Source organism: Sphingopyxis sp., from assembly GCF_035686825.1.
Lineage (GTDB): Bacteria > Pseudomonadota > Alphaproteobacteria > Sphingomonadales > Sphingomonadaceae > Sphingopyxis.
This window is the reverse complement of sequence record NZ_DASRYZ010000005.1, coordinates 115,344-344,430: the sequence shown is the minus strand read 5'-3', so window position 1 is coordinate 344,430 and position 229,087 is coordinate 115,344. Positions and strand designations below refer to the sequence as shown.

General features: G+C 66.1%; 205 protein-coding genes, 1 tRNA gene, 1 pseudogene and 1 riboswitch (2 of these 208 only partly in view). Of the genes and pseudogenes, 87 read left to right on the top strand and 120 right to left on the bottom strand.

The genetic code is table 11. The features are described 5' to 3' along the window. The 6 genes in view from VFG17_RS12675 to VFG17_RS12650 are tightly spaced (at most 48 nt apart) and all read left to right on the top strand, a layout consistent with a single transcriptional unit that may run on beyond the window. Positions 1-5,483, top strand: the 3' portion of a protein-coding gene (locus tag VFG17_RS12675) for a VCBS domain-containing protein (protein ID WP_325029833.1). It extends 6,961 nt beyond the left edge of the window; the window shows 5,483 of its 12,444 coding nt (coding positions 6,962-12,444); its start codon lies beyond the left edge, outside the window; it ends in the stop codon at positions 5,481-5,483. A 48-nt stretch (positions 5,484-5,531) separates the two neighbouring features. Next, positions 5,532-6,269, top strand: a complete 738-nt coding sequence (locus tag VFG17_RS12670; RefSeq protein ID WP_325029832.1) for an OmpA family protein — start codon at positions 5,532-5,534, stop codon at positions 6,267-6,269. After that, positions 6,269-7,663, top strand: coding sequence for a TolC family protein (locus tag VFG17_RS12665; RefSeq protein ID WP_325029831.1), 1,395 nt, complete (start codon positions 6,269-6,271; stop codon positions 7,661-7,663). Before VFG17_RS12670 ends, VFG17_RS12665 begins: the two co-directional genes overlap by 1 nt. A gap of 36 nt (positions 7,664-7,699) precedes the next feature. Beyond that, a complete protein-coding gene (locus tag VFG17_RS12660) occupies positions 7,700-9,847 on the top strand; it encodes a type I secretion system permease/ATPase (RefSeq protein ID WP_325029830.1) in 2,148 nt (715 codons plus the stop codon). Further along, a complete protein-coding gene (locus tag VFG17_RS12655) occupies positions 9,844-10,920 on the top strand; it encodes a cell wall hydrolase (RefSeq protein WP_325029829.1) in 1,077 nt (358 codons plus the stop codon). The genes VFG17_RS12660 and VFG17_RS12655 overlap by 4 nt, the downstream gene beginning before the upstream one ends. A gap of 2 nt (positions 10,921-10,922) precedes the next feature. Then, positions 10,923-12,182: an HlyD family type I secretion periplasmic adaptor subunit gene (locus VFG17_RS12650; protein ID WP_325029828.1), complete on the top strand. Its 1,260-nt coding sequence runs from the start codon at positions 10,923-10,925 to the stop codon at positions 12,180-12,182. Here the strand turns inward: VFG17_RS12650 and VFG17_RS12645 are convergent. The 15 genes from VFG17_RS12645 to VFG17_RS12575 all read right to left on the bottom strand — a co-directional run bounded on the left by VFG17_RS12645 (position 12,128) and on the right by VFG17_RS12575 (position 26,875). Next, positions 12,128-13,177 carry a transglutaminase-like cysteine peptidase gene (locus tag VFG17_RS12645; protein WP_325029827.1) on the bottom strand — a complete coding sequence of 350 codons (1,050 nt, stop codon included), beginning with the start codon at positions 13,175-13,177 and terminating at the stop codon, positions 12,128-12,130. The two genes, VFG17_RS12650 and VFG17_RS12645, sit on opposite strands and share 55 nt — an antisense overlap. An 89-nt stretch (positions 13,178-13,266) precedes the next feature. Then, positions 13,267-13,788 (bottom strand): bifunctional adenosylcobinamide kinase/adenosylcobinamide-phosphate guanylyltransferase, encoded by a 522-nt coding sequence (cobU, locus tag VFG17_RS12640; protein ID WP_325029826.1) that lies wholly within the window; start codon positions 13,786-13,788, stop codon positions 13,267-13,269. Next, positions 13,785-15,242 carry a cobyric acid synthase gene (locus tag VFG17_RS12635; protein ID WP_325029825.1) on the bottom strand — a complete coding sequence of 486 codons (1,458 nt, stop codon included), beginning with the start codon at positions 15,240-15,242 and terminating at the stop codon, positions 13,785-13,787. Before VFG17_RS12635 ends, cobU begins: the two co-directional genes overlap by 4 nt. After that, positions 15,230-16,180, bottom strand: a complete 951-nt coding sequence (gene cbiB, locus VFG17_RS12630; protein ID WP_325029824.1) for an adenosylcobinamide-phosphate synthase CbiB — start codon at positions 16,178-16,180, stop codon at positions 15,230-15,232. Before cbiB ends, VFG17_RS12635 begins: the two co-directional genes overlap by 13 nt. Further along, complete coding sequence (locus VFG17_RS12625) at positions 16,173-17,141, bottom strand: aminotransferase class I/II-fold pyridoxal phosphate-dependent enzyme (protein WP_325029823.1); 969 nt, start codon at positions 17,139-17,141, stop codon at positions 16,173-16,175. Before VFG17_RS12625 ends, cbiB begins: the two co-directional genes overlap by 8 nt. Continuing rightward, on the bottom strand, positions 17,138-17,857 hold the full coding sequence (locus VFG17_RS12620; RefSeq protein WP_325029822.1) for an adenosylcobinamide-GDP ribazoletransferase: 720 nt from the start codon (positions 17,855-17,857) through the stop codon (positions 17,138-17,140). The genes VFG17_RS12625 and VFG17_RS12620 overlap by 4 nt, the downstream gene beginning before the upstream one ends. Then, positions 17,854-18,423 (bottom strand): histidine phosphatase family protein, encoded by a 570-nt coding sequence (locus VFG17_RS12615; protein ID WP_325029821.1) that lies wholly within the window; start codon positions 18,421-18,423, stop codon positions 17,854-17,856. The genes VFG17_RS12620 and VFG17_RS12615 overlap by 4 nt, the downstream gene beginning before the upstream one ends. Continuing rightward, a complete protein-coding gene (gene cobT, locus VFG17_RS12610; RefSeq protein ID WP_325029820.1) occupies positions 18,420-19,436 on the bottom strand; it encodes a nicotinate-nucleotide--dimethylbenzimidazole phosphoribosyltransferase in 1,017 nt (338 codons plus the stop codon). The genes VFG17_RS12615 and cobT overlap by 4 nt, the downstream gene beginning before the upstream one ends. Beyond that, positions 19,433-19,840: a DUF1636 domain-containing protein gene (locus tag VFG17_RS12605; protein WP_325029819.1), complete on the bottom strand. Its 408-nt coding sequence runs from the start codon at positions 19,838-19,840 to the stop codon at positions 19,433-19,435. The genes cobT and VFG17_RS12605 overlap by 4 nt, the downstream gene beginning before the upstream one ends. Beyond that, positions 19,840-20,382 (bottom strand): hypothetical protein, encoded by a 543-nt coding sequence (locus VFG17_RS12600; RefSeq protein ID WP_325029818.1) that lies wholly within the window; start codon positions 20,380-20,382, stop codon positions 19,840-19,842. The genes VFG17_RS12605 and VFG17_RS12600 overlap by 1 nt, the downstream gene beginning before the upstream one ends. Further along, entirely contained in the window at positions 20,382-22,337 is a 1,956-nt protein-coding gene (locus VFG17_RS12595; RefSeq protein ID WP_325029817.1) for a TonB-dependent receptor plug domain-containing protein, read from the bottom strand. The genes VFG17_RS12600 and VFG17_RS12595 overlap by 1 nt, the downstream gene beginning before the upstream one ends. 144 nt (positions 22,338-22,481) lie before the next feature. Continuing rightward, positions 22,482-22,665: riboswitch (cobalamin riboswitch) on the bottom strand. Between the two features lie 338 nt (positions 22,666-23,003). Further along, positions 23,004-24,458: a S41 family peptidase gene (locus VFG17_RS12590; RefSeq protein WP_325029816.1), complete on the bottom strand. Its 1,455-nt coding sequence runs from the start codon at positions 24,456-24,458 to the stop codon at positions 23,004-23,006. Between the two features lie 24 nt (positions 24,459-24,482). Next, positions 24,483-25,190, bottom strand: a complete 708-nt coding sequence (locus VFG17_RS12585; RefSeq protein ID WP_325029815.1) for an RlmE family RNA methyltransferase — start codon at positions 25,188-25,190, stop codon at positions 24,483-24,485. Then, positions 25,187-26,275 carry a Ppx/GppA phosphatase family protein gene (locus VFG17_RS12580; RefSeq protein WP_325029814.1) on the bottom strand — a complete coding sequence of 363 codons (1,089 nt, stop codon included), beginning with the start codon at positions 26,273-26,275 and terminating at the stop codon, positions 25,187-25,189. Before VFG17_RS12580 ends, VFG17_RS12585 begins: the two co-directional genes overlap by 4 nt. 192 nt (positions 26,276-26,467) lie before the next feature. Beyond that, complete coding sequence (locus VFG17_RS12575; protein ID WP_325029813.1) at positions 26,468-26,875, bottom strand: glycine zipper 2TM domain-containing protein; 408 nt, start codon at positions 26,873-26,875, stop codon at positions 26,468-26,470. Positions 26,876-27,039: 164 nt separating this feature from the next. On the opposite strand from VFG17_RS12575, the gene VFG17_RS12570 reads away from it, so the two are divergent. Further along, positions 27,040-28,038, top strand: coding sequence for an esterase-like activity of phytase family protein (locus tag VFG17_RS12570; protein ID WP_325029812.1), 999 nt, complete (start codon positions 27,040-27,042; stop codon positions 28,036-28,038). A 37-nt stretch (positions 28,039-28,075) separates the two neighbouring features. On the opposite strand, the gene rpmB is transcribed toward VFG17_RS12570, so the two are convergent. Then, positions 28,076-28,369 (bottom strand): 50S ribosomal protein L28, encoded by a 294-nt coding sequence (rpmB, locus tag VFG17_RS12565; protein ID WP_325029811.1) that lies wholly within the window; start codon positions 28,367-28,369, stop codon positions 28,076-28,078. Between the two features lie 140 nt (positions 28,370-28,509). Between rpmB and tadA the strand changes: the two genes are divergently transcribed. Further along, positions 28,510-28,965 (top strand): tRNA adenosine(34) deaminase TadA, encoded by a 456-nt coding sequence (gene tadA, locus VFG17_RS12560; RefSeq protein WP_325029810.1) that lies wholly within the window; start codon positions 28,510-28,512, stop codon positions 28,963-28,965. Between the two features lie 182 nt (positions 28,966-29,147). Here tadA and VFG17_RS12555 read toward each other — a convergent pair whose 3' ends face one another. Then, entirely contained in the window at positions 29,148-29,852 is a 705-nt protein-coding gene (locus tag VFG17_RS12555; protein ID WP_325029809.1) for an NAD-dependent deacylase, read from the bottom strand. 108 nt (positions 29,853-29,960) lie between these two features. Here VFG17_RS12555 and dapB point away from each other — a divergent pair, with 108 nt between their 5' ends. The 3 genes from dapB (at position 29,961) to VFG17_RS12540 (ending at position 32,848) form a co-directional block, all read left to right on the top strand. Further along, positions 29,961-30,689, top strand: a complete 729-nt coding sequence (dapB, locus tag VFG17_RS12550) for a 4-hydroxy-tetrahydrodipicolinate reductase (RefSeq protein WP_325029808.1) — start codon at positions 29,961-29,963, stop codon at positions 30,687-30,689. A 5-nt stretch (positions 30,690-30,694) separates the two neighbouring features. Continuing rightward, complete coding sequence (nth, locus tag VFG17_RS12545) at positions 30,695-31,354, top strand: endonuclease III (protein WP_325029807.1); 660 nt, start codon at positions 30,695-30,697, stop codon at positions 31,352-31,354. A gap of 123 nt (positions 31,355-31,477) precedes the next feature. Next, positions 31,478-32,848 carry a M20/M25/M40 family metallo-hydrolase gene (locus tag VFG17_RS12540; RefSeq protein WP_325029806.1) on the top strand — a complete coding sequence of 457 codons (1,371 nt, stop codon included), beginning with the start codon at positions 31,478-31,480 and terminating at the stop codon, positions 32,846-32,848. Between the two features lie 3 nt (positions 32,849-32,851). On the opposite strand, the gene VFG17_RS12535 is transcribed toward VFG17_RS12540, so the two are convergent. Next, positions 32,852-33,442, bottom strand: coding sequence for a TetR family transcriptional regulator C-terminal domain-containing protein (locus VFG17_RS12535; RefSeq protein ID WP_325029805.1), 591 nt, complete (start codon positions 33,440-33,442; stop codon positions 32,852-32,854). A gap of 33 nt (positions 33,443-33,475) precedes the next feature. Between VFG17_RS12535 and VFG17_RS12530 the strand changes: the two genes are divergently transcribed. From VFG17_RS12530 to VFG17_RS12520, 3 genes are read left to right on the top strand one after another with little or no spacing between them, the layout of a single operon-like run. Continuing rightward, on the top strand, positions 33,476-34,648 hold the full coding sequence (locus VFG17_RS12530; RefSeq protein WP_325029804.1) for an aromatic ring-hydroxylating dioxygenase subunit alpha: 1,173 nt from the start codon (positions 33,476-33,478) through the stop codon (positions 34,646-34,648). A gap of 27 nt (positions 34,649-34,675) precedes the next feature. Continuing rightward, complete coding sequence (locus tag VFG17_RS12525; RefSeq protein WP_325029803.1) at positions 34,676-35,890, top strand: FAD-dependent oxidoreductase; 1,215 nt, start codon at positions 34,676-34,678, stop codon at positions 35,888-35,890. Then, positions 35,887-37,491, top strand: coding sequence for an NAD(P)/FAD-dependent oxidoreductase (locus tag VFG17_RS12520; RefSeq protein ID WP_325029802.1), 1,605 nt, complete (start codon positions 35,887-35,889; stop codon positions 37,489-37,491). Before VFG17_RS12525 ends, VFG17_RS12520 begins: the two co-directional genes overlap by 4 nt. Here the strand turns inward: VFG17_RS12520 and VFG17_RS12515 are convergent. From VFG17_RS12515 to VFG17_RS12490, 6 genes are all read right to left on the bottom strand, one after another. Further along, positions 37,453-38,709 carry an amino acid permease gene (locus VFG17_RS12515; protein ID WP_325029890.1) on the bottom strand — a complete coding sequence of 419 codons (1,257 nt, stop codon included), beginning with the start codon at positions 38,707-38,709 and terminating at the stop codon, positions 37,453-37,455. The two genes, VFG17_RS12520 and VFG17_RS12515, sit on opposite strands and share 39 nt — an antisense overlap. A gap of 58 nt (positions 38,710-38,767) precedes the next feature. After that, positions 38,768-41,215 (bottom strand): TonB-dependent receptor, encoded by a 2,448-nt coding sequence (locus tag VFG17_RS12510; RefSeq protein ID WP_325029801.1) that lies wholly within the window; start codon positions 41,213-41,215, stop codon positions 38,768-38,770. Between the two features lie 141 nt (positions 41,216-41,356). Then, entirely contained in the window at positions 41,357-43,171 is a 1,815-nt protein-coding gene (locus tag VFG17_RS12505) for a tetratricopeptide repeat-containing sulfotransferase family protein (RefSeq protein ID WP_325029800.1), read from the bottom strand. A gap of 11 nt (positions 43,172-43,182) precedes the next feature. Next, a complete protein-coding gene (locus VFG17_RS12500; RefSeq protein ID WP_325029799.1) occupies positions 43,183-44,796 on the bottom strand; it encodes a thioredoxin domain-containing protein in 1,614 nt (537 codons plus the stop codon). A 55-nt stretch (positions 44,797-44,851) separates the two neighbouring features. After that, positions 44,852-46,255, bottom strand: coding sequence for a M48 family metalloprotease (locus VFG17_RS12495; RefSeq protein ID WP_325029798.1), 1,404 nt, complete (start codon positions 46,253-46,255; stop codon positions 44,852-44,854). Between the two features lie 116 nt (positions 46,256-46,371). Beyond that, positions 46,372-48,993: a ribonuclease E/G gene (locus tag VFG17_RS12490; protein ID WP_325029797.1), complete on the bottom strand. Its 2,622-nt coding sequence runs from the start codon at positions 48,991-48,993 to the stop codon at positions 46,372-46,374. 619 nt (positions 48,994-49,612) lie between these two features. Here VFG17_RS12490 and VFG17_RS12485 point away from each other — a divergent pair. Further along, positions 49,613-50,596: an N-acetylmuramoyl-L-alanine amidase family protein gene (locus tag VFG17_RS12485; protein WP_414712951.1), complete on the top strand. Its 984-nt coding sequence runs from the start codon at positions 49,613-49,615 to the stop codon at positions 50,594-50,596. Positions 50,597-50,615: 19 nt separating this feature from the next. On the opposite strand, the gene VFG17_RS12480 is transcribed toward VFG17_RS12485, so the two are convergent. Further along, positions 50,616-51,260 (bottom strand): dihydrofolate reductase family protein, encoded by a 645-nt coding sequence (locus VFG17_RS12480; RefSeq protein WP_325029795.1) that lies wholly within the window; start codon positions 51,258-51,260, stop codon positions 50,616-50,618. Between the two features lie 100 nt (positions 51,261-51,360). Here VFG17_RS12480 and VFG17_RS12475 point away from each other — a divergent pair, with 100 nt between their 5' ends. The 7 genes from VFG17_RS12475 (at position 51,361) to VFG17_RS12445 (ending at position 59,421) form a co-directional block, all read left to right on the top strand. Further along, positions 51,361-51,852 (top strand): helix-turn-helix domain-containing protein, encoded by a 492-nt coding sequence (locus VFG17_RS12475; RefSeq protein WP_325029794.1) that lies wholly within the window; start codon positions 51,361-51,363, stop codon positions 51,850-51,852. Positions 51,853-51,912: 60 nt separating this feature from the next. Further along, positions 51,913-53,166, top strand: coding sequence for a D-arabinono-1,4-lactone oxidase (locus VFG17_RS12470; protein ID WP_325029793.1), 1,254 nt, complete (start codon positions 51,913-51,915; stop codon positions 53,164-53,166). Beyond that, a complete protein-coding gene (locus tag VFG17_RS12465; RefSeq protein WP_325029792.1) occupies positions 53,163-54,308 on the top strand; it encodes a DSD1 family PLP-dependent enzyme in 1,146 nt (381 codons plus the stop codon). Before VFG17_RS12470 ends, VFG17_RS12465 begins: the two co-directional genes overlap by 4 nt. Further along, a complete protein-coding gene (locus VFG17_RS12460; protein WP_325029791.1) occupies positions 54,305-54,931 on the top strand; it encodes a TetR/AcrR family transcriptional regulator in 627 nt (208 codons plus the stop codon). The genes VFG17_RS12465 and VFG17_RS12460 overlap by 4 nt, the downstream gene beginning before the upstream one ends. A gap of 59 nt (positions 54,932-54,990) precedes the next feature. Continuing rightward, positions 54,991-57,507, top strand: coding sequence for a penicillin-binding protein 1A (locus tag VFG17_RS12455; RefSeq protein ID WP_325029790.1), 2,517 nt, complete (start codon positions 54,991-54,993; stop codon positions 57,505-57,507). Positions 57,508-57,577: 70 nt separating this feature from the next. Beyond that, complete coding sequence (gene prfB, locus VFG17_RS12450; RefSeq protein ID WP_325029789.1) at positions 57,578-58,705, top strand: peptide chain release factor 2; 1,128 nt, start codon at positions 57,578-57,580, stop codon at positions 58,703-58,705. Further along, the gene (locus VFG17_RS12445; RefSeq protein WP_325029788.1) at positions 58,705-59,421 is read left to right on the top strand and encodes a class I SAM-dependent methyltransferase; all 717 of its coding nucleotides are present in this window, start codon (positions 58,705-58,707) and stop codon (positions 59,419-59,421) included. The genes prfB and VFG17_RS12445 overlap by 1 nt, the downstream gene beginning before the upstream one ends. Positions 59,422-59,427: 6 nt before the next feature. Here the strand turns inward: VFG17_RS12445 and VFG17_RS12440 are convergent, their stop codons facing one another. The 8 genes from VFG17_RS12440 to VFG17_RS12405 all read right to left on the bottom strand — a co-directional run bounded on the left by VFG17_RS12440 (position 59,428) and on the right by VFG17_RS12405 (position 67,007). After that, on the bottom strand, positions 59,428-59,802 hold the full coding sequence (locus tag VFG17_RS12440; protein ID WP_325029787.1) for a DsrE family protein: 375 nt from the start codon (positions 59,800-59,802) through the stop codon (positions 59,428-59,430). Next, on the bottom strand, positions 59,781-60,530 hold the full coding sequence (locus VFG17_RS12435) for a HesA/MoeB/ThiF family protein (protein ID WP_325029786.1): 750 nt from the start codon (positions 60,528-60,530) through the stop codon (positions 59,781-59,783). Before VFG17_RS12435 ends, VFG17_RS12440 begins: the two co-directional genes overlap by 22 nt. Positions 60,531-60,532: 2 nt before the next feature. After that, positions 60,533-61,069 carry a dUTP diphosphatase gene (gene dut, locus VFG17_RS12430; RefSeq protein ID WP_325029785.1) on the bottom strand — a complete coding sequence of 179 codons (537 nt, stop codon included), beginning with the start codon at positions 61,067-61,069 and terminating at the stop codon, positions 60,533-60,535. Then, positions 61,032-62,294, bottom strand: coding sequence for a bifunctional phosphopantothenoylcysteine decarboxylase/phosphopantothenate--cysteine ligase CoaBC (coaBC, locus tag VFG17_RS12425; RefSeq protein ID WP_325029784.1), 1,263 nt, complete (start codon positions 62,292-62,294; stop codon positions 61,032-61,034). Before coaBC ends, dut begins: the two co-directional genes overlap by 38 nt. A gap of 107 nt (positions 62,295-62,401) precedes the next feature. Continuing rightward, a complete protein-coding gene (locus VFG17_RS12420) occupies positions 62,402-63,502 on the bottom strand; it encodes a hypothetical protein (RefSeq protein ID WP_325029783.1) in 1,101 nt (366 codons plus the stop codon). Then, positions 63,499-64,626, bottom strand: coding sequence for a glycosyltransferase family 2 protein (locus VFG17_RS12415; protein ID WP_325029782.1), 1,128 nt, complete (start codon positions 64,624-64,626; stop codon positions 63,499-63,501). The genes VFG17_RS12420 and VFG17_RS12415 overlap by 4 nt, the downstream gene beginning before the upstream one ends. Before the next feature lie 102 nt (positions 64,627-64,728). Continuing rightward, a complete protein-coding gene (ubiB, locus tag VFG17_RS12410; RefSeq protein ID WP_325029781.1) occupies positions 64,729-66,273 on the bottom strand; it encodes a 2-polyprenylphenol 6-hydroxylase in 1,545 nt (514 codons plus the stop codon). Then, positions 66,270-67,007, bottom strand: coding sequence for a class I SAM-dependent methyltransferase (locus tag VFG17_RS12405; protein WP_325029780.1), 738 nt, complete (start codon positions 67,005-67,007; stop codon positions 66,270-66,272). Before VFG17_RS12405 ends, ubiB begins: the two co-directional genes overlap by 4 nt. A gap of 94 nt (positions 67,008-67,101) precedes the next feature. Here VFG17_RS12405 and mutM point away from each other — a divergent pair, with 94 nt between their 5' ends. The 3 genes from mutM to dnaA all read left to right on the top strand — a co-directional run bounded on the left by mutM (position 67,102) and on the right by dnaA (position 70,229). Further along, entirely contained in the window at positions 67,102-67,914 is an 813-nt protein-coding gene (mutM, locus tag VFG17_RS12400) for a bifunctional DNA-formamidopyrimidine glycosylase/DNA-(apurinic or apyrimidinic site) lyase (RefSeq protein WP_325029889.1), read from the top strand. Between the two features lie 189 nt (positions 67,915-68,103). Beyond that, complete coding sequence (gene rpsT / locus VFG17_RS12395) at positions 68,104-68,367, top strand: 30S ribosomal protein S20 (RefSeq protein ID WP_136173174.1); 264 nt, start codon at positions 68,104-68,106, stop codon at positions 68,365-68,367. Between the two features lie 500 nt (positions 68,368-68,867). Further along, the gene (dnaA, locus tag VFG17_RS12390; RefSeq protein ID WP_325029779.1) at positions 68,868-70,229 is read left to right on the top strand and encodes a chromosomal replication initiator protein DnaA; all 1,362 of its coding nucleotides are present in this window, start codon (positions 68,868-68,870) and stop codon (positions 70,227-70,229) included. 304 nt (positions 70,230-70,533) lie between these two features. Here the strand turns inward: dnaA and VFG17_RS12385 are convergent, their stop codons facing one another. The 4 genes from VFG17_RS12385 to secB all read right to left on the bottom strand — a co-directional run bounded on the left by VFG17_RS12385 (position 70,534) and on the right by secB (position 74,548). After that, on the bottom strand, positions 70,534-71,226 hold the full coding sequence (locus VFG17_RS12385) for a DUF4136 domain-containing protein (protein ID WP_325029778.1): 693 nt from the start codon (positions 71,224-71,226) through the stop codon (positions 70,534-70,536). A 171-nt stretch (positions 71,227-71,397) separates the two neighbouring features. Beyond that, positions 71,398-72,405 (bottom strand): tryptophan--tRNA ligase, encoded by a 1,008-nt coding sequence (gene trpS / locus VFG17_RS12380; RefSeq protein WP_325029777.1) that lies wholly within the window; start codon positions 72,403-72,405, stop codon positions 71,398-71,400. A gap of 22 nt (positions 72,406-72,427) precedes the next feature. After that, positions 72,428-74,005, bottom strand: coding sequence for a murein biosynthesis integral membrane protein MurJ (gene murJ / locus VFG17_RS12375; protein ID WP_325029776.1), 1,578 nt, complete (start codon positions 74,003-74,005; stop codon positions 72,428-72,430). A gap of 27 nt (positions 74,006-74,032) precedes the next feature. Further along, positions 74,033-74,548 carry a protein-export chaperone SecB gene (secB, locus tag VFG17_RS12370; RefSeq protein ID WP_037553791.1) on the bottom strand — a complete coding sequence of 172 codons (516 nt, stop codon included), beginning with the start codon at positions 74,546-74,548 and terminating at the stop codon, positions 74,033-74,035. A 252-nt stretch (positions 74,549-74,800) separates the two neighbouring features. On the opposite strand from secB, the gene VFG17_RS12365 reads away from it, so the two are divergent. Genes VFG17_RS12365 through VFG17_RS12355 form a run of 3 tightly spaced genes read left to right on the top strand, consistent with a single transcriptional unit; the run spans position 74,801 to position 77,370 of the window. Next, positions 74,801-75,463, top strand: coding sequence for a Tim44/TimA family putative adaptor protein (locus VFG17_RS12365; RefSeq protein WP_325029775.1), 663 nt, complete (start codon positions 74,801-74,803; stop codon positions 75,461-75,463). A 4-nt stretch (positions 75,464-75,467) separates the two neighbouring features. After that, a complete protein-coding gene (locus tag VFG17_RS12360) occupies positions 75,468-76,793 on the top strand; it encodes an MltA domain-containing protein (RefSeq protein WP_325029774.1) in 1,326 nt (441 codons plus the stop codon). Between the two features lies 1 nt (position 76,794). After that, positions 76,795-77,370 (top strand): Smr/MutS family protein, encoded by a 576-nt coding sequence (locus tag VFG17_RS12355; protein ID WP_325029773.1) that lies wholly within the window; start codon positions 76,795-76,797, stop codon positions 77,368-77,370. Here the strand turns inward: VFG17_RS12355 and dapE are convergent. Then, positions 77,367-78,500 carry a succinyl-diaminopimelate desuccinylase gene (gene dapE, locus VFG17_RS12350; protein WP_325029772.1) on the bottom strand — a complete coding sequence of 378 codons (1,134 nt, stop codon included), beginning with the start codon at positions 78,498-78,500 and terminating at the stop codon, positions 77,367-77,369. The two genes, VFG17_RS12355 and dapE, sit on opposite strands and share 4 nt — an antisense overlap. Before the next feature lie 96 nt (positions 78,501-78,596). Between dapE and VFG17_RS12345 the strand changes: the two genes are divergently transcribed. The 4 genes from VFG17_RS12345 to sdhA all read left to right on the top strand — a co-directional run bounded on the left by VFG17_RS12345 (position 78,597) and on the right by sdhA (position 81,840). After that, positions 78,597-79,064 carry a cupin domain-containing protein gene (locus VFG17_RS12345; RefSeq protein WP_325029771.1) on the top strand — a complete coding sequence of 156 codons (468 nt, stop codon included), beginning with the start codon at positions 78,597-78,599 and terminating at the stop codon, positions 79,062-79,064. Positions 79,065-79,186: 122 nt separating this feature from the next. After that, entirely contained in the window at positions 79,187-79,636 is a 450-nt protein-coding gene (sdhC, locus tag VFG17_RS12340; protein WP_325029770.1) for a succinate dehydrogenase, cytochrome b556 subunit, read from the top strand. After that, a complete protein-coding gene (gene sdhD / locus VFG17_RS12335) occupies positions 79,629-80,036 on the top strand; it encodes a succinate dehydrogenase, hydrophobic membrane anchor protein (RefSeq protein WP_325029769.1) in 408 nt (135 codons plus the stop codon). Before sdhC ends, sdhD begins: the two co-directional genes overlap by 8 nt. A gap of 1 nt (position 80,037) precedes the next feature. After that, positions 80,038-81,840 (top strand): succinate dehydrogenase flavoprotein subunit, encoded by a 1,803-nt coding sequence (sdhA, locus tag VFG17_RS12330; RefSeq protein WP_325029768.1) that lies wholly within the window; start codon positions 80,038-80,040, stop codon positions 81,838-81,840. A gap of 24 nt (positions 81,841-81,864) precedes the next feature. On the opposite strand, the gene VFG17_RS12325 is transcribed toward sdhA, so the two are convergent. The 6 genes from VFG17_RS12325 to leuC form a co-directional block, all read right to left on the bottom strand. Then, positions 81,865-82,158 (bottom strand): hypothetical protein, encoded by a 294-nt coding sequence (locus tag VFG17_RS12325; RefSeq protein WP_325029767.1) that lies wholly within the window; start codon positions 82,156-82,158, stop codon positions 81,865-81,867. A gap of 71 nt (positions 82,159-82,229) precedes the next feature. Next, a complete protein-coding gene (locus VFG17_RS12320; RefSeq protein WP_325029766.1) occupies positions 82,230-82,442 on the bottom strand; it encodes a DUF167 domain-containing protein in 213 nt (70 codons plus the stop codon). Positions 82,443-82,507: 65 nt separating this feature from the next. Beyond that, complete coding sequence (locus VFG17_RS12315) at positions 82,508-83,503, bottom strand: NADPH:quinone oxidoreductase family protein (protein ID WP_325029888.1); 996 nt, start codon at positions 83,501-83,503, stop codon at positions 82,508-82,510. A 31-nt stretch (positions 83,504-83,534) separates the two neighbouring features. After that, positions 83,535-84,125 (bottom strand): 3-isopropylmalate dehydratase small subunit, encoded by a 591-nt coding sequence (gene leuD / locus VFG17_RS12310; protein WP_325029887.1) that lies wholly within the window; start codon positions 84,123-84,125, stop codon positions 83,535-83,537. Further along, a complete protein-coding gene (locus tag VFG17_RS12305) occupies positions 84,125-84,973 on the bottom strand; it encodes an N-acyl homoserine lactonase family protein (protein ID WP_325029765.1) in 849 nt (282 codons plus the stop codon). The genes leuD and VFG17_RS12305 overlap by 1 nt, the downstream gene beginning before the upstream one ends. A gap of 26 nt (positions 84,974-84,999) precedes the next feature. Beyond that, complete coding sequence (gene leuC / locus VFG17_RS12300; protein WP_325029764.1) at positions 85,000-86,430, bottom strand: 3-isopropylmalate dehydratase large subunit; 1,431 nt, start codon at positions 86,428-86,430, stop codon at positions 85,000-85,002. Between the two features lie 212 nt (positions 86,431-86,642). Here leuC and VFG17_RS12295 point away from each other — a divergent pair, with 212 nt between their 5' ends. After that, entirely contained in the window at positions 86,643-87,161 is a 519-nt protein-coding gene (locus VFG17_RS12295) for a sterol desaturase family protein (RefSeq protein ID WP_325029763.1), read from the top strand. Here the strand turns inward: VFG17_RS12295 and VFG17_RS12290 are convergent. The 7 genes from VFG17_RS12290 to VFG17_RS12260 all read right to left on the bottom strand — a co-directional run bounded on the left by VFG17_RS12290 (position 87,158) and on the right by VFG17_RS12260 (position 92,880). Next, entirely contained in the window at positions 87,158-87,838 is a 681-nt protein-coding gene (locus tag VFG17_RS12290) for a glutathione S-transferase family protein (protein ID WP_325029762.1), read from the bottom strand. The two genes, VFG17_RS12295 and VFG17_RS12290, sit on opposite strands and share 4 nt — an antisense overlap. After that, positions 87,826-88,803, bottom strand: coding sequence for an NAD(P)-dependent oxidoreductase (locus tag VFG17_RS12285; RefSeq protein WP_325029761.1), 978 nt, complete (start codon positions 88,801-88,803; stop codon positions 87,826-87,828). Before VFG17_RS12285 ends, VFG17_RS12290 begins: the two co-directional genes overlap by 13 nt. Before the next feature lie 68 nt (positions 88,804-88,871). Then, complete coding sequence (locus VFG17_RS12280; RefSeq protein ID WP_325029760.1) at positions 88,872-90,152, bottom strand: serine hydrolase domain-containing protein; 1,281 nt, start codon at positions 90,150-90,152, stop codon at positions 88,872-88,874. A gap of 78 nt (positions 90,153-90,230) precedes the next feature. Further along, positions 90,231-90,680 (bottom strand): hypothetical protein, encoded by a 450-nt coding sequence (locus VFG17_RS12275; RefSeq protein ID WP_325029759.1) that lies wholly within the window; start codon positions 90,678-90,680, stop codon positions 90,231-90,233. Continuing rightward, positions 90,673-91,308 (bottom strand): CoA transferase subunit B, encoded by a 636-nt coding sequence (locus VFG17_RS12270; RefSeq protein WP_325029758.1) that lies wholly within the window; start codon positions 91,306-91,308, stop codon positions 90,673-90,675. Before VFG17_RS12270 ends, VFG17_RS12275 begins: the two co-directional genes overlap by 8 nt. Position 91,309: 1 nt before the next feature. Then, a complete protein-coding gene (locus VFG17_RS12265) occupies positions 91,310-92,170 on the bottom strand; it encodes an HAD family acid phosphatase (RefSeq protein ID WP_325029757.1) in 861 nt (286 codons plus the stop codon). After that, positions 92,170-92,880 carry a CoA transferase subunit A gene (locus VFG17_RS12260; protein ID WP_325029756.1) on the bottom strand — a complete coding sequence of 237 codons (711 nt, stop codon included), beginning with the start codon at positions 92,878-92,880 and terminating at the stop codon, positions 92,170-92,172. The genes VFG17_RS12265 and VFG17_RS12260 overlap by 1 nt, the downstream gene beginning before the upstream one ends. Before the next feature lie 91 nt (positions 92,881-92,971). Between VFG17_RS12260 and VFG17_RS12255 the strand changes: the two genes are divergently transcribed. Further along, positions 92,972-93,865 (top strand): LysR family transcriptional regulator, encoded by an 894-nt coding sequence (locus VFG17_RS12255; RefSeq protein WP_325029755.1) that lies wholly within the window; start codon positions 92,972-92,974, stop codon positions 93,863-93,865. On the opposite strand, the gene VFG17_RS12250 is transcribed toward VFG17_RS12255, so the two are convergent. Genes VFG17_RS12250 through VFG17_RS12240 form a run of 3 tightly spaced genes read right to left on the bottom strand, consistent with a single transcriptional unit; the run spans position 93,857 to position 96,107 of the window. Next, the gene (locus VFG17_RS12250; protein ID WP_325029754.1) at positions 93,857-94,507 is read right to left on the bottom strand and encodes an HAD-IA family hydrolase; all 651 of its coding nucleotides are present in this window, start codon (positions 94,505-94,507) and stop codon (positions 93,857-93,859) included. The genes VFG17_RS12255 and VFG17_RS12250 overlap by 9 nt on opposite strands. 55 nt (positions 94,508-94,562) lie before the next feature. Beyond that, positions 94,563-94,952, bottom strand: coding sequence for a hypothetical protein (locus tag VFG17_RS12245; protein WP_325029753.1), 390 nt, complete (start codon positions 94,950-94,952; stop codon positions 94,563-94,565). A gap of 48 nt (positions 94,953-95,000) precedes the next feature. After that, the gene (locus VFG17_RS12240; protein WP_325029752.1) at positions 95,001-96,107 is read right to left on the bottom strand and encodes a DUF2855 family protein; all 1,107 of its coding nucleotides are present in this window, start codon (positions 96,105-96,107) and stop codon (positions 95,001-95,003) included. 56 nt (positions 96,108-96,163) lie between these two features. Between VFG17_RS12240 and VFG17_RS12235 the strand changes: the two genes are divergently transcribed. Beyond that, the gene (locus tag VFG17_RS12235; protein ID WP_325029751.1) at positions 96,164-96,547 is read left to right on the top strand and encodes a DUF488 domain-containing protein; all 384 of its coding nucleotides are present in this window, start codon (positions 96,164-96,166) and stop codon (positions 96,545-96,547) included. A gap of 118 nt (positions 96,548-96,665) precedes the next feature. On the opposite strand, the gene VFG17_RS12230 is transcribed toward VFG17_RS12235, so the two are convergent. Further along, entirely contained in the window at positions 96,666-97,355 is a 690-nt protein-coding gene (locus VFG17_RS12230; protein WP_325029750.1) for a VIT family protein, read from the bottom strand. Between the two features lie 7 nt (positions 97,356-97,362). Further along, complete coding sequence (locus tag VFG17_RS12225) at positions 97,363-98,283, bottom strand: SMP-30/gluconolactonase/LRE family protein (protein ID WP_325029749.1); 921 nt, start codon at positions 98,281-98,283, stop codon at positions 97,363-97,365. A 159-nt stretch (positions 98,284-98,442) separates the two neighbouring features. On the opposite strand from VFG17_RS12225, the gene VFG17_RS12220 reads away from it, so the two are divergent. Then, on the top strand, positions 98,443-99,042 hold the full coding sequence (locus VFG17_RS12220) for a TIGR02466 family protein (RefSeq protein ID WP_325029748.1): 600 nt from the start codon (positions 98,443-98,445) through the stop codon (positions 99,040-99,042). Between the two features lie 49 nt (positions 99,043-99,091). Then, positions 99,092-100,525 carry an NAD-dependent succinate-semialdehyde dehydrogenase gene (locus tag VFG17_RS12215; RefSeq protein WP_325029747.1) on the top strand — a complete coding sequence of 478 codons (1,434 nt, stop codon included), beginning with the start codon at positions 99,092-99,094 and terminating at the stop codon, positions 100,523-100,525. 84 nt (positions 100,526-100,609) lie between these two features. Here the strand turns inward: VFG17_RS12215 and VFG17_RS12210 are convergent, their stop codons facing one another. Then, positions 100,610-101,371, bottom strand: a complete 762-nt coding sequence (locus VFG17_RS12210; protein WP_325029746.1) for an SDR family oxidoreductase — start codon at positions 101,369-101,371, stop codon at positions 100,610-100,612. Next, entirely contained in the window at positions 101,368-101,739 is a 372-nt protein-coding gene (locus tag VFG17_RS12205; RefSeq protein WP_325029745.1) for a dihydroneopterin aldolase, read from the bottom strand. Before VFG17_RS12205 ends, VFG17_RS12210 begins: the two co-directional genes overlap by 4 nt. Positions 101,740-101,829: 90 nt before the next feature. Between VFG17_RS12205 and VFG17_RS12200 the strand changes: the two genes are divergently transcribed. From VFG17_RS12200 to VFG17_RS12185, 4 genes are read left to right on the top strand one after another with little or no spacing between them, the layout of a single operon-like run. Next, positions 101,830-102,333: a GNAT family N-acetyltransferase gene (locus tag VFG17_RS12200; protein ID WP_325029744.1), complete on the top strand. Its 504-nt coding sequence runs from the start codon at positions 101,830-101,832 to the stop codon at positions 102,331-102,333. A 44-nt stretch (positions 102,334-102,377) separates the two neighbouring features. Next, the gene (locus VFG17_RS12195; protein WP_325029743.1) at positions 102,378-102,962 is read left to right on the top strand and encodes a DUF1285 domain-containing protein; all 585 of its coding nucleotides are present in this window, start codon (positions 102,378-102,380) and stop codon (positions 102,960-102,962) included. After that, a complete protein-coding gene (locus VFG17_RS12190) occupies positions 102,962-103,546 on the top strand; it encodes a CoA pyrophosphatase (RefSeq protein ID WP_325029742.1) in 585 nt (194 codons plus the stop codon). Before VFG17_RS12195 ends, VFG17_RS12190 begins: the two co-directional genes overlap by 1 nt. Further along, complete coding sequence (locus VFG17_RS12185) at positions 103,543-104,739, top strand: CCA tRNA nucleotidyltransferase (protein ID WP_325029741.1); 1,197 nt, start codon at positions 103,543-103,545, stop codon at positions 104,737-104,739. The genes VFG17_RS12190 and VFG17_RS12185 overlap by 4 nt, the downstream gene beginning before the upstream one ends. Here the strand turns inward: VFG17_RS12185 and VFG17_RS12180 are convergent. The 5 genes from VFG17_RS12180 to VFG17_RS12160 form a co-directional block, all read right to left on the bottom strand. Beyond that, positions 104,712-106,361: a putative bifunctional diguanylate cyclase/phosphodiesterase gene (locus VFG17_RS12180; RefSeq protein ID WP_325029740.1), complete on the bottom strand. Its 1,650-nt coding sequence runs from the start codon at positions 106,359-106,361 to the stop codon at positions 104,712-104,714. The two genes, VFG17_RS12185 and VFG17_RS12180, sit on opposite strands and share 28 nt — an antisense overlap. A gap of 122 nt (positions 106,362-106,483) precedes the next feature. Beyond that, positions 106,484-108,784, bottom strand: coding sequence for a DNA topoisomerase IV subunit A (gene parC / locus VFG17_RS12175; protein ID WP_325029739.1), 2,301 nt, complete (start codon positions 108,782-108,784; stop codon positions 106,484-106,486). A gap of 88 nt (positions 108,785-108,872) precedes the next feature. Further along, complete coding sequence (locus tag VFG17_RS12170; RefSeq protein WP_325029738.1) at positions 108,873-109,274, bottom strand: DUF2497 domain-containing protein; 402 nt, start codon at positions 109,272-109,274, stop codon at positions 108,873-108,875. Between the two features lie 104 nt (positions 109,275-109,378). Next, positions 109,379-110,872, bottom strand: a complete 1,494-nt coding sequence (locus tag VFG17_RS12165) for a TolC family outer membrane protein (RefSeq protein WP_325029737.1) — start codon at positions 110,870-110,872, stop codon at positions 109,379-109,381. A gap of 40 nt (positions 110,873-110,912) precedes the next feature. Next, a complete protein-coding gene (locus VFG17_RS12160; protein WP_325029736.1) occupies positions 110,913-111,575 on the bottom strand; it encodes a protein-L-isoaspartate O-methyltransferase in 663 nt (220 codons plus the stop codon). Between the two features lie 245 nt (positions 111,576-111,820). Here VFG17_RS12160 and VFG17_RS12155 point away from each other — a divergent pair. The 10 genes from VFG17_RS12155 (at position 111,821) to VFG17_RS12110 (ending at position 127,385) form a co-directional block, all read left to right on the top strand. Then, positions 111,821-111,894, top strand: a tRNA-Cys gene (locus VFG17_RS12155). A gap of 384 nt (positions 111,895-112,278) precedes the next feature. Further along, positions 112,279-112,659: an OsmC family protein gene (locus tag VFG17_RS12150; protein WP_325029735.1), complete on the top strand. Its 381-nt coding sequence runs from the start codon at positions 112,279-112,281 to the stop codon at positions 112,657-112,659. A 48-nt stretch (positions 112,660-112,707) separates the two neighbouring features. Next, a complete protein-coding gene (locus VFG17_RS12145; protein WP_325029734.1) occupies positions 112,708-113,328 on the top strand; it encodes a TetR/AcrR family transcriptional regulator in 621 nt (206 codons plus the stop codon). 461 nt (positions 113,329-113,789) lie between these two features. Further along, complete coding sequence (locus tag VFG17_RS12140) at positions 113,790-115,061, top strand: efflux RND transporter periplasmic adaptor subunit (RefSeq protein WP_325029733.1); 1,272 nt, start codon at positions 113,790-113,792, stop codon at positions 115,059-115,061. A gap of 180 nt (positions 115,062-115,241) precedes the next feature. After that, the gene (locus tag VFG17_RS12135) at positions 115,242-118,430 is read left to right on the top strand and encodes a multidrug efflux RND transporter permease subunit (RefSeq protein ID WP_325029732.1); all 3,189 of its coding nucleotides are present in this window, start codon (positions 115,242-115,244) and stop codon (positions 118,428-118,430) included. A gap of 12 nt (positions 118,431-118,442) precedes the next feature. Continuing rightward, a complete protein-coding gene (locus VFG17_RS12130; RefSeq protein ID WP_325029731.1) occupies positions 118,443-119,852 on the top strand; it encodes a TolC family protein in 1,410 nt (469 codons plus the stop codon). A 51-nt stretch (positions 119,853-119,903) separates the two neighbouring features. Beyond that, positions 119,904-120,239 (top strand): NIPSNAP family protein, encoded by a 336-nt coding sequence (locus VFG17_RS12125; RefSeq protein WP_325029730.1) that lies wholly within the window; start codon positions 119,904-119,906, stop codon positions 120,237-120,239. A gap of 91 nt (positions 120,240-120,330) precedes the next feature. After that, entirely contained in the window at positions 120,331-121,650 is a 1,320-nt protein-coding gene (locus tag VFG17_RS12120) for a hypothetical protein (RefSeq protein ID WP_325029729.1), read from the top strand. Positions 121,651-121,836: 186 nt separating this feature from the next. Next, positions 121,837-126,528 carry an NAD-glutamate dehydrogenase gene (locus VFG17_RS12115; protein WP_325029728.1) on the top strand — a complete coding sequence of 1,564 codons (4,692 nt, stop codon included), beginning with the start codon at positions 121,837-121,839 and terminating at the stop codon, positions 126,526-126,528. Further along, positions 126,528-127,385 (top strand): hypothetical protein, encoded by an 858-nt coding sequence (locus VFG17_RS12110; protein WP_325029727.1) that lies wholly within the window; start codon positions 126,528-126,530, stop codon positions 127,383-127,385. Before VFG17_RS12115 ends, VFG17_RS12110 begins: the two co-directional genes overlap by 1 nt. Here the strand turns inward: VFG17_RS12110 and VFG17_RS12105 are convergent. Next, positions 127,370-127,615, bottom strand: coding sequence for a ribbon-helix-helix domain-containing protein (locus VFG17_RS12105; RefSeq protein WP_325029726.1), 246 nt, complete (start codon positions 127,613-127,615; stop codon positions 127,370-127,372). The two genes, VFG17_RS12110 and VFG17_RS12105, sit on opposite strands and share 16 nt — an antisense overlap. Beyond that, positions 127,612-128,154, bottom strand: coding sequence for a DUF7010 family protein (locus VFG17_RS12100; protein WP_325029725.1), 543 nt, complete (start codon positions 128,152-128,154; stop codon positions 127,612-127,614). Before VFG17_RS12100 ends, VFG17_RS12105 begins: the two co-directional genes overlap by 4 nt. A gap of 161 nt (positions 128,155-128,315) precedes the next feature. Here VFG17_RS12100 and VFG17_RS12095 point away from each other — a divergent pair, with 161 nt between their 5' ends. Next, entirely contained in the window at positions 128,316-129,059 is a 744-nt protein-coding gene (locus tag VFG17_RS12095; protein ID WP_325029724.1) for a helix-turn-helix domain-containing protein, read from the top strand. Between the two features lie 220 nt (positions 129,060-129,279). Here VFG17_RS12095 and phbB read toward each other — a convergent pair whose 3' ends face one another. The 8 genes from phbB to VFG17_RS12055 form a co-directional block, all read right to left on the bottom strand. Then, positions 129,280-130,002 (bottom strand): acetoacetyl-CoA reductase, encoded by a 723-nt coding sequence (phbB, locus tag VFG17_RS12090; protein ID WP_325029723.1) that lies wholly within the window; start codon positions 130,000-130,002, stop codon positions 129,280-129,282. Between the two features lie 105 nt (positions 130,003-130,107). Continuing rightward, positions 130,108-131,664, bottom strand: coding sequence for a DUF1963 domain-containing protein (locus tag VFG17_RS12085; RefSeq protein ID WP_325029722.1), 1,557 nt, complete (start codon positions 131,662-131,664; stop codon positions 130,108-130,110). A 90-nt stretch (positions 131,665-131,754) separates the two neighbouring features. Beyond that, complete coding sequence (gene hemH / locus VFG17_RS12080) at positions 131,755-132,753, bottom strand: ferrochelatase (RefSeq protein WP_325029721.1); 999 nt, start codon at positions 132,751-132,753, stop codon at positions 131,755-131,757. Beyond that, positions 132,750-135,038, bottom strand: a complete 2,289-nt coding sequence (locus VFG17_RS12075) for a xanthine dehydrogenase family protein molybdopterin-binding subunit (RefSeq protein ID WP_325029720.1) — start codon at positions 135,036-135,038, stop codon at positions 132,750-132,752. The genes hemH and VFG17_RS12075 overlap by 4 nt, the downstream gene beginning before the upstream one ends. Before the next feature lie 66 nt (positions 135,039-135,104). Continuing rightward, the gene (locus VFG17_RS12070) at positions 135,105-135,818 is read right to left on the bottom strand and encodes an SIMPL domain-containing protein (protein ID WP_325029719.1); all 714 of its coding nucleotides are present in this window, start codon (positions 135,816-135,818) and stop codon (positions 135,105-135,107) included. Positions 135,819-135,872: 54 nt separating this feature from the next. Further along, a complete protein-coding gene (locus VFG17_RS12065; protein ID WP_325029718.1) occupies positions 135,873-136,469 on the bottom strand; it encodes a hypothetical protein in 597 nt (198 codons plus the stop codon). After that, positions 136,466-136,888, bottom strand: a complete 423-nt coding sequence (locus VFG17_RS12060) for a CoA-binding protein (RefSeq protein WP_325029717.1) — start codon at positions 136,886-136,888, stop codon at positions 136,466-136,468. Before VFG17_RS12060 ends, VFG17_RS12065 begins: the two co-directional genes overlap by 4 nt. A 1-nt stretch (position 136,889) precedes the next feature. After that, a complete protein-coding gene (locus VFG17_RS12055) occupies positions 136,890-137,870 on the bottom strand; it encodes an Mrp/NBP35 family ATP-binding protein (protein ID WP_325029716.1) in 981 nt (326 codons plus the stop codon). A gap of 91 nt (positions 137,871-137,961) precedes the next feature. On the opposite strand from VFG17_RS12055, the gene VFG17_RS12050 reads away from it, so the two are divergent. From VFG17_RS12050 to VFG17_RS12035, 4 genes are all read left to right on the top strand, one after another. Continuing rightward, the gene (locus tag VFG17_RS12050; protein WP_325029715.1) at positions 137,962-139,119 is read left to right on the top strand and encodes a protease modulator HflK; all 1,158 of its coding nucleotides are present in this window, start codon (positions 137,962-137,964) and stop codon (positions 139,117-139,119) included. After that, positions 139,119-139,970 carry a protease modulator HflC gene (locus VFG17_RS12045; RefSeq protein ID WP_325029886.1) on the top strand — a complete coding sequence of 284 codons (852 nt, stop codon included), beginning with the start codon at positions 139,119-139,121 and terminating at the stop codon, positions 139,968-139,970. Before VFG17_RS12050 ends, VFG17_RS12045 begins: the two co-directional genes overlap by 1 nt. A gap of 138 nt (positions 139,971-140,108) precedes the next feature. Continuing rightward, complete coding sequence (locus VFG17_RS12040; RefSeq protein WP_325029714.1) at positions 140,109-141,608, top strand: trypsin-like peptidase domain-containing protein; 1,500 nt, start codon at positions 140,109-140,111, stop codon at positions 141,606-141,608. A 117-nt stretch (positions 141,609-141,725) separates the two neighbouring features. Further along, positions 141,726-142,094, top strand: a complete 369-nt coding sequence (locus VFG17_RS12035; protein WP_325029713.1) for a VOC family protein — start codon at positions 141,726-141,728, stop codon at positions 142,092-142,094. Between the two features lie 29 nt (positions 142,095-142,123). On the opposite strand, the gene VFG17_RS12030 is transcribed toward VFG17_RS12035, so the two are convergent. The 5 genes from VFG17_RS12030 to VFG17_RS12010 are packed head-to-tail and all read right to left on the bottom strand — an operon-like array spanning position 142,124 to position 147,505. Beyond that, the gene (locus VFG17_RS12030; protein WP_325029712.1) at positions 142,124-142,789 is read right to left on the bottom strand and encodes an inner membrane-spanning protein YciB; all 666 of its coding nucleotides are present in this window, start codon (positions 142,787-142,789) and stop codon (positions 142,124-142,126) included. After that, on the bottom strand, positions 142,786-143,712 hold the full coding sequence (ftsY, locus tag VFG17_RS12025; protein WP_325029711.1) for a signal recognition particle-docking protein FtsY: 927 nt from the start codon (positions 143,710-143,712) through the stop codon (positions 142,786-142,788). The genes VFG17_RS12030 and ftsY overlap by 4 nt, the downstream gene beginning before the upstream one ends. Further along, positions 143,709-145,019, bottom strand: coding sequence for a MiaB/RimO family radical SAM methylthiotransferase (locus VFG17_RS12020; protein ID WP_325029710.1), 1,311 nt, complete (start codon positions 145,017-145,019; stop codon positions 143,709-143,711). The genes ftsY and VFG17_RS12020 overlap by 4 nt, the downstream gene beginning before the upstream one ends. Then, complete coding sequence (dapF, locus tag VFG17_RS12015; RefSeq protein ID WP_325029709.1) at positions 145,016-145,822, bottom strand: diaminopimelate epimerase; 807 nt, start codon at positions 145,820-145,822, stop codon at positions 145,016-145,018. Before dapF ends, VFG17_RS12020 begins: the two co-directional genes overlap by 4 nt. 51 nt (positions 145,823-145,873) lie before the next feature. After that, positions 145,874-147,505 (bottom strand): putative bifunctional diguanylate cyclase/phosphodiesterase, encoded by a 1,632-nt coding sequence (locus VFG17_RS12010; RefSeq protein WP_325029708.1) that lies wholly within the window; start codon positions 147,503-147,505, stop codon positions 145,874-145,876. A 247-nt stretch (positions 147,506-147,752) separates the two neighbouring features. On the opposite strand from VFG17_RS12010, the gene ffh reads away from it, so the two are divergent. From ffh to rimM, 3 genes and pseudogenes are all read left to right on the top strand, one after another. Then, positions 147,753-149,198 (top strand): signal recognition particle protein, encoded by a 1,446-nt coding sequence (gene ffh / locus VFG17_RS12005; protein WP_325029707.1) that lies wholly within the window; start codon positions 147,753-147,755, stop codon positions 149,196-149,198. Positions 149,199-149,243: 45 nt separating this feature from the next. Then, positions 149,244-149,720: pseudogene (rpsP, locus tag VFG17_RS12000) on the top strand (30S ribosomal protein S16); the annotation flags it as partial. A 198-nt stretch (positions 149,721-149,918) separates the two neighbouring features. Further along, a complete protein-coding gene (gene rimM, locus VFG17_RS11995) occupies positions 149,919-150,413 on the top strand; it encodes a ribosome maturation factor RimM (protein WP_325029706.1) in 495 nt (164 codons plus the stop codon). Positions 150,414-150,593: 180 nt separating this feature from the next. On the opposite strand, the gene VFG17_RS11990 is transcribed toward rimM, so the two are convergent. From VFG17_RS11990 to VFG17_RS11945, 10 genes are all read right to left on the bottom strand, one after another. After that, positions 150,594-151,328, bottom strand: coding sequence for a DUF4336 domain-containing protein (locus tag VFG17_RS11990; RefSeq protein ID WP_325029705.1), 735 nt, complete (start codon positions 151,326-151,328; stop codon positions 150,594-150,596). A gap of 67 nt (positions 151,329-151,395) precedes the next feature. Then, on the bottom strand, positions 151,396-151,851 hold the full coding sequence (locus VFG17_RS11985) for a GFA family protein (RefSeq protein WP_325029704.1): 456 nt from the start codon (positions 151,849-151,851) through the stop codon (positions 151,396-151,398). Further along, positions 151,851-152,456 carry a hypothetical protein gene (locus VFG17_RS11980; protein WP_325029703.1) on the bottom strand — a complete coding sequence of 202 codons (606 nt, stop codon included), beginning with the start codon at positions 152,454-152,456 and terminating at the stop codon, positions 151,851-151,853. The genes VFG17_RS11985 and VFG17_RS11980 overlap by 1 nt, the downstream gene beginning before the upstream one ends. After that, complete coding sequence (locus VFG17_RS11975; RefSeq protein WP_325029702.1) at positions 152,380-153,081, bottom strand: DUF2238 domain-containing protein; 702 nt, start codon at positions 153,079-153,081, stop codon at positions 152,380-152,382. Before VFG17_RS11975 ends, VFG17_RS11980 begins: the two co-directional genes overlap by 77 nt. Positions 153,082-153,156: 75 nt before the next feature. Beyond that, positions 153,157-154,182 carry an aspartate-semialdehyde dehydrogenase gene (locus tag VFG17_RS11970; RefSeq protein WP_325029701.1) on the bottom strand — a complete coding sequence of 342 codons (1,026 nt, stop codon included), beginning with the start codon at positions 154,180-154,182 and terminating at the stop codon, positions 153,157-153,159. A 40-nt stretch (positions 154,183-154,222) separates the two neighbouring features. Beyond that, positions 154,223-154,831 (bottom strand): DUF1287 domain-containing protein, encoded by a 609-nt coding sequence (locus tag VFG17_RS11965; protein ID WP_325029700.1) that lies wholly within the window; start codon positions 154,829-154,831, stop codon positions 154,223-154,225. A 98-nt stretch (positions 154,832-154,929) separates the two neighbouring features. Then, positions 154,930-155,307, bottom strand: coding sequence for a 50S ribosomal protein L19 (gene rplS, locus VFG17_RS11960; RefSeq protein ID WP_325029699.1), 378 nt, complete (start codon positions 155,305-155,307; stop codon positions 154,930-154,932). Between the two features lie 5 nt (positions 155,308-155,312). Further along, on the bottom strand, positions 155,313-156,050 hold the full coding sequence (trmD, locus tag VFG17_RS11955; protein ID WP_325029698.1) for a tRNA (guanosine(37)-N1)-methyltransferase TrmD: 738 nt from the start codon (positions 156,048-156,050) through the stop codon (positions 155,313-155,315). Continuing rightward, complete coding sequence (locus tag VFG17_RS11950; RefSeq protein ID WP_325029697.1) at positions 156,051-156,374, bottom strand: hypothetical protein; 324 nt, start codon at positions 156,372-156,374, stop codon at positions 156,051-156,053. Between the two features lie 52 nt (positions 156,375-156,426). Next, positions 156,427-157,350, bottom strand: a complete 924-nt coding sequence (locus tag VFG17_RS11945) for a LysR substrate-binding domain-containing protein (RefSeq protein WP_325029696.1) — start codon at positions 157,348-157,350, stop codon at positions 156,427-156,429. Positions 157,351-157,452: 102 nt separating this feature from the next. On the opposite strand from VFG17_RS11945, the gene VFG17_RS11940 reads away from it, so the two are divergent. Beyond that, a complete protein-coding gene (locus tag VFG17_RS11940; RefSeq protein ID WP_325029695.1) occupies positions 157,453-157,656 on the top strand; it encodes a hypothetical protein in 204 nt (67 codons plus the stop codon). 78 nt (positions 157,657-157,734) lie between these two features. Here the strand turns inward: VFG17_RS11940 and VFG17_RS11935 are convergent, their stop codons facing one another. From VFG17_RS11935 to VFG17_RS11910, 6 genes are all read right to left on the bottom strand, one after another. Continuing rightward, a complete protein-coding gene (locus VFG17_RS11935; protein WP_325029694.1) occupies positions 157,735-159,246 on the bottom strand; it encodes a serine hydrolase domain-containing protein in 1,512 nt (503 codons plus the stop codon). A 284-nt stretch (positions 159,247-159,530) separates the two neighbouring features. Beyond that, the gene (locus tag VFG17_RS11930) at positions 159,531-160,199 is read right to left on the bottom strand and encodes a helix-turn-helix domain-containing protein (protein ID WP_325029693.1); all 669 of its coding nucleotides are present in this window, start codon (positions 160,197-160,199) and stop codon (positions 159,531-159,533) included. Positions 160,200-160,376: 177 nt separating this feature from the next. Then, positions 160,377-160,859: a hypothetical protein gene (locus VFG17_RS11925; protein ID WP_325029692.1), complete on the bottom strand. Its 483-nt coding sequence runs from the start codon at positions 160,857-160,859 to the stop codon at positions 160,377-160,379. A 100-nt stretch (positions 160,860-160,959) separates the two neighbouring features. Next, entirely contained in the window at positions 160,960-162,552 is a 1,593-nt protein-coding gene (locus tag VFG17_RS11920; RefSeq protein ID WP_325029691.1) for an MDR family MFS transporter, read from the bottom strand. A gap of 119 nt (positions 162,553-162,671) precedes the next feature. After that, a complete protein-coding gene (locus VFG17_RS11915; RefSeq protein ID WP_325029690.1) occupies positions 162,672-163,772 on the bottom strand; it encodes an HlyD family secretion protein in 1,101 nt (366 codons plus the stop codon). After that, a complete protein-coding gene (locus tag VFG17_RS11910; protein WP_325029689.1) occupies positions 163,772-164,218 on the bottom strand; it encodes a MarR family transcriptional regulator in 447 nt (148 codons plus the stop codon). Before VFG17_RS11910 ends, VFG17_RS11915 begins: the two co-directional genes overlap by 1 nt. Positions 164,219-164,352: 134 nt before the next feature. On the opposite strand from VFG17_RS11910, the gene VFG17_RS11905 reads away from it, so the two are divergent. The 3 genes from VFG17_RS11905 (at position 164,353) to VFG17_RS11895 (ending at position 167,712) form a co-directional block, all read left to right on the top strand. Further along, positions 164,353-165,000, top strand: a complete 648-nt coding sequence (locus tag VFG17_RS11905; protein ID WP_325029688.1) for a 2-hydroxychromene-2-carboxylate isomerase — start codon at positions 164,353-164,355, stop codon at positions 164,998-165,000. 44 nt (positions 165,001-165,044) lie between these two features. Further along, complete coding sequence (locus VFG17_RS11900; RefSeq protein ID WP_325029687.1) at positions 165,045-165,797, top strand: alpha/beta fold hydrolase; 753 nt, start codon at positions 165,045-165,047, stop codon at positions 165,795-165,797. Positions 165,798-165,870: 73 nt separating this feature from the next. Beyond that, on the top strand, positions 165,871-167,712 hold the full coding sequence (locus VFG17_RS11895) for a M2 family metallopeptidase (protein ID WP_325029686.1): 1,842 nt from the start codon (positions 165,871-165,873) through the stop codon (positions 167,710-167,712). A gap of 53 nt (positions 167,713-167,765) precedes the next feature. Here the strand turns inward: VFG17_RS11895 and VFG17_RS11890 are convergent, their stop codons facing one another. Then, positions 167,766-168,092, bottom strand: coding sequence for an ArsR/SmtB family transcription factor (locus VFG17_RS11890; protein ID WP_325029685.1), 327 nt, complete (start codon positions 168,090-168,092; stop codon positions 167,766-167,768). Between the two features lie 49 nt (positions 168,093-168,141). Between VFG17_RS11890 and VFG17_RS11885 the strand changes: the two genes are divergently transcribed. Continuing rightward, complete coding sequence (locus VFG17_RS11885; protein WP_325029684.1) at positions 168,142-168,624, top strand: SRPBCC family protein; 483 nt, start codon at positions 168,142-168,144, stop codon at positions 168,622-168,624. 37 nt (positions 168,625-168,661) lie between these two features. On the opposite strand, the gene VFG17_RS11880 is transcribed toward VFG17_RS11885, so the two are convergent. The 4 genes from VFG17_RS11880 to VFG17_RS11865 form a co-directional block, all read right to left on the bottom strand. After that, complete coding sequence (locus VFG17_RS11880) at positions 168,662-169,444, bottom strand: SDR family NAD(P)-dependent oxidoreductase (protein WP_325029683.1); 783 nt, start codon at positions 169,442-169,444, stop codon at positions 168,662-168,664. A 135-nt stretch (positions 169,445-169,579) separates the two neighbouring features. Next, entirely contained in the window at positions 169,580-171,061 is a 1,482-nt protein-coding gene (locus VFG17_RS11875; RefSeq protein WP_325029682.1) for an AMP nucleosidase, read from the bottom strand. 89 nt (positions 171,062-171,150) lie between these two features. Further along, a complete protein-coding gene (locus VFG17_RS11870; RefSeq protein WP_325029681.1) occupies positions 171,151-174,018 on the bottom strand; it encodes a TonB-dependent receptor domain-containing protein in 2,868 nt (955 codons plus the stop codon). Between the two features lie 173 nt (positions 174,019-174,191). Beyond that, positions 174,192-174,674, bottom strand: coding sequence for a peroxiredoxin (locus tag VFG17_RS11865; RefSeq protein ID WP_325029680.1), 483 nt, complete (start codon positions 174,672-174,674; stop codon positions 174,192-174,194). Between the two features lie 184 nt (positions 174,675-174,858). On the opposite strand from VFG17_RS11865, the gene VFG17_RS11860 reads away from it, so the two are divergent. Further along, positions 174,859-175,422, top strand: coding sequence for a YqgE/AlgH family protein (locus VFG17_RS11860; protein ID WP_325029679.1), 564 nt, complete (start codon positions 174,859-174,861; stop codon positions 175,420-175,422). On the opposite strand, the gene VFG17_RS11855 is transcribed toward VFG17_RS11860, so the two are convergent. After that, on the bottom strand, positions 175,419-175,817 hold the full coding sequence (locus VFG17_RS11855; RefSeq protein WP_325029678.1) for a hypothetical protein: 399 nt from the start codon (positions 175,815-175,817) through the stop codon (positions 175,419-175,421). The genes VFG17_RS11860 and VFG17_RS11855 overlap by 4 nt on opposite strands. 394 nt (positions 175,818-176,211) lie before the next feature. Between VFG17_RS11855 and ahcY the strand changes: the two genes are divergently transcribed. The 8 genes from ahcY (at position 176,212) to trxA (ending at position 189,132) form a co-directional block, all read left to right on the top strand. Further along, entirely contained in the window at positions 176,212-177,627 is a 1,416-nt protein-coding gene (ahcY, locus tag VFG17_RS11850; RefSeq protein WP_325029677.1) for an adenosylhomocysteinase, read from the top strand. 159 nt (positions 177,628-177,786) lie between these two features. After that, complete coding sequence (locus tag VFG17_RS11845; RefSeq protein WP_325029676.1) at positions 177,787-180,150, top strand: PAS domain-containing sensor histidine kinase; 2,364 nt, start codon at positions 177,787-177,789, stop codon at positions 180,148-180,150. Further along, positions 180,147-180,599: a tRNA (adenosine(37)-N6)-threonylcarbamoyltransferase complex ATPase subunit type 1 TsaE gene (gene tsaE / locus VFG17_RS11840; RefSeq protein ID WP_325029675.1), complete on the top strand. Its 453-nt coding sequence runs from the start codon at positions 180,147-180,149 to the stop codon at positions 180,597-180,599. The genes VFG17_RS11845 and tsaE overlap by 4 nt, the downstream gene beginning before the upstream one ends. Continuing rightward, on the top strand, positions 180,596-181,579 hold the full coding sequence (locus VFG17_RS11835; RefSeq protein WP_325029885.1) for an aminoglycoside phosphotransferase family protein: 984 nt from the start codon (positions 180,596-180,598) through the stop codon (positions 181,577-181,579). The genes tsaE and VFG17_RS11835 overlap by 4 nt, the downstream gene beginning before the upstream one ends. Beyond that, positions 181,576-182,295 carry a nucleotidyltransferase family protein gene (locus VFG17_RS11830; RefSeq protein WP_325029674.1) on the top strand — a complete coding sequence of 240 codons (720 nt, stop codon included), beginning with the start codon at positions 181,576-181,578 and terminating at the stop codon, positions 182,293-182,295. Before VFG17_RS11835 ends, VFG17_RS11830 begins: the two co-directional genes overlap by 4 nt. Continuing rightward, a complete protein-coding gene (gene addB / locus VFG17_RS11825; RefSeq protein ID WP_325029673.1) occupies positions 182,288-185,296 on the top strand; it encodes a double-strand break repair protein AddB in 3,009 nt (1,002 codons plus the stop codon). The genes VFG17_RS11830 and addB overlap by 8 nt, the downstream gene beginning before the upstream one ends. Continuing rightward, on the top strand, positions 185,293-188,778 hold the full coding sequence (addA, locus tag VFG17_RS11820) for a double-strand break repair helicase AddA (protein ID WP_325029672.1): 3,486 nt from the start codon (positions 185,293-185,295) through the stop codon (positions 188,776-188,778). The genes addB and addA overlap by 4 nt, the downstream gene beginning before the upstream one ends. Before the next feature lie 33 nt (positions 188,779-188,811). Continuing rightward, positions 188,812-189,132, top strand: a complete 321-nt coding sequence (trxA, locus tag VFG17_RS11815) for a thioredoxin TrxA (RefSeq protein WP_325029671.1) — start codon at positions 188,812-188,814, stop codon at positions 189,130-189,132. A 69-nt stretch (positions 189,133-189,201) separates the two neighbouring features. On the opposite strand, the gene VFG17_RS11810 is transcribed toward trxA, so the two are convergent. Genes VFG17_RS11810 through VFG17_RS11775 form a run of 8 tightly spaced genes read right to left on the bottom strand, consistent with a single transcriptional unit; the run spans position 189,202 to position 196,826 of the window. Further along, complete coding sequence (locus tag VFG17_RS11810; protein WP_325029670.1) at positions 189,202-190,878, bottom strand: GMC family oxidoreductase; 1,677 nt, start codon at positions 190,876-190,878, stop codon at positions 189,202-189,204. A 20-nt stretch (positions 190,879-190,898) separates the two neighbouring features. Next, a complete protein-coding gene (locus VFG17_RS11805) occupies positions 190,899-191,738 on the bottom strand; it encodes a sugar phosphate isomerase/epimerase (protein ID WP_325029669.1) in 840 nt (279 codons plus the stop codon). Continuing rightward, the gene (locus VFG17_RS11800; RefSeq protein WP_325029668.1) at positions 191,735-192,295 is read right to left on the bottom strand and encodes a gluconate 2-dehydrogenase subunit 3 family protein; all 561 of its coding nucleotides are present in this window, start codon (positions 192,293-192,295) and stop codon (positions 191,735-191,737) included. The genes VFG17_RS11805 and VFG17_RS11800 overlap by 4 nt, the downstream gene beginning before the upstream one ends. Then, positions 192,292-193,116 (bottom strand): DUF1080 domain-containing protein, encoded by an 825-nt coding sequence (locus VFG17_RS11795; RefSeq protein WP_325029667.1) that lies wholly within the window; start codon positions 193,114-193,116, stop codon positions 192,292-192,294. The genes VFG17_RS11800 and VFG17_RS11795 overlap by 4 nt, the downstream gene beginning before the upstream one ends. 11 nt (positions 193,117-193,127) lie before the next feature. Next, a complete protein-coding gene (locus VFG17_RS11790) occupies positions 193,128-194,036 on the bottom strand; it encodes a hydroxypyruvate isomerase family protein (RefSeq protein ID WP_325029666.1) in 909 nt (302 codons plus the stop codon). Then, positions 194,033-195,334 (bottom strand): MFS transporter, encoded by a 1,302-nt coding sequence (locus tag VFG17_RS11785; protein WP_325029665.1) that lies wholly within the window; start codon positions 195,332-195,334, stop codon positions 194,033-194,035. Before VFG17_RS11785 ends, VFG17_RS11790 begins: the two co-directional genes overlap by 4 nt. A gap of 42 nt (positions 195,335-195,376) precedes the next feature. Further along, positions 195,377-196,420 carry a sugar phosphate isomerase/epimerase gene (locus tag VFG17_RS11780; protein WP_325029664.1) on the bottom strand — a complete coding sequence of 348 codons (1,044 nt, stop codon included), beginning with the start codon at positions 196,418-196,420 and terminating at the stop codon, positions 195,377-195,379. 16 nt (positions 196,421-196,436) lie between these two features. Continuing rightward, positions 196,437-196,826, bottom strand: coding sequence for a c-type cytochrome (locus tag VFG17_RS11775; protein WP_325029663.1), 390 nt, complete (start codon positions 196,824-196,826; stop codon positions 196,437-196,439). Between the two features lie 95 nt (positions 196,827-196,921). Here VFG17_RS11775 and VFG17_RS11770 point away from each other — a divergent pair, with 95 nt between their 5' ends. The 5 genes from VFG17_RS11770 to VFG17_RS11750 all read left to right on the top strand — a co-directional run bounded on the left by VFG17_RS11770 (position 196,922) and on the right by VFG17_RS11750 (position 202,632). Beyond that, positions 196,922-198,085, top strand: coding sequence for a Gfo/Idh/MocA family oxidoreductase (locus VFG17_RS11770; protein ID WP_325029662.1), 1,164 nt, complete (start codon positions 196,922-196,924; stop codon positions 198,083-198,085). A gap of 349 nt (positions 198,086-198,434) precedes the next feature. Next, entirely contained in the window at positions 198,435-198,800 is a 366-nt protein-coding gene (locus VFG17_RS11765) for a hypothetical protein (RefSeq protein WP_325029661.1), read from the top strand. Between the two features lie 477 nt (positions 198,801-199,277). Further along, entirely contained in the window at positions 199,278-200,351 is a 1,074-nt protein-coding gene (locus VFG17_RS11760; protein WP_325029660.1) for a hypothetical protein, read from the top strand. 1,040 nt (positions 200,352-201,391) lie between these two features. Continuing rightward, positions 201,392-202,087, top strand: a complete 696-nt coding sequence (locus VFG17_RS11755) for a TnsA endonuclease N-terminal domain-containing protein (protein ID WP_325029659.1) — start codon at positions 201,392-201,394, stop codon at positions 202,085-202,087. 44 nt (positions 202,088-202,131) lie between these two features. Then, positions 202,132-202,632 (top strand): hypothetical protein, encoded by a 501-nt coding sequence (locus tag VFG17_RS11750; RefSeq protein WP_325029658.1) that lies wholly within the window; start codon positions 202,132-202,134, stop codon positions 202,630-202,632. 391 nt (positions 202,633-203,023) lie between these two features. Here VFG17_RS11750 and VFG17_RS11745 read toward each other — a convergent pair whose 3' ends face one another. After that, positions 203,024-203,932, bottom strand: a complete 909-nt coding sequence (locus VFG17_RS11745; protein WP_325029657.1) for an IS1595 family transposase — start codon at positions 203,930-203,932, stop codon at positions 203,024-203,026. Positions 203,933-204,168: 236 nt separating this feature from the next. Here VFG17_RS11745 and VFG17_RS11740 point away from each other — a divergent pair, with 236 nt between their 5' ends. The 4 genes from VFG17_RS11740 to VFG17_RS11725 all read left to right on the top strand — a co-directional run bounded on the left by VFG17_RS11740 (position 204,169) and on the right by VFG17_RS11725 (position 210,749). Beyond that, complete coding sequence (locus VFG17_RS11740) at positions 204,169-206,253, top strand: hypothetical protein (protein ID WP_325029656.1); 2,085 nt, start codon at positions 204,169-204,171, stop codon at positions 206,251-206,253. A 4-nt stretch (positions 206,254-206,257) separates the two neighbouring features. Next, positions 206,258-207,880, top strand: a complete 1,623-nt coding sequence (locus VFG17_RS11735; RefSeq protein ID WP_325029655.1) for an ATP-binding protein — start codon at positions 206,258-206,260, stop codon at positions 207,878-207,880. After that, positions 207,874-209,694: a TnsD family Tn7-like transposition protein gene (locus VFG17_RS11730; protein WP_325029654.1), complete on the top strand. Its 1,821-nt coding sequence runs from the start codon at positions 207,874-207,876 to the stop codon at positions 209,692-209,694. The genes VFG17_RS11735 and VFG17_RS11730 overlap by 7 nt, the downstream gene beginning before the upstream one ends. A 671-nt stretch (positions 209,695-210,365) precedes the next feature. Further along, on the top strand, positions 210,366-210,749 hold the full coding sequence (locus VFG17_RS11725) for a hypothetical protein (protein ID WP_325029653.1): 384 nt from the start codon (positions 210,366-210,368) through the stop codon (positions 210,747-210,749). Positions 210,750-210,988: 239 nt separating this feature from the next. Here the strand turns inward: VFG17_RS11725 and VFG17_RS11720 are convergent, their stop codons facing one another. The 6 genes from VFG17_RS11720 to VFG17_RS11695 form a co-directional block, all read right to left on the bottom strand. Continuing rightward, positions 210,989-211,306 (bottom strand): 2Fe-2S iron-sulfur cluster-binding protein, encoded by a 318-nt coding sequence (locus VFG17_RS11720; protein WP_325029652.1) that lies wholly within the window; start codon positions 211,304-211,306, stop codon positions 210,989-210,991. A gap of 86 nt (positions 211,307-211,392) precedes the next feature. Beyond that, positions 211,393-211,890 (bottom strand): flavin reductase family protein, encoded by a 498-nt coding sequence (locus VFG17_RS11715; protein WP_325029651.1) that lies wholly within the window; start codon positions 211,888-211,890, stop codon positions 211,393-211,395. Then, positions 211,891-212,661 (bottom strand): enoyl-CoA hydratase-related protein, encoded by a 771-nt coding sequence (locus tag VFG17_RS11710; RefSeq protein ID WP_325029650.1) that lies wholly within the window; start codon positions 212,659-212,661, stop codon positions 211,891-211,893. Between the two features lie 36 nt (positions 212,662-212,697). Then, positions 212,698-213,969 (bottom strand): cytochrome P450, encoded by a 1,272-nt coding sequence (locus tag VFG17_RS11705; protein ID WP_325029649.1) that lies wholly within the window; start codon positions 213,967-213,969, stop codon positions 212,698-212,700. A gap of 12 nt (positions 213,970-213,981) precedes the next feature. After that, entirely contained in the window at positions 213,982-215,064 is a 1,083-nt protein-coding gene (locus tag VFG17_RS11700; protein WP_325029648.1) for a zinc-binding dehydrogenase, read from the bottom strand. A gap of 251 nt (positions 215,065-215,315) precedes the next feature. After that, the gene (locus tag VFG17_RS11695) at positions 215,316-215,990 is read right to left on the bottom strand and encodes a TetR/AcrR family transcriptional regulator (RefSeq protein WP_325029647.1); all 675 of its coding nucleotides are present in this window, start codon (positions 215,988-215,990) and stop codon (positions 215,316-215,318) included. Positions 215,991-216,336: 346 nt separating this feature from the next. Here VFG17_RS11695 and VFG17_RS11690 point away from each other — a divergent pair, with 346 nt between their 5' ends. Next, positions 216,337-217,470, top strand: coding sequence for an LLM class flavin-dependent oxidoreductase (locus VFG17_RS11690; RefSeq protein WP_325029646.1), 1,134 nt, complete (start codon positions 216,337-216,339; stop codon positions 217,468-217,470). A 52-nt stretch (positions 217,471-217,522) separates the two neighbouring features. Here VFG17_RS11690 and VFG17_RS11685 read toward each other — a convergent pair whose 3' ends face one another. The 4 genes from VFG17_RS11685 to VFG17_RS11670 form a co-directional block, all read right to left on the bottom strand. Next, positions 217,523-218,104: a TetR/AcrR family transcriptional regulator gene (locus tag VFG17_RS11685; RefSeq protein WP_325029645.1), complete on the bottom strand. Its 582-nt coding sequence runs from the start codon at positions 218,102-218,104 to the stop codon at positions 217,523-217,525. Positions 218,105-218,156: 52 nt separating this feature from the next. Further along, entirely contained in the window at positions 218,157-219,092 is a 936-nt protein-coding gene (locus tag VFG17_RS11680; RefSeq protein ID WP_325029644.1) for an SMP-30/gluconolactonase/LRE family protein, read from the bottom strand. A gap of 14 nt (positions 219,093-219,106) precedes the next feature. After that, positions 219,107-219,958, bottom strand: a complete 852-nt coding sequence (locus tag VFG17_RS11675) for a crotonase/enoyl-CoA hydratase family protein (protein WP_325029643.1) — start codon at positions 219,956-219,958, stop codon at positions 219,107-219,109. Positions 219,959-220,073: 115 nt separating this feature from the next. Next, a complete protein-coding gene (locus VFG17_RS11670; protein ID WP_325029642.1) occupies positions 220,074-221,174 on the bottom strand; it encodes an LLM class flavin-dependent oxidoreductase in 1,101 nt (366 codons plus the stop codon). Positions 221,175-221,434: 260 nt separating this feature from the next. On the opposite strand from VFG17_RS11670, the gene VFG17_RS11665 reads away from it, so the two are divergent. From VFG17_RS11665 to VFG17_RS11650, 4 genes are all read left to right on the top strand, one after another. Then, positions 221,435-223,120 carry a class I adenylate-forming enzyme family protein gene (locus VFG17_RS11665; RefSeq protein WP_325029641.1) on the top strand — a complete coding sequence of 562 codons (1,686 nt, stop codon included), beginning with the start codon at positions 221,435-221,437 and terminating at the stop codon, positions 223,118-223,120. A gap of 42 nt (positions 223,121-223,162) precedes the next feature. Next, positions 223,163-224,266, top strand: a complete 1,104-nt coding sequence (gene ribB, locus VFG17_RS11660) for a 3,4-dihydroxy-2-butanone-4-phosphate synthase (RefSeq protein WP_325029640.1) — start codon at positions 223,163-223,165, stop codon at positions 224,264-224,266. A gap of 476 nt (positions 224,267-224,742) precedes the next feature. Beyond that, positions 224,743-227,166, top strand: a complete 2,424-nt coding sequence (locus tag VFG17_RS11655; protein WP_325029639.1) for a TonB-dependent receptor — start codon at positions 224,743-224,745, stop codon at positions 227,164-227,166. 55 nt (positions 227,167-227,221) lie between these two features. Beyond that, positions 227,222-227,968 carry a glucose 1-dehydrogenase gene (locus VFG17_RS11650; RefSeq protein ID WP_325029638.1) on the top strand — a complete coding sequence of 249 codons (747 nt, stop codon included), beginning with the start codon at positions 227,222-227,224 and terminating at the stop codon, positions 227,966-227,968. Positions 227,969-228,252: 284 nt separating this feature from the next. On the opposite strand, the gene VFG17_RS11645 is transcribed toward VFG17_RS11650, so the two are convergent. Then, on the bottom strand, positions 228,253-229,087 hold the 3' portion of the coding sequence (locus VFG17_RS11645) for a membrane-bound PQQ-dependent dehydrogenase, glucose/quinate/shikimate family (protein WP_325029637.1). Its footprint extends 1,523 nt past the window's final position; the window shows 835 of its 2,358 coding nt (coding positions 1,524-2,358); its start codon lies beyond the right edge, outside the window; it ends in the stop codon at positions 228,253-228,255.

The window sequence follows — 229,087 nt, the reverse complement described above, 5'->3', positions numbered from 1 at the left end:
ACGGCGCGAGCGTGACCTCGGTGACGATCGGCGGCAATGTCACGGCGATCAATGCGGTCGGCACGACCGTGATCCCGACCGCGAACGGCACCTACAGCTTCACCGCGACCGGCGTCTGGAGCTTCGACCCGAACCCCGTCAGCAACGCCGCGGCGGTCGATGCCGGCTTCAGCTACACGATCACCGACGGCGACGGCGACGTCTCCACCGCGGAGCAGGCGATCAGCCTGACCGACGGCGCGGGTCCGGGAGGCGGCGGTTCGATCACGCTCGCGCTCGACGACCAGAATCTCGTCGACGGATCGACCCCGGCAGGCCCCGATTCGGCGAACGACACGCTCGTCTTCACGCCCGGCTCGGACGCGATCGCTTCGATCGTCTTCGCGAGCAGCGTCGCGAGCCTCGGCGGCGGGCTGACGTGGGTGCGCGTCTCCGACACGCAGATCACCGGGTCGGACGGCGCCCGTCTCGTCGTCACGCTCGACCTGGTGCGCGTCGGCAACAGCGCGTCGGTCACCGCGACGCTCAATGACAATTACGACAGCCATCCAGGTCTGAACCTCGACGATCTGGCGAACCTCGGTTCGGTGGGGGTCGTGGCGACCGATGTCGACGGCGACACCGCGACAGGCAGCGTGACGGTCACCGTTTCCGACGATTTGCCAACCGCGCGCCCCGACACCGATGCGATATCCGAGGATGCGCCGGGCGGGGCGACGGGCAATGTCATCACCGGCGCCGGCACCACCAATGCACCGGGCAGCGCCGATACGCAGGGCGCCGACGGCGCGAGCGTGACCGGCGTCGCGGCGGGGACGTCGGGGGCGGCGGTTTCGGGCAATGTCGGTGCCGCTGTGGGCGGCAGCTATGGCTCGCTGACGCTGAACGCGGGCGGCGGCTACACCTATACGCTGAACAACGGCAATGCGGCGGTGCAGGCGCTCGGCGTGGGCGAGACGCTGACCGAGACCTTCACCTACACGATCACCGACGGCGACGGCGACCAGTCGACGACGACGCTGAAAATCACGATCAACGGCACGAACGACCTGCCGACGATCGGAACGGCGGCGACCGCCGTCTCGGACGAGGGGCTGGCTGGCGGCTTGCCCGACGGCGCGGGGACGGTCGACACGACCAACCTCACGCTCCGTATGGGCACGATCGCGGTCGGCGACCCCGACGGCGATCCGCTGACGCTGTCGCTCGGCGCGCCAGCCACGGCGCTCTTCTCGGGCGGCCAGCCGATCGTCTGGGACACGACCAACCCGCAATTGCTGCTCGGCAAGGTCGGCGGAGTGACGATCATCAGCGTCGGAATCGACAATGGCGGCAATTTCACCGTCTCGCTGGAGGGGCCGATCGATCACCCCGACACGACGATCGAGGATGCGCTGTCGCTCGTCGTGCCCGTCAGCGCCAATGACGGCACGACGACGGTGACCAATGCGGCGGCGCTGACCATCGGGCTGGAGGACGACGCGCCGCTCGCGATCGCGCCGCTCGCCTCCGCGCTGATCAACGCGCCGGGATCGTCGGTCTATCAGTCGCTCGACAGCGATGGCGACGTCGACAATAATTATGGCGGCGACGGCCCGGGAAGCGTCATCTTCACCGCCGCGACGATCGCCGCGCTGCAAGGCCAGAATCTGACCGCGGGCGGCCAGGCGCTGAGCTATGTCATTTCGGCGGGCGGCACCGTGTTGACCGCCGAAAAGCCGAACGGCGACGATGTCTTCATCATCCGCCTGCAACCGGCGGGTCATGCCGACCAATATCAGGTCGAAATGGTCCAGAAACTCGATTCGACCGCGACGATCGATTTCAACAGCGGCGGGTACAACATCGTCGGCGGCAACACCGCGTGGATCGGGTTTGCCAAGGCCGGCGACAACAACAGCCCCGACATCCTCGTCACGCCGATGACGGGCGGCGTCGATGGCGGCAAGATGAACGCCAACGCCACCAGCACCGGCGTTTCGGACGGCAACAGCGTCGGTCCGACCGAGGCCGTGCGTATCGATTTCGTCGTCGATCTCACCGGCACCCCCGGTAACAACGATTATGCGCCGCTCGCGAACCAGACCCACGCGTTCGATTCGCACTATTCGGCCAACGGCGCGTCGGCCTTCTTCACCAACATTACGGGCAGCAGCAGCGTCCGCATCGTCGCGCGCGACGATCTCGACACCGACAATGACGTCGGCGACGGGGTCAAGGACAGCATCACCGGGGTTGCGATCAGCTTCAACGGCGCGACGCTGATCGTGACCGCCGCGGGCGTCTATAATGTCGGCGGGCAGAATTATACGGTCAGCTTCAGCGGCGGCGAAGCGACCGTCGCGGGGGTGGTCGAGAACACCCGTCTCGCCGGCTTCACCGCCGACGGCTACAACAGCATCGAATTCCACCACGCGGGCGGCAACACGTTCAAGATCGGCGATTTCGGCGCGGTCGTGCAGACCGAAAATCCCGTGAACTTCAACGTGCCGGTCACCATCGTCGATGGCGACGGCGACACCGCGCCGGGTTCGCTCGCGATCACCACCGCGCCGCCGCTGCTCGTCGTCGGCTCGGCCGCCGGCGACGTCGCGGGCGAGCCGACCGACCATGTCGTCGCGAACCCGCAGGGCCAGCCCGACGGCACGATCGAGGGCGGCGCCTTCGACGACACGCTCGTCGGCGACCCGGGCTCGGTGACGATCACCGAGGGGCAGCAGGCGAATGTCGTGCTCGTGCTCGACAGTTCGGGCAGCATGACCACCCAGATCGCGTTCGGCGGCGGCACGATTTCGCGGATGCAGGCGCTCAAGAACGGCGTGAACGCGCTGATCGACAGCCTCTCGCAATCGGGCGCGAAGGACGTCCGCATCACCGTGATCGATTTCGACAGCAGCGGCACCAATCTCGGGACGTTCGACCTGATCGTGAACGGCGTCGTCCAGGCCGGCGAGGTCGATGACGCGAAGGATGCCGTCAACGGCATGTCGGCGTCGGGCAGCACCAATTATGAGGACGGGCTGCAGGACGCGCTGAGCTGGATCAACGGCGGCAACGGCATCGCCGGCGCTGACGTGAACAAGGTCGTGTTCGTGTCGGACGGCAACCCGACCGTCTGGAACAGCGGCGGCAACGGCAGCGACAGCGACGCGACCAACGTTCAGAATTCGATGAACCAGGTGCTGGGCTCCGACGGAACGAACGAGCCGCAGCAAATCCTCGCGACCGGCTATTCGATCGACTCGGTCGGCATCAACGTCAATTCGACGCTGCTCGCGCGTCTCAGCGATGTCGAGGACGGCGTCGCCTCGGGCGGAACCGGCAGCGCGACCAACGCGACCTCGGCCGAACAGCTCGCCGCCGTGCTGCAGGTCCTCGGCGGCTCGACCGACCTCGCCGCGGCCGGCAACGACATAATCAACGGCGGGGACGGCGCCGACGTCATTTTCGGCGACGTGCTCTACACCGATACGCTCGCCGCCAATCTCGGCGTGAATCTGGCGCCGGGATCGGGCTGGGCGGTGTTCCAGACGCTCGAAGGCCGTGTGAACGCCGAATCGATCGACCCCGCGGGCAATGGCGCCGACTGGAATCGCCAGGACACGATCGCCTATATCCGCGCCAACTATGCCGAACTGGCGCAGGAAAGCGGCCGGACGGGGGGCAATGACACGATCAGCGCCGGCGGCGGGAACGACGTCATCCTCGGCCAGGAAGGCAATGATACGATCAGCGCGGGGGCCGGCGACGACCTGATAGCCGGCGGCACGGGCCGCGACGTCATGACCGGCGGCACGGGAAGCGACAGCTTCGTCTTTAACGCGGGGGACAGCCGTCCGACGCTGGGTGGCAGCGGGGATGTCGGGACGATCACCGGTCATGATGTAATCACCGATTTCAACTTGGCGACCGACATACTGGACCTACCCGGCGCGCCGGTCGCCGACGGCGATGGACCGGTCAACGGGACCAACTCGGCGCTGACGATCGGCGGCGAGCCGGTCCGGTCGCATTCGGTCACCAATGGCGTGATCAGCTTCGACGACAATAACAGCTTTGGTACGGCGCTCGCCTTGTCGAGCGACGCCCGCGTCGCCGCCGCCGTCGACTATCTGCAGCGCAACGACCTCGGCCCCGCGGGAACGACCGTCGCTTTCGTCGCGGGGACGCGGACCTTCGTCTATCAGCAGGTCGGAACCAGCCCCGACCCCGTGAACGACATCCTCGTCGAACTGCAGGGCGTTACGATCACCAATTTGAACACACTGATCGGCACGCGTGTCGCTCCGGTGACGCTCGACCTCGACGGCGACGGGCTCGATTTCGTCTCGTCGGCGGCGGGCGCCGCCTTCGACCATAACGGCGACGGCGTGCGCGAGGCGACGTCGTGGGCCGGCCGCGGCGACGGCATCCTCGTCCGCGACGCCAATGGCGACGGCATCGCCAATGATGGCGGCGAGATCAGCTTTTCGGTCGGCGGCTCGACCGACCTCGAAGGGCTGCGCCTGCAATATGACAGCAACGGCGACGGCAGGCTCAGCGCCGCCGACGCCGAATTCGCGAGCTTCGGCGTGTGGCAGGATGCGAACGGCGACGGCGTCACCGGCGCGGGCGAGTTCCGCTCGCTCGCCGACCTCGGCATCGCCAGCATCGCGCTGACCTCCGACGGCAAAGCCTATGTCGCGGGCGACGGCGAGGTGATCGTCCATGGCGAGGCGAGCTTCACGCGCACCGACGGTAGCACCGCCGCGGTCGGCGACGTGTCGTTCATCACCCCGCGCGCCGCGAACGACATCGACCGGACTGCGGGCAATCAGGCGCTCGCCGGTTCGCTGGTCGCGGCCTCGCTCGTCGCCATCGCGCACGACGTGCGGCTGGATGGGCCGGTGACGGACAGCGAACCGGTCGAACATGCCGCGACGACCGACGTTGCAGAGGGTAATGCCGCCGCCCCGACGGCCGAAATGACCCGCGTGGCCGCGCCGCAGGTCGCGGCCGAAACCGCGCCCGAACACGCGGAGGCGGCCCGGCCCGCGCCCTCGACCGCGGCGACGGCTGATGAGGTCGCCCCCGCTTCGATCGACGCGGACCGGGACGATTGGCGCGCCGCTGCCGCCAACGACGCCGACACCGGCAGCGATGCCGATGCGCTGTTCGATCAGGTCGCGGACCACACCATGCCCGATCAGGGCATGATGGACGGCCTGCTCGCGCTCGCCGCGCTGCCCGCCGAAGCCGGCATCGCCGATGCCGCCACGCACGACCCCGCCGCGGCGGCGGTGCTCGCCGAGGTGCTCGAAGGCGGCAATGCGATCGACCAGCTGATCGATGCCGTCGCGGGCGACGGAACGGCACCGGACGCGGGCGGCGAAGCGCCCGCCTTCGATCTGGCGCAATTCCTGGGAGAGAGCGTGGCGCCCGGCGCGGCGATCATGCCGCATCCGACGATCGAGCAGGATCTTCACCAATTGGCGGCGGTCTGACCGGCGCATTTCAGGACCAGAAAGACCTAGTGGGAGGGCGATCAGACCATGGCACATCAACCGGGACATTGGATGACGGGGGGGATGACGGGGGCGCTGGCGGCGCTGGCACTCGTCCAGCCAAGCGGCGCGATGGCGCAGCCGCTCGCCGATCGGCCGATCGGCGAGCTCAAGACCGAGGTGCGGAGCCGCTACGACGCGGCGCTCGCGATGTCGGTCGACCCCGCGGTCACGGCCGCCGACAGCAATAACTACGCCTGGGCGTCGGAGGCCAAGGTCCAGTGCGGCATCGCGCTGGGGTTCCTGAAATCGAACAGCAAGGACGCCGAAAGCCTGCGCCGCTGCGATTTCGCTTATGGCATGATGACCCGCGCGCCGCAGCCAGCGGCCGAGGCGCCGCTGGTGCCGCCCGCGCCGCCCTCGACCGAAAATTGCCCGCCCGAGGTCGCCTCGACCTTCTATTTCGACTGGGATTCGACCGTCGCGCCCGTCGATGCGGCGCAATCGGTCGCCTTCATGGCCGAAAACCGCACGCGCTGCGCTTGGCGAAGCTTCACCGTCGTCGGGCACACCGACCGTTCGGGCCCCGATAGCTACAACGACGGGCTCGCGCTGCGCCGCGCGCATGCGATCGCCGACATGATGGGCGGCGCGGGCATTCCGGCGGACACGATCGCCGTCTCGGGCATGGGCGAGCGCCAGCCGCGCGTCCAGACCGTCGACGGCCAAAGGACGCCCGAAAACCGCCGCGTCGAAGTCGAAGTGAACGGGATGGGGGGACAGTGATGAAACCGCAACACAAGCTCGCCGGCCTCGTCTCGGCGCTCGCCATATCGCTTTTCGCCGCCTCGGCCGCGGCCGAACCGACCAGCATGCAGAATGTCATGGCGGTTGCGATCGATTCGAACCCGCAGATCCATCAGGCGGAGATGAACAAGCAGGCGATCGAGTTCGAACTCGAACAGGCGAAGGGCCTGTATCTACCGCGCATCACGCTCGAAATGTCGGCGGGCGTCCGGCGGCTCGAAAATTCGACCCGTCGCGCGCTCGGCATCGCCGACGACGAGCTCTATCCGCTCGAAGCCGGGATCCGCGCCGAACAGACGCTGATCGATTTCGGCCGCCGGCGCGGCGAGAAATTGCGCCAGGCGGCGCGCGTCGACGGCGCCGCGCTGCGCGTCGTCGAACGCTCCGAATTCATCGCGCTCCAGAGCGCGCGGCAATATCTCGACGTCCTGCTCCAGCAGCGCGTCGTCGCCGCCGCCGAAGACAATATGACCTTCCACAACGGCCTCGTCTCGGACCTGTCGAGCGGGGTGAGCGCGGGCTCGATCAGCATCGCCGACCTCCAGCAGGCGCAGGAACGCGCCAAGGCGGCGAGCGTGCGCGTCAGCGAAGCGAAGGAAGCACTGCAGAATGCGAAGATCGAACTGCTCGCGCTAAGCGGGCTTCAGGTCGACGAGGTGCAGATGCCGCCGGCGATGGCCGAAAGACTTCCCGTCAGCCTCAGCGAAGCCGTCGGCCTCACCCGCACGCGGCATCCCAAGGTGCTCGAGGCGCAGGCCGACGTCGATGCGTCGAACGCCGAAGCGAAAAAGGCCAAGGGCGATTTCGCGCCCACGATAGGCCTCGAGCTGTCGGGCCGGATCGGCGACGACATCGACGCCTTCCGCGGCGAAACCAACGACCTGCTCGGCCGCGTCGTGCTGCGCTGGGATATTTTCGACGGCGGGATCAACCGCGCCAAATATCAGGAGATGGTGCGCCGCGCGAGCGAGAGCCGTTTCCGCCTGCACGAAGCCGAGCGCAATGCCGAGGCCGATACGCGCCGCGCGTGGAACGCCCGCGAGACGCAGACCGCGGTGTTCCGCGACCTCGTCGACCAGAGCAAGGCGACCGACGAGCTGTTGCTGTCGTACCGCGACCAGTTCGGGGTCGGGCGGCGTTCGCTGCTCGACGTGCTCGATGCGCAGAACACGCGCTTCAACGTCCAGGTCCGCGCCGAAACCGCGCGCTTTTCGGAGATGTTCGCGGTCTATCAGATCCTCGCCTCGACGAACAATCTGCTCGACGCGTTCAATCTGACCGCGCCCGAATCGCGCCGCGTCTATGCGCGCGAAGAGGTCGGTTACGGCCCGCCCGCGCCCGCCGAGCTTCAGCGTCGCCGTTACCCGCAATGACGATCGGTGGATTGATTCCAGATAGAAAAATCGGACATGTTGCAGGATCGATCCACGATTGCGCACATCGGTAGGGAGGCTCCGGGCGATCCGCTGATCGCCTGCATCCTCTTCGTGGCGCAGCATTTCGGGCAGAATTTCCAGCGCGGCGCGCTTGTCGCGCTCGCCCGCGACGAACGCGGCTTTCTTCCCTTTCATCAGGCCGAAGCCGCGCTCGACCTCTGCTTCATCAACAATGAACGGCTCGATGCGCGCAAGGTAAGGCACTTCGCGCGCGAGCTGCCCGCGATCGTTCGCCGCACCGACGGCACATGCGCCGTGTTGCTCGAGGCGAAGGACGAGCAATATCTCGTCTGGGAACCCGGCGCGGCCCTGCCTTTCTGGGCCGACGAGGCGGCGATCGAGGACAGCTATGCCGGACAGGCGGTGGCGGTTGCCGCCGATCCCACCGCGATCCGCGCCGAGGAACGGCCGTGGGACGCGGCCGCGAAGCGCCACTGGTTCTGGAGCGAGGTGCGGCGGATGCGCCGCTCCTTCTACCCCGTGCTCGGCGCGGCGCTGATGATCAACCTGCTCGGCTTCGCGCTGCCGCTGTTCACGATGAACGTCTATGACCGCGTCATCCCGAACAAGGCGGTGTCGAGCCTCTGGGTGCTCGCGATCGGGGCCTTGCTCGCCTTCGCGGTCGAATTCACGCTGCGCCTCGCGCGCGCGACGCTGCTCGACGATCTCGGCCGCGATCTCGACGTCAAATTGTCGGAGAAAATCTTCTCGAAGGTGCTGAACATGCCGCTCGCCGACCGGCGCGGCAGCACCGGCATGCTCGCGCGGCGCGTCTCCGAATTCGAAAGCGTGCGCGATTTCTTCGCCTCGACGACGATCGTGCTGATCGTCGACCTCGCCTTCCTCTTCCTCTTTCTGATCATGATCGCGGTGCTCGCGGGCTGGCTCGCGCTCGTCCCGCTCGCGATCATCGCCGCGATGGGCGTCGCGGGCTATTTCCTCCAGCGGCGCATGATGCAGGCCTCGCTCGACAATCAGGCCGACATGAGCATCCAGCACGCGATGCTCGTCGAGGCGATCGGCGGCGCCGAAACGGTCAAGAGCTGCGCCGCCGAGGGGCAGGTGCTCGGCCAGTGGCGCCGGATGGTTGACACCAGCGCCCGGACGCAAACGGCGCTTCGCCGCACGGGCGCCGCGGCGATCAACCTCGCGACGCTCGGTCAGCAATTTTCCGGCCTCGCGCTCGTCGTCGGCGGTTTCTATCTGTTCGATGCCGGCAAGATATCGATGGGCGCGATCATCGCGATCGTCATGCTCGCCGGCCGCTCGATGGCGCCCGTCGGCCAGCTCGCTTTCCTGATGACGCGCGGGCGGCAGGCGCTGACGACGATGGCGAGCATCCAGCAGATGATCGAGGCCGGCGACGAACGCCGCATGGGTAGCAGCGCGCTCAATCTCACGATCGACAAGGGCGACGTCTCGGTCGAGGGGCTGTGCTTCACCTATCCGGGCGCCGCGGCACCGTCGCTCACCGACATCGACCTCAGGATCGATGCGGGCGAGCGGATCGCGGTCGTCGGCCGCGTCGCGTCGGGCAAGTCGACGCTCGGGCGCCTGCTCTGCGGGCTCTATGCGCCTGATGCGGGCAATATCTTCATCGACGGGCTCGACAGCCGCCAGCATTCGCCGATCTACCTGCGCTCGCAATTCCGCTTCGTCGGACAGGACGCGGTGCTGTTCAGCGGCTCGATCAAGCAGAATATGCAATATTGCGCGCCGGCCGCCACCGATGCCGAGCTGCTCGCGACGCTGCAGTCGATCGGCGCCGACCGCTTCATGGGCCGCGACGAAACCGGGCTCGACCGCGGCACCGGCGAACGCGGCGGGCAGTTGTCGGGCGGCCAGCGCGGCTTCCTCACCATCGCCCGCGCGCTCGCCTCGCCCTCGCGCCTGCTCTTCCTCGACGAACCGACCGGCGCGATGGACACGCAGAGCGAGCGGCTGTTCATCGAGGCGCTCGATAGCGCCGTCGGCCCGTCGCAGACGCTGATCATCGCCACCCACCGTGAGGCGATCCTCCGGCTGTGCGACCGCATCATCGTCATCGACGGCGGCCGCATCGTCGCCGACGGCCCGCGCGCCGAAATCCTCGCGCGATCCACCAAGGAAGTGGCATCATGATCCCCGAACTCCACATCGGGCGCGACGGCGCCGCGCGCGCGGACGCCCCTTGGGCCGACGATCGGCAAGCCTCTCCGAGACTGAAGCTCGTGCTGCTCGGTCTGGCGCTGTTCGCCGCCGCGATCCTCTTCGCCGCGTCGAACGATCGCCTGCCGCGCTTCGTCGAGAGCTGGAGCGCCGACCCCGCTCAAACCGCGAAGGCCGCGAAGCAACAGGCGATCGCCAGACTGATCACCGAGACCGAGACCGACGCGATCGTCCCGACCGCCGAGGGCGCCGACGCGGTCGCGCGCAACGCGCTGCTCCCGGTGTCGACGCTGCCGGTCGAGGCCGCACGACCGTTCCTGATGCCGACCATCTCGCTGGCGCAGGCCACCAACGCGCAACGCTGCCTGACGCAGGCGATCTATTATGAAGCGGCGACCGAATCCGACGCGGGCAAGGCGGCGGTCGCGCAGGTCATCCTCAACCGCATGAAACACCCCGCCTATCCGAACACCGTTTGCGGCGTGATCTATCAGGGCAGCGCACGCCCCGGTTGCCAGTTCAGCTTCGCCTGCGACGGATCGATGCGCCGCCCGCCGGTGCCCGCGCTTTGGCGCCGCTCGGCCGAGATCGCGCGCGCCGCGCTGTCGGGCCATGTCGAGGCGAGCGTCGGCATGGCGACGCATTATCACGCCAATTATGTCCTGCCGCGCTGGGCGCCCAAACTCACCAAGATCGAACAGATCGGCGCGCATATCTTCTATCGCTGGCCGGGGTCATGGGGAAAGCCGCGCGCCTTTTCGGACGCCTATGCCGGCGCCGAATATATCCCCGCCTTCAGCCAGCTTTATCAGGGCGGTATAGCATCTGCCGAGGCGTTGCCCGGCGAAGCGATCGCGATCGCGGGCGCGCCGCCGCCGCGCGATCCGACCGACCACCGCGCCGACAACGACGTCGGCGGCCGCGTCGACGTCACCAAGGGCTGGGTCCCGAACATCCCCGATCCCACACAAAGCAAGGCGCGCTTCGACAGCCTGACCGGCCAGCAGGGCGCCACCGCCGCGCCCGATCCGCAGCCCGGACCATAGCCATGGGCATCGTCAAATTTTGGCAACGCCTCCGCGGCAGCGAGCAGATCATGGTGGCGGCCGCGGCCGGCCTCACTCTCTTCCTCCTGTGGGCGAGCATCGCGCGCGTCGATGAGGTATCGCGCGGGCAAGGGCGCGTGATCCCGTCGTCGAAGGTGCAGATCATCCAGTCGGCCGAACCCTCGACGATCCGCGAGATCCTCGTCCGTTCGGGGCAGACGGTGAAAAAGGGGCAGTTGCTCGTCCGCCTCGACAATACGACGTCGCAGTCCGAGCTCGGCCAGCTCGAAACCGAAAACGCCCGCCTCGCGCAGCGCGCGGCGCGCCTCGCGGGCGAGGGGGGTGCGGGGGCCGGCTGCATCGGGGCGAACTGCGGTGACGAAGCGCGGCTCGCCGAGGTGCGGCGTTCGTCGCTGCAAAGCCAGCTCACCGCGCTCTCGGCAGGGGTCGAGCAGCGCCGCCGCGACATGGCCGAGGCGCAGGCGACCGCCTCGTCGCTCGAGACGAGCCTGCGCCTCGCGCGCGAAGAGGTCGCGATGCTCGAACCGCTCGCCGCGAAGGGCGTGGTGCCGCAGACCGAGCTTTTGAGCGCGCAGCGCGAGGCCGTCGACGTCCAGGGCCGGCTCGCCGCCGCGCGCCAGGCGATCTCGCGATCACAGGCCGCCGTGCGCGAAGCGGGCGCCGAGGTGCAGCGCGCGCGCTTCGACTTCCAGCAGGAGGCGCTCAACGAACGCAGCCAGCTCGCGACCAAGATGGCGGTCAATGAGGAGACGATCCGCGGCGCCGAAGGCCGCCTCGCGCGCTCCGAAATCCGCTCGCCGGCGCGCGGCGTCGTCAACGACCTGCTCGTCAACACGCTCGGCGGCTACGTCAATGCGGGCGAACAGATCATGCAGATCGTGCCCCTGGGCGACAAATTGCTCATCGAAACGCGCGTCACCCCGCGCGACATCGCCTTCATCAAGGTCGGCGACCCCGCGAACGTCAAGGTCACCGCCTATGATTTCTCGATCTACGGCGGCCTCAACGGCAAGGTCGTGCGCGTGTCGGCCGACAGCATCTATGACGAGGTCGAGCGGCAGGCCTATTTCACCGTCGTCGTCGAAACGACCAACGCCTATCTGACCTCGAACGGCCGCCGCCTGCCGATCACCCCCGGCATGCTATGCGATGTCGAGATCGTGACAGGGAAAAAGTCCGTGCTGAGCTATTTGCTGAAACCGGTCTTGAAGGTCAGCGGATCGGCACTCACCGAACGCTGATTATTGAGCGCGAGCGTGTAGCTTTTCTCCGACGCGGGAATCGCCGCGAGATTGGGCGACGGCTGCGTGCCGCGATAGGCATGGACCCAGCGCCGGTTGCCGCTGAACGACAGCACCGGGCGCACCGCATTGGCCCTGCTGCCGTCATAAAGCCGGTCGGTCACATTATCGAGCACCAGCTTGCCCGCATCAGTCTCGACGAGCAGAAAGGCATGGTCGGCGTTCGCGGCGAGGTCGCGGAGCAGCACCAGCTTCATTCGCTCGGGATCGATGCCGGCGGCGCGCAGCATCTGCATCTTGAGGATCGCGAAATCCTCGCAGTCGCCCTTGCCGCGCGCGATCGTCTGTTCGGCGGTCGCCCAGAAATCGCGCTGGCGGTAATTGCGGTCGTCGCCGACATAGGCGATCTCGCGATTGACCCACTGGTTGACGCGCGCGAGCAATTCGGGCTCGCTGAGCCCCGGCGCAGCGTTCGCGCGGCGCAGTTTTGCCTGCATCAGCCCGGCGGGCGCGGCGGCGCGGACGCGGTTCCAGCGGGCATCGAAGCGCGTCCGCTTGACCGGGATCGCGCGGGTGCCGAGCTCGGCCGTCGCGTCGGTTTCGGCGATCGGAGAAAACGTCGATGCGCCGCCGCAGGTCTCGGCCGATACGAAGGCGATCGGGGTGCGGCTCGCGGGCTCCATCGCCTCCCGCACCGGCAGCGGATCGCGGCGGCCGGCCGCCGACACCGCGGCAGCGGGCTTCGACGCCTCAAGGCCTTGCTGATCCGCCCGAATGCGGTCGAGCGCGCTCGGCGCGCCGCCCAATATGGCGCGCGAGATGGAGGCCTGCGCGGGCGCAGCAACGGCGCATGCGGCCTTGCCGTCCGTCACCGACTTCGCGTTGACCAGCTTCGACGCGGCATGCGCCGCCGACGGCGCCAGTGCGACGGCGGCAAGCGCCGCCGCAGCGACAAGCCACCGCGACTCGGAAACAGGATGGGCGGAGTTGCTCATGCTGCCCGCTTTGCCGGAGCGGCGTGAGCATCTGCTTCATGGTCATGGTAAACAATCTATTCACCATGTTTGCCGCGCTCTCTGCGCGATCAGGGCCCCGGCTTGAGCGTCAGCGGCAGCCCGGCGGTCAGCAGCACGACCTCCGCCGCCGCCGCCGCGACCGACTGGTTGAGCTGCCCCGCCGCGTCGCGAAACGCGCGCGCCAGCGCATTGTCGGGGACGATGCCCAGCCCGACCTCGTTGGCGACGAGGATCAGCGTGCCGTCGAAGCGCGCGACCGCGTCGCATAATTGCCGCCCCGCGACCCGAACGTCGGCGCCCGCAAGCAGCAGGTTCGACACCCACAGCGTCAGGCAATCGACCAGCACGACCGCGCCCGCGCCACCCAGCGCATCGATCGCGGCGGGCAGTTCGCGCGGCGCTTCGACCGTCGACCAGCGCGCATCGCGGTCGGCGCGGTGGCGCGCGATCCGCTCGCGCATCTCGTCGTCGAACGCCTCGGCGGTCGCGACAAAGACCGGGTCGCCCCCGGCGGCCTCGGCGCGCGCCTGCGCATAGCGGCTCTTGCCCGATCGCGCGCCGCCGATCACGAACAGCGACGCCGCGCTCATGCGCCGATCCCCGCGATCCGCAGCATCGCGTCGATGTCGGCGTGTGCGGCAAATTCGGCGGCGATGGCGTCGAGCGCCGCGTCGACATCGGCGGCATAGTCGCGGCCATTCCCCGCCACACCGATCCGCGCGAGCAGCGCGCGGCGCAGCGCGGGCGAGGCGAACAGCCCGTGCAGATAGGAACCGATCACCCTGCCGTCGCCGTTCACCGCGCCGTCGCTCGCGCCGTCCTCAAGCGCTGCGAACGCCCGCCCGGTGCCGGCCCCGCTGGTTTCACCCATATGCATCTCATAACCTTCGACCGGCGCGCCCAGCGCGGTCCCGGTCACCCACCGCAGGATTTTCGCGGGCGACAGCAATGTTTCGACATCGAGCAGGCCGAGCCCCTCGACCTCGCCGGGCGCCCCCTCGATCCCCAGCGGATCGGCGATCCTTTGGCCCAGCATCTGATAACCGCCGCACAGCCCGACGATCATCCCGCCGCGCCGGTGGTGCGCCTTGATGTCGATGTCCCAGCCCTCGGCGCGCAGCGCGGCCATGTCGGCGATCGTCGCTTTCGACCCCGGCAGGACGATCATCGCCGCCTCGGCGGGGATCGGCCGCCCCGGCGGCACCATCACGACCTCGACCCCGGGCTCGAGCTTCAGCGGATCGAGGTCGTCGAAGTTCGAGATACGCGGCAGAATCGGGCAGGCGATCATCCGCCGCCCCTCGTGCGGATCGGCGGGACGTTCGAGGATCACAGCATCCTCGCTCGGCAGGCGTGCCGCCGCGCTCAGCCACGGTATGACGCCCAGCCCCCGCCAGCCACTCCGCCGCTCGATCTCGCGATAACCGTCGTCGAACAGCGCGGGATCGCCGCGGAACTTGTTGATCAGGAAGCCGCGGATCATCGCCGCATCATCGGCCTCGATCACCGCACGCGTGCCGACGATCGAGGCGATTACCCCGCCGCGGTCGATATCGCCGATCAGCACCACGGACACATCGGCGGCGCGCGCGAAGCCCATGTTCGCGATGTCGCCCTTGCGCAAATTGATCTCGGCGGGCGATCCCGCACCCTCGACGATCACGATGTCGCACTGGCCGCGCAGCCGGTCATAGCTTTCGAGCACCTCGGTCATCAACGCGCCGCGCGCTTCGCGGAAATTGCCGCTGCCCAGCGTTCCGCGCACGCGGCCGTGGACGATCAGCTGCGACGTGCGGTCGGCCTGCGGCTTCAGCAGCACCGGGTTCATGTCGCTGTGCGGTTCGACGCGGCACGCGATAGCCTGGAGCGCCTGCGCGCGCCCGATCTCGCCGCCGTCGGCGGTGACCGCGGCATTGTTCGACATATTCTGCGGCTTGAAGGGGAGGACGCGGAGCCCGCGATGGGTCAGCGCGCGGCAGAGCGCGGCGACGAGCACCGACTTGCCGACGTCGGACCCCGTGCCTTGCAGCATCAGCGCAGCCATGCGGCGCCTCCCGCAACTAGCCACAGCAGCAGGCAGGCGCGCAGATAGATGGCGAGCGCGTGGTCGATGTCCTCGCCGCCCGCGTCGCCCCTCGCTTCGATTGCTCCGTCGCCGATCCATGATTTGTCGTGCATCACCCCGTCATAGGCGATCGGGCCTGCGAGCCGAAGCCCCAGCGCGCCCGCCATCGCCGCTTCGGGCCAGCCGGCGTTGGGCGAGGCGTGCTTGTGCGCGTCGCGACACAGGATGCGCCATCCGCCGCCACCCGCGAGGCAGATCAGCCCGCCCGACAGCCGCGCTGGAATCCAGTTCGCGAGGTCGTCGAACCGTGCCGCCGCCCAGCCGAAGGCGCGCCAGCGCTCCTCGCGGTGGCCGATCAAGCTGTCGGCGGTGTTGACCGCCTTATACGCCCACACCCCCGGCAGGCCGAGCAGGAGCAGCCAGAACTGCGGCGCGACGACGCCGTCGCAAAAGCTTTCGGCGAGGCTTTCGATCGCCGCGCGCGACACCCCGGCTTCGTCGAGCGCGGCGGTGTCGCGGCCGACGATCATCGCGACCGCATCGCGCGCGCCGGGCAGGTCGCCCGCGTCGACGCGTTCGGCGACCGCGCGGACATGATCGAACAGGCTGCGCTGCGCGAGCGCGGGCCAGGCGAGGACCGCGACGCCGATCCAGCCCCAGCCGCCCAAAGCCGCGAGCAACAGGCCCTGCGCGGCCCAGCCGAGGCCTGCCGACACGATCAGCAGGATAATGAGTGTCAGAACGCCCAGCACGCGCCGCTTCGCAAAGCCATGCGCCGCCCGGTTCCACCGCGCCTCGCATCCGTCGATGATGCGCGCGAACAGCCCCACCGGATGGCCGATGCGGCGATAGAGTGCTTCGGGCCAGCCGAACGCCGCATCGAGCGCGAGCGCGGTGAGCGCGACGGGCTCAGCCATCGCCCAGTGCCGCGTCGAGCCGTGCCAGCGCGGCGGCATCGGCGGGCAGCCCGAGGCGCAGCCAGCGCGGCTGGTCGGCGAAGGGGCGGGTGAGGATCGCGTGCCGGGCAAGCCGCTCGAACAGCGCCCGGCCGTTATCGGTTTCGATCAGGCGAAACAGCGGACAAGCTCCCGCTGCGCGATAGCCGTGCCGCGCCAGCATCGCATCGAGCGCGGCGGCGTCGCCGGGCAGGCGCCGCCGCGTCGCTTCGATCCAGCTTGCATCGGCATAGGCGACGGCGCCGATCGCGATCGCCGCTTCGGACAGCGGCCACGCGCCCAGCCGCGCGCGCAATGTCGCGACGATAGTTTGTGGGGCCAGAACGAAACCGAGCCGCAATCCCGCGAGGCCGAAGAACTTGCCGAAGGATCGAAAGACGATCAGCTTTCGGTGGTCGGCGACCGCCGCCGCGACGCTCAGCGCCGGGTCGGTGTCGGCAAAGGCCTCATCGACGATCAGCCAGCCGGCGCGGCGTTCGAGCCACTCGAGCAGGCCATCGGGGGCAAGGACGCGCCCGTCGGGATTGTTGGGGTTGGCGAGGATCAGGTTTCCCGCGGCGCCCGGCGCATCGCCCCACCGGGTCTCCGCGCTGCCCGAAATCACCTCGCCATGCGTGCGATAGCCGGGCGCGATGTGGGCGGTATCGCCGTCGATCAGTGTCCCGACGAGGCGCAGCCCGATCTCGCTGCCCGGCACCGCGCAGACATGGCGCGGATCGACGCCGAAATAGTCCGCCGCGACGCGTTCGAGCCGCGACAGATGCTCGGGCTCGGGCAGGCACCGCCAGTCGAACGCGATTCCCCCGGCGCCCGGCCAAGGCTGCGGATTGATTCCCGTCGACAGGTCGATCCAGTCGTCGCCGCCGAATGCGCGTTTCGCGGCCTCGATGCCCCCGCCGTGCCAGGTCCACGGCTCGCTCATGCGACATGCGCCAGCAGCAGCGCGGCGGCGAGCAGCAGGCTTTCGCCGATCTCGATCCCCGCGCCATGCCCGTCGCCCGAAATGCCGCCGATCCGGCGCAGCAGCCACCAGCCCCAGCCCAGGAAGATCAGCGGCGCGGCGAGCAGCGACGGCGACACCCACGCCGCTGCGGCCAGCAGCACACCCCAGATCGCGAAATCGACCGGACGCACCGCGTTGCGGAAGCGCGAACCCAATCCGGCGTGCAGGTCGGGCAGCGCGCGCGACCAGAGCAGCGGCCCGATCCGCGCCGCGAAGGGGACGAGCAGGGCGGCGACGAACGCCTCGCGCTCGAACAGCGCGTGGAGCAGTACGAGCTTCGCGATCAGCTGCAAACCGATCGCGACCACCGCGAAGCTGCCGACATGGGGATCGCTTAGCACTGCCAGCAACCGCTCGCGATCCTTGTGCGCCGCGCCGCTCGCATCGGCGATGTCGCCGAGCCCGTCGAGGTGCAGCGCGCCCGTGACCGCGACCCAGACGATCAGCGCGGCAAGCGCGCCCGTCCATGGGTCGACATGCGCGCCCGCCCAGCCCGCCCCCGCGACGAGCGCGCCGACGATCAGCCCGACCGCGGGAAACCAGCGCATCGACGCGGCGAACTCCGCGCTGGACACCGTGACACGCGGCGTCGGCAGCCGCGTCAGGAACTGGATCGCGACGATCAGCCCCTTCATGCGCAAAGCCCCGCGATCTGCCCGCTCGGCCGCTCGCCGGGCCAGACGTTGAGCGACAGCCGCGCCGCATAGGGCAGGTCGAACGCCCAGAGCTGGCGCTGGTCGAACCCGCAAAGGATATGCAAGGCCGCGCGCATCGCGCCGCCGTGGGTGACGACCAGCGTCGGCACGGGCGCAAGCCCGGCGATGGCGGCAGAAACGCGCGAAACCAGCGCCGACCAGCGCTCGCCGCCCGGCGGCGGATAGGCGTCGGGGTCGTCCCAGAAACGCCCGATTGCCTCACGGTCGATCATGCGCGCCGCCTGGCCATCCCAGTCGCCGAAATCAAGCTCGCGCCAGCGCGGGTCGGTGGCGAGCGGCAGGCCGGTCGCCCGCCCGATCGCCTTACCCGCCGCGCGGCAGCGCCGCAGGTCCGACCCGATCAGGCGCTCGATGCCCAAGCCCTCCGCTCGCGCGACACACGCCGCGATCCCCGCTTCGGTCGGCGCGTCGTCGGTCCGCCCCATCAGCAGCCCCGGCGTTTCGGGGGCGCCGTGGCGCAGCAGGTGGAGCGCGAAGCCGGTCACAGCGACGCCGAAACCTGCGCTTCGGCAAAGGTCGCCATCCGGTCGTGCGCCGCGAGCGCGCTGCGCACGATATTCGCCGCGACCGCCGCGCCGCTCCCTTCGCCAAGCCGCATGTCGAGCGACAGCAAGGGGTCGAGCCCGAGCAGCGCAAGCAGCCGCCGGTGCCCCGGCTCGGCCGAGCAATGGCCCGCGATACAATGCGCCGTGATCGCGGGGTTTGCCGCCGCGAGCGGCGCGATCGCCGAAGTGCAGATAAAACCGTCGAGCAGCACCGGCACGCCGAGCTGGCGCGCGCGCAAAATCGCGCCCGCGAGTGCCGCGATCTCGCGCCCGCCGACGCGGCGCAGCGTTTCGAACGCCGACCGCGGCGCCTCGGCGTGGAAGGCGAGCGCGCTCTCGATCACCGCGATCTTGCGCGCGACGCCGTGCCCGTCGACCCCGGTCCCCGGCCCGGCCCATCCCGCCACTCCGCCCGCGAAGCTGCGCGCGCAGAGCGCGGCGGCGGCGGTCGAATTGCCGATCCCCATCTCGCCGAGCACGAGCATGTCGAGCCCCGCCTCGACCACCGCCGTGCCGCGGTTCAGCGCGTCGAGGCATTCTTCCTCGCGCATCGCGGCATCAACCGTGAAATCGGCGGTCGGCCGGTCGAGGTCGAGCGCGACCACCGTCAGCTCGAGCCCCGCCGCCTCCGACAAAGCGTTGATCGCCGCGCCGCCGTTCGCGAAATTGGCGACCATCTGCGCCGTCACGCTCGGCGGAAAGGCGCTGACGCCGTGGACGGTGACGCCGTGATTGCCCGCGAAGATCGCCGCGCGCGCACGCTCGATCCGTGGCCGCGCGCGACGCTGCCAGCCGGCGAAAAAGATCGCGAGATCCTCGAGCCGGCCGAGCGACCCCGCCGGCTTGGTGAGCTCGGCCTGCCGCACCCGCGCATCGGCGGCGGCGCCGGCGCCGGGTTCGCGAAGATCGGCGAGCGCCGTTTCAAAGGCGGCGATCGAGGAAAAGCTGGTCATTCGGCGATAAATCCTGGCGGCGGGGTGCGGGTGATGAAATGGCCTTTGATGCCCTCGGGCCACAGCGAATAGGCGACGCGGCCATGCTCGCTCGCCGCATATTGCACCGCATAATCGAGGATCGCGCGCGCCGAATCCGCGTCGCCCTGAAAGCGACCGAGCACATAGCCGATCTTGCCGGGCGCGCGCAGGTGGACGGTGCAATGATCCTGACAGGCGAAGAGGCACGCCATTTCCTGCACCGCGATCCCCGCATAGCGCGGCTCGCGTTCCTTGAGGCGCGTCAGCGCCGCGGCGAGCCGCGCGCCGCCCCGCACGCCTTCGGCGTCGTCCCGCGCCGCGCGGCTGTGGCGGCAGGTGTTGCACACCACCACCGCGGGCCCGGGGTCGACGCGCGTCAGCATCAGGCGGTCGCCGCTTGCGGCGGCGCCGGAACGCCCGCCGCGACCAGCGCGCGGTAGAGCGCGTAAAGCCCGATCAGGATCGCGGCGTTCCTTACGAATTGCTCGGCGAGGAGGTCGGGCGCCATCACCGAATGCAGTCCGCCGAGCACGAGCGCCCAGCCGAGAATGATCGCCTTGAACGCGGTAAAGCCCGCCGCATAGGCAAGGGCGAGCCGCGCCGCGACCGAGCGGTAGCGAAGCGCGCCGAGCGCAGCATAGCCTGCAAGCGCCGATCCGAGCGCCGCGGTGCCGAGCCCGGCCGCCCAGCCGAGCGTGCTGCCGTCGCGCGGATAGCCGAGCAGGAAAAGGCCGACGACCTGGCTCGCCGCCCACGCCAGCGCCATCAGCGCGAGCCCGTCGCGGCGGCGCATATGCACCGCCGCGAGCGCCGCGAGCGAGGGGAAGGGCGTCGCGCAGCCGAGCGCGAGCGTCGTCGCCGTGCTCGCCGCGGTCAGCAGCGCGATCCACAGCGTCGAGGCGCCGTGGTTCGACAACGCCGCCATCAGAAACGCCCCCTGATGCCGGCATAGATGCTGCGGCCGAGCGAGCCGTAGCGATAGGCGGTCATATATTCCTCGTCGAAGATATTCTCCGCGCGCGCGAACAGCTTCACCGCGTCGGACAGCGCAAATTCGGCGCGCAGGTCGACGAGCGTATAATCGTCGAGCCGCTGCGCATTGCTCGCATTGTCATAGCTCTTGCCCGACCAGCGCAGCGCCGCGCCGAGTTCGAGCCCGAAACCGAAGGCATAGCTCGCCGACGCATTGGCGCTGTGGCGCGGACGGCGCGGCAACCAGTTGCCGGAATTGGCGCTGTCTTCGGAGCGATCCTCGGCGACGATCCAGCTATAATTGCCGTCGAGCGTCAGCCCGCCGAGCGTGAGTGCGGCGGCGGCTTCGACGCCATGCGCCTCGCTGCGCGCGACGTTGAGATAATAGCCGAAGCGCGGGACCGGCGGGTTGCTGCCGGGGACGGTGCAGAGCGGATCGGTGGTGGGCGACGAACAGCCGTTATAGATGATCTGGTTCTTCGTCGTGCGGTCGAACCAGGTCGCGCCGACGACCAGCTTGTCGCCGAACAGAAGCTGCTCGACCCCCGCTTCCCAGCCATGCGCTTCTTCGGGATCGAGCCCGACATTCCCATATTCGCTGAACAGCTGATAGAGTCCCGGCGCCTTGAACCCCTCGCCATAGCTTGCGCGCAGCACCGTGCCTGTCGGCAGCCGCCACACGCCGCCCGCGGCGAACAAGGTCTGCCCGCCATAGCGACTATGATCGTCGTAGCGGACGCCGCCGTTCAGCGTCAGCCCATCGACCGGTTCGACGCTGAGCTGGCCGTAAGCACTGGTGATTTCGGCCTTGCCGCGCACGAAATCGGGAAGCGGGGTGGCGAGCGACGCCGACGGCGAGCGGCTGCGGAAGTTCGACCGCTCATTCTCGACCCCGAAGATCGCGGTGATCCGGTCGCTGACGTCGAAGCTGCCCTGATATTCCCAGCGCTTGTTCTTGCCATCGGCCTCGAAGCTGCGCGGCCGTTCGCGGTCGGGGTTGAAATTGTCGCGGTTGGTGTCGGTATAGGCATAGGCGATGCGATTGCGGAACCGCCCGCCGACGAGGTCGAAGTTCAGCCCGGCATAGCCGACGAATTCCTTGTTCAGCCCATAGTCGTTGCTGTCGGTGTTGAAGCCGTCGAACTCGACGCGGCCGCCGGAGTAATAACCGCGCACCTCGGCGCTGAGATTGTCGGCGAGCGCCAGTTCGGCGCGGCCCGAGACATTGCTGTTGCGATAGCCGTCGCGCTCGATCCCGCCGAACGCCTCGGCGTGCGACGAAATGCCGTCGGTCGCGAATCGCTGGCCGCCGATCCGCCAGCTCAGCGGACCCGTGCGGCCGCCGATCGCGGCGCGCGCGCTGACCGTCTGGCGCGACCCCGCCTCGAGGTCGAAGCTGCCTTCGAGGGGGCCTTCGGGCGATGCGGTGACGATGTTGATCACGCCGCCGATCGCCTGGCTGCCCCACAGGATCGACTGCGGCCCGCGCAGCACCTCGATCCGGTCGATGTCGCCCGCGAGCAGGTTGGCGAAGTTGAAGCCGCCGCCGGTCGACGACGGATCGTTGAGCTTGACCCCGTCGATCACCGTGACGGTGTGTTCGGACTCGGCGCCGCGGATGCGCAGCGAGGTCGAGGTGCCGTAACCGCCGTTGCGCGACACGCTGATCCCCGGCGTGCGGAGCAGCAATTCGGTGACGCCGATATCCTGCGCGCGGTCGATCGCTTCCTTGTCGAGCACCGCGACCGACGACGGAATCTCGTCGAGCGTCAGCGGCGCGCGCGTCGCGGTGACGATGATGCTGTCGGCATCGGCGGCGACCGCATGCGCCGCTTCGTCGGCGGACGCGGTGGAAGAAGCCGCGACGGCGGCGAGACAGATCGAACTTCGGAAAATCGCTTTGAACATTGGACAAACCCATCGACAATGCCGCCCAGGCGCGCGGCCGATCGGTCGTCCTTCGGGGACGCACGACATCGCCCGCGCGCCTGCGCAGCCAGCTTTGTCGTCATGCGGGTTCACCCCCGTCCGCCCGGCACACCCTGTCCGCGCGAAAGACGACGGCGACGGGCAGGTCTCCTGGCTTGCGGGTCAGCGCCGGTCGGCCGCCTTCTCGGGACCGGGGTCCCAATGGCGTATGGCCGATGGCTCGCCGCGTACAGTTGCAGGGGCAGCCGGGGTTTTCCCGTTCCCTCTTAGTCCCCGTCGCCGGAGAACCTGTCGCTTGCCGCGGCCGTTAGCCCGGTTCGGGGGCGGCGGTCAATCACCGTCTGGAGCGAGTTTTCCGTCGCCCCCGCGAAGGAGTGAAGGGTCGGATTGTCCCCCGGACAATCCTTGGACATGCCGGGGGCATGTCCAACCCTTAACTGGCCGCTGGCAACCTTGAGCGAACGCTGTGGGCGAAATCTGCATCATCCAACACCCGTTCGTGCTGAGCTTGTCGAAGCACCGTCCTTTTTCTGCGGCGCGAAAAGAAAGAACGGCCCTTCGACAAGCTCAGGGCGAACGGATCATATCAAACGCACGATGCTCTAGGCCGATGGCGGCCCTCCGCCTTCGCGGGGACGACGATCTCTAAAACAGCCCCGGCAATTCGCGCTGCGCCGCGCTCGGGCGGTCGGGCACCAGCATCGTGGGCGGCGCCGCGATGGCGAAACGCCGGTCGCGCGACGCGGTGCGCGCGCTCGCGTCGGCGATCCGCGTCGTGCAGGCGTTGCCCGCGAGGAAGTCGATCGCGGCGCGGATCGACGCCTCGCGCGGGTCGCCGAGCGGGAAGCCCAGATCGTCGTTCGCGGCGCAGCTGTTGGCGATCTTCGGCGCCAGCCCGTCGTAATAGTCGCTCTGGCCGCTTGCGTTGCCCGTGGCGAATGCGACGACGCGCATGCGGTCGTCGCATTCGGCCTTGTCGAGCGCGATCTGGCCGACCGGCTTGCCATAGGTATTGCTGCCGACCAGCGTCATATCGGCGCCGAGATAGGGCAGCATCGAATTGATCACTAGTTCGCTCGCCGAGGCGGTCGACCCGGTGCCGATGAAGGCGATCCGCGTCGGCGCGATCGACTGCGCCCCTGGCGCGAAGCGATGCTCCTCGTCCTCGACGGACTTGCTCGGCCGGAAACGCGTCTGCGAAAAGAGCTGGCCCGCGCGTCCCGCGCCCATCAGGTCGCCCATCAGATTGGCCGTCGAAACGAGGCCGCCGCCATTATAGCGAAAATCGATGATGATGTCGGTGACGCCCTGCGCGCGGAAATCGGCAAAGGCGGCGCCGAGCTGGTTGTCGGCCGACGAAATAAAGGTGCGCAGGTTGAGATAGCCGTAGCTACGGCCGCCCTCGCTGATGATCTTGGCGCCATAGCGGTCCGAAACGGGGTCGAGCGCATAGTCGGCCTTGGCGACGGTGACGTCGCGCGTGCCCGCCGCGTCGGTGATACGCAGCACGCGGCTCACCCCCGGGTCGTTCGGGCCGAGCGCGTCGGTGAGTCCCTGGGTCCCCTCGGCCGCGACAATGCTCGCGACGGTGCGCACATTGCCGCTGTTGGTGCCGATCCCGACGATCGCGGTGCCGCGGTCGATCCCCGCCGCAAAGGCCGGCGCGCCTTCATAGGCTTCGGCGATGACGATGCGCTGATTGACCGCGTCATAGGCCATGAGCACACCGAACCCCGCGCTCGATCCGCTATCAAAGAAGGCATTCTCTTCGGCGATCGAGGTGATGTAGGTGAAGAAACGATCCTTGTTCAGCGCGCGCGCCGGAGCGACCAGCGCGTCGATATAGGATTGGACATCGCTATAGGCGCCGGGATTGGCGCTCGCGACGTCGCTCGGGAACAGATACCATTCGTCGATCACCGCCTTGGCAAAGGCCTGGCGCGAGGCGAGTGCGCAATTGGGCGTCGGGGTTGGTGTGGGGCTCGGCGTCGGGGTGACGGTGACCGGGCCGCTGCCCAGCGTTCCTCCGTCGCCGCCGCACGACGCCAGCATCAAAGCCGCGAGCGTTAGCGCAGCTACCGGCCGCCTCGACTTGCCCATCAATATTCTCCCCCGGTTCGACCCTTATTCGGTTTCCGCCTCGCTGCCATCTTGCCGGCCCTTGAACCCTTGCGCGATAACATAGAGTTCGGGCGACCCCTTGCGGCTGGCGGGCGGCTTGGCGTGCTTTACCGTTGAAAAGTATCGCTTTAGTAAAGTCAACAATTCGCGGTCGGCGCCGCCCGCGAACACTTTCGCCACGAAAGCCCCGCCGGGCAGCAAATTCTGCACCGCGAAATCGGCGGCGGTTTCCGCGAGGCCGATCGTGCGCAGATGGTCGGTCTGCGGATGGCCGACGGTGTTCGCCGCCATGTCCGAAATGACGAGGTCGGGGGCGCTGCCCAGCGCCTCGATCAGCTTATCGGGCGCGGCGTCGTCCATGAAATCCATCTCGAGGATCGCGACCCCCTCGATCGGTTCGCAAGGAAGCAGGTCGATCCCCGCGACGCGCGCGCGCGGGTTCGCCTTGCGCACGACTTGCGACCAGCCGCCCGGCGTGATGCCCAGATCGACCACCGCGCGCGATTTCTTGAGGAAACCGAATTTCTCGTCGAGTTCGATCAGCTTGTATGCGGCCCGCGAGCGATAGCCTTCGGCCTGCGCGCGGCGCACATAGGGGTCGTTCAACTGGCGTTGCAGCCAGCGCGTCGACGACACGCTGCGCTTCTTCGCGGTCTTGACCCGCACGTGCAGCCCGCCGCGCCCGCCCCCTTTGCCGCCGCTGCCGCTCATTTGCGATACTCGCGGCGGGTGACGGGTATGTCGCGGCCCTGCATCGCCAGCGTGCGCAGGATGCCTTCGCGGATGCCGCGGTCGGCGACGCCGACGCGCGCGGCGGGCCACAGGTCGATGATGCTCTCGAGGATCGCGCAGCCCGCGACGACCAGGTCGGCGCGCTCGCGGCCGATGCACGCGATCTCGGCGCGGTCGGCGATGCTCGCGTCGGCGAGGCGGCGGCTGATGTCGCGCATCGCGTCGGCGGGGACGACGAGGCCGTCGACCGCGCGCCGGTCGTAGCGCGGCAGGTCGAGGAAGACGCTGGCGAGCGTCGTCACCGTGCCGCTGGTGCCGAGCAGGCGCAGCGGCTCGCCGGCAAAGCGTTCGGCGCGCGCCGCAAAGGCGGCAAAGGCGTCGCGCGTCACCTGGCGCATATGCGCATAGGCGGCTTGCCGGCCCGCGAGGCTGTCTTCGGGCAGCGGCGCGTGCTCGGTCAGCGATACGACGCCCCACGGCACGCTGATCCAGTCGTGGATCTTGACGTCATGCTCCGCAACCTCGACGTGCATCAACTCGGTCGATCCGCCGCCGATGTCGAAGATCAGCGCCGGACCGTCGCCGGGTTCCATCAGATTGTGGCAGCCGAGCACCGCCAGTTTCGCTTCCTCGGCGGCCGAGATGATGTCGAGCACAATGCCCGTCTCGCGGCGGACGCGATCGGCGAGCTCTTCGCCGTTGCTCGCGCGGCGGCACGCCTCGGTCGCGACCGCGCGCGACAGCGAGACGTGGCGGCGGCGCAGCTTGTCGGCGCAGATCGCCAGCGCCGCGACGGTGCGGTCCATCGCCGCGTCGCTGATCCGGCCGGTGCCGTGCAGCCCTTCGCCCAGCCGCACGATGCGCGAAAAGGCGTCGATGACGACGAGCTCGCCATTTTGCGGGCGCGCGATCAGCAATCTGCAATTGTTGGTGCCAAGGTCGATCGCGGCATAGCTGCGCGGGCGCGCGATCGGCACGGGGCGCTCGGCGCTACCCGCTTTTCGTCCTTTATCCGCCGGGCCGGGCCGCGGCGGTCGCCGCGATGGCGCTGCCATTTGCCGCATGGCTATTATTACCTGTCTGCTCACGCGCCCGCAAAACCGCGAACGTGCACTTGGCGGCGAACCTAGGCTTCCGGCGCCCGCATGGCAAGGCCCCCGCCCCGGGGACGGCCGCCCGCAAAGAAAACCCCGCCCGGCGCGGGGCCGGACGGGGGGAAGGGGGAGAGGAAAGTTGTTGGGGGTCGGGACTGCCCCTTAACGGCAGCCGTCATTCCCCTTGTCGATCGCGCGGCCGGCGAGGGCGCCGACGGCGCCGCCGATGATCGTGCCGACCGTCCGGTCGCCGCGGCCCGCGATTTCATGACCGGCGAGGCCACCCGCGATCGCGCCGATCACGGTCCCGCCGGTGCCCTTGTCGCACTGGCGATAATGGCGGCGGTTGTCGCGGTAATAGCGACGGTCATTGCGATAGTCGCGGCGGTCGCGGCGATAATCGCGGCGGTCATAGCGGTTATAACGACGGTCGTCGCGGTCATAGCCGCTGTAATAGCTCGAATAGCCGTCGCGGTCGTAATAGCCGTTCTGCGCCGCGGCGGGAGTTGCCAAGCCCAGCGTCGCGGTGGACATCAGGGCGGCGATCGAGAGAGTCACCATTTTTTTCATCGTCTTTCTCCTTCTTTCGTCACTTGGCCCTTCGGGGCTGTGGTCGATGATCATGTTTTGCCCGATTCGCATTGAGCGAAGCCTGAACATCATTGTTGGCTGCCGTTCAGCTTCGGGCGCCGAAACGCTTCCCTTTCGCTTGGCGGCACCCTAACCCCGCCGCGATGCGCCGCCTCCTCACCGCCGCCCTGATCTTTGCCGCGCTCGGGCCGATGCCGGGAACCGTGATGCGCTTTCCGGAAGTCGACCTGACCGAAAGCGCCGCCGCGCGCCCGGTCGCGTTCGCGCCGGAGGAGGAGGGCGCGCTGCGCTTCGTGCGCGGCTGGCACCTCGTCAGCCCGCACAGCCGCTTCGGCGGCTTCTCGGCGCTCGCGCGGATCGGAGCGGACCGATTTCAGCTCGTCGGCGACAATGGCTATGGGACGCGCCTGACGCTCGATTCGCGGGGAGCGGTTTCCGATGTCCGGATTCGGCCGCTACCGACCCCCTACGGCCGCCCGGCACGCAAGTCGATGATCGATGCCGAGGCGATGTTCGTCGATTCCGCCAGCGGCAAAAGCTGGATCGCGCTGGAGGGAATCAACGAAATCTGGCGACTGGACGCCGACCTCGCGGCGATCGAGGCGCGCCGCAAGCTCCCCCCTCCGCGCTGGCCCTCGAATCGCGGCCCCGAAGCGATGGTGCGCCTCGGCGACGGCCGCACGCTCGTCCTTTCGGAAGATGCCGACAACGATACGCGCGGGCGCGAGGGGCTGCTCTATACCGGCGATCCCGCCGAACCCGGCCCGGCGCCGATCCACTTCTTCTATGCGTCGGACGGGCGCGGGCTCGTCAGCGACGCCGCGCCGCTGCCCGACGGGCGCATCCTGCTCGTCCACCGGCGGCTCGGCTTCGATCCGGTGTTCACGACGATCCTGTCGATCCTCGATCCTACCGATATCGAGGCGGACAGCATCGTACGATCGCGAACGATCGGCCGCATTCCCGCACCGCTCGCCGAAAATTACGAGGGTGGGGCGGTGTCGGTCGAAGGCGGGCGCACTTTCCTCTGGCTCGTCGCCGACAATAATTTCAACATCTGGCAGCGCAGCCTGCTGCTGCAATTCGAACTGGTCGATTTGCCGCCCAAAAGGATGCCGGACAGCAAAAAGGCCGCGCGGTAATCCGGCGGCCTGATTGCATCGGCAATTCGAAGGAGCGTTAAGCGGTCTTTTCGGCCAGCTTCTTCGCGACTTCCTTCTTCACCTTGCGGGCGCCGGCCGACAGCTGGTCGTCGCCGGCCTTCAGCAGCCAGTTGTCGAGGCCGCCGTTGTGCTCGACCGAACGCAGGCCGTGGGTCGACACGCGCAGCTTCACACCCTTGCCGAGCGCGTCCGACAGCAACGTCACATTCTGCAGATTGGGCAGAAAGGTGCGCTTGGTCTTGTTGTTGGCGTGGCTGACATTGTGGCCAACCTGGCGGCCCTTACCGGTCAGTTCGCAGATGCGCGACATGGTCTTCGTCCTCGTCAAAAAATTTCAGGTCGGCGTCCGGGTGCTTCCCGACAAATCGGGCATAACAGGACCGGAGTGAGCCGGGAAAGGCGCGCGCTTATCGGCTTGCCGGAGATTCGTCAAGCGAATAGGGCGCTTTTATGCCCGCGTTTTCCCTCCCCGAACCGATGCGCCGCGCGCTCGATCTGGCTCGTATCGCCGCCGAATGGGGCGAAGTGCCCGTCGGCGCGGTGGTCGTCAAGGACGGCGAGATCATCGCCGAAGGCCACAACCGCCCGCGCGAATCGCACGATCCGACCGCGCACGCCGAAATCGTCGCGATTCGCATGGCGGCGGCGAAGCTCGGCAACGAACGCCTCGACGGCTGCGACCTCTATGTCACGCTCGAACCCTGCGCGATGTGCGCCGGCGCGATCGCCCACGCGCGCATCGCGCGCCTCTATTACGGCGCCGACGATCCCAAGGGCGGCGCGGTCGTCCACGGTCCGCGCACCTTCGCGCAGCCGACGATCCATCACCGGCCGGAGATTTACGACGGAATCGGCGAAGCCGAGGCGGCGGCGCTGCTGCGGGACTTCTTCGCGGCGCGGAGGTAGCGACGGCAAGGGCGGCTTTGGGGTGGGAAGCGGACGTTTCCTATAACCGTCGCCCCCGCGAAGGCGGGGGCCGCTAGCGGCCTTACCCGGCGCCGTTGCATAAACCGACAGCGGCCCCCGCCTTCGCGGGGGCGACGGTTAGGTTCGGCCGAAACCCGCCCCTGCAATATCGCACGGGCCCCTCACCCGCCCAACACCTCCTCCACCCACGCCGGCACCAGCGCCGTCGCCGGCCCGTGCCGCGCCTCGTCGAACCAGTGGCTCCCCTGGCTCGGCTCCATATTGAGCTCAAGCGTCCTCGCCCCCGCCGCGCGCGCCTCGCGCACGAAGCCCGCGGCGGGATAGACCGCGCCCGAGGTGCCGATCGACACGAACAGGTCGGCGCGATTGAGCGCGTGATAGATGTCGTCCATCCGGTACGGCATCTCGCCGAACCAGACGATGTCGGGGCGAAGGCTCCCGGCGGCGCCGCACGCGGGGCAGCCGGGGCGGTCCAGCAGCGGTCCCGTCCACGGGCTGCGCGCATCGCATCCGGTGCACCAGGCGTTCAGATGCTCGCCGTGCATATGGAGCAGCCGCTTCGCCCCCGCGCGCTCGTGCAGATCGTCGACATTCTGCGTGACGATCAAGAGCGCGCCCGGCCATTCGGCGTCGAGCCGCGCCAGCGCCCGGTGCGCCGCATTGGGCTCCTTGGTCTGGATCGCCTCGCGCCGCATGTCGTAAAAGCGCAGCACCAGGTCGGGATCGCGCGCAAAGGCTTCGGGGGTTGCGACATCCTCGACGCGATGCTGTTCCCACAATCCGCCCGCGTCGCGAAACGTGTCGATGCCGCTTTCGGCGGACACGCCCGCGCCGGTCAGGATGACGATATTCTGGATAGGGGACACTCTAACTCCGTTCGTCCTGAGCTTGTCGAAGGACCGTTCTTCCTTCAAAGCGGCGGTATAGCAAGAGCCGCCCTTTCGACAGGCTCAGGGCGAACGGGGATTTGGGTCATGACCAGCATCGGCATTATCGGCAGCGAAGGGCGGATGGGCGTCGCGCTCGCCGCCGCGATCTCCGAGGCGGGACAGCGCAGCTGCGGCGTCGATCGCGGCGGCAATATCGTCCGGCTCGCGAGCGAAAGCGACGTGCTCGTCGATTTCTCCTCGCCCGCCGCGCTCGAAGCGACGCTCGACGCATGCGTCGCGGCAAAGAAGCCGATCGTTATCGGCACGACGGGGCTCGAGGAGCGCCACCATTATCTGATCGACGATGCCGCGCGGGATATTGCTGTGCTCCAGACCGGCAACACCTCGCTCGGCGTCACTTTGCTCGCGCATCTGGTGCGCGAAGCGGCGGCGCGGCTCGACCGCGAATATGATATCGAGATCGTCGAGATGCACCACAGGAACAAGGTCGACGCGCCGAGCGGCACCGCGCTGCTCCTGGGCCAGGCCGCGGCCGAGGGGCGCCGCATCGACCTCGCCAAATGTTCGGAGCGCGGCCGCGACGGCCTCACCGGCGCGCGCGGGCATGGCAAGATCGGTTTCGCGAGCCTGCGCGGCGGCACCGTCGCGGGCGACCATGACGTGATCTTCGCGGGCCCCGAGGAAATGATCACGCTCTCGCATCGCGCCGAAAACCGCATGATCTTCGCGCGCGGCGCGGTGCGCGCGGCGTTGTGGCTGATCCGTCAGAAGCCCGGCCGCTACACGATGCCGCAGGTGCTGGGGCTCAACTGACGCGCATGAAAAAGGCCGATATTTTCGAATTCTACCGCCGTCTGGCCGAGCTCAACCCCAGCCCCGAGACCGAGCTCGAATATGGCAACACCTATCAACTGCTCGTCGCGGTCGTGCTCTCGGCGCAGGCGACCGACGTCGGGGTGAACAAGGCGACGCGGGCGCTGTTCCGGGACGTGAAGACGCCGCAGCAGATGGTCGATCTCGGCGAGGATGGGCTCAAGCAGCACATCAAGACGATCGGGCTGTTCAATGCGAAGGCGAAGAATGTCATCGCGCTCAGCGAAATCCTCGTCCGCGACTATGGCGGGGAGGTCCCCGCCGACCGCGACACGCTCGTCGAACTTCCCGGGGTCGGGCGCAAGACCGCCAATGTCGTAATGAACTGCGCTTTCGGGGCGGAGACCTTCGCGGTCGACACGCATATCTTCCGCGTCGGCAACCGCACCGGCCTCGCCCCCGGCAAGACGCCTCTGGCTGTCGAAAAGAAGCTCGACAAGGAAACCCCCGCACCCTTCCGCGTCGGCGCGCACCACTGGCTGATCCTCCACGGCCGCTACATCTGCAAGGCGCGCACCCCCGAATGCTGGCGCTGCCCGGTCGCCGACCTCTGCCGCTACAAGCCCAAGACGCCCGCGCCGAAGGGGTGGAAGGCGGCCGTATGAAATTCCGTTTGCCCTGAGCTTGTCGAAGGGCCGTTCTTCCTCCAGCATGGCCGGGAAAAGGACGGGGCTTCGACAAGCTCAGCCCGAACGGACGAACAGAAATACTCAAAAGGGGTCAATAATATGCGTTTTGCTTCCGCCTTGCTTGCTTCCGCCGCCCTGCTCGCCGCCGCGCCCGTCCACGCCAAGCCCGCCGACCCCGCGGTGGCGAAGAAAATCCTCAAGGACAGCGTCGCGATCCCGACGGTCGAGGGCCGCGGCAAGGTGCCCGAACTCGCGGCTTATTACGCCGGCGTGCTCAAGGCGGCGGGCTATGCCGACAGCGACATCGAAATCACCCCGATGGGCGAGACCGCGACCTTCGCCGCGACGTTCCACGGCACGACCAAGCAAAAGCCGATCGTGCTGCTCGGCCATATGGACGTCGTCGAGGCCGACCCCAAGGACTGGACGCGCGACCCCTTCGTGCCGGTCGAGGAAAATGGCTATATTTTCGGGCGCGGGTCCGAAGACAACAAGTTCGACATCGCGATGATGGTCGCGACGATGGCCGCACTCAAGAAGGAGGGCTTCAAGCCGAAGCGGTCGATCATCCTGCTCTTGTCGGGCGACGAGGAAACCTCGATGACGACGACGCGCGCGCTCGCCGCCAAATATAAGAATGCCGACTTCGCATTGAATGGCGACGGCGGCGGCGGGCTGATCGCCGAGGACGGCAAGCCGCAATATTATGGGCTGCAGGCGGGCGAGAAGACCTATGCCGACTTCACGCTCGAAGTCACCAACCCCGGCGGCCACAGCTCGCGCCCTTCGGACGTCAATGCGATCGTCCAGCTCGCGAATGCGCTCGCCAAGGTCGGCGCCTATCGTTTCACGCCGCAGCAGAACGAGCTGACCAAAGTCGGCATGCCGATCGTCGCCGACCAGGTCGGCGGAAAGATCGGCGCGGCGTTGAAGGCCTTCGCCGCCAATCCCGCCGACGCCGCGGCGATCGCGACGATCCGCGCCGAGCCCGAATATGTCGGCCAGATCGGCACCACCTGCGTGCCCACCTTGGTCAAGGGCGGCCATGCCGAAAATGCGCTGCCGCAGCGCGCGACTGCGAACATCAACTGCCGCATCTTTCCCGGTGTGCCGGTCGAAACGGTGCGCGCCGAGCTCGAAAAGATCATCGCCGATCCCGCGGTCAAGGTGAACACCGATCCCGACGCCAGCGCCAGCGACGCCTCGCCGCTGCGCCCCGATGTCATGGCGGCGGTGACAAAGGCGGTGCATGCGCGCGCGCCCGGCCTGCCGATCATCCCGTCGATGAGCGCGGGCGCCACCGATAGCTATCATTTCCGGGCGCAGGGCGTGCCGAGCTACGGCGTCGCGGGCCTCTTCTCGAAAGCGAGCGACAGCTTCGCGCATGGCCTCAACGAACGCGTGCCCGTAGACGCGATCGCCCCCGCGCTCGCGCATTGGGACAGTTTGCTGCGCGACCTGTCGAAATAGGGATCAGACGAGCGCGGCGACCGCGCGCTCGACCATCGCGGCGGCCGCTTCGGCGCCGAAACTTTCGGGGTCGAGCGACAATTCGAGCCACAGCCCGTCGACCATCGCAGTCAGCATGATCGCGAGCCGCCCGGCGTCGGCTGCTCCGCAAAGGGCAAGCAGTTCGCCGAGCCGCGCGCGATAGCCCGCGTAACTTTCCGCATGGATTTCGGCCATGCGCGCGTCGCTGCGCGCCAACGCCCAGAAGGCGGTCCACGCGCCGAGCAATTCGGGGTCGGTCACCGGCGGGCGAAAGCTCGCGGTCAGATAAGCCTTGAGCCGCTCACGCGGATCGTGGCCCGCCGCCTCGACCGCGCCGATAAAAATCGCGTCCATCCGGTCGCTCGTCGCCTGATAGGTCGCGGCGATCAGATCGTCGATGCCGCCGAAATAATGGCGGAGCAGCCCCGGCGACACGCCGGCCTTTGCGCAGATCGCGCGCACGTTCGTCCCCGCAAGGCCATGTTCGGCGAGGCACGCCGCGGTCGCCTCGATCAGGTCTGCCCGGCGGGCATCGGCGCTTTCGCGCGTAAAGGCTTGGCGAGCGGCGGTCATATTGTTATACACATGTATAACAAGGACCCGATCATGGCAACGCTGCGCGACACCTTCGACAACATCCAGAGCATCGACCCGCTCGACGGCTGGTCGCTCCCCGCCTGGACCTATAGCGACCCCGATTTCCACGCCGCCGAGACCGACCGCATCTTCCGACCAAGCTGGCAGGTCGTGTGCCACGACAGCGACATCCCGAACCCCGGCGACTGGCACAGCATCGATTATTGCGGCGAAAGCGTCATCGTCGTGCGCGGCACCGACCGTATCGTGCGCGCCTTCACCAACGTCTGCCGCCACCGCGGTTCGCGCCTCGTCGATGGCGCGGTGGGCTGCGCGAAAAAGCTCGTCTGCCCCTATCACGCCTGGACCTACGAACTCGACGGCCGGCTGACCGGCGTGCCCGATTCGGCGAGCTACCCAACGCTCGACAAGGGCAAGGCGGGGCTCGTTCCCGTCGGGCTCGAACAATGGCGCGGCTTCTGGTTCGTGCGGCTCGACGACGATGGCGGCCCGTCGGTCGCGAGCATGATGGCGCCCTATGAAGCGATGATCGAGCCTTATCGGTTCGAAGAACTTGGCGCGCTCGGCCGCGTCACGTTGCGCCCGCGCGAGGTCAACTGGAAGAATGTCGGCGACAATTATTCGGACGGCCTCCACATCCCTGTCGCGCACCCCGGCCTCACGCGCCTGTTCGGCAAAAGCTATGGCGTCGAGGCCGAGGACCGCGTCGACCGGATGTGGGGCGACCTGATTGACCGGCCGTCGGCCAATTGGTCCGAACGCATGTATCAGCGGCTGCTGCCGCCGGTCCCCCATCTGCCCGAGGCCAACCAGCGCCACTGGCTCTATTTCAAGCTCTGGCCCAACGTCGCCTTCGACATCTATCCCGACCAGGTCGATTTCATGCAGTGGCTGCCGACCGGGCCGACGAGCTGTCTGATCCGTGAAATCAGCTATGTCCTTCCCGATGCGCGCCGCGAGATGAAGGCCGCCCGCTATTTGAACTGGCGTATCAACCGCCAGGTCAATGCGGAGGACACCGCGCTCATCACGCGCGTCCAGCAAGGGATGGCGTCGAAGACATTCTCGATGGGGCCGCTCAGCGACAAGGAAGTCTGCCTCAAGCATTTCTGCGCACGGATGCGCGAGCTGATCCCCGAAGCACGGCAGGAGCAGGCCCCGCCGGCGGGGTGGAGCCGCTAACCGCTTGGTACGAGAGGAGAGGAATTGATGAGCGATCGAGTCATCATCGTCGGCGGCGGACCCGCGGGCATGGTCGCAGGCCTGCTCTTCGCGCGCGCCGGCGTCCGCGTGACCGTGCTCGAAAAGCACAAGGACTTTCTCCGCGATTTCCGTGGCGACACGGTGCATCCCTCGACGCTCGAACTGTTCAACGACATCGGGCTGCTCGAAGAACTGCTCAAGGAACCGCACGCGGCGATCGACACGATGACACTAAACCTGCTCGGGCAGCAATATACGATCGCGACGATGACGCATCTGCCGGTCGCGGCGCGCTTCGTTGCTATGATGCCGCAATGGGATCTGCTCGATTTCGTCGCGGGGCAGGGGCGGCGCTATCCGACCTTCGAGCTGCGCATGTCGACCGAGGCGACCGGGCTGACCTATGACGATGGCGGGCGCGTCAACGGCGTGACGCTCGCGAGCGGCGAGACCCTGCCTGCGCGTTTGGTGATCGCCGCCGACGGGCGCCGCTCGATCCTGCGCGATGCGGCCGAACTGCCGCTCGAGGATCTGGGTGCGCCGATGGACGTGCTCTGGTTCCGCATTCCGGTCCCGGCGGGAATGGATATGTCCGAAGTCGCGCTCGGCACGATCGACAAGGGCGGCATGGTCGTCGCGATCCCGCGCGGCGACTATTGGCAATGCGCGCGGATTATCGAAAAGGGCGGCTTTGCGCCGATCGAGGCGCGCGGCATCGCCGCCTTCCGCGACGAGATCGTCGCGATCGCGCCGGGCCTCGCCGCCGGGATCGGCGCGATTGAAAGCTTCGACGACGTCAAACTGCTTTCGGTCGCGCTCGACCGGCTGACGCGCTGGTCGCGCCCCGGCCTGCTCGCGATCGGCGATGCGGCGCACGCGATGTCGCCGGTCGGCGGCGTCGGGATCAACCTCGCGGTGCAGGATGCCGTTGCCGCTGCGAACATCCTCGCCGCGCCGCTCGCCGCCGGAGCCGGCCCCGATCCGCTGCTCGCCAAGGTGCAGGAGCGGCGCTGGACGCCGACGACGCGGATGCAGGGGCTTCAGCGGTTCGCGCATCGGAATATCATCGAACCGATGCTGCGCGGCGAGATCACGCGCGTGCCGCTCGCGGTCCGCCTGCTCGACCGCATCCCCTTTCTGCGCCGCATTCCCGGCCGCGTCCTCGGCCTCGGCTTCGGCCGTCAGCATGTCCAGTCCCCGCTTGCGAAAGAATTTTCATGACCAAAGCCTATGACGCGCTGATCATCGGCGCCGGCCACAATGGCCTCGTCTGCGCCTTCTACCTCGCCAAGGCGGGGCTCAAGGTCCGCATCGTCGAGGCACGCGACGTCGTCGGCGGCGCCGCGGTGACCGAGGAATTCGCACCGGGCTTCAGGAATTCGGTGGCGAGCTACACGGTCAGCCTGCTCCAGCCCAAGGTGATCGCCGACATGAAACTCGTCGATCACGGCTATCGCGTGATCGAGCGGCCGATCAGCAATTTCTTGCCGCAGCAGGATGGCGGTTATCTGAAACTCGGCGGCGGGCTCGAACGCACGCAGGCCGAGTTTCGCAAATTCTCGGCGCGCGACGCCGAAGTGCTGCCTGCCTATTATGACGCGCTCGAAAATGTCGCCGAACTGCTCCGTGATCTGGCGTTGCGCGTGCCGCCGAATGTGGGCGAGGGGCTGCGCACCTTGCTCGACGGCGCGCGGCAGGGGCGGCGCTTCGGGACGCTCAGCCTCGAACAGCAGCGCGACGTGCTCGACCTCTTCACCAAGTCGGCGCGGACGATGCTCGACAGCTGGTTCGAAAGCGAGGCGGTCAAGGCGGCGTTCGGCTTCGATGCGGTCGTCGGCAATTATGCGAGCCCCGACACGCCGGGCAGCGCCTATGTCCTGCTCCACCACGTCTTCGGCGAGGTAAACGGCAAGAAGGGCGCGTGGGGCCACAGCGTCGGCGGAATGGGCCGGATCACCGAGATCATGGCGAAGGTCTGCCGTGACTTGGGCGTCGAGATCAGCCTCGAAAGCCCGGTTGCCAAGGTGCTCGTCGACGGCGGCAAGGCGGTCGGGGTCAAGCTCGCCGGCGGTGAGGAAATCGCCGCGGCGCGCGTGATCGCCAACGTCGGGCCGAAACTGCTTTACGAGCGGATGATGGACGCGAGCGACCTGCCCGCCGACTTCCAGCGCCGGATCAAGGGCTTCAAGGCAGGCAGCGGCACTTTCCGCATGAACGTCGCATTGAGCGAACTGCCGAAATTCACCTGCCTCCCCGAACCTGGCGAGCATCACCAGTCGGGGATCATCCTCGCGCCGACGCTCGACTATATGGACCGCGCCTTCCTCGATGCGAAGCAGCATGGCTGGTCGAAGGCGCCGATCGTCGAGATGCTGATCCCCTCGACCGTCGACGACAGCCTCGCGCCGCCGGGCCAGCATGTCGCGAGCCTCTTCTGCCAGCAATTCGCGCCCGAGCTTCCGGACGGGCGCAACTGGGATGATGAGGAGGAAGCCGCCGCCGACTGCATCATCGACACGGTCGAAAAGCACGCCCCGGGTTTCCGCGCCAACATCATCGCGCAGACGCGCCTGTCGCCCAAGGGCCTCGAACGTAAGTTCGGCCTCGTCGGCGGCGACATCATGCACGGCAATATGAGCCTCGACCAGCTGTGGGCCGCGCGGCCTGTGCTCGGCAACGGCGGTTATCGCGGGCCGGTGCGGGGCCTCTATATGTGCGGCGCGGGCACGCATCCGGGCGGCGGCGTCACCGGCGCGCCGGGGCACAACGCCGCGCAGGTGATCCTACGCGACCGGGGTTTCTTCGCGCCCCGCTGGCGTTGACAGCCGCGTCCAGATGTAGAGTGGCAGGCCCGCGACCATGAGGATCAGGCTCATCGCGCTGACGCCGATCCCGGCGCCCCACAGCGTCCATATCGCATAGGCGAGCCCTGCGAGCGCGACCGGGATCGCGACGCGCAAGCGCAGCGCCGCCGCGGCGCAGGCGAGGTAGAGCCACAAGGTCACCGAGGTCGAGAGGATCGCCATGAAGGTGAACATTTCGGCGGTCGATTTGCTGCTGTTGAGGATGACGCAGACGGTCGCGATGACGCTCGACAGCAGCAACGCCGCGGCGGGGGTGCCGTGGCGGTTCGTCTTTGCGAACCAGGCGGGAAGCAGCCCCTGTTCGGCAAGCCGCGCGGGCTGTTCGGCCTGGATCAGCGTCCAGCCGTTGAGCGCGCCGAGCGCGCTCACCGCGGCAAAGGCGGCGATCCACACCGCGGGGCCGTGCCCCCAATAGGTTTCGGCGAACAGCGCGAAGGGCGCTTCCGACGTCGCGACCGCGGCGGCGGGGAGCATCAGCGCGATCGCCGAACAGACGATCAGATAGAGAAGGCCGGTTGCGAGCGTGCCGATGATCGTCGCGCGCGGGATGGTGACCGTCGGATTCGCGACCTTGTCGGCGGCGACGCTCGCCGATTCGAAACCGAGCAGCGCCCATAAAGTCAGGATCGCCGAACCGCTGACCGCGGCGAACGACAGGCCTTCGGCGGGGAAGGGGGTGATCGCCACGGGCTCGCCGCGTCCGAAGGCGATGGGGATCAGCACGACGATGGTGACGAGCGGGATCAGCTTGATCGCGAGTGTGACGATCTGAAAGCGCCCCGCCGCGCGCGCGCCCTGCCAGTTGATCGCGGTGACCAGCCAGATCAGCGCGATCGTCGAGATCGCCATATGATCGCCGATCGCGGGAACGAAGAGGCTGAGAAAGGAGACGCTCGCCACCGCGAGCGTGACGTTGGCGGTCCACACCGACACCCAATAAGCCCAGCCGATCATGAAGCTGGGGACGCGCCCGAAGGCGCGTTCGACGAAGCCCGTCGGCCCGCTCGCCGCCGGAAATGCGACGGTCAGCCGTGCGATGACGAAAGCGAGCGCGAGCGCCCCCGCGATGGTGATCGCCCAGCCGGCGACGCCGTTCCAGCCGAACGGCGCGAGGCTGGCGGGGAGCAGGAACACGCCCGACCCGATCATATTGCCCATGACGAGCGCGATACACATCGAAAGGCCGAGCTTGCGGCCCGGCCTTTCGCTACCGGTCAAAATATCACTCACCCGGTCAGAATTCCTTGCTGACCTTGATCCCGATCAGGCGGGGGCGAACGACCGTGTCATAGAAGACGCCGCCGTTCGCGGTGATCCCGTCGGGATCGCCGCAGGTGGTTTCGAGGCACTGGACGCCGGCATTGATGGTGCCGTTGCTGTCGAACAAATTGGTCGCAAAAAGCTCGGCCTTCCAGTTTTCGCCCTTCACCCCGACGCTGATGTCGGCGGTCGTATAGGCGTCGAACATCCCCTTGATACCGTTTTCGAGCGTGCGGACATCACTTCGCCTTTTGCCGATATGATTAACCGCGAACTGGATATGCGCGCCGAGGTCGCCGACCGGAAATTCGTAGCGCGCGACGATATTGCCCTTGAACTTCGGCGTGATGGGCAGGCCGGCGCCTTTGGGCGCGAGCAGCGCATTGTCGGCGCCGTCGGCACCCGGCAGGGTGCAGTCGAAGGCGTCGTTGGCGATCGCGCAGAAATCGCGTCGGATTTCGGCGTCGTTATAACTCATCCCCGCGTTGATCGAGAAACCATTCTGCCGATAGCCGAGGTCGAGCTCGACCCCGCGAATGCGCGCGATACCGGCGTTGCGGATTTCGCTGAGCCCGTTGAGTCCGAGGAAGGAGAGCTGGATGTCGTTCCAGTCCTGTTGATAGATCGCGCCGTTGAAGCGCACGGGCCCCCAGCTCGTCTTCCACCCGAATTCATAATTGTCGAGCGTGTCCGATCCATAGGGCGGGAGCGATCCGCGCCGGTTGATGCCGCCCGGACGGAAGCCGCGCGACCAGGTCGCGTAGACGAGCGCATCGTCGTTGAACTTGTAGGTCAGGTTCAGCTTGTGGATGAAGTCGGTCTTCTTCGTCCGTTTGTCGAGGTTGGTGCAGGGCGACCCGTCGACCACCGCCGGCCCCTGGCACGCGTAGACCGGATTGCTGCTGAATCCGGGGTTGTTATAGCCGAAAAAGCCGACGAGGCTGTTGTCATATTTATACACGCGGCCACCGCCGGTCAGCGTCAGCTGGTCGGTGATGTCGAAGCTGACCTCGCCGAACGCGGCATAGTCGCGGTCGACGCGGATTTGCTTGGTCAGCCAGATATTGTCGACGGTGCCGGGAACCTCGAGATCGTCGGACAGACCGTCGATCACATAATGCTGCTCGATATTATGCTTCTGCCGTTGCCAGAAGACGCCGCCGATGAAGCGGATGCGCGCATCGGCGGGCGAAGCGACGCGCGCTTCGAAGAAGTTGCGCCGATAGCGGTCGATGCCCTCTATATATTGGTTCGGGCTGATCTGGTCGCCGGCATTGTCGTAGAGATAGACCGCCGAACCATAGAGCGCGTCGTAGAAATAGGCATAGTCCGAATAATCGCTCTCGACATCGGTCTTGCGGCGGAGGTGTCCGCCGGTGACGGTCAGGTCCCAATTGCCGAGCTTGCCCTCGATCGTCAGCGCCGCTTGCAGCCATTTATCCTTCGACGATTCGGGATTATACTGGACCGTCTGCAGCTTGTCGGTGACCGCGCTCGACCGCTCCTGCGCATAGCTGCCGTTCGTTTTCTGGATCTGGCCCATGATCGTCGGGCGCAGCGTCCAGTCGTCGTCGAGATCGATGCCGAGCGCAAGGCGCGCGCCATAGGTGTCGGCGTCGTTGTAATTTTTCTCGACGAGCCCGGCGTTGGTCTGGGTGATGTCGTCGCCGGGTGCGTTGACGAGCGTGTCATTCTCGCCGTCGCCGTCGGTGTCGGTCGGGATGTTGATCGGATAGGTGCGGCTGCCCGGGATATTGTCGATATAACCCGCGTCGTGGCGATACCAGCCGACGAGGCGCAGCGCCGCGCGCTCGCCGAGCGGGGCGTTAATGAAGCCTTCGACGACCCCGCCGAAATCGCCGTGCGCGACATTGTTGAGTTCGACCCCGACCTCGCCATAGGTGCCGCTGGTGTCCGGCTGGTTGGTGACGAGCTTAATCGTGCCCGCCATCGAACTCGCGCCGTAAAGCGTGCCCTGCGGCCCCGCGAGCGCCTCGACGCGCGCAAGGTCATAGGCATGGATGTCGAGCGCGCCCTGGATCGTCGTGATCGGCATTTCATCGAGATAAGTGCCGACGGTCGGCAGCGAGGCCGAATGGTTGGCGTTCTCGCCCGACGCGACGCCGCGGAAATAGACCTGGCTGAACCCGGGCGCGGCGGTCTGGATCGTCACCGACGGCAGGAATTTGACGACGTCCTGAAATTCCTTGACCTGAAGCTCGTCGAGCCGTTCGGTGCCGATCGCGGTGATCGCGAGCGGCACGTCCTGCAGATTCTGTTCGCGTTTCGACGCGGTGACCACGATGTCGCGGTCGTCGTTCGTGTTGGTTTGCTGTGCGAGCGCGGTCCCCGACGAGCACAGGATCGTGCTGCCGAGCAGAAAGGCGCCGCTGGTCGTGACTACTGTCGATAGCTTTCGCATGAGATCCCCCTCAAATGACAGTCATGTGACGGAGAATGACCGCGCGTGGGCCAAGCGCAAGTCTTGTTGCGCGGCGCGGCGGTCGTTGGTCGAAAATGTCGCCGGCTGTTGCCCAAAGGCAACGTTTTGTCGCGGGCGCGCTTATCCGAAATCGGCGGGCACGGCCGGATAGGCGGCGAGCACGTCGCCCAGTGCGCCTTTCAGCGGACCGAGCCATTCGTCATAGGGCCGCCATTGCCCGACGCCGTCGCGGTTGATCGGGCGGCGAACCTGCTCGCTCGACGCGGTGCGGACGGCGCGCGCGTTGGCATGGAAGCTCATGCAAGCCTCCTCGAACGGCTGCTCCAGCGAGGCGAGCAATGCGCGGACCTCGGCCTCGGGATCGTCGAGCAGGGCCTCGTGGATCACGCGGTGGATGCGGCCGGGCTGGACCGCGTCGATATGCGCCATCAGCCGGACATAGTCGCGGTAATAGCTGCCGACATCGGCGAGGCCGTAGCTGAACGCCTGACCCTTGGCGAAATGCTGCCGGAAATTGGAAAAGCAGCAGTCGAGGGGCGCGCGCCGCGCGTCGATGATCTTCGCGTTGGGCAGGATCAGGCGGATGAAGGCGATGTAGAGCCAATTGTTCGGCAGCTTGTCGATATAGAAGGGTTTGGCCGTCTTGCGCTGCACCGCGGTGCGTTGGAGGAAGGCCGCGCCCAGTTCAGCGAGATGCTCGTGCGGTGTTTCGGCCAGCGCCTCGATCCAGCGGCGGCCGTCCTGCTTCGTCTCGCGGCCGAGCCCAAGTGCAAGCGCGGGAATGTCGGGCAGTTCCATCGTGCCCTCGATCGCCGAATGGCAGCTAAGAATCTGTTCGATCAGCGTCGATCCCGCGCGCGGCATGCCGAGGATAAAAATGGGATCGCGCGCCGGATCGCCGGCACCGGCGCGCGCGGCGAAGAAGTCGGGGGTGCAGGCGGCGATGATCGCATCGACCGTGGCGCTCGTTTCGCTGGCGCGATAGCCGAGCTGGCCGGACCGGATCGCGTTTCCCGCGGCATAATGGCCGAACGCCGGCTCATATTCGCCGGCATCGTCATACGCCTTGCCGAGCGCGAAATGCAGATGCAGCCGGTCGTCGGCGCGCGCGTCGCCGTCGGGTTCGGCCGCAACAAGTGCTGCCTCCATCGCAGCGTGATCTTCCGCGCCAAACCGGATCGTCTTGAGGTTCGCGAGGCTCCACCAGATCTCGCCGAGCCCCGGATCGGCGGCGAGCGCGCGGCGATAGGCGGCGATGCCCTCGTCCTGCCGCCCGACCGTCTTCAGCATATGGCCATAGCTCATCCACAGCTTGGCATGATCGGGAAAGCGGCGGGTCAGCTCTTCATAGAGCGCGAGCGCCTCGTCATAGCCGCCGATGCGGCCGAGCGCGGCGGCGCGGAGATTCGCGTGCGCAGGATTGTCGGGATCGTCGCCGAGCACCGCGCCCAGCGCCTCGGCGGCGTCGGCGAAGCGGTTCTGCTTGTAATAGACCGTCGCGAGATTGGCGCGCGCCGCGCCGAAGCCCGGCGCGAGCTGCAAGGCGCGCGACAGCAGCTTTTCGGCATCCTCATAGCGCCCGAGCCGCCCGGCGACCTCGGCGAGCATGCGGATCGCGGCGACGTCGGTCGCATCCTCGCGCAGCCGTCCGCGCAGCGCGCGCTCGGCATCGGGAAGGCGATTCTCGGAAAGCGCGAGCGCCGCGGCGACCATCGCCTCATCGTGAACCGTTGCCGAAACCGCGGCGAGCGCGGCCGCCTCAGCCTCTTCCTCGCGGCCCAGCACGCGCAGCGCCTGCGCGGCAAGCCGGTGCGCCGCCGCCGAGGTCGGCACTTCGTCGATGATCGCCTGCGCCTGCGCGAGTGCGGCAGCGGGCTGGCCGTTCAGAAGCTGGCGGGCGTTGGCGAGCGCCTCGTCGAGCGTGACGGTCGCCAACGCCGCCTGCCTCAGCTTTTCGCCGCGCGAGCTTTCGCGACGGCCTGTTTCAACGCGTCGTAACCGATCTGGCCCTGGAACAGCTGATCGCCGACGATCCAGGTCGGGGTGGCGTTGAGCTGGAGCTGGGTCGCGATCGCGAGGTTGCTGTCGAGTTCGCGCTGGAACAGCGCCTCGTTCGCGGTCGCATCGGCGCTACCGTCGGTGACGACGCCAGCCTTTGCGGCCGCCGCGGCGATCGCCGCCTTGTCGAGCGAGCCGCTCGCGAACATCGCATGATGGAAGGCGTCATATTTGCCCTGCCGCGCGGCGGCGAGCGCCATGATCGCGGCGTCGCGGCTCTGCGGCGCGATGATCGGCAATTCGCGGAACACGACCTTCAGGCGCTTGTCCTCGCGGATCAGCCGGTCGACGTCGGGCACGCTCGCGCGGCAGAAGCCGCAGGCATAGTCGGTGAAGACGACGAGCGTGACGTCGCCGTCGGCGTTGCCCGCCCACGCACCGGCATAGGGTTTTTCGAGCGCCGGACGAATCGCGTCGATCGCCTTGGCGATTTCCCGCCCGCGCTGCGCTTCGAGCGCCTCGGGAATGATCTGCGGATTAGCCTTGATATAGTCGGCGACTACGCCCTCGACCTCGCTCTTGCTCATCCCGCCGCCGAACTGTCCGCCCAGCCAAAAGGCGAGGGCGAGGAGCAACAGGCCGCCGAGCGCCAAGCCCCATATGCGTGTGGAAACGCCTTCCATCCCGGTCCCCTTGATTTGCGGCGAACGCTGCGATGCCATGGCTTTGGTGCCCCCGGACATCTTTGCCGGTTGCGCAATCGGCGAGCGGTCGTCGCCTTCCATCATGCTCGCCGCGTTTTCGGGCGCGGGCTTCGCCATCGCCGGAATCGCGGCGTCGCCCGCGAACAGCGGCAGGTCGGGCGCGGCGGTCGCCGTTGCGGCCGCCTTCGCTTCGGCCTCCTCGCGCGCGAGCAATTGTTCGAGTCCCGACGGCGGCGGCGCAAGTTCCTCGCGCGGCGCGGGGCGCAACTTGGTCGCGGCGTCGCCCAACTGCTCGCGCAGGCTTTCGCCGCCCGCCTTGGCTATATCGACGACCCCCGCCCTGGTCTTGTCCGCGACCTCGCCGAGCCCGCGTCCAGCCTCGCTCGACAGCTTGCGGGCCTTGTCGCCGAGCGCCATTTTCTCCCATGCCTCGCCGCTCGCCTTCGCCGCGGCGCGCCCCGCTCGGGCTGATCCGCGCCCGGCGGCGCGCGCGGCGCGCGCGGTAACGGCGCCGGTTTTCGCGGCGAGTTCGCGCGAGCGACGCGGAATTTCCATCGCCTCGATGCGTGCGGGGACGTCGGCGCGTTCGCCGACGCGGATGGTCCAGTCGGCAAAAGCCCCGGCGCCGTCGCGGATGCGGTCCCACAGGTTCGCGGCGCCCGCCTTGATCGCCTCGGGCTTCACCAGCGGCTCGCCGCGCGGCTTCTCGGGCTTGCTATATCGCGTCAGGTCGATGCCGACGGGGGGCTCTTCCTTCGGCTTCGCCAGTCCTTCGCCTTGCGTCGGCGCGCCCATGCCCGGCGTGGGCGCGGGGTCGCGCAGCCATGGCTGGTAATAATCGTCTTTTTTATCAGTCACTTGTTGCCCTTGCGCATCATATTGACGATGCGGTCCCCGCTTGTTTCCGTTGAATCTAACGCCGTTTGCGCTCGCGTTCCACCTCGGCGCGAGCCACCATCGAAATATCCTGTGCACGGATCCAGTCGGGGGAGCCCTGGGGCAGTCCCTGCATCGCCATTTCGGCATTACGCAGCGCGAGCCCCGCCTGTCCACCCTCAAGACTGTAGCGCTCGGCCGAGGCGAGCGCGGCGCGCGCCTGATCGCCCTTGTTCGCATAGACGATGCCGAGCTGATACCAGGCGAACGGATTCTGGTTGTCGAGTGCGACCGCCGTTTTCAGAACCTTTTCCGCCTCGGCATAATTGGCGGCGTCCTCGGTCGCGATCAGCGCATGACCCAATGTCGCGCTGATCAGCGGCTGCGAACGCGACTGCGAAACCGCTTTGCGCAGCGGGGGGATCGCTTCCTTGGGCCGCCCCGATTCGAGCAGCACCTGGCCTTCGAGCTCGAGGAAATAGGGGTCGTTGGGGTCGGTGGCGAGCAACCCCTCGACTTCTGCCAGGGCCTTTTGCGGATAGGCGCTCTTGTGCCAGGCATAGGCGCGCGCATAGCGTGCGGGGATGCTGCTGTTGCTCTCGGGGAATTTGCGCAGCGTCCGCTCGGGCTCGGACATATAGCCCGAAAGCTTGGCCTTGATCCGCTGGAATCTTTTTTCGATCGCGGGGTCGGCGGGTTTGTTCCACGCCGGGTCGATGACATAGACCTCGCGCAGCGTCTGGATGCGGTCGCCCGACATCGGGTGGGTGCGCCCATAGGCCTGATCGTCGTCCTGCTTCACCGCATAGCGGAATTCGAGATTCTGCAGTTTCTTGAAGAAGGCGAGGCTGCCGCGGCCGCTGATTCCGGCCTTCGACAGATATTGCGCGCCCGCGGCGTCGGCGGTCGATTCCTGGACGCGGCTGAAGGCGAGGAACTTGCCGAGCGCGGCCTGCTGGCCCGCCATCATGATCCCCATGCCGGCTTCGCCGCCGCCCGCTGCGATCGCCGCGGCGCCGAGCAGCAGGCTGAGCAGCGAGATGCCTGTGGCGGCCTTGGCGCCTTCGTTGACGCGGATCGCGTGACCGCCCATGACGTGGCCGAGTTCGTGCGCGAGCACGCCCTGCACCTCTTCGGCGCTGTCGGCGGCTTCGATCAGCCCGCTGAAGACGTAGATGTCCTGGCTGCCCGCGACGAAGGCGTTGATGCTGCGGTCGCCGAGCAGATGCACGCGCACTTGCCCCGGCTGGAGACCCGCCGCGACGAGCAGCGGATCCATCATGTCCTGGAACAGCGCTTCGGTTTCGGCGTCGCGCAGGATCGATTGCGCCATCGCGGGGCGCATCGTGATCGCGAACATCGCGAACAAGATCAGTAGGATACGGAAAAAGGGGCGCAGACTTTGCGCCCCGGACGCGGGTTGCGGCGGGAAAGCGGTCATCCCCGCCTTTCTTGCGCCGCGCGCCTGAACCCCGAGTGAAGCCATGTGGGCTTATTGGGGTGCAGGTCGCGCGGACGCAAGGTCAGCTCGCGATTTCTACGATCAATTGCCGCCGTTTAATTGCCAAAGGTGCGCTGCCACCAGCCGCGGCGCGGTTCGCCGTCGGGACCTTCCTCGCCCTCGTCGCCATTGGCGGCGACCGGTTCGGCGTCGCGCGCCGTGGCGGCTTCGGGCGCGGCCTCCGCGGCGACGGCCTTCTTGGCGCGGCTCGCGCGCTTCTTGGGTGCGGGCTTGGCGGGTTCGGCTTCGGGCTCGGGCGTCGCTTCGGCGACCGGCGCTGCGTCGACGGCCGCGGCTTCGGCTGCCGCTTTGGTTTTGCGCGGCGCTCGCTTGCGCTTCGGCTTTTCCTCGGCAACCGGCGCTTCTTCGGCGGCCGGTTCGGGGGCTTCGATCACTTCGGCCGGCGCCGCTTCGGCTTCGACTACCGCCTCGTCGGCGACGTCCGCGGTATCCGCCTTCTTGCGGCCGCGTCCACCACGGCGGCGGCGCGGCTTGGCTTCGGCCTCCTCGGCGTCGGCTTCCGGAGCGGCCTCGACAGTTTCGGCCGGCGCGACGTCGGCTTCGATCTCGGCTTCGTCGGCGCTGTCGCCATCGAGATCCTCGCCGCCTTCGCCGCCTTCACCGATTTCATTGCCTTCTTCGTCACGGCGACCACGACGGCCACGGCGGCGGCGGCGGCGGCGCTTGCGTCCGTCGCCATCGCCTTCGCCCTCCTCGCGGTCGCGTCCGCCTTCTTCGCGATCGCGCGAGCGCGCGGGACGCTCGTCGGCGGCTTCCTCTTCGGCTTCTTCTTCCTCGGGATAGTCGTCGTCGTCATCCTCGATCGGCGCGATCGGAGCGAAGCTGCGGCGCGCGACCGGCGGCGGACCGCTGACCTCGACCGCCATGCGCGCGCCTTCGGTCTCGCCGTCGGGCAGGATCTCGACGGTGACGCCGTAAAGCTCCTCGATCTCGCGCAGTTCGCGGCGCTTTTCGTTGAGAAGGTAGAAGGTCGCCTCCTGGCTCGCGCGCAGGGTGATCTTGTTGCCCTTGCCGCGTGCGGCTTCCTCTTCGATCAGGCGCAGCGCGCTGAGGCCCGCCGACGAAGCGGTGCGGACAAGCCCGGTGCCCTCGCAATGCGGGCAGGGGCGCGTCGAAGCTTCGAGCACGCCGGTGCGCAGACGCTGGCGGCTCATCTCCATCAAGCCGAAGCCCGAGATGCGGCCGACCTGGATGCGCGCGCGGTCGTTCTTTAGCGCATCCTTCATCGCGCGCTCGACCTTGCGGACGTTCGAGCCATGATCCATGTCGATGAAGTCGATCACGACGAGGCCCGCCATGTCGCGCAGGCGGAGCTGGCGGGCGATCTCGTGCGCGGCCTCGAGGTTGGTGTTGAGCGCGGTCTGCTCGATATTATGCTCGCGCGTCGAGCGGCCCGAGTTGATGTCGATCGACACCAGGGCCTCGGTCGGGTTGATCACCAGATAGCCACCCGATTTCAGCTGGACGACGGGGTTGAGCATCCCCGCGAGCTGATCCTCGACGCCATAACGCTGATAGAGCGATACCGGGTCGGCATATTGCTTCACGCGGCGCGCATGGCTCGGCATCAGCAGCTTCATGAACTGCTTCGCCGCCTTATAGCCGTCGTCGCCCTCGACGAGCACCTCCTCGATGTCTTTGTGATAGATGTCGCGGATCGCGCGCTTGACGAGGTCGCTGTCCGAATGGATCAGCGCCGGCGCCGAGCTCCCCAGCGTGTTTTCGCGAATCTCGTCCCACAGGCGCGCGAGATAGTCGAAGTCGCGCTTGATCTCGACCTTGGTACGGCTCATCCCCGCGGTGCGGACGATGCAGCCCATCGTCGGCGGCAGGTTGAGCTCGTCGATCATCGCCTTCAGCTTGCGGCGATCGGCGCCGTTCGAAATCTTGCGGCTGATCCCGCCGCCGTGCATCGTGTTGGGCATCAGCACGCAGTAACGGCCGGCGAGCGACAGATAGGTGGTGAGCGCGGCACCCTTGTTGCCGCGTTCTTCCTTGACGACCTGGACCAGCATCACCTGACGGCGACGGATGACGTCCTGAATCTTGTAGCGGCGGCGCAGCGACATGCGGCTTTCGCCGTCCTCGTCGTCACCCCGGCGCCCACGCCCACGTCCGCGGCCGCCCTTGCGACCGTCGCGGCCGCGGCGCTTGCGATCGCCGCGACCATCCTTGCCTTCTTCGGCGCCTTCTTCGGCTTCGCCGTCCTCGGCATCGCCGCTTTCGCCTTCGCCATCCTCTTCACCATCTTCGCCGATGGTTTCGGGGGCGGGGGCGTCGCCGTTTTCGTCGTCATGATATTCGACGTCGGCGACATCGCCCTCAAGCTCGTCGAGATCCTCCTCGGCGCGCTGCGCGGCGGCGGCGGCATGTTCGGCCTCTTCGCGCAGCAGCGCGTCGCGGTCTTCCTTCGGAATCTGGTAATAGTCGGGGTGGATTTCGCTGAACGCGAGGAAGCCGTGGCGATTGCCGCCATATTCGACGAACGCCGCCTGCAGCGACGGTTCGACGCGAGTCACCTTGGCCAGATAGATATTGCCCTTGAGCTGCTTGTGCTCGGCGGACTCGAAATCAAACTCCTCGATTCGGTTTCCCTTGGTGACGGCGACCCGGGTTTCTTCCCGGTGCCGCGCGTCGATCAACATGCGCGTGGTCATTAGATACACTCCAAGCGCGCCTCGGCGCGCCATCAAAAAATCCCGCTAACCCTCCTTGCGGAAGGCCGCGGCGGATACGGGTGAAAGAAAAAAAGACGTTATTGCCGAAAGGAGCCTGCGTCCGGTCCTGGACGCGCATGCGGTCTTCAAATCCGGCGACGGCCGGGGCGAAAGCGCCCGCGTCGGGATCTAAAGAGGGCATGGCAAGCCTCATACGGCATCAACCTGTTACGGGATGAGCGGGCGGGCAGGGCGGGCGTACAAGCGAACGCCCCGACTGTCCGGTCAACCGGGTGGACTGGCGGCAGGCTTGTCCTTCCCGTTATGTCCGGCGCCAAGGCGGCCATGATCCGCAATTTTGCGGAGCAGGCCTTCCCCTCAAAAGGCCGGACGGCACCGGGAACGACGCCGTCAGTGATGGCGTGCTAGCATCGGCACAGGCCGACGGCAACCACAACCACCCCAGAAAGATAGGATGGCGCCAAGGTGTTGCAAGAAAACCATTCGGCTGCGCGGCCGCCCGCCCTCCCGGCCGACGTCCCTTTGTCCCACGATGGCGAACGGCGGATTCACCCTGTTGTCGCGCCCGAGAGCTGACGCCTTCGAATAAGGCTGGACCATCGCGCGCCTTGGACGGCATAGACGCGCCATGAGCCCGCTGCTCGTCCTGATCGGCATCATCGGAGCCCCCCCGGCGGCATTGCCGGCGCCGGCAGGCGCAATCCCTGTCGCCCCGCGCCCGGCATCGGCAGGCGATTTCGAACCGGCATGGCGGGCCCCGTGGGGCGAATTGCAGCCGTTCACCGGCTTCCGCGCCAAGCGTCCAGACAAACGCTACAGCGTGACCGTCCCGATCGGAAAGCCCAAGCCGGCGGTGGCGCTGCCACCGATCGAGGGCCCCGCCGATGCTCGTCTGCCGCTCGTGGTGATCGACGCTGGGCACGGCGGCCACGACCCCGGCGCGATCTCGCCGCACGATGGCAGCCATGAAAAGGACATCACGCTGGCGCTCGCCCGCGCGATCCGCAAGGATCTGCTCGCCTCAAAGCGGGTGCGCGTCGCGCTCACGCGCGCGGACGACCGCTTTCTCGTGCTCGAAGAGCGTTACGGCATCGCGCGGCGATTGAAGGCCGACCTGTTCATCTCGGTTCACGCCGATGCGGCCGAGAACCAGGAGGCGAACGGTGCGTCGATCTATACGCTGGCCGAAGTCGCCTCCGACCGCGAGGCGGCGCGGCTGGCGGCGCGCGAGAACAAGGCGAATATCATCAACGGCGTCGACCTAGGCGCGCACAGTGGCGATGTGTCGGCGATCCTGCTCGATCTTACCCAGCGCGAGACGATGAACGTCGCCGCCGACTTCGCGCGGCTGCTCCAGCGCGAGGCGTCCGACGAGGTCCAATTTCGCACCACCGCGCACCGCTTCGCCTCCTTCATCGTGCTGAAGGCGCCCGACACCCCGTCGGTGCTTTTCGAAACCGGCTTCATCTCGAACAAGGACGACGTCGAATTTCTCGCCTCCGCCGCCGGCCAGAAAAAGGTCGCGCGCGGCGTTCGCGAGGCGGTGCAGATCCATTTCGCGCGGCGCAACGTGGCGCGCTGATGTCCGCGACCGGGCCGGTCTAGCCCCGGCTGACGATCATATGCGTCGTGCCCGCGCCTGCGACGTGGCGCGTTACGCGATAGCCGAGTTCGGGCAGGTCGATACCCGCGAACAGGCTCTCGCCGCCGCCGAGCAGGACGGGCGTGACCGCCAGATGCAGTTCGTCGATCAGGCGTGCTTCCAGATATTGGCGGATCGTCGACACGCCGCCGCCGATGCGGATGTCGCGATCGCCTGCGGCCTCGCGCGCGCGTTCGAGCGCCGCCTCGATCCCGTCGGATACGAAATGGAAGGTCGTGCCGCCCGCCATCGTGACAGGCGCGCGCGGATGGTGCGTCAGGACGAAAACCGGGACATGATAGGGCGGGTTGTCGCCCCACCAGCCCTTCCATTCGTCGTCGGGCCAGTCGCCGCGTACCGGGCCGAACATGTTGCGACCCATGATCCACGCGCCCAGATTTTCAAAGCTCAACGCGCCGAAATCATCGTCGACCCCGGTCGTCCCCTCCTCCTTATCGTACATTTTCTGAAACGAGCGGGTGGGAACGAACCAGTCGTGCAGCCTTTCGCCGTCGCGGCCAAGGGGATCCTGCAAGCTCTGTTCGCGCCCCGCGCCATAGCCATCGAGCGAGATGCTGAATGCGGCAACCTTTACCTTGGACATCATCCTTCTCCAATGTGATTGTATTTTGCAACCAGTTGTGCGTTGCTAATAAATCTGATTTCATATTGCAAGCGGTTTTGTTCGGCCTTAGAGAAGATGCGTGACGAACCAACGCTCCGGATGCCCGATCAACCTGACGCTCGAGACGCTCGGCGACCGCTGGAGCCTGATCGTCATCCGCGACATCATGTTCGGCAATCGCCGCCATTTCCGCGAATTGCTGACCCGGTCGGACGAAGGGATCGCCTCGAACATCCTCGCCGATCGGCTGAAGCGGTTGGTGGAGGCCGGGCTGCTCACCAGGGCCGACGACCCGACGCACAAGCAGAAGGCCGTCTACAGCCTGACCGAGCGGGCGATCGATCTCGTGCCGCTCCTCGTCCAGATGGGTGCTTGGGGCCGGCGGCATCTTCCCGTGACGCACGAGATGTCGATCCGTCAGGAATTGCTCGAGGAGGGTGGGCCCATGCTCTGGGACGATTTCATGAACGAGCTGCGCACGCTCCATCTCGGCGCGCCGCCGCGGGGCGATTCGGCGAGCGTGCTCGAGAGATTGACCACGGCCTATCGCCGGGCGCTCGAACATAAATAATATAGTCTTGACTAACTTTTCGGCCGGCGCCAGCTTTGCGGTGCTGGTCGGGAGAGAAGCATGGCGTGGAGCAACTGGTCGGGCAGCGTCACCGCGAGCGGGCAGGTCGCCCGCGCGCAAAGCGAGGACGAGCTTTCGATGCTCGTCCGCAGCGCACACAAGCTGCGCGTCACCGGCGCCGGGCACAGCTTCATGCCGCTTTGCGAATCGGGCGAGTTGATCGTCAGTCTCGACGACATGGCGGGCGCGATCCACATCGCCGCCGATCGCCGGACCGCGCGCATTCCCGCGGGCTGGAGCATCCGCCGGCTGACCGCGGCTTTGTGGGAGGAGGGGCTGGCGCTCGCCAATCAGGGCGACGTCAACCCGCAGTCGCTCGCCGGCGCGATGGCGACGGGGACGCATGGCACCGGCGTCGACCTCGGTTCCTTATCGACCTTCGCGCGCGGTTTCCGGCTCGTCGATGCCGAAGGCGAGGCGCATTGGTGCGATGCCGACACCAACGCCGACCTCTATCAGGCGCAGCGCCTGTCGCTCGGACTGTTCGGGGTCGCGACCGAAATCGAGGTCGCGGTCGTCCCCGCCTTTCACCTTGCGGAGCGGATCGAGAAGCGCCGCTGGGAAGAAATATACGAAGGCTATGACGAATTGGCGCAGCAACACCGCCATATCGAATTCTGGTTCTTCCCGCACAGCGACCATGTGATCCTCAAGACGCTCGACCTCTGCGATCCCTGCGATCCCCCGCCGAGCACCACCGACATGGAGGAGGCGACGTTTCGGCGTATCCTCGACATTTCGGTGCGGCTGCCGTTCCTGACGCCCTCGCTCCAGCGGTTGATGATGAAAAGCGGCATTTCGGGCCGCCGCTGCGGGCCCGCGCACAGCATCTTCCCGTCCGACCGCACGATCCGCTTCGAGGAGATGGAGTATGAGATGCCGCGCAGCGCCGGGCTCGAGACATTGGGTGAGGTCGTCGGCTGGATCCGCAAGAAACGGCTGCCGGTAACCTTCCCCTTCGAATATCGCACCGTTGCCGCCGACGACATCTGGATGAGCCCGATGAACGCCGGTCCGGTCGCCGCGATCTCGATGCACCAATATGCGAAAATGCCTTGGCAACAGCTCTTCGCCGCGGCCGAGGCGATCTTTCGCGGCGCCGGCGGGCGGCCGCACTGGGCCAAACGTCACACGCTGAGCCGCGCGGACGTCACCGCGCTCTACCCGATGGCGGGGCGCTATACTGCGGTGCGCCGCGCCGCCGACCCGCACGGCAAATTTCTCAATCCGCATCTGGAGACCTTGTTCGCATGACCACCGACCGTGAATTGCACGAGCATCTGATCGGCCGGCAAGGCTCGCGCGCCGATCTCAACACGCCCGCGCTCGTCCTCAATGTCGACGCGCTCGCCCGCAATATCGAGGCGATGGCGGCGCTGACCGCAAGCAAGGGGGTTGCGCTGCGCCCGCATGCCAAGACCCACAAGAGCATCGACATTGCGCTCCGCCAGATCGCGGCGGGGGCGGCCGGGGTCTGCTGCGCCAAGATTGGCGAGGCCGAAGTGCTGGCCGGGGGCGGCGTGACCGGCATCCTCATCACCTCGCCCGTTGCGGCGCCCGCCGCGATTGCGCGGCTCGCGAAGCTCGCGGCGTCCGCCGAAGGGCTGATGGCGGTGGTCGATCATCCGGATGTCGCGGGTCGCATCGACGCGGCGCTGGCCGAGACCGAAGCAAAGCTCGATGTCGTCATCGACATCGACCCCGGCATCGCACGCACCGGCGTTGCCTCGGCCGAGGCCGCAGTCGCGCTGGCCCGCGCGATCGACGGGTCGGCCAACCTTCAATATCGCGGGGTGCAATTTTACTGCGGGTCGCAGCAGCATATCGAAAGCTACGCCGACCGCCGCGCCGCGATCGTCGAACGCACTGCCTATCTGCAACAGGTGATCGCGGCGCTGGCCGAAGCGGGTTTCGCGCCCGGCCTCATCACCGGGTCGGGCACCGGCACACACCGGATCGACCTCGACCTCGGCGTCTTTACCGAGCTGCAGGCGGGATCTTACGTCTTCATGGACAAGCAATATCTCGACTGCGACCTCACGGGCGCCGACGAAGTGCCATTCGAGGTTTCCCTGTCGGTCGATGCGCGTGTCGTCAGTGCGAATCACAGCAGTCTCGTGACGATCGACGCCGGGTACAAGTCGCTCTCGACCGACGGCGGCGTCGCGGTGGTCCAGCGCGGCGCGCCCGAAACCGCCTTCTTCGCCTTCATGGGCGACGAACATGCCGCGCTGATCGCGCCCGAAATCGGAAACGCGCTCCAGCCGGGTGATCCCGTCAGCCTGACCGTCCCGCACTGCGATCCGACGGTGAATCTCTATGACAGCTATCATGTCGTTTCCGGCGATACGCTGGTCGACATCTGGCCGGTCAGCGCGCGCGGCCGCGCGCGATGAGCGTCGCCGCCCGCCGCCCGCCGCAGCAGGACCGCGCGCGCCAGACGCGCGAACGCCTGCTCGACGTCGCGGGCGAATTGCTCGCCGAGGTTGGGGTCGAGCGGATATCGACCAACATGATCGCGGCGCGCGCCGGGCTGACGCCGCCCGCGCTCTACCGCTATTTCGGCGACAAATATGCGGTGCTCGAAGCGCTCGGGCGGCGGTTGATGGAGCGCCAGAACGCGGTGCTCGACGCCTGGCTCGCGCGCCACGCGCCGACCGGAATCGCCGCCATGGCCGACCATATCGACGAACTTTTGACCGAAAATGCCGCGGTAACGCGCGCCGAACCGGGGGCGGTGTGGATATTGCGGTCGCTCCACGCATCGCCGCAACTCGTCCACGTCCGGCTCGAATCGCATCGGCACGTCGCCGACCGGCTGGCGGACGCCTGCTGCGAGCATCTTCCCCGCGTCGACCGCCAAGCGCTGTGGCCGCGCCTGCGGCTCGCGGTCGAGATCGGCTTTGCGGTCGATGAAATGCTTTATGAGGAGGACCGGGTTGCGGCCGGCGCGATGTTCGCCGAAGTCGCCGCGATGCTGCGGCGGGCGCTGCTCGACCTCACCGAAAACGCATCGTAACCCGCCTCGCCGCAACCATGCTTCCCTTTCGGCGACACAGGCTTTAGAGGCGGGGGCATATGGCCGCCGACAGTCCGCCCGATTTCCGCCTTCGCCTCCGCCGCGACGGCAATGCCGTCATCGCCTGGCTGCGCGACATGTGGACGCGGCGCTGGTTCCGCTGGCTCGGCTATCTCGCGCTCGCGGGCCTGCTCGGTATCGCGCTGATCTGGGTGATTTTCGCGCGCGACCTCCCCTCGGTCGACCAGCTTCGCGATTACGAGCCCCCGCTGCCGACGATGGTCCGCGACGGCGAGGGCAAGCCGGTACACGCCTATGCCCGCGAACGCCGCGTCCAGCTCGAATATAGCGAATATCCGCAGCTCCTGGTGCGCTCCTTCCTCGCCGCCGAGGACAAGACCTTCTTCAGCCACGGCGGCATCGATTATCCGGGGATCGCCTCGGCGATCATCACCAACCTCTCGAGCAGCGGCCGCCCCGTCGGCGCATCGACGATCACGCAGCAGGTCGCGAAGAATCTGCTGCTCACCAACGAGCTCAGCTATCGCCGCAAGGTGCGCGAGGCGATCCTTGCGATGCGCATCGAGGACGCGCTGACCAAGGAGCAGATTCTCGAACTCTACCTCAACGAGATCCCGCTCGGCCGGCGCAGCTTCGGCGTGCAGGCGGCGAGCCGCGCCTATTTCGACAAGGATGTCGACCAGCTCGCGCTCCACGAAATGGCCTTCCTCGCGATCCTGCCCAAGGCGCCCGAGAAATATGGCCGCACGCGTTTCGAGCGCGAGGCACTGGCGCGGCGCAACTTCGTGCTCGGCGCGATGGCGGACAATGGCTGGATCAACGCGGCGCAGCGCGACGCGGCACGCGCGATGCCGCTTGGCCTCACCGACCGCGGCAACCGCGCGGTAGCGCAGGTCGGCGGCTATTATATGGAAGAAGTCCGGCGCCAGCTGATCGCCGAATTCGGCGAAACGGCGGAGGATGGCCCTCATAGCGTCTATGCCGGCGGCCTCTGGGTGCGCACGCCCTATGACGGCAAAATGCAGGAAGCCGCGGCCATGGCGCTACGCAAGGGTCTCCAGCGCTATGACGCCGGCAAAGGCTGGTCGGGGCCGATCGCGACGATCGAGGCCGACGATGAGTGGCAGAGCCGCCTCGCATCGAGCTTCATCGGCATCGACTACGACAATTGGCGCGTCGCCGCTGTGCTCTCGAAATCGGGCGGCGAGGCGCGGATCGGTTTTTCGAACGGCGACACCGGACGCCTTCCCGCGAGTTCGGCGGGAATGCGCTATCGCAAGACCGGCGGCAGCGCCTTTTCGGCGCTGCGCCCGGGCGATCTGATCGTCGTCAAATCGGCGGGCGGCGATCGCTATGCGCTTCGCAATATCCCCGAGGTGTCGGGCGGCATGGTCGTCGAAAGCCCGCATTCGGGCCGCATCTATGCGATGCAGGGCGGCTTCGACGTCCGGCTGTCGTCGTTCAATCGCGCGACGCAGGCCGAACGCCAGCCGGGCTCGACGATCAAGCCCTTCGTCTATGCCGCCGCGCTCGACAACGGCATGACCCCGGCGACGATGATCGTCGATGGGTCCTTCTGCGTCTATCAGGGCGCGGCGCTCGGCAACAAATGCTTCCGTAACTTCGGTAATTCGGGCGGCAGCGGCGAACACACGATGCGCTGGGGCCTCGAACAGTCGCGCAACCTGATGACGGTGCGCGCCGCGAGCCTCGTCGGCATGGAGCCGGTGGTCGAGATGATCAGCCGCATGGGCATCGGCAAGCACGAACCCTATCTTTCGACCGCGCTCGGCGCCGGGTCGACGACGGTCGAGAAGATCACCAACGCCTATGCGATGCTCGCCAATCACGGCCGCGAGCTGAAACCGCGCGTGATCGATTATGCGCAGGACCGCCGCGGCAAGGTGATCTTTCCGAAGAACTGGAAGCCCTGCGAGGGCTGCAACATGAAGGACTGGGACGGCAGACCGATGCCGCGCTTCGCCAAGTCGGGCAAGCAGCTGATGGATCCGATCACCGCCTATCAGGTCGTCCATATGCTCGAAGGCGTCGTCCAGCGCGGCACCGCGGTGCGCCTGCGCGACCTCGATGTCCCGCTGTTCGGCAAGACCGGAACGACCTCGGGTCCGAACGACGTCTGGTTCGTCGGCGGCACCCCCGACGTCGTCGCGGGCATGTATATCGGTTTCGACCAGCCGCGCAGCATGGGCGGCTATGCCCAGGGCGGCAGCTATGCCGCGCCGATCTTCAAGGATTTCGCGCACGCGGCGCTCGCCGATCGCCAGCCGATTCCCTTTTCGGCGCCGAAGGGCGTGCGGATGGTGCGCATCGATCGCCAGTCGGGCCGCCGCGTCTATGGCGCCTGGCCGGGCACCGACCCCAAGGCGTCGATCATCTGGGAAGCGTTCAAGCCCGAAAGCGAGCCGCGGCGGACGATCCGCGAAGAAGAGATCAAGCCGGTCAAGGCGCCGCGGCGGCAGGACGTGCCCGTCCAGCAAACCCCGGGCCGGCGCAGCGATAGCGAATTCCTGGAGGATCGCGGCGGCATCATCTGAAGCCGCGCACCTCCTTCCCCTGTGGCCTTACAGGCCCTAAGGGCGAACCAAATTATTCAGGAGCAAGGACATGCGCGCCGAAGCGCAGGATCATATCGACAAGATTGGCGCCGCGCTGGCGCTGCTGCGCCGCTTTCTCGACTGGGACCGCGCGGTGCGGCGGCTCGACGAACTCAATGCGAAGGTCGAGGACCCGACGCTGTGGAACGACGCCAAGGCGGCGCAAGAGGTCATGCGCGAACGCCGCCGGCTCGACGAGGCGATCACCGCGACGCGCGCGATCGAGACCGAATGCGCCGACACCGCCGAGTTGATCGAACTCGCCGAGATGGAAGGCGACGAGGCGATGGTCGACGAGGCGGTGGCCTCGCTCGCTACGCTCGCCGCGCGCGCCGAGGAAGACAAGATCAAGGCGCTGCTCGCGGGCGAAGCCGATGGCAACGACTGCTATGTCGAAGTCCATGCCGGCGCCGGCGGTACCGAGAGCCAGGACTGGGCCGAGATGCTCCAGCGCATGTATATGCGCTGGGCCGAAAAGCGCGGGATGAAGGTCGAGCTCGTCGAATATCAGGCGGGCGAACAGGCGGGCATCAAATCGGCGACGATGCTGCTGAAGGGCGAGAATGCCTATGGCTATGCCAAGACCGAAAGCGGCGTCCACCGCCTCGTCCGCATCTCGCCCTACGACAGCTCGGCGCGGCGCCACACAAGCTTTTCGAGCGTCTGGGTCTATCCGGTGATCGACGACAATATCGAGATCGAGATCAATGAGGGCGACCTCAAGATCGATACCTATCGTGCGTCGGGCGCGGGCGGCCAGCACGTCAACACGACCGATTCGGCGGTGCGTATCACCCACATCCCGACCGGAATCGTCGTCGCGTCGCAGAACGACCGGTCGCAGCACAAGAACCGCGCGACCGCGATGGGCATGCTGAAGGCGCGGATGTACGAGGCCGAGCTCCAGAAGCGCGAGGCCGCGGCAAGCGGAGAATATCAGGCGAAGACCGAGATCGGCTGGGGCCATCAGATCCGCTCCTATGTCCTTCAACCCTATCAGCTGGTGAAGGACCTGCGCACCGGCGTGACCTCGACCGCCCCCGGCGACGTGCTCGACGGCGCGCTCGATCCCTTTATGGCTGCCGCCCTTTCGCAGAAGGTGACGGGCGAAAAGGTCGAGGTGGAGGACATCGATTGATGAAGCTCGCTGCCCTCGCCCTCGCGCTCCTGCCGCTGCTTGGCGGCTGCGAGGCGCCATGGGGCGACGACGGCGACCGCGCGACAAGCGCGCGCGACTTTCCGCCCGCCGACCGGCCGGTGGCGCCCACGGTCTCGACCAAATGGTCGACCGAGGAAGCGCGTGACCGCGTCAACGAGGCCGAGGATGTCATGGATTCGGCCGATGTCCGCCCCGGCATGACCGTCGCCGACATCGGCGCCGGCGACGGCTATTATACCGTCCGCCTCGCGCAGCGCGTCGGCGCCAATGGCCGTGTGCTCGCGCAGGACATCATGCCCGAGGTGATCGAGCGGCTTGCCGACCGCGTCGCGCGCGAGCGGCTCGACAATGTCTCGCTCAAACTCGGCGCGGTCGACGATCCGCGCCTGCCCGCGGCGAGCTTCGACCGCGTCTTCATGGTCCATATGTATCACGAGATCGGCGAACCCTACGCTTTCCTGTGGCGGCTGCGCCCGGCGCTGCGCAAGGGCGGACAGGTGATCGTCGTCGACGGCGACCGCCCGATCGCGCAGCACGGCACGCCCTTCCGCCTGCTCGTCTGCGAATTTCAGGCGGTGGGCTACAAGCTCGTCTCCTACGACGACAAACAGCACGCCGGCGGCTATCTCGCGCGGTTCGTGCCCAAGGGCAAACGCCCCGAGCCCGAGGCGATCAAGGTCTGCGACAATCCCTAGCGGGGCTTAATAAACGATCAGCCGGTCCTCGGCGCCCACGTCGGCGAGGAAGCTGACCAGCCCCGCGGCGCGGACGTGCGGGACCAGCTCGGTCGCCGTCATGCCGACGAGGGCCATGCCCGACTGGCAGACGAACAGCGCGACATCCATCGCGGCGGCTTCCTCGATCAGCCAGGCGAGGTCGGGCTGGCCCGCCGCGCGGCGCGCTTCGTCGCCGCCGAACGACACCGGCGCGCGCAGCAGCGCCGCGGCCTCGCCCTGCAGGAAGATGCGCACCGGGCGCCCGAGCGCCGCCGCGGCCATCCCGGCCTCCAGCGCCGCATAGAGCCGCCGCCCTTCGGCGACCGCGACGATGATGTTCAGGCCTGGCATATCGGACATTCGGGGTCCTCGGGCACGCCGACCTCGCGCCAGCGGCGATCGAGCATATCGACGATCGCGAGCCGCCCCGTCAACGCGGATCCCCAGCCGGAGAGCGCGCGCACCGCCTCGAGCGCCGCCATCGTGCCGATCATTCCGGCGAGCGCGCCCATCACCCCGGTTTCGGCGCAGTTGATCCCCGGCCGGTCGGGATCGTTGCCGACGAGACAGGCGTAGCAGGCGTGTCCCGCGCGCCAGCCCTTATAGAGCGCGACCTGCCCCTCGAAGGCGCCGATCGCGGCGCTGAGCAACGGAATTTCGAGCGCGACCGCCGCTCGATTGACCGCGAGCCGCGTGGCGAAATTGTCGCAGCCGTCGAGGATCAGGCTCGCGCCCGCGAGCAGCGTTTCGGCATTGGCATCGTCCAGTCGCCGGGCGACCGCGGCGACTTCGACATGCGGGTTGATCCGCCGCGCCGCCTGGGCGGCGACCTCGGCTTTCTGCGCGTCGAGATCGGCGTCGGTGAATAACGGCTGACGGTGGAGATTCGACAGCTCGATCCGGTCGTGGTCGATGATCGTCAGCTTGCCGACCCCCGCCGCCGCCAGATAGGTGATCGCCGGACAGCCGACGCCGCCCGCGCCGATCACCGCGACATGGCTCGCTTTCAGCTTCGCTTGCCCCGCACCGCCGAACTGCGGCAGGATGATCTGCCGCGCATAGCGGTCGAGTTCGGCGTCGCTGAGCACAGTCAGCGCAGTTTGATGCCCGACAGCGAGGCGAGGCCCGCGGTGGCCGCGGTCTCGTCGATCGCATCGCTTTCGATCCCGGTCGACCCGAAGCCGCCGGCACCGCGCGCCGTCTCGTCGAGCGTTGTCACTTCGGCAAAGGCGGCTCGCTGGACCGGGGCGGGGACGAACTGGGCGATGCGGTCGCCGCGCTTGATCTCGAACGGCTCGTCGCCGAGGTTGGCGAGAATCACCTTCACTTCGCCGCGATAGTCGCTGTCGATCGTCCCCGGCGTGTTGAGGCAGGTGACGCCATGCTTCAATGCGAGCCCCGAGCGCGGGCGCACCTGGACCTCGTAACCGGCAGGGATCGCCATCGCGAAGCCCGTCGCAACCGCATGGCGCGTGCCGGGGCGGAGCGTCAGCGTTTCGGCCGCGACGACGTCCATCCCCGCCGCACCGTCCGACGCATAGGCGGGCAGGGGCAGGCCGCCGCCGTTGGGCAGCCGCTGGAGGGCAATTTCAATCTCTTTCAAGAGGGGCACGTTTTTCGAGCTCATCGGCGATCTTTTCCATCAATTTGCGGGCGACGGCCGCTTTGGGCAGCCGGTCCCAGCTGTCTACGCCGTCCTGGCTAACGATATGCACGCGGTTGCTTTCGCCGCCCATCGGGTCGGCGGACACGTCGTTCGCGACGATCCAGTCGCATCCCTTGCGCGCGAGCTTGGCCTCGGCATGCGCGATCACATCGTTGGTCTCGGCGGCGAACCCGATCAGCAGCGGCGGGCGCGCGGCGCTCTTCGCGACGCTGGCGAGGATGTCGGGATTCTCCGCGAGCGCGAGCGGCGGGACCTGTCCGCTGCCATCCTTCTTGATCTTTTGCGCCTGCGTGTCGGCGGCGCGCCAGTCGGCGACCGCGGCGACCATGATCGCGGCATCGACGGGCAGGCCTTGTTCGACTTCGGCCGCCATCTCGACCGCGGTCTCGACATCGACGCGGATCACGCCGGGCGGCGTCGGCAGCGGGACGGGGCCTGCGATCAACAAGACCTCGGCGCCAGCTTCGGCGGCGGCGGCGGCGATCGCGAAACCCTGCTTGCCGCTCGAGCGGTTGGCGATGTAGCGCACCGGATCGATCGGCTCGTGCGTCGGGCCGGCGGTGACCAGGATGCGCCGCCCGAACAGCGGGCGATGGGTGGCGGGCGCGAAATCGGGTTGGCCGGTCAGCGGCACGGCGGCGGGCGCGTTGGCAAGAGCCGCGTCGATCGCCGCCTTGATCGCGTCGGGCTCGGGCAGGCGGCCGGGGCCATATTCGCCGCACGCCATCTCGCCCTCGTCGGGCTCCATCACCGTCACCCCGTCGCCGCGCAGCGTCTCGACATTGCGCCGCGTCGCGTCGTGCAGCCACATGCGCACATTCATCGCGGGCGCCGCGAGCACCGGCTTGTCGGTCGCGAGCAACAGCGTCGTCGCGAGATCGTCGGCGATCCCCGCGGCCATCTTCGCGAGCAGGTCGGCGGTCGCGGGCGCGACCACCACCAGATCGGCCTCGCGCGAGAGCTGGATATGCCCCATCTCGACCTCGTCCTTCAGGTCGAAGAGATGGGTGTAGACCTTGTTTTCGCTGAGCGCGGCGAGCGTCAGCGGCGTCACGAACTGCTCGCCCGCGCGCGTGAGCACGCAGCGCACGACCATGCCCGCCTTGCGGAGCAGGCGGACGAGTTCGATCGACTTGTACGCGGCGATGCCGCCGCCGATGATCAGCAGGATGCGCGGTGCGGCCATCAGCGGTAGCGGGCCTGCCCGGTGCGGGCGGCGATCGACAGGGGTTGATTCATCGCCGTCTCCTTCGCCACCCAGTTATGCGCTTCCTCGCCCCAGTTCAAGGACGCCTAAGCGGCGGCGGGAAGGGCGCGCGCCGGGCGCCACAGCGAACGCGCCAGGGCGGCGAGCGCGGCGGGAACGAAGGCGATGCCGATGAACAGCGTCGGGATGACGAGCATCGCCCAATAGAAATTGGCCGGGCGCGCAAAGAGCATCAGCAGCGCGGCGTAGAAGAGCTGGATCAGCAATATCGCGAGCCCCAGCCGCGAACGCCACGCCGACCAGCCGAGCAGCGCGAGCGGCACGAGCAAGGCGGCCGCCCAGCCTTCGAAAAAGCGAAGGATCGAGGAGGCTTGAACGAAGGACAGATAGGCGATCCAGCCCCCCTGTCCGTGCCAGCCCTGGCTCGCGGGGTCGGCGGGCGTCGTGACCGCGGCGAGCGCCGCGATATGCGCCGCAAGCCCCCCGGCGAAACAGAGGCCAAGCGCCAGCCAGCCCGCCGCCGCGCGCCAGTCGCGATCGATCAGCGCGAACAGCCCGAACAGCATCGCGACGGGCAGCACCGTCTCGCGGATCGCCAGCGCCGCGGCGACGACGAGCATCGTCGCCCACGGGCGGGCGGGGCGATAGAGCGCGAGGGCAAGCGCGAGGAGGACGCCCGCCGCGACCTCGTGAATATAAAGCCACTCGCGCGCCGCGAGCTGCGACAGATTGACCGCGACGAACAGCGCGCCGATCGCGGCGTAGCGCGGGACGCCGGGCTCGGTCCGCAATCGCCGGTACCAGGCAAGGATCGCCCCGCCGCCGATCAGCAGGAAGATGAGCATGGTGTTCCGCTCGCCCAGCGCGGCGACGATGTGGGCGAGCGTCGGCAGACGGACGGTCACGAAGGGGCGCAGCGGATAATTGCCGCTGCGATGTTCGGCCGCCGCCGCCGGATAATAGGATTCGCCCTCCGCCACCCGCTGCGCGATGCGCGCGTAGAGCGCATGATCGCCGACGAGGTCGTCGAAATGCCCCGATGCCGGCTTGGCGACCGCGACATGGTCGCCGCCGACGCCGCCCACCGCGCCCCACGCCATCAGCAGCGCCAGCAGGCCCACCACGGCCGCCGCGACCGGGCGCGAAACCCCGGCGAAGCGGTTCCAGCCGGGCGCCACCGCGTTCATTTGCGCCAGGTCAGCGCCGACGACATGGCGAAGTTCCAGATCGCGCCGACGACGACCCCCGCGATCCCCGCGACCCACCAGCGTTCGTCATGCCCCGCCATCCAGGTGCCGATCCCGATATTGGCCACCGCGCCCAGCGCCGAAATCGCATAGAAGCTGGCAAGGCCGCCGATAAGGCGCCAGCCCTTCAGCTTGCGGTCGGCATAGGTGAAGCTGTTGTTGAGGAAGAAGTTGAAGGCGATCGCCGTCATCACCGCCGCGGTCTGCGCGGTGACGAAGGCGCTGCCGGCGCCGAGGATCGTGCGCAGCACGGCGAGATGGACGAACACGCCGAGCCCGCCGACCATCAGGAATTTGAGCAGGCGCACGGGCACGAAACGGCCGATCGTCTTGTCGGCGATGAGTTCGGCATATTCGGCGATGACGCGCGCGCCGATCTTGCTCTCGCCCGCCTCGCGCGTGCGGAACTGATAGGGGATTTCGGCTACCTTCAGCGGCGCGGGGCTCGACGCCAATATGTCGATCAATATTTTGAAGCCGATCGCCGACAGGCGCGGCAGCGCGCGTTCGAAGGCATCGCGGCGGATCGCGAAAAAGCCGCTCATCGGGTCGCTGACGTCGGTGCCGAGCGCGATCTGGCCGGCGCGCGTCGCGAGCCGGCTCATCCGCGCGCGGTCCCTGTCCCATTCGCCGATCCCGCCGCCGGCGACATAGCGCGTGCCGACGGCGATATCCGCGCCGCCATCGGCGATCGCGTCGATCAGTCGCGGCAGCGCCTCCTCGCTATGCTGGAGGTCGCCGTCCATCACCGCGACAATCGGCGCGGCGGTCGCCAAAACGCCCTCGACCACCGCCGACGACAGCCCGCGGCGGCCGACGCGCTGGACGATGCGTATATGCCGCGATGTGCGGCCGATGCGGCGGACGATTTCGCTCGTCCCGTCGGGCGAATTATCGTCGACGAACAGGACTTCCCAGCCGCGCCCCGCGAGCACGACCGACAGTTTCGCGATCAGTTTTTCGACATTGGCGGCTTCGTTGAGCGTCGGCACCACGACCGCGACCTCGAGCGGTAGCGCGTCTATCGTCAGCGGCGAATCGGCAATCAGGATGTCGTGGCGCATGAAACCTCGGTTTTGTCCGGATTTCGCGTCCGGGGTTGGTCGAGGTCAGGTCCTAATGATTTAGGGTAAATGTCCGGTAACCAAGGCCGCGCGTGCGTCGGCTCAGCCGAGCCAGGTCAGGATGCCGGCCCCCGCCGCGGCGCCGGCCAGCGCGGTCAGCGCATAGCGCCACCAGCGGCGCTTCTCGCCCTTGTCCCACATCAGCGGGATCTCGGGCAGCGGCGGGGCGGGCGGGGCGGCGCCCTTCTTTGGCAATTGCGCGTCGAGACGGCGGATGATGTCGGGGATCAGCGCGAGCGTCTTGCCCTGCTCGCGAATCCCGTCGGCGAGCGCGGCTTCGGGGCCGAGTTCGTCGCGAATCCACGCGCTGACGAAGGGGCCCGAGACATCCCACATATTAATCCTGGGATTGAGCATCGTCGCAACGCCTTCGACCATCACCATCGTCTTCTGGAGCAGCAGCAGGTGCGGCTGCGTCTGCATGTCGAAATCGCGCGTGATCGCGAACAGCCCGTCGAGCATCTGCCCGACCGAAAGCTCGCTCACCGGCTTGCCGCGCATCGGCTCGCCGACCGCGCGCAGCGCCGTCGCGAATTCCTCGACGCTGTGATAATCGGGCACATATTGCGCCTCGAAGTGGATTTCGGCGACGCGACGATAATTGCCCGTGGTCAGCCCATAGAGGATCTCGGCGAGCCAGTAGCGCGCCTGCCTGTTGATCCGCCCCATGATGCCGAAATCGACCGCGGCGATCGTGCCGTCGGCCTTCACGAACAAATTTCCCTGGTGCATGTCGGCGTGGAAGAACCCCTCGGCGATCGCCTGCCGCAGAAAGGCGTGGACGAGGTTCGACGCCAGCGCTTCCATATCGTGTCCCGCCGCGACGAGCCGGTCGCGGTGCGAGATTTTGACGCCGTCGATCCAGCTCATCGTCATCACGCGGCTCGCGGTGCGATCCCAGTCGATCGCCGGCACTTCATATTCGGGCACCGCCGTCATCGCGTCGGCGAGCTCCGATGCCGAGGCCGCCTCGCGGCGCAGGTCGAGTTCGCGCAAGGTCCAGCGGCGGAAATTGGCGATCACCTGCCGCGGGCGCAGGCGCGCGGCTTCGCCGCCAAAGGCTTCGAGATGCGCGGCCGCCCATTCATAGGTTTCGATGTCGCGCGCGAACTGCTTGTCGATGCCCGGACGGCGGACCTTGACCGCGACCTGACGCCCGTCGGTGGTCACCGCGCGGTGGACCTGCGCGATCGACGCCGAACCGACGGGCTCGGGGTCGAACTCGCTATAGAGGTTTTCGAGCGGCGCTTCGAAGGTCGCCTCGATTTCCTGCCGGATCCGGTCGAAGGCGACGGGCGCGAGCGCGTCCTGCAGCGTCAGCAGGTTGCGCGCGGCCTCTTCGCCGACGAGGTCGGGGCGCGTCGCGAGTGTCTGGCCGAGCTTGACCGCCGCGGGGCCGATCGCTTGGAAGGCGGCGGCATAGTCGGGGATTTTCGGCTGGCTCGTGCCGAGCCGCGCAAGGCGGCACAACCGCTTGACCCCCGGCGGGGTCTGCGGCGCGGTTTCGATCCCGCGCAGCGCGCCGTGGCGTGCGAGGATGCGCCCCCACTTCAGCAGGCGGACGATATGGGTGACGGGTCGGGTCAAGCCTTCCACCCGCTGTGGATCGCGACGAGCCCGCCGAGGATCGGCTCGACCTTGACCGCGGTGAAGCCGGCTTCGCGGATCATCTGCGCGAATTTGGGCATCGGCGGGAAACGGCGGATCGATTCGATCAGATAGCGATAGCTGTCCTCGTCGTCGGCGATCAGCTTGCCGAGCCTGGGGACGAGGTGATGCGAATAGGCGTCATATGCCTGCGCGAAACCCGGCCATTCGTTCGTCGAGAATTCGAGGCAGAAGAAGCGCCCGCCATAGCGCAGCACGCGGTGCGCTTCGCGCAAGGCCGCGGGGATATCGGTGACGTTGCGGATGCCGAAAGCGATCGTATAGGCGTCGAAAAACTGGTCGGGGAAGGACAGCTTCTCGGCATTCTGTTCGGACCATACGAGCGTATCGATGCCGCGTTCGGCTGCACGCTCCATGCCGACGCCGAGCATGTCGGGGTTGATGTCGGCGACCGTGATGCTCGCGCCGAAGCGCTCCATGCGAAAGGCGATGTCGCCGGTGCCGCCCGCCATGTCGAGGATAGCTTCGCCTTCGCGCGGCTTCACGCGGCGCACGAAGCGGTCTTTCCACAGGCGGTGCATCCCGCCCGACATCGCGTCGTTCATGATGTCGTACTTGCGCGCGACGCGGCTGAACACCTCGCCGACCATCGCGGTCTTCTCGCCCGCGGGGACCTGTTCATAGCCGAAGCTGACGGTGTCGGGAGTGGGCATGGATTGCGCGCCTTTGCGGGGGAGATGGTGTGTTGCGTCGGCCTTTAGCCGGGCCTTGCCGTGCAGGCAAATGGCGCGTAGCCCGATGCGCGATATGCCCGAACTGCCCGAAGTCGAAACCACCGTGCGCGGTCTTGCCCCCTTCCTCGAAGGCCAGCGGCTGACCTCGGTCATCACCTTTCGCCCCGACCTGCGTCGCCCCTTTCCCGCCGATCTTGCGCAGCGCCTGACGGGCGCGACGGTGACCACCCTGTCGCGCCGCGCCAAATATGGCGTGATCTCGACCGACCGCGACGATCATATGATCTTCCACCTCGGCATGTCGGGGCGCTGGCGCACCGAAGGCGGCGATGCCGGCAAGCACGACCATCTGCTGCTCGAAACCGGCGCGGGGCACCGGCTCTTCCTCCACGACCCGCGGCGATTCGGGTCGGTCGATCTGGTAAGCGGCGACCCGCTAACGCTGTTTCCCGCCTTCGTGACACTGGGACCCGAGCCGTTGTCGGATGCTTTTGACGCCGCCTATCTCGCCAAAGCCTTCGCGGGTCGCCGCGCGCCGATCAAGGCGATGCTGCTCGACCAGACGGTCGTTGCGGGGCTCGGCAATATCTATGTCTGCGAGGCGCTCAACATGGCGAAGATCGCGCCGACGAAGCCCGCTCCCGACATATCCAAGGCAAAACTCGCGGCGCTCGTTCCCGCGATCAAGGCGGTGCTGACCGCGGCGATTGCCGCCGGCGGCTCGACCTTGCGCGATTTCCTCGGCCCCGAGGGCGATCTCGGCTATTTCGCGAAGGACTGGCGCGTCTATGGCCGCGAGGGCGAGGCTTGCGAATGCGGCGGGACGATCGCGCGGATCGTGCAATCGGGCCGGTCGACCTTCTTTTGCCCCAAATGCCAACGATAATGCGGGATATTGCCCGCAAAGCCATTGACCAAATCGCCCTTCATCGCTATGCGCGCACCCTTCGAGCAGGGTCCGGTCGTCCGGAACCGGCCGCATCCGGACATTGATTCGCTGCATTTCGCGCGATTCGGCTGCTCCGCTGCGGCTGTGCTCCGACCATGTAGACCGTTTGAAAGACTAGAGGAATTTATGGCCAATACGCCGCAGGCAAAGAAGCGCATCCGCCGCAACACCGCGCGCACCGTCGTGAACAAGAATCGCGTTTCGCGCATTCGCACGCTGGTGAAGAAGGTCGAAACGGCCGTTGCCGCCGGTGACAAGGACGCCGCTGCCGCCGCGCTGAAGGCTGCCCAGCCCGAAATGGCGCGCGGCGTCGCCAAGGGCGTGCTCCACAAGAACACCGTCGCGCGCAAATATTCGCGCCTGACCAAGAGCGTGAACGCGATCGCCTGATCGCCCGCGTCCCGAAAGGGAACAAAAAGGACCCGCCGGCATCTTGCCCGCGGGTCTTTTTTTGCGCCCGATATTGTGACAGCCCAGTGGCAATAGTGTTGCAGCGCGGTAAGTGACGGAATTGCTGCGATTCGTTGTTTGGCCTTCGGAATGTCACAAATAAACGTTTGATAATAACTGATAAAATGGCGTTTTGACGCGATTCCGGTAGCCCCGGCGAGTCAAGATTTTTATTTCAGTATTTTTACATGGCGAGCCCTTGATCGACTCGCCGCGCCCTGACTAGACAGGTGCGTCGTCGGCCTTCGCCGGCGGCCGCTACATCGACATGATTCGCATCCTTTCGGGCCCCTCGCCCGGATGAGAACCTGTGCCCGGCGCAGGCGACGAATCGGCATGTGGCCGGCCGCCCGAACCTCCGGCGCAAAGGGGACCTGAGGGGGCGGCACGGCGTGACAGAGAGCGGCAATCGGCATGGGCATGACGCAGGAGACAGAGCGATGAACGGCGATGCCGCCACGCTCTGGCCGCGCGTCGCCGAAGGGCTGCGCCGCGACCTCGGCGTCCGCACCTTCGACCATTGGCTCAAGCCCGTGCGCTTTGCCGATTATTGCGCGCTGTCGGGCGTCGTGACGCTCGAAACCGTCAGTCGCTTTTCGGCCAACTGGATCAACGAACGCTTCGGCGACCGGCTCGAACTCGCGTGGCGGCAGCAATTGCCCGCGGTGCGCAGCGTCATGGTGCGCGGCGGCGCCGCGGCGGACGACCGCGCGGCGAACCTCGCCGCCGCGCCGCTGCCGAGTTTCGACGCGCCGAAGCCTGTCGCCGCCAACCCCGCGCTCCTCGGTTTCGACCCGCGCCTGTCGTTCGACCGCTTCGTCGTCGCGCGCAGCAACATCCTCGCCGCCAACGCCGCGCGCCGCATGGCGATGGTCGAAGCGCCGCAGTTCAACCCGCTCTACCTCTGCTCGGGCACCGGGCAGGGCAAGACGCACCTCCTCCAGGCGATCGCGCAGGATTATGCCGCGGCGCACCCGACCGCGAACATCATCCTGATGTCGGCGGAGAAGTTCATGCTCGAATTCGTCGGCGCGATGCGCGGCGGCGACATGATGGCGTTCAAGGCGCGGCTGCGCGCCGCCGACCTTCTGCTCCTCGACGACCTCCAGTTCGTGATCGGCAAGAATTCGACGCAGGAGGAACTGCTCCACACGATCGACGACCTGATGACCGCGGGCAAACGCCTCGTCGTCACCGCCGACCGCCCGCCCGCGATGCTCGACGGGGTCGAGGCGCGGCTGCTGTCGCGGCTGTCGGGCGGCCTTGTCGCCGACATCGAGGCGCCCGAGGACGACCTGCGCGAGCGTATCATCCGCCAGCGGCTCGCCGCGATGCCGATGGTCGAGGTGCCCGATGCGGTCGTCGCCTATCTGGTCAAGCATTTCACGCGCAACATCCGCGAACTCGAGGGCGCGCTCAACAAGCTGCTCGCCTATGCCGCGCTCACCGGCACGACGGTCGATCTCGCGCTCGCCGAAGACCGGCTAGCCGAAAATGTCCGCAGTGCCCGCCCGCGAATCACGATCGACGAGATTCAGCGCGCGGTCTGCGCGCACTATCGGCTCGACAAGTCCGAAATGGCGTCGAAGCGCCGCGTCCGCGCGATCGCGCGCCCGCGGCAGGTCGCGATGTATCTCGCGAAAGAACTGACCCCGCGTTCCTATCCCGAAATCGGGCGCCGTTTCGGCGGGCGCGACCATTCGACGGTGATCCATGCCGTCCGTACGGTCGAGGCGCTGCGCGTCGCCGACAGCGAACTCGACGCCGAGATCGCCGCGATCCGCCGCGCTCTCAACAGCTGACCCACAGGCTTATCCCGGGGTTGTGCCCGGGATTATCCACATCGTTGGGCGCGGTGACGTTGAGGCGGCTTGGGGTGAAAAGCTGCCACTGCCTTCTCCAGCTTCGTCATCCCGGACTTGATCCGGGATCCCGCTTTTTTTTTACGCACTCATTGGCTTCGACCGCAAGCGAGACCCCGGATCAAGTCCGGGGTGACGATATAAGAGAGGGCAGCAACCGGCCGAAAACCGCCATTTCCATTGCCATAAGAAAAGGCCCGCCTTCCGTCTGGAGGGCGGGCCTTTTGCTTGGCTTTAATGTCGTTCAACCTCTTTCGGGCGGCGCGACCGTGATCCGTACCCGCTCGCCCGAATTGCCCGGGAAGCCGGTAAACATCGCTTCGACGAGATTCGGGACCAGCGCCTGCAGATTATTGTCGCGCGACTGCGCCTCGGCATGGCCTTCGAACAGCCGCGAGCCGTCGGCGGCACGGTCGATCTGGAGGTTCAGGCCGCTCGTATAGACGGTATAGCTCGACACGTCGTTATAGCCCCAGCCGGGCCCGAAACCGCCCCACAGGAAGGGGTCGCGATAGCCATAGACATAACGGCGCCCGCCGCGGCCGGTGACGATCACCGGGCGATAGAAGCCGCGGCCATACCAGCCGCCGCCGTACCAGGGATCGCCGAAGCCGGGGCTCGACACGACGCGTTCGCGGCCCTTGTCGACGCCATAGTCCATGCGGACGATCAGATCGGCGCGTTCGCCGTTCGCCGCGGGGCGATAGCCGTAGCGCGTCAGTTCGCCCGCGACGATATTGGCATATTGGCCGAACTCGATGCCGCCCTGCAGCGCGGGATTGCTCGCCTCGACGGTGAAGCTCTGGCCCTGCGGTGCGGGAAGCTGCGACTGGAAGCGCGCGACATCGGCCTTGAACGGCGTCGCGCAGCCCGCGAGGGCGAGCGCTGCGCCCGTTATGGCGGCAAGGCCCAGCCGCCGAAAGTTGATCTTGCTCATCGTCTTGGCTCCGTGATTCGGGTGCGCGTTCATGCCGCGCTTTCATACCATAGACTATGCCGACGCGACTTAACCTTGGTTGAACCCGTTTCGTCGCACGGCGGTTCCATCCCTAAACATGGGGACGGGAGATGCAAAAACAAGAAATTCCGCTTGCCGATCAGCATGGTGTCAGCGGCAGAGCCCCAACGCGGCATAGGCGGCGTCGAGCGTCGGCTTGGCGAGCGCGCGTGCCTTTTCGGCGCCCTTGTCGAGGATCGCGTCGAGCGCCGCGGCATCGTCTTTCAGCGCGACGAAGCGCGCGTTGATCGGCGCGAGCTTTTCGATCAGCAATTCGCCGAGCGCGGGCTTGAACGCCCCGAACCCTTGCCCCGCATGGTCGCGCAGCACCGCATCGACGCTCGTATCGGCGAGCGCGGCATAGATGCCGACAAGGTTGCGCGCCTCGGGCCGCCCTTCGAGCCCCGCCGCTTCGGACGGCAGCACCTCGGGATCGGTCTTCGCCTTGCGTACCTTCTGCATCATCGTCTCGGCATCGTCGGTCAGGTTGATGCGGCTCATGTCCGACGGATCGGACTTCGACATCTTCGCGGCGCCGTCGCGCAGGCTCATGATGCGCGCGAGGCCCGCCGGGATGATCGGCTCGGGCAGGGTGAACACCGGCGCGTCGTCGCTCGCATAATCATTGTTGAACTTCTGCGCGACGTCGCGCGCCAGCTCGAGATGCTGCTTCTGATCCTCGCCGACCGGCACATGCGTCGTCTGATAGAGCAGCACGTCGGCCGCCTGAAGCACGGGGTAGGTATAGAGCGCCGCCGACGCGCTTTCGCGGTTCTTGCCCGACTTGTCCTTGAACTGCGTCATGCGGTTGAGCCAGCCGAGCCGCGCGGTGCCGTTGAGCAGCCATTGCAGCTCGGCATGCGCGGGGACGCGCGCCTGATTGAACAGGATCGAGCGGTCGGTGTCGATCCCGCAGGCGACGAGCGCGGCGGTCATCGCGCGCGTGTTGGCGGTGAGTTCCGCCGGGACGTGTGGCATCGAGATCGCGTGCAGATCGGCAAGAAAATAGAGCTTGTCGCCCGCCATCTCGTCCTGCATGCGCACCCAGTTGCGGATCGCGCCCAGATAATTGCCGAGGTGCAAATTTCCGGTGGGCTGGATGCCCGATAGCGTCCGCATGTCGATCGTCCCGTCTGAAGTTTTAGAGTTTGCGCCGGCGCAGCTGGCCGACGGTGTCGCGATTGACCACGCCGAACAGGAAGGCGCAACCAAAGAATATGATCGCCCCCGTGCCCACCAGCGCGCCGAGCGCGACGATCCGTTCGAACACCCCGCCGATGAAGGCGTCGCCCGCCAAGGGAATCGCATAATAGAGCGCCGCCGCCATCGCCGCCGCGGCGAGGACGATGCGGGCGATACGCCCGGCCACCCGGCCGGAGAGGCGGAACAGCCCCTTGCGGTGCAGGATCGTGTACAGCATCGCCACATTGCTCCAGGCGGCGATCGAGCCCGCCAGCGCGAGCCCGACGATGCCGAACCGCGGGATCAGCAGCAGGTTGAGCGCGATGTTGATCGCGAGCGAAATCGCCGCGGTCCACACCGGCGTGCGCGTGTCCTTGCGCGCGAAGAAATTGGGGACGAGCACCTTGACCAGCACGTAGGCGGGCAGGCCGACGACGAGCCCGCCGACGACCGCGCCGGTCGCGAGCCCGTCGGCGACGCTATATTGCCCGCCGACATAGAAGGCGCTGGTGATCGCGGGGCCCGCGACGAACAGCGCGACGGCGGCGGGGACGGTAAGCAGCATCGCCAGCTCGACCGCATTGCTCTGCAGGCGCGAGGCGCCGTCGCGATCGTCCTGCGCGACGAAGCGCGACAACGCGGGCAGGATCGCGGTGCCGAGCGCGATGCCGATGATCCCGAGCGGCAGCTGGTTGAGTCGGTCGGCCATCGCGAGATAGGTGATGCTCTTGTCGGGCAGCGTGGCGATGAAGAAGAGGTCGATGAAGCGGCTGATCTGATAGACGCCGGCGCCGAACACCGCGGGCAGGATCAGCACCCCCATCTCGCGCACATCGGGGGAGAGGCGGGGGCGGCGCAGCGCCGGGCGGAACCCCGAGCGCCGGATCCAGTAATAAAGCCAGGCGAGCTGGAACAGGCCCGAAAGCGAAACCGAGATCGCCAGATAAAGCCCCGTCGCGGCTTTCGAGGCTTCGCCGCCATCGCCGGTAAACAGCCCGAGCAGTAGCGCGCCGATCAGGCAGATGTTGAGCAGGATAGGCGCGGCGGCGGCGGCGGCGAAGCGCGACAGGCTGTTGAGAATCGCCGCGAACAAAGTCGCGACGCTCATGAAAGCCAGGTAAGGAAAGGCGATGCGCGCCATCAGAACGGCGAGGTCGAAGGTTTTGCCGTCGGCCTGCAGCGCGTCGCTCGCGAACAGCCCCATCACCCACGGCATCACGATCAGCAGCAACGCCGAAAAGACGATCAGGATCGGGATCAGCACCGCGAGCACCGCGTCGGCGAAGGCGCGCGCTTCGCTGTGGTCGCCCTCCTTCGTCATCCGCTGGTTGAACAGCGGGATGAAGGCGGCAGCGAACGCGCCCTCGGCGAACAGGCGGCGGAATATGTTGGGCAGCTGAAAGGCGAGCTGCCACGCATCGGCAACGCCGCCGGCGCCGAGAATGCGGCTGAGCAGCATGTCGCGCGCGAAGCCGAAAATGCGGCTGACCATCGTCAGCCCGCCGATCGTCCCCACGCTTTTGACGAGGCTGCTCAAGCCCTCAGCTCGCCCCGGTTACGGGTTTCAGGCCTGGCCGACCGCGACTTCGCCGGCCGCTTCGGATTGCGCCGCCTGAACCTGCTGCGCGAAAAGGCCGTGGAAATCGATCGGTTCGAGCAGCAGCGGCGGGAAACCGCCATCCTGCACCGCATCGGCGACGACGCGGCGCGCGAAGGGGAAGAGGATGCGCGGCGCTTCGGCGAGGAAGAAGGGCTGAAGCTGGTCGTCGGGGACGTTGCGGACACCGAACAGGCCGGCATATTTGAGGTCGATCACGAAGCTGGTGCCGGCGTCGGTTTTCGACGTGACGTCGATCTTCAGCGTCACTTCGTACAGATTCTCGCCGACATTGTCGGCGGCGATGTTGAACTGGACGTCGACCTGCGGCGCTTCCTGCCACTGATAGACGGCGGGCGCGTTCGGGTTTTCGAACGACAGGTCCTTCACATATTGCGAAATCAGGCCGATCGCCGGGCTCGTGTCTTCGCCATTCGGCTGCAGGGCGGGATTGTTGAGGTCGGGGCTCGTCTCGTCGGCCATGATGAAGCTGCTTTCACTGAAAAGATGGAAACAATATCCGCATCCGCGCACCTGTATCGGAACCGCGGCGGACGGTTGCGGCGGCGCTTAGCAGCGCCCGGAGGTGAGCACAATGGCCGCCTGCGCCGCGCGATGGTTAAGGGTGAATCGTTGACCCGGTGCGCCCGAGCGGTCATGGCTATTTGAAACTAGGCGGCGTATCGCCTATGTATCAGCAGATATGTTTCTGCCTTCCGCATTGGACTTTTGCCCGTGACCGCTTTTTCGATCGTCCTGCTCGCCATGATCGCCGCTTTCCTCGGAATGCGGCTCTACTCGGTGCTTGGCAAGCGCACGGGGCATGAGCAAGAGCCCGTGCTGCCGCGCGAGCGTGCGACCGCCTCGCCGGTCCGCCTCGACGATGGCGACGGTGCGCCGGCCGCCTCGCCCGCACCCGCCGATACGTCGGGGCTGGTCTATGAACCCGCCGCCGAGGCCGGACTGCGCCAGTTGCTCGCAACCGACCGCAATTTCGACGCCGGCCGCTTCATGGAGGGCGCCGAGGCGGCGTATCGCATGATTCTCGAGGCATATTGGAAGGGCGACCGCGACACGCTGCGCGACCTGTGCGACGACGACAGCTACGAAGCCTTCGTCGACGCGATCGCGGCGCGCGAGGCGCGCGGCGAAACGCTCGACAACCGCCTGATCGGCATCGATTCGGCCAAGATCACCGCGGTCGAGATGAGCCGCGGCGAAGCGCGCGTTTCCGTGCGTTACCATGCCGATATCAGCGCGGTGACCCGCGATGCCGAGGGCAAGCTGATCGCCGGGTCGATGAGCGACGCGGCGCAGGCCGACGATCTCTGGACCTTCCGCCGCCAGATCGGCAGCAACGACCCCAATTGGGTGCTCGACGAAGCCGAATCGGCCTGATCGCATGATCCGGGCGGTGGGGGCGCCGCGCGCGCGCGCTTTCGGATTCGCGCTGCTCGCCGCCCTGCCGCTGCTTGCGGGTTGTGCTTCGGTGGTTCCCACGACGGATAGTGGCCGCCCCGCGACCACCACCCCCGCGCCGCCGCGTCCGGCTGGCACGCCGCGCCCCTATACGCCGCGCCCGTCCGAAGGCGCCAGTGCCGCCGCCCAGCCGATACCCGCAACCCCGCGCGCGCCGCTTCCTGCAACGCCCATCCCGGCCGATGCGACGACCGCCGCCACCAGCGGCGTGGTCGCGGGCCCGGACTTCTCGACGCTCGGCGTGACGGCCGAACAGGCGACCGCCGCGCTCGTCGCCTTCCGCATCAGCTGTCCGTCGGTCCAGCGCCGCACCGACACCAGCGGCCTCACGCAGGGCCCCGACTGGACCGAAAGCTGCACTGCCGCGAAAAGCTGGAAGGACAGCGACGCTTCGGCCTTCTTCACACGCTATTTCGGCACCGTACAGGTTGGCGCGGGCACCGCCTTCGTCACCGGCTATTACGAACCCGAAATCGCCGGCTCGCGCACCAAGCAGCCGGGCTATGACGTCCCCATCTATCGCCGCCCCGCCGACCTGATCGAAGTCGACCTCGGCGCGTTCGCCGACGACCTCAAGGGCCGCAAAATCCGCGGCCGTGTCGATGGCAGCAATTTCGCGCGCTACTATGATCGCACCGCGATCGAAAGCGGCGCGCTCGACGGGCGCGGGCTCGAAATCGCTTATGCCGCCGACGCCGCCGAATTCTTCTTCCTGCAGGTGCAGGGTTCGGGCCGTCTCCGCTTGCCCGACGGCGGCGTCATGCGCATTGGTTACGACACGCAGAACGGCCGCGGCTATGTCGGCATCGGCAAGCTGCTGCTCGACCGCGGCGAATTGCAGCGCGGGCAGGCGTCAATGCAGGGCATCCTCGACTATCTGCGCGCCGATCCGGTGCGCGGCGCCGCGGTGATGAACGAGAATCCGAGTTGGGTATTCTTCCGCGAACTCACCGGTCCCGGCCCGCTCGGCGCTTTGGGCGTTCCGGTAACCGGCCGCGCGAGCGTCGCCGCCGATCCCAAATATGTGCCGCTCGGCGCCCCGGTATTCCTCTCGCTCGACCGTGCCGAACCCAATGGTCTGTGGATCGCGCAGGACACCGGCGGAGCGATCAAGGGCGCCAACCGCTTCGACAGCTTCTGGGGCGCGGGCGAAGAGGCGCGCGCGATCGCGGGCGGTATGGCGGCGCGCGGCTCGGCGCTGCTCCTGCTTCCGCGCGCCAGCATCGCGCGGCTGATTCCGGCGCCTTGATGTGCCGCGGCGCCTCGATCCCGACGAAAGCGCGCTGTGGAAGAAGGTCGCAGCGACCGTAAAGCCGCTCGCCAAGGCGAAGGCGCCGCTCGCGCCCGTGTCTCCGCCGACCGTGAAGCCGCCGAAACCGACCCCGCGCAGCGCTGCAGTTCCCGCCGCTGCGCCGCGACCTCCGACGACACTCCCACCTCCCCGCCGCACCCACCAGGCCGCGACACTCGACGGCCATTGGGACCGCCGCTTGCGCAAGGGGCTCGTGCGCCCCGATCTCAGCATCGACCTGCACGGCCATACACTCGCCTCGGCGCAGGCTTTGCTCGACGAGGCGATCGGGCGCGGGCTGCTGCGCGGCGCGCGCGTGCTGCTCGTCGTCGCGGGACGGTTGCGTCCGGGCGCCGACCGCCTGCCGCAGATGCACGGCGACCCGCGCCCGCGCGGCGCGATCCGCGCGTCGCTGCCCGACTGGCTCGCTTATTCGCCCCACGCCGACCAGATCGTCGCGCTCCGCCCCGCGCATATCAGCCACGGCGGGGCGGGAGCGGTTTATGTGATCCTGCGCCGCGCCCGCGAAGACTAGGCGAAGGCCCGGATCAGGATTCCGCGATAGATGGCGGTCAGCGTGTGGAGGTCCGCCACCGCGACCGCCTCGTCGAGCTTGTGCATCGTCGCATTGGTCAGCCCGAACTCGACTACCGGGCAGAGCGCATGGAGGAAGCGCGCATCCGACGTGCCGCCGGTGGTCGACATTTCGGGTCGCACATCGGTCTCGGCATGGATCGCCTCGGCAACCAGTTCGGACAGGTCGCCCGGCGGGGTGAGGAAGGCTTCGCCCGAAATCTTGCCCAGCACCTTGGCATTCGGTTCGACGTCGTGCGCAAGGCGCTCGATCACCGCGACGAGGTCGGCGCCCTTATGCTGGTCGTTGAACCGGATCGATAGCCGCGCGCGCGCCGACGCAGGGATAACGTTGGTCGCGCCGTTGCCGACCTCGACATCGGTGAATTCGATGTTCGACGGCTGGAACCAGTCGTTGCCGGCATCGAGCATGACCGCATCGATCGCGGCCAAAATCTTGACCAGCTTCGGGATCGGATTGTCGGCGAGGTGCGGATAGGCGACATGACCCTGCGTCCCCGGCACGTCGATCCAGATATTGACCGATCCGCGCCGGCCGATCTTCACCATGTCGCCGAGCCGGTTCACCGAGGTTGGCTCGCCGACGACGATCATGTCGGGCTTCACGCTCCGCGCATCCATATGTTCCATCAGCGCACGGGTGCCGAAGATCGCGGGGCCTTCCTCGTCGCCGGTGATGATCAGGCTGATCGTTCCGGCCTCAACCGGAGTCGCGGCGGCCGCGGCGACGAACGCCGCGATCGAACCCTTCATGTCGACCGCGCCGCGGCCATAGAGCAAATCGCCGCGCACTTCGGGAGCAAAGGCATCGCCTGTCCAGCCGACGCCCGGCGGCACGACGTCGAGGTGCCCGGCAAAGCCGAAATGCTTGGGGCCTTTGCCCATCCGCACCGCGAGCAGATTTTCGACGGGGCCGTCGGGTTCGATCCCGTCGATGAAGCGCTCGACGGCAAAGCCGAGCGGCGTCAGCGCCGCTTCGAGTGCGTCGAACACGGCGCCCATGGCGGGGGTAACGCTCGGCGCGGCGATCAGCGCCTTGGCGAGCTCTACGGGATCGACGGTGATGCTCATGCCGCTCCCTTACCCCCTTGCGCGGCAGCAAGTCGAGGCTTTGCATTGGGCAGCCTTTGTGCGAAACAAAGGCAGAACAAATCCACGAGGACTGCCATGCCCAAGCTCGATCTCGACGCAATCCCGCAAACCAATGCGACGGGCTATCCCGCACCCCATAACGAACCCGTTCAGGGCCGCTGGTATCGCCGTCTTGCACCGCTGGCGGGGCTCAGCGATTTCGCGGCGAGCCATGTCGTGCTGAAACCCGGCGCCTGGTCGTCGCAGCGCCACTGGCACGACGGCGAGGACGAGATGCTGGTGATGATTTCGGGCGAGGCGGTGCTGATCGAGGATGACGGCCGCTGGCCGATGCGGCCGGGCGATATCGCGGTATGGCCGAAGGGCAGCACCAACGGGCATCACCTCGTTAACGAATCGGACGCCGACTGCGTCTTCGTCGCCTTGGGCGGGGGCAAGGCGCATGACACCGGCGGTGGCTATTCGGACATCGACATGCTCTTCACGCCCGACGGCTATTTCCACAAGGACGGCACGCCCTACCCGACGTCGCGGATACCGTGACCGGTCCAACGTGACGGCCCGGGACAAGCTTTTATTCCCCTATGCTCCTAAGCAATTGCATATCGCGGCGGGAAGGCTTAACCGGCGGCGCATCGACCGTTTAGAGTCAAGACAGGGCTGATATGGCTGGCAACGAACCAAGCGCGCGTCCGCGCTCCCCGCATTTGCAGGTGTATAAATGGACCCCTGCGATGGCGGTTTCCATCTTTCACCGCGTCAGCGGCGACGGTCTCGCGATCGTCGGCGGGCTGATGTTCCTCTGGTGGCTCGGCGCGCTCGCCGCGGGGCCCGACGCCTATGCGGCCTTCCTCGCCTGCGTGTGGCACGATCCGAGCCCCGAGGTCGGCACCTTTCACCAGATCACCAACATTCTCGGCAAGATCGTGCTGATCGGCCTGACCTGGGCCTTCTTCCAGCATCTCTTCTCGGGGCTGCGCCATTTCGTGCTCGACACCGGCGCGGGCTATGAGCTCAAGACCAACAAGCTCTGGTCGATCCTCATTTTCGTCGGCTCGCTCACCGCGACCGCCGCAACCTGGCTCTATATCTTCGCGGAGACGCTCAATGGGTAACGGAACGCGTCTCGGCCGCGTGCGCGGGCTCGGCTCGTCGCACCATGGCTCGCACCATTGGCTGCAGCAGCGTTTCACCGCGCTCGCCAATGTGCTGCTCGTCGGCTTTCTCTTCGTCTCCTTCCTGCGTCTGCCGATGACCGACCATGGCGCGGTGCTGCGCTGGGCGTCGAATCCGATGGTCGCGCTCGCGCTGATCCTGATGGTCGCCAATGTCTTCTGGCACCTGCGCCTCGGGCTGCAGGTGATGATCGAGGACTATGTCCATGGCGATGCCACGCGCCTGCTCGCGCTCGTCCTTTTGAACTTCTACGCGATCGGCGGCGCCGCCTACGGCATCTTCGCCATCATCCGCATCGCGCTTGCGCCCGCCGCCGGGCTTGCTCCGGGGGGCATGTAAGATGACAGACGCCTACAAGATCATCGACCATATCTACGACACCGTCGTCGTGGGTGCGGGCGGTTCGGGCCTGCGCGCGACGATGGGCAGCGCCGAAGCGGGGCTCAAGACCGCGTGCATCACCAAAGTGTTCCCGACGCGCAGCCACACCGTCGCGGCGCAGGGCGGCATCGCCGCGTCGCTCGGCAACAATTCGCCCGACCATTGGCAATGGCACATGTACGACACCGTCAAGGGTTCGGACTGGCTCGGCGACCAGGACGCGATCGAATATATGGTGCGCGAGGCACCGAACGCGGTCTACGAACTCGAGCACGCCGGCGTGCCGTTCAGCCGTAACGCCGACGGCACGATCTACCAGCGCCCCTTCGGCGGCCATATGCAGAATATGGGCGAAGGCCCGCCGGTTCAGCGCACCTGCGCCGCGGCCGACCGCACCGGCCACGCGATGCTCCACGCGCTCTATCAACAGAGCCTGAAGTATGACGCGGACTTCTTCGTCGAATATTTCGCGCTCGACCTGATCATGGAAAATGGCGAGTGCCGTGGCGTGATCGCGCTGTGCATGGAGGATGGCAGCATCCACCGTTTCCGCAGCCAAGCGGTCGTGCTCGCGACGGGCGGCTACGGCCGCTGCTATTTCACGGCGACCTCGGCGCACACCTGCACCGGCGACGGCGGCGGCATGGTGCTGCGCGCGGGCCTGCCTTTGCAGGACATGGAGTTCGTCCAGTTCCACCCGACCGGCATCTATGGCGCCGGCGTGCTGATTACCGAGGGCGCGCGGGGCGAGGGCGGTTACCTCACCAATTCCGAAGGCGAGCGGTTCATGGAACGCTATGCCCCGTCGGCGAAGGACCTTGCGTCGCGCGACGTCGTGTCGCGCTCGATGGCGCTCGAAATCCGCGAAGGCCGCGGCGTCGGCCCGCACAACGACCATATTTTCCTGCACCTCGACCATATCGATCCCGCGGTGCTCGCCGAGCGCCTGCCGGGGATCACCGAAAGCGGCAAGATTTTCGCCGGCGTCGACCTGACGCGCCAGCCGCTCCCCGTCGTGCCGACGGTCCATTACAATATGGGCGGCATTCCCTGTAACTATCACGGCGAAGTCGTGACCTTGGGCAAGGATGGGCCCGACACCGTCGTCCCCGGCCTGTTCGCGGTCGGCGAAGCGGCGTGCGTGTCGGTTCACGGCGCGAACCGCCTCGGCTCGAACAGCCTGATCGACCTCGTCGTCTTCGGCCGCGCGACCGGGCATCGCCTCAAGGAAATCCTGAAGCCCGGCGCCGCGCAGCAGCCGCTGCCCAAGGACAGCGCCGACCTCGCGCTCGCGCGCCTCGACCATTTCCGCAATGCCAATGGCGGCTCGCCGACCGCGGAAATCCGCACCGAAATGCAGCGCGCGATGTCGCAGCACGCCGCGGTCTTCCGCACCGACGAGTTGATGGCCGAGGGCAAGGAAAAGCTCACGCAGACCTATAATCGCATGAACGACGTTCATGTCACCGACCGCAGCCTGATCTGGAACACCGACCTTATCGAAACGCTCGAGCTCGACAATCTGATCAGCCAGGCGACGGTGACGATGCACTCGGCGTTCAACCGCAAGGAAAGCCGCGGCGCCCACGCGCACGAGGATTTCCCGAACCGCGACGATGCGAACTGGATGAAGCACACGATCGCCTGGTTCGACGGCTGGGGCGGCAAGGGCGGCGGTGTGCGCCTCGATTACCGCCCGGTCCACGAATATACGCTGTCGGACGATGTCGAATATATCAAGCCGAAGGCGCGGGTCTATTGATCCGCGCCGGCGCGTGTACCGGCCCTAATCGCCGAACAGGCTGCGCACCGGGTTGATGTCGGAAAAGGGCACGTCGACGTCCTGACCCATGATCCACAGCTTCTGGCACGCGATGGCGAAGAACATCAGCGCGATCGTCCAGACGATGAAGGTCTTGCGCGCGATCCAGCGGCGTTCGGCCTCTTCGGCTGCGGCGCGGGCCTTGTAATCGACGCCGAGCTCGCCTTCGAATTCGGCGACAAGCTGCGCGCGGCGAGTCCGCGAAATATTCGCGATGCTCGCGTCACCCTCAACGCTTGTCGATCGGCGTTTTGCCATGATCCACCTTGGCCCAGCTAGTCCTGGGTCCGGCTATAAGGCCGAGCCCCTGCCAATTGGTTAACCCGGCGCTATCGGCTCGTCGCAATCCCGATGAGTTTGATGCGTGCCGTCGCCCCGCGCAGCAGCGACAGATCGCGCGACGGGCGGCCGAGCGCGGCGGCGAGCAGGCGCAGCACCGCGTCGTTCGCGGCGCCGTCGGCGGGCGGCGCGGTGACGCGGACCTGCACGGTTCCACCCTCGACCCGGATCTCGTCGCGCCGCGCGCCGGGGGTTACCCGCACCTCGATCCGCCCGGGCGCCACAAGCCTATGCAACGCCTCGGTCAGCGCCGGGTCGGGCCGGTGTTTCAGACGGTGACGACCAGCTTGCCGACCGCGGTGCGGTCGCCGAGCTTGGCGATCGCCTTGCCGCCGTCTTCGAGGCGGAAGCTTTCGGTAACGCGCGGGCTGATCTTGCCCTGTTCCCACAGCTGGAACAGCCGCGCGATATTGGCGCGATTGCGCGCCGGTTCGCGCGCGACGAACGCGCCCCAGAAGACGCCCGCGACGTCGCAGCTCTTGAGCAAGGTCAGGTTGAGCGGCAGGCGCGGAATACCCGCGGGGAAACCGACGACGAGATAGCGGCCCTCCCACGCGATCGAGCGCAGCGCGGGCTCGGCATAGTCGCCGCCGACCGCGTCATAGACGAGGTTGGCGCCATTCGGGCCGACGGCGTCCTTGAACTTGTTCGCGAGTTCCTTCGACTGGTCCTTGTCGAACGGCTGGCGGCCATAGACGACGACCTCGTCGGCGCCGGCCTGACGCGCGATCCCGGCCTTTTCCTCGCTCGACACCCCCGCGACGACGCGTGCGCCGAACGCCTTGCCGAGCTCGACCGCGGCGATGCCGACCCCGCCCGACGCGCCGAGGACAAGCAGGGTATCGCCTTCCTTGATATGGCCGCGATCGACGAGCGCGTGGATGCTGGTGCCATAGGTCATCAGCAGCGAGGCACCCTCGGCGAAGTCATGGCCTTCGGGCAGGTGATAGACATTGTGGACGCCGACCGCGACCGCTTCAGACATGCCGCCGTTGCCGCAGCCCGCGATCACCCGGTCGCCGACCTTGAACTCGGTCACGCCTTCGCCGACCTCGGCGACGAGCCCCGCGACCTCACCCCCGGGGGCGAAGGGACGTTCGGGGCGGAACTGATATTTATCCTCGATGATGAGCACGTCGGGGAAGTTGACCGCGCAGGCCTTCACGTCGATCACGATCTGGCCCTTGCCCGCGGTCGGGCGCGGAAGTTCGCCCAGCTGGAGCGTTTCGGGGCCGCCGGTGGCGGTCGACAAGAGAGCCTTCATCATCTTCTCCTCTTATGGTGTGCGTTTGATCTTATGCGGCGGGACGCATCCACGGGCGCTCGGCGTCGAGCTTTTGTTCGTAGGCGCCGATCGCGGCGTCGCTCTTTTCAGTGAGCGAAATCTCGTCGAGCCCTTCGAGCAGGCACATCTTGCGGAACGGGTCGATTTCGAAGCTGAAGCGGTCCTGGAACTGCGTCGTCACCGTCTGATGCTCGAGGTCGACGAACACCGGATCGGTCGCGGCGACCTCCATCAATCGGTCGATCGCCGCCTGTGGCAACACGACGGGAAGAATACCGTTCTTGACCGCATTGCCCGAGAAGATGTCCGAATAGCTGGGCGCGATCACGACGCGGATGCCGAGGTCGCCGAGCGCCCATGCGGCATGTTCGCGGCTCGACCCGCAGCCGAAATTGTCGCCGGCGATCAGGATCGGCGCGCGTTTAAATTCGGCGCGGTCGAACAGATTGTCGGGATCCTTGCGAATGGCTTCGAATGCGCCGCGGCCCATGCCCTCGCGCGTCGTGGTCTTCAGCCAGTGCGCGGGGATGATCACGTCGGTGTCGACGTTCTTGAGCCCGAACGGAATCGCGCGGCCTTCGATCTGGTTCAGCGGGGTCATCATTCGGCTGCCTTTGGGAAGGCGGGCAATTTGCCGATGTCGCGCGGTTCGTGCTGGATGATCACCGTCGCGCCGAGTTGTTTTGCCAACCCCTTGAACCGGTTGAAGGACGCGAGCGTGTCGGCGCGGTCGGTGTTGAATGTCGGCACGCCTTCGCTGTCGTAATTTTCCTGAAAATGCGCCTGGTCGCCGCTGAGCAGCACCGGACCCATTCCGGCAAGGCGCACCATTAACATATGGTGCCCCGGCGTGTGCCCCGGCATGTCGAACATCACGACGCTGCCGTCGCCGAAAATATCCTTGTCGCGCTCGACCGGCTCGACCGTGCCGCCGCCGCCGATCCAGTGCGCAAACGGTTTCGGATCGACCCAGCGCGGCCGGTCACTGGCGGTCAGCCAATCCCAATCGCCCTTGCCGATATGGAGTTTCGCGGCGGGAAAATCAGGCAGCTGGCCGATATGGTCGAAATGGAAGTGGCTGACGCCGACGATGTCGATTTCGTCCGATTTGATCCCGAGTTCGGCGAGCTGTTCGATGACGCTGCGGCGAAGCGTCGCGGACATGTCGCCGGTCGTGGTGAAGGGCGCGTCCTTCAGCGCGTTCGGCAGGCCCGCATCCCACAGCATCAGCTGGTCGCCGTGGCGGATCAGATAGCAGCCGACCGACAGGTCGCGGCTTTGCCCGGGATAGGCGAGCGTGTCCGAAAAGGCGTTCAGCCGGTTGACCCGCACCGTGCCGCAATCCAGCCGGGTCAGGCTGATCTTCGCGGCCGCGGGCTTTTCCTGCGCGGCGGCGGGCGCGGCGAGCGCCAGCGCCGCGGCGATCGACGCGAATCTTCTCCACCTCATGCTGGTCGGCTCCTTTTCCTGGCGCGTCATCGCATCAGCTCCCTGACGTCGGTGAGCTTGCCGGTCACCGCCGCCGCCGCCGCCATCGCGGGGCTGACCAGATGCGTGCGCGCGCCGGGACCCTGGCGGCCGACGAAATTGCGGTTGCTCGTCGATGCGCAGCGTTCGCCCGCTGGAACCTTGTCGGGGTTCATCGCGAGGCAAGCCGAACAGCCGGGCTCGCGCCATTCGAGGCCGGCATCGGTGAAGATGCGGTCGAGCCCTTCGGCTTCGGCCTGCGCCTTCACCAGCCCCGAACCGGGGACGACGATCGCCCATTTGACATTATCGGCCTTATGGCGGCCTTTGATCACCGCGGCGGCGGCGCGCATGTCCTCGATGCGGCTGTTGGTGCAGCTGCCGATGAAGATATTCTCGATTGCGACGTCCTGCATCCGCGTGCCAGGCTCCAACCCCATATAGGCAAGGCTCTTGGCGGCCGCGGTCTGCTTCGACGGGTCGGCAAAGCTCGCGGGGTCGGGAACCACGCCGGTGATCGGCACGACATCCTCGGGGCTGGTGCCCCAGGTCACGCTCGGCGCGATGTCGGCGGCGTCGATGACGACGGTCTTGTCATAGGTCGCGCCCGGATCGGTCGCGAGGCTCTTCCAGTAAGCGACCGCCGCGTCCCAGTCGGCGCCCTTCGGCGCATAGGGGCGGCCTTTCAGATAGTCGAATGTCACCTCGTCGGGCGCGATCAGCCCGGCGCGCGCGCCGCCCTCGATCGCCATATTGCTGACGGTCAGACGTCCTTCGACGCTGAGAGCGCGGATCGCGCTGCCCGTATATTCGATGACATGGCCCGTGCCCCCCGCCGCGCCGATGACGCCGGTGATGTGAAGGATGATGTCCTTCGCCGACACGCCGGGGCCGACCTCGCCCTCGACGCGCACTTCCATCGTCTTGGCGGGCTGGAGCAGCAAGGTCTGCGTCGCGAGCACATGCTCGACCTCGCTCGTCCCGATCCCGAAGGCGAGCGCGCCGATGCCGCCGTGGCAGGCGGTGTGGCTGTCGCCGCAGACGATCGTCGCGCCGGGCAGCGAAAAGCCCTGCTCGGGGCCGACGACATGGACGATGCCCTGTTCGGGCGCGACCGCGTCGATATAGCGGATGCCGAATTCGGGCGCGTTCTTCTCGAGCGCCGCGAGCTGCGCCGCGCTTTCGGCGTCGGCGATCGGCAGCTTGCGGCCCGCCGCGTCGAGCCGCGCCGTCGTCGGCACATTATGGTCGGGCACCGCGAGCGTCAGGTCGGGGCGGCGCACCGTGCGTCCGCTCGCGCGAAGCCCGGCGAACGCCTGCGGGCTGGTGACTTCATGGACGAGGTGGCGGTCGATGAAGATCAGGCAGGTACCGTCGGGGCGCTGTTCGACGACATGCGCGTCCCAGATTTTCTCGTAAAGGGTGCGGGGCCGAGTCATGCGGTCCACTTACGCCAGTCGCATAACAATGCAAGCGAGTGGCGATCGAAAACGCAATTTTCGGTCGCGGAGTTTCTCATGTTTCGCTCTCGTCACCCGGACTTGATCCGCGGTCCACAGCATCGGCCGCAGGAATGGATCCCGGATCAAGTCCGGGATGACCAATGAGGAGAGGTGGCCTCGCGTAAGCAACAGGCCTATAATCCCCCCGCATGTCGACGCCCGCCATCCTCGCGCTCATCCTTGCCACCATCGTGGCGATGGAATTCGTCGCCTGGGCGAGCCACAAATATATCATGCACGGCTTCGGCTGGGCGTGGCACCGCGACCATCACGAACCGCACGACAAGGTGCTGGAAAAGAACGACCTGTTCGGCCTCGTCGGCGCCGCGCTGAGCATTTCGATGTTCGTCGTGGGCAGCCCGATGATCATGGGTATGGACGCATGGGGGCCGGGAACGTGGATCGGGCTCGGCATCCTCCTCTACGGCATCATCTATACGCTGGTGCACGACGGGCTCGTCCACCAGCGCTATTTCCGCTGGGTGCCGCGCCGCGGCTATGCGAAGCGGCTCGTACAGGCGCACAAGCTCCACCATGCGACGCTCGGCAAGGAAGGCGGGGTGAGCTTCGGCTTCGTCTTCGCGCGCGATCCCGCCAAGCTGAAAGCCGAACTCAAGGCGCAGCGCGAGGCGGGGATCGCGGTGGTGCGCGAGGCGCTCGCCGACTAAGCGGTGCGGTAATCGGCCGTAATCGCGCCGGCCGCCATCAACTCCGCTTCGTGGCTTTCTTCGCGCCAGCTTTCGGCCAGCGCCTGCCGTTCCCACTCCTGCATCGCCGGATGCTTCAGCATATGGTCAACCCACGCCTTTCCGGCGCCGACGTCGAGGCCATAGGTGCGGATGCGAAACGCGACGGGCGCGAAGAAGGCGTCGGCGGCCGTGAAGCGATCGCCCGCGAGATACGGGCCGCCGAACCGCGATAGCCCTTCGGCGAACAACTCGCGGATACGCGCGATGTCGAGCCGAAGCGCGCCCGACGGCGGCTTCGGCGTCACGCGGACGCCCACATTCATCGTGCAATCATTGCGCAGCGCCGAAAAGCCGCTGTGCATCTCGGCGACGGCGCACTGCGCCCAGGCGCGCGCATCGGGATCGGCCGGCCACACGCCGTCGTGCCGGTCGGCGAGATAGAGGGTGATGCCGAGCGAATCATAAACCGTCCGGCCCTCGTCGAGCAGCGCAGGCACTTGCCCGGTCGGCGAAAAGCTACGGAATTCGTCATAGTTGACCGGATTGGTGAAGGGTTCGATCTGGTCCTCGAAAGGAATAGCGAGGCCCTTCATCAGCATCCACGGGCGCAGCGACCAGCTCGAATAATTGCGGTTGGCGGTGATCAGCACATACATGCGTCGCGCTCCTGTGCGATGATGGGGGAGGTGTAATCGGGGTCGTGCGCGAAGGGCAGCGGCCTACGGTCGCGAAGCGCCGCGAGCACGCTGCCGAAGTCGGTCTCGGCGCGCCAGCCGAAGCGACGTTCGGCACGCGACGGGTCATAGACGCGGTCGATACTCTCGGGGAGCATCCAGCCTTCGGCGGCGTAGAGTTCGGCGGCGTCGGGGTGATGGCGCGCGATCACCGCACGCGCGTCGCGGGCCAGCTCTTCGGCCTCCTCGCGCGCAAAGGGCGGCGGTGCCGAGAGGATGAATGTGTCGCAGCCGATCTTCGGCGCAGCCTCGAGCGCCGCGAGATGCGCGGCGGCGGCATCCTCGACCGTCAGGCGGCGATTGAGCAGCTCGTTGGCCTTGAGGTTCGGGCCGCTCGGGACCGCATGCGTGTCGTCATCCTCGGGGAAGAAGCGCCCGGTGCGCAATATCGCGACGTTGATCCCATGCTCGCGGTGAACGAGCTTGCAGGCCTGCTCCGCCGCGAGCTTGGTGATGCCATAGATGTTGCGCGGTTCTATGGGTGCGAAATCCTCGTCCATCCACCATGCGCCCGCTTCGCCCGGCCCCGAACGAACGTCGGCGCGCACCATCAGCGAGGTGGTCGAGGTGAAGAGGAAACGATCGTTGCCCGCCGCGACCGCCGCTTCGATCAGGTTCAGCGTGCCCGTTACATTGACGTCGGCAAAGGCTTGCCGCGGATAGCGGACGATATCGGGCTTGTGCAGCGCGCCGCCATGAATGATGGCCTCGATCCCGTGCTCGCCCATCGTGCGCTCGACCAGCGCGCGATCGGCGACGCTGCCTACGACCTCGGTATGCGCGCCGGGCACGACATCGAGTCCGGTAACCTTATGGCCGCTTTTGGCGAGCAGCGGAGCGAGCGTGCGCCCGAGCCAACCCGACGATCCGGTCAGCAGCACGCGCATCGATGATTCTCCTCCCGATCGTGGTCGCGCGCCTGATACACAGGCGATGGACACCGGAGCAAGGAACCTTATCCCTTAGGGGGCTCGACGATCGCTTTGACTGCGGTCCGTGTGCTCGTCACCGGGGGCAGTTCGCCAAGGTCGAGCCAGCCCGCGTCTTCGCGCTGGTGATAGCTGTCGATCGCCGCGAAGGGGATGCGGAAGGGAAATCCCCAATCGCTGTTCCACATCGCGACGACGCCCGTGCGCGTCGCCGGTTCGAAAATCATCGTCGCGCGATATCCCTCGACCGCTCCCGAATGGCCTTCGAGCCGGCGTCCGGCATAGGTGAAGCTCCGCCAGCCGAGGCCATAGGATGCGTCGCTAGTGGCCTGACGCAGGGGGCCGCCATAGAGCCGCCCCGTGCCGACGCGCGGGCGATGGGCAAGCTGCAGCGCAGGCGCCGGCAAGACATCGGGGCGGCTGCCCATCATCGCCTGCATCCATGTCGCAAAATCGACGATATCGCTTTCGACGCCCGCGGCCGCGGGGACGCGCCAATAGGCCTCCTTGATCGGATGGACATGCGCGCCGCGGTGCGGTTTGGCCCAATCCTTGGCGCCCGTCAGCCGCGCCATCCCGTACCCCGCGCTGATCATGCCGAGCGGACGAAAAAACCGGTTCTCGACCACATCGGCGAAAATCTCGTTCGCGGCCTCGCCCAATATCTCGCTCGCCGCGTCGAAGGCGACATTCTGATAGGTATAGCAGGTGCCGGGTTCGCATTGCAGCGGCGCGGTGGCCAGGCTCGCGCGCAGCAGGGCGGGATCGCGCCCTTCCTCCAGCTTCTCGTCATAGGCATGCCGGGTCAGGCCGGTGCGCTGCGCTAGCAGGTCGTCGAGTGTTAGGCGCGCTTCGGCGCCCCCGGGCAGGCGCAGCGACGTGCGCCAGGCGGCGATCGGGCGGTCGAGATCGACGGTGCCGTCGGCGGCGAGCGCGCCCGCCAGCGCGCCCGCTGCGGTTTTCGAAACCGAGGCCCAGCGGAACAGCGTATGCGGCGTCACCGGCGCGCCGGTCGCGGCGTCGGCGACGCCATAGCTGCGCACGAAGCTGAGTTTGCCGTCTTCGACCACCGCCACCGCCAGCCCCGCCATTTCGGGCCGCTGCGCCAGGTCGGCGAGCTGCCGGTCGAGCGCGGGATAGTCGATCCGGCCGCGCCATTCGGCGGGCGTGTCGGGCAGATTGTCGACGGCCTTGATCGGGATCGGGACGCTGGCAAGGGGTTCGCTGCCGCCCAAGGCATATATGCCGAACCAGCCGGCCGATCCCAGCGCGGCGACAGCGATCAAAATAGTTAAAACGCGCTTCATGGACTCGAGACTGGATTGCGACCTTTATCTGGCCGCTGTCATAGCCGCGACTTGCGCCGCCGTCACCCCCGGCACGATTCAGGGGGCCAGATGGCGCCAAGCCTTGTATGTCCCGACCGCATAAAGAGTGCCATAGGCGAGGACGATCAGCGACGACCAGATCGCGAAACTGTCGCTGTGCTGCGGCCGCCAGAAATGAAGCGGCACGAACAGAAGCGCGCGCAGCAGATAGATCGCGGTGATGACGACCAGCCCCGTTCGCAGCAGCGGCAGGCGCGGAAGCGAGCCGGCTCCCGAAAAAGCATAGGCAGCCCAGACCAGCAGGATCGCACCGATCGCGAGCGTGATCAGCGTCGGCCTGAGGTCGCCGCGCGCCGCGGCGCGTGCCATGCCTTCGCCGGCGCCGAAGAAGCGATACCAGTCGGGTCCGCCAAAGATGCAGGCGATATGGAGTAGCGCGGCCAGAACCGACAGCCACCCGCCGACGATCAGCCAGGTGGAGCCGGGATTGGCCGCAACGTCAGGCAAGGTAATGCGCCGTCGTCTTTTCGGCGACTTCCTCGGCCGTCACCCCCGGCGCGAGTTCGATCAGCCGGAACGGGCTCGCATGATCGTCGCGCTTGAATACCGCAAGGTCGGTGATGATCATGTCGATGACATTCTTGCCGGTCAGTGGCAGCGTGCATGCGGGGATGAACTTCGGGCTGCCGTCCTTGGCGTTGTGCTCCATCACCACGATGATCTTCTTGACCCCGGCGACGAGGTCCATCGCGCCGCCCATGCCCTTGATCATCTTGCCCGGAATCATCCAGTTCGCGATGTCGCCATTCTCGGCAATTTCCATCGCGCCCAAGACGGTGAGGTCGATATGCCCGCCGCGAATCATCGCGAAGCTGTCGGACGAGCTGAAATAGGCCGATTGCGGCAGCTCGCTGATCGTCTGCTTGCCCGCGTTGATCAGGTCGGGATCCTCCTCGCCCTCATAGGGAAAGGGCCCGATGCCGAGCATGCCGTTCTCGCTCTGGAGCGTTACCGTCATCCCCGCGGGGATATGGTTCGCGACAAGCGTCGGGATGCCGATGCCGAGATTGACGTAATAGCCGTCCTGCAGTTCCTTCGCGGCGCGCGCCGCCATATCATCACGCGTCCAAGCCATGTCAGTTAGGCTCCCATTGCTTGTCGGAGGGGAAGGCGTCGTCCCAGCCCAGCTTTTCCCACGGGCCGTAGACGGGGTTGGGGAAAAGGAACCAGCCCTTGTCCCATAGATTGGCGGCGGCGGCGCTCGTGGCGAGCGCCATGCGCTGCGCGGCGGGCAGGTCCTTGACGTTGAACTGCTGGCTGAAATCGCCGAGCTGGTCGCCGCCCAATATGATCACGCAATATTTCGAAGCGATCGTCGCGCGGCGTCCGTCCTTGCTCGACCCGCCGGAATCGTCGCCCATCAGGAAGAGCGTCTCGCCATGCTTGAACGCGCCAAGTCCCGCGGCGCGGAGCGCATCCTCGCTGCCCTTGGCATTGGCGGCGCTGCGGTTGGTGTTGGCGATCACGGTGATCCCCGCGGCGCGCAACTTGTTCACCATCTCGACGCTGCCGGGCATCGCGATCGCCTTGCCCGCGCCGGTCTTTTCCCACTGATCCCAGACCTTGAGATCGAAGCCGGTGCCCTTTTCGGCGAAATGCCGCATCGGGCCGAGGTTCCAGATCAAGGTCTCGTCGGCGTCGAACACCGCCGCGAAGGGCTTGTTCCCGCACGGCTCGAACGAGGGCGCATCCATCGTCGCGCCCGGCGCGAGGACGACGCTGTCCTTGGGCCGCTGCTTGATCCGCCATATGCCGTAGTCGGCAATGCGCGCATTGGTCGCGCGCACCGCAACCGCCGCCTCGGGCGAGCCGTAGAGATATTGCAGCGCGACTGGCGGCTTGTCGGCTTCGGCCGGTGACGGCGCCGTCGCCACTTCTGCCGGCGTGCTCGCGCAGCCCGCCAGCAGCAACGCCGCCGTGACGGCGAAGCTGCGCATCACGCAGCCTCGCGCGGGCGCGTCGTGCGGAATTCGATCTTTTTGTCGTAGGGCGCGCCGAGGACGAGGCGCTTCACATAGATGCCGGGGAGGTGGATCGCGTCGGGGTCGAGGCTGCCTACTGGCACGATTTCCTCGACCTCGGCGACGCAGATCTTCGCGGCGGTCGCCATCGGCTGGTTGAAGTTGCGCGCGGTCTTGCGGAAGATGAGGTTGCCGCTTTCGTCGGCCTTCCACCCCTTGATGATCGCGAGGTCGGCGAAGATACCGCGTTCGAGGATATAATCCTGCCCGTCGAAATTCTTCACTTCCTTGCCCTCGGCGACGAGCGTGCCGACGCCGGTTTTGGTATAGAAGCCGGGGATGCCCGCGCCGCCGGCGCGGCAGCGTTCGGCGAGCGTGCCCTGCGGACAGAATTCGACCTCGAGTTCACCCGCCAGATATTGGCGTTCAAATTCCTTGTTCTCGCCGACGTAGGAGGAGATCATCTTCCTGACCTGCTTGGTGCGGAGCAGCTTGCCGAGCCCTTCGCCGTCGATCCCGGCGTTGTTGCTGGCGATCGTCAGCTCCTTCGTGCCGGCGTCGCGGATCGCGTCGATCAGCCGCTCGGGGATGCCGCACAGGCCGAAGCCGCCCGCGCAAATCTGCATGCCGTCGAAGAGGAGGCCGTCGAGCGCGGCTGCTGCGTCGGGATATTGCTTGTTCGCCATGAAGGGGCCTCCTTGCCGGGATGTCGGGGGCGACCTTGGCGCATTTGATCCATCAATTCTAATTGTTCGATTTTTGGATTATACATAGACAATGTCTATCAATCGCGTTTCGCTCTACCATCTCGAAACCCTGCTCTGGATCGACCGGCTCGGCACCTTCTCGGCCGCGGCCGAGCGGCTCAACACGACGCAGCCCACGGTGTCGGCGCGGATGCGCGAACTCGAACAAAGGCTCGGCACAGCACTCTTCCGCCGCGAAGGCCGCGCGATGTCGCTCACCGCGGCGGGGCGCAAGCTGGTGCGCGACTGCGATCCCTTGCTCCGCGACATGCAATATGCGCTGCTCGGCAGCGGCGGCTATGGCGAAGCGAGCGGCGTCGTGCGCATCGGCGCGGGCGAGATCGCGGCGGCGAGCTGCCTTCCCGCCTTCGTCGCGGGATTAAAGGCCGACATGCCCCACGTCGGACTCGAGATCGAAATCGACCTCACCGCGAACCTGATCCAGCAGCTTCTGACTGGGCGCACCGACATGGCCTTCGCCGCGGGGCCGATCGCACACCCGGCATTGAAGACCAGCCCGATCGGCGAGGTCGAACTGGTCTGGCTCGCGAGCCCCGCGGTCGCATCGGCCTTCGCGGGCGGCGAGGCGATGCTCCCCGTCTGGTCGCTCGCCAGCCATTCGCCGATCCACGGCCGGATGCGCGAGGCGATCGCGGCGTCGCGCATCGCGCAGAAATCGCTCAACCTATGCAACAATGCGCGGACGATGATCGACATCGCCAAGGCGGGCGGCGGCATCGGTATCTTTCCGCAGCCGATGGTGCGCGGCGAAGTGGCAAGCGGCGCACTCGCCCCGATCGACGCCATGCCTGCGCTCGCCCCGGTTGAGTTCCACGTCGCGATGCGCGTCGCCGACACCGAGCCGGTGCTGACGCAAATCTTCGCGCGCGCGGCGAAGCTCAACCTCGCCGAAGCGTCAGACTAGCTCGATCCCCAGCGCCGCCGACAGGTCGGCGAGCGCCTGTTCGCCGCTCGTCACCTTGATCGCATGCATGCCGAGTTGGCTCGCGGGTTTGCAGTTGATGCCGAGGTCGTCGAGGTAGATGCAGTTCGCGGGCCGAGCGCCCAGCTTTTCGCACATCATCTCGTAAATTCGCGGGTCGGGCTTGCGCACGCCGACCTTGCTCGATTCGATCACATGGTCGAAGCGTGCCATGATCGCCGCGACCTCGGCGGCGAGGTCTTCGCTCCGCGCCATCCCCGCGCCTTTGCCGCTGGGAACATTATTGGTGATACACGCGATCCCGAAGCCACCGGCCTTCAGCGTATCGAGCGCCGCGACCATCGCGGGGCGCACCGCCCCCGCCAGCACCGCGAGCACCGCTTCGCCCTCCAGATCGTGCCCGAGCGCCTTCGCCTCGGCCGCGAACAGCGCATCGAACGCCGCCGCGTCGATTTCGGCGCGCTCGAACTTCGCCCAGGCATTGGTGTCGGGATCGGCGGCGTTGACGCGGCGCACAAAGTCGCGCGGCAGCCCGCGCTCCTCTTCGAGCCGGTTGAAGGCTTCGAAGGGCGAGGCGGTGATGACGCCGCCGAAATCGAAGATGACGTGGGTGTATTTGGGCATGGCGCGGCTAGAGCGCAGATTGACGTTAACGTCAACCTGCGCCGCGCGGGCGCCGCTATTTCACACGCGCACCCGACCAGCTCGCATCGTCGATGGTGAGATCGAGCCGGTCGGGCGAGCGCACGGTATCGAGCAGGAACACCGACGGTCCGCTCGCGGCAAGAATCGCGTCCATCGCCTTTTCGAGCGGGATCGTCACCGTCGGGATGCGCGGATAGTCGGATTTCACCTCGACCTTGTTCGGGCCGGTGCGCGTGACGGTGATCGTGACGTCGCCGCGCGACGATCCGCGCGCGTCGGAGATGACGTCGCCTTTGTAAGTGCCGGCGACGCGGTCGGCGAGGTCGGCCTTGCGCGCGGGCGCGGCCTTGGGCGTTTCGGCAAGCGCCGGTCCCGCGGGCAGTAGCAGCGCGAGCGAGGCGGCGAAGGCAAAGATAGGACGCATGGCTTATCCCTTCCGGCGGCTAGGAAAGGAACTGCTCCCGCGCGACCCTCATGGAACGACGACGATCCCCTTTTTGGGATCGGCTTGTCCCGAGAGCATCTCCCGATAGGCGGCGAGCGCCGCGTCGCCGCCGCTGCGTTTATCGACCGAAGTCAGCCGCGGCGCAACGTCCATGAAGGCGAGCCAGGCTTCGGCGATCTTCTGCCCGAACGCCGCGCCGCCCCAATCGGCGATGCGTTTCTGGCTGCGTCCTGGCGCGAAAAAGCCCTGCCGCTCGGGACCGGGCAGGCCTTCGACGTCGGCCTGGGCGTCCCAATGCGACTTGCCGACGACGATCGAGGCCTTGAGATTATTCCCGAAATGGCTGTGCACCACGCGCGTTACCGCGCCATTGCCCGCCATGTCGACCAGTGCGGCGGGGGTTGCGGCACTGAGCGTCATGATCTGGTCATAGCTGATCACCCGGTCGTAGATGCCTTGCGCGGCGAGCGTGTCGACATTGGCCGCGCTGGTCAGGCCGACCGTTTCGGGGCGAGGCTCCGGGCGCTGTTTAAGCGTGAAGCCGAGCCCGATCGCGGTCTTGCTCGACGCGCTCGCGATCAGAATCTGGCTCGCGCCGTAATCGCTCTCATCCTCGAACTGGTCGGCGATCAGCCAGCCGGTCAGGAACAGCGGGCGGAACACCGGCCAATGATCATGATCGGCGGCGCGATAGCCCTCCAGCGCCTCGATCCGCTGATAATTGTTATAAATCGGGGGCAGGGTTGTGCGCCGCGGCGTCACATCGGTGAAGCCGCCCGGCCCCGCCTTTCCGACGTTCAGCACGGCATCGCTTGCCATCGGATAATAGCCATAGAAGCGGTCGCCGACTGCGACCCCTTCGGCATGGCTTTCGGTCACCGTCGCAAAGCCCCAGACGGGCAGGCGGCCGGGCGCGTCCCGCTCGGCGAAGAAATCCCAATAGCCCTGGTCGTTCCCGAACAGGCCCGCGGGTTTGCCGAACACCGCGTAAGTGATGTTGTTCGCGGTCATCGCATAGCTTTCGAGATGCACGCGCACCTGTCCGGGCGCGAGCGGTGCATCCTGATCGTCGACCAAAATAGCTTGCGTGATATCGTCGCGATCGATGTCGATCGCCCAGCTCTTTGCGCTCATTCCGGACCCCTCCGATTGGCTTGCCCGCGGGCGCGGGATGGCCGATAGTCATACAGATGGCGCCGCCCCTGACAATCGCGGTCAAACGCATCTACGAACCGGCCGGTCCCGAGGACGGCGCGCGTTTCCTCGTCGACCGGCTATGGCCGCGCGGGGTGTCGAAGGAAAAGGCGGCGCTCACCGCGTGGCTGAAACCGCTGTCGCCGAGCGACGCGATGCGCGAGGAATTCCATCACGCCGCCGCCCATTCGGACGCGGCGTGGTCCGCCTTCCGTAAGGAATATTTCGCGGCGCTCGACGCGGGCGGCGACGAGATTGCGGCCGCGCTCGCCGAACTCGATGCGGCGCTGAAGGCGGGGCCCGTGACCCTGCTCTACGCCGCGAAGGACGAGGAACGGAACAACGCCGTCGCGCTCCGCGAATGGCTGGGTCGGCGCTAGCTTGAAAAGCTCCCGTGTCCCCGCGAAGGCGGGGACCCATCTCCCGCCGGTTCAAAATGGCGACGACCGGAGATGGGCCCCTGCCTCCGCAGGGGCACAGGGAAATCATGCAATGATCTCAGCCCACCGCCGTTCCCAGTAGCGACCCGATCGCGATCGTCGCGGCCATGGCGAAGGCGCCCCAGAAGGTCACGCGCACGACCGGGCGCAGCATCGGCGCATTGCCCGCCCGCGCCCCGAGCGCGCCGAGGATGGCGAGAAAGACGAGCGACGCCGCCGAGACGGTGAAGGGCAAGGTGTCGCCCCGATCGATCAGCACCGTCGCGAGCGGAAGCGCCGCGCCGATCGCGAAGCTCGCCGCCGAAGCCGCCGCCGCCTGCACCGGCCGCGCCGCCATCGCGTCGGTCATCCCGAGCTCGTCGCGCAGATGCGTGTCGAGCGCATTATGCGCGGTGAGCTGCTCCGCGACCTCTTCGGCGAGCGCGCGGTCGAGCCCGCGCTCCTGATAGATTTGGGTCAATTCCTCGAGTTCGAACTCGGGATCGGCGGCGAGGTGGCGTTTCTCCAGCTCGACATCGGCCTTTTCGGCATCGCCCTGCGAGCTTACCGAGACATATTCGCCCGCCGCCATCGACATCGCGCCCGCGACGAGCCCCGCGCTGCCGGTGATCAGGATCGATGCCTCCGACGCGCCGGCGGCCGCGACTCCCGCGATCAGGCTCGCGGTCGATACGATCCCGTCGTTGGCGCCGAGGATCGCGGCGCGCAGCCAGCCGATCCGCGTGACGGCATGGGTTTCCTCGTGCATCGCAGCCTCAATATTGCAGTTGCAGCCCCGGCCTAGCCCAGCGCGTCTTCACGAGCCGGCCCGTCCCCGACAGGGTGATGTAGGCATCCTGCCGGTCGGGCCCGCCGAAGGCGATGTTGGTCGTGAAGATATCGTCGGTCGCGACAAATTCAACGAGCGCGCCATCGGGACCGACGACCGAAATCCCGCACTCGCCGATCGTCGCGACGCAGATATTGCCGTTCGCCTCCATCGCGAGACTGTCGAAGAATTTATAGCCCGCGGGGCGATAGAGCGGGATGCCGGGTCCGCCCGGACCCGCGGCATCGTCGACCTTGCCGGGGGCGACGATGTTGAACTGGGTCAGGCGGCAGGTGTAGGTTTCGGCGGCGTAAAGCTTGGTGCCGTCGGGCGAGAGGCCGATGCCGTTCGGGTTATAGCTCGGGAAGATCACTTCCTCGACGAAGCTTCCGTCGGCCTTGGCGTAGAAGATGCCGACGATGTCGTGGCAACGCGCGGCATAATCGACCTTGCCGTGATCGGTGAACCAGAAGCCGCCGTGCGCATCGAACATCAGGTCGTTCGGGCCGCGCAAGGTGACGCCATGGTCGCCCGACTTGTAAAGGATTTCGACCGCGCCGGTCTCGATATCGATGCGTTCGATCCGCCCGCCCGAATAATCGTCGGCGATGCCGTGCGGTGCCAGATAGCCGTTCGATTCGACATAGTTGAACCCGCCGTTGTTGCAGCAATAAAGCTTGCCGTCGGGGCCGATCGCGAGGCCGTTGGGGCCGCCGCCGGGGGTCGCGATGACCTCTTTCTTTCCGCCGGGCCAGCAGCGCGTGATGCGCTTCGCCTCGATCTCGACGACGATGACGCTGCCGTCGTCCATCACGACCGGCGCCTCGGGAAAGCGCAATCCGTCGGCGATCAGTTCAAACTCGGCCATCCCCATCTCCCTGGTTGTTGTGCATTTCTATCTCGTCACCCCGGACTTGATCCGGGGTCCCGCTTGTCACCGTTGCTGAGCGGGACCCCGGATCAAGTCCGGGGTGACGATGGCGGTGTATTCCTTGCTCTTGCGCTTATCCTATGCTTTGCGCGCATCATGCCCGTTCGCACGCTCTTCGCCACCAATTTCTACGAGGCCGACATCGGCACGCCCGAACTGCTCGAAGAGCTGGAGGAAAGCTGCCGCCTGTTCGCCGAAGAGGATGGCGCGGGAAAGGCGTGGAGCCGCGAGCATGGCTATAAGGGCTATACGAGCTATGCGAGCCTCGGCGACCTGCCCGAGCGCGACCCGGCATTTTATGACCTGAAGAAGCTGCTCGACAAGCAAGTGAAGGCCTTCGCCAAGGCGTGCCATTTCGACCTCGCCAAGCCGCTCAAACTCGACAGCCTGTGGGTCAATATATTGAAACCCGGCGGCACGCACAGCGGGCATATCCACCCGCATAGCATCGTGTCGGGCACCTTCTACGTCGCGGTTCCGCCGGGATCGGGCGCGCTCAAGCTCGAGGATCCGCGCCTGCCGATGCTGATGGCCGCGCCGGGGCGCACCGACGATGCGCCCGAGCATCTTTTGCCCTTCATCTACGCCGAGCCCGCCGCGGGCCGCGTCTTCCTGTGGGAAAGCTGGTTGCGGCACGAGGTGATGCCGCATTCGGGCAAGGGCGAGCGGATCAGCATCAGCTTTAACTATCGCTGAGCCAGTCCTATATCGCCGCCATCCCCTATTCCTTGGCAAAGGACCTCTCATGACCGCGACCTACGACGCCGACCTCCAGCTCTTCATCAACGGTGCCTGGCGGAGTGGTGAGGGGCGCGACGAGCGGCCGGTTTATAACCCTGCAACAGCGGGCACGATTGCCGAACTACCCGTCGCGACCGCGGCCGATCTCGACGAGGCGCTCGCCGCCGCCGACCGCGGCTGGCCCGTCTGGCGCGCGAAGACCCCTGACGAACGCGCCGCGCTGATGCACAAGGCCGCGGGGCTGATCCGCGAACGCGTCGAGCATATCGCGACGCTGCTGACGCTCGAACAGGGCAAGCCGATCGGCGAGGCGCGCGGCGAGGTGCTTTCGGCGGCGGGGCTGTTCGACTATTTCGCCGAGCAGGGCAAACGCATCGAGGGCCGCGTGCTCCAGCGCCCGCTCGGCCAGCGCGCGATGGTCACCAAACATCCCGTCGGCCCCGTCGCGGGCTTCAGCCCGTGGAACTTCCCGGTCAATCTGATGGTCAAGAAGATCGCCCCCGCGCTCGCCGCGGGCTGCGTCGTGATCGCCAAGGCGCCCGAGGAAACCCCCGGCTGCACCAGCGCGGTGATGCGCTGCATCGCCGATGCGGGCATCCCAGGCGACGCCGTGCAGCTCGTCTATGGCGACCCCGACATGATTAGCCGGCACCTGCTCGCAAGCCCGGTGATCCGCAAGGTGAGCTTCACCGGCTCGACCGCGGTCGGCAAGCATTTGATGAAACTCGCCGCCGACGGCGTGAAGCGCATCACGATGGAACTCGGCGGCCACGCCCCGGTGCTTATCTTCGACGATTGCGATCTCGAAACGACGCTCGACCGGGTCGTGTGGCAGAAGTTCCGCAACGCCGGGCAGGTCTGCATCTCGCCGACGCGCTTCTATGTCCAGCAGGGCATCTACGACGCCTTCGTTAAAGGCTTCGCCGAACGCACCGCCAAGGTGAAGATCGGCAGCGGCCTCGACGCCGACACGCAGATGGGCCCGCTCGCCAACGCGCGCCGCATCCCCGCATTGGAGGCCTTGGTCGCCGATGCCAAGGCCAAGGGCGCGCGCGTGATCGCGGGCGGCGAGGCGACCGGCGACGGCTATTTCTTCCAGCCGACCGCGATCGCCGACGTGCCGGTCGAGGCCGACGCGATGGTGAACGAGCCCTTCGGCCCGATGGCGCTGATCCGTCCCTTCGGCACCGAAGAGGAGGCGCTCGAACAGGCGAACCGGCTGCCCTATGGCCTCGCGGCCTTCGCCTTCACCGAGAATGGCCGTCGCATCAACCGCATCGTCGATAGCATCGAAAGCGGCATGGTCGGGGTGAACAGCTTCGTCATCTCGGCGCTCGACACGCCGTTCGGCGGGATCAAGGAATCGGGTTTCGGCAGCGAAAGCGGGCCCGAGGGGCTCGACGGCTATCTCGTCACCAAGGCGGTGCATATTTATTGATAGACCGTCGCCCCCGCGAAGGCGGGGGCCGCTGGAGAGATAGCGCTAGGCCGATGGCGGCCCCCGCCTTCGCGGGGGCGACGGTCAGTCCTTTTCCAATTGTACGAAATCGCGGCCCATCGGCGCGAGGTGGGCGCCGCCGTCGACGAAGATCGTCTGGCCCGTCACCGCTTCGGCGCGCGCCAGATAGACGACGGCGTCGGCGATCTGCGCCGGCGTCGGCAGCGCGCCCAGCGGCATGCGCTTCGCCAGCCGCTCGACCTGCGCGGCCGAATAATCGTCGGTCGCCATCGTCAGCCCGGGCGCCACGGCGTTGACGCGCGCACGGTCCCCGAACGCGACCGCCAGCGTCGCCGTCGCCTGCCACAGCGCCGATTTCGACAGGCTGTACGCGATCTGGTCGGGCACCGGATGGACGACGCGCTGATCGACGATATTGACGATCGCGGGACGCCGGTCCTCGCTCGCGGCGACGAGCGCCTTTGCGAGCATCACCGGCGCCGACAGGTTGACCTGCATCATTTCGGCGATTGCGGCGGCCGAAAGATCGGTCCATTCGCCCTCGGCGAACAGCGCGGCATTGTTGACGAGCAGGTCGGGCGCGCGGCCGAATTTTTCGATCACCGCGGGGATCAGCGCATCGACTTCGGTCGGATCCGCCAAGTCGGCGGCGAAGCGGTGGCTGCGCGCCCCCGTCTCGGCGAGCGCCTCCGCCAGCACCGGATCGGCGTCACCCGGACTGCGCTTGTGGATCGCCAGCGCATAGCCTTCGCGCGCGAGCCGCGCCGAAATCGCGGCGCCGACGCGGTGGAGCCCACCCGTGACGAGCGCCAGCTTCTGCGTCACTTGCGAACGCGCCGCATCGTGATGCCGATCTCTTCGCCTTCCTCGGCGATCGCGAGCTTGACGATCTTCACCTCGACCTCCTCGACCTTCTCGTCCTGCAGGAACAACGTATCGATGATATGGTCGGCGACGCTTTCGATCAGCACGAAATGGACGTCCTTGGGGATGCCCTCGGTCGCCGCGAATTTCAGGTGCATGTAATTTTTCGAGCGGCTGAGCGGCGTCGTCGGCTCGTAATGATCGGCCATCGCCAGCTTCGCGCGCACCGATATGCGCAGCGGCTGGGGCAGGTGCGTCTCTTCGGAATAAATGCCGGTGAGCACGTCGACGGTCAGCCCGGTCACTTCCAGCCACAATGTATTGGTCACAAGAAAATCCTGTCGAACGGGCGCGACATTCGGCTTTCCATTGCCGTGGCCTCACCCTAAAGCGCCGCCGCATTAGCGAAAGGGTGTGCGTTGGTCGAGTTACTTCCATTGTCCGATATCGAGCCGCAGGCGGTCGAGGCTCTCCTCGACGCCGCTTTCGGAACGGATCGCTTTGGACGAACCGCCTACCGCATCCGCGAAGGCGTGGATGCGGTGTCGGCGCTCAGCTTCGCGCTCATCGAGGACGGCGCGCTGGTCGGCACGATCCAGTGCTGGCCGGTCGCCCACCGTGCCGCCGATGGCACGGTGACGCCGCTCGTCATGGTCGGACCGGTCGCGATCCGTCCCGACGTCCAGCGCGGCGGGCACGGCCGCGCGCTGATGGCGCATATGCTGGCAGCCGCGGAGGCGAAGGCCGACGGCGCGCTGATGATGATCGGCGACCCCGAATATTATAGCCGCTTCTTCGGCTTCGACGCCGCCGCGACGGGGGCCTGGGACTTGCCCGGCCCCTTCGAGCGCCGCCGCCTGCTCGCGCGGGCGGTCAACGGGCACGATCTGCCGCGCGGAGCGGGGATGATCGGGCCGCGCTGATCCCGCGGGGTTGCGCCCGCCGCGCGTCCGCCTATGTCGGATGGATGGTCACCTCCGCGCCTTCGCTTCCCAAGGACTTCTCGCAGCTCTCGCTCGCTGAAGCCGCCGAGTTGCTCGCGGCGCGCAAGCTGCCGCCGGTCGAGGATTGGCATCCCGAACGCGTCGGCGACAGCGCGATGGAAATCCGCGCCGACGGCAGCTGGTATCACGAGGGCGGCCGGATCAACCGCTCCGCGATGGTCCGGCTCTTCTCGACGATCCTGCGCCGCGAGCCCGACGGGAGCCACGTCCTCGTCACCCCGGCCGAAAAGCTGGTGATCGCGGTCGAGGACACGCCTTTTCGCGCGGTCGAGATGAAGAGCGAAGGCGAGGGGGAGCATCGCAAGCTTGTCTTCCGCCTCGATACCGACGACCTCGTGATGGCGGGCGCCGACCATGTGCTGAGCTTTGGCTGCGACGCCGACAATCCCGACCCGCGGCTGCACGTTCGCGGCGCCATCGGCAATGGGCTGGAGGCGCGGATCGACCGCGCGCTTTATTACGAGATCGTCGACATGGCGCTTGGCGAGCAGGCGGAACCGCCGGTGATCTGGTCGAACGGCGCCCGCTTCCCGCTGGTGGACGCCTGATGCTCTCCGAAAAGCTGCGCGACGCGCTCGATAATCTGCTGCCCGATCCGGGCGAGGACGAGGCCTATCTCGGGACGCCGACGCTACGCGACGCCGCGGTCCTCATCGCCTTCACCGACCGGGCCGATCCCGGCGTCATCCTCACCCAGCGGCCGCAATGGCTGCGTAGCCACGCGGGGCAGGTCGCCTTTCCGGGCGGCAAGATCGATCCGGGCGACCGCGATGCGATCGACGCGGCGCTGCGCGAAGCCGAAGAAGAGATTGGCCTCAATCGCCGCGACGTGATGATCGCGGGCGCGACCGAACCCTATCAGTCGGGCAGCGGATATCGGATCACCCCGGTGCTCGGCGTGATCCCGCCCGACCTCGCCTTCGATCCCAATCCCGACGAGGTCGACGACTGGTTCGAGGTGCCGCTCGACATCCTCTTCGACCCCGACAATTATGCGCGCCAACATGCGAATTTTCAGGGGCACGACCGCCATTATTATGACATGGACTGGCAGGGGCGGCGGATCTGGGGCGTGACGGCGGGAATCATCATCAATCTGGCGCGGCGCTTGCCGGCAGGCTGGCACCGTTGACGCGGCTCCCCGCCGCCGAATGGCGCGAGCGTCCGGGGCTGCGCCGGATCGTCGCCGCGCTCATCGCCGATGGCGGCGCGGTCAAGGCCGTCGGCGGCGCGGTGCGCGACACGCTGCTCGGCCTGCCCGTCGCCGACATCGATCTCGCGACCCCGCTGTTGCCGGAAGAGGTCACGCGGCGACTCGCGGCCGCCGATATCAAGGTCATCCCGACGGGTATCGCCCACGGCACGGTCACCGCGATCGCCAGCGGCGACCATCACGAGATCACGACGCTACGCCGCGATGTCGAAACCGACGGCCGCCGCGCGACGGTCGCCTTCGCCGACGACTGGCGCGACGACGCCGCGCGGCGCGATTTCACGATCAACGCGCTCTATGCCGACCCCGAGACGGGGGCGATCGACGACTGGTTCGGCGGGCTCGCCGACCTCGATGCGGGGCGGGTCGCTTTTATTGGCGACGCCGCTACGCGCATCGCCGAGGATCATCTGCGCATCCTGCGCTTCTATCGCTTCGCGGCACGGTTCGAGCGCGGCGATCTCGATTCCGTCAGCCACGCTGCGGTGGTCACCGCGCGCCAGTCGCTCAAAAGCCTGTCGCGCGAGCGGATCGCCGACGAACTGCTCAAGATCCTTGCGCTGCCCGATCCGCGCGCGATCGTCGGACAGATGGCCGCCGACGGCATTTTCGCGGTGCTGCTCCCCGAACTCGATGCGGGCTTCGCGGCCGCGTTCGACCGGCTCGTCGCCAATGAAAGGACGGCCGCCGCCGCCGTCACGCCGCTTCGCCGCCTCGCGGCGCTACTGCCGGGCGACGCCGCGGTTGCCGAACAGGTCGCGAGCCGGCTCCGCCTTTCGACGAGGCAGCGCAAGCATCTGGCGGCGCTCGGCAGACACCGCGCCGACGTCGAGCGCCCGATTCGCCAGCTCGCGCACGCGATCGGCGTCGACGCCGCGCGCGACGTCCACCTGCTCGCCGGCGATCCCGCCGCGATCGAAGCCTTGTCGGACTGGGCGGTTCCGCAGCTACCCCTGAAGGGCGGCGACATCGTCGCGCGCGGCGTCGCGGTCGGGCCCGAGGTCGCGCGCATCCTGAAGGCGGTCGAAGCCCAATGGGTCGCGGAGGATTTTCCCGGCGCGGCGCGCGTCGCCGAGCTCGTCGATCAGAAGATCGGCCGCACCAGCGACTGACGCCAATAGTCGAGCGCCGCCTTGCTATCCATTGGCCGCGCGAACAGGAAACCCTGCCCGAAATCGCAGCCGAGCGCCGACAGCAGCCGCGCCTGGTCGGTCGTCTCGACCCCCTCGGCGGTCGTCTTCATTCCCAGCACTTCGGCAAGGCTCTGGATCGTGCGGACGATCGCGACCTTGTCGCGGTCGTCGACCATATGCTCGACGAAGCTGCGGTCGATCTTGAGCACGTCGATCGGCAGGCGCTGGAGATAGGCGAGATTCGAATAGCCGGTGCCGAAATCGTCCATCGCGACGCGCGCGTCGAGCGCCTTCAATTCGCTCAGCACCGACAAAGCGAGGTCGGGGTCGCCGATGATCGCGCTTTCGGTGAGTTCGATCATCAGCCGTTCGCCGCCGATCTTGTGTTTTTCGAGTGCCTGGCGGACGACCCCGGCGACATCGTCGCGGACCAGCTGGATCGCCGAGACATTGACCGAGAAATAGGCATCGACGACCGCGCCACCATTCTGCTTGTCCCATTCGGCGAGCACCGCCGCCGCCTTGCCGATCGCCCATTGGCCGAGTGGAACGATCAGCCCCGAATCCTCGGCGATCGGGATGAATTCCGTGGGCGAGACCGCATGGCCGCTGCTGTTGTCCCACCGCGCAAGCGCCTCGAAACCGGCGACGCGGCCGCTCGACAGCTCGATCAGCGGCTGAAAGGCGAGGTGGAGCCGGTCTTCCTCGATCGCGTTGCGCAGCTCGGTTTCGAGCCCGAAGCGATTGTCCGACAGCATCGCGGCTTCGGGTTCATAGATTTCGATGCGATCGGTCTGCTTCGCGCGCTTGAGCGCGATCTGCGCATGCCGGATCTGGTCCGCGATATCGGTGTCAATCGCCGGCTGGATCGCACAGCCGAGCGCGCAGTCGACGCTGACCTTGAGTTCGCCGATGCGGAACGGATGGTCGAAGCAGCCGCGGATGCGCCGCGCCATTTCGCGCACGTCGGCGCGGCCGCCCGCGATGCGCGACGAGATGGCGAATTCGTCGCCGCCGGTGCGCGCCAGCATGTCGCCGCTGCGCAGGCTTGACTTCAATCGCCGCGCCACGGTGATGATCAGCTCGTCGCCCGCCATCGGGCCGATATGTTCGTTGATGCGCGAAAAGCGCGCGAGGTCGAGCAGCAGGATCGCATGGTCCCCGCCCGGTCCCTCGGTGCGCGCACGCTGTTCGACCAGCTCCTCGAATCCGGCGCGGTTGGGCAGTCCGGTCAGGCTGTCGGAGACGAGTTCGCGGCGCAGGTTGCGCTCGGTCATCATCTCTTGCGTCCGGTCGATCAGCGTCAGCAGGAACAGCCCATCGTCGCCCGATTCGGTGGGCAGCGGGCCGATCGATCCACGCAGGTCGCGCGCCGCCGGTCCCTCGCCGAGCTGGCACGAGAATTCCTGCGATTCCTCGGGATATTGCGAAGCGCGCTCGATCGCGCGCAGCAGTTCGATCGGCGCATCGACGCCGACCGGGGACAGGCTGAGCCGGTCGAAGGCGGCGTTGCTCGCATGAAGCCGGAAATTGCCGCGCGCCATCGGCCGGATCAGCGCGGCCGGTACCGGGAGAGCGTCGATCCATCCGACGAACAACAAGGGCCGGTCTTCGCCGGTTCTATCAATAGGCATAACAGAGGGTTTTGTGCGACCTTTCCCCATTGCCCAAAGCCTAGGTCACGGGAAGTAAAGAAGGGATTTACGGCTACATATAAATACGGTCAGCCGAAGCGATTATTCCGCGGGAAGCCCGTCGGCGGCATCCGGCCCGCCGCGCCGCGCGCGACGCGCCACGGCGCGAGGTCGGTTTCGGTCCGCGTCCGGCCGGTGTCGCCGCCCATCGCCCAGCTCAAACCCTCGGCAAAGGTGAAGCTGACCGCGTCGGAAAGGCCGCCGTCGCGATAGCGTTGCAGCATGACGCCCTGGCCGCGCGCCATCACTGGCACCTCGGCGAGCGGGAAAACGACGAGCTTGCGGTTCTCGCCGACCGCCGCGACGCTGTCGTCATGGGCCCCGATCGAGCGGACGACGGCGAGGGCCGCCTTCGGCTTCAGATTGACGACGTTGCGCCCCTTGCGTGTCTCGGCGACCACTTCGCTCATCTGCGCGACGAAACCGTGGCCGCTCGTCGAGGCGAGCAGCAGCCGGCCGTCGGCGGTCGCCGGGATCATCGCGACGATTCGCGCTTCGGGATCGATGTCGACCATCAGGCGCAGCGGCTCGCCGAAACCGCGGCCGCCGGGCAATTTGTCGGCGCCGACGGTAAAGAAACGCCCGTCGCTCGCGGCGATCAGCAGCTTGTCGGTCGTCTGCGCGTGCGCCGCGAACAGCAGTTCGTCGCCTTCCTTGAACTTGAACTCGCCCCACTGATCGGCTGCGACATGGCCGCGCTGGGCGCGAATCCAGCCGCGCTTCGACAGGATCACCGTCACCGGCTCCTTCTCGATCATCGCGTCGAGCGGGATTTCGCGCGTCGGCGCGGCTTCGGCGATCGTCGTGCGCCGCGCGCCGAGCAAGGTCTCGAGCCCATAGACGTCGCGCAGTTTCTCGAGGTCCTTGCGCAGCCGCGTTTTCTGCCGCGCCGGGCTTTCGACGAGCTTCGCAAGCTCCTCGCGCTCGGCGGTCAGGTCGGCTTGCTCGCGCTTGAGCTCCATTTCTTCGAGCTTGCGCAAGCTGCGCAGCCGCATGTTGAGGATCGCTTCGGCCTGCCGGTCGGTCAGGATGAACTCCGCGATCATCACCGGCTTGGGCTCGTCCTCGGTTCGGATGATTTCGATGATCCGGTCGAGATTGAGGAAAGCGATGATATAGCCCGCGACGAGTTCGAGCCGGTCGTCGATCTTGGCGATCCGGTGCTGCGCGCGGCGGACGAGGACGATGATCTGGTGCTGCAGCCATTCGGTGAGCAGCTGTTTCAGGCCCATCACCTTGGGTGTGCGCGTCGCGTCGAGCACGTTCAGATTGAGCGCGAAGCGGCTTTCGAGGTCGGTCAGCCGGAACAGGCTTTCCTTCAGCACCTCGGGGTCGACGTTGCGGCTCTTGGGTTCGAGCACGATGCGCAGGTCCTCGGCGCTCTCGTCGCGAACATCCTCGAGGATCGGGAGTTTCTTGTCGGCGATCAGCTGCGCGATCTGTTCGATCAGCTTGCCTTTGGCGACGCCATAGGGGATTTCGCTGATCACGAGCTGCCACGTGCCGCCCGACAGTTTCTCGATCCCGCCCTCTTCCCAGCTGCCGCCGGCCGTCTTGCCGGTCGAGAAGCGCGCGCGGACGCGAAAGCCGCCGCGGCCGGTTTCATAAGCGTGGGCGATCGTCTCCGGACTGTCGACGACGATGCCGCCGGTCGGGAAATCGGGGCCCTTCACATGTTCGAGCAGTTCGCCGAGTTCGGCATTCTGATTTTCGATCAGCAGCAGCGCGGCGCCGATCACTTCGGCGGCGTTGTGCGGCGGGATGTTCGTCGCCATGCCCACCGCGATCCCGCTCGCGCCATTGGCGAGCAGGTTCGGGAACAGCCCCGGCATGATTTCGGGCTCTTCATCCTCGCCATTATAGGTCGGGCGGAAATCGACGGTGCCCTCATCGAGCCCCTGCATCAGGTCGATCGCGACGCGCGTCAGCCGCGCCTCGGTGTAGCGATAGGCGGCGGCATTATCGCCGTCGATATTGCCGAAATTGCCCTGGCCGTCGACGAGCGGATAGCGGAGCGAGAAATCCTGCGCGAGGCGGACCATCGCGTCATAGACCGCGGTGTCGCCGTGCGGGTGGAATTTGCCGATGACGTCGCCGACGACGCGCGCCGACTTCTTGTAACCCTGGCTCGGGTCGAGCCGCATCGCGCGCATCGCCCAGAGCAGGCGGCGGTGGACGGGCTTCAGTCCGTCGCGCAGATCGGGAAGCGAGCGCGCCGTGATCGTCGACAGCGCATAGACGAGATAGCGTTCGGACAGCGCGCTGTCGAACGGGGTATCAATGCTGTCACCGGGCTCTGAAGGGGGAAGATCGTCTGTCGTGCTGGCCATTGTCCGCAGCCGATAGCAAGGCTGGCGCGCCAAGGCAAAGGCTTGCGTAAATGCGGCGCTATACGGGCAAGCGCCCGGAATTCAGCAACTAGAATTTGCGGCCGGTAATCCGGCTGATTTCCTTGGCCACCATCGCCTCGACGAGCGCGGGCAGGTTGGCGTCGAGCCAGTCCTTGAGCATCGGGCGCAGCGCGTCGAGAACGACGTCTTCCATCGTGCGGCCGGCGGCCGCGGGCGGTGCGGCGACAACCGCTGCGGCAACCGCGGGCGCGACCGCGGCGGTCAGCGCCTCGAGCGACTGGCGCGCGGCATCGGCGCTCGCTTCGGAGACCAGCTCCGCAGCTTCGGGCGCCTCCTCGGCGGCGGCGCGATCTTCCTGCTCCTGAAGGTCGAGAATATCGTCGGCTTCGGCGACGCGCACCTCGCGCGCGGCGCCGGGCGCCTCGTCGCGCGCGATCACGCGCCGAATCGACGACAAGATATCTTCCATCGACGGTTCCCGCGACATATCGCCCATAACAAACCCCCTAAACCATCACGATTACCGGATGGTTAACCCTTCTCTTACTGATTCGGGGCGGGTTTTGCCAAGCCTTATTGTGGCGCGAGCGCGGGCGGGCCTTCGGGAACGCCGGCATTGGCGGCGGGGACGGCGCGCGTGTCGTTCGCGACCTGCTGCGGCGCCGGATCGTCGGCCCAGTCCCAGATCTCGCCCTTCACGCGGCGGTAATTGACCTCGGGGTCATAGAGCGCGCCGCCTTCGAGTCCCAGGTCGCGCGCCTCGGCCTTGCCCATCGCCGCGAGCACCGAGAAGGCGGCGACATAGGAGTTGCGCTGCGCCGAGACGAGCTGGACCTGCGTGTTCAGATATTCCTGTTCGGCGTTCAAAATGTCGAGGATCGAGCGGGTGCCGACGCTGTTTTCGGCGCGCACGCCTTCGAGCGACAGCGCGTTCGCGCTCACCGCCTGCCGCGTCGCGGCGATGATGCGTTCGTTCGCCTGCCACGCGGCATAGGCGCCGCGCGTCTGCGCGATAACGCCGCGTTCGACCTCGATATATTGCTCGATCGCCTGGCTGCTGCGCGACTGCGCCTGACGCACCTGCGCCGAGCGGCGGCCGCCGGTGAAGATCGGCAGTGTGACCTGCACCCCCGCCGCGGCGTTCGACGTTTCCTGGAGCACGTTGACGCCGGGAACGCCGCTATTCAGCGATCCGAGGAAATTATTATAGCCGCCGTTGAGGATCGCCGACACCTTGGGCGCGCGGCTCGACTTGGCGGTGCCGATGTCAGCCTTCGACGCGTTGACCAGCTCGTTCGCCGATTCGATGTCGGGGTTGTTGCCCAGCGCGACCGTGACCGCATCCTCGGCGGTGCCGGGCAGGTTCGGGAGCTGCGGCGGCGCCTGCAGATCGACCGGCGCCTCGCCGACGAGGCGGATATAGCCCTCGCGGCTGGCGATCAGATTGGCTTCGGCGGTGCGCAGGTCGCCTTCCGCGAGCGCGAGCCGCGCTTCGGACTGGGCGACGTCGGTGCGGGTCAGGTCGCCGATCTCGAACCGGTCGCTCGTCGCCTGGAGGTTGGTGCGCAGGACCGAGACATTCTTCTGGTTGAGCTGCACGATCGCCTGGTCGCGGATGACGTCCATATAGGCGCCGACGACCTGCGAGAAGATGCTCGCCTCGGTCGCGCGGAGGTCCGCTTGGCCCGCCTCGACGCGATATTTCGCGGCGCGCACCGCGTTGCGCACCGCGCCGCCCTGATAGAGCGGGACGGTCAGCTGCCCGCCGGCGGTCAGCGAACGCCCGGGCGCGTTGAAGCTGTTGCCCGGGATGATCAGATTTTCTTCATAGCTCGCCTGGGTGCTGATGTCGGGAAGGCCAAAGCTTTTTTCGATAGGGACATTTTCGTCGTTCGCGCGCTGGCCGGCGCGCGCCGCGGTCAGCGTCGGGTTGTTCTCATACGCCTTCGCCAGCGCCCCCTGCAAGGTTTCCGCCTCTGCGCCCACAGGCAGCAGCAACGCCCCCGCCGCAAGGCCGGCAAGCCAACGGGCACGACGAAGGGACTGTTTCTTATCGGTATCGGTCATCGTGGTGTCAGCCTGAAGCAAGGAGGGATGGGCCGGATCGTCAGAATTGAAAGCCCGAGGGCGCGGCGAAGCCGGGCAGCGGCGCGACGTCCATGTCGGCGAAGCTGCGCAGCGCGACGTTGCCGCCGACCTTGACGCCTTCGACCAGCCGCGTGACCGCGCCTTCGCGGCGCGCCGCGACGAGCCGGCCGCCCTCGGCGAGCTGCTGGGCGAGCGCGGCGGGCAGCGTTTCGATCGCACCTTCGACGATGATGCGGTCGAAGGGTGCGGCATCGGGCGCGCCCGCGACGAGCGGGCCCTGAACCCAATGGATATTGCCATCTGCGGTTGCAGTCTGCGCCGCAGCCATCAGTTCCGCATCTTCCTCGACGGCATGGACGTCGGCGCCAAGCCGGGCGAGGAGCGCCGCGGTATAGCCGGTCGCGCTGCCGACGAGCAGGACGCGCGTGCCGGGGCGCACCGCCGCGGCGACGAGCATCCGGCCGGTGACCAGCGGCGCGTTGAGCGTGCGGCCCGCACCGAGCGCGATCGCGCGGTCCGTATAGGCGACGCCGGCGAGCGCGGCGGGCGCATGCGCCTCGCGCGGCACCGTGGCCATCGCGCCGATCACCGCGGGATCGATGACGTCGTTCGTTCTGAGCTGGCTGTCGATCATGGCGGAGCGCATCTCCGCCGCCGTGATTTCGCTAAACTTCGTCGCCATCAGCCTTGTTCCGATTCCCTGGGGTTAAGCCTTTGCGGGCAACTCTAGCCGAAGCGACGCTGTATTGCAATAGTAATACAGCCAAGCCGCCCGCTGCGGCGCGCATAGCCCGCCCGCGCCGGACCGCCAAGCCCGCATCGGCCGATGATCGCGCACGATAGGGATTCGAAATAGCGAAACAAGCGGATTGCCAGTGCCAAATGAAACCGCTAGGGGCGCTGTCTCCACGCATTTCAAGCGCCTGAGGCCCGATGGCGGAGTGGTGACGCAGCGGACTGCAAATCCGTATACGCCGGTTCGATTCCGGCTCGGGCCTCCAAAATTTCCCCGCAAGATATCATGGCACCCCCGCACAGGGGATAGCGGTCTTTCCTGACGGCAAGCTGACGGCGGGCGCATTCATCGCAATTTCCGACCTTCAGCCCCGCAACGACAAAGGGCCGCCCCTTTCGGGACAGCCCTTCCATTGTCTTGCCTGTCGCGGACAGCTTAGCCGAGCTTGACCCCCGCGAGGACGGTCATGCTCAAATCTGCCGCATGTGGCGTGTGACAATGAGACATTCGACCACCTCCTTTCGCTTGTTGACGATGATTTCAATCTAGGGTTTCCGGCGGCCGATGCAAGAGATGGCGAAAGTGGGGCCTTGCCGATTGCGCATCGGGCGGGAAAGAATATCTCTGGAATCGCTGGAAGGACAAACTCATGGCCCATGGAACCGCCCGTATCGGCAAGGATCATTATCGCACAGAGATCGAGGTCGGCGGTCACGCGCTGGTCGGCGACGAGGGGCCGGGGCTGGGTGGGCAGAATCTCGGGCCCGCACCCTATGATTTCCTGCTCGCCGGGCTCGGCGCCTGCACCGCGATCACGCTGCGCATGTATGCCGACCGCAAGGAGTGGCCGCTCGAATCGATCGAGGTCGGTTTGCGGTTGGTCCATCAGGACGGGCTGCGGATCGATCGCGTGCTGACGATCGCCGGGCTCGACGCCGAACAAAAGGCGCGGCTTGCCGACATTGCCGAGCGGACGCCGGTCACGCTGACGCTGAAGGGCGGGCTGCCGATCGACACCCGCCTCGCCTGACCGCCGCCACTGGACATTTTGTCCCGCCTCACTTATATACCAGCCGTTATGGAAATCGAAACCGTCCCTGCCTCCGCCCCGCACAAGGGCCGCCCGCGCGAATTTTGCGTCGATGCGGCGCTGGCGGCGGCGCTACGCGTCTTCTGGTCGAAGGGCTATGAAGGCGCCTCGATGGCCGATCTGACCGAAGCGATGGGGATCACCAAGCCCAGCCTCTATGCCGCCTTCGGCAACAAGGAGGCGCTCTTCAACAAGGCGCTCGACATGTATGAGCGCGAAAAGGCCGACTATATGCGCGCGGCGCTCGAAGCGCCGACCGCGCGCGGGGTCGCCGAGCGGCTGATGTACGGCGCGCTCGACATGTACACTTGCCCCGAGAATCCGAACGGCTGCCTCGGCGTGATCACCTCGGTCGCGTGCGGCGCCGAGGCCGAATGTATTCGCGAGGCGGTGCTCGAACGCGGCGCGGCGGCGAAGCGCGCGATGCTCGAACGCTTTGCGCGTGCCAAGGAAGAGGGCGACTTTCCGCCCGATACTGACGCCGAAGGGCTGGCCGCTTTCCTGACTGCGGTCAATCAGGGCATGTCGGTGCAGGCGGGCGCGGGCGCGACGCGCGCCGAGCTCGAGCGGCTGGTCGAAACCAGCCTGAAGCTGTGGCCGGGGCGTTGATCTGAGAATTGCGCCGCGGAAAAACCGGCACCCACTTTTTCGGTAAACGCTTCGAAAGAAAAATTTTACTGCCCGGTACAGAATGCGCTTGACGCAGCGCAACATGACTTATATACCACTCAGTATACAAAAGAGGCTCTCCCCCGAGACCGGCCGCCGCCTGGCAAAGTTCATGCGGCGGCCGGAAGTTTCACCATCGAATATTTTCCCGGGAGCGGGTCTTGCTCCGGTCGGGCGTCCGCTGACGTTCGTCCGCAAGACATAGACAGGGACCCCGCGCGCGCAGGTGATGCGTGCGGCGGGACAGGGCGGCCGTCCTCTTCGAAGAGGGCCCTCTGGCAACAAGGACCAATTGCGACACTGGCCGGGAGCAGGCGCTTCCGGCATCGGCCGTCTGCGCCTCCCTCCCCTCTCCCCGGGGGCGCAGGCGGCCGAAACGAACAAAAGAAGAGGGCATATTCATGACCGTCCACACCCCGATCGAAAAGCTCGACCCCGCCGATGCGAAGGTCCGCCGCGAACTCAAGACATTGCTCCATCCCGCGCGCGGCCGCCGCGCCGCGTGGATCGGCGCGTTCCTCATATTGATCGTCGGCGCCTGGTGGCTGCTCCGCGACGGCGCGCCGCCGGCCGCCGCCGCCCCCGCGCCGGTGCTGACCGTCGCGGCGCCGATCGCGCGCGAGGTGACGCTGTGGGACGAATATATCGGCCGCTTCGAAGCGTCGAAGGCGGTCGAGGTGCGTCCGCGCGTCTCGGGCGCGATCACCGCGATCCACTTCACCGACGGGCAGGTCGTGCGCAAGGGCCAGCCGCTCTTCACCATCGACCCGCGCCCCTATCGCGCCGCGCTCGCCGAAGCGCGCGCCTCGGCAGCGAGCGCGCGCAGCGATCTTGCGCTCGCAAAGCTCGAACTCGACCGCGCGAGCCGGCTCGTCGACATCGAAGCGGTGTCGCAGAGCGAGATCGACCGGCTGCGCGCAACGGTCAATGCGGCGACGGCGGCGCTCGCCGGCGCCGATGCGCGCATCGCGGCGCGCGCGCTCGATGTCGAATTCACCACCGTCCGCGCGCCGCTCTCGGGCCGCATCTCGGACCGCCAGATCGACGCGGGCAACCTCGTGTCGGCGGGCGATGCCGGCGGCACCTTGCTCACCACGATCAACGCGCTCGACCCGATCTACTTCACCTTCCAGGGTTCGGAAGCCTTGTTCCTCAAGACCAAGCGCGAAGGCGGCCAGAAGGGCGCCGACGTCGAAGTCCGCTTGCAGGACGAGAATGACTATCGCTGGAAGGGCCGGATCGACTTCACCGACAACGGCCTCGACCCGCGCTCGGGCACGATCCGCGCGCGCGGCCGCTTCGACAATCCCGAGATGTTCCTGACCCCCGGCATGTTCGGCAACATGCGCCTGTCGACCGGCCAGACGGCGCGCGCGCTGCTCGTCCCCGCCGCCGCGGTGCAGACCGACCAGGCGCGCAAGATCGTCTATGTCGTCGGCAAGGACGGCATGGTCGTGGCGAAACCGGTCGAAATCGGCCCCGAAGTCGACGGCCTTCGCGTCATCCGCTCGGGACTGACATCGGCCGATCAGGTCGTCGTCAACGGCTATCAGTTCGCGCGGCCCGGCACCAAGGCGGTGACCAAGGCGGGCAAGATCGCCGCCGACGCGCCCGACAAGGCGCCGGCAGGTCCGAACGAGCCGGTGTCGGCGCAGGCGACCTTCGCGAAGTGACCTTTCTTCTCCCCTCCCGCTTGCGGGAGGGGGTGGCCAGAGTCACGTGCCTCTGACCACGGGTGGGCCAGCTTCGTCTCAATGGCCCACCCCGCTGCGCCCCGGATCAAGTCCGGGGCTCGCCACCCCTCCCGCAAGCGGGAAGGGAGATATGACAGATCATAGAACAGGGGCTCTCCCATGCGCCTATCACGCTTTTTCATCGACCGGCCGATCTTCGCTGCCGTGCTCGCCGTCATCATCACCATCGTCGGGGCGGTCGCCTATATTGGGCTGCCCGTGTCGCAATATCCCGACATCGTCCCGCCGACGGTGACGGTGACCGCGAACTACCCCGGCGCCTCGGCCGAAACCGTCGCCGACACGGTGGCGGCGCCGATCGAGCAGGAAATCAATGGCGTCGACAATATGCTCTATATGAGCAGCCAGTCGACCGGCGACGGCAATGTCACGATCACCGTCACCTTCAAGATCGGCACCGACCTCGACGCCGCGCAGGTGCTCGTGCAGAATCGCGTCGCGATCGCGACCCCGCGCCTCCCCGAAACGGTGCAGCGGCTGGGCGTCGTGACGCGCAAGACGTCGCCCGACTTCCTGATGGTCGTCAACCTCGTCTCGCCCGACAAGTCGCTCGATCGCGCCTATATCTCCAACTATGCGCTGACCCAGCTCCGCGACCGGCTCAGTCGCATCGACGGCGTCGGCGACGTGCGGCTGTTCGGCAACCGCGACTATGCGATGCGCGTGTGGATCGATCCCGGCCGCGCCGCCGCGCTCGACCTGACCGCGGGCGAGATCGTCGCCGCGCTGCGCCGCGAGAATGTGCAGGTCGCGGCGGGCACGCTCGGCCAGCCTCCCTATGCGGGTGGCAGCGACTTCCAGCTCAACGTCGAAACGCAGGGGCGCCTTTCCGATCCCAAGGATTTCGCCAATATCGTCATCCGCAGCGATGCCGACGGGCGGCAGGTCCGCGTGTCGGACGTCGCGCGCGTCGAACTCGGTGCGTCGGACTATAACAGCAACACCTATCTCTCGGGCGATCCGACCGTGATCATGGCGGTGTTCCAGCGCCCCGGGTCGAACGCGCTCGCCGCCGCCGAAGCGGTCGAGGCCGAAATGGCGGCGTCATCGAAGAATTTCCCCAAGGGCCTCGAATATCGCGTCATCTATAACCCCACCGAATTCATCGCCCAGTCGATCGACGCGGTGATGGACACTTTGCTCGAAGCCGTCGTGCTCGTCGTTATCGTCATCCTTGTTTTCTTGCAGAAATGGCGCGCCGCGATCATCCCCGTGCTCGCGATCCCGGTGTCGCTGATCGGCACCTTCGCGGTGCTCGCGGGCGTCGGCTACAGCCTCAACAATCTCTCGCTCTTCGGGCTCGTGCTCGCGATCGGCATCGTCGTCGACGACGCGATCGTCGTCGTCGAGAATGTCGAACGCAATCTCGAGAAGGGCATGTCCGCGCTCGAAGCCGCGCGGACCTCGATGGACGAGGTGTCGGCGGCCCTCGTCGCCATCGTGCTCGTGCTCTGCGCGGTGTTCGTGCCGACGCTGTTCCTCACTGGCCTGTCGGGCGCCTTCTATCAGCAGTTCGCGGTGACCATCTCGACCGCGACGATCATCTCGCTGGTCCTGTCGCTCACCCTGTCGCCCGCGCTCGCGGCGATCCTGCTGCGCGGCCATTCGGCGCCGGCGAACGAGGGCAGGGGCATGCAGATGCTCCGCCGCGCCGGCGACGCGTTCAACCGCAATTTCGAGCGGATGAGCGATGCCTATGCGCGGCTCACCGCACGGCTGGTGCGCGCGCCCAAAAAGATGATGGTCTCCTATGCGGGCCTGATCGCCGCGACCGCGGCACTGTTCTGGGCGACGCCGACGGGCTTCATCCCCGCGCAGGACCAAGGCTATTTCCTCGTCGTCGCCAAGCTGCCCTCGGGCGCTTCGGTCGAGCGCACCGATGAAGTGCTGCAGAAGGTCGCGCGGCGCGTGCTGCCGGTCGACGGCGTGCTCGGGTCGGTGATGCTCGCAGGCTTCGACGGTCCGTCGCAGACGCTCGCGCCCAACTCGGCCGCCGCCTATTTCCCGCTCAAATCCTTCGAGGAGCGCAAGGAACTGGGAGTCACGTTCGAGGACATCATGGCCGAGGCGCAAAAGCGCACCGCCGACATCACCGAGGCGCAGATCGTGATCATCCCGCCGCCGCTGATCCAGGGCATCGGCTCGGCGGGCGGCTACCGGATGGTCGTGCAGGATCGCGGCGGCCATGGCTATGCGGCGCTCGCGAACGAGGTGAACAATCTGATCGGCAAGGCGAACCAGACCCCCGGCCTCGCCAACGTCTTCACCTTCTTCGACCCGACCAACCCGCGCGTTTTCGCCGATATCGACCGGGCGAAGGCGAATGCGCTCGGCGTGCCGCCCGAGCGGGTGTTCGAGGCGTTGCAGGTCTATCTGGGATCGGCGTTCGTCAACGACTTCAACCTGCTCGGCCGCACCTATCGCGTCACCGCGCAGGCCGATGCGCCCTTCCGCCAGAGCGTTTCCGATATCGCCAATCTCCAGACGCGGTCGAACAGCGGCGCGATGGTGCCGATCGGATCAGTCGCCAATTTCGAGGACCGCACGGGACCGTACCGCGTCACGCGCTACAACCTCTTCCCCGCGGTCGAGATCGACGGCGACACCGCGCCGGGCGCGTCCTCGGGCGCGGCGCTGACGACGATGGAAAAGATTGCGACCGAGTCGCTTCCGGCGGGTTACGGCACCGAATGGACGGGCATCGCCTTTCAGCAGAAGGCGGCCGCGAACACCGCGGGGATCGTCTTCGCGCTCGCGGTGCTGTTCGTCTTCCTCGTGCTCGCGGCACAATATGAAAGCCTGGTGCTGCCACTCGCGATCATCCTGATCGTGCCGATGTGTCTGCTCGCGGCGATGATCGGCGTGAACCTGCGCGGCATGGACAATAATGTCCTGACGCAGATCGGGCTCGTCGTGCTCATCGCGCTGGCGGCGAAGAATGCGATCCTGATCGTCGAATTCGCCAAGCAGGCCGAGGAACAGGACGGCTTGTCGCCGATCGATGCCGCGGTGCGCGCCGCGCGCGACCGCCTGCGTCCGATCCTGATGACGAGTTTCGCCTTCATCCTCGGCGCGGTGCCGCTGCTCATCGCGAGCGGGGCAGGGGCGGAACTGCGCCAGGCGCTCGGCACCGCGGTGTTCTTCGGCATGCTCGGGGTGACGGCGTTCGGCCTCATTTTCACCCCGACCTTCTATGTCGTGTGCCGCGCGCTCGGCGACTGGTTCGCCGCGCGCCGCAAGCGCGGAGACGACGAGCATGGCGCGGCGCTGCCCGTGCCGGCGGAATAAGGAGAAAAGACCATGATCCTCCGCAATATCCTCACCGCCGCCTCGGCCTTGGCGCTCGCCGCCTGCGCCGTCGGCCCCGATTACAAGGCGCCGCAATCGGCATCGGCGCCCGCCGCGACCGGCGCGTTCGTTTCGGTGAACAGCCCCGCGGTGTCGCTCGCCCCTGTGGCGGCCGACTGGTGGCGTCTCTATGACGATCCCGTGCTCGACGGGCTGGTTGCCGATGCGCTTGCCAACAACACCGACGTGCGCGTTGCGGTCGCGAATATCGCGAAGGCGCGTGCGGCGCTGCGCGGGGCCCGGTCGGACCGGTTGCCGCAGACGCAGATCGGCGCCGGCGCCAATTACGGCCGCAATCCCGAAGGCCAGCGCCTTCCGAGCGCGGACCGCGAGGATTGGACCGTCGATGTCGGCGCCAATATTTCCTACGAGGTCGACCTGTTCGGCCGCGTCAGCCGTTCGGTCGAGGCGGCGCGCGGCGACACCGAGGCGGCCGAAGCGAATGCCGACGCGGTGCGCGTGATCGTCGCCGCCGACACGACCCAGGCCTATGCGGACGCCGCGTCGGGCGCCGCCCGGCTCGATGTCGCGCGGCGGATCGTCGACCTGCTCGGCCAGCAGGTGAAACTCACCGAGCGGCGCAAGGAGGTCGGCATGGCGACCGGCCTCGACCTTGCGCGCATCGCGACGCTGCGCGACCAGCGCGCCGCCGACATTCCCTCCATCGAGGCCGAGCGACAGGCGGCATTGTTCCGCCTCGCGACTCTGACCGGTCGTGCGCCCGCTGCGCTCCCCGCGATCGCGGGGACACGCAACATCAGCCTCGAAATCACCGATCCCATCCCGGTCGGTGATGGGGCGGCGCTGCTGAAGCGCCGTCCCGACATTCGCGCCGCCGAGCGCCGCCTGGCCGCCGATACCGCGCGTATCGGGGTCGCTACGGCGGACCTTTATCCGCGCATCACGCTTGGCGGTTCGGTGGGGTCGACGGGCGCGGGCTTCGGCGATGTGTTCGGCGGCGGGCCGCTGCGCTGGCTGCTCGGGCCCTTGCTCAATTGGGCTTTTCCCAATCAGGAGCCCGCGCGGGCGCGGATCGCGGCGGCGGAGGCCGACACGCAGGCGTCGCTCGCCGAATTCGACGGCACGGTGCTGCGCGCGCTCGAGGAGACCGAAACCGCGCTCACCGCCTATGCCCGCTCGCTCGAACAGCGACAGGCGCTGCGCGCCGCGCGCGATCAGGCCGAGCGCGCGGCGCGGATCGTCCGTGCGAAGCGGCAGGAAGGCGCGTCGGATTCGCTCGAATGGCTCGATGCCGAGCGGACCTTCGCCGAAACCGAAGCGGTGCTCGCGGCGCAGGACGGGCAGATCTCGCGACGCCAGATCGCGTTGTTCCGCGCGCTCGCGGGCGGCTGGTCGAGCTAGGCTTGCCGGAATCGGGCGTGCTAAAAGACGGTTTCGCCCGTGGAGGAAAAGATGATTACCTGTGTCGTCGATTATCGCATCGATCCCGGACAGATTGCGGCGTTCGAACGTTTCGCGCGGGCGTGGATATATCTCGTCAACAAGCATGGCGGGCAGCATCACGGATATTTCCTGCCGTCCGAAGGGGCCAGCGACCGCGCGCTGGCGCTCTTCAGTTTTGAAAGCCTTGCAGCCTACGAACGCTATCGGCAGCTGTTCGGCGTCGACGCCGAATTTATCGAGGCCGACCGCATCCGCGATGCGAGCGGCTGTGTGATACGGTACGAGCGGACATTCATGCGGCCGTTGCTCCCCGCCGATGTTGCGGGGTTCCCCGAGGGCTTTTAACGAAGCGAGCCTCACATCGTTTACGCCGCTTTTACCAGTCCCGGTGCATGACATCGTCCTGAGTTTCGACTGGGGATGAATGATGGACAGCATGCGCGGACTGCTTTCGGGCAGCCACGACCAGGAAGATGGGGCGATCGACGCGCCCGCGTCGGTCGGCGTCGACGAACGGCGGATGCAGGTCCGGGCCTATAATTACTGGGCGTCGCTGCTCGCCGACCGCGCTTACCCCTCGGTCGAGGATCTCGACCTCGAAGGCGCCGATTTCGGGCCGCATTCGGTGCTGCTCGATTTTACCGCCGGCGTCGAAAATCCGGGCATCGCCTTCATCGGCGACACGCTTCGCGCCGAGTCGCAGATCGACGAGGATGTCCATTATATCAGCCAGATTCCGGGGCGTTCGCTGCTCTCGCGGCTGACCGACCATTATCTCCAGATCATCGCCAACCGCGCCCCGATCGGCTTCGAGGCCGAGTTCGAGAGCGATCGCGGCGTCACGATCATGTACCGCGGCATATTGCTGCCCTTTTCCTCCGACGACGACACGATCGACTTCATCATGGGGGTGATCAACTGGAAGGAAGCGGCCCCCGCCGATCAGGCCGAGGAACTGCAATTGTCGGTCGAACAGGCGCTGCGCAGCGCCGCGCCGCTGACCGCGCCGGTGCCGGTGTGGGCCGACGGTCCCGACTCGGGGCATCTGGGCGACGATGTCGATGCCGCTCCCGGCTTTGCCGCGCTGCAGGGTGAGGATGATTTTTATGTCGACCTGTCGGTGGACGGCGATGTCGCGGCCGATCCGGACGCGGACGCCGAACTCGCCGACTGGCTCGCGCTCGCGCGCGAAACCGCCGAGCGGGCGGTCGCCGCCGACAGTCGGAGTCGTGGTGCGCTCTATCAGGCGGTCGGCAAGGCATGGGATTTCGCGCTGGCGGCCGAGGCGCAGCCCGAAGCCTTCGCTGAGCTGCTCGACGACGCCGGGCTGACGGTACAGGATCGCGCGCCGATGACGCCGATCGTGAAGCTTGTCTTCGGTGCCGCCTATGACAAGACGCGCCTCGCCGAATATGCCTGCGTGCTCAGCCACGCAAAGAATGAAGCTGTCGGTCGCGGTGAACTCGCCGCCTATCTCGATCGCTATCCGGGCGGGCTCAAGGGTCTCGTCAAGGACACGCGCGCGCGCCGCAAGCCCGCCGACGGCGGCGAGCGCGCGGACGCGAAGCTCGAAGCGCTTCGCCGCGCGCATCCCGCGCTGATCCTCGAACATGATGCCGGCGACGCCGAATTCGTCGTGCTGATCGCGCGCGCGATGCCCGGCGGCCATATCGGGATCGTCGCCAAGGCGGCCGACGATCCCGCGCTGGTTGCGAAGCTGGCGAAGAAGGCGGTCGCGATCACGCCTGGCGGCTGATGGGCGTCTGATAGCGTTCACGCAACAGACAATCCCAAAATTGAAATATTTTTACGCGGGGTCGTGAACGAGGCCTTGAGCCGCGCGCCGCTCGGGCGCATAGGAGGCGCAGCGAACGGACCCCCGCCGATCGTCGGCTGGGATCCCCCTCTTTGGTTCGGGATGCTGCATTTTATGTCTCAGAATATGTCCGACACGCCGGAAACGGACACGCCCACCCCCTCCACCGTCAAAATCCCCCCGAAAGTCGCCGCCGCCTATCTGGCCGCGCTCGCCGGCAGCGCGCTGCCGGGCGAGGGCGACGATATGGACAAGGCTGCGCTGACCGACGCGAGCCAGTTCGCGGCGCGCGCCGCGCTCGATCGCACCGCCGAAACGCCGTCGCTGCTGCTCGAACCGATCGCCGCCGACGGCACCGATCGCCGGATGCGGCTCGCCATCATCAACGACGACATGCCCTTCCTCGTCGATTCGACCTCGCAGGCGGTCGCGGCGCAGGGGCTCGCGGTTCACCGTATCCTCCATCCCGTCGTCGCGGTGAAGCGCGATGCGAAGGGGCATCTGCAGGAAGCTGGCGAAGGCGGCACGCGCGAATCGGTGATCTATATGGAGCTCGAGCGCGGCGACGCGCGCGCGCGTCGCCGCCTGCTCGACGGCCTCGAAGCGGCGCTGCGCGACGTGCGCGCCGCGGTGCGCGACTGGCGGGCGATGCGCGCCGCGATGCTCGCCGACGCCGCGATGCGCGTCGACGGCGAAGGCGCCGAACTGCTGCGCTGGTTCGAGGGCGGGTCGATGACTCAGCTCGGTCACGAATGGCGCACCCGCGACGGCAAGGTGCAGGATCCGCTGGGTATCAGCGAGAGCAGCGACAGCCAGCTCCTGTCGCCCGCGGCGCTCGATGCCGCCTTCGCCTGGTTCGACAAGGGCGGCCACGCGCCGCTGCTGATCAAGTCGAACCGGCTGTCGGCGGTCCATCGCCGCGTGCTGCTCGACCTCGTCGTCGTCCCCGAATTGAAGGGAAAAAAGGTCGAACGCCTGTCGATCCACGCTGGCCTGTGGACCAGCCAGGCCTTGTCGTCGCCGCCGGCAAAGGTGCCGGTGCTGCGCGCGCAGCTCGAAGCACTGATGGCGAAATTCGGCTTCGATCCGACGGGCCATGCGGGCAAGGCGCTCGCCCATGCGCTCACCGCGCTGCCGCATGATTTGCTGATCGCATTCGACTCGGCTTCGCTCGAAGCATTGGTGCTGACCTCGATGTCGATCACCGACCGGCCGCGGCCCAAGCTGGTGACGGTGCAGAGCGCGCTCGGCCGCCACCTGTTCGCCTTCGTCTGGCTGCCGCGCGACGAAGTATCGACCGGCCGCCGTCTGGCGGTCGAGAGCCTGCTGGTGCGCGAAGCCAGGGCGGGGGTCATCGGCTGGACGATGGTGCTCGAAGACGGCGGTGCGGCGCTGCTGCGCTATACGCTCGACCTGCGCAGCGGCGGCGTCGTTCCCGACACCGAGGCGCTCAACGCGCAGCTCGAACAGATGGTGCGCGGCTGGCAGCCCGAGGTCGAGGCGGCGCTCGCGAAGCGCGGCGATCCGGGCCGTGCGGCGGCGCTCGCGGCGCGCTTTGCGCCGACCTTCCCGCCTAACTACCGCAATCTCTACAATCCCGAGGAAGCCGCGCGCGACATCCTGCGCCTGCGCGATCTCGACGCTAGCAATCCGCGCAGCGTCCGGCTCGCGCGCAAGAGCCTCGACGGCGACGACCGGCTGCGGCTCAAGGTCTACAGCGCCGCCGGCCCGCTCGCGCTCTCCGACGTCGTCCCCGCGCTCGAACATTTCGGCTTCGAAGTGCTCGAGGAAATCCCGACCGCGCTGCAAAGCCGCACGCCCGGCACCGAGGGCGACGACGAGCTGTCGATCGTGATCCACGATTTCACGCTGCGCCTGCCCGCCAATGTCGACGAACTCGCACTGCTTCCCTATGCCGAGACGCTCGAAGGCGCGATCGCGGCGGTGCTGGACGGCCGCGCCGAGAATGACGCGTTCAACGAACTGGTGCTCACCAACCAGACCGACCCGCGCGCGATCGTCTGGCTGCGCGCCTGGTTCCGCTATCTGCGTCAGGGCGGCTCAGCCTATGGCATGGACACGGTGGTCAGCGCGCTGCGACACGCGCCCGCGCTCACCGCCGCGCTGATCGAACGCTTCCGCGCGCTCCACGACCCGAAGGCGCGCGACGCGAAGCGCGCCGAGGCGCTCGAAGCCGAAATCCTCGCGGGCTTCGCCGATATCAAATCGATCGACGAGGATCGCATCCTGCGCCTTTTTCACGCGGTGATCGGCGCGACGCTGCGCACCAACGCCTTCGCCCCCGCGGCCGAGGAAGCGCTGGCGTTCAAGATCGACAGCGCGCAGGTCCCCGGCCTGCCGAAGCCGCTGCCCTGGCGCGAAGTGTGGGTCTATTCGCCGCGCGTCGAGGGCACGCACCTGCGCGCCGGCCCGGTCGCGCGCGGCGGGCTGCGCTGGTCCGACCGCCGCGACGACTTCCGCACCGAAATCCTTGGCCTGATGAAGGCGCAGCGCGTCAAGAACGCCGTCATTGTGCCGACCGGCGCGAAGGGCGGCTTCTATCCCAAGGCGCTGCCCGACATCTCGCTCGACCGCGACGCCTGGTTCGCCGAAGGCACCGAATGCTATCGCATCTTCATCCGTTCGCTGCTGTCGATCACCGACAATCTGGTCGGTAGCAAGGTCGTGCATCCGAAGGGCGTCGCGATCCTCGACGGCGACGATCCCTATTTCGTGGTCGCCGCCGACAAGGGCACCGCGACCTTCTCCGACGTCGCCAATGCGCTCGCGATGGAGCGCGACTTCTGGCTCGGCGACGCCTTCGCGAGCGGCGGGTCGAAGGGCTATGATCATAAAGCGATGGGCATCACCGCCAAGGGCGCGTGGATCTCGGTCCAGCGTCACTTCGCCGAAATGGGCGTCGACGTGCAGACCGACACGATCCGCGTCGCCGGCTGCGGCGACATGTCGGGCGACGTGTTCGGCAACGGCATGCTGTTGTCGAAGGCGATCCAGCTGACCGCGGCGTTCGACCATCGCCACATCTTCCTCGACCCCGATCCCGATCCGGCGAAAAGCTGGAAGGAACGCGACCGGATGTTCAACCTGCCGCGATCGAGCTGGGACGATTATGACAAGAAGCTGATCTCGAAGGGCGGCGGCGTCTTCCCGCGCAGCCAGAAGAGCATCCCCTTAAGCCCCGAGGTGCAGGCGCTGCTCGGCCTCTCGGTCAGCGAAATCGACCCCAGCTCGCTGATCTCGGCAATCCTGAAGGCGCCGGTCGACCTGCTGTGGTTCGGCGGCATCGGCACCTATGTGAAGGCCGCGAGCCAGAATAATGCCGAGGTCGGCGATCCCGCGAACGACGCGCTGCGCGTCGATGCCGAGGATCTGCGCGTCAAGGCGGTCGGCGAGGGCGCGAACCTCGGCGTCACGCAGGCCGCGCGCATCGCCTTTTCGGCGAAGGGCGGGCGGATCAACACCGACTTCATCGACAATAGCGCGGGCGTCGACTGCTCGGATAACGAGGTCAATATCAAGATCGCGCTCAACCGCGAGATGACCGAAGGGCGCCTCAGCCAGGACGACCGCGATGCGCTGCTCGTGCGGATGACCGACAATGTGTCGGACCTGGTGCTCGAGGATAACCGGCTCCAGGCGCTCGCGCTGTCGATCGCCGAAAAGGGCGGATCGGCCGCGGTGCCGTCGCTGGTGCGGATCATGGAAACGTTCGAGGGCGCCGGCCGGCTCGACCGCAAGGTCGAGGGGCTCGCGGCGAACGACGAGCTCCTCCGCCGCGCGGGCGAAGGGCGCGGACTGACGCGTCCCGAGCTCGCGGTGCTGCTCTCGACCGCGAAGCTCGCATTGCAGGACGCGATCGAGAATAGCGACCTGCCCGACGATCCGGCGCTTGGCGGCGATCTCGCCGCGGCCTTCCCCGACGAGATGCAGCGCGACTTCGCGCAAGCCATCGCCGATCATCAGCTGCGCCGCGAAATCATCGCGACCAAGATCGCGAACCGCATCATCAACCGTATGGGCATCGTCCACCCGTTCGAACTGGTCGAGGAGGAAGGCTGCGCGCTCGGCGACATCGCCGCGGCGTTCGTAGCGGTCGAACGATTGCTCGAAATGCCGGCGATCTGGGAGGCGCTCGACGAAGCCAAGATCGACGAGGGCGTCCGCCTGTCGCTCTTCGCGCAAGCGTCGTCGGCGATGACCTCGCAGATGGCCGACCTGCTGCGCGTCACTCAGAGCCTGTCGCAGCCGGGGCCCGTCGTCGCGCGGCTCGAACCCGGCGTCGACCGCCTGACGGCGGGCGTCGACGCGCTGCTCAGCCCGTCGGTCAAGCGCCAGTGGGACATGCTCGCGCAGCAATTGCTCGACGCCGGCGCGCCCGAAACGCTGACCGCCGCGGTCGTGCGCCTGTTCAAGACCGACGGCGCGATCGGCATCGTCGATCTCGCCGAACGACGCGGCGACGACGAGGTCGCGGTGACGCGCGCCTTCACCCATTTGGGCGAGGCGCTCGGGCTCGACTGGGCGCAGACGCTGGCGGCGCATATGAGCCCCGCCGATCCGTGGGAACGCCTGCTCGTCAATAGCCTCGCGCGCGATTTCCAGCAGATGCGGTTGGCCTTCCTTGCCGGACTGCCGAAGGGCGATCTCGATCCAGCGGTGACCAAATGGCTCGCCGACCATGCGCCGCGCGTCGAGCAGTTCAGAGCGACCGTCGACCGCGCGCGGATGATCCCGAACCCCAACGGCGCGATGCTGTCGCACATCGCCGGGCAGGCGCGCGGGCTCTTGGCGAGGTAATGCCCTTCCAGCCCCGCGTCGCGATCCTCGTCCCGGCGCCCGATTATGAAGAAAAGTGGCAGCCCGCCTTCGCGCGCAAGGCGGCGGCGCTGACCGCGGCCGGGCTGATCGTCGAGCAGCGCGTGTGGACCGATCCGGGCGAGCTTGCGGGTTATGATCTGGTGCTGCCGCTGTTCGCCTGGGGCTATCAGCGCGATGTCGCGGCCTGGTATGCGCTGCTCGACCGGCTCGAGGGCGAAGGCCTGCCGGTGGTCAATCCGGTGCCTGTGCTGCGCTGGAACAGCGACAAGGCCTATCTCGCCGAGCTCGGCGGCAAGGGCGTCGCGGTCGTGCCGACGGTCGAGGTCGCCGCGCTCGACGACGCGCGCCTCGCCGAAGCGATGGCCGAACTCGGGTTCGACGAAGTCGTGATCAAGCCCGCGATCTCGGGCGGCGCCGACGGCACGCACCGCATCGCGCCCGGCGCGCCGGTCCCGCCCGACGCGCTCGGCCAGCGCCGCCTCGTCCAGCCGCTGATGCCCGGCATCCTCACCGAAGGCGAATTTTCGCTCTTCTTCTTTGCCGGCAAATTCAGCCACGCGATCGTCAAACGCCCCGCATCGGGCGATTTTCGCGTGCAGGAACAGTTCGGCGGGCGCGAGACGGTGTGGGACGCGAGCGACGCGGCGCAGGCGCTCGCCGCCGCCGCGCTGGCGGCCGCGCCCGCACCGCCGGTCTATGCGCGCGTCGATATGGTCGGCGATGCCGCGGGCACGCTCCACATCATGGAACTCGAACTGATCGAACCGTCGCTGTTCCTGCATCATGCGCGCGACAAGGGCGCGGCGTTCGGATCGGCGGTCTACGGCGCCATCTGACCGGATCGCTCCCGCCACAGCCATTGCCGGATCGCCGAGGTCAGGTTCGGCGGATCTTCTGCCTCCATCCGTTCGACGTCGATCCGCGCGACGAGCGCGTTGACCGGCAGCGCCTGCCGCGCCGCTTCGGCTTCGAGCGCGTCCCAGAAGACGGGCTCGAGGCTGATCGAGGTCGGGTGGCCTGCGATCGTCACCGAGCGTTTGACCGGGGGGTGAAGAGGAAAGCTCAAGCGCGGCTCCGCCAGCGCCAGAGGATGACTGCGGCGGCGATCAGTTCGACGATGCCGACAAGGAAGCCGATATTGAGCGGCGGGCGGAAGCCGAACAGCGTCGGCCCGGCGACCAGCAGGATCGCGCCGCCGAGCGCCCAATAGGCGATGTCGCCATATAGCGTCCGAAACAGGAAATAGCGCGCGCCGACGATCGCGGCGAAGACAGGAATCGCGAGGTCGGGCGCCCGCACGAGCAGCACCCATGCGATCAGCACACCCACGAACAGCGGGATCGTCGCTTCGATCGCCAGCGTTTCGAGCGGCTTGCCGACGCTGGCCTTGGGCGCGCGGAAGGCGATGCGCTCGATCAGCAGGCCGAGCGGGTGGATCGCCATGCCGCCCACGAACAGCGCGGCAAAGGCGGCCATGGTGCCGTGGAGCTGCCACACCGCGCCGGCGATCAGCCAGACGAGGCCCGAGACGAGGACGCCGGGCGCGCCGCCGGCATAGGCGCGGGCGAGGTCGTGCTGGGCGGCGGCGAGCGAGGCTTCGGTCATGCGCCCGGTGTAGCGGCTGGATTCGCGGCAGCAAGGCGGTAGCTGCTCCGATTCCTTCCGCGCTTCCGTCCGAAATCGGGCATACGATTAATTTGGGGTGGTCCGCCATTTCGGCGTTCCGTAAACCGGCCGGCCGATCCGGCGCAAACGCAGGCAGGCTCATGACAGGATTTCAGGCGCTCACCGAAAAGGAAAAGGAGACCCTGCGGCTGCTCGTCGATGGCCACGACGCCAAATCGATGGCGCGGCATCTCGGACTGTCGGTCCACACGGTCAACGAACGGCTGCGCGAGGCGCGGCGCAAGATGGCGGTTTCGAGCAGCCGCGAGGCCGCGCGGCAATTGCGCGCGCACGAGCGCGAAGCCCCCGAAAATCTTGGGGACAGGCCTTTGGGGGATGCGGCGGCGTCCCCCGGCATGGAACAGCTTCGGGCATCGGCCGAAACGCGCCGCATGTCGCGCCGCGCCGGCTGGATCGTAGGAGCTATCATCATGTCTGTCAGCCTTGCCTTATTTGCTCTCGCCTCGCTGTCCGGGAACGCCGGTGCGCCCGCCGCGGCGCCGTCGACCGCGCCCGCCGAAAGCCCCGCGGTCGCCGCGGCGCGCGACTGGCTCGCGCTGGTCGAAAGGGGCGACTGGAACGGAAGCTGGGAGGCGACGGGGCAGGCGTTCAAGGCGCTCAACACGGTCGAGACATGGACCCGGGTGGCGCAGCAGGTGCAGGGGCCACTGGGCGCGGTAAAGTCGCGGGTGCTGGTCAGCGAAGAGGCGGTGCCCGCGCCGCCCTATGGCTATCAGATGGTCAAGTTCCGCACCGACTATGCGAACAAGGCAGGGGCGATCGAGACGCTGTCATTGGTGCGCGAGGGTGAGGCTTGGCGCGTGGTGGGGGTGACGGTGGAGTGAGGATTGGAGAGGGTCGGTCAGAGATTTGAGACCACCCTCTTTTCCGTTGGTGCTGCGCTTGTCGCAGCACCGTTCTTCTGCGGCGACGGCAAAGCCGCCGCCGGCCGTCAGACGGGTTCGGCGCCGCCCCGCTGGCCGTGCCGATGGCTGCCGCTGCGCGGCACCGGCGCCTAACCTCGTGGTTCGCTACGCGAACGCCTTGGTTACGCGCCTGCCATCGTCAATACATATGCTGCCCGCCATTGATCGACATCGTCGAGCCCGTCACGAACCCCGCATCCTCGCTGCACAGGAACGCCACGCCGCGTGCGATCTCGTCGGCCTGGCCCAGGCGGCCGACCGGAATCTTGGCGACGATCTTTTCGAGCACCGGCGCCGGCACCGCGGCGACCATGTCGGTGTCGATATAGCCCGGCGCGATCGCGTTGACGGTGACGCCCTTCTTGGCGCCTTCCTGCGCGAGCGCCTTGGTGAAGCCGTGGATGCCCGATTTCGCCGCGGCATAATTGACCTGGCCATATTGGCCCGCCTGCCCGTTGATCGAGCCGATGTTGACGATGCGGCCCCAACCACGCTCGACCATGCCGCCGAAGGTCGCTTTCGCCATGTTGAAGCAGCCGCCGAGGTTGACGCGCATCACGTCGTCCCAATCGTCGTAGCTCATGCGCGCGAGCGTGCCGTCGCGGGTGATGCCGGCGTTGTTGACGACGATGTCGATCGCGCCGAATTCCTCGGCGATGGCAGCACAATTGTCGAGGCATGCCTGATGGTCGCCGACGTCCCATTTGCGCGCGGCGATGCCGGTGCGGTCGGTGAATTCGCGCGCCTTTTCGTCATTGCCGGCATAGTTGGCGACGACGGTGACGCCCTGTTCCTTCAGTTTCAGCGAAATCGCTTCCCCGATGCCGCGGCTGCCGCCGGTGACGATTGCGATGCGTGCCATAAATCAAGCTCTCCCACAGGTTTATCGCATCATGATTAGGCCGCGGCGCGTGCCCCCGCAAGTTGACCGGAACGTCAATCGCAAAGCTATTCAGACAGGCAGGCTCTAGCTGCTAAGTTGCGCCCGCACCTTCGAAAAATCCCCGATCGCAAGGTCGGCGCGGTCGATCGTCACGACCAGATCGGCGTCGTCGCCGAATTTGCGGCTCATCAGCCCGCTGCTCGGCAGTTCGAGCAGGACCATGTCGCGGCTTTCGTCGAAACCGGGCAGGGGACGCAGCGGTTCGCCGCCCATCGCCGTCATCTCGAACGCCGCCATGTCGCGCCACCAGGGCTCGTAAAAGGCGCGTGCGGGGGCCGACAGATTGTCGGGATTGGCGCACCACGCGTGCTTCGCGCGGTCGAACAGGATCGTCTGATAATCCTGAACCCACAGGTCGGCGTCGGGGCGGTGCGTCGTCAGCGGCAGCGTGATCGTCTCGATCCGCTCGGCGCCGGTTTCGGGATCGACGAAACGAACCGCCTTCGCCCAGCGGATCGCGTGCAGCGCCGCCATCACCGCGGTCGCATCGCCCGGCGAAAAACTGTCGCGCGCCGCGCTGTCGTGGACGATGGCGATGATTTCGCGCGCGCGTTCGCAGGCGTCGCGGTTGATCGCGGCGCACGGGTCCGAGGCGTCGGCCGCGTCCGCATCGCTTTCGAGCCCGCCCAGCCGCATTTCGAGGAGCGCGACCATCGCGGTCATGCTGCCCCAGTCGAAGGGGTGAAAGGCGGGATCGGCGATATCATAGGAACGATCGACGAACTCGCCGCCCGCTGCATGGGCATCGGCCGGCGCGCGCGGATCGGCGTCGCCCGCGCGCACGGCGATCAGATCGACGGGCCATTCGGGAAAGGCGCGGATCGCGAAGGGCGCGAGATCGCTCTGGCCGAGGCCGCCATGCGGACCGAACCAGCCTTCGGCATCGTTGAGCGCGAACGGGGGCTGGACCGGCATGCCGGTGTCGCGAAGATGCAGGACGCGCACCTCGGGCTTGCGGCGATGGATGAAGAAAGCGAGCGCACCCTCGCGCGGCCCCAGCCCGCCCCACAGATCGGGCGGCAGCGCGGTGCAATCGATCTGCGCCAGAAAGTCCGCCGGCTGGTCGTCGATCCGCGGCCATTCCATGCCCGCCGCGAGCCGCGGGCGGCCGCCGAGCCAGCTGTTGGTCGAAATCGCATCGCGCGGCGGAATCTGGGGAAGCAGGCGAAGCGCGACGGCCTCGACTTCGAGCTCGTCGCGTTCGATCCGGTGCGCCTGTTCCGCGACATCGGACGCGAGCGTTTCGAGCGTCGTTTCGAGCGCGACGGGCGATTCGCCCTCCAGCGGCGAATCCGCGTCGGGCGCAGGATCATAACCGCTCTCATCGACCGTCTCGGGCGGCGTCTGGCGGCGAATCCGCGCGAGCCGCGACGGCGAGATTTCGACATCGTCGGGCGCGGCTTCGGCGCGGCGCGACAGTTTCGGCAGGCGATATTCGCGCGCCGCGCGCGCTGCGGGCGCGGGACCCGGCGCCGCGGTGGCGGCGCGCGGATGCCGCGCCCGCCAGATAGCATAGGCAAGTCCGACGAAAGCCAGCGTGACTCCGGCCAGCGTCAGTGCCGCCGTCAGAATCTGCTCCATCGTCTGTCTCCATATGCGCCGGTAATCGCGCCCTTTTGGCGCCGCGCCGGACCAATTTAGCACATGGTCCTAAACAGTTGGTAAGCACGCCTAGGCGAGCCATCCCCCAAGTTCGCGCCGCACCAGCGTCTCGATCATCGCCATGCCCGGCGCATCGGCGTTGAGGCAGGGCAGATAGGCGAAATTTCGCCCCCCCGCTTCGAGGAACTGCCGCTTGCCGCGAATCGCGAGTTCTTCGAGCGTTTCGAGGCAGTCGGCGGCAAAGCCCGGCGCGAAGACCGCGACGCTCTTGCCCGCCTTGCCCAGTGCTTCGAGCCGGCTGTCGGTCGCGGGTTCGAGCCATTTGGCGCGCCCGAAGCGCGACTGGAACGCCACCTCGACGGGCCGGCCAAGCCTTTCCGATAGCAGGCGCGCGGTCTTCCGGCACTGGCAATGATAGGGATCGCCCAGCCGCAAGGTGCGCTCGGGCATGCCGTGGAAGCTCGCGAGCAGCACGTCGGGCACGAAATCGAGCGCGGCCAGCCCCGACGCCACCGACGCCTCGAGCGCGTCCAGATAGGCCGAATCGTGGTGATAGGGCGGCAGAAAGCGCAGCGCGGGCTGCCAGCGCAGCGTCTTCAGATGATCGCCCACCGCATCGACCACGGTCGCGGTCGTCGCGGCGCAATATTGCGGATAGAGCGGCGCGACCAGGATGCGCCGGCATCCCGCCGCGACCAGCGCGTCGATCGCGGGGCCGATCGCGGGTTCGCCATAACGCATCGCGTGCGCGACCACCGCCGCCTCGCCGAGCGCGCGCTGCAGCGCCTCGCCCTGCGCGCGCGTGATCGCGGCGAGCGGCGAGCCCTCGTCGGTCCACACCTGCGCATAGGCGTGCGCCGATTTTTTCGGCCGGGTGGTCAGAATCAGGCCGCGCAGGATCGGCTGCCACAGGATCTGCGGGATTTCGACGACGCGGCGGTCGGACAGGAACTGGCCGAGATAGCGCCGCACCGAGCGCGCATCGGGTGCGTCGGGGGTGCCGAGGTTGACGAGCAGCACGCCGACGCGCGGCGCCGCGACGGCGGGATGATCGTCCGGCCGGATCACAGCGGATGCGCCGACAGCGGGATGCGGCGGATGCGGCGCCCGGTCGCGGCGAACATCGCATTGGCGATCGCGGGGGCGACGACCGGAACGCCGATCTCGCCGAGCCCGCCGGGTTCGCGGTCGCTCTCGACGAACTCGACCAATATCCGCGGCGTTTGCGACAGGCGCGGCAGGCCGAGCTGGCCGAGCTTGCGCGCGGTCGCGAGGCCGGCTTCATAATCGGTGGTCGCGCCGACCGCGGCGGCGAGGCCGAAGATCAGCCCGCCCTCGACCTGCTGGCGCGCGATTGCCGGATTGACCAGCCGCCCCGCGTCGACGACCGCGACCAATTGTTCGACCTGCAACCCCTTGTCGCTCTGCCGCGCGGTCGCCATCAGCGCGATGTAACTGCCGCGCATCGTGTGGCAGGCGAGGCCTTGCGCGCTTCCCGGCAAGCCACCTTCCCAGCCGCCGAGGCTGGTCGCGGTGAGCAGGCAGCGCGCGAGCAGCGGCGCGTCGCCGAGCATCGCCATGCGATAGGAAAGCGCGTCGCTTCCCGCCCGCGCCGCCATTTCGTCGATGAAGCATTCGGTGAAAAAGGCGGTGTAGCTGTCGGCGTTGCCGCGCCAGCGCCCGGTCGGCAGCCCGATGTCGGCGGCGCAATGGTCGACCGCGCGGTGCGGGATCGCATAGCGGGTCATCGCCCCCTCGACCGCGGCGGCGTCGGCGCGGCCCGCGGCGGCGCGCTGCGCCTCGTCGGCGTGCTGGTTGTCGAACAATCGCGCGCGCACCTCGTGATTGGTCGCGGGCACCGCGATACGCGTCACCAGCGCGTCGATCCCGCCCGCGGCGTTGAGCGTCGCGGTGAGCTTGGCCCGCGCGGGCGCGCGCGGGGGCAGGCGCATGATTTCCTCGGCGCGCGACCAGGCGAGCTGGACCGGGCGCTTCACCTGCAACGCGACGATCGCCGCCTGCACCGCGACGCTATGGTCGAGGCAGGCGTCGAACGACCCGCCCGCCATCATCGGGAACAAGGTGACGTTCGCCGGGGCAAGGCCGGTCGCGCGCGCGACCGCGTCGCGGCACTGGGCGGGCGCCTGCGTCGCGACCCAGAGGCGCAGCCCGTCGCGGTCGGGCGCGGCGGTCGCGGTGCGCGTTTCGATGGGGGCGTGAAGCGCGGGGGCGACGGCATATTCGGCGGCGATCCGGTTGCGCCCTTCCATCGCCTCGGCGACGTCGCCCTCGCGCGCGATGCGATAGCCGTCACCCTTCAGCGCCGCCTTCAGCGCGGTGTCGATGCGCGCGGTCGAAATCGGGGCGCCTTCGGTCTCGAACACCGGCGCGAAGCGGTCGAGCGCGTTGTTCGCCGCCCACCAGTTGCGCGCGACGGTGGCGAGCCAGCGGTCGTGCGTGACGACATGCAGCAAGCCGGGCGACGCCATCCCGCGCTTGCGGTCGATGCCCTTCAGCCGCGTCGCGCCGAGCGGTCCCTGGCGGATCGCTGCGAAGACCATGTCGGGAAGGCGGATGTCGCCGGCATAATTGGCCGACCCGTCGATTTTCGCCGGCAGGTCGAGCCGCGTCAGCTCCTTGCCATAAAGCGGGTCGGCGCTCGACGCGCGATAGACGGGCTCGGCGGGCGGATCGAGCAGCGCCGCCGCCGCCGCGACCTCGCCGAAACGCAGCCTTTTCTTGCCGTAAAGGACGAAACCGTCCTGTGTGTCGCATTCTTCCCAGTCGGCGTCCCAGCGATCGGCCGCCGCCATCATCAACAGCGCGCGCGCCTGCGCCGCCGCCGCGCGGCACGGCACCTCGAACATGCGCACCGACGAACTGTTCGCGGTCAGCATCACCGCGTTACGCACCGCCCATTCGCGGCGGACCCAGCCGCGCACGTCGGACACGAAATCGGGGACGCCCGACCGCGGAGTAAAGACCGCGCTATCCTCGTCGACGAGCAGCGTATTGGCATAAAGCGGGCTGATCGGGGCGGTTTCGACCGCGATCGTCCGCCAGTCGGCGCCGAGCTCGTCGGCCATGATCTGCGGCAGCAGCGTCGTGACGCCCTGGCCCATCTCGCATTGCGGGACGATCGCGCTGATATGGCCGTCGTCGCCGATCTTCAGGAAGGCGTTGAAGATATGTTCGTCGGGCGCGGCGGTCAGGTTCGGCTGGTAGTCGCGCGGCCACAGGCTCCACGCGATGGCAAGCCCGCCCGCCGCGGTCGCGCCGATCAGCATCTGGCGACGGCTGACGTGCGGCACGCGCGATCGGTTTTTACTCACTGTGTCGCGAATGCCCACCATGCCCGCTGCTGATAGTCGGCGCGAGTTGGTGAGGCAAAGGCTTTCGATGCGCGAAAATCGGCGTCGCTATTTCTCCGACAAGGCGAAATCGACGCGCACCGAAACCTGCGATTCGCTGACGCCGGGGTTGAAGGGTGGCGCGGCGGCTTGCGGTGCAGCCCGGTTCGCCGCATCCATTTCGTAATAGGGCACCGGCGGCGGCGCACTGTCGCCGCCGTCGCGGATCGTCAGCACGCGCTCGATCTGCAGCCCCGCGGCGCCCGCATAGGCCTCGGCGCGCGCCCGCGCGGCGCGATAGGCGGCGGCATAGGCCGATTTGGTCGCCGCTTCCCGATCCGACACGCGCAGCGTCGGCCCCGACAGGACATTCGCGCCGGCCTCGGTCGTCGCGGCGACGGCTTCGCCCGCCTTGTCGACCGCGCGCATCCGCACCTCGACCTGGTTGACGGCTTCATATTTGCCCTTGTTGGCGCCCCAATCGATCCGGTTCACCGTCAACTGGCGCGTCTGGAGGTCCTTGGCAGCGACGCCGAAGGCTTTGAGCGCCTCGGTCACCTTGGTCATCGTTTCGTTGTTGCGCCGGGTCGCATCCTCGGCCGAAGCGGCGATCGTGCTGACCCCGGCGGTGAAGCGCGCCTCGTCGGGCCGCGTTTCGGACCGGCCGGTCGCTGATACCGACAGCAGGGTCTCGTCATGCTCGACGCCGCGCGGGTCGGGCGCCTTTTCGCTGCACGCGCCGAGCGCGAGCAGCGGGATCAGCATAAAGGTCTGGGTGCGCATATATTTCTCCCGTCCGGTGCGGGGCTAGCGCATGACGGGCGGAAGGGTTCCCCCCTACCAGCCCCAGGGCGCGGGCGGCGGCGGCACGGGTTTTGCGTAATCGAACGCGACGCGGAAATGGCGCCCTTCGCGGTTAAGCCCATAGGTAAAGCCCGCAGGGGTGGTTTCGACCGACCAGATGTTGGTGTTCGAAACGCTGCGCCCGGTCGCGGTGAACATCGCGATCGATTCGGCGTCGACCGGGAAGGTCTGGCGTGTCGCGGTTCCCGCATCGGCGGTGTCGCCGCCGTAGAGTGTCACCGCGTCGGGGGTGCCGTCGGCGTGGCGATGATCATGCTTGAGGCGAAGGCCCGCCGCTGTGCGGCTGACGATCCAGGTGCGCGAGCGATCCCAGCCGCCGTTCGGGCCGAGCCCGTCGATGTGAAAGGGGATTTCGATGCGGTCGTTCGTGCAATGGCGGATGTGCATCACCATCGCCTTGCCGCGCATGTCGGCGTCGGCTTCCTGATCGCTCGCGAGCTTCCCGGCATAGGCCTTGCCGCACCGCGCCGAGAGCGCGGTGAAGAAGGCGTCTTGCGGGTTCGTTGCGGCAGGCGTCGTCGCGCAGCCTGCGAGCGCGCTCGCAGCGAACAGCGAAAGAGCGACCTTCACTTGAGCAGGCCGAGGCGCGGAATTTCGACCTTCGGGCAGCGGTCCATCACGACGGCCAGCCCCGCGGCTTCGGCGCGCTTGGCGGCGGCTTCGTTGATGACGCCAATCTGCAGCCATACCGCCCTCGCGCCATGGACGATCGCTTCGTCGACCGCGGCGCCGGCGTCTTCGCTGTTGCGAAAGATGTCGACGATCTCGGCCGGCGGCTCGACATTGGCGAGCGTCGCGACGACGGGGGCGCCGTGGATCGTCGACCCGGCGTGGCCGGGATTGACCGCGATCACGTCATGGCCCTGGCGCATCAGAAAGGCGAGCACCCCGTTCGACGGGCGCGCCGGGTTGGGCGAGGCGCCGACCACCGCGATGCGGCGCGACTGACCGAGCAATTCGCGGATTTCGCCCTCGTCGTTGATTGCCATGTCAGCTTCCCTTCTTGCGCGCGTTCAGCCAGTCGGCGACCTTTGCCGCTATCGCGTGGAATGGTTCACCCGCTGGATCGGTTCCCGCCGCCGGCGGCACCCCGCCGTCGCTCGCGAGGCGGATGCCCATCGACAGCGGCACCCGGCCGAGGAAGTCGAGCCCCATCGTCCCCGCCGCGGCTTCGGCGCCGCCGCTGCCGAACGGGTCGCTGACCTCGCCGCAATGCGGGCAGGCGTAACCCGCCATATTCTCGACCAGCCCGATGATCGGCACGTCGGCCTGTTCGAACAGGTTGATCGCGCGCGTCGCGTCCATCAGCGCCAGATCCTGCGGCGTCGACACGATCACCGCGCCTGCGGGTTTATGTTTCTGGATCATCGTCAGCTGGACGTCGCCGGTGCCGGGGGGCAGATCGACGACGAGCGTGTCGATGTCACCCCAGCTCGCATCGACGAGCTGTTCGAGCGCCTTGCCCGCCATCGGGCCGCGCCAGGCGATCGCCTGCCCCGGCGCCGCGATCTGTCCTGTCGACAGCATCGGCACGCCATAGGCGTTGGGGACAGGGGCCAGTTTCGAGCCGCGCGCTTCGGGCTTCACGCCCTCGCTGTCCATCAGGCGGGGCTGCGACGGGCCATAGATATCGGCATCGACCAGCCCGACCTTGATCCCCAACCGGTGCAGCGCGACCGCGAGGTTCGCGGCGAGCGTCGATTTGCCGACCCCGCCCTTGCCGCTGCCGACCGCGATGATCGTCATCGCCTTTTTCTCGGCGGTCATCGCGACGCGCACTTCGTTCACCCCCGGCTGTTCGAGCAGCCCCGCGCGCAGCTTGTCCTCGAGCGGTTTTCGCGCTTCGGTCGCCAGCCCGGTGACGTCGAGAACGATCGCGAGCGTTCCTTCATCGTCGAGAAAGCGAAGGCCCGAGGTGCGGCCGCCGGAGAGGTCGGCGGCGATGCTGGCGAGGGGAGCGGTGTCGGTCATGCTCGCGGCAGATAGGCATGACGAAGCCGATTGCCAGCCATTTTCGCGCGCACCCCCTGTTAATCGCGCCCGCCGCCCCTATAAAAGCAGCATGAGCAACGAAAATGACGCCAACATGGCCGGCCGCCGTCCGGGGGGATTGCGGCAATTTCTCCAGCAGATCAGCCAGATGGCGAACAGTCCGTGGGGCAATGGCCCCAAAGACGGCGACGATGGCAAAGGCGACGGCAAGCGCCCCGGGCCGCGCAACCCCTGGGTCACCCCCGATCCCGCCGATCAGCGGCGCGGCCCAAAGCCGCGCGGCCCCTCGGCGCTCGACGAGCTGCTGCGCAAGGGGCGCGGCGGTTTCGGCGGCGGCGGATCGGGCGGCAGCGGCGGCCAGTTCAATCTCGGCGATTCGGCGAAGTTCTGGAAATGGGCCGTCCTCGCGGTGGTCGTCGCGTGGGTGGTCTTTTCCTCGTTCCACATCGTTCCTCCCGAAAAGGAAGGCGTGGTGACGCGCCTCGGCAGCTATTCGCGCACCGTCGGGCCGGGCGTCAAATTCACCTGGCCGGCGCCGATCGAGCGCATCCGGATGGAAGACGTCCGCGCGATCCGCACGATGCCGATCGGTTCGCCGAACGCGACCGACGAGAATTTCGTGCTGACGCGCGACCAGAGCATCGTCGATCTCGCCTATGAGGTCCGCTGGTCGGTACGCGATCCCGAGCTGTTCTTCTTCCAGCTCGCCGATCCCGAAGGGACGATCCGCGAAGTCGCCGAAAGCGCGATGCGCGCGACGGTCGCCAATTTCGACCTCGTCCAGGCGATCGGCCCGGGCCGCGTCGAGATCGAGGCGCAGGTCCAGCAGCGGATGCAGGAACTGCTCGACCAATATCGCGCGGGCGTGATGATCCAGGGCATCGCGATCCGCCAGGTCGATCCGCCGAGCCAGGTCGACGAGGCGTTCAAGGAGGTCACCGCGGCGCGCCAGGAACGCGAATCGGCGATCAACCTCGCGCGCGCCTATGAACAGCAGGTGCTCGAGCGCGCGCGCGGCGACACGTCGGCGTTCGACCAGATTTACGCCCAATATCAGCTGGCCCCCGAAGTGACGCGCCAGCGCCTTTATTATGAAACGATGGAGACGGTGTTGTCGAACGTCGACAAGACGATTGTCGAGGCGCGCGGGGTGACCCCCTATTTGCCGCTCAATGAAGTGCAGAAGCGGTTGAAGGCGCCCGACGCCGCCCAGAAGGGAGGCGAATGATGTTCGCCTCACTGTTCCGGAACCCGATCCGCCTGCTCGTCGTCGTCGTCGCGCTGCTCGTTATCCTGTCGCAGTCGCTGGCGATCGTGCCCGAGGACAAGCAGGCGCTGATCCTGCGATTCGGCGAGATCGAACGCACGGTGAACCGCTACAAGCCGAACGAGGACTTCGGGCGCTCGGGCGCCGGGCTCGTCCTGCGCGTCCCCTTCACCGACGGCATCCAATATATCGACAAGCGCATCCTCGGCGTGAACATGGAGCGCCAGCAGGTGCTGTCGACCGACCAGCAGCGGCTGCAGGTCGATGCGTTCGCGCGCTTCCGCATCACCAATCCGGTGCGCATGTATACCGCGATCCGCACCGAGGATAAGTTGCAGACGCAGCTCGCGACGATCCTCGGCTCGTCGCTGCGCAACGAACTCGGCAAGCGCACCTTCGCTACCCTGCTGTCGCCCGAGCGCGGCGCGGTCATGGACAATATCCAGGTCGCGCTCAACCGCGAGGCGCAGAAATATGGCGCCGAGATCATCGACGTGCGGATCAAGCGCGCCGATCTGCCCGAAGGCGCGACGCTCGAGGCGGCTTACAATCGCATGCGCACCGCACGCCAGCAGGAAGCGATCGCGATCCGCGCCGAAGGGCAGAAGGAAGCGCAGATCATCCGCGGCAACGCCGACGGCGAGGCGGCGCGCATCTATGCCGCGAGCTTTGGCAAGGACCCCGAATTCTATGACTTCTATCGCGCGATGCAAAGCTATCGGCAGACCTTCCTGGGTGAAAACAACCAGGGCGGGACGTCGATCATCATGTCGCCCGACAATGAATATCTGAAGCGTTTCAGCGGCGGTTGACGCGTTCGCGGCAGGCGGACGACCGATGAATGGAACCGACAGGGCCCGTTCATGTTCAAACAGCGTTCAGCCGCCCCGCCGCAGACCGCCGCAGCCGGGGTTATTGGATTTTTTGAAGAACGAAGAGGATTTCCGATCGTGCGTTATGTTTATGGCATCACTTCGGCCTTGCTGGCGGGTGGCACCGCGCTGGCGCTGGTCACCCAGTCCCCCGTCGGCGCCCAGGTTGCGCAGAACGAAAAGAGCGAGATCGCCAAGGCCGTTCCGCGCGCCGGCGCGCCCGAAAGCTTCGCCGACCTCGTCGAGCAGCTGCAGCCCGCGGTGGTCAACATCTCGACCAAGCAGGAAGTGACGCTCGGCGTCCGGCTCAATCCCTTTGCCGGAACGCGCGAGCCGATCACGCAGGAACAGCAGGGCGGCGGCTCGGGCTTCCTGATCTCGGCCGACGGCTATATCGTCACCAACAACCATGTGATCGCCGGCGGTCCGCGCGGCGAGCAGACCGTCGATCAGGTCACCGTGACGCTCACCAACCAGAAGGAATATACGGCGAAGATCGTCGGCCGCGATGCCGCGTCGGATCTCGCGCTGCTCAAGATCGACGCGACCGGCATGCCCTTCGTGAAATTCGCCGACGGCAGCCCGGCGCGCGTCGGCGACTGGGTCGTCGCGATCGGCAACCCGCTCGGCCTCGGTTCGACCGTGACCGCGGGGATCATCTCGGCGGTTCAGCGCAACATCGGCCAGGGCGGTGCCTATGACCGCTATATCCAGACCGATACCGCGATCAACCGCGGCAATTCGGGCGGTCCGCTGTTCGACCTTCAGGGCAATGTCGTCGGCATCAACAATATGCTGATCTCGCCCGTCGGCGCCAACATCGGCGTCAACTTCGCGATTCCCGCCGACGCCGCGATCCCGGTGATCGAGGCGCTGCGCGCCGGCGAAGCGCCGCAGCGCGGCTATCTGGGCATCGGCATCGTGCCGGTCAGCGAGGATATGGCGGCGGCGCTTGGCCTGCCCAAGGACCGCGGCGAGATCGTCCAGCGTCTCGAGGATGGTCAGGCGGCGGCAAAGGCCGGGCTGAAGCGCGGCGACGTCGTGACCAAGATCAATGGCAAGGAAATCACGCCGCAGCAGACGCTGTCCTACATCGTCGCCAACATCAAACCGGGCACGCGCGTTCCGATCGAGGTCATCCGCGAAGGCAAGACGCTGTCGCTGTCGGCGGTCATCGGCACCCGTCCGCCCGAAAGCGAACTGACCGGCGAGAATTTCGATCCCGAAGCCGAACAGACGCTGCCCGAGGATCCGACCGGCACCGCCGATCAGGCGATCCAGGACCAGCTCGGCATGGCGGTCCAGCCGCTGACGACCGCGATCGCGCGCTCGATCGGCGTCGATGCCGACACCAAGGGGCTGGTGATCGCCGCCGTCGGCGGCAACAGCGACGCGGGCCGCAAGGGGCTGCGCCGCGGCGACATCATCCTCAGCGCCAACCGCAGCGCGGTGACGAGCAGCGAGGCGCTCTCGGGCGTCCTCGCGGCGGCGAAGAAGGCGGGCCGCAACGCGGTGCTGCTCGAAATCCTGCGCCGCGGCCAGCCGCCGGCGTTCATCGCGATCCGCATCGCCGAATAGGCGAAGGCGACCGGAATCGAAAAGGGCGTCGCGGCCTTGGTCGCGGCGCCCTTTTCATTTGCCCGGCGGGATCAATGTTCCTATTATGTTCCGACCAACGAGTCGGGAGAATGGATCATGATCGGATATGTAACGCTGGGGACGAACGATCTGGCGCGCGCCGCCGCCTTTTACGACGCGATCGCCGCCGAACTCGAAACGCCGCGGATGATGGAATATGAAAGCTTCATCGCCTGGGGCAAGCCGGACGGTCCCGCGGGCATCGGCCTGACCAAGCCCTTCGACGGCAATGCCGCGTCGGTCGGCAACGGCGTGATGGTCGCGCTCGCGGCGAAGGACCAGGATCAGGTCCATCGCCTCTACGACATCGCGCTGGCGAACGGCGGCACCTGCGAAGGCCCCCCGGGACCGCGCGGCGAAGGGTTTTACGCCGGCTATTTCCGCGATCCCGACGGCAATAAACTCAACGCCTTCGTGATGGGCTGAGCGCGCCGGCGCCGTTCCAGGGACAGGCTCTAGCTGTCGGCGGCGTCCTCCGCGACCGCGAGCCCGTTCTTGAGCATCACCGGCACTTGGCTCAGCGTGAAGAGAAAGGAGAGGGCGGTGACGCCCCAGACCTTGATCGTCAGCCACAGGTCGAAGCTCATCGCCTTGGACTGGATCAGCTCGTACATCACATGATTGGCGATGCCGAGCGCGCCGAAGAACAGCCCCCAGTTGCGCGAGAGCAGCAGCCAGCCCTTTTCGGTCAGCCCCTCGAGCGCCGACTGAAGCAGATATTTGAGCATCGGCCGCTTGAACCAGTATCCGCCGAGCAGCAGTATGGCGAAGGCGGCGTAGATGATCGTCGGCTTCATCACGATGAAACGCTCGTCGTGGAACCAGATCGTCAGCGCGCCGAAGCCGAGGACGAGGATGCTCGACATCCACAGCATTGGCGAAATCTTACCGAGCTTCCACTTCGACACCGCCATCGCGATGACGATCGCGACCATGAAGGCGACCGTGCCCTTGATCGCCGCGGTCGTCGCCGCGAAGGCGCCTTCGCCGCCCGACGAAAATTTATAGGCGAGGAAAAAGACGAGCAGCGGCCCGAAATCGATCACGAAATTGAGCCAGCCATGCTTCGCCGGCGGCGGCGCAGGCACGGGCTCGGGACCGCTGGGGAGGACGTCGCTCATCGGATATTTCCTGCAATGATGCCCGCGATCTCGTCGGCATCGAACGGGCGGAGGTCGTCGATCGTTTCGCCGATGCCGATCGCGTGGATGGGAAGGCCGTGGCGCTCGGCGGCGGACACCAGCACGCCCCCGCGCGCGGTGCCGTCGAGCTTGGTCATCACGAGCCCGGTGACCCCCGCGACCTCGCGGAACACGTCGATCTGCGACAGCGCATTCTGCCCCGTCGTCGCGTCGAGCACGAGCACGACGTCGTGCGGCGCCGCGGGGTTGAGCCGGCCGAGCACGCGCTTGATCTTCGCGAGCTCGTCCATCAGCTCGCGCTTGTTCTGCAGTCGCCCGGCGGTGTCGACGATCAGCACGTCGATGCCCGTCGCGGTCGCCTGCTTGACCGCGTCGAACACGATGCCCGCGCTGTCGCCGCCCTCGGGCCCGGCCATGATCGGCACGCCGAGCCGCTCGGCCCAGACCTTGAGCTGGCCGATGGCGGCCGCGCGGAAGGTGTCGCCCGCGACGAGCATCACGCCATAATCCTGTTCCTGGAACAGGTGCGCGAGCTTGGCGATGGTGGTGGTCTTGCCCGACCCGTTGACCCCGATCACGAGGATGACCTGCGGGCGCGGAAAGGCATCGATATCGAGCGGTTCGGCGACGGGGCGCAGCACGGCGGCGATCTCGTCGGCGACGATCTTGCGCAACTCCTCGATCCCGCCCGCCACGGCATCGCGCCGTGCCGCGAGGCGCTCGCGGATGCGACCGGCCATCGCGGGGCCGAGGTCGGCGGTGATCAGCGCCTCCTCGATCCGGTCGAGATCATCCTCGTCGAGCCGCGCCTTGCCGGTCAGTCCGGCGAGATTTTCGCCGAGCCGCTCCGACGTGCGGCGAAATCCGCCGAGCAGCCTTTCGCTCCAGCTTTGGCCGGTCATGCCGCGTTATCCTTTATTTGCGTGGGAGTGGCGATCATGCGGTCGCCGTCACGCGCGCCGAGGCGCACGTCGATGATGGTGCCGGGCGCCGCGGGCGCGGTCAGCGCCACGGCGGCGAAATTCTCGGCATGGCCGCTGACACCGTCGCGCTCGACGAGCATCGATGCGGCGCGGCCGACCTGCGTATCGAGCCAGCCCTGCCGCCGCCGCGCATTGGCTTCGCGCAGCGCCGCAGCGCGCTCGCGTGCAACGGTGCGCCCGACTTGCGGCATCCGCGCGGCGGGCGTCCCGGCGCGCGGGCTGTACGGAAAGATGTGGCCGAAAACGATGTCGCAATCGTCGATCAGCGCCAGCGAGTTGGCGAACATCGCCTCATCCTCGGTCGGAAAGCCCGCGATCAGGTCGGCGCCGATCGCGATCTCCGGGCGCGCGGCTTTCAGCCGCTCGATCAGGCGCACCGCATCGGCGCGGCGATGGCGCCGCTTCATCCGCGTCAGCACCATATCGTCGCCCGCCTGCAGCGACAGGTGGACGTGCGGCATCACGCGCTTTTCCTGCGTCAGCAGCGCGAACAGCGCCTCGTCGATCCGGTCGGGGTCGAGCGACGAGAGGCGAAGACGCCCGACCGGCAGCGTCAGCAGCGCCTCGACGAGCGCCGCGAGCGTCGTGCCGCTGTCGTCGCCATAGCTCGCGAGGTCGACCCCGGTCAGGATGATCTCGCGCTGGCCGCGATCGAGAGCGGTTTGCGCGGATGCCACGACCGCATCGACGCTCGCCGACCGCGCCGTGCCGCGCGCGAGCACCGTCGCGCAAAAGGTGCAGCTGTGCGAGCAGCCGGTCTGGACGCCGAGAAAGGCGCGCGCATGATCAGCGCCAGAGAGGGCGGGGGTGTAGCAAGGAGCAGCGTGCCCCTGCGAAGGCAGGGGCCCATCACCTGCCGGTTCGAATTGGAGCCCATCGGAGATGGGCCCCCGCCTGCGCGGGGACACGGTGGATTGATAACTCTCGACCAAACCCTTCGCATCGTTGCGCACCACCCGCGCACCCATCGCCGCAAAACGCTCGGCCTCGAGTTCCGCCGCGCACCCCGTCACCACCACCTCGGCGCCCGGCCGTTCGCGTAAGCTCCGGCGTACCGCCTGCCGCACCTGCCGCACCGCTTCGTCGGTCACCGCGCAGCTGTTGAAGACGATCGTATCGCTCGCGCCCGCGGCCTCGACGGCCGAGCGGATAGCCTCGCCTTCGGCGATATTCAGCCGGCAACCGAAATTGACGACCTTCTGGCGGTCGGCGAGGGCTGCGCTCATCCGAACTGCGCCCAGTCGGTCTCGCCTTCGTATACGCGCGTCGCGGCGCCGCTCATCACGATCGGCGCGCCCGGCGCCCAGCGGATGACGAGGTCGCCGCCGGGCAGCGATACCGTCACCGGCGACTGCACCTTGCCCGCGCGGATCGCCGCGACCGCGGTCGCGCACGCGCCGGTGCCGCACGCCTGCGTCAGCCCGACGCCGCGTTCCCAGACGCGCAGTTGCAGCTGGTTCTCGCCGTCGAGGCTCGCGACGTTGACGTTGACGCGTTCGGGAAATAGCGGGTCGGTCTCGATCCGCGGGCCGAGCTGGTCGAGCGCGACGGCGTCGGCCTCGGGCACGAAAAAGACGATGTGCGGATTGCCGACATTGACCGCGGCGCCATGTTCCAGCTCGTCCCATGCGACGGGCATGTCGCGCGTGTCCATCGGCATCGCGAGCGGGATATGTTCCCAGTCGAACACCGGCTCGCCCAGCGTGACTTCGGCACCCCCATCGGCCGGGGTGACGCGCAGCATCCCGCCCAGCGTCTCGATCACCGCGGGCTTGCCGATCAGCGTCGCGACGCAGCGCGTCGCATTCCCGCACGCCTCGACCTCGCCGCCATCGGCGTTGAAGATGCGCATCTTCACGTCCGCACTCGCCGACGGTTCGAGCAGGATCAGCTGATCGCACCCGATGCCGTGACGCCGGTCGGCGATCGCATGCGCACGCGCCGGCGTCATCTCGACGCCATGCTCGCGCGCGTCGATCACGACGAAGTCGTTGCCGAGGCCGTGCATCTTGGTGAAGCGGTCTGCCATAATCCGCGCATGTAAGGGCGCGCGGGCGCGAAGTCTAGCGATGCGGCGGGATCAGGCCGACTTGCGCAGCGGCGCGTCCTCGCTCGCGTCGGGCCCCAATGGCGGAACCATCGGCGCGCGCAGCAGGCCGCGCTCGGCGAGCAGGCGGTCGGTGTCGGCCGCCGACGCCGCGCGGCCGAAATGCCAGCCCTGACCCTTCGAGCAGCCGAGCCGCGTCAGTTCGATCGCGGTCGCCTCGTCCTCGACGCCCTCGGCGGTGATCGGCATCGCCAGGCTTTCGCCCAGCCGAACGATCGCGACGACGATCGCCTGCGCATCGGGGCTGCCGCGCATCGCGGCGATGAAGCTGCGGTCGATCTTGATGCGGTCGAACGGCAGCGCGCGCAGATGCGACAGCGAGCTGTAGCCGGTGCCGAAATCGTCGAGGCTCAAGGACACGCCCTGATTTTTGAGGCTGGTGACGATCGAGCGCACGAGCGGCAGATTCTCGAACAGCGAGCTTTCGGTGATCTCGACCTCGAGCTGCGCGGCGGGGAATCCCGTTTCCACGAGCAATTTGGTCAGCTTCTGGCTGAACCACGGGTCCTTCAGCTGCTGCGGCGAGATATTGACCGCGAGCATGATCGACGGGTCCCAGCGCTTGGCGATCTCCATCGCCTCGCGGATCACTTTCAGCGACAATTCGCCGATCAGCCCGCTTTCCTCGGCGACCGGAATGAAGCGCTCGGGCGGGATCATGCCATATTCGGGCGATTCCCAGCGCATCAGCATCTCGAAGCCGAGCAGGCGTCCGCTCGCGATGTCGACCTGCGGCTCGAAATGCGGAACGAACTCGCCGCGCGGCATGCCGTCACGGATACCGGTCTCGATCTGGTTGCGGACCTGCACTGCCATCTCCATTCCGACTTCGAACCAGCAGAAGCGGTTCCGGCCCTCGTCCTTGCAATGATACATCGCGATGTCGGCCTGCCGGACCATCGTTTCCATCGTCATGCTCGCATCATTGGCGAGCGCGATACCGAGCGACGCGCCGATGCGGATCTGCTGCGCGTCGTGCGCGATCATATTGTCGAGCGCCGCCACCAGCTCGGCGGCGAGCGCGTCGATGTCGGCGCGCGCCGCGGGTTCGAAAGCCAGCATCGCGACAAACTCGTCACCGCCGAGCCGCGCCTTGGTGGCATTGGGCGGCAGGACGGCCGAGATGCGCTCGGCCGCGACCTGCAGCACGCGGTCGCCCGCGGCGTGGCCGTGGATGTCGTTGACGGTCTTGAAATGGTCGAGGTCGAGCAGGAAAAGCGCGACCTGGCGTTTCTCGGCGGCGGCACCCGCGATCATCCGTTGCCCGGCCGCGAGCAGCGCGCGGCGGTTGAGGAAGCCCGTCAGCGGGTCGGTGTCGGCAAGGTAGCGCGCACGCTGTTCGGCCTCGGTGCGCTCGACGATTTCGCGGTTGAGATCCTTGTAACGGCGCCAGCCGAAGAGGATCAGCGCGATGTTGAGCACCAGCGCCGTCGCGAGCGCGCGGTCGGGCCCGCCGCCGATGCCGATCAGCGCGCGAACCGCCGCCTGCATCACATTGCTGCCCGTGCCGACGAACAGCAGGATCGCGGCGACGACGATGCCGCCGGCGATGATGTCGCGTTTGGCGCCCTCGCTGCGGTCGAATGGCTTCGGCGTCGATGTCATATATATGGTCCCACCCTCACGGGCTTTATCGGCGAAAGCGGTGAAATTTGGGTTAAGTGCGCGCTGGCGGGCGCACCTTGCCTTTGCGCGCATCTTTGTGTAGAGGCCGCCGCGTCCGCGTGCATCTTGCGCACGGGCATATCGATGTCCGCGACGGAAAGTCTGTCCACGGATAGCCGCTGGTTGGCGAGGTTTCGCTCACCGGCGTCTTTTGCGTTGCGGGCTTTCGAAGAAGGATTTGAGGCGCATGTTCGACAGTCTGAGCAATCGGCTTGGCGATGTTTTCGGGAAGCTCCGCGGCCGCGGCGCGCTGACCGAGGCCGACGTGCGCGCGGCGATGCGCGAAGTGCGAATCGCGCTGCTCGAAGCCGACGTCGCGCTCCCCGTCGTGCGCAGCTTCGTCGATCAGGTCACCGAACTCGCGATCGGCCAGAATGTCCTGCGCTCGGTCACCCCGGGGCAGCAGGTGGTCAAGATCGTCAGCGACGCGCTGACCGAGATGCTCGGCTCCGAAACCGCCGAGCTCGAACTCGCCGTCACCCCGCCCGCCGTGATCATGATGGTCGGCCTTCAGGGCTCGGGCAAGACGACGACGACCGCGAAGATCGCGAAGCGCCTCAAGGACAAGGAGCGCAAGAAGGTGCTGATGGCGTCGCTCGACGTCAACCGCCCCGCCGCGCAGGAACAGCTCGCCGTCCTTGGTCAGCAGATCGACGTCGCGACCTTGCCGATCGTCGCTGGCCAGCAACCGGTCGAGATCGCGCAGCGCGCCATGCAGGCCGCAAAGCTCCAGGGCTATGACGTCCTGATGCTCGACACCGCGGGCCGTCTCCACGTTGACCAGCAATTGATGGACGAGATGCAGGCGGTGTCGCGCACCGCCAACCCCGCCGAAACGCTGCTCGTCGTCGACAGCCTGACGGGTCAGGACGCGGTGCAGGTCGCGCAGCGCTTCACCGATCAGGTGCCGCTCACCGGCGTCGTGCTCACGCGTATGGACGGCGACGCGCGCGGCGGCGCTGCGCTCTCGATGCGCGCGGTCACCGGCAAGCCGATTAAATTCGCGGGCACGGGTGAAAAGCTCGACGGGCTCGAACTCTTCCAGCCCTCGCGCATCGCGGGCCGCATCCTCGGCATGGGTGACGTGGTCAGCCTCGTCGAGCGTGCCGCCGAAACGATCCAGGCCGAAGAAGCCGAGGCGATGGCGGCGAAGATGGCGAAGGGCCTCTTCGACCTCAACGACCTGCGCACCCAACTCAATCAGATGCGCCGCATGGGCGGCATCGGCGCGCTTGCGGGCATGATCCCGGGCATCAAGAAGGCGCAGGCGCAGATGGCCGCGGGCGCCGCCGACGACAAGATGCTCATTCACTTCGACGCGATCATGGGGTCGATGACCCCCAAGGAGCGCGCGAAGCCCGAAATCCTGACCGCGAAGCGCAAGATTCGCATCGCCAACGGGTCGGGCACCACGGTGCAGCAGGTCAACAAGGTGCTCAAGATGCACCAGGAAATGGCCAGCGCGATGAAGAAGATCCGCAAGATGGGCGGGCTCAAGGGCCTTGGCGCGCTGTTCGGTAAGGGCGGCGGCATTCCCGGAATGGGGGGAATGGGTGGCGGTGGCCTCCCCGGTCTCGGCGGAGGCGGATCGATCCCGCCCGAACTCGCCAATCTGATGAACAAGAAAAAGTGATTTTAACCGACAACTCGAATTTGAATTAGAAAGAAGGAATTACGCATGGCTACCTCCATTCGCCTCGCACGCGGCGGCTCGAAAAAGCGTCCCTATTACAAGATCGTCGTCGCCGATTCGCGCAGCCCGCGCGACGGCCGCTTCATCGAGCGCATCGGCAGCTACAACCCGCTGCTCGCCAAGGACAGCCCGGAGCGCGTCAAGCTCGACGCCGACCGCGCGAAGCATTGGCTGAGCGTCGGCGCCCAGCCGAGCGACCGCGTCGCCCGCTTCCTCGACGCCGCGGGCATCAAGGAACGCGCCGCGCGCAACAACCCGAACAAGGCGGTCCCGGGCGAAAAGGCCAAGGAACGCGCCGAGGAAAAGGCCCAGAAGCTGGCTGACGCCGAAGAAGCGGCAGCCGCCGCGGCCGCCGCTCCGGCACCCGAACCCGAAGCGGCCGAAGAAGCCACTCCGGCTGAAGAAGCTGCCGCCGAAGCGCCCGCCGCTGAAGAAGCTGCCGCTCCCGAAGCTGCCGAGTCGGACGCAACCGGTTCGGTGAAGAGCGAAGAAACCGCCGAAGCCGTCGCCGAAGCCGTCGCCGACGAAACCCCGGCCGATGCGACCGCCGAAGACGCGACCGCGATCGCCGAAGAAGTCGCCGAAGGCGGCCCGGTCGCTGCCGAAGCCGAAGAAGCTCCGGCGGCTGAAGCCGGCGAAGAAAAGGCCGAAGGCTAAGCCTTGGCCGACGCAAATCGCCCCGTCACCCTCGCCGCCATCGCCGGCGCGCATGGGGTGCGGGGCGAGGTGCGTCTCAAACTGTTCGGCGAAGGCGCGGAAGCTCTCCGCGCCTTTTCCGTTTTCGATGCGGGGGACCGCAAACTCACCCTCAAATCGGTGCGCCCCGCCAATCAGGGCGCGGTCGCGACCTTCGCCGAAGTGACCGGCCGCAGCGCGGCCGAGGCCTTGCGCGGCACCGTGCTCACCGTCCCGCGCTCGGCGCTACCCGTCTTGGGTGAGGGCGAATATTATCACCACGACCTGATCGGCCTGCCGTGCGTGTCGACCGACGGCGCCGCGATCGGCCATGTCGCCGCGGTCGAAAATTTCGGCGCGGGCGACATCCTCGAAATCGAGAAACCGGGCGGCAAACGCTTCATGGTGCCGATGAACGCGCGCGCGGTGCCGGCATGGAACGCCGACGGCGTGACCGTCGACGCGGCCTTCGTCGAATAACGACGGCTTCGGGGTGGGAAGCGGACACACCCAATAGCCGTCGCCCCCGCGAAGGCGGGGGCCGCTAGCGGCCTTACTCAGCGGCGTTACGTTAAACCGACAGCGGCCCCCGCCTTCGCGGGGGCGACGGCTGATTTCGGCCGAAACGGGTCGTTTGTCCCTTTCCAACACCGGTCGCAGCTAAAGCGCCCATCCGAAGGCGCGGCGCAATTCGGCCGCGCCGCCGCTTTCATAGGGGAGGCCGTGCGCCATCACGACGCGCTCGCAGTCCCAGGCGAGGATTTGCGCCATCGCGGCGCGCACGGCGCGGCGGCGCGGCCAGAAGGTCAGGCGCATGTCGACCGGCGTGCCGCCCGCGGGATGCGCGACCCCGGCCAGCCGCACCAGCCCGCGAAATAGTCGGCTGCGCACGCGCGCGGGTTCGAAATTCTCGATCAGGTCGGTCAGGATGACGGTGCGCGAGGCGGGGTGGAAAAACACCGCTTCGCTGACCATGGTGCCCGGGACGAGCACGCCGGCGATCCCGTCCGGAAGCGGCATCGCCGGGCCTTCGAGCAGCGCGTCGATGCGGAAGTCGCGCTTCGCCTTTTCGGCGAGCCCCGGCACCGCGAGGGTGCGCGCCGCAGGATAGCGCGCCTGCCAGTCGGCGACATACCGGTAATGGATGCTGTTCGGCGCGACGAGCCAGCCGACCTCGCCCAGCCGGTCGATCGCGGCGAACAGCGCCTCATCGGGCGCGATCGGCGAGTGGACCCACAGCCGTTCGCCGGGCAGGCGCACGACCGTCATCCGCGTCGGAAAGGGCATCGATGTCGGACCATAGTCCATGCGGATTTCGGGGCCGTCGACGATCCAGATTTGCTCGCCGAACGGCTTGGGCACGTTGAGCGGCGCGTAGGGGACGAAGCTGGACATGCGCGTCAGGGTAACAGATGCGGCGGCGGGGTTTCAATTCGGGCGGCGGATATGGAGCACTGGTGCCTCAGGAGCCGCGGCGCTCCATGACGAAATGCATGAACTCCATCGGATCGGGGCTTTCCTCAAACGTGGGCACGCCGTCCGCGATAACGATCCAGCCGCGCTTTTGCTTCACCCAGATATGCGCGAACGGTTCGAGCCCCGACGGATCGTCGAGCGTGCCGGCGCGCACGATCGTCATCGCCGGATAGACGTCATTGGCATTGCACACGCGGCTGAAACATTCGGGGCAATGCTGATTGGTCGTGGTCCCGCCCGACGGTCGCTCGGTCGAGAAGGTCACCGCCCGCCCCGTCAGCACGAGCGCGTCGGTCGCGACGATGATCTGGTCGGCAAAGGCGCTCGCGGTCGATTTCTGACAATCGAGGCAGTGGCAGCAATAGTTGAGCAGCGGCCCGTCCTGCTCGAAGCTGTAACGAAGTTGCCCGCAGCGGCAGCCACCGGTGATCGTCGTCGCCATCAGCGGAAGAAGCAGTTCGCGCCGGCGAACAGCGCGTCGATCTTCGCCGCATCCCCCGGCGCGGCGAACATGCCGCCGATGACATGCTCGCCGGTGCCGATGCTGAACTCCTCGCCGAGCGTACTGTCCTCGATGTCGACGATCGTCACCGATTCGCCCGCCTTGGCACGCGTCGTGCCCACCGCGATCCCGCTCATCGTCGAATAGCTATCGGCGCCGGGTTCGTTGCCGAGGAACCAGCCGGCGAATTTGCCGTCCTGGAAATTGAGCGTCATCGCGTCGTAGCGGGTGAACTCCATCGTGCCCGCACCGCACTCCGCGTTGGTGCTGCGGTCGTCCTCCTTACCCGCGACGTTCGCCAAGGCCGTTTCGGCCTGCGCGCGCGGGACGCCGAAGGCGAGCAGGCTCGCCTTGCCGCTGGTCTTGTCGACGAAGCGCAGCCCTTCGCCGTCGAGGCTGACCGCGGTGGTCGCGGCGTTCGGACCGTCGTTCTTTGCTTCGGGAACTGGCGGCGCGACGGGATCGGCGTCAGCCGGCGCCTTCTCGGCCGCCGGCTTGCACGCCGCGAGCAGGCCGATCGTCGCGAGGGTCATGAACTTGCGCATAGCATCTCCTGTCGCGGCGCGGGATCGCGAGCACCAGTATCGCACCCAATAGTGCGAGCGCCATATCCTTTTGCGCATCCCAGATATCGCCTTGCTGCCCGTTATAGCGGTCGGCGGTCTCGCCCGCCGCGACGATGGTGAGCAGCCATTCGAAGATTTCGTAGAGACACGAAATGGCGAGCACCCAGCCGAGCACGGCCAGCCCCGCGCCGCGTGGGCCGAGCCCGCCCCAGCGCCTTGCGATTTCGACGACGGGGATCACCGACAGCGCGCCGAAGGCGAAATGGACGAGGCGGTCATAATGGTTGCGCGTCCAGCCGAAGGCGTCGGAGAGGCTCGTGCCCGTCAGCGCGCGGGCCCAGTCGTCATAGGGGACATTGCTGTAGGCGTAGCGGCCGCCGAGCGTGTGGAGCGCCATGAAGAGGATGATGCACGCGACCGACGCGGTCGACATCGGCCAGCGGCGAAGCAGCCACGGTGAGAGGGCGAGCAGCAGCGCCGTCGGGATATGCTGGAGCAGCGCGACCTCGGGATAGGGCTGATCGATCTGCGCGAGGAGCAGCAGCGCGAGGAGCAGGCCGAGCAGGCGGCGCTGGGCGGCGGGAATGGTGGCGAGGGCATGCACCACCGCTCCTTATCCGTTCGCATCGAGCGAAGTCGAGATGGACTTCGCTCGATACGAAAGGAATTCGGGGGTGGCTTAACCCTTCTTCAAATGCCGGCGGCCGAGCAACTCCGCGATCTGCACCGCGTTGAGCGCGGCGCCCTTGCGGAGGTTGTCCGAAACGCACCAGAGGTTGAGGCCGTTTTCGACCGTCGGGTCTTCACGCACGCGCGATACGAAGGTCGCGAAGTCGCCGACGCATTCGACGGGGGTGATGTAGCCGCCATCCTCGCGCTTGTCGTGGAGCACGACGCCCGGCGCCTCGCGCAGAATGCGCTGCGCGTCCTCGGCCGAGAGCTCCGTCTCGGTCTCGATATTGATCGCTTCGGAATGGCCGACGAAGACGGGGACGCGGACGCAGGTCGCGGTGACCTTGACCTTGGGGTCGAGGATCTTCTTGGTCTCGACGACCATCTTCCATTCCTCCTTGGTCGAGCCGTCGTCGAGGAATTTGTCGATGTGCGGGATGACGTTGAAGGCGATCTGCTTGGTGAACTTGCTGATGTCCTTCTCGTCGCCGACGAAGATCTGGCGCGTCTGGTTCCACAGCTCGTCCATGCCCGCCTTGCCCGCGCCCGACACCGACTGATAGGTCGAGACGACGACGCGTTTGATCTTGGCGGCATCGTGGAGCGGCTTCAGCGCGACGACCATCTGCGCGGTCGAGCAATTGGGGTTCGCGATGATGTTCTTCGCCGTGTAGCCGTCGATCGCCTCGGGGTTCACCTCGGGCACGATCAGCGGCACGTCGGGGTCCATGCGGTAGAGCGACGAATTGTCGATCACGACGCAGCCCGCCGCGGCAGCTTTGGGCGCGTGGATCGCGGTCGCGTCGCTGCCGATCGCGAAAATCGCCATGTCCCAGCCCGACCAGTCGAAATTCTCGATATTCTGGCACTTCACGGTTTTACCGGTATCGCCGATTTCGATCTCGTCGCCCTGGCTGCGCGACGATGCGACCGCCGCCAGTTCGTCGTAGGGAAATTCGCGCTCGGCGAGAATGGCGAGCACTTCGCGCCCGACATTGCCCGTGGCTCCGGCGACAACGATACGATAACCCATTTACTCACTCCTCAGTGCAAAAACTCGATTGAAACTCTGGTCAGACTTTCCAGCGGAAATGGCCGGTCAGCGGGTGGTCGAACAGCGCATCCTCCTCGCGCGTGCCGCCGCCGATATTGTGGAGGACGAGCGGGACGCCGGTGGTGTCCTTGCGGTCGGACACGATGCCGGTGTGCGGCAGGCGGCCGCCGACCATCTGGGTGAAGATGTCGCCCGGGCGCCAGTCGGCGGGATCGTCGGTGACGGGCACCGCCGCGCCCTGCCGCCGCCAATAGGTCGCGAGGTTGGGCACACGGCGATGGTCGATGTTGCGGTCGGGGCGGCCAAGGCCCCAGTTCTTCGGATAGGCCCTGAAATTGGCACGCATGTCGGCATTTACAAGGGCCTGGAGGTCGACGCCGAGCGCGTCGCGGAAGGCGCGGATCACGACATCGGTGCACACGCCTTTCGAACGGTCGACGTCACCGTTCGGGAAACGAAGAACGGTGTAGGCGGGATCATAAGTCAGCGTCACGCCGACCTGGCGCCGCGCCGCACGCACCAGGCGCTGCGCATGGGTGAGCGCCATCGCTTCGCCCGACACGCCGAACGCGAGCACCGCGCCGAGAAAGGCGCGCCGTGTCGGCTGGAAGGATGAGGATGCTCGCATCAGATTCGCTTTGCCCAAAAGAAAACGACCGGTTCTGCCTGTTGGCGGAACCGGTCGTTTTTGAAAGCTGTTTCGGCTTTGGGTGAGAGAAGCTCTCCTTAGCCTTCGCCGGCTTCCGACCGGTAATCGCGGCGCTCCGCAATACGTGCCGATTTACCAGTGCGCCCACGCAGATAGTAAAGCTTCGCACGACGGACAGCGCCCTTACGGACGACGGTAATCGAATCGATGTTGGGCGAGTAGAGCGGGAACACGCGCTCGACACCTTCGCCGAACGACATTTTGCGCACGGTGAAGTTGGAGCCCATGCCCTTGTTCGAGCGTGCGATGCACACGCCTTCGAAATTCTGGACGCGGGTGCGTTCGCCTTCGACCACCTTCACGCCGACTTTCAGCGTGTCGCCGGGACGGAAGGTCGGAATGGTCTTGTCAGCCTTGGCAATTTCTTCGGCTTCGATCGTCTGGATGAGGTTCATGTCCTCTAGTCCTTTTCTTTTCGCCGCGCGCCAGAGGCAGGTCGGTCCCGAGCGCCCTCATGGCGCTCCCAAAGGTCCGGCCTGCGTAACCGTGTATGATCTTCCGCCTGTTGTTTCCGCCAGGCGGCGATCTTCGCATGATCCCCCGATCGCAGCACTTCGGGGATCGTGCGCCCTTCCCAGTTAACGGGCCGGGTATAATGCGGATATTCGAGCAAACCGTTTTCGAACGATTCGTCGTCCCCGCTTGAAGCCGCGCCCATTACGCCGGGAAGCAGCCGAATGCAAGCGTCGAGCAGCAATAGCGCCCCCATCTCGCCGCCCGACAATATGATGTCGCCCATCGACACTTCCTCGATAGGCCTTGCGTCGAAGATACGCTCGTCGAATCCCTCGAAGCGGCCGCAGAGGATGATCGCGCCGGGACCCGCCGCAAGCTGGCGCACGCGCGCCTGCGTGACCGGCGCCCCGCGCGGGGTCATCGCGAGCACGGGCAAGCCCGGATGCGCCGCCATCGCGTGGTCGATCGCAGCCGCCAGCACATCGGCCTTGAGCACCATGCCCGCGCCGCCGCCCGCGGGCGTGTCGTCGACGGTGCGGTGCTTGTCGGCCGCGAAATCGCGGATCTGCACCGGTGCGCAGTGCCAGGTCCCGCTTTCGAGCGCGCGCCCCGCCATGCTGTGCCCCAGCGGTCCGGGGAACATGTCGGGATAGAGAGTGAGGGGAACGGCGGTGAAGGTCATCTAATCGAACAGGCTCGCATCATGGGTCTTTGTCCTTCGGCGGAGAAATATGCGACACGCAATCCACGAAATGGCGAATGCGCCGACGACGGTGGCAAGCGTTGGCAAAGTGTGAACTCGCCTGACATTGGGTCCGGCGATAATAAACCAAATAGGCAGAACAACCGAGACGATGACCGCGAGGGCCGCCACTAGCGGCGATGCCAACCGAAAGAAGCGTTCGTTTACCCGAGAAATCATCCACGTCACGAATATCAGGACTGCGATCCAGGCGATCAGAGTCACCACCCCCCGCAACTCTCCCAGCGGAATGGAATAACTCATAATTCTTCCTTCACCATTTTTTGGGGCTTCGCGCCCGAAAGACCTGCGCGGTTCAAGGCGGCGGCTGCCATAGCGCCTCGGGGAGCAGGTGGCGATCCTTGTCGATCTCGGCGCGCAGCCATTCGCGGAAGCGTTCGATCTTGCGCACCCCGACGCGATTTTCGCGGTGGACGAGCCACATCCCCGATCGCGCCGAGACATAGAGGGTGTCGAAGGGCTGGACCATGCGCCCGCTCGCGAGTTCGGCCTGCCAATAGAGCGGGGTCATCATCGCGACGCCGAAACCCGCCTGCACCGCGCTCGCTTCCTGCAACTGGCTGTCGAGTTCGATCCCGCGGCGCGACGGCACGGGCGGCGTGTCGACACCGGCGGCGGCGAACCATTCGGCCCACCAGCTGTCGTTGGGCGCGAGCCGCTGGACGCGCAACAGGTCGGCAGGCTCACGAATGTCATGCGCCTCGATAAAGGCGGGCGAGGCCATCGGTGCGAGATATTGGCGCATCAGAAAATCGGCGCGCAGCCCCGGCCACCCTCCCGGGCCGATGCGGATCGCGACATCGACGTTCGAGGCATCGAAGTCGACCAATTCGTTGCTCATTGCCATGCGCACCGCGAGTTCGGGATAGGCGAGCTGGAAGCCGCCGATGCGCGCGCTGAGCCAGGTGCCGCCGAAGCTCGTCGCGGCGTTGATCGTGAGCACTTCGGCCTCGTCGCTGCCCAATGCGGCAAAGGCGTCGCCCATCGCGGCGAAGGCGCCCGAAATCGCGGGGAGCAGCCGCTGCCCGGTTTCGGAGAGGCGCACGCGCCCCTTTTCGCGCACGAAGAGCGCGCGGCCGAGCCGGTCTTCCAATTGGCGGACCTGATAACTCACCGCCGCCTGCGTCAGCCCCAGCTCTTCGGCAGCGCGCGAGAAATTCTGCAGGCGTCCGGCGGCCTCGAAGGTTCGTATGGCGGCGAGGGGCGGAAGGCGGGACATGCGACCATATAAGCCAGACTTATATCATGGTCCACGCCTTTTGTTGGCGGCGCGGTGTGGAAAGGCGCATCTAGGCTGCACTCAAGCGAAAGGAGATGAGCGATGAAAGACGAGCATTTCATGCGCGTTTGGAATGACGGTCATGATCATTTCAGCGCCGATATCACCCGCGGCCTCCACCGGCTCGCGGCCCCGTTCCGCCGCCTCGGCGAATGGATCGCCCTGCCGAGCGCGCCCGGCGAAGACAGCGTCTTCACCCGCGCGGCAGCACGTTGCGGCATCCGCCCGCGCCGCCGCGCGCGATAAATCCCTGCCTCCCCTCTCAAAAGGTCCAGGGCGAAGCGGGACGGGGTCGTCCCTTGCAAAGACCCCGTCCCGTTTTCATCAGTCGGGCGAGACGATCCGGAAGCGCAGCGCCTGAACGGTCGGCGGCGTCGTCGGGGCGAGCAGCAATATCCCGTCGAGCTTGCCCTTTTCGCAGTTGAGCCGGAAGGCGGTCGACATCGCGCCCATCGGCGCGAGCGGCTCGTCGGCGGGGCACTCGCCGACCGCTTCCTTCAGCACCGCGAATTCGGCCGCCCAATTGGCGGCCGAGCGGTCCATCAGGAAATTCATCGCGAGCCTGCCCTGAAGCGGGCTGAGATTACCCGCGGCATAAGCGGCCTTTGCCGCCGCATAAGCTTCCGCCACCGCGCTCGACACCGGCACCTCGCGCGGTTCGAGCAGTCCCGCCCTCTCCATCGCTACCGCAGTATCCCACGCGGGCGCCGACGGCCCGGCGTAGGTGCGGTTCGCCAGCGCGAAGACGCCGACCCCGTGATCGGGCATCAGCATCACATGGCTGCCGTAACCGGGATAACCGCCGCCGTGCGCGAGCGTCAGCCCGAGATCGCAATCCTGCGCGACGCGCCAGCCCATGCCATAGGCGGCCGCCTGCTTGCACGCGCTCGCGCCGCTTGCGCCGATGCGATTGGTCACCGACACGAAGTTGAGTCCCTGCGCCACCTCGCGCACCGTCGATCGCTTCACCGGACCGGCGTCGGCATCGTCGCGCGCGGGCCACGCCGCGAGCAGAAAGGCGACCCACTTCGCATAGTCGTTCGCGCTGACCTGCAGCCCGCCCATGCTGTTGAACGCGCCGTCGGCCATTTCGGGCTCGGGCGACCAGCGCCCGTTTTCCCAGCGATAGCCGAGCGCATAGCGCGCCTTGGGCGTCTGGGTGACGTCGAAGCCGCTCGCCGCCATGCCGAGCGGGGTCAGGATCGTCTGACGGACATAATCGGTATAGGCCATGCCCGACGCATTGGCGACGATGCGGCCGAGCAGCGCATAGCCGAAGTTCGAATATTCGTGGCGGCTCTGCGGCACGCGGCTGAACGGCACGCCCGCGGCGATCATCTTGGTGAAGTCTTCCTGCGGCAACACCTGCTGCCGGTCGCCCCACGGGTCGTCGGTGACGAAGCCGCCGACATGCTGGAGCAGGTCGCGGATACGGATGCGCGGGCTGTCCTTGGTCGGGTAGGTCCAGCCCCTCATTTCGGGGATATGGTCTTCGGCGAGATCGTCGAGGCGGAGCTTGCCGTCGTCGCGCAGCTTGAGGATCGCGAGCGCGGTGAACGCCTTGGTCATCGAGGCGATGCGGAACAGGCTGTCGGGGGTGACCGGGCGCTTGTCGGTGAGGGACTGGACGCCGATGCCCTTCACATAGGCGAGCTTGCCGTCCTTGACGACGCCATAGACGAGGCCGGGGATATGCTCTTCGGCCTGATATTTGGCGAACAGCGCGTCGATTTCGGGGGCGAGTTGATCTAGGGTTTCAGGCGGCGTTTCCTGACCTGCAGCGGAAACCGCGCCTGTAAGCATGAGAGCAAAAGCGAAACCCGATTTCCAGCGCATAGTCCCTCCACAGCCAATCGCCGTCAGGTTAGCGGCGCCGGGAAGAGCCGACAATCCGCGTGAAAGCTATCGTCTGGAAACGACCGCTTGCTGACCTTCCTTCATCGTCATCCCGGACTTGATCCGGGATCCATAGCTGCGCCGTCGTCGTGGATCCCGGATCAAGTCCGGGATGACGAAGCGAGGGTAGTTTGCTGTCCGCTTCCCACCCCAAAGCCGCCGTGCCCCTCCTAATGCCCATATCCGCCGCCCGGGTCTTCAGCCCGCCGTGCGCCATGCGCCGCCTAAAATTCGACGATGATCCGGATCCGGTCGGCGCTTATGCCGATGGCGCGTGCGATCTGTTCGCGGCCGCGGTCGATCAACTCCTGCATCCCTTCGGGCGTGGCCTCGCCGAGCAGGTCGGAGGTCGCGACGCCGAGTATCTTCGCGAGCGCCGCCATCCGGTTGGGCTTGGGGCGGGCCCGGCCCTTTTCCCAGCCCAGAACCGACGCCGCGCTGACGCGCATGCGCTTGGCAACCTCGGCCCGGTCGAGCTTCGCTTCGATGCGGAGTCGCTGCAGGCGGTCGCCGAAGGATTCGCCGTTCGCCAATTCCGTGTCTTCTTCCGGGGTGACGGGCGCCGCGTCGGTAGCGCTCTTCAGTTCCACGGCGCTCAGCGTCGCGCGCGATACCGGACCTTCGAACTGGCAGCCGAAATGCCGTCCGCTGGCCCAGATGACGATGGCCGTTATGTCGCCGGCATGCGGAAGCTCGATTTCGATTCTGTCGCCGGTCGCGAGCTTGATGTCGCTTTCGAACAGCAGGCCCGATCCCGAGATATTGTGGATTCGGACATCGATGCCCGTGCCGTCATGCCGCGCGCCCTTGGTGAGGAGGCTGAGTTTTCGGCGTCCGTCTTGCCGTTTGTCGGCGCCGGGTGCCAAGGGAAGAAAATATCCGGAAATGGCCATAAAGATTTGTTGGGCCGCGCTGGTTAAAAGATCGTTAGCGAGGGCAGGGAAAGATGGCCGCGGACCCCGAATGTCGCATCGGCGTGGCAGGGTAACAGATGCGGCAGCGGGGTTTCAATTCGCGGGGGCGCGGGTGTGGGGGAGTGGTGGCGATGTCTGGTTTGGGGTGGAAACGGACTAACGCTTGGGCGGTGACGTGGGTATAAAGATTGGATTTGGATTCTTCTGTCCACGACACAATTCAAATCCCCCGGGCGACTCCTTTTGGAAGCGCGTCGGCCATCCGCCAATGCACTCGGCTGGCGTCGTATCGATGCCGTCGACGATTGCGATAGACAATGAGTTGGTGCGCGCTTCGCCAATTAGACAATTCAGGTAGGCTTTTGGCATTCCATCAATTTTGACAAATGATGAACCAGTATAATCCGGTTGCGGCGAGTCCGTGACGAACCGCTCAATCTTGCAATTTCTGATCAGTCTCGCGCTGAGAGGGCCAAATTCCTGTTCGTTGTTTGGCCCTTGAATAGAATGTGGGTTATCATCGATCACTCGAAGATATTGGGGTGCCTGTTTCTTCGAAAGCAATGTGGCACCGCCGACGCTTGCGATCGCCAATGCAACCCCGGACAACATTCCTATGAGAAATGGGCGTCGCTTCATCACTCTTGCCATAGCGCAAAATCCTACCGATGTTTTCTATGGCAGCTACCGGTCGGGAGCGGTCATAAGTGACACCCCCCGACGCCCGCCGTAGTCGTCGCTAATGCCCCATATCCGCCGCCGACGCCTTCGGCCCGCCCGGCTTCGGCGGTCTCAGCAGCACCACCAGCGGCACCGATGCCAGCGTCACCCACATCATCAGCCAGAAATCGTCGATATAGGCGACCATCGCCGCCTGCCGGTTGATCTCGGCATTGACCATCGCCATCGCCGCGTCGCCCGCGATGCCGAAACGGTCGGAGGTCGACGGGTCGAGCAGGCCGAACGAGCTGTTGGTGACATGCGCCGCCAGATCCTCGTGGCTCGTCTGCGTGTTCACGCCGAGCAGCGTGGTGACGACCGAAATGCCGACCGACGCGCCGAGGCTGCGGAGCAGGTTGAGCAGGCTCGATCCGTCGGTGCGATGCTGCGGTGCGATCGTCGCGAACGCCATGGTGTTGAGCGGAATGAAGATCAGGCCCATGCCGATCCCCTGCACCAGCCCGCTGACGATCACCGGCTCCATCCCCATCGCGAGCGACCAGTGGCTCATCTGCCACAACGAATAAGCGGCGACGAGCAGGCCGGTGCCGACCAGCCAGCGCGCGTCGATCCGGCCGAGCAATTGCCCCGCGACCCACATGCTCATCAAAATGCCGACCCCGCGCACCGCGAGAACGATCCCGGTGTCGATCACCGGCCAGCCGAACAGATTCTGCAGCATCGGCGGCAGCAGCGCCATCGACGCGAACATCACCACCCCGATCACGACCATGAAACCCATCGCGGTGACGAGGTTGCGGTCGGCGAGCATCTTGCGGTTGAACAGCGTATCGCCGCGCGCGGTGAACAGGTGGACGAAGAACATCCACAGGCACGCGATGGCGACCCCGCACTCGATCCAGATTTCGACGCTGTTGAACCAGTCCTCGTGCGCGCCGCGGTCGAGCATCAATTGCAGCGCGGCGAGGCCGAGCGCGAGCATCGAGAAGCCGAACAGGTCGAACTTGCGATCGGTCCTGCGCGTCGCGGGCAACAGCGCCCACATCATCGCGAGCGTCAGCAATCCGACGGGAAGGTTGACGTAAAAGACCCAGCGCCAGTTGACGCTTTCGGTCAGCCAGCCGCCGAGCACGGGCCCCAGGATCGGCCCGATCATGATCCCCATGCCCCAGATCGACATCGCGCGCGCGTGGCGTTCGGGCGGGTTGATGTCGAGCATCACCGACTGCGACAGCGGCCCGATGAACGCCGCGAAAATCCCCTGCATGAAGCGAAAGGCGACCATCTGGTCGAGCGTCTGCGCCGCGCCGCACGCCATCGACGCGACGATGAAACCCGCGACCGCGCCGAGGAACAGCTCGCGCCGCCCGATGCGGTCGGCGAGCCAGCCGGTGATCGGCATCGCGATCGCCGAGGCGAGGATATAGCTCGTCAGCACCCAGGTCACCGTCTCGCTCGTCGCGCCGAGCGCCGACTGCATGTGCGGGATGGCGACGTTGGCGATCGTCGTGTCGAGGATCTGCATGATCGACGCGCCCATGACGGCCACCGTCAGCAGCCCGCGATAGCGCACGCGCTCGTGGAGCGGGATCATATCGTTGTCGGGCAAGGCCGCGGCGGCGGACCGGCGAGGGAGGGCGTTGCTGGCCATTTCCGGTTCTCAACAATCCTCGTCATTCCCGCGAAAGCGGGAACCCAGCGAGCGAACGTCGCAACCGGGTTCCCGCTTTCGCGGGAATGACGAAATCAGGGTGGGGAGCGGCACGGCGCTTACTTCGTAAACACCCGCACATCGGCCGACAGCCCCGCGATCATATCGCGCGACGGCGTTTCGTCGAAGGCGATCCGCACCGGCACGCGCTGCGTCACCTTGACCCAGTTGCCGGTGGCGTTCTGCGCGGGCAGCACCGAAAATTCGCTGCCCGTGCCCGCGCCGATCGTCAGCACATGGCCGCGCACCGTCAGTCCCGGATAGGCGTCGAAGCTGATTTCGGCGCGCTGGCCGACGCGCATGTTCGCAAGGTCGGTTTCCTTGAAATTGGCCTCGACCCACGGATGCGCGGTGTCGACCAGCGTCACCGCGGGCAGTCCCGCGACCATCATCTGACCGACCTGCAGCCGGTCCGACTGCGCGATGCGCCCCGCGCCCGGCGCGCGCACCGTTGTCCGGTCGAGGTTCACCTGCGCCTGCGACCGCTGGACGCGCGCCGCTTCGACCTGCGGGTTGATCCCGCTCGACGGTCCGGCGGCGAGTTTGGTGCGCGCTTCGGCGGCGGCGGCTTCGGCCTGCCGGACGCTTTCGCGCGCCTGCTGAAGTGCATGGCGCGACGCGTCATAGGCCGCCTTGGTGGTGAAGCCCTTTTCCATCAACGCGGCCTGCCGGTCGAAAGTCACCTGCGCGAACTTCACATCCTCGCGCGCCGCGGCGATATCGACGCTCGACGTGTTCGCGCTCGCCGCCAGATTGCCGACCTCGACCCTGGCGGCGTCGATCGCCGCGGTCGCCTGCGCGACGCTCAGCGCATAGGGCTCGCCGTCGATGCGAAAGAGCAATTGGCCTTTCGCGACCTGCTGGCCGTCGCGGACGGCAACTTCGGTGATCCGTCCGCCAACTTCGGCCGCGACCGACACCTTGTCCATCTGGACATAGGCGTTGTCGGTCGACACCGATCCGCCGCTCGTCAGCCACCAGCCGGCACCGCCCGCGATCAGCAGGGCGGGCAGGCCGAACATCAACAGCCGCGTGCGCCAGTTCGCCTTGGGCGCGGCTTCGGCGGCGGGCGCGGGGTCGGGCAGCGGATCGGCCTTCGGTGCGCGCTTCGGCGGCGTCGCCTCTTCGGCTTTCGGGCGGGAGGGGGAGAGCTGGTCCATCAAACGGTCTCATTTTCTTTTTGGCAGATGCGGCGGGACAGGTTGGCGCGGACGCGCTCGACGAGGTCGATCAGCTGCTCGCGCTCGGCGGCGCTCAGCCCTTCGGTCGCTTCGGCGGTCAGCGCGTCGGCGGTGGCGCGCATCCCGCCGAGCAGTTCGCCGGCGCGCGGCGTCAGATAGAGCTGCCAGGCGCGGCGGTCGGCGGGGTCGGCGCGGCGCTCGACCAGTCCGGCCTCGGCCAGCCGGTCGACCATCCGCGACAGCGTGATCGGCTCGACCTCGATCAACTCGGCGAGCGGACCTTGCCGGATTCCCTCGTGGCGCCGCAGGTAGGTGATCAGCCGCCATTGCAGCGCGGTGATGCCGCTGTCCTTAGTGCGCGCGTTGAACGCGCGCCGGAACAGGCGCGCGCTATCGTTCAGCAGATATCCGATCGTCTCGCTCATGTCATAGGATATAATAGCAATTGCTACTATATTCAACACATGAACGCTCCGCGGGAAGTTCGTAACCTTTCACATCGGACCAATCACTTGCCTCCACCCTTGTCGCCCGCCCGCCCTTGCGGCAGGATGGCGTCATGACTCTGACCGCCGACCTCTTCTGGTCCTTCCGCTCGCCCTACAGCTATCTCGCGATCGGCCGCTATCGCGCGCTCGCCGCCAGCCACGACCTGACGATCAACCTGCGCCCCGTCTATCCGCTCGCGATCCGCCAGCCCGACTTCTTCGAGCGCAATCATCCCAATTGGCTGAGCTACACGATGCGCGACATGATCCGCGTCGCGCAGTTCCACGGCATTCCCTTCGGCCCCCCGCGTCCCGATCCGATCGTCCAGAATGTCGCGACGCGCGAGATCGCGGCCGAGCAACCCTATATCCATCGCCTCACCCGGCTCGGGCAGGCGGCGTCGCGGCGCGGCAAGGGGCTCGCCTTCGCGCATGAAGTCGGCCAGCTCATTTGGGGCGGCGCGCAGGACTGGCATCTCGGCGATCATCTTGCGGATGCCGCAAAGCGCGCCGGCCTCGACCTTGCCGAACTCGACGACGAGGCGGTGCGCGAGGCCGCGGCGCTCGACAATGAAATCGCCGGCAATCAGGTCGCGCTCGAAATCGCGGGCCATTGGGGCGTGCCGACCCTGGTGTTCGAAGGCGAGCCCTTTTTCGGGCAGGACCGGATCGAAATGGCGAAATGGCGCATGGAGCAAAAGGGCCTTCTCCCGCGCTGATCGGCGCTTGCCCGATCGCCCTTCAAGGAGGCATAGCGCGTCGCATGACGATCGAACCGAAGTTTTTCGAAGCGCGCGACGGCGTGCGGCTGGCGTGGCGCGAGACGGGCGAAGGTCGTCCGCTGATTTTGCTGCACGGCCTGTTTTCGAGCGGCGAGGTCAACTGGATCAAGTTCGGCACCGCGGCGCGCATCGCCCGCGACGGATACCGCGTGATCATGCCCGACCTGCGCGTGCATGGATCGAGCGACGCGCCGCACGAGGAGGAATTTTATCCGCCCGACGTGCTGGTCCGCGACCTGGAGGATCTCGTCGCGCATCTGGACCTGACCGACTTCGATCTTGGCGGCTTCTCGCTCGGCGCGCGGACGAGCGCGCGTGCGGTGGTCGCTGGGATGAAACCCGGGCGGCTGATCCTCGGCGGCATGGGACTCGCCGGGCTCGCCGGCTGGCAGCGGCGCGGGCGCTTCTTCAAGCGCGTGATCGCCGAATATGAAAGCGCGAAGCGCGGCGACGACACCTGGCTGTCGATCCAGTTCATGAAGACGATGAAGGTCGATCGCATCGCGGCGGGGCATCTGCTCGACACATTCACCGACACGACGCCCGAAATGCTCGCGGCGCTGACCATGCCGGTGCTCGTTGTCTGCGGCGAGCAGGACCAGGACAATGGATCGGCCGAAGAGTTGGTCGCGTCCTTGCCCGACGCGCGGCTTGCGACGATTCCCGGAACGCATATGTCGAGCGTGACGGAGCCCGAGCTGGGCGAGGCGATCGCCGCCTTTCTCGCGACTTGACCGGACTCGCGCCGAGCGCCTAGCTGTTCCTATGTGCCAGAGAGCGCTGATAGAACATCCAGAGGACGCACCCATGAAAGCCATGATTTCGACGCTGTCGCTTGCCCTGTCGCTCGCGGTGGCGACCCCCGCCTTTGCTCAGAGCGCACCCGCCGCGGCTCCGGCCGCCGCTGCCCCAACCGCCGCCGAAGCCGACGCCTTTATCGCCGCGGTCGAAAAGGATTTGTTCGACTATACGGTCGAGGCGAGCCAGGTGAACTGGGTCAACGCGACCTACATCACCGAGGATACCGACGCGATGGCGGCGCGAATCAACGCGGTCGGCACCGAAAAGTCGGTCAAATATGCGCTCGAGGCCGCCAAATATATGAATGTCGCGGGGCTGAGCGCCGACACCAAGCGCAAGCTCGACATTTTGCGCACCGGCATCGTGCTGCCCGCGCCGACGACGCCTGGCGCTGCGACCGAGCTCAATCAGATCGCGACGAACCTGCAGTCGCAATATGGCAAGGGTCGCGGCACGCTGAACGGCAAGGAAATTTCGGGTTCGGATATCGAGGCCGAGATGGGCAATCTCGAGCATACGCCCGCCGAATATGCCGAAATGTGGACGAGCTGGCACGACAATGTCGGCGCGCCGATGAAGAATGACTACGCGCGCATGGTCGGCATCGCCAACGAGGGCGCGAAGGAACTCGGCTTCGCGAACACCGGCGCGATGTGGCGTTCGGGTTATGACATGCCGCCCGAGGAGTTCGCCAAACTGACCGAGAAGATCTGGCAGGACATGAAGCCGCTTTACGTGGCGCTCCACACCTATGTCCGCTGGAAACTCAACGAGAAATATGGCGATGCGGTGCAGCCGAAGACCGGCCCGATCCGCGCCGACCTGCTCGGCAATATGTGGGCGCAGGAATGGGGCAATATCTATCCGCTCGTCGCGCCGGCGGGCGCGGGTGATCTCGGTTACGACATCGGCGACCTGCTCACCGCGCAGGGCAAGACCCCGCTCGACATGGTCAAGGCGGGCGAGAATTTCTATTCGTCGCTTGACATGGCGCCACTGCCCGAGACCTTTTGGAAGCGCAGCCTGTTCACCAAGCCCGCCGACCGCGAAGTCATCTGCCACGCCTCGGCATGGGATATCGACAACAAGGACGATATCCGCATCAAGATGTGCATCAAGGTGAATGCCGACGACTTCGTCACCATCCACCACGAACTTGGGCACAATTATTACCAGCGCGCCTATAACAAGCAGCCGTTCCTCTATTTGAACGGCGCGAACGACGGCTTCCACGAGGCGATCGGCGATTTCGTCGCGCTGTCGATCACCCCGCAATATCTGGTCGACATCGGCCTGCTCGACAAGGCGAAGGTGCCGAGCGCCGACAAGGATATCGGCCTCTTGCTGCGGCAGGCGATGGACAAGGTCGCCTTCCTGCCCTTCGGCCTGCTCGTCGACCGCTGGCGCTGGGGCGTCTTCGACGGCTCGATCCAGCCCGCCGACTACAATAAGGCGTGGACTGAGCTGCGCACCCAATATCAGGGCATCGTCCCGCCGGGTGAGCGGCCGGCGAACGCGTTCGACGCGGGTGCGAAATACCATATCCCCGGCAACACGCCCTACACGCGTTACTTCCTCGCGCGCGTGCTGCAGTTCCAATTCTATCAGGCGGCGTGCAAGCAGGCCGGCTGGAAGGGACCGCTCCACCGCTGTTCCTTCTATGGCAACAAAGAGGTCGGCGCGAAGCTCAATGCGATGCTCGAAATGGGCGCGTCGAAGCCGTGGCCCGATGCGCTCGAAGCCTTCACCGGCAACCGCGAAATGTCGGGCAAGGCGATGGCCGACTATTTCGCGCCGCTGAAGAAATGGCTCGACGAACAGAACAAGGGCAAGCCGTCGGGCTGGTGAGAAGCGAATTCAGCGAAGACGAAGAGGCCGGGGTGGCGACGCCCCGGCCTTTTTCATTGCGCCTCGACCGATTGCTTGAAGCGCGCGAGCCGCGCGGTCGCCGCGGCGGCGTGCGGGCCGATCCAGCGGTCGTGGATGTCCTGGATCGGCATCGCGTTGAGATGGTTCCAGCGCTCGCGGCCGCGGCGTTCGGCGATGACGAGGCCGGCATCCTCCAGCACCTTCAGATGTTGCATCACCGTGCAGCGGTCGATGTTGGCGAAGTTGCCGCACAGCGTGCCGGTGGTGAGCGGCTGGTCCTTGAGGTCGTCGAGGATCTGGCGGCGGACGTGCGACGACAATGCCTTGAAAACCTTGTCATATTCTTCGTGGATTGACATGTTATAAATTTATAACATAAAATCCGTCCGACTCAAGCGGAGAATCGACATGGAACTGAAATTCAGGGTCGCGGCGCGGATCGCGAAGCCGGTGCACGAGGTGTTCGAGGCGGTCGCCGACCCCGCGAAACTGTCGAACTATTTCACGACGGGCGGCGCGCAGGGCCGGCTGGAGACCGGCGCGACGGTGACATGGGACTTCCACGACTTTCCGGGTGCCTTTCCGGTATGGGTGATCGAGGTCGTGGAGGACGAGAAGATCGTCCTCGAATGGCAGGCGAGCGAGGGCGAGGCGCACAATGTCGAGGGCAGCGAGCCGAAGGATGCCGATTACCGCACCCGCGTAACGATGCGTTTCAAGGGGCTCGACGACGGGCGCACGCTGGTCGAGATCGCCGAGGAGGGCTGGCGCGAGAATCAGGGCGCGCTCAGCGCGTCCTATGGCAATTGCCAGGGCTGGTCGCAGATGCTCTGCGCGCTCAAGGCGTGGACCGAGCACGGGATCAACCTGCGCGAAGGCATGTATGTGTGACGATTGTGGAGCGGCAGGTTGCCGGTTCCGAAGGCGTTTACGCGTTGCGCGCCGTCAGTCCGCCATCGACCGGGATCACCGCCCCGGTGATATAGCTCGCCGCGGGCAGCACGAGACCGAGCGTCACATGCGCGACCTCCTCGGGCTCGCCATAGCGGCGGAGCGCGGTGCGGCGGCGCGCGAAGAGCGCTTTGTCCTCCTCGGGCACCTCGTCGGTCATGCCGGTGCGGATCGGGCCGGGGCAGATGCAGTTGACCGTGATGCCGTCCTTGCCGAGATCGACGGCGAGGCCGCGCGTCAGGCCAACCACGCCCGATTTGGCGGCAACGTAAGGCGTGTCGCCCGGCGTCGCGCCGAGCCCTTCGGTCGAGGCGATATTGACGATGCGCGCGGCGTCGCTCTGGCGGAGCCAGGGCAGCGCGGCACGCACCATGCGCTGGTGCGCGGTCAGCATCACCGCGAGCGCGCGGTGCCAGATCGCTTCATATTCGTCGCCGGCGTCGAGCGGAGCGAAGCTCGAGACGCCGGCGTTGTTGATGAGGATGTCGATGCCGCCGAAATGCGCGGCGATGTCGGCGACTGTGCGCTGGATCGCCCCACCGTCGGCAACGTCGAGCGCGAGGGCCGTGGCGTTCGGACCCGCTTCGGCCGCGACGGCTTCGCAGGCGGCGAGATCGAGGTCGGTGACCGCGACCTTCGCGCCTTCGCGCGCGAGGAGCAGCGCGGTCGCGCGGCCCATGCCGCTCGCGGCGCCGGTGACGATCGCGACGCGGCCGGCGATGGAGCGGGAGAGATTGGGGGTTGGCCCTCGATCTATCATTCGCTTTCCCCTCCTCCGTTCGCCCCGAGCTTGTCGAAGGGCCGTCCTATTCTTCGACGTTAAAGGGAAGAACGGCCCTTCGACAAGCTAAGGGCAAGCGGATTTGGGGTTATCATGTTGGTCCGACGCCGCGCGTCAACGGAAGGGCGGCTCGTTGAACGCGCGCAATTTGCGGCTGTGGAGCTTCGCGCCTTCGTCGCGGAGCAGTTCGCAGGTGCGGATACCGATCTGGAGATGCGCGGCGATCGCTTCCTCGTAAAAGCGGTTGGCCTGTCCGGGCAGCTTGAGTTCGCCGTGGAGCGGCTTGTCGCTGACGCAGAGCAAAGTGCCATAGGGGACGCGGAAGCGATAGCCCTGCGCGGCGATCGTCGCCGATTCCATGTCGATGCCGATCGCGCGCGATTGCGAAAAGCGCAGCGCGCTGGCGGTGTAGCGCAGCTCCCAGTTGCGGTCGTCGGTGGTGACGACGGTGCCGGTGCGCATGCGTTTTTTAAGGTCGGCGCCGCTGGTGCCTGACACTGCCTCGGCGGCGCTGGCGAGCGCGACCTGGACTTCGGCGATCGGCGGGATCGGGATCGCGACCGGCAGCACCGCGTCGAGGATATGATCGTCGCGAAGATAGGCGTGCGCAAGCACATAGTCGCCGATCCGCTGGCTGGGACGCAACCCGCCGCAGTGGCCGATCATCAGCCACGCCTCGGGCCGCAGCACCGCGAGATGGTCGCAGATCGTCTTGGCGTTCGACGGGCCGACGCCGATGTTGACGAGCGTGATGCCGCCGCCATCGGGCGCGATGAGGTGATAGGCCGGCATTTGGTGCCGCCGCCACGCGCTGTCGGCGACGAGCGCGCTGGCGTTGACGCCGGGCTGGTCGACATAAAGCCCCGCGGCGCCCGCGAGCGCGGTATATTTGCCCTGACCGACCTGCGCCCCCGCCCAGGCGACGAATTCATCGACATAGCGGTGATAGTTGGTGAACAGGATATAGCGCTGAAAATGCTCGGGCGCGGTGCCGGTGTAATGGCGAAGGCGCGCGAGGCTGAAGTCGGTGCGCAGCGCGTCGAATAGCGCGAGCGGTTGGTCGGCGGCGGGATCCTGTCCGAACAGGCCGTCGGCGAGCTCGTCGCCGATGTCGGCCAATTCCGTGGTCGGGAAATGGCGCGCGAGTTCGAGCGGGGTGACGCCGCCCATATCCGATCCGTCGCTCGCGTCGAGCACATAGGGGAAGGGGATTTGCTGCCCGGTGCGCGTGACTTCGAGCGTGATGTCGTAGTGGCGCGCGAGCAGCATCAGCTGCTCGCGGAGATAATCGGCGAAAAGGTCGGGGCGCGTCACGGTGGTGACGAAGGTGCCCGCACGCTCGAAGCGGCCGAAGGCGAGATTATGGCCCTTCTGGCCCTCGCGCTGCTCGCCGGTGGTGGTGAGGCGGATCGCCGGATAGTCGAACAGGCCCTTGGCGGCAGCGTCGGCCGGCGGCAACGTGCGGTCGCGCACATAGGCCGCGATCGCCGATTTGAGATTGGAGACCGAGATGCGGAAACGATCCTGCAGTTCGGCGATGATGCCGTCGACGAGCGCGGTGGGATCGGTGGTGTCTTGCGATGAGTTCGATGTCATCGCGTCGCTGTTGCATGAAAATGTGACAAAAGGAAAGAGGGGCGAAGGCGGCCCCTCCCCGGCGAGGGAGGGGCCGCCAGCGTTCGATCCTACATCCTGAAGCTCGCCCGGACGTAATAATAGCGTCCGGGCAGATCATAGGCGGTGGGATCGAAATTGTTGAGGTCGCAGCTGATGCACCCCGGCGCCTTGACGTTGAACAGATTGTTCACGCCGAGCGCGAAGCCGAAGGCCTCGGGGTCGTCCGCCGGGAACCAGCGCAGCTGGAAGTCGGTGTAGAAACGCGCCTTCAACTTGTTGTCGTCGGCGAGCGGTTCGCGGATCGCCGAAACATAGCGGCCGGTCAGCGTCGCGCCGATCGATGCGCCGTCCCAGTCGAGGATGCCGACCGACTTCCATTTCGGGAAGGCCTGGCTGGGACTGCCCTGCTCGGTGCCTTCGCGGCTGACGACGAGCTGGCCGTCGGCGGTGGGCACGATCACGTCATATTGGGTGAGGAACGAGTTGTTCCAGGTGAAGCCGAACCGTCCCGCGCCGGTTTCCCGCGTCCGGTACGCGAGGTTGACGTCGACCCCCTTGGTGCGGATGCCGGCGATATTCTGGAGCAGTCCCTCGACGAAGGTCAGCTGGCCGCCCGCGGCGCGGGTGACGAGCGCACAGGCGTCGGCGTCATTTTGCCCGGCGCATTGCGCCAGCGTGATCTCGGCATTCACCGACTGGATCGCGCCCTTGATCTTGATGTCGTAGTAATTGGCCTCGAGCGACAGGCCGGGGACGAACCCCGGACTGTAGACGCCTCCGAAAATCCAGCTGCGCGAGCTTTCGGGGGCGAGATCCTGATTGCCGCCGACGAGCACCGAGATTTGCGGATTGGCCTGCGCATAGCCCCCCGCGGGGACGCCCTGCGCGATGCAATTCGCCCGGACGGTCGTATTATTGTTCCAGTTCTGCCCGGTGGTCGTCGAGGTCGAGCAGGGATCGTTGATCGACTGGTCGAAGCGCGACTGGGTGCCGAACAGCTCGCCGATCGAGGGCGCGCGGAAACCCTCGGCATAGGAGGCACGGAGGCGGAGATCCTGCACCGGTTTCCAGTTGACGCCGCCCTTCAATGTTGTCGTCGAGCCCGAGGTCGAATAGTCCGACCAGCGCACCGCACCGGTGAATTCGAGCAGGTCGATGAAGGGGATGTCGGAGAGGACCGGCGCGCTGAGCTCGGCATAGGCTTCCTTGACATTATAGCTGCCGCGCGTCGGGAGCGCCGGAATGTCCGAGCTGAAGCCCGCCGCGACGATCGGGTCGGGATCGAAGCTGCCCTTGAGTTTGCGATATTCGACCCCGATCGCGACGCCGAGCGGCCCGCCGGGCAGGTCGAACAGGCTGCCGGTGACATTGGCCGAGGCGCTGAAGGTCGACTGGCGGCTGCGGTCGCGCTGGGTGAACATGACATAGTCCATCATGTCCTGCGTGATCGACCCGACCCCGCCGAAGATGTTGAAGGGCACGCAGTCGCCCGTGCAGTCGGCGACCGGGCCGAGCGCGCGGCGCAGGCGGTCGGAATTGATGTTGCCGAACATCGTCTGCTTGGCCTTGTTGCGGCCATAGGCGGCGTTGACGTCCCAATACCATTTGCCGCCGCCGACGTCGAAGCTGCCGTCGAGCGTCGCGACGCCGTAGATCGTCGTCACCGTCTGGTTGAAGCGGCGCGGCCCGCCCTCGACGAAGCGGCGATAGACGAGATCGGTGTTGCTCGCGTCGAGCGTGACCCCGAACGGGTTGAAGGGGTTGGTGGCATCGACGGTGATCGCGTCGAGCACCGGGGTCAGGCCCGCGGCGGGGCCGAAACCGAAAGGCAGCGGCGCGGCCTGGTTTTTCGATTTGCGCTGGTTCCAGATCCCGCGCACCGAGAAGTTGATGCTGTCGGAGATTTCCTGCCGCGCGTTGATAAAGGCGCCATAGCGTTCGACCGGAATCTGGAGATAATTGAACGGGCCGAAATTGAAGCGGTCGGCATCGGTGAACGCCTTGAAATCGCTCGCCGGGTCGGCCGGATTGCCGGGGTTGTAGACGGGGTTGCGGCCGATCACCGGGCCGCGCAGCGTCAGGTCGTTTCGGGCGCCCGGCGTCCCGAAGACGATAAAGCGCCCGAGCGGCACGAAGCCCGAGCAGCCGCCGTCGAGGCAGGTGTCCGAATAAGGCGCCGGAAAGCGCGAAATCGCGCGGCTGCCCGCCAAAACGCCGTCCTGCTGGACATAGTTGGCGCCGACGACGATCTGGGTCGGGCCGCGGCCGTTGCCCCAACTGACCTGCGCGCTCTTGGTAAAGCCGTCGCCCTGGCCGAAGCCGCCGACCTGCGCGCTGGCGCGCAGCCCTTCCTGGCTGCGCTTGGTGATGATGTTGACCACGCCGGCGATCGCGTCCGACCCGTAGATCGCCGAGGCACCGTCCTGCAGCACCTCGACCCGCTCGATCGCGCTTTCGGGAATCGAGTTGAGGTCGGTCGAGCCCGGCACGCCGCTCGCCGACGCGCCGTTCACATAGCGGATACCGTCGACGAGCACGAGCACGCGGCGCGAGCCCAGATAGCGCAAGTCGATCTCGGCCGCGCCGGCGCCGACGCCGCCGCCGTCGGGCGGGTTGCCGAGGTTGCCGCTGTTGTTGAACTTGCTGTTCAGGCCGCCGCCCGAACTCGGCAGGCGCTGGAGCACGTCGTTGACCGAATTGAGGCCGGTCTTGGCGATATCTTCCTGGCCGATGAAGGCGATCGGGGCTTCCTGATCGAGCGGATCGCGGCGGATGCGCGAGCCGGTGACGACGATGGTTTCGCCCGACGTTTCGGCGGTGCTGTCCTGCGGGGGCTGCGCCGCCTGCTGGGCCTGGCCGGGCGCGGTACAGGCAAGCGCGGCCGCCAACGCGATACCGGCCGTTCCCGACCGGGCAATATGCTGGAATTGGGTCATAATCCTCTCCTCCTGCTGTTTTTTCGCATCGTTGAGTGGCCACCGGAATCCGGTCGCCGGGTCAGCAACGCACTGAAAAACAGTTCGGATGAGAGGGGCGCGCCCGCCGGATACGAATCACCGGCGACTGTGGCCTTGGGGCCACAGCGCGGCCGGCGGGCGCGGGAAGGCTCTTACAGCTGTTCGAGCATATGGTCGGCGCTCGATACCTTGAATTCGCCGGGCGCTTCGACGTTGAGCTGCTCGACGACGCCGTCGTTGACGATCATCGAGAAACGCTGGCCGCGCTTGCCCATGCCGAAGGCGGTGCCGTCCATGGTGAGGCCCACGGCTTCGGCGAAGGCGCCGTTGCCGTCGGCGAGCATGGTGACGCTGTCGCCGGCATTGCCGCTCTTGCCCCATGCGCCCATCACAAAGGCGTCGTTGACCGCGGTGCAGACGATTTCATCGACGCCCTTGGCTTTCAGTTCATCGGCCTTGTCGACGAAACCCGGCAGATGCTTGGCCGAGCAGGTCGGGGTGAACGCACCCGGGACCGAAAAAAGCGCGACCTTGCGACCCTTGAAATAATCGGCGGTATTGACCTGTTCGGGGCCGTTTTCGGTGACCTTTACGAAGGTCGCGTCGGGCAGCTTGTCGCCGGTCTGGATCGTCATGGTCGGCATCCTTTCATCGAGGGATTGAGTTCGGAAGCGACATTGGGTGCGATGGTGCGCGAGTCAAGGAGGGGAAGGGCGCGCCGGTCGATTTGGAGGGTGGCGGCTGGCGGGCGAAACCCTTCGCCTGTCGGTCGCAGCAAAGAGGCTGGACCCTTTTGGTCTGTCGCGGCATTGTACGAATATGGAAACCGTCCCCACCTGGTTCACCGGCCAGCTGCTGCTCGCGCTGCCGGGCATCGGCGATCCCCGCTTCGAACATTCGGTGATCGCGATGATCAGCCATGACGAGGACGGCGCGATGGGAATCGGCATCGGCGACCCGATCGACGGAATGACCGTCGGCGCGGTGCTCGACCAGCTCGAGATCGAACATGACGAACCGCTCGACCAGCCGGTCTTCCTCGGCGGGCCGGTCGAGCCCTCGCGAGGTTTCGTGCTCCACAGCCGCGACTGGGGCGGGCAGGAGGCGGTGCAGGTCGGCGATCGCTGGATGATATCGAGTTCGCACGACATCTTGCGCGCGATCGGCGAAGGGCGCGGCCCGTCGCGCTGGCTGGTGGCGCTCGGCTATGCGGGATGGTCGCCGGGGCAGCTCGAAGACGAAATGGTCCGCCACGGTTGGCACGTCACCCCGGGAAGCGACGGCCTGCTGTTCGAAACGCCGCCCGCCGAGCGGTGGCAGGCGGCGTTCGCCGAGGCGGGAGTGGACGCCCGCCTGCTGACGACGGAAGGCGGCGAGGCCTAGCGCGCGAGCGCGAGCAGCGATTTGCCTTGGTTGAGGTTGGCGAGCGCGGCGCGTGCCGCCCAGCGTGAATCCATGTAGCGGCCGCTGGCGAGCTCGACATCATAGCGGATCGGGCTGCCGATCGCGGCGTCATAGGCGGCGGCGGCTTCGGCGGTGCGACCCAGCCGAGCGTAAGCGGTGCCGAGATTGATCAGGCGCGACGGATCGCGCGCGTCGAGGCCGGTGTCACCGGTCAGCTTTTCGACCGCGGCGTCGTTTTCACCCGCCTTGAGTTCGGCATAGGCGACCGGCAGGATTTCCGAATCGGCCTCAGGCGCGGTCACGACGACGATCGATTGCGCCGCAGCAGGGCTCGAAAGCGCCAAGGCGATCAGCGGCAGCAGAATTTTTTTCATCTCTTGTATCTCCCCGAAAACTTTAGCCGATTTTCTCGCGCGTCGCGTAAAAAGTCAATGTTTTCGGGGGGTTGTAACATAGCTGTCACAAAGAGCGATTATGCTAAACGCAAGGCGCATTATAAGTCCGGTTTTTCAGAATCTTGGGCTTGGCGACTCCATGTCACAATCGGGACCGCCCGATTGTCACAATTGATGCGCGCGAAAATTATTTTTGCGGCCGGTGCGTTTTCGCGCCGGCGATTCGCGTGTGCGCAGATGTCGACGGGTCGTTCTTCAGGCGTGATATAAAGAAAAGTTTATATTTGATCGGCGGCGGCGTTTCGGCTAGGGCGCGCAAGATAATTTCGTGGCCGCTCGCCTGCGGTCGACTTGCCAATATGGAGAACTCCCCGTGGCCACTCTCGCCGCCGACACCCGTGACTATGTCGTTGCCGACATCAGCCTCGCCGATTTCGGGCGCAAGGAAATCAACATCGCCGAAACCGAAATGCCGGGCCTGATGGCGCTGCGCAGCGAATTCGGCGCGGCGCAGCCGCTGAAGGGCGCGAAAATCGTCGGCTCGCTGCACATGACGATCCAGACCGCGGTGCTGATCGAGACGCTGACCGCGCTCGGCGCCGAAGTCCGCTGGGCGACGTGCAACATCTTCTCGACGCAGGACCATGCCGCCGCGGCGATCGCCGCATCGGGCGTGCCGGTGTTCGCGGTGAAGGGCGAAAGCCTCGCCGATTATTGGGACTATGTCGGCCGCATCTTCGACTGGGGTGTCGAGGACGGCACGACCTGCAACCTGATCCTCGACGATGGCGGCGACGCCACGATGTTCGCGCTGTGGGGCGCGAAGCTCGAAGCCGGCGAGACGATGCCGGCGCCCGAGAATGAAGAAGAGATCGAGATGCAGCGCGCGCTGAAGGCGTTCGTCGCGGCGAACCCCGGCTATCTGACCAAGACGGTCAAGGCGATCAAGGGCGTGTCGGAAGAAACGACGACCGGCGTCCACCGCCTGTACCACATCGCGAAGAAGGGCGAGCTGCCCTTCCCCGCGATCAACGTCAACGACAGCGTCACCAAGTCGAAGTTCGACAACCTCTATGGCTGTAAGGAATCGCTCGTCGACGCGATCCGCCGCGGCACCGACGTGATGCTCGCGGGCAAGGTCGCTACGGTTGCCGGCTTCGGCGACGTCGGCAAGGGCTCGGCGCAATCGCTGCGTAACGGCGGCGCGCGTGTGCTCGTCACCGAAATCGACCCGATCTGCGCGCTGCAGGCGGCGATGGAAGGCTTCGAGGTCGTGTCGATGGACGAAGCCGTCAAGCGTTCGGACATCTTCGTCACCGCGACCGGCAATGCCGACGTGATCACCGCCGAACATATGGCGGCGATGAAGAATATGGCGATCGTCTGCAACATCGGCCACTTCGACAGCGAGATCCAGATCGCGGCGCTCGCCAACTATAAATGGACCGAAGTGAAGCCGCAGGTCGACCTGGTCGAGTTTCCCGACGGCAAGCAGATCATCATCCTGTCGAAGGGCCGCCTCGTGAACCTCGGCAACGCGACGGGTCACCCGTCGTTCGTGATGTCGGCGAGCTTCACCAACCAGACGCTCGCGCAGATCGAGCTGTGGACGCGCAGCGAGCAGTACAAGAACGACGTCTATGTCCTGCCCAAGCATCTCGACGAAAAGGTCGCGGCGCTGCACCTCGAAAAGCTGGGCGTGCATCTGTCGAAGCTGAGCCAGAAGCAGGCCGATTACATCGGCGTGCCGGTCGAAGGTCCGTTCAAGCCCGAACATTATCGGTATTGATTTTTTCGCCTGACGGCGGACGAAAACTGTGGACGGCGCGCCCATCGGATGATGCGGCGCGCCGATCCGTATGACATGCGATTGAAACATGACTCCATCGCCTTTAGGGCAAGCGATCATGCGCGCGCGACATCCGGACAAACGAGGGCTTGAGGCGGGATGAGCGACGCGCTTTCCCCGGCCCTGTTGTTCGCGCTCGGCCTGTTCGCGGCGCTGTGGCTGCTCGCTGGATTATGGGCGACGCTGCGCGGGGTCGCGATGCAGCGGCGCTCGGCGTTCGTCGCGGGGCAGGCCGAACGGCTCGCGAGCCTCGTCGAGGCGTCGCCGCAGCTTCCCGTGATCGTGCGCGCCGACTGGCGGATCGAGGCGAGCGAGCGGCTCGGGCGCTGGCTGGGGCTCGATCGCGGGCCGCGCAATTTCGACGAGCTTCGCGGGCTCGGCAGCGGGCTCGATGCGTCGGCGCATGACGCGCTGCGTCAGGCGATCCTCGGCGCGCAGCGCGGCGCGAAGCCTTTCGTCCTGAGCCTGAAACCCGACGGCAGCCACCGCACGATCATCGTCCATGGCGCCGCGGCGCCGGAGGCGGTCGGCGGGCCGGGCAGCGTGCTGCTCTGGCTCAGCGATGCGACCGACGGCCAGCAGGCGCTCGCGCACGCGCGCGGCGAACGCGACGAGGCGATGGCGGCGTTCGAGGCTCTATCGGGGCTGATCGAGGCGGCGCCCTTCCCGATGTGGTTCCGCGACACCGACCTGTCGCTCGCGCTCGTCAACGGCGCCTATGTTCGCGCGGTCGAGGCGAAGAGCGCGGCCGCGGTGATCGACGGCGGGGTCGAGCTGTGCGAGACCGTCGCGGGGGTGAGCGCCGCCGACGCCGCCGACGCGGCGCGCGCCGCGGGTTCGGCGCAGATGCGCACCATTCCGGTGACGATCGAGGGCGAACGGCGGATCATGCGCGTCGTCGACGTGCCGCTCGCGCCCGAGGGCGGTCGCGTCATCGGCGTCGCGGGCTATGCGATCGACATCCAGGAACTCGAAACCGAACGCGGCGCGCACCGCCGCTTCGTCGATACACAGCGCGAACTGCTCGACCGGCTGTCGGCGGCGGTGGCGCAATTCGGCCCCGACCAGGGGCTGAGCTTCGCGAACCTGCCGTTTCGCCGCCTGTTCGGGCTGGAGGCCGAGGAGGTGGCCGAGGCGCCGCCTTTCGCGCGGCTGCTCGACGCGTGGCGCGAGGGCGGGCGAATCCCCGAGGTGCGCAACTATCCCGAATGGCGGCAGGCGCATGTCGACTGGTTCGCGCAGGCCGAGGCGAGCGAGGAAGACTGGCTGCTTCGCGACGGCACGCACCTGCACGTCGTCGCGCAGCCGACCCCCGACGGCGGCATGCTGCTGATCGCCGAAGACAAGACCGAACAGGTGCAGCTCGCGGGCGCGCGCGACACGCTGCTCCGCGTTCGCACCGCGACCTTCGACAATCTGTTCGAAGCGGTCGCGGTCTTCGCCCCCGATGGGCGGCTTCACCTTTGGAACCAGCGTTTCCGCCGCCTGTGGGGCATCGACGAACCGACGCTGGCGGCGCATCCGCGCGTCGATACGTTGATGGAAGGGCTCGCCGACCGGTTGGTGAAACCGAACCAGATCAGCATCGTGCAGGAGGTCATCCGCGCCGCGACACTGGAACGCCAGCAGCGCGGCGGCGAGATCGGTTTCGCCGACGGGCGCTATTTCGATTTCGCGTCGATCCCGCTGCCCGACGGCAATGCGCTGCTCATCATGCTCGACATCACGCCGAGCCGGAAGATGGAGGGCGCGCTGCGCGAACGCAACGAGGCGCTCGAGGCCGCCGACAAGGCCAAGACCGCCTTCCTGTCGCGAATGAGTTATGAACTCCGCACGCCGCTGACCTCGATCGGCGGATTCGGCGAGATGCTGCAGGCGGGCTATGCCGGCAAGCTCGGCGACCAGCAGCGCACCTATATCGACGCGATCATGGACTCGGTCGGCGTGCTCGGCCGCCAGATCGACAATGTGCTCGACCTTGCGCAGGGCGAAGCGGGGACGCTCGCGATCGAGCGCGCGCCGGTCGATGTGAAAATATTGCTCGAAGGCGCGCTCGCCGACGCGAAGCTCTTTGCGAAGAGCGAAAAGGTCGAGCTCGTCGGCAATATCGCGGCGAACCTCGGCAGCATCGAAGGCGACGCGCCGCGGCTGTCGCGGCTCGTCGCGGGGCTGCTCGACAATGCGGTGCGCTTTACCGTGCCGTCGCGCAAGACGGGCGCGCGCGTCCTGCTCCACGCCGACGGCGATGCGCGCGGCGTCGACATCATCGTGTCCGACAATGGCCCGGGAATGCCCGAGGCGGCGGTCGCGGTCGCCAAGGGGCAGCAGGCGGGCACCGCGACCGGCGGCATCGGCCTTGCGCTCGCGCGCCAGCTCGTCGCCGCGCACGGCGGAACGATGGAAGTGGTGAGCGAAGAGGGGCAGGGCACGCTCGTGCGAATCAGCCTGCCGCGCGGCGCGTGACCGGTTTTTCGGTGCGCTACGACCTCGCCGATGCCGAACGGATCGGTGCCGCGATCGGTGCGGCGCTGGCAGCGGGCGATGTCGTGCTGCTGTCGGGCGACCTCGGCGCGGGCAAGACGACGCTCGCGCGCGCGATGCTGAAGGCGCGCGGGCTGGCGGGCGAGGCGCCGAGCCCGACCTTTGCGATCGTCCAGCCCTATGCGCCGCCCGAGACCGATCTGCCGATCGCGCATGTCGATCTCTATCGGATCGAGGATGCCGACGAACTGATCGAATTGGGGCTCGACGATTATCTTTACGACGGCGCCTTGTTGATCGAATGGCCCGAACGGCTGGGCGGCGAAGGCTGGCCGGGCGCGCTGCTCCTCAGGATTTCGGGTGTGGGCGACGCGCGCGTCTTGACAGCCGCTGTGCCGACGTCTTGGGGGAGCCGATGGCCGCTCCGATGATTCCGCCCGCCCATGCGCCCGCCTTTCTTGCCGCGCATGGCTGGGGCGATGCCCAGATTCTGCCGCTCGCGGGCGATGCGTCCTTCCGCCGCTATTTCCGTGTCGTCGATGGCGGCCGGCAGGCGGTGCTGATGGACGCGCCGCCGCCGCACGAAGACCCGCGGCCGTTCATCGCGGTCGCCGAATATCTTTGCGGGCTGGGGCTCAATGCGCCGACGATCCTCGCGCGCGACCTCGATCGCGGGTTGCTGCTGATCGAGGATTTCGGCGACGTGCGCCTGCGCGAAACGGTCGATGCGCAGATCGACAAGGAGGCGCAATATTATGCGGGGGTGACCGACCTGCTCGTCCACCTCCACACGCAGCCGCCCATGGATGGGCTGCCCGTCCATGGGCTCGATCAATGGCTCGACGAGGTGATGCTGTTCAGCGACTGGTATTGCCCCGCCTTCGATCTGGAGGTCGACCGCGATGCGTTTCGCGCCGCGTGGGCCGAGGTGCTGACCCCGGTCGAGCATGACGGCCTGCCGCGCGTCACCGTGCTGCGCGACTATCATGCCGAGAATATCATGCTGGTGCCCGGCAAGGACGGCATCGCGCATTACGGGCTACTCGATTTCCAGGACGCGCTGGTCGGCCACCCCGCCTACGACCTCGCCTCGGTGCTCGAAGACGCGCGGCGCGACGTGACGCCCGCGATCGAGGCGACGATGCTCGCGCGCTACAGCGAAGCGACGGGGCGCGATATCGAACGCGCCTATTGGGCGCTCGCGGCGCAGCGCAACACGCGCATCCTCGGCGTCTTCGTCCGGCTGTGGAAGCGCGACGACAAGCCGCATTACAAGAGTTTCCAGCCGCGCATGTGGGGGCTGCTCGAACGCGACCTCGCGCATCCGGCGCTTGTCCCGGTTCGGCAATGGTTCGACGCCAATGTGCCCGCTTCGAAGCGGGCGGAGATTTGGAAGGCGATGGGGTCGTGAGTGCGAAGATCGAGAGCGCGATGGTGATGGCGGCGGGGCTCGGCAAGCGGATGCGGCCGCTCACCGCAACCCGGCCGAAGCCGCTGGTGCGCGTCGCGGGCAAGGCGCTGATCGATCACAGCCTCGACCGCATCGAGGCGGCGGGCGTCGAGCATGTTGTCGTCAACGTCCATTATCTCGCCGACGCGCTCGAGGCGCATCTCGCCGCGCAGAAGCGCAGCTTCAGCATCGCGATTTCGGACGAGCGCGACCTGCTGCTCGAAACCGGCGGCGGGATGGTGAAGGCATTGCCGCAGCTGACGGGCGATCCGATCCTGATCGTCAACAGCGACAATATCTGGACCGATGGGCCGCAGGACAGCATCCGCCACCTCGCGCGCCATTGGGACGGCGAGCGGATGGACGCGCTGCTGCTGCTGATCCGGCAAGCGAGCGCGACGGGGCACGGCGGGCGCGGCGATTTCCACATGGATCCGGCGGGCCGGCTGTCGCGGCGCAAGCCGGGGCGGATCGCGCCCTTCGTTTATACCGGAATCCAGCTCATCTCGCCGCGGCTGCTCGATGGCGCCCCCGAGGGGGCGTTTTCGACCAACATATTGTGGGACCGCGCGATCGCGGCCGGGCGGCTCTATGGCCTGTCGCACATGGGGCAATGGTTCGACGTCGGCTCGCCGGCGAGCATCGCGCCGACCGAAGCCGCGCTGACGGATGGCTGACGCAAAGCCCACGCTTTTTTCCATCCCGGTCCAGCGGGCCTTCGCCGATGCGCTCGCGGCAGGCCTGATCGCGCGCTTTGCCGACGGCGCGCTCGGGCTCGCGCAGGGACTGATCCTGCTGCCGAGCAATCGCGCGCGGAGCGCGGTGCAGGCGGCGTTCGTGCGCACGGGCGGATCGGGGCTGCTGATGCCGCGGCTCGCGGTGATCGGCGACGCCGACCTCGACGAGAATGTGGCGCTCGCGCTCGACCCGATCGACGAAAGCGACGCGATTCCGCCCGCGATCGACGCGCTCAGGCGGCGGCTGATGCTCGCCGCGCTGATCGAGAAGCATAATGTGCCGGGCGAGTCGCCGATCACCGGCGCCGCGGCGTTCCAGCTCGCCGAGGGGCTGGGGCGTGTGATCGACCAGCTCCATTATGAGGAGGTCGCGCCGGCGCGGCTCGCCGATATCGAAAGCGCGCTCGGCGACCTCGCGGGCCATTGGCAGGCGTCGTGGCGGCGGCTGTCGCTGCTCGTCGATGCGTGGCCCGCGATGCTCGCGGCGACGGGGCATATCGACCGCGCCGACCGCCGCAACCGGCTGCTCGATCGCGTGACGCGCGGATGGCGCGTCGCGCCGCCGGCGCGCTTCGTCGTCGCGGCGGGCGTGACCACCGCAGCGCCCGCGATCGCGCGCCTGCTGCGCACCGTCGCCGATCTGCCGCAGGGCATGGTGGTGCTGCCGGGGCTCGACCTCGGCATGGCGGGTGAGGAGTGGGAGGCGCTCGGGCCGGTGAAGGCCGACCCCGACAAGCCCGGAGAACGCCCGCTCGAGACGCACCCGCAATATCATCTGAAACTGCTGCTCGGGCGGATGAGCGTTTCGCGCGAAGAGGTGCAGCCGTGGGATGGAAGCTCGCCGTTCGACGGCCCCGAGGCGCGCGCGTCCTTCGCCTCGCTGCTCTTCGCGCCCGCCGCCTATACCGCGCGCTGGCAGCGGGCGGGCGATTTGAGCGCGGGCATCGCGGGGGTGAGCGCCGCGGTCTTCGCCGACGACGGGCAGGAGGCGCAGGGGATCGCGCTGATGATGCGTCATGCGCTTGAAACCACCGCACGCACCGCGGCGTTGGTGACCCCCGACCGCGCGCTCGCGACGCGCGTCGCGGCGGCGCTCGCGCGCTGGGACATCGCGGTCGACGACAGCGCGGGGCAGCCGCTGGGGCAGACGCCGCCGGGCGCGCTGTTGCTCGCGCTCGCCGAATTCGCCGCGGCGTTCGATCCGGTGCGGCTCGTCGCGCTGCTCGGGCACCCGCTGGTGCGCGCGGGCGATGGCCGGCTCGGCTGGCTCGACCAGGTACGGCGGCTCGATCTGGTGCTGCGCGGGCCGGGGCTGGTGCCAGGCTGGGACGGGGTGACGATGCGGATCGCCGAGCGCGCCGCCGATCCGCAGGCGCGCGGCCATGATGCGGCGACGCTGATCGGCTTATGGTGGGCCGAAGTCGTCGCCGGATTGCGCGCGGCGCTCGCTCCCTTTGCCGCGAATATTCCGACGCCGCCTTCGGCCCTGCTCGGCGCGTTGCAGGTGGCGCTCGGCTGGCTGACCGGCGAGGGGGCATGGACCGGCCATGCCGGACGCGCGCTGTCCGAGCTGTTCGACCGCTGGGCGCTGGCGAAGGGCGACGGCCCGGCGCTCGTCGCGCCCGCCGATTTCCCGGCGATGCTGGCCGACCTCCTGTCGGGCGAGAGCGTGCGGCCGCCCTATGGCGGGCATCCGCGCCTGTTCATCTGGGGCTTGCTCGAAGCGCGCCTGCAGCGCGCCGACCTGATGATTTTGGGCGGGCTCGATGAGGGGCGCTGGCCGCCGCAGCAGAGCCCCGATCCGTGGCTTGCGCCCGGCATCCGCCGGATGCTCGGGCTCGCCGCGCCCGAGCGCCAGCAGGGCGCGGCGGCGCATGATTTCGCGGGCGCCTTTGCCGCGCGCGAGGTCGTGGTGACGCGCGCGATGCGGAGCGGCGGCGACCCCGCGGTGGCGTCGCGCTTCTGGCTGCGGCTCGCCGCGCTCGCGGGCGAACTGCCCGAGGCACGGCTGGGGGACGCGAGCGCGACCGCGCTCGCGGCGGCGCTCGACGTGCCGCCGGGCCCGATCGCGCCCGCGCCGATGCCGCAGCCCCGGCCGCCCGCCGACGCGCGGCCGGGCCAGATCAGCGTCACCGGTGTCGACCTGCTCGCGAAGGATCCCTACGCCTTTTACGCGGGGCGCATCCTGCGGCTGTCGACGCTTGACCCGCTGCGCGCCGGGCCCGATCCGCGCTGGCTCGGGACGCGCGTCCACGCCTTCATGGAAGATTGGCAGCGCGCGGGGGCGACGCGCGAGGCGCTCGAGACCGAGCTTGGACGGCTGCACGACGACCCGGCGCTCGATGCGCTCGCGCGCGCCTTCTGGTTTCCGCGCATCGAGCCCGCGCTGCGCTGGGCGGCCGAACGCGTGTGGGAGGCGCGCGCCGAAGGGCGCGAGCCGGTCGCGGCCGAAGTGTCGGGCGTGCATGAACTGAACGGCATTCGCCTGTCGGGCAAGGCCGACAGGATCGACCGGCTCGCCGACGGCGGCCTTGCGATCGTCGATTACAAGACCGGCGCGGCGCCGAGCGGCAGCGCGGCCGCGGACGGACTCGACAATCAATTGGGGCTGCTCGGGCTGCTCGCCGAAATGGGCAAGGTCGAGGGGGTTGCGGCGGGGCCGGTCGCGAGCCTCGAATATTGGAGCCTCAAGGCCGACCGCGCCAAGGGGACGGACGGCAGCATCGCGCCGACGCACGGATCGCGGCGCAAGCTCAAGACCGCCGAGGACGCGGTCGCGCGCGCCTATGACGCCTTCGCCGACCTGACCGCGACGTGGCTGCTCGGCGACGGGGTCTTCGTGCCGGGCGACGCGGTAAAGCGCTTCACCGATTATGACCAGCTGATGCGCCGCGACGAATGGTTCGGGCGCGGGCGCGATGCGGACGGCGACGCGCCATGACCCGGCTCCACGATCTCGATCCCGCGCAGCAGGCGGCGGCACAGCCGGGCGAGCATGTGTGGCTCGGCGCATCGGCGGGGACGGGCAAGACGCAGGTGCTCTCGGCGCGCGTGCTGCGGCTGATGCTCGCGGGCGTCGCGCCCGAGGCGATCCTCTGCATCACTTTCACCAAGGCGGGCGCCGCCGAAATGGCGCACCGCATCCACGAGCGGCTCGCGCTGTGGGTGCGGATGGACGACGGCGACTTGCGGCTCGACCTTCGCGCGCTCGGCGCCGATTGGGATCAGCCCGCCATTCTCGACCGGGCGCGCTCCTTGTTCGCGACGGTGATCGACAGCGCGGCGGGCGCGATCCGCGTCCAGACGATCCACAGCTTTTGCCAGACCCTGCTCGCGAGCTTCCCGCTCGAGGCGAAGATCATGCCGGGCTTTCGCGCGCTCGAAGAGGGCGAGGCGGGCGAACTGCAGCGGCGGGTGCTGAGCGAACTGCTCGCGCAGCCGGGCGCCGATGGCGATGCGATGCGCGGACAGGCGGCGATGCTGTCGCGGCGGATGGGGCAGGATGCGGCGATGGCTTTCCTCGTGCGCTGCGCCCATGCCTTTGCCGCGCCGTTTCGCGAGCGCATCCTGCCGCCGCGCGCGCAGGATCTGCGCGCGGCGCTGGGGCTGCCGGACGGCGACCCCGAGGCGTGGCTGGCGGCGCGGATTGCGGGCGGCGCGCTTCCCGACGATCTCGTCCGCATCGTTGCGGCGAGCGGCGCGAACTGGGGAACGAAGACCGGGCTCGCCTGCGCCGACGCGATGGCCCGCTGGCTCGCCGCCGATGCCCCGGCGCGCGCGGCGATGCTCGGCGATCTGCTCGGCTGTTTCCTCACCGGCAAGGGCGAACTGCGCGCCGATTTCGCGGGCGACAAGGGGCGGATGACCGATTGCGTCGACAGCGCGGTGCGGATCGTCGATGCGGCGCAACATCTGCTCGCCGCGGCGGTCGCGATGCGCGTCGCCGATGAGCTGGCGGCGGCGTGGGATCTGGGCGCGCGCTTTGCCGAAGCCTATGCACTGGCGAAACGCGAGGGCGGGCTCGCCGATTTCGACGACCTGATTTCGATCGCGGGGTCGCTGCTGCGGCTCGGCCAGTTCGGCGAATGGGTGCGCTTCAAGCTCGACCAGCGCACCGACCACATCCTCGTCGACGAGGCGCAGGATACCAACACGCGGCAATGGGCGATCGTCGCGGCGCTCGCCGAGGAATTTTTCGCCGGGGTGGGCGCGAAGGACGAGCGTGTGCGCACGATGTTCACCGTCGGCGACCGCAAGCAGGCGATCTTCGGTTTCCAGGGCACCGAGCCCGCGGCGTTCGAGGCGGCGCGCATCCGGTTCGGCGAGTGGGCGGCCGACGGCGGCCAGCCCTTTGCCGAGGTCGACCTGATCACCAACTACCGGTCGAGCCCCGCAGTGCTCGACGTCGTCGATGCATGGGTGGCGGGCGGCGGCACCGAAGCGATGGGGCTGGCGAGCGACGAGCCGCCGCATTTGCCGTTCCGCAGTGCGCATCCGGGGCGGGTCGAGCTGTGGCAGCCGCTGCCGGTCGGCAAGGCGCTTGCGGCCGAAGGCGAGAGCGAGGAAGCGAGCGAAGAGGATGTCGCCGAGGGCGGCGATCCGCTCGCCCCCGCGAACGACCCCGCGAGCCTGCGCCTGTCGCGCGCGATCGCCGACGAGGTGCAGGAGTGGATCCTCCACGGCAAGGACGGCCGCAGCGTCGCGCCGGGCGACATATTGATCCTCGTTCGCCGCCGCCGCGACTTGGCGGCGCGGATCGTCGCGCGGTTGCAGTCATTGGGCGTGCCGGTGGCGGGCGTCGACCGCTTCGCGTTGACCCAGCCGCTCGGGGTGCAGGACCTCTTGTCGGCGATGCGCTTCGCGGTGCAGCCGCTCGACGACCTCAACCTCGCTTCGCTGCTCGTGTCGCCGCTGATCGGCTGGTCGCAGGACGATCTCTTCGCCTTCGCGCACGGGCGCGGCAAGCGCGCGCTGTGGGAGCGGCTCCGCGATCGCGAGGCCGAGGTGCCCGCGGGAACGATGGCCGCGCTGCGCCATCTGCTCGGCATGGCCGATTTCACGACGCCCTATCGTTTCCTCGACCGCATATTGTCGGGGCCGATGCAGGGGCGGCGGCGGCTTTATGCGCGGCTCGGGCGCGAGGCGCGCGATCCGATCGACGAGTTGCTCAACCAGGCGCTGAATTTCGAGCGCCAGCATACCCCGTCGCTGCTCGCCTTTCTGAGCGAGGTCGAGGCGAGCCGCGCCGACATCAAGCGCCAGACCGAGGCGCGCAGCGATGTCGTGCGCGTGATGACGGTGCATGGGTCGAAGGGCTTGCAGGCGCCGATCGTCATCCTCGCCGACGCGACCGACGACCCGGTGCAGCGCCAGCGCGGCTTCGACCTGTCGCTCGAGGGCTGGGACCGGCTGCCGGTCTTCGGCCTGCCCAAGGAAGAGCGGCACGGGCCGGTCGCCACGGCGCACGACGCCAAGGCCGCGGCCGAGATCGAGGAGCATTGGCGGCTGCTCTACGTGGCGATGACGCGTGCCGAGGAGTTGCTGGTCGTTGCCGGGGTGACGAAAAAGGAAGACCGCTCGCTGCCCGAGCTTTGCTGGCACGCGGCGGTCGACCGGGTGATGGAGGATATGGGGCTCGGCTGGCAGGATGCCGGGCCGCGCTGGGGGCAGAAGCGCGTCCATGCCGTCAATGCGAAGGCGTGGGCACGGCGACGCGAGAAGCCGGTCCGACCCGCGCCCGTCGCCCCGATCCCCGACTGGGCGACGAAGCCCGCGCCCGAGGAAGCGCGCCCGCCGCGGCCGCTCGCGCCGTCGGCGCTAGGCGAGGACGATGTCGCGTCGCCGCCGCAGGGGGGCGAGCGCGGCGCCGCGGTGACGCGCGGACTGTTGCTCCACGCGTTGTTCGAGCGGCTGCCGCCCGTGCGGCCCGATCGCCGCCGCGCCGCGGCGCTGCACTGGCTGTCGGCGCAGGCTGCGGCGCTCGACGAGGGTGCGCGCGCGGCGATGGTGGGCGAAGTGCTGGCGGTGCTGGACGACCCGGTGCATGCGGCGTTTTTCGGCCCCGGCAGCCTTGCCGAAGTGCCGCTGTCGGCGGTGGTCGACGGCGTCGTCGTCGCGGGGATCGTCGACCGGCTGCTGGTGACGGGCGATGCGGTGACGGTGATCGATTACAAGACCGGGCGGCATATCCCGGCGAGCGCCGCCGAGGTCGCGCCGGCCTATCTGCGCCAGATGGCGGCCTATCGCGACGCGCTCCGCGTGATCTTTCCGGGGCGGCGGGTCGAGGCGGCCTTGCTCTACACCGCGGCGCCGCGGCTGATCCATCTCGGCGACGCGCTGCTCGAAGCGCACAAGCCGGGCTTGGCGGCAACCAAGGCGAATTTGCCGGGTTCTGCCCTTGAGCCCGGCGCGCCGACGCCTTAGCTTGAGGGCAACAGAGTTTCAGGAGTTCAGACTATGGGTAGCAAAGCCATTACCGACGCGAGCTTTCAGGCCGACGTCCTCGACAGCGACACCCCGGTGCTCGTCGATTTCTGGGCCGAATGGTGCGGCCCGTGCAAGATGATCGGCCCGGCGCTCGAGGAAATCTCGGACGAACTCGCGGGCAAGGTCGTGATCGCCAAGCTCAACATCGACGATCATCCCGACGCGCCGAGCAAATATGGCGTGCGCGGCATCCCGACGATGATTCTGTTCAAAAATGGCGAGATCGCCGACACCAAGGTCGGCGCGGCGCCGAAGAGCGCGCTCAAGGGCTGGCTCGAAGGCGCGCTTTAAGGTCTGATCCTTCTTTACCGGATCGTCATCCGGGCGAAGCCGGAATGACGATCCGGGCAGGGACGTTTTCTAGATCGCCCCCGCCTTGAACTGCTTGACCGCATGGTCGGCGGCGCGCGCGGTCAGCGCCATGAAGGTGAGCGACGGGTTGACGCACGAGATCGAGGCCATCTGGGCGCCGTCGGTGACGAACAGATTGGCGGCGTCGTGCGCCTGGCCCCATTTGTTGAGCACCGACTGGCGCGGATCTGATCCCATGCGGGCACCGCCCATTTCGTGGATCGCGTCGCCGGGCACATGTTCGCTGCGCCCGCTGGTGACGTTGGCGAGGCCCGCCCGGCGCAGCATCGCTTCGCCTTCGCTGCGCGCATCGTCCATCATGCGGATTTCATTGTCGCGGAAGGTGACGTCGAAGCGCATCAGCGGGATGCCGAAACGGTCGACCTTGTCGGCGTGCAGGCTGACGCGATTATCCTCATAGGGCAGGCATTCGCCGAACGCGCCCATACCGAATTTCCACGGCCCATAGCCGCGCATGCCGTGCTTCATCGACGCGCCGAAGCCCTCGGGCGGCAGCGGGTCGCGCCGCGCGCTGCCCTGATAGCCATAGCCGCGCCGGAACCCCACGCCTTCCTCGCCCCCGACATTGCGGAAGCGCGGGACATAGACGCCGCCCGGACGGCGGCCATATTCGATAAAGTCGGTCATCCCCGGAATATCGCCCGAGATGCCGACGCGGAAGATATGGTCCATCACATAGCGGCCGAGGGTGCCGCTGGCGTCGAAATGGCTCTTGGCCGTTCCCGGGATGCGCGAGTTCATCAATATCTGCGTCGAGGCCATCGCCGAGGCGCAGAGGAAGACGAGGCGCGCAGGAATCACCTCCGCCTGCTTCGTTTTGGTGTCGACGACGCGCACGCCCGTGACTTTCTTGGTCTTCGGATCATATTCGAGGTTGGAGACCACCGCGTCCGAACGCAGCGTCAGCCGCCCGGTGGCGCGCGCTGCGGGCAGGGTGACCGCCTGCGTCGAGAAATAGGCGCCGAACGAACAGCCGCGGCCGCACTGGTTGCGGAACTGGCATTTGCTGCGGCCCTGATCCTCCTTGTCCTCGGTCATGTTCGACAGGCGCGTGTTGATCAGCTTGCGCCCGGGCGACGTCGCCTCGAGCCGTTCCTTCACCCATTTCTCGGCGACGTTCATCTGGATCGGCGGCTGAAAGGCGCTGTCGGGGAGCTGCGGCAGATTTTCGCGCGATCCCGACACCCCGATATATTTTTCGACATAATCATACCAGGGCGCGACATCCTCATAGCGGATCGGCCAGTCGATCCCGACATTCTCGCGCTTGTTCGCCTCGAAATCCTCAGGGCTCCAGCGAAAGCTCCAGCGTCCCCAGATCAGCGACTTGCCGCCGACCGCGCCGGGCCGGATCCAGTAGAATTTCTCACCCTCGCCATAGGCATAGGGGTTGAGCCGGTCATTGTTGTAGAATTTCTGGTTCGACGGCGAGACATAGCCGTGGGTGGCGATGAAATAATCGCTCTTGATCAGCGGTTCGGGCATCCGGTCGCGCGCCGGGATTTCATAGGCCGGCCTGCCGTCAAAATCATAGTCGGCGCCATGCTCGACCATCACCCCGCGGTCGAGCATCAGCACCTTGAGGCCCTTTTCGGTCAATTCCTTCGCGGCCCATCCGCCGCTGACTCCGGAACCGATGACGATCGCATCGAACTGGTCGGTCATGTCTTGTCCTCGAATATCGGTCAGGCGCGAAGGCGGCTGAGCGTCTGGAAGCTGGTCGTGATGTCGGGCAGGTAGGGCGCGGGCGACTGGTCGTTCTCGACATAGAAATGCTCGACGCCCGCGATCTCGTTGAGCGTGAAGATGTCGGCGAAATCGATCACGCCCTTGCCGACGCTGGTCATCTTACCCTCGGCGGTGCGGTCCTTGACATGATAGGCGTAGATGCGTCCGGCCAGGCGCCGGATGACCGCCTTGGGGTCCTCGCCCGCGGCGACGGCCCAGAACAAGTCGAGCTCGATCTGGACGAGCGCCGGGTCGGCGTCGGCGATCAGCGTGTCGAACAGGCTGGTGCCGGCCGGCTTCAGCGTGAACTCGAAATCATGATTGTGATAGGCGAAGCCCAGCCCGGCCTTTTTGAGCCGCTCGGCATAGCGGTTGAAATCGGCGACCGCGGCCTTCCAGCCTTCGGCGCTGCGGTGCGCTTCGCCCATATAGGGGACGATCAGCGTGTCGGCGCCGAGCGCCTTGGTCATCGCGACCGCGCCGTCGAAGTCGCTGGCGAGCGCTTCATAGCCGACATGGATCGAGGGCGAGGTCAGCCCCAGCCGCTCCATTGTCTTGCGCAGCGCGGCGTGGTCCATCTTGTCATAACCGCCGCCGCCATATTCGACCTCGCGATAGCCGATCGCCGCGACCTTCTCGAGCGTCCCCATCGGGTCCTTCGCGAAAAGTTCGCGCACGGTATAGAGCTGGATGCCGATCGGCTTCGGTCCCGAGCTTCGCGCCATCAGCGGTCCCCCGGCGATCGTCGCTGCGAGCGCGGCGCCGCCCGCCATCCATTGCCGCCTGCCGATCATCATGACGAAAACACCTTCTTGATCTCGGAATAGGGATAGGCGCCGTCGTAGCGCCCGGGGACGGGCAGATATTCGCGTTCCTGCGTGATCCCGACCTCCGAGGTGAAATAGCCGGTGAGCACGAGCTGGCGGAACTTGTCGAAAAAGTCGGCGCCGCCGGGGAGCTTGTCTTCCATCGCGAGCGTCAGCAGCGCATCCTGCTGCGCCGGCGTCGCCTTGTCGGCGGCGACCTTGTAATCGCTCCGGCTGCGCGCCTCGATCGCGTCGAGCCCGGCGAGGATCGGCTTGCGGTCGTCGGGGCTGGCCCAATCGGCGAGCAGCTTCTCGATATATTCGGGGACGCCGGCCGCGATCGCGCCGGGGGTGTCGGTCGTCGGCATCACGCGCTCGCTGAGCGCGGTCATCAGCGCGCGCTGTTGCGCGGTAAACACCGGCGAGGAAGGCGGGCCGCTGCTGATCGGCGTCACTTGCGTGGCCGCCGCGCGCGCGATCGGCGCGAACAGGCTGGCGCCGAACATCGCGGCCATGCCCGCGAGCGCGTCTCTGCGGTCGATGATCATTTCACCTCGCCTTCAAAGTCATGGCTCGCCGCCGCCTCGGGCAGCGGGCGCACCCAGATGTTGCGGAACGAGACCGGGGAATGATGGTCCTGAAGCTGGATCGGCGCCGCATCGCCATGCGCCTCATATGTGGCGACCTTGCGCCACACCGTGCCGCCGAGCCACGGCTGGCGGTTCTGCACGAGCACGCCGTTGAGGAAGGCGGTGACATAGGCCGGACGCAGCAGCTTGCCGTCGGGTCCGAAGCGCGGGCGCTCGAAGATGATGTCGTAGCTCTGCCATTTGCCGGGCGCCCGCGACGGGTTCACCAGCGGCGGCTTCCACGCATAGATCGACCCGACGGTGCCGTCGGCGTAGGTCGGGTTCTGGTAGCCGTCGAGGATCTGGAGCTCGTAGCGCTGCATGAACCAGATGCCGCTGTTGCCGCGATCCTGCGACGTCTTGGCGGGCGGGTTGGGCGAGGCGAATTCGAGATGGAGCTGGACGTCGCCGAAGCTTTGCTTGCTGACCAGCGCATTTTCGCCCTTGCCGTCGGCGCGCGGGACCGAGGTCGCCGCGCCGTCCTTGACGGTCCACGGCGTCGCCTGCGGCTGCCACGCGTCGAGCGATGTGCCGTCGAACAGGACGATGGCGTCGGAGGGCGGAGCGCCGGGAGCCATGCCGGGGGTCACCACCGTCGGATGCGGGCGGTCCGAATCATGCACATGCCACTTCCCGCCGGGCAGCATCGGCGTGTCCTTGAACCCGGGCTTCTCCTCGGCAGCGGCGGGACTGCCCGCTACCACGGCCGCGATGGCGGCGGCCCATGCGAAACGCTTCACTTGTCTCTCCCTCATGCCGCGTCGATCGCGCGATAGGCGGCGACCAGCCGCTCTTCGCCGGCGCGCCCGTCGACCGAATTGCCGTGCTCCATGCCGATCACGCCCGCGAAATTCTTGGCGCGCAGCCAGCGGACGATATTGCGATAATTGATCTCGCCGCTTCCCGGTTCGTTGCGGCCGGGGTTGTCGCCGAACTGAATATAGGCGATCTCGTCCCAGCAGCTGCCCAGCGTGTTGATCAAATTCCCCGCCTGAATCTGCTCATGATAGAGGTCGGCCAAGACCTTGATCGCGGGGCTGTTCACCGCGCGCGCGACCGCATAGCCCTGCGGCACGGTCGACATGAAGACGCCGGGATGGTTCACCAGCGTGTTGAGCGGCTCCATCACCATGACGAGGCCGTGCGGTTCATAGATTTCGGCGGCGCGGCGCAGCACATCGATCACGCGCGCGGTCTGGATCTCGACCGGCAACTTGCGGTCCATGAAACCGGGCACGATCGTCATATGTTTGGAATTCAGCCGCTTGGCGACGTCGACCGAAGCCCGGATATCGGCCAGAAAACGTTCGCGATCGCCATCGTCGTTGCCGCCGAGCTGCGGCCGGAAATCGCCCCAGCGCGGCATGCTCGCGACGAACACGCCCATCGTCATGCCGCGCTGTTGCAGCGCGCGCGCCATCGCGCTCTGGTCGGCGACCGAACGGCCGGCGGCCTCATTATCCTCCCACGCGGTGAAACCCTGATCGGCGGCAAAGGCGATCTGCTCGAGCCGGCTCCCTCTGCTTTTGAAGCTGCCTTCGTGCGGGGCGTATTTCAGCGAAAAGCGCGCCGCGTTCGATGGCGCCGCGCCGGCCGCCGCGGTTGCCGCAGCGGCCGCGGCGACGCCGCTCGCCAACAGGGTTCGCCGTGAAAAATTCACGCCGCTTCGCCCGCGAGCGCCGCGCGCGACTTGCCGCGCTCGCGCAGCCAGATGAAGCCGAACACCGCGAGCAGGACGACGGGCAGGATCGCGAGCCGCTGGAACGACAGCGACGCGGCCGAGTCCTCGACCGCCAGCTTGGCGGCGCCGGTGAGCTGCGCGAACGCTTCGGGACCGCCGGCGAATTCAATCTTGGCGCGGTCGAACATCGCGCCCAGTTGCGGCAGCACGAAGAAGCTGGCGAGCGCGCCCGCCGATCCGACCAGCCCCATCGCCCACGATCCGCCGCGCGGATAGCGTTCGGCGACCGAGGCGAGCATCGTCGGCCACATCACGCAGACGCCGAGGCCCCAGACGGTCGAGGCGAGGATCGCCGCCGCCGGCGACTGCGCCTGGCTCAGCATGAAGAGCCCGATCGCCGCGAGCAGGCTCGATACCCAGAGCAGCCCGGGGTTCGAGATTTTGTTGGCGAGCCGCCCCGCGAAATGGCGGAAGACGAACATCAGCGCGTTGACGTAGACGAGCAGCAATATGCCGCGCATGCCGACGCGGTTCGACAGCGCGACGTCGATCCACTGGCCGGGGGCGAGTTCGGACGCCGCGGTCAGGAACATCGCGCCGAACCAGATGAAGAAGCTGGGGCGGCGGAACACTTCGCCCATCATCTCGCCGAAACTGACTCCGCTTTGCTCGCGCAACGGCGGCGGGAAGGTCGTGGTGAGGGCGATCACGACCGTAGCGGCGGCGGGGATCATCACGAGCGCCATGATGCCCTGCCACGGCAACGTCGCCGAAAGGAAGAAGCCGGCGAGCCCGCCGACGATGATGCCGCCGGGAAACCAGGCGTGCAGCACGTTGAGCCGGTGCGTCGTGTCTTCGGGGTAAAGCTGCGCGGTCAGCGGATTGATCGCCGCCTCGGTCAGCCCCCAGCCGATGCCGCTCAGCAGCATGCCGGCCCAGACGAGCCAATAGATCGTCATGCCGGTCGCGACATGGCCCGCGGTGACGATCATCAACGGGCCGAGGATGAAGCATAGCCCCGCGCCCGCCAGACACCGCTTCATGCCGATCTGGTCGAGCAACGCGCTGGCAACGAACAGGGTGATCGCGAAGCTGAGGAAGGCGGCACCAAGCGCGGCGGCGATCAGCTCGCCCGCCTGCAAGGGGGCGACGGGATCGATCCATTCGGCCTTGAGCCCGCTGGCGATCGCGCCCCGGATCGCGAGGCTCGCCGCGGCGGTGAACAGCGCGAGCACGCCCAGCCAGAACAATCGGCCCTTGTGCAATGTCGTGGTCATGCGTCCCTCTCCCCGCTTGTCGTTTTTTTGTCGGTTATCTTTTCAGTCGAGCCCCAGCATCGCGCGGTTGAGCGCCGGGTCGCTGCCGCCCGCGAAATCGTCGAACGCCTTGTCGGCCTTGCGGATCATGTGCGCGGCGATAAAGGGCGCGCCTTCGCGCGCACCGTCCTCGGGATGCTTCAGGCAGCATTCCCATTCGAGCACCGCCCAGCCGGCATAGCCATATTGCGTGAGCTTCGAGAAGATGCCGCCGAAATCGACCTGGCCGTCGCCCAGCGAGCGGAAGCGACCGGGGCGATCAACCCAGTCCTGAAAGCCGCCATAGACCCCCGATCGCCCGGTCGGATTGAGCTCCGCGTCCTTGACGTGGAACATGCGGATCCGCTCGTGATAAATGTCGATGAAGGCGAGGTAATCGAGCGCCTGCAGCACATAATGGCTGGGGTCGTAGAGGATGTTGGCGCGCGGATGATTGTCGACGCCTGCGAGGAAGCGTTCGAAGGTCACGCCGTCGTGGAGGTCCTCGCCCGGATGAATCTCATAGGCGAGGTCGATGCCCTCGGCGTCGAAGGCGTCGAGGATCGGCCGCCAGCGTTTCGCGAGTTCGGCGAAGGCTTCCTCGACCAGTCCCGCGGGGCGCTGCGGCCAGGGATAGAGATAGGGCCAGGCGAGCGCGCCCGAGAAAGTCGCATGGGCGTTGAGGCCGAGCCGCCGGCTCGCTTTGGCGGCGAGATGGAGCTGTTCGACCGCCCATTGCTGCCGCTCGGCCGGCTTGCCCTTCAGCGCGTCGGGCGCGAAGGCGTCGAACTGGGCGTCATAGGCGGGGTGCACCGCGACCAGCTGGCCCTGCAGATGCGTCGACAGCTCGGTGATCTCGACCCCCGCCTCGCGGCAGGTGCCGGCGAGCTCGTCGCAATAATCCTGACTCTCGGCGGCCTTGGCGAGATCGATGCAGCGGCTGTCCCAGGTCGGAATCTGGATGCCGACATAGCCGGCATCCGCCATCCAGCGCGCCGCCGAAGGCAAAGTGTCGAACGGCGCCGCGTCGCCCATGAATTGCGCGAGGAAGACAGCCGGACCCTTCATGCGATGGCCTTCCCGGTCACTTGGTTTCGGTCTTGAGATAAGCGATCAGCGCCGCGCGGCGGGCTGGATCGGCCACTTTGACGACCATGCGCGTGCCGGGGACCTTCTTGGTCGGCGCGGCGAGATATTCGTCGAGCGACTTTTCATCCCAGCGGATTTTTGAGGCCTTGAGCGCCGGGCTATAGTTGAACCCGGCGACCGTGCCGGCCGTCCGGCCCATCAGGCCGTGCAGATTGGGGCCCATCACGCTCTTGCCGCCCGCTTCGAGCGTGTGGCAGGCCTTGCACGCGGCAAAGGCCTGCGCGCCCGCTCCTTCGGCCGGTCCGGCATGCGCTATCGGTGATGGCATGACCATCGCGGCCATCAATATTGCACCCGCCAGCGGCAGGGCGAACAGAAATTTCATTATCCTCTCCCGTCTGGCAACAGCCGGTGCGATGATGTAACCGGTTGAAAGCGAATAATGCAAACAATTTTATGAATTCTGGCGGAGGGAATGCGATGAACGGTCGGTCGAAAATTCGCTATGGCATGGTCGGCGGCGGCGAGGGCGCTTTCATCGGTGCGGTGCACCGTATGGCCGCCGCGCTCGATAGCGAATATGAATTGGTATGCGGTGCGTTCAGCACCGACGCCGACCGCAACGGGCGGAGCGCCGGGGCGCTGGGACTCGATCCGCGCCGCGCCTATGCGACCGTCGACGAATTGCTTGGCGCGGAAGCGGCGCTTCCCGTGGACGAGCGGATGGAGGCGCTCGCGATCGTCACCCCGAACCATCTCCACGCCCCGATGGCGATCGCGGCGCTCGACGCGGGTTTTCACGTGCTGTCCGAAAAGCCGATGGCGCTGAATCTGGCCGAGGCGCACGCGATCGCCGCGGCGGTCGCGCGCAGCGGCAAGCTCTACGGGCTCGCCTTCACCTACAGCGGCTATCCGCTGATCGAAGAGGCGCGCGTGCGCGTCGCGCGCGGCGATTTCGGCAAAATCCGGCTCGTGCAGGCCGAATATTCGCAAGGCTGGCTGAGCCGGGCGATCGACGCCGATGGCAACAAGCAGGCCGAATGGCGCACCGACCCCGCGCGCGCCGGGCTCGGCGGCTGCCTCGGCGACATCGGGACGCACGCCTTCCAGCTCGCCGAGCATGTCTCGGGGCTGGCGGTCGAATCGCTGAGCGCCGACCTGACGACGCATGTTCCGGGGCGCCGCCTCGACGACGATGTGGCCGCGCTGCTGCGCTTCGAAGGCGGCGCGCGCGGCGTGCTCAAGGCCAGCCAGGTCGCCGCGGGCGACGAAAACGGCCTGCGGCTGCGCATCCATGGCGAGGAAGGCGGCCTCCTATGGTCGCAGATGGAGCCGAACAGCCTGACATTGCGCTGGCTCGACCGTCCGACCGAAGTGATCCGCGCCGGCGGACCGGGGCTCGACCCTTCGGCGATGGCGCGGCTGCGCACCCCGGCGGGGCACCCCGAGGGCTATATCGAGGCGTTCGCGAACCTCTATCGCAGCTTCGGCCGCACGCTGCGTGCAGGCACCGGGGCACCGCCGCCGCGCGGCGCGGCCGACTGGTTTCCCGGAATCGCCGACGGATTACGGACGATGGCTTTCGTCGAAGCGGTGGTCGAAAATGCGTCGGGCGACGCGAAGTGGACCGCGCTGGCGGACTGACGATCGCGCGGCGTCAGCTGTCCGGTGACAATAAAGTTTGTAACTGAGCTTCCGCAAAGTTTGTAATTCAGCAATGTCTGCAGATGTGGCTGGGGGCTGCTACGCGCTTTATGTCAGTCGTTCCAGCGTTTATCGACGGCCGCCCGAAGGCGTTCGTACGATCGACACAATGATAGTCGCGCCGTGAACGCGTCATACCCGATGAGGTGCTGCGACGCTCGCTATGGCGTCAGGTAGCAACGGGATTTTTCCTTTCGCTCTTCGCAGGACACCCCTCACGGGGAGGCACGACAAGTAAGGAAAAGTTGACTGGTCTCAGAGCAAACGCTGGCGCCCCTCGTCGAGATCGTTGGGAAAGGCTTTTCTCCAGGCGCGCGTTATCGGCCTCCATCATTTTCCCAGCAATACCATGCTCAACATTCTTCACCTGATCGGCAATATCTGCCGTCATGGTAACGGGAATTCCGTATCCATTCTGCACGGTCTGCGTCCGGACCTGTGGCGCACCACCGACTATCATCCGGTCGATCTCAAACCTTATCCGCATGTTCCAACGGCCGACTCGCTGCGGATCGATCCCGAATTGCTCGATGAGTTCGCGACGGCGATCAAGCAGTTCTGGTTCGATCTGGAGACTAAATTATCAAACTCTGAGCCGCCGGGATGGTACGGTAGCGGCCGAACTCGAGAAGCTTCGACCGGTGGGGGGATGTAGGCGATCGCAAATCCGGCAGACGTTCCCTAGCTGGAAGGCGAGGCCCCCTTTGGGTATCGCGGTCTGGGCATCGCAGACGTGCGACCAAGGTCGTCCTATTCTTTCGGAAGAGGGGCGATTTCGCACATGGCGACGGAAGAGGATATTGATGGGCTGGCTCGATAATCTGCGAAACAAGCTTGCCGATCGGTTGCGTGTCGAGACGCCGCTGCCGGGCCCCGAGCTCGTTCCCAGCGACCGCGACCTTTACACGCTCGACCATTGGCGGACGAAGCTGTCGGGTCTCCCCGGGACGATCGAATGCCCCGAGATGACATTGCATGGCCGCGACGCGGAAGGGACGATCTTCCGTGGTCCCGGACGGATCGAGATCATCAGCGACACGAAGATGCGCTTCTACATGCACGCCGAACCCGCGGCGGATCTGAGGGAGGTGATGCAGGCGTTCAACCGGCAAAAGGTAACCCATAGGACCCCTTGGATGCCTTTCGTCTGTTCGCGACCGATTATCGCGGTGTGCAATGGGCGGGCGGCTACACCCAAGCCGACTTCTATGCCGATCATGATCGCGGATGGCCGCTCTCCGGTGAAATCGAGGCCCTGTCGGCGCTCGCGAGCGGATTTTGGGTGTCTCGGCGGAACAATGTCGAGCTGTTGCTTGTGCCGCCTATCGACCTGCCGATGAGCGAGCGCTTGATCACAAGCGCTCATATTGGCGATCGCAGAATATTGTCGAGCTCCGGTCCGGGGCAACATGTGGTCGAGGTTCTGGGGACGAAGATTGCCTTTTCTTATGAGCCGTCGGGCGACGCGCTCTGGATTACGGCCGATGCCTCCAACGATTTGAAACACCCGTTTCTAGAGAACTGGTTGACCGAACCGCTCCGCATCTTGCTGGGTACGCCGATCTACCCGCGCATGGTTGCCCGCAATCTCGGCGATGGAACGGCGCATGTCTGGCTGCGCCCTTCGCCTCGCCACAAAGCTGCGTCGCCGATCGGCCTGCTCCAGCCCTTCGCGCTGGAGCGGGGACGTGCGGAGCAATTCTGGACACTCTATGCCGATATTCTGTCGTTTATCACAAATGCCGGTTCGTTCGAAGCGCAAGAGCTGACTCGTTATTATGACGAGCTTGCGCACGCCCAGCTCGGATCCCGATGGGTGCTGACCCTGACCCTCGTCGGCACGGCGGAAGCCCTCGCAAACAGCCTGATGACGGACGACGACCGTAGGTCGGAATTTGCGGAGGATATGCTCGATTCCATGAGGGAGCATATTGAAGGATGGGCGGAAGATGCAGGCTTGCGCGCGCGCATGCTCTCGAACCTCGGGATGATCAGCCGGCGCAGCGTGCTTGCTTTCATGCGCGGCCTCGGGCGAGCCGGGGCACTGCAGCCGGCGCACATCCAGACCTGGTACGAGGTCCGCAATTCCGTGATGCACGGGAATCTCGTCGAACCATGGTCGACGGAAGAGGGAGATGATCGACTGCATCAGATGATCGATCTGGTTCATGGTCTGACGCGCGCGCGAATCGTCGCCGGCCGCTGAGCTGACGCCTCTCGCCTGCGGCGCGACTGTCGCTCTACGTCGCCCGCGGCTGCGGGCGCCGCCGGGCCGCGTGTCGCGTACCGGCCATGGGGTAACGATTGACTGGCGGGTGGCCTTCCGGCCGTCATAGAGACTGCTTTGCAGCCGCTTTTAGTCTGGCCTTTACGCGACGGTGGCGGTGGGCGGCGCGCCCTTCTGGCGCGGGCCGCCATTCGGCTACTCCGCTTCGCTTCGGCGCTTGCCACCCCGTCGCTGCGTGCCGGGCTGCCTATGTCCAGCGTCAGCCCGACTTTAGGTCCGCGCTGGGATAGTCGACGTTGGCGGTAGCTGGATCCGAACCGGCGAAGTCTCGGGCCACTAATATATCAGCCTATCGCGGGCCCATCCGGAACTCTTCGGAGGTCGCGCACTCTACGCCAATCTCGGCCGCTCTGCGGGTTAGGACGACGATGACGCCTATGCGATCATCTGAAATCCCGGCGATCCATTACGCGGCCCCGTGCGCTCAGCGTGCCGGGTCAGTCATTTCCTGGATCAGGCGGCCTTCTGCCGTTTCATGCGCTGCTCATTCATCCGCTATTTTCGACCGAGCCATTACATCTGGTGCCTAACGGGCTACAGCCAATCGCTCGTGGCGTCAGCCTCGCTGAACAGTGTGCGACTCGTACCTGTAGCGCAGACGCGCAGCGCTGCGTGACATAGCAATTCCGGCCGAAAAGCGAATGCTGCGAGAGCGCGAGTGGGATTGCTCTCGACGCCGTCGGGTTAACTCCACTGCCACCTTCTGCAAATTTAATAGAGGAATTTTAGGAGCAATGTGGAAGTTTTAGGATATTTTCGATAAAAAATAAATCACTTTACAGTGAACATGAATATCCAGAAAGTTCTATAATAGAAAACTCATGAATGAAAACGAATAAACCTATCCAATTTCGGCGTGATACCGTATACTCCTCGTGATGAGTGCTGGACTGTCGGCCTGTCGCGAAAGTTGGTGCGGAAGGCCCCATCCTAGCTCCGGGGTAGTGCAGGGGGACGAGATGATACGCCTTCGTCACGGCTTCGATGAAGCGCGAGCAGCGAGGTTTCGAAAGCAGGGCCGAGGGCTGGGTGAGCACGCATCTTACAAGCCGTGGCTGCAGACGCACGAGGTGACCGTGCCGGATGATCGTAAAAGCAAGATTTTCGGCCTGAAGTCGCAGAGGTTGCATCAGCTATTTTCGGACCTTGAGTGTGATGCCGTGACCCTAATCGATTGGTCTTCACATGTTACCGATATTCGCGAACGCTACCCGCTAGACCAAGCGCTTGTTCACAAAATTGCGAGCGAAATTGGCGTTAAGCTGCCATTCGACAAGCACTCGGAGGCGCCCCTCGTGTTCTGTACGGACTTGCTCATCTCGGTGAATGCCGGTCGCCCGGTCGCCCGCTCGGTTCGGAAAGCTGCAGATTTGGGGAAAAAGACTATACTCGGCCTTCTAGAGGTTGAGCGCCGGTACTGGGTTGCCCTGGGTCAAGAATGGCGGATAATCACAGAACAGGACATTGACGAAATCCATCTTCATAATGTCAATTTTGCGCGCGCGCACGTTGACCTTGGCAAGGCAGTCGAATTTAACGATCGTCCCTTAGCGGAAATGGCGGCAGAGTTACTTGGCGATATTATAAAATACCCGTTTATACCCTTGACGCATGTAGGCGCTTCGTTCCTTCCTTGTTCCAATTTTCTGGCTTGAAGAACGCCGCTTGATTCCCAAGCCCAAGCGGTCCATAAGGGGCCATGGTCGATACCCTCACCCAAGACGTGATTCGCCGCGAGCGCTTGCGCGCCGAAGGCATGATCCGCGACGCGGAGCGCATGACCGCTGAAGCGCGCGCCATCCTTGAGGACCTTGATGCTGTCGCGCGGGTGATGAGCCGCGTTGGTGGTGAAGGCGCCGAAGGATCGCCTATTTTGCGCGCTATTGCGGCAAGTTCTGATATTTCCACCAACCGTGCCCCAACCCACGCGGGTGGGGGGGCTGGCTTTAGCATCCGCAACCCCTTCAAGGCGGGGACCAACAAAGCCTTTATCTGGGAGGTGCTTGATACAGCCCATACGATCTGGTTGAACGCCAATCAGATTCAAGAGCGAGCTTCAGAGCTTAAAGGCGAGGACATCCCCATGTCGTCTATCTCGCCGATGCTGAGCGAGATGAAGGACACCTACCTTGAACGCGACGGAATGTTGGTCGCTCTAAAGGAGCGGGTGCCAGCTAAGGAAGCTCAGGATGAACAATGATGGGGCCGGAGGTCAGGTGGCCAGGAACGATTGGAAGCGTCTCCCCTGGGGTTCGATTCCCCCCGGCTCCACACCATTTTCACCGACTGGCGCGCTAACGCCGGTCTAATTTCAACCACCAGCCCAACCGTTAGAAAGGAGGGTAGTTGCGCAATGTGGCATATAGCCCGGAGATTACCGTAATCTAAATGCCGGGGCGGCTCGCGTGAGCGAGCCGCCTTAGGCTTCGTCTAGCAAATCGGCCGATTCTCGTCTATAGCGAAGTGCATGGACCGCATTTCCCTAGCGGACGCGCTCGCGTCCGGCGACTTAGAGCCATTTATTCAGCAAGCAGAGGCCGATGGCATAGGCCCCGCTGATCGCGATCAATTTGAGGCGATGGCAGGGCGCGTCACAGCGCCCCAACCAGAAGGTCAAACATCCCGTTCACCCGCTCGCGGTTCGAAGCCCGGAAAGTGAACTCCGACAGATAGCGCTGCATGTGCTTGCTGCTAATCTGAACGTGGGTCGAGCGGACCGACGCTTTAAACAGCCGCCAGAAGCCTTCCACGGTGTTGACGTGGAACGTCTCGCCCGAACGGTAGTCGTAGTGGGCGTATTCCTTCTTGCCATGCTTCACCGCGCCGTGGGTGAACCCGTCGCCAGTCAGTAAGTTGTAGCTGTAGAGTTCGTCGGTCGATACGACCGAACCCGGCTCCACGTTGTCTAGCACGACGTTGCGAAGCGTGTCCTTTTTGACGTCGGGGATGACAACGGCCTTCATCTGCCCGTCGCGGCTGGCGAGGCCCATGACGATGGTCTTGCCGGGAGCGCCGCGACCGCGCTTACCACCCGAACGACGACCGCCAACATAGGCTTCGTCCAGTTCGACGTGACCGGCGAGCAGCGCGTCGAACGATTGGGCCTTGGCGGTGAGATCGCGGATTTGCTGCCCAATGCGATAGGCGGTCTTGTAGGTCACCCCGAGCTGGCGCTGGAGTTCCTTGCCGCTCACGCCGTGGCGCGTCGTGCAGAAGAGATACATTGCGTAGAACCAGCTAACCAGCGGGGTGCGCGTATCGTGCAGGATCGTGTTGGCGGTCGGGTTCACGTGATAGCCACACGACGCGCAAACGTAGGTGCGGCGCTTCGCCAGCTTGTGGAAGGTCGAGTCAACGACGCCGCACTTGGGGCAGTCGAAGCGAGTGCCGCCGAAACGAACTTGCATGATGTGGGCAAGGCAAGCGTCGTCATCGGGGAAGCGCTGGAAGAACTCGCGAACGCTGAACTCGGGGCTGGCAGAGGGGCTTTTCTTGGTCATGCCATCTTAATGGCACAATCCTATACATGCGTCAAGGGGATAAACGGGATAAAATATAATCATCTTACTATTGAAGAAATATGCTCAAGACTGGATGTGGAATGGCGGGCCGCCGGTCAGGCGCTGTATCTGTTTAGACATTTGATTGGAATACGCGTTATTTCTTGCAAGCCGCATGTCAAGCTGTCCTTAGCAGTTCTTGCGAACGAACTGATCATCAATCAACGGCGATATTGATGTCGGCGTGGCTCACACGCTCAGTTTTCCGATTCGTAGAGGCGAAAAGGCTTTGCCGCGTTTTATGGTTTGACCCGACGATTGGCGCGTACTCTATCGACCTAGATAATTCCAAGGCGCTGCCTGAGTTTCTTGGGATAGATGAGATAGAATATTTGAATTCGAACGGTCTGACAGAGGCGGGGCATGATCCGTTCGCGAGCCCGCCGGTTGAGACGTCGATTTCTATCAAGTCGCGCGAAAAGCGCGCTGAGCGTTGGGCCATTGTGAGGCCGCTAACATTGCAGGTCCCGGCCATATTCATCCCCAAGCTTCGGGGGCCACTCATCACGAACCGCTCCACTGAAACCGGGACACCGCCGCGCGACATTTATCGTGATCTTCGACGTTTTTGGCAGCGCGGCATGACCGAACAAGCGATTACTCCTGAGTATGGAAATTGCGGCGCTCCTGGAGAGCGAAGGGTGGCAGGCTTGAGGCCGCTCGGACGTCCAGGATTCGAGCCGACCTTCATAGTCACCCCCGAGGACGAAGCGCTCTTCCAGCGTGTCATCAAGAAAGAATATGAGTCCAATCCGCGGTGTACGATCACCGCCGCATATGAGACATTGCTTCTAGATCACTTCACGCGGCGCGTCGCGGATCGAGCGGCCGGAACGAAGCCAGCAGTTGTTGACCCTCACCCGTCGTACAAGCAGTTTTATGATACGCTAAGGCGCAACAATGATCATTATTTTCTCCGGATCAGGCGAGAGGGTCGTGCGAACGTCGAGAAGGATAGCCGTGCTATCCTCGGCTCCTCAACATCGCAAACGCTCGGCCCGGGTTATCGGTTCGAGATTGATGCAACGATCGCTAATTTCCGACTGCGTAGCCGGAAAAGTCGTCGCACTGTTGGCCGTCCGGTCGTCTATTTCGTTGTCGATGTTTTTAGCGGGCTAATCGTCGGCATGTATGTAGGTCTGGAATTCGCGTCTTGGCCTGGGGCGATGCAGGCGCTTGCCAACGTCGTCTGTAACAAAGTCGAATTTTGCCGGCGCTACGGTATCTCCATTACGGAAGACGAATGGCCAGGGGGGTTTCTTCCTGAAGTTATCTTGGGCGATGGCGGCGAGGTTGCAGGGCCAATGATCGACCTGCTCTTGACGCGGTTCAATGTGATTTCGGAGACCGCTGAGCCTGGCCGAGGCGACAAAAAAGGGAACGTGGAGAAGCGTTTCGACATGGTGCCAGTCAAGATTGTCCCTTTCGTCGAGGGCTGGGTCAACCCGGAGGCGAAGAGCCCGGTACCGAAACACAAGCGAGACGGAGAGTATGATCTCGATGGCTTCACCAAAGCTATGATCCAGAGTGTCATCTATTTTAACAACAGTCACCAGTTGATAAACCTTAATGGTCGGCCGCCTGACATGATCGCCGACGGAGTGCCGGCCATCCCGCTGGAAATGTTCAACTGGGGAATTAGGAATCGATCCGGACAGCTCCGCCATTTTGACTATGATGATGTGCGCCTGAGCTTGTTGCGTGTCGTTGAAGGAAGGGTCACGGAGTCTGGGTTTGAGGTCCTCGGTCTTCGCTACACGTGCGACCGAAAATTCAGAGGCCGGATGTTCGAAAAGGCTCGCCAGACCGGGGTTTGGAAGGAGCGCTTCTCGGTCGAAGAAACATTCGTGGATGAAGTGTACTGGCACGCCAGCGGTGCGCACGGAGAATTGATACCGTGCAAGCTCACGCCTGCTTATGCCGATTATAAAGGTATGACTCGCTATGAAGTCAACATGTTGGCTGCTCAAGCTAAAGGAATTGAACGGGCTCACAAGCGACGGGATCTCGACGGGAGGCTGGCTTTGGTCGAGCGGCTTAGGGACATCCGGGAAGAGCAACGGCATGCAGCGACGATGCTCCCTGACATGTCTATTGCTGAACGCGACCGTGACGCTCGCGAGAACCGCAAAGCCGAAAAAAATAATGATGATCGTCTAAAAAAATCAATGCCGACTGCGCCAGTTGAACTCACCCCACTTGGGGTGCCGGTTAACCGATATGCGCTGCCCGCATTATCCAAGCTCCGCCGAAAGGAATAGTCAGATGGGGAAGCAAGGGTTGGCCGAATATGACGACAACGGGTATATTTGCGCTCTCCCCGATATATTATCGTACGATGAAATTGTCGATCGATTAAGCGAAGACTTCTCGTTCGATGAACGGGAGAGGGATTTTTCGCCAGAGCTCCGCATGCATGCCGTTATGAGACTGGCTCGGTTTTTTACGCCATTAAGTCAGCATCTTACCCTGTACACGAGCATTATGTTGACGCTGCGCCAAGGATATGTGGCGCGTACGCCAGGGACTCCAGCGCATATCGCATACCGGCAAGGGGTGCTCGCCCGCCTTAGCGACGGAGAGCATGGCAACCCGAATCTTTCTCATATCAACAAGGCCTGCTCATTTGCCTTTCTCGGCTGCTCAGGAACGGGAAAATCTTATAGCATCCGCCATATTCTGAGGTCTATCGAACAGTCGATCCAGCATATAGAACCTGTCACTGTCATTCAGGTTGTTTGGCTCTATGTGGAATGCCCTCACAGAGGAAACCTGCGTGGACTCTGTCTGAGGATATTGTCGGCCCTTGATAAGGCTTTAGAGACGACAAGCTACCGTACACTATACGGCTATCGGCGGAATACGGTCGAGGAACTCTTACTCGACATCGAGCAACTCTTCACGGTCCACGCGGTGGGCCTACTCGTGATCGATGAGATCCAAAACCTTCGTGAGGCGCAACAGGCGGACAAATCGGCAGTGACCAAGTTTTTTGTTCTCTTGGTCAACTCGGTAGGTGTCCCCGTCATTACGGTGGGCACGCTTGGCGCGGCGTCGGTGTTCGACAGTGCGTTCTCCAACGCTCGCCGGGCATCCGGGCTGGGGTCGATCTTATGGTATCCCTTGGCCCGAGGCAGCAATGATGATGACGAATGGCCGGACTTTGTGCGGCAGCTTTGGCGCGGGCAGTGGACATCAACTGGGACAGAGCTCACCTCGGAGATACTGGATGCGCTGTATGAAGAAACGCAGGGCGTACTCGACCTAGTCGTCATTCTCTACATGCTTTGCCAGATCCAGCTAATCCAACTGACCGCACTGGCGCGGTACCATTCGTCGGCCGCGTTGACCGATGAAACGATCACAGTCGAACTTATCAAATCCGTGGCCGCAGAAAAATTTCGGTTGATCGCCCCGCTGTTGAGTGCGCTACGCAATGGCAACCTTGACGCATTGGGGGACTTTGACGGTCTACTCGCATTTCATGAATCGATGGAGGTCGAATTCAAGAGCCGACTAAAGGAAGTGCCCCGCCGACCAAGTAAGCCGACGCCAAGCGCTAGCGGTCCTCAACTTGATAAAGAGGAAGCCCGCCAAACATTGATTAGGATGGGTTTGGCATCCGACCTCAGTGAGGCTGTTGTCGCCAACTCGACAGAAAATGGCGATTTGCATCTAGGTTCTCTCCTGCGCCGAGCAGCCGAACTCCTAGACGGTTCTCGTGCCGCGCCGGCGAAGCAGCGCCGCACTTCGCGTCGCAAGCAGGATGCTGGCAGTAATATGTTGCAGCAGCTTGTTGCAGAAGCCGCTGCAGAACAGCTTGGCGCCTACGAGGCGTTGCGGCGGGCAGGTCACTGTGTGCCGCTATCGCAAGATTTCCCATGGTAGCATCGCTCCTTTCCTACGTTCCGGAGCTCTATCCCGACGAAACTTTCTATAGCTTCTTCGCACGCTACCGGCGTGATCTCCGGCTATCCCACATGCGCGCATGTATTGAGATTTTCGGAAAGGAACGGTTTGTTTCTCCAAGTGGCATGCAAGGCCGTCTCGAGCATGCGGCAAAGCGGATACATCCCGATCGCGGGCTAACTGTGGAGCGATTGATCCACGAAACAACACCTTACAACTACTATGCGTCGTTCGTGAGTCCTGAAAGGGCGCGCCTTGGATTTGCGCAACTCGCCGCTGGCGACGATCGGCATGTGGCACAGACTTTGAGCGTAGCTCGGTCGACGATAAAGCCACCCACCAATCTTCAACTTTGCCTCAAGTGCTGCGCCGAGGCGCAGGATAACCACTCCGATCTCTACTGGCGCCGATCCCATCAGCTTCCCGGGGTGATCGTTTGCTCCACGCACCGCACAATTTTGCAGAAGTCTGACCTGCGGGCCACCGGCCTTTCACCGTACGAGCCCAGTTTCGCGCTTTCAAATTCGATAATACACCGAAGTAGTCCGGCGATAGAATCGATCGAGCCGACCGCTCTCGATATCCTTTATAAGATCGCAAAATTTAGCGCTGATCTATGTTCCCGCCCGCCAGCTCAATATATGCCAGAAATTGTCAAGGAAGGTTATCGGGGACGTCTACGAGACCTGGGCTTCACGCACGGCAGCCTAATTACGAGTGCGCGAGTGACAAGCTTGATTGCTGCGTATTTGGCACCCATAGCCCCCTTTATTTCTGGTTTGTGCCCCGATGATGCGATCAAAAAAAAACTGCATATTCTATGGGTCGAGGAAGCGCGATCGCCGCACCCCATCCGCCACATTCTATTTCAGATCTTCTTGGAGGAATTAGAGGGCTGCGAAACACATCTTCTGCGTAGCGACCACAGCTTTGGTGACGGGCCATGGCCGTGCCTGAATCCGCTCGCTGATCACCGCGGCGAACTGCGCATCACCAAAATGGTCCTGCACGAATTTCGTGATGGAAAAGCGATTAAGGCTGCATTTCACTGCGCGGATTGTGGGTACCGATATCGACGAACAGCAGCATCGGATGAAGTCGATGTGATCCATTTTGGAGGACTTTTTGACAAGCGGCTGAGCGAATTAATCCGGTCAAAGGTTTCGATCTACGGAATGGAGCGCCTTTTGTACGCCACCCGGGCGCGCATTCAAAGCCGAGCACAGGAACTTGGACTCTCCTTGCTTCGGTCGTCGACGCATAGTCGGATTCCCCTGAGCGAAGCAAAATTGAAATTCAAGGCGCGGCTTGCGCGGGATTCGGATGCAAACCGATCGGAATTCTGTTCAAAGAATCGTCGTCTTATTAGGCGTTTGCGACGCGATGATCCAGAATGGCTCGAGGCCCATTTGCCCGGTCCCCTTATGCCCGGAAACAAGAGAGACTGGCAAGAGGCGGACACGCAGCTCGCTGCCCTCATCCGTCGCCGAGCGTTGGAACAGCTTTCGCAATTTCCGCGCGCGCGCATTACGGCGCGATCGTTGCTCGCCGAAGACAACTGGCGGCAAATCGGGTTGCGTTCTCGCGAAAAACTTCCTGAGAGTTGGGCGCTGATCGATGACTTGTCCGAATCCCTTGAAATATTTCATGAGCGCAGTCTGACCAATGCGGCATCGGTTATGATCGAGCAGGGGATCCCGCTGTGTAAAACCCGCATGCGGGCGCTCGCGCGCGTGTCGCCAGTCGCGAACCCGATTGCCGAAGCTATAATCCGTCGACACTTGGAGGCCTGACGGGCGTTACTCGAGCTACCTTCGATTCTCTCGGAGACCAGAAATCTTGCAACCTTGAGGCGCGGCACCCAAGCCTTGCGCCGCGCAAAATTAGGTGCGCGTGCCGTTTCATGATTCCAGCGCCGCAGGACCCGCGTTCAAGGTGGCGCGGCGCGAACAAATCGGACACGACATAACGACCAGATAGGACGATAACGATCTTTATCGTCCTGTGGACGACAGCCCTATTTGTGCCCAAAACCGGCACGATTTTGTCTTATCCCGAATTAAGTCACGATTAGCGAGAATCCGTAGATTAATTCGGGATAAAATCGCCCTCGCAAGCGAGGGCGTCGAGAAAAAATCATTAAATATTCAATAGCTTATACGAAAACTGGGCAGCCGCCCTTAATGGGACGGAATGTGCATCTAGTCGGGCCATATTCACTGATTTCGGGAAAATTGTGGGAGTATCTTGCGCCCGTTGACCAGTTCTGCGACCACTGCCTCATCGCCGGTGAGTCCCGGCGGTGGGGCGTGGAAACCCCTTCTGTGACACCTGGCCGATTTATTCGGCCGGGTGGCATGCGCGCATGTCCAGCCGGCGACGGTAAAGGCGTATGCGCCTGTGTCACAGCAGGTTTCCAACACCCGGCTTTGCCGGTCCGCCCCGTTAGCAAGGAGGACCGGTGATGAAATTTAAATACGGCTATGGCAGCGATCCAAAACACCTTACCGCCGATGTTGAGCGTTTCATTAATTTCCTCGATGAGCACGGCTTCGAATCCGTGACGAATTTGCAGATAAGCTGCTATCCATGGCGAAATGGAAAGCGGCTCCAAGCGGTAAACGCCGAAGGGGAGATCCGGCCAATCACCTTCGAGCTATTATCCGGGGATGATCGGGACAACCCGCAAGGCTATCAGCACGATCGTGAAGCCGTGACTATTCGGGAGCGGCCTGACACACTTGGCAATTTTGGCCTAGCTGCCCTCTTTAACCAGACGATTGACCAAAATCGCATTGATCCGCTGCGGGTTGTGATATCGTTGGCTCGATTCGCTGGGACAAGCTGACCGTGACCGCGAGCCAAGCTTATTCTGACCTTGGTGGCGGTTCTCTGCCAATTCGATCATTGGCGGATGCGGCAGCATTGCGCCCGACATAAGAACGCCTCCATGCCTCCGAGCCTCCCCCAAAGCAGACTTTCGTTTCCGATCGGGGTTGCAGACGCTTTTTTCTTGGCTTGGATATCGACTGCGTATCCGAGCGATGAGGTGGACCCTCCAATCATCTGGCACAGGCGCGGCCCCTATCAATCCTCGGGAGCAATCGAGACCTTGAGGCGATCCAGCCCTTCCGCCCAGACCAGCTGGCACGACAGGCGAGAGTTCGGGCGGCGATGCCCCGAACTGTCGAGGAGGTCGTCTTCATCCTCGCTCATGGCGGGCAGCTCGGCCGCGCGGTCATCTTCGACATAGACATGGCAAGTCGCGCAGGAGCAGCAGCCGCCGCACAGTGCCAGCAGATCGTCGAAGCCCCCGTCGCGCAATATTTCCATGACGGAAAGCTGGTCCGTACCTTCGATTTCGCGCACGGTTCCATCGCGCCCCGTGACATGCAAAATTGCCATGATAATTCCTCTTAGCGATAGGTTGGATGGGTGCGCCGCGGGTCGCGGTGCCCGGATGTTGCAAGTCGTGCTGGCGGAACGGCGGACTATTCGCTCTCAACGATCGCGGCGAATTGACCATAACCGCCCTTCAGGAACAGCAGCGGGTCCCCAGAATGCGCGACGTCGAGCGAGCGGACCCTGCCGATCACTATGAAATGATCGCCCGCCTCGTGCACCGCCTCGAGGTCGCAGTCGATCCAGGCGACGCTTTCCTCGATGATCGGCTGGCCAAGGTCGGAGGTTCGGTGGGCCACGCTCTCGAACTTGTTCTCGGCCTTCGAAGACAGCGCCTGACAGACGGCGCGCTGGTTGTGAGACAGCACGTTGACGCAGAAGCGGCCCGCCGTTTCGATCTTGGGCCATGTCGTCGACTTGCGGTCGGGAAAGAAGGCGACCAGCGGCGGGTCGAGCGACACCGAAGTGAAGGAGCCGACGACCATTCCCACCGGGGCGCCGTCGACATTCGCCGTCACCGCGCAAACGCCGGTGGGATAATGGCCGAGGATGCGCCGGAACTCGGCGCTGTCGATACTGACACTCATTTAACTTCCTTTCCAGATGGGCGCGCGCCGCTCGGCGAAGGCGGCGCGGCTCTCGCTATGGTCGGCCGTCCCCAGATAATGTTCGATGCCGGCAAATCGGCTGGCGAGGGCAGTTGGAAGCGGCACGGCGAGGGCGGAGGTCGCGGCCTCCTTCAGCGCCTGCACCGCAAGCGGAGAGGCGGCGAGCAGCCGCGCGCACCAGCGCTCGACGCTCTCCGTCAGAGCGTCGCGCTCGACGACCTCGTTGACCAACCCATATTGCAGCGCCTCGCTCGCCGGCATGCGGCTGCCGGTCAGGATCATTCCCAGCGCGACGCGGTAGGGGAGCTGGCGTATGGCGCGGTGAACCACGCCGCATTCGCCGATGATCCCCGCCGCCGCCTCGGGAAGCGCAAACGCGGCGTCGGTGCTCGCTACGATGATGTCGGCGCACATCGCCAGTTCAAACCCGGCGCCGAGTGCCAGCCCCTGCACGCCCGTGACGATCGGCTTGCGAACCTCGACCAGCGGGCCGCCGATGCCGGTAATACCGCCGCCCACCGCGATCGGCGATGCGGCGCGGCCGTCCTCCTTGATGTCGGCCCCCGCGCAAAAGGCGCGGTCGCCTTCTGCGGTCAGCGTGACGACGAATATATCAGGATCGTCATTGACCTCCGTCCACATTGCGAGCAGCGTTTCGTCCATTGCGATTGTAATCGCGTTGAGCGCCGCCGGCCGGTCGAGCCTTATATGCGCGACATGGCCGGCCTTCGAGAAGCGGACATCGGTCATTGGTCGACGCCTCGGGGAGACGCGCGCCGGCCTCCGCTATTTCGAGGCGAACAGCAGCTGCGCATCATTCCCCCAGACGAGCGGAACATTGTCGACCGCGGCGATGATTCCGGCGCGATATGTCGGCTTGCTGCCGGGCTTCAGGCCAAAGTCGGGAATCCGCTTCAGCCACTCCTGCAAGGTCACGATCACCTCCATGCGCGCGAGGTGCATGCCCGCACAGCGATGTGGTCCCGCGCCGAAGGTCGAGTGGGCGATGCCCTTGCGTCCCGGATCGAGGTCCCAGGCATCGGGGTTGCTCGCTTCCTCAAGACCGTGAAGCGCGGTCGGCAGGAGGATGAGGTCGCCGCGCTTGAGCTCGACGCCCTGATAGCTCATGTCATGCGCGACCATGCGCGCGTCGGACACGACGGGAAAGCGGCGGAACATCTCCTCCGCGCTGCGCATCAGCTTTACCGGGTCGGACCGGAGCTCTTCGACTTTCTCCGGGTGCTGGGCGAGATAGATCATCATGAAGCAGAGGAAATTGACTACGGTATCGAGACCCCCGAGCAGCAGCAGCGAGATCAGGCCCAGCACCTTGTCATGATCCATCGGACGGTCGTCGATCCGGCTGTTCACCATGACGGTGATCAGATCGTCGCCTTGCCCGCCGGCGCGCGCCGCGATGATCGGTTCGACATAGGCGAAGAAGCCCTGGTTGGCGGCGTCGAGCGAGGCGCCCATCTCGGCCGGGGTGTTGCCGGCGGGCCGCGTCATCTGCTCGGCGAGTTCGGCCAGCTTGGGCGCGTCCTCCATCGGCAGATCGCACATCGCCATGAAGACCTTGACCGGGAAGATGCGCGCATAGTCGCGTTCGAACAGACACTCGCCCTGTGCCGCAAAGCCCTCGATCAGTTCGATGGCCACCGAGCGCACATGCTCCTCGACCTTACGAATCTGCGCAAGATTGAGCCCCTTGTCGAGGATCTTGCGATAGGGGCCATGTTCGGGCGGATCCATCCGGGTCGGGACCATCGCATATTTTTCGCCGGCCTCGCGCGGCAGGAAGATGATCTCGCTCGAGAAGCGGTCGGGATTGGAATAGATTTCCTGGATCACCGCTCCGCGCGTCGCGATCCAGTGGCCACCGGTTCGCGGCGTCCAGACCAGCGACGGCGTGTCTGGCTTCTGCAGGGCCTTCCACGCTTCATGGAACCCCTCTTCGATACCGTCGAGTGCATACATGTCGACGTCATAGACGCGGTCGGCGGGAACATGGTCGGGCTTGGGAGCCCCGGGGTCCTTGACGGGCGCGACAGTTGCCATTGTCCAATCCTCTCAGCTCAACTGGGGGTCGATGATCGCCTTGACGGCGGTGCCGTTGCGCGTCGCGTCGAGCGCCTGCTGGGCGTCGGCGATCGAGAAGCGATGCGTGACGAGTTCGGCGAGCGGCACTTCATCCTGCAGGCGCGCTGCAAAATGCATCGCCTGATAATAATGTTTGGGCTTGGGAAAGGACGCGCCCGCGATCGTCAGATTCTTGAGTGTCAGGTCGCGCGGCGAAATCGGCTGGGTGCCGATCGCGCCCCATAAGCCGAGGATGATGTAACGCGAATGGATGCCGCTGAGGTCGACGCCCTCGGGGAACGCCGGCAGGGCGCCCGCCGCTTCGACGACGATATCCGGCCCGGCCTTGCCGACATGGTCGTAGATTTGTCGCCGCCGCTCCTCGGGCGGATCGGCGAGCGACACCGTCGCGGTTGCGCCGAGTTTGCGCGCGGCGTCGAGGCGGACGGGCGATGCGTCGATGACGATGACGTCGCGGGCGCCCGCCTGCGCCGCGACGAGTATGGCGGACAGGCCGACCGGACCGGCGCCCTGGACGACGACCGAATCGCCGACCTTTACCGGGCCGCAGCGATCGAATCCGCGCAGCACGGTCGGCAGCGCGCACCCGAGCGCGGCCACCGCCTCTGGCTGCGCATGGTCGGGCAGGCGATAGAAGGGCATGCCGTTCGGCAGCCAGGCGAAGTCGGCATAGCTGCCCCAATTGGGTTTGGAGGCATCTTCGAAAAACTGCGTGTTCTCGCACGGCGTTTCTTCGAGCACCGTGCAGGAATAGCAGCGGCGGCAAAGCGCGATCGGCGACCAGTAGACCAGGTCACCCTCGGCGACCGGCGTACCCGCATAATCGGTCGCGACGCCGCCGCCCAGTCGCTCGACCCGGCCGACGCCCTCGTGGCCCAGAATGATAGGGAAGGGCATGTCGCCGGCTTCGCCCGAAAGGATATGTACGTCGCTGCCGCAGACGCCGCCGAGCACGACCCGGACTAGCGCCCCGCCGGGCTCGGGATCCGCGATCGCAACGTCCCAGGTTTCCAGGCGGTTCGTTTCGACCATAACGGCCGCGCGTCCACGCATTTCCATTCTCCCATGCCATTGCCGAGCCGATGCCCGGTTTGCGGGTTTGTCGCCGCCAACCTAATCTTGATTAGCACGATTTTGGAGAATGGTCGAGAGGCGAATTTGCCCGGCCAAGTCACGCCATGCGTTCAAAATATACTATATTTTTCAGTATTTTATTTGGAGTTCGTCGAGTGTCATGCTGGGGCAATGGTGTTAGGACTCCGCACTCTAGGCTAATTTAAATTAGTCAAAATTTCTTGATTCGATCAGCGGAGATGGCGCGACGTTCGCAGGGGCATGCAGATGCTGGTTACGAGCATCTCCATCGTATCCTCTACCGCATGTTCGAAGCTCTCTTCCTGATCGTCGGTACTTGCGCTGCCGCGATGGCTGACCAGCATGTTGAGGAACATCAGGCAGCCGTTGACCAGCCGGCGCTGTGCGACCGCCGTCGGGAGATAGAAGAGGCGTTCGCGCAGCAGATCGAGCACCCGCTGAAGATGGGGCGGCGATTCGCTCCCGAAATCGCCGAACTCGGTGGATTGGCTGCGAAGCAGATATTGGCTGAGGAAGCTGGCATAGGAATGATTGCCGTCGATATCCTCGAGGTCGAGCTGCGGTAGCATGACGATGTCGAGGAGCGCCCGCGCGTCGAGAAGGAGATTCTGCTGCTCAGCCTGGCGCAGCATTTCTTCGCGTCGCGGCTCCATCTGCTTCATCCGATAGTCGAAGATCGCGCGGACCAGGCCCTCGCGCGATCCGAAATGATATTGGACGGCATAATGGTTGCGCTGGCCTGCCTTCGAGGCGATCTCGCGCATCGAGGCGCCATTGATCCCGTTTTCGGCGAACTGGACCTCGCCGATCAGGACCATGCGCTCCTTGATGCTGCCCGGCTCTATCGTCGGGCTGGGTCCCGGCGCGCCCGCTTCGATTTCCACCCCGTTTTCCAATTTTACACCTGCCTTAAAAGTTCGGATATCTTTGGGAGTTGCCGGCCGTCATCGCATCGATTCAAGTCAGGCGTTCCGCGCCTCATGCGGACTAACAATGCTGTCGGATAGTCGATCAAGCAAGTGCAATGATGAGTTTCTGGGAAATTCTGGCGGAATTTTGCAATTCCGGCATGGCGTGCTGCCCGCGGCCGGTCCGCGAACGGCCGCCAAATGGGAGAAAGATTAAGTCTATTGACTTAAGTCAAATGGAGCCGCATGACTTAAGCAATGGTCGCGGACGAACGCGACTTGACCGACGCGGACGCAGGTCCGGATTGAGGAGAGAGAAGCCATGGCAATGGAAACCGGTTTGATTTTTCACCCCTATATGCGTCCGGGCCGCACCGCGAAGCAGACGTTCGAATGGGGTGTCCAAAGTTCGATCGCGGCCGACAAGGCCGGCTTCACGTCGATGATGATCTCCGAGCATGCCTCGCAGATCTGGGAGAATATCCCCAACCCTGAACTGATCATGGCCGCGGCGGCGCTGCAGACCAACACGATCAAATTCGCGCCGATGGCGCATCTCTTGCCGCACCAGCATCCGACCAAGCTCGCGATGACGATCGGGTGGCTCTCGCAGATTCTCGAAGGCCGCTATTTCCTCGGCATCGGCGCCGGCGCATATCCCGCGGCATCCTATATGCACGGCATTCGCGGGGAAGCGCAGGATACCGAGCGGCTGAACGACATGGTTCGCGAGAGCCTCTACATCATGGAGAAGATCTGGAGCCGCGAGCCCTTCTTCCACGAGGGAAAATACTGGAACGCCGGTTTTCCCGAGGAGGAAGAGGCCGTTACCGAGGAAGATGAACAGCACAAGCTGGCCGACTTCTCGCCTTGGGGCGGTTTCCCCGAGATCGCGGTGACCGGGTTCAGCAAGAATTCGCCCTCGATGCGCCTCGCCGGCGAGCGCAATTTCAAGCCGGTGTCGATCTTCTCCGGGCTCGACGCGCTCAAGCGCCACTGGGAGATCTATTCGGAAGCGAACATCAAGGCAGGCTTCACCCCCGATCGGCAGCGGCACGCTGTGTCGCACACGATATTCGTAGGCGACACCGATGCCGAAGCGAAGCGTGAAGTGATGGAGGGGCCGATCGGCTATTGCTTCAATCACTATCTCATCCCGATCTGGCGCCGCTTCGGCATGATCGACGGCTTTGCCAAGGACGCGGGAATCGATCCCGACAAGGCCGATCTCGAATTCCTGGTCGACAAGGTCTTCATCGTCGGATCGCCCGACACCGTGGTCGAAAAAATCAACGAGCTGTTCGACAAGTGCGGCGGCTGGGGCACGCTGCAGATCGAAAGCCACGATTATTATGACGATCCGTCGCCGTGGTTCCACTCGCTCGAACTCGCCGCGAAGGAAGTCGCGCCTCGGATCAGTCTGCCGAACCGCGCGAGCGCCGAGCTGGTCGCCTGATCGATTTCCGCTGGACACTCCCACTCGCCGGCCCGAAAGGGTCGGCGATTTTTTATGCGCGCTTGGCGAAGCCGTAGATGACGAGTTCCGCGGCCTGATCGGCGATCTGGGCCGGAGCCAGCTTGCCCGGACGATACCAGGAAGCGCAGGAGTTGAGCATCGCGATAAGGAATTTGCCGACGACCGTCGCATCGAGGTCGGCATTGGCGGTGCCGTCTCGCTGCACCTCGGCGATAAGGTCGCGCCAATAATTGTCGAAGCTAGAATAGGCGGCAAGCACCCGGCGCCGCATGTCGTCGGGCAGATCATCGAACACGCGCGCCACCGCCGACGAATAATCGTCGCCGGTCAGCAAATAGTCGATGTGCGATTTGATCGCCACGCGCAGCCGGTCGAGCGGGCTCGCGCCCTGGCCTAGTACCTCGACCTTCGACACGATGAACCGCGTGTTACGATAGATGCCTTCCATCATCACTTCCTCCACGAGATGATCCTTCGACGGAAAATGATGATAGAGGCTGGGCGCCAGCATGCCCGCGAGCTTCGCGATATCGGCGAGCTTCGCTCCGGCGAGGCCGCACAGGCGGAGCTGGCGGGCGGCGGCGTCGAGAATGCGCGTGCGTGAAGGGTCCATTTTGTTCATCCCGCCTGCATACTGCCCTAATGGCGATTTGGAACAGGCAATGTCACCCGGCGAAGGCGATATTGGACAGCCCGCGCGTTCCGGGCGCGGTCAGTTCGAACAGCCCGCCGGCGAGCGGTTCTCTGGCCCACATGTCTGCACTATATCCTGCCGACCCCGTAATCAGGAACAGCCGGTCGAGATTTTCGCCGCCGAATGCCGGGCGTAAGCCGCGGCGGACGGGAAGGCGGCGCTCCTCGACCAGCGATGCGTCGGGCGCGAAGCGGCGGAGCACCCAGCTTTCGTAAAAGGCCATCCAGATGCAGCCGTCGACGTCGACCGCCATACCATCGGGATATCCATCGTCGGGCGCGAATTTCAGGAAGTCGCGGCGATTGTGCAGCGTGCCGTCCTCGGCCAGATCATAGGCCCAGGTCACGAGTGGCATGGAATCATTGACATAGACGGTCTTGCCGTCGGGGCTGAACGCAGGGCCGTTCGCGGTCACAATATTGCGCTCGGCCGTCCGAAGCGTGCCGTCCGGATCGAGGCTGTAGAGTTCGCCCGTGCTTCGCTTGTCGAGGTCGCCGAGCGTGGCCGACTTGTCGTCGGCGGTCGTGCTCTCGTCCCACTGGCTGACGTCGCACGATCCCGACCAGTAGCGGCCGACCCTGTCGGTGACGCCGTCGTTGAGGCGCGCGACCTTGGGGTCGGGAATCGGTTGCAGGATCGCTTCGCACACGCCCTTTTTGGGATCGACATGTACAAAACCCTTGGCCGAGGAGGCGATGAAGCCGCCCTTTTCGCGCAGCGCGATCGCGCTGATCCAATAGGGCGGCACCCAGGTTCCGCGTTCGCCGCTCGCCAGCGATAGCCAGTTCACGCTCGGTGCGTCGATGTCGACCCAATAGACGCAGCCGTCGCGATGATCCCAGATAGTGCTTTCGCCAAGGATCGCCTTGGCATCCCAAAGGCAGGTCCAGCCGTCGCCTGCTTCCATCGTCTCTCTCCCGCCTATAGTTCGATGATCGACTCGCCGAACGGCGCATCGCGGCGCCGGACGGCCTCCTTCAGCCCGTCGGTGCGCACGGTTTCGTTGAACTCGGTGCGGCTGGCCGCCAGATGCCCGCGCGCGTCCATTTCGGCGGCCATGCGCTGCAACGTGCGCATCCCCATCAGCTCCAGCCCGATGTTGACGATACGCTTGTTGGCGCTGAGCAGGTCGGCGTCGATGAGCGCGAGCCGCGCCGCGAGCCGCGCGACCTCATCGTCGAGATTATCGCGCGGTACCGATTTCAGGACCAGGCCGATCGTCGCCGCATCGGCGCCGCGGATCGAATCGCCGGTGAGGAGCAGGCGCTTCGCCCATTGCGGCCCGGCCAGATAGAGCCACATGTGGCTCGGCAGCGACCCTTGCGATCGCGCTGGCGGAAAGCCGAAGACCGCATCGTCGGCGCAGATCACGATGTCGCAGAGAAAGGCGAGGTCGGTACCACCGGCAAGGCAGTGACCGTGGACCTGCGCGATCACCGGCTTGTGCATGTCGAACAGCGCCATGCGCAACCGCTGTGACCGTTCCTGATGCCAGCAATCATCGTCGAATTTTGCGCGTCCGCGCCGGTTCTCTATCTGATCGGCCACCGGCTGGTCGTATCTCTGAAGATCATAGCCTGCGGAAAAGGAGGAACCGGCGGCGCGCAGCACCACGCAGCGGACGCGATTATCCTCGTCGGCCTCCCACAGCCGACGATTGAGCTCCTCCATCATCGGCTCGGTCAGCGCGTTGCGCTTTTCGGGGCGGTTGAGCGTGATCCACGCACAGTGGTCGCGAAGCTCGAACAGAATCTCGTCGGTCGTTTCGCTCATTCCTGCCTCCCGGTCGGTGCCAGTGGCCCGTTGCCATACGATCTTAGGTCAAAGCTCGAACGCGGCGCAATCGGACAGGCCGGCCGATTGTCGCCTCCCTGGGCGAGCGCCACCCTTATCCGGCTGAAAGCTGTGGTTCCGCTGAAACCGTGGTGTCGATGTCCTTCAAGCGCGGCAGCACCTTGCGCGCGAACAGCTCGTAATTCTCGCGCGCGACGTCGAAGGGCATGTCGCCGAACGAGGTGTAAATGATGAAGCTGCCGACATCGAACCGCTCGACCATCGACTGCAGCTTTTCGGTCACCTCGTCGGGCGTACCATGGATCTGCAGGTCGGCGAGGAACTCGTTGAAGGTTTCGATGCCCTTCTTCTCGATCGTTTTCGCCAGCGCGGCATAATATTCATAACCCTCGATCGAAGCGAATTCCTTGTTGCCGAACTGATAGAAACTCGACGTCGACCGGGCATATTCGACGAGATATTTGTCGCGCATCTCTTTCGCGCGCGTCCGGTCCTCGTTGACCGCGACAAAGGCGACGACCACAGGCTTCGGCGCCGGACGGCCCGAAATTTCCAGGAACTGATTGCGATAGGCGGCCAGATCTTCTTCGACGCGGTCCCAGGGCTTTTGCGCGATGATCATCAGGCCAACGTTGAGATCGGCCATCAGCTTCACCGACTCGGGCGACACCGCCGATGCGAACACGCGGCTGTTGAAGCTGGCATAGGGGCGCGGACGAAGCTCGACGCGCGGCTGCTGCAGATATTTGCCGTCATATTCCATAACGCCGGTCTCGAGCGCCGACAGCAGCGCCTCGGCATATTCGCGAAAGCGACTGCGAGCCTCGCCCATCGGCACGCCGAAGCCATCGAACTCCTCCTTGCCCAGCCCACGTCCGATCCCGAGGATCGAACGGCCTTCCGAATATTGGTCGAGCAGCAGAAAACTTTCCGCGATCCGGATCGGATTCTGCCAAGGGAGAACGGTGACCGTCGTACCCAATTTGATACGTTTGGTCTTCGCCGCGACCCAGGACAGAAACTGGGGGACATTCGGGGTCATCATATAGCCGGTGAAATGATGTTCGGGAGTCCAGACCGAGTCGAAGCCCATGTCTTCCGCCCGCGCGGCGAGCGCGAGCTCGTTGCGAAACACCTCGGTATCGCTGACGCGATCGTGCAAATTCTGGAAGACGAGTCCGAGTCCAACATCCATCACATCTCTCCTTGCTGCATTTGACTAATCGTAATTAGGCAAATTTGGCAAGCGGAATTTTGCCGGACGATCCGAAGAGTCTAGGCGCGAATGCGTCGATTTTCAAAAAAAGTGTCATTTATTCAATGATATGTGTATGAGGCATTGTGCTTTTAATCGCGGGACGCAATCGATGACAGTGAAATTCTCGCGGAAGCGTCTTGACGAAATATCCCATTATGCAGGATAATCATCGTTAGGTAGGGAAGAGGATTGCACTGATGGTGGAGGAGGTTCGTTCCAGACGCGCCGCGATTGCGCAGCGGCATCCGCAGTGGGCCGAGATGAGTCTCGATTCCTATCTGGAAAAAGCGGTCGCCGATTTCGCCGATCGTCCGCTGGTCATCACCGACGACACCAGCATGACCTATTCCGAGGTTCTGGGGTTTTCGCGCCAGGTCGCCGCGGCGTTCGAGGCCTTCGGGCTGCAGTCTGGCGAACGGGTCGGCATGATCATGCCCAACCATCCGATGATCGTGCCGCTTCTTTTTGCGATCTGGCGTCTTGGCGCGGTCGCCGTGCCGATGAACACGCTCTATCGGCCCGAGGAACTCGAGTTTGTCGTTCGGGAATCGGATTGCGCGCTCCTCATCACGATGGAGCGGTTCGGGTCGCGCAACTATGTCGCCGATCTCGACCGACATCTGCCGGGATGGCGGACCGGGGAATGCGCCGCGGCATCGGGACTGCGGAGCGGCCTGATTTTCGACCCCGCCGATCCGCACGCCTTCTATGCCCCCTTCTATGAAGGACGGCAATCGACCGCGCCGTCGCTCGGCAAGCCGTCGGATCCTGCGGTGATCATGTTCACATCAGGCACTACGGGTTCGCCCAAAGGTGTGGTCCAGACACACGACAATCTCTTGCGCGCGGCCTATGCGGGCGCCCTGCACCAAGCGTTCGAGGACGGCCGGCGCGCTATCTTTTCGCTGCCGCTCTATCATGGCTTCGGGTTGGTGGTCGGCCTCCTGTCAGGACTTGTCGTCGGCGGTGCGATCATTCCGCACCTGAAGTTCGATCCGCCGGCGATCCTGTCCGCGATCGGTCGCCACCGCGCGACCTTTCTGATGGGCGTGCCGACGATGACGATCGCCCTGATGGAGCAGGCCGAACTCGGCAGCTATGATTTTTCGAGTCTCACCGCGATCCACAGCGCGGCGGCGCCGACGCCGAGCTGGGTTTGGGAAAAGATCCAGCAGACCTTCGGTTGCGACGAGATCTTCACCAGCTATGGGCAGACCGAGACTACCGCGACGATAGTCTGCACGCAGCCCGGCGATCCGATCGATATCGTGTCAACCACTCAGGGGTGCATTGTCGAGGCGGGCGTCGCGGGCATCGCGGCCGAGGGCGGGCGGATCGCCGAATTCAAGACGATCGACCCCGAGACCGGAGCCGACCTGCCGCCGGGTTCTGCGGGGGAGCTGTGCACGCGCGGCCCCATGAACAGCCTCGGCTATTTCCGCCGCCCCGAGGAGACGGCCAAGATCATGCTGCCCGGCGGGTGGATCAGGATGGGCGACCTTGGCCAGTTCCGTCCCGACGGCAATCTCTTCCTCACCGGGCGGACCAAGGAGGTCTACAAGAGCCGCGGCGAGCTGGTGTCGCCGAAGGAGCTCGAGCAGTTGCTGACCACGCACCCCGATATTTTGCAGGCCTTCCTGATCGGAATGCCCGACGATCGCTGGGGCGAGTGTGGCTGCGCCTGGATCGTCCGCGCCGACGGCGCTCGGATCGAAGCCGAGGATGTGATGCGCTTTCTCGGGCCGCGGGTGGCGCGCTACAAACTGCCGCGTGACATCTGGTTCATTGAGGCAAGTGACTTACCGACAACGGGCACCGGCAAGGTGCAAAAGAACCGCCTCAAAGCGATGGCCGAGACGCTCCTGGCCGGTGAACAGGCGTAGCAATGGGCAGGCCGCATATCGCGGCCATTTGGGAGAATTGGGATGTCCACCGACGGTATTTCGTCGATTGAATCGATCATTCAGGACGCCATCGACGGGCTTCCCTATATCCTCGTCGATGCCGATGACCGTGAGAATGAGGGGGATGTCATCATTCCCGCACAATTCGCCACGCCCCGCCAGATTAATTTCATGGCAAAGCACGCGCGCGGACTGATCTGTCTTGCGATGACCGGCGAGCGGGCGCAGCAGCTCAAGCTCCCCCCGATGGCGACGCGCAACGAGTCGGGGCACGGCACCGCCTTCACGGTCTCGATCGAGGCGCGCGAGGGGGTGACGACGGGCATCTCCGCGGCCGACCGCGCGCATACGATCGCAGTAGCGGTCGATCCGTCGAAATCGGACGCCGACATCGTATCGCCGGGCCATGTCTTCCCGCTCGTCGCGCGGGCGGGCGGGGTGCTCGTTCGTGCGGGGCATACCGAGGCCGCCGTCGATATTTCGCGGATCGCGGGGCTCACGCCCGCCGGCGTCATCTGCGAGGTGATGAACGACGACGGCACCATGGCGCGCCTGCCCGAACTCCTTCGCTTTGCAGCCGAACACGGCCTGAAAGTCGGCACGATCGCCGATCTTATCGCCTATCGCCGCAAGTCCGAGACGCTCGTGCGCCGCGTGGTCAGCGCGCCATTCGATAGCTTCTATGGCGGCAATCTGACGATCCACGTCTATCGCAACGAGCTCGATGGCGGAGAACATGTGGCGCTCGTCAAGGGCGAGATCGATTCGGCAAAGGATACGCTCGTCCGGGTCCACCAGATCGATCTGACGGCCGATCTTCTCGGTTGGTCGACAGCGCACCGCGACTATGTCCCGCGCGCGCTGACAGCGCTCGCCGAGCATCCGGGGCAGGCGGTTGCGGTGTTCGTCCGCGATCCTACCCCCGATTCCATTTCCAAGCGCATCGCCGGGGGACGGGCAGCCTATCACCATAGCAATGCGACGCGCGACTATGGGATTGGCGCCCAGATTTTGCTCGATCTGGGGGTGCGCAGTATGACGCTGCTGACGTCGAGCACGCCAAAACTCGCTGCGCTCGAAGGATTCGGGCTCACCGTTGCAGGAAGAATTCCGATTCGCGACTAAAATAGCCTAACTCGGATTATATTGGATGCGGTGGAATTCCGCTCGGCAGACGGATATCTACCGAGGCATTCGCGGTAGAACCTTTTCTCATCCGCCGTAGAAGTTGACATAAAATCAAGGTTTGTCTGGCCTTTAATGCGCTGCCGAGACGAAATCGACTGCGCCACCACCCATGCAAACAAATGACTTAAATGTGCTTGCCATCATGACTAATTACTATTAGGTTTTGTTCGTCGGTCCGAGATGGACTCGCGATGGCAAAAGCTTCGACCCGCGCAAAGCGGGCGGCTTCACGGGAGAGGATGGATGGACCATCAACGCAATCTCTGCGGCACCCCCGGCGTGGCGCATCCGTCCGGCAACGCTCCCCAGGATCGCCTCGCCGACAGCACCGGGCTTACCCGTCATGGCCCGGGCCTGCTCTCCGGCCGCATTTCATATTCTGAACGATAAAAATGATCTTGAGGAGGATGACGATGAAGGAAGCTATCTGCTCGACGAACACTGGATCGGTGCGGCGCGGAAAAGGTGCCTTGACGGTATCGGGGTCGCTCGTCGCCGTGCTCGCGGGACTGGCCTGCGTCACGCCCGCCGCAGCGCAGACCGACGCTGAAACCGAGGCGGTTTCCACCGCGTCCCCGGCGGAGAACCCCGCCGAGAATATTGGCGACATCGTCGTGACGGCGCAGCGCCGCGAGGAATCGCTGTCCAAGGTTCCGGTTTCGGTTTCTGCCTTCAATTCCGAGATGTTGCAGGATCGCAACGTGTCCAGCGAACAGGATCTCGCCGCGCTCGTGCCAGGCCTGATCGTGAAGAGTGGCCAGAATTCGAACCAGATCAGCTTCACGCTGCGCGGTCAGACGCTCGATCCATTTTCCGGATCCAGCCCTGCCGTGCTGACCTATATCAACGAAGCGCCCCAGAGCGCCGGCAATACGTCGACGGCCTTCTTCGATTTCAGCTCGGTTCAAGTCCTGAAGGGCCCCCAGGGCACCCTTTTCGGACGCAACGCGACGGGCGGCGCGATCCTCTATGAAACCACCAAGCCCGGCGACGTGTTCGGGGGCTATGCAACGATCAAGGGCGGAGAACGCGACTATATCCAGCTCCAGGGTGCGCTCGATATCCCTCTCTCCGAAGCGGTGCGGGTACGTCTGGCCGGCGACTGGAACAAGCAGGACGGCTATATCCGCAACGCCAGGACCGGAAGCACGCTGGGAGACACCGACGCGGTTTCCGGCCGCGTGACCCTGGTGATCGAGCCGTCGTCGGGCTTCAAGAACACCACCGTGGCGCAGTATAGCGACTTCGGCGGCAGCGAAGGCGCCGGGGGCCTTTACTCCTATCACGCCTGCGGCGAGACCAACAACGGATACACGCTGACGGCGACCCTCGATTGCGTTTATGGGTTGAACAGCCCCTTTGCGCCGACGCTCGGCGACGGTCCGGAAGGCGAAGGCACCTGGCCCGGCGCGGTGCCGGGCTATCTCGCGTGGCAACAGCAGCATCCCTATGAAGTCTGGCTGAGCTATGATTTGCCGCACAAGGCGCACACGGCCTTCGTCACCAACACGACCGAGCTGGAAATCGGCGACGATCTCACGCTGAAGAATATCTTCAACTGGGCCGACGCCTTCGCGCGGACCCCTGGCATTCTCTCCGGCTCGCCCTTCGGGTCGCTCAACCTCTATAACCGCAGCGGCCTCGGCAACGGCCGGCCGGGCGGCGAGGAATTTTCGGTCAAGGCCATTTCGAACGAGCTGCAATTGCAGGGTAAGTCCGGGGCACTCGAATATATCGTCGGCGCCTTTTATTCTGATACCAAGAAGCGCGAATATATTCCCGTCATCGTCGGCGACGAACTGGCGACGCCGCTGGCCGACATTGCCTATTTCTACAACCAGCGGTCGGAATCGAAAGCGCTGTTCGCTCAGCTCAGCTACGAGTTGACAGACAAGCTGAAGGCGACCGCGGGCGGCCGCTACACCTGGGAAACGGCGAGGCTCGACCAGATTGAGGGAAGCCTGTTCAATCTCACCGGCACCACGCCGCTGCGTCAGAAGGCCAAGCTCAAAGACCCAAGCTGGACCTTCAACCTTCAGTATCAGATCGACTCGTCGAACATGGTCTATTTCTCCCAGCGCGGCAGCTTCCGTGCGGGCGGCTTCAACGGCGCGGTCGTGCCGTTCAACGATACCAACTTTTTCAAGAACGAGACCACTTACGATTTCGAGCTGGGCTATAAATTCGCCGGCTATCTCGGCGACATGCCAACGCGGTTCAACATCGCGGCCTATCGCCAGATCGTGAAGAATGCCCAGCATTCGATCTATGCGCTGGTGGGCGGCAATCCGGCCGCCTTCACGGTCAACGTGCCAGAGAAACGCATCCAGGGCTTCGAATTCGACGGCAATTTCAAACCTGCGTCATGGTTCGAATTCGGATTTTCCGGCGCCTATACCGACGCCAAGTTCACCAAGAATGTCGTGGACCTGTCGGCCGCCACCGGCGTCGCCGGCCTGACAATCCCGTTCGATACCTACACCGACGCTCCCAAATGGGCCGGTTCGGTCTATACCGTGATCGGGCTGCCGGTCCCCGAGGATCTGGGCGAGGTCAACCTGCGGACCGACGTGTTCGGGCAGACCAAGACCTATTTCTCCAACAATGAGGGTTCGATTACGCCGCGGACGCAGTTGCCGGGTTATGTCACGGTCGACATGCGGCTGAGCTGGGACGATATTAGCGGCAGCGGCTTCTCGGCTGCCATCTACGCCAAGAACCTGTTCGACAAGCTCTACTACAATTCGGGATATGTCGAAGGCGCTAGCGGTGGGTTCAACACCGCAATCTGGGGCGAGCCCCAGACGTTCGGCGCCGAAATTTCGGTGAAATTCTGATACACTTGCCCTGCCGGTTCGTCCGGCAGGGCTTTTTCCAAGATAGGACAGAAATATGGGTCGTCTGGACGGCAAGGTTGCGATCATCACGGGTGCGGCGCGCGGCATGGGGGAATCGCACGCACGGATATTCGCCCGCGAAGGCGCCAAGCTCGTGCTGACGGATCTGCGTGCCGACATGGGTCGTCAACTGGCCACGGAAATCGGCTCAGCGGCGATCTTCCTCGAACAGGATGTGACGTCGCCGCAGGATTGGGACAAGGTCGTTGCGGCCGCCGAGGAGAAATTCGGCCGGGTCGATATCCTCGTCAACAATGCCGGCATTCTTGGCCCCATGGCCTCGACCGCCGACCTTACCGACGAAGGTTATGATCAGGTTTGTCAGGTGAACCAGCATTCGGTATTTTATGGCATGCGCGCCGTCCTGCCGGCGATGCTGCGCGCCGGCTGCGGGTCGATCGTCAACATCTCGTCGATCGCCGGCATGGCCGCCAATTACGGCTTTCCCAGCATCGCCTATGTCGCCAGCAAGTTCGCGGTGCGCGGCATGAGCAAGGCGGTCGCCGTCGAATATGGCAAGGACAATATCCGGGTGAACTCGGTCCACCCGGGTTTCATCCAGACGCCGATGATGGTCGAGGCAACCGACGAAGGCGGCGGCGACGCCCTGCGCGAAATCCCGCTCGGCCGGATCGCCGCGCCTGAGGAAGTGTCGGCCCTCGTGCTGTTCCTCGCATCTGACGAGGCATCCTATGTGACCGGCGCCGAATATCTGGTCGATGCCGGAATGCTCGCACACTGACGACAAGCGAAGGTAGGCGTCCGCGACATCAGAATGATCGTGCGGGCGTCGAAACATGGCGCTGCCCGGCTCGCTCCAGCGCCGGGCGGCTGTGCCTGTCTGGGGCGTGATCATTTCGGATGACTGGAAACGACCGATCGCGGACGCGTTCTTTCTCTCTTTCGTCATTCCTCCAAACGCATAGATTCCTGTCAGCTTTGAATTTTCAGCTACGTCCAGCCCGACGTCACCGACGTCCTGAAGCGAGCGACGCGGGCGGAAGTCATCAGGCCTGGCGCCGGCAGCTATTGCTCGGGGAGGGCGAAGGCGACGACCGTGTCGCCCAGCTTGCTGCCGAGCAGCTTGTTGCCGCCCGCCGAGATGACCACGAACTGCCGGCCGCTGCGCGGCGAGATGTAGGTCATCGGGGTCGCCTGTCCGCCCGCCGGCAGGCGCGCCGTCCAAAGCTGCCGGCCGGTGGCGCTTTCGAACGCGCGGATCGCCCGGTCCTGCGTGGCGCCGACGAAGGTGAGCCCGCCGGCGGTCGAAGTCGGACCGCCCGTATTGGGCATGCCGGTGGGTAGCGGCACATGCGAAGCGATACCCCAAGGCCCTGCATCGCGCGTCGTACCGAGCGTTTCGGCCCACATGATCTTGCCCGTTCGGATGTCTATCGATGCGATCCGGCCAAAGGGCGGCTGATTGCAAGGCACTCCCAGCGGCGAGAGGAAGGGATGGTTGGTGACGGCATAGGGCGTGCCCATCTGTGCCATGACGGCAAAGCTGCCCTTGCCGCCGGGGCGGACCGGCTCGACACCCATGGCGTCGGCCTCCCGGCGCGCGATCAATTGCGTGTAATTGGGCACATGGCTCATGTTGACGATCAGCCGCCCGGTGCGCGCGTCGACCGTCAGGCCGCCCCAGTTGGTGCCGCCGAGATAGCCGGGATAGGTGATCGAGGGCGTCAGGCCGGGGGGCGTGAAGATGCCGTCATAGCGGGCCTCGCGAAACTTGATGCGGCACCACAGCTGGTCGAGCGGCGTGAGGCCCCACATCGCCGCTTCGCTCAGTGGCGGGCCGGCGAGCGAGGCGATCGCGGAAAAGGGCTGGGTCGGCGACAGTCGCTCGCCATCTACGATG

Excerpts from the sequence above, each read along its gene's own strand:
- VFG17_RS12670 (WP_325029832.1), top strand. The coding sequence starts at position 5,532 with ATGGCACATCAACCGGGACATTGGATGACGGGGGGGATGACGGGGGCG.
- VFG17_RS12665 (WP_325029831.1), top strand. The coding sequence starts at position 6,269 with ATGAAACCGCAACACAAGCTCGCCGGCCTCGTCTCGGCGCTCGCCATA.
- VFG17_RS12660 (WP_325029830.1), top strand. The coding sequence starts at position 7,700 with ATGTTGCAGGATCGATCCACGATTGCGCACATCGGTAGGGAGGCTCCG.
- VFG17_RS12655 (WP_325029829.1), top strand. The coding sequence starts at position 9,844 with ATGATCCCCGAACTCCACATCGGGCGCGACGGCGCCGCGCGCGCGGAC.
- VFG17_RS12650 (WP_325029828.1), top strand. The coding sequence starts at position 10,923 with ATGGGCATCGTCAAATTTTGGCAACGCCTCCGCGGCAGCGAGCAGATC.
- VFG17_RS12645 (WP_325029827.1), bottom strand. The coding sequence starts at position 13,177 with ATGAGCAACTCCGCCCATCCTGTTTCCGAGTCGCGGTGGCTTGTCGCT.
- cobU (WP_325029826.1), bottom strand. The coding sequence starts at position 13,788 with ATGAGCGCGGCGTCGCTGTTCGTGATCGGCGGCGCGCGATCGGGCAAG.
- VFG17_RS12635 (WP_325029825.1), bottom strand. The coding sequence starts at position 15,242 with ATGGCTGCGCTGATGCTGCAAGGCACGGGGTCCGACGTCGGCAAGTCG.
- cbiB (WP_325029824.1), bottom strand. The coding sequence starts at position 16,180 with ATGGCTGAGCCCGTCGCGCTCACCGCGCTCGCGCTCGATGCGGCGTTC.
- VFG17_RS12625 (WP_325029823.1), bottom strand. The coding sequence starts at position 17,141 with ATGAGCGAGCCGTGGACCTGGCACGGCGGGGGCATCGAGGCCGCGAAA.
- VFG17_RS12620 (WP_325029822.1), bottom strand. The coding sequence starts at position 17,857 with ATGAAGGGGCTGATCGTCGCGATCCAGTTCCTGACGCGGCTGCCGACG.
- cobT (WP_325029820.1), bottom strand. The coding sequence starts at position 19,436 with ATGACCAGCTTTTCCTCGATCGCCGCCTTTGAAACGGCGCTCGCCGAT.
- VFG17_RS12605 (WP_325029819.1), bottom strand. The coding sequence starts at position 19,840 with ATGCTGACGCGCGTCGACCCCGGGCCCGCGGTGGTGGTGTGCAACACC.
- VFG17_RS12600 (WP_325029818.1), bottom strand. The coding sequence starts at position 20,382 with ATGGCGGCGTTGTCGAACCACGGCGCCTCGACGCTGTGGATCGCGCTG.
- VFG17_RS12595 (WP_325029817.1), bottom strand. The coding sequence starts at position 22,337 with ATGTTCAAAGCGATTTTCCGAAGTTCGATCTGTCTCGCCGCCGTCGCG.
- VFG17_RS12590 (WP_325029816.1), bottom strand. The coding sequence starts at position 24,458 with ATGGGCAAGTCGAGGCGGCCGGTAGCTGCGCTAACGCTCGCGGCTTTG.
- VFG17_RS12585 (WP_325029815.1), bottom strand. The coding sequence starts at position 25,190 with ATGAGCGGCAGCGGCGGCAAAGGGGGCGGGCGCGGCGGGCTGCACGTG.
- VFG17_RS12580 (WP_325029814.1), bottom strand. The coding sequence starts at position 26,275 with ATGCGGCAAATGGCAGCGCCATCGCGGCGACCGCCGCGGCCCGGCCCG.
- VFG17_RS12575 (WP_325029813.1), bottom strand. The coding sequence starts at position 26,875 with ATGAAAAAAATGGTGACTCTCTCGATCGCCGCCCTGATGTCCACCGCG.
- VFG17_RS12570 (WP_325029812.1), top strand. The coding sequence starts at position 27,040 with ATGCGCCGCCTCCTCACCGCCGCCCTGATCTTTGCCGCGCTCGGGCCG.
- rpmB (WP_325029811.1), bottom strand. The coding sequence starts at position 28,369 with ATGTCGCGCATCTGCGAACTGACCGGTAAGGGCCGCCAGGTTGGCCAC.
- tadA (WP_325029810.1), top strand. The coding sequence starts at position 28,510 with ATGCCCGCGTTTTCCCTCCCCGAACCGATGCGCCGCGCGCTCGATCTG.
- dapB (WP_325029808.1), top strand. The coding sequence starts at position 29,961 with ATGACCAGCATCGGCATTATCGGCAGCGAAGGGCGGATGGGCGTCGCG.
- nth (WP_325029807.1), top strand. The coding sequence starts at position 30,695 with ATGAAAAAGGCCGATATTTTCGAATTCTACCGCCGTCTGGCCGAGCTC.
- VFG17_RS12540 (WP_325029806.1), top strand. The coding sequence starts at position 31,478 with ATGCGTTTTGCTTCCGCCTTGCTTGCTTCCGCCGCCCTGCTCGCCGCC.
- VFG17_RS12535 (WP_325029805.1), bottom strand. The coding sequence starts at position 33,442 with ATGACCGCCGCTCGCCAAGCCTTTACGCGCGAAAGCGCCGATGCCCGC.
- VFG17_RS12530 (WP_325029804.1), top strand. The coding sequence starts at position 33,476 with ATGGCAACGCTGCGCGACACCTTCGACAACATCCAGAGCATCGACCCG.
- VFG17_RS12525 (WP_325029803.1), top strand. The coding sequence starts at position 34,676 with ATGAGCGATCGAGTCATCATCGTCGGCGGCGGACCCGCGGGCATGGTC.
- VFG17_RS12520 (WP_325029802.1), top strand. The coding sequence starts at position 35,887 with ATGACCAAAGCCTATGACGCGCTGATCATCGGCGCCGGCCACAATGGC.
- VFG17_RS12515 (WP_325029890.1), bottom strand. The coding sequence starts at position 38,709 with ATGTGTATCGCGCTCGTCATGGGCAATATGATCGGGTCGGGCGTGTTC.
- VFG17_RS12510 (WP_325029801.1), bottom strand. The coding sequence starts at position 41,215 with ATGCGAAAGCTATCGACAGTAGTCACGACCAGCGGCGCCTTTCTGCTC.
- VFG17_RS12495 (WP_325029798.1), bottom strand. The coding sequence starts at position 46,255 with ATGACCGCTTTCCCGCCGCAACCCGCGTCCGGGGCGCAAAGTCTGCGC.
- VFG17_RS12490 (WP_325029797.1), bottom strand. The coding sequence starts at position 48,993 with ATGACCACGCGCATGTTGATCGACGCGCGGCACCGGGAAGAAACCCGG.
- VFG17_RS12480 (WP_325029795.1), bottom strand. The coding sequence starts at position 51,260 with ATGTCCAAGGTAAAGGTTGCCGCATTCAGCATCTCGCTCGATGGCTAT.
- VFG17_RS12470 (WP_325029793.1), top strand. The coding sequence starts at position 51,913 with ATGGCGTGGAGCAACTGGTCGGGCAGCGTCACCGCGAGCGGGCAGGTC.
- VFG17_RS12465 (WP_325029792.1), top strand. The coding sequence starts at position 53,163 with ATGACCACCGACCGTGAATTGCACGAGCATCTGATCGGCCGGCAAGGC.
- VFG17_RS12460 (WP_325029791.1), top strand. The coding sequence starts at position 54,305 with ATGAGCGTCGCCGCCCGCCGCCCGCCGCAGCAGGACCGCGCGCGCCAG.
- VFG17_RS12455 (WP_325029790.1), top strand. The coding sequence starts at position 54,991 with ATGGCCGCCGACAGTCCGCCCGATTTCCGCCTTCGCCTCCGCCGCGAC.
- prfB (WP_325029789.1), top strand. The coding sequence starts at position 57,578 with ATGCGCGCCGAAGCGCAGGATCATATCGACAAGATTGGCGCCGCGCTG.
- VFG17_RS12445 (WP_325029788.1), top strand. The coding sequence starts at position 58,705 with ATGAAGCTCGCTGCCCTCGCCCTCGCGCTCCTGCCGCTGCTTGGCGGC.
- VFG17_RS12440 (WP_325029787.1), bottom strand. The coding sequence starts at position 59,802 with ATGTCCGATATGCCAGGCCTGAACATCATCGTCGCGGTCGCCGAAGGG.
- dut (WP_325029785.1), bottom strand. The coding sequence starts at position 61,069 with ATGAGCTCGAAAAACGTGCCCCTCTTGAAAGAGATTGAAATTGCCCTC.
- coaBC (WP_325029784.1), bottom strand. The coding sequence starts at position 62,294 with ATGGCCGCACCGCGCATCCTGCTGATCATCGGCGGCGGCATCGCCGCG.
- VFG17_RS12420 (WP_325029783.1), bottom strand. The coding sequence starts at position 63,502 with ATGAACGCGGTGGCGCCCGGCTGGAACCGCTTCGCCGGGGTTTCGCGC.
- VFG17_RS12415 (WP_325029782.1), bottom strand. The coding sequence starts at position 64,626 with ATGCGCCACGACATCCTGATTGCCGATTCGCCGCTGACGATAGACGCG.
- VFG17_RS12405 (WP_325029780.1), bottom strand. The coding sequence starts at position 67,007 with ATGCCCACTCCCGACACCGTCAGCTTCGGCTATGAACAGGTCCCCGCG.
- mutM (WP_325029889.1), top strand. The coding sequence starts at position 67,102 with ATGCCCGAACTGCCCGAAGTCGAAACCACCGTGCGCGGTCTTGCCCCC.
- rpsT (WP_136173174.1), top strand. The coding sequence starts at position 68,104 with ATGGCCAATACGCCGCAGGCAAAGAAGCGCATCCGCCGCAACACCGCG.
- dnaA (WP_325029779.1), top strand. The coding sequence starts at position 68,868 with ATGAACGGCGATGCCGCCACGCTCTGGCCGCGCGTCGCCGAAGGGCTG.
- VFG17_RS12385 (WP_325029778.1), bottom strand. The coding sequence starts at position 71,226 with ATGAGCAAGATCAACTTTCGGCGGCTGGGCCTTGCCGCCATAACGGGC.
- trpS (WP_325029777.1), bottom strand. The coding sequence starts at position 72,405 with ATGCGGACGCTATCGGGCATCCAGCCCACCGGAAATTTGCACCTCGGC.
- secB (WP_037553791.1), bottom strand. The coding sequence starts at position 74,548 with ATGGCCGACGAGACGAGCCCCGACCTCAACAATCCCGCCCTGCAGCCG.
- VFG17_RS12360 (WP_325029774.1), top strand. The coding sequence starts at position 75,468 with ATGATCCGGGCGGTGGGGGCGCCGCGCGCGCGCGCTTTCGGATTCGCG.
- dapE (WP_325029772.1), bottom strand. The coding sequence starts at position 78,500 with ATGAGCATCACCGTCGATCCCGTAGAGCTCGCCAAGGCGCTGATCGCC.
- VFG17_RS12345 (WP_325029771.1), top strand. The coding sequence starts at position 78,597 with ATGCCCAAGCTCGATCTCGACGCAATCCCGCAAACCAATGCGACGGGC.
- sdhC (WP_325029770.1), top strand. The coding sequence starts at position 79,187 with ATGGCTGGCAACGAACCAAGCGCGCGTCCGCGCTCCCCGCATTTGCAG.
- sdhD (WP_325029769.1), top strand. The coding sequence starts at position 79,629 with ATGGGTAACGGAACGCGTCTCGGCCGCGTGCGCGGGCTCGGCTCGTCG.
- sdhA (WP_325029768.1), top strand. The coding sequence starts at position 80,038 with ATGACAGACGCCTACAAGATCATCGACCATATCTACGACACCGTCGTC.
- VFG17_RS12325 (WP_325029767.1), bottom strand. The coding sequence starts at position 82,158 with ATGGCAAAACGCCGATCGACAAGCGTTGAGGGTGACGCGAGCATCGCG.
- VFG17_RS12315 (WP_325029888.1), bottom strand. The coding sequence starts at position 83,503 with ATGAAGGCTCTCTTGTCGACCGCCACCGGCGGCCCCGAAACGCTCCAG.
- leuD (WP_325029887.1), bottom strand. The coding sequence starts at position 84,125 with ATGACCCCGCTGAACCAGATCGAAGGCCGCGCGATTCCGTTCGGGCTC.
- VFG17_RS12305 (WP_325029765.1), bottom strand. The coding sequence starts at position 84,973 with ATGAGGTGGAGAAGATTCGCGTCGATCGCCGCGGCGCTGGCGCTCGCC.
- leuC (WP_325029764.1), bottom strand. The coding sequence starts at position 86,430 with ATGACTCGGCCCCGCACCCTTTACGAGAAAATCTGGGACGCGCATGTC.
- VFG17_RS12295 (WP_325029763.1), top strand. The coding sequence starts at position 86,643 with ATGTCGACGCCCGCCATCCTCGCGCTCATCCTTGCCACCATCGTGGCG.
- VFG17_RS12290 (WP_325029762.1), bottom strand. The coding sequence starts at position 87,838 with ATGTATGTGCTGATCACCGCCAACCGCAATTATTCGAGCTGGTCGCTG.
- VFG17_RS12285 (WP_325029761.1), bottom strand. The coding sequence starts at position 88,803 with ATGCGCGTGCTGCTGACCGGATCGTCGGGTTGGCTCGGGCGCACGCTC.
- VFG17_RS12280 (WP_325029760.1), bottom strand. The coding sequence starts at position 90,152 with ATGAAGCGCGTTTTAACTATTTTGATCGCTGTCGCCGCGCTGGGATCG.
- VFG17_RS12270 (WP_325029758.1), bottom strand. The coding sequence starts at position 91,308 with ATGGCTTGGACGCGTGATGATATGGCGGCGCGCGCCGCGAAGGAACTG.
- VFG17_RS12265 (WP_325029757.1), bottom strand. The coding sequence starts at position 92,170 with ATGCGCAGCTTCGCCGTCACGGCGGCGTTGCTGCTGGCGGGCTGCGCG.
- VFG17_RS12260 (WP_325029756.1), bottom strand. The coding sequence starts at position 92,880 with ATGGCGAACAAGCAATATCCCGACGCAGCAGCCGCGCTCGACGGCCTC.
- VFG17_RS12255 (WP_325029755.1), top strand. The coding sequence starts at position 92,972 with ATGTCTATCAATCGCGTTTCGCTCTACCATCTCGAAACCCTGCTCTGG.
- VFG17_RS12250 (WP_325029754.1), bottom strand. The coding sequence starts at position 94,507 with ATGCCCAAATACACCCACGTCATCTTCGATTTCGGCGGCGTCATCACC.
- VFG17_RS12245 (WP_325029753.1), bottom strand. The coding sequence starts at position 94,952 with ATGCGTCCTATCTTTGCCTTCGCCGCCTCGCTCGCGCTGCTACTGCCC.
- VFG17_RS12240 (WP_325029752.1), bottom strand. The coding sequence starts at position 96,107 with ATGAGCGCAAAGAGCTGGGCGATCGACATCGATCGCGACGATATCACG.
- VFG17_RS12235 (WP_325029751.1), top strand. The coding sequence starts at position 96,164 with ATGGCGCCGCCCCTGACAATCGCGGTCAAACGCATCTACGAACCGGCC.
- VFG17_RS12230 (WP_325029750.1), bottom strand. The coding sequence starts at position 97,355 with ATGCACGAGGAAACCCATGCCGTCACGCGGATCGGCTGGCTGCGCGCC.
- VFG17_RS12225 (WP_325029749.1), bottom strand. The coding sequence starts at position 98,283 with ATGGCCGAGTTTGAACTGATCGCCGACGGATTGCGCTTTCCCGAGGCG.
- VFG17_RS12220 (WP_325029748.1), top strand. The coding sequence starts at position 98,443 with ATGCCCGTTCGCACGCTCTTCGCCACCAATTTCTACGAGGCCGACATC.
- VFG17_RS12215 (WP_325029747.1), top strand. The coding sequence starts at position 99,092 with ATGACCGCGACCTACGACGCCGACCTCCAGCTCTTCATCAACGGTGCC.
- VFG17_RS12195 (WP_325029743.1), top strand. The coding sequence starts at position 102,378 with ATGGTCACCTCCGCGCCTTCGCTTCCCAAGGACTTCTCGCAGCTCTCG.
- VFG17_RS12190 (WP_325029742.1), top strand. The coding sequence starts at position 102,962 with ATGCTCTCCGAAAAGCTGCGCGACGCGCTCGATAATCTGCTGCCCGAT.
- parC (WP_325029739.1), bottom strand. The coding sequence starts at position 108,784 with ATGGCCAGCACGACAGACGATCTTCCCCCTTCAGAGCCCGGTGACAGC.
- VFG17_RS12170 (WP_325029738.1), bottom strand. The coding sequence starts at position 109,274 with ATGGAAGATATCTTGTCGTCGATTCGGCGCGTGATCGCGCGCGACGAG.
- VFG17_RS12165 (WP_325029737.1), bottom strand. The coding sequence starts at position 110,872 with ATGACCGATACCGATAAGAAACAGTCCCTTCGTCGTGCCCGTTGGCTT.
- VFG17_RS12160 (WP_325029736.1), bottom strand. The coding sequence starts at position 111,575 with ATGGCGACGAAGTTTAGCGAAATCACGGCGGCGGAGATGCGCTCCGCC.
- VFG17_RS12150 (WP_325029735.1), top strand. The coding sequence starts at position 112,279 with ATGGCCCATGGAACCGCCCGTATCGGCAAGGATCATTATCGCACAGAG.
- VFG17_RS12145 (WP_325029734.1), top strand. The coding sequence starts at position 112,708 with ATGGAAATCGAAACCGTCCCTGCCTCCGCCCCGCACAAGGGCCGCCCG.
- VFG17_RS12140 (WP_325029733.1), top strand. The coding sequence starts at position 113,790 with ATGACCGTCCACACCCCGATCGAAAAGCTCGACCCCGCCGATGCGAAG.
- VFG17_RS12135 (WP_325029732.1), top strand. The coding sequence starts at position 115,242 with ATGCGCCTATCACGCTTTTTCATCGACCGGCCGATCTTCGCTGCCGTG.
- VFG17_RS12130 (WP_325029731.1), top strand. The coding sequence starts at position 118,443 with ATGATCCTCCGCAATATCCTCACCGCCGCCTCGGCCTTGGCGCTCGCC.
- VFG17_RS12125 (WP_325029730.1), top strand. The coding sequence starts at position 119,904 with ATGATTACCTGTGTCGTCGATTATCGCATCGATCCCGGACAGATTGCG.
- VFG17_RS12120 (WP_325029729.1), top strand. The coding sequence starts at position 120,331 with ATGCGCGGACTGCTTTCGGGCAGCCACGACCAGGAAGATGGGGCGATC.
- VFG17_RS12115 (WP_325029728.1), top strand. The coding sequence starts at position 121,837 with ATGTCCGACACGCCGGAAACGGACACGCCCACCCCCTCCACCGTCAAA.
- VFG17_RS12110 (WP_325029727.1), top strand. The coding sequence starts at position 126,528 with ATGCCCTTCCAGCCCCGCGTCGCGATCCTCGTCCCGGCGCCCGATTAT.
- VFG17_RS12100 (WP_325029725.1), bottom strand. The coding sequence starts at position 128,154 with ATGACCGAAGCCTCGCTCGCCGCCGCCCAGCACGACCTCGCCCGCGCC.
- VFG17_RS12095 (WP_325029724.1), top strand. The coding sequence starts at position 128,316 with ATGACAGGATTTCAGGCGCTCACCGAAAAGGAAAAGGAGACCCTGCGG.
- phbB (WP_325029723.1), bottom strand. The coding sequence starts at position 130,002 with ATGGCACGCATCGCAATCGTCACCGGCGGCAGCCGCGGCATCGGGGAA.
- VFG17_RS12085 (WP_325029722.1), bottom strand. The coding sequence starts at position 131,664 with ATGGAGCAGATTCTGACGGCGGCACTGACGCTGGCCGGAGTCACGCTG.
- VFG17_RS12075 (WP_325029720.1), bottom strand. The coding sequence starts at position 135,038 with ATGGTGGGCATTCGCGACACAGTGAGTAAAAACCGATCGCGCGTGCCG.
- VFG17_RS12070 (WP_325029719.1), bottom strand. The coding sequence starts at position 135,818 with ATGCGCACCCAGACCTTTATGCTGATCCCGCTGCTCGCGCTCGGCGCG.
- VFG17_RS12060 (WP_325029717.1), bottom strand. The coding sequence starts at position 136,888 with ATGGCAATCAACGACGAGGGCGAAATCCGCGAATTGCTCGGTCAGTCG.
- VFG17_RS12055 (WP_325029716.1), bottom strand. The coding sequence starts at position 137,870 with ATGACCGACACCGCTCCCCTCGCCAGCATCGCCGCCGACCTCTCCGGC.
- VFG17_RS12050 (WP_325029715.1), top strand. The coding sequence starts at position 137,962 with ATGAGCAACGAAAATGACGCCAACATGGCCGGCCGCCGTCCGGGGGGA.
- VFG17_RS12045 (WP_325029886.1), top strand. The coding sequence starts at position 139,119 with ATGTTCGCCTCACTGTTCCGGAACCCGATCCGCCTGCTCGTCGTCGTC.
- VFG17_RS12035 (WP_325029713.1), top strand. The coding sequence starts at position 141,726 with ATGATCGGATATGTAACGCTGGGGACGAACGATCTGGCGCGCGCCGCC.
- VFG17_RS12030 (WP_325029712.1), bottom strand. The coding sequence starts at position 142,789 with ATGAGCGACGTCCTCCCCAGCGGTCCCGAGCCCGTGCCTGCGCCGCCG.
- ftsY (WP_325029711.1), bottom strand. The coding sequence starts at position 143,712 with ATGACCGGCCAAAGCTGGAGCGAAAGGCTGCTCGGCGGATTTCGCCGC.
- VFG17_RS12020 (WP_325029710.1), bottom strand. The coding sequence starts at position 145,019 with ATGAGCGCAGCCCTCGCCGACCGCCAGAAGGTCGTCAATTTCGGTTGC.
- dapF (WP_325029709.1), bottom strand. The coding sequence starts at position 145,822 with ATGGCAGACCGCTTCACCAAGATGCACGGCCTCGGCAACGACTTCGTC.
- VFG17_RS12010 (WP_325029708.1), bottom strand. The coding sequence starts at position 147,505 with ATGACATCGACGCCGAAGCCATTCGACCGCAGCGAGGGCGCCAAACGC.
- ffh (WP_325029707.1), top strand. The coding sequence starts at position 147,753 with ATGTTCGACAGTCTGAGCAATCGGCTTGGCGATGTTTTCGGGAAGCTC.
- VFG17_RS11990 (WP_325029705.1), bottom strand. The coding sequence starts at position 151,328 with ATGTCCAGCTTCGTCCCCTACGCGCCGCTCAACGTGCCCAAGCCGTTC.
- VFG17_RS11985 (WP_325029704.1), bottom strand. The coding sequence starts at position 151,851 with ATGGCGACGACGATCACCGGTGGCTGCCGCTGCGGGCAACTTCGTTAC.
- VFG17_RS11980 (WP_325029703.1), bottom strand. The coding sequence starts at position 152,456 with ATGCGCAAGTTCATGACCCTCGCGACGATCGGCCTGCTCGCGGCGTGC.
- VFG17_RS11970 (WP_325029701.1), bottom strand. The coding sequence starts at position 154,182 with ATGGGTTATCGTATCGTTGTCGCCGGAGCCACGGGCAATGTCGGGCGC.
- VFG17_RS11965 (WP_325029700.1), bottom strand. The coding sequence starts at position 154,831 with ATGCGAGCATCCTCATCCTTCCAGCCGACACGGCGCGCCTTTCTCGGC.
- rplS (WP_325029699.1), bottom strand. The coding sequence starts at position 155,307 with ATGAACCTCATCCAGACGATCGAAGCCGAAGAAATTGCCAAGGCTGAC.
- trmD (WP_325029698.1), bottom strand. The coding sequence starts at position 156,050 with ATGACCTTCACCGCCGTTCCCCTCACTCTCTATCCCGACATGTTCCCC.
- VFG17_RS11950 (WP_325029697.1), bottom strand. The coding sequence starts at position 156,374 with ATGAGTTATTCCATTCCGCTGGGAGAGTTGCGGGGGGTGGTGACTCTG.
- VFG17_RS11945 (WP_325029696.1), bottom strand. The coding sequence starts at position 157,350 with ATGTCCCGCCTTCCGCCCCTCGCCGCCATACGAACCTTCGAGGCCGCC.
- VFG17_RS11940 (WP_325029695.1), top strand. The coding sequence starts at position 157,453 with ATGAAAGACGAGCATTTCATGCGCGTTTGGAATGACGGTCATGATCAT.
- VFG17_RS11935 (WP_325029694.1), bottom strand. The coding sequence starts at position 159,246 with ATGCGCTGGAAATCGGGTTTCGCTTTTGCTCTCATGCTTACAGGCGCG.
- VFG17_RS11930 (WP_325029693.1), bottom strand. The coding sequence starts at position 160,199 with ATGGCCATTTCCGGATATTTTCTTCCCTTGGCACCCGGCGCCGACAAA.
- VFG17_RS11925 (WP_325029692.1), bottom strand. The coding sequence starts at position 160,859 with ATGAAGCGACGCCCATTTCTCATAGGAATGTTGTCCGGGGTTGCATTG.
- VFG17_RS11920 (WP_325029691.1), bottom strand. The coding sequence starts at position 162,552 with ATGGCCAGCAACGCCCTCCCTCGCCGGTCCGCCGCCGCGGCCTTGCCC.
- VFG17_RS11915 (WP_325029690.1), bottom strand. The coding sequence starts at position 163,772 with ATGGACCAGCTCTCCCCCTCCCGCCCGAAAGCCGAAGAGGCGACGCCG.
- VFG17_RS11910 (WP_325029689.1), bottom strand. The coding sequence starts at position 164,218 with ATGAGCGAGACGATCGGATATCTGCTGAACGATAGCGCGCGCCTGTTC.
- VFG17_RS11905 (WP_325029688.1), top strand. The coding sequence starts at position 164,353 with ATGACTCTGACCGCCGACCTCTTCTGGTCCTTCCGCTCGCCCTACAGC.
- VFG17_RS11900 (WP_325029687.1), top strand. The coding sequence starts at position 165,045 with ATGACGATCGAACCGAAGTTTTTCGAAGCGCGCGACGGCGTGCGGCTG.
- VFG17_RS11895 (WP_325029686.1), top strand. The coding sequence starts at position 165,871 with ATGAAAGCCATGATTTCGACGCTGTCGCTTGCCCTGTCGCTCGCGGTG.
- VFG17_RS11890 (WP_325029685.1), bottom strand. The coding sequence starts at position 168,092 with ATGTCAATCCACGAAGAATATGACAAGGTTTTCAAGGCATTGTCGTCG.
- VFG17_RS11885 (WP_325029684.1), top strand. The coding sequence starts at position 168,142 with ATGGAACTGAAATTCAGGGTCGCGGCGCGGATCGCGAAGCCGGTGCAC.
- VFG17_RS11880 (WP_325029683.1), bottom strand. The coding sequence starts at position 169,444 with ATGATAGATCGAGGGCCAACCCCCAATCTCTCCCGCTCCATCGCCGGC.
- VFG17_RS11875 (WP_325029682.1), bottom strand. The coding sequence starts at position 171,061 with ATGACATCGAACTCATCGCAAGACACCACCGATCCCACCGCGCTCGTC.
- VFG17_RS11870 (WP_325029681.1), bottom strand. The coding sequence starts at position 174,018 with ATGACCCAATTCCAGCATATTGCCCGGTCGGGAACGGCCGGTATCGCG.
- VFG17_RS11865 (WP_325029680.1), bottom strand. The coding sequence starts at position 174,674 with ATGACGATCCAGACCGGCGACAAGCTGCCCGACGCGACCTTCGTAAAG.
- VFG17_RS11860 (WP_325029679.1), top strand. The coding sequence starts at position 174,859 with ATGGAAACCGTCCCCACCTGGTTCACCGGCCAGCTGCTGCTCGCGCTG.
- VFG17_RS11855 (WP_325029678.1), bottom strand. The coding sequence starts at position 175,817 with ATGAAAAAAATTCTGCTGCCGCTGATCGCCTTGGCGCTTTCGAGCCCT.
- VFG17_RS11845 (WP_325029676.1), top strand. The coding sequence starts at position 177,787 with ATGAGCGACGCGCTTTCCCCGGCCCTGTTGTTCGCGCTCGGCCTGTTC.
- VFG17_RS11835 (WP_325029885.1), top strand. The coding sequence starts at position 180,596 with ATGATTCCGCCCGCCCATGCGCCCGCCTTTCTTGCCGCGCATGGCTGG.
- addB (WP_325029673.1), top strand. The coding sequence starts at position 182,288 with ATGGCTGACGCAAAGCCCACGCTTTTTTCCATCCCGGTCCAGCGGGCC.
- addA (WP_325029672.1), top strand. The coding sequence starts at position 185,293 with ATGACCCGGCTCCACGATCTCGATCCCGCGCAGCAGGCGGCGGCACAG.
- trxA (WP_325029671.1), top strand. The coding sequence starts at position 188,812 with ATGGGTAGCAAAGCCATTACCGACGCGAGCTTTCAGGCCGACGTCCTC.
- VFG17_RS11810 (WP_325029670.1), bottom strand. The coding sequence starts at position 190,878 with ATGACCGACCAGTTCGATGCGATCGTCATCGGTTCCGGAGTCAGCGGC.
- VFG17_RS11805 (WP_325029669.1), bottom strand. The coding sequence starts at position 191,738 with ATGATGATCGGCAGGCGGCAATGGATGGCGGGCGGCGCCGCGCTCGCA.
- VFG17_RS11800 (WP_325029668.1), bottom strand. The coding sequence starts at position 192,295 with ATGATCATCGACCGCAGAGACGCGCTCGCGGGCATGGCCGCGATGTTC.
- VFG17_RS11785 (WP_325029665.1), bottom strand. The coding sequence starts at position 195,334 with ATGACCACGACATTGCACAAGGGCCGATTGTTCTGGCTGGGCGTGCTC.
- VFG17_RS11780 (WP_325029664.1), bottom strand. The coding sequence starts at position 196,420 with ATGAAGGGTCCGGCTGTCTTCCTCGCGCAATTCATGGGCGACGCGGCG.
- VFG17_RS11775 (WP_325029663.1), bottom strand. The coding sequence starts at position 196,826 with ATGAAATTTCTGTTCGCCCTGCCGCTGGCGGGTGCAATATTGATGGCC.
- VFG17_RS11770 (WP_325029662.1), top strand. The coding sequence starts at position 196,922 with ATGAACGGTCGGTCGAAAATTCGCTATGGCATGGTCGGCGGCGGCGAG.
- VFG17_RS11755 (WP_325029659.1), top strand. The coding sequence starts at position 201,392 with ATGATACGCCTTCGTCACGGCTTCGATGAAGCGCGAGCAGCGAGGTTT.
- VFG17_RS11750 (WP_325029658.1), top strand. The coding sequence starts at position 202,132 with ATGGTCGATACCCTCACCCAAGACGTGATTCGCCGCGAGCGCTTGCGC.
- VFG17_RS11745 (WP_325029657.1), bottom strand. The coding sequence starts at position 203,932 with ATGACCAAGAAAAGCCCCTCTGCCAGCCCCGAGTTCAGCGTTCGCGAG.
- VFG17_RS11740 (WP_325029656.1), top strand. The coding sequence starts at position 204,169 with ATGTCGGCGTGGCTCACACGCTCAGTTTTCCGATTCGTAGAGGCGAAA.
- VFG17_RS11735 (WP_325029655.1), top strand. The coding sequence starts at position 206,258 with ATGGGGAAGCAAGGGTTGGCCGAATATGACGACAACGGGTATATTTGC.
- VFG17_RS11730 (WP_325029654.1), top strand. The coding sequence starts at position 207,874 with ATGGTAGCATCGCTCCTTTCCTACGTTCCGGAGCTCTATCCCGACGAA.
- VFG17_RS11725 (WP_325029653.1), top strand. The coding sequence starts at position 210,366 with ATGAAATTTAAATACGGCTATGGCAGCGATCCAAAACACCTTACCGCC.
- VFG17_RS11720 (WP_325029652.1), bottom strand. The coding sequence starts at position 211,306 with ATGGCAATTTTGCATGTCACGGGGCGCGATGGAACCGTGCGCGAAATC.
- VFG17_RS11715 (WP_325029651.1), bottom strand. The coding sequence starts at position 211,890 with ATGAGTGTCAGTATCGACAGCGCCGAGTTCCGGCGCATCCTCGGCCAT.
- VFG17_RS11710 (WP_325029650.1), bottom strand. The coding sequence starts at position 212,661 with ATGACCGATGTCCGCTTCTCGAAGGCCGGCCATGTCGCGCATATAAGG.
- VFG17_RS11705 (WP_325029649.1), bottom strand. The coding sequence starts at position 213,969 with ATGGCAACTGTCGCGCCCGTCAAGGACCCCGGGGCTCCCAAGCCCGAC.
- VFG17_RS11700 (WP_325029648.1), bottom strand. The coding sequence starts at position 215,064 with ATGCGTGGACGCGCGGCCGTTATGGTCGAAACGAACCGCCTGGAAACC.
- VFG17_RS11690 (WP_325029646.1), top strand. The coding sequence starts at position 216,337 with ATGGCAATGGAAACCGGTTTGATTTTTCACCCCTATATGCGTCCGGGC.
- VFG17_RS11685 (WP_325029645.1), bottom strand. The coding sequence starts at position 218,104 with ATGGACCCTTCACGCACGCGCATTCTCGACGCCGCCGCCCGCCAGCTC.
- VFG17_RS11680 (WP_325029644.1), bottom strand. The coding sequence starts at position 219,092 with ATGGAAGCAGGCGACGGCTGGACCTGCCTTTGGGATGCCAAGGCGATC.
- VFG17_RS11675 (WP_325029643.1), bottom strand. The coding sequence starts at position 219,958 with ATGAGCGAAACGACCGACGAGATTCTGTTCGAGCTTCGCGACCACTGT.
- VFG17_RS11670 (WP_325029642.1), bottom strand. The coding sequence starts at position 221,174 with ATGGATGTTGGACTCGGACTCGTCTTCCAGAATTTGCACGATCGCGTC.
- VFG17_RS11665 (WP_325029641.1), top strand. The coding sequence starts at position 221,435 with ATGGTGGAGGAGGTTCGTTCCAGACGCGCCGCGATTGCGCAGCGGCAT.
- ribB (WP_325029640.1), top strand. The coding sequence starts at position 223,163 with ATGTCCACCGACGGTATTTCGTCGATTGAATCGATCATTCAGGACGCC.
- VFG17_RS11655 (WP_325029639.1), top strand. The coding sequence starts at position 224,743 with ATGAAGGAAGCTATCTGCTCGACGAACACTGGATCGGTGCGGCGCGGA.
- VFG17_RS11650 (WP_325029638.1), top strand. The coding sequence starts at position 227,222 with ATGGGTCGTCTGGACGGCAAGGTTGCGATCATCACGGGTGCGGCGCGC.